General features: G+C 73.9%; 198 protein-coding genes, 1 tRNA gene and 1 pseudogene (1 of these 200 cut by a window edge). 123 read left to right on the forward strand and 77 right to left on the reverse strand.

Annotated elements, in window-relative coordinates:
- From ssd to LEP48_RS02110, 7 genes are all read left to right on the forward strand, one after another.
- On the forward strand, positions 1-68 hold the end of the coding sequence (gene ssd / locus LEP48_RS02080) for a septum site-determining protein Ssd (RefSeq protein ID WP_225563849.1). The gene continues 814 nt to the left of window position 1, outside the view; 68 of the gene's 882 nt are visible here — the last part of the coding sequence; its start codon lies off the left edge, out of view; it ends in the stop codon at positions 66-68.
- On the forward strand, positions 41-1231 hold the full coding sequence (locus LEP48_RS02085; protein WP_225563850.1) for a TadA family conjugal transfer-associated ATPase: 1191 nt from the start codon (positions 41-43) through the stop codon (positions 1229-1231). The genes ssd and LEP48_RS02085 overlap by 28 nt, the downstream gene beginning before the upstream one ends.
- A complete protein-coding gene (locus LEP48_RS02090; protein WP_225563851.1) occupies positions 1216-1908 on the forward strand; it encodes a hypothetical protein in 693 nt (230 codons plus the stop codon). Before LEP48_RS02085 ends, LEP48_RS02090 begins: the two co-directional genes overlap by 16 nt.
- Positions 1905-2492, forward strand: a complete 588-nt coding sequence (locus LEP48_RS02095) for a type II secretion system F family protein (protein WP_225563852.1) — start codon at positions 1905-1907, stop codon at positions 2490-2492. Before LEP48_RS02090 ends, LEP48_RS02095 begins: the two co-directional genes overlap by 4 nt.
- A gap of 76 nt (positions 2493-2568) precedes the next feature.
- Positions 2569-2802: a DUF4244 domain-containing protein gene (locus LEP48_RS02100; RefSeq protein ID WP_225563853.1), complete on the forward strand. Its 234-nt coding sequence runs from the start codon at positions 2569-2571 to the stop codon at positions 2800-2802.
- A complete protein-coding gene (locus LEP48_RS02105) occupies positions 2802-3170 on the forward strand; it encodes a TadE family type IV pilus minor pilin (RefSeq protein ID WP_225563854.1) in 369 nt (122 codons plus the stop codon). The genes LEP48_RS02100 and LEP48_RS02105 overlap by 1 nt, the downstream gene beginning before the upstream one ends.
- Positions 3167-3628, forward strand: a complete 462-nt coding sequence (locus LEP48_RS02110) for an Rv3654c family TadE-like protein (protein WP_225563855.1) — start codon at positions 3167-3169, stop codon at positions 3626-3628. The genes LEP48_RS02105 and LEP48_RS02110 overlap by 4 nt, the downstream gene beginning before the upstream one ends.
- Positions 3629-3745: 117 nt before the next feature.
- Here the strand turns inward: LEP48_RS02110 and LEP48_RS02115 are convergent, their stop codons facing one another.
- Both LEP48_RS02115 and LEP48_RS02120 read right to left on the reverse strand, forming a co-directional pair.
- Complete coding sequence (locus LEP48_RS02115) at positions 3746-4615, reverse strand: HpcH/HpaI aldolase/citrate lyase family protein (RefSeq protein ID WP_422723787.1); 870 nt, start codon at positions 4613-4615, stop codon at positions 3746-3748.
- On the reverse strand, positions 4612-7176 hold the full coding sequence (locus tag LEP48_RS02120; RefSeq protein WP_225563856.1) for a DEAD/DEAH box helicase: 2565 nt from the start codon (positions 7174-7176) through the stop codon (positions 4612-4614). The genes LEP48_RS02115 and LEP48_RS02120 overlap by 4 nt, the downstream gene beginning before the upstream one ends.
- Before the next feature lie 188 nt (positions 7177-7364).
- Here LEP48_RS02120 and LEP48_RS02125 point away from each other — a divergent pair, with 188 nt between their 5' ends.
- Positions 7365-8165, forward strand: coding sequence for a hypothetical protein (locus LEP48_RS02125; protein WP_225563857.1), 801 nt, complete (start codon positions 7365-7367; stop codon positions 8163-8165).
- Between the two features lie 128 nt (positions 8166-8293).
- Here the strand turns inward: LEP48_RS02125 and LEP48_RS02130 are convergent, their stop codons facing one another.
- The 6 genes from LEP48_RS02130 to LEP48_RS02155 form a co-directional block, all read right to left on the reverse strand.
- Positions 8294-9598: a M18 family aminopeptidase gene (locus LEP48_RS02130; protein ID WP_225563858.1), complete on the reverse strand. Its 1305-nt coding sequence runs from the start codon at positions 9596-9598 to the stop codon at positions 8294-8296.
- A 186-nt stretch (positions 9599-9784) separates the two neighbouring features.
- On the reverse strand, positions 9785-11191 hold the full coding sequence (locus LEP48_RS02135; RefSeq protein WP_225563859.1) for a hypothetical protein: 1407 nt from the start codon (positions 11189-11191) through the stop codon (positions 9785-9787).
- Positions 11188-11781, reverse strand: coding sequence for a sigma-70 family RNA polymerase sigma factor (locus LEP48_RS02140; protein ID WP_225563860.1), 594 nt, complete (start codon positions 11779-11781; stop codon positions 11188-11190). Before LEP48_RS02140 ends, LEP48_RS02135 begins: the two co-directional genes overlap by 4 nt.
- A 64-nt stretch (positions 11782-11845) precedes the next feature.
- On the reverse strand, positions 11846-12808 hold the full coding sequence (locus tag LEP48_RS02145; protein ID WP_225563861.1) for an ArsA family ATPase: 963 nt from the start codon (positions 12806-12808) through the stop codon (positions 11846-11848).
- Entirely contained in the window at positions 12799-13074 is a 276-nt protein-coding gene (locus LEP48_RS02150; protein ID WP_225563862.1) for a cory-CC-star protein, read from the reverse strand. Before LEP48_RS02150 ends, LEP48_RS02145 begins: the two co-directional genes overlap by 10 nt.
- A 14-nt stretch (positions 13075-13088) precedes the next feature.
- Positions 13089-14807 carry a carbon starvation CstA family protein gene (locus LEP48_RS02155; protein WP_225563863.1) on the reverse strand — a complete coding sequence of 573 codons (1719 nt, stop codon included), beginning with the start codon at positions 14805-14807 and terminating at the stop codon, positions 13089-13091.
- Positions 14808-15066: 259 nt separating this feature from the next.
- Between LEP48_RS02155 and LEP48_RS02160 the strand changes: the two genes are divergently transcribed.
- The gene (locus LEP48_RS02160) at positions 15067-17355 is read left to right on the forward strand and encodes a sodium-translocating pyrophosphatase (protein WP_225563864.1); all 2289 of its coding nucleotides are present in this window, start codon (positions 15067-15069) and stop codon (positions 17353-17355) included.
- A 9-nt stretch (positions 17356-17364) separates the two neighbouring features.
- On the opposite strand, the gene LEP48_RS02165 is transcribed toward LEP48_RS02160, so the two are convergent.
- On the reverse strand, positions 17365-17931 hold the full coding sequence (locus tag LEP48_RS02165; protein WP_225563865.1) for a DinB family protein: 567 nt from the start codon (positions 17929-17931) through the stop codon (positions 17365-17367).
- Positions 17928-18917: a hypothetical protein gene (locus LEP48_RS02170; RefSeq protein ID WP_225563866.1), complete on the reverse strand. Its 990-nt coding sequence runs from the start codon at positions 18915-18917 to the stop codon at positions 17928-17930. Before LEP48_RS02170 ends, LEP48_RS02165 begins: the two co-directional genes overlap by 4 nt.
- A 113-nt stretch (positions 18918-19030) precedes the next feature.
- On the opposite strand from LEP48_RS02170, the gene LEP48_RS02175 reads away from it, so the two are divergent.
- Complete coding sequence (locus LEP48_RS02175) at positions 19031-19405, forward strand: VOC family protein (RefSeq protein WP_225563867.1); 375 nt, start codon at positions 19031-19033, stop codon at positions 19403-19405.
- Between the two features lie 17 nt (positions 19406-19422).
- Here LEP48_RS02175 and LEP48_RS02180 read toward each other — a convergent pair whose 3' ends face one another.
- From LEP48_RS02180 to LEP48_RS02210, 7 genes are all read right to left on the reverse strand, one after another.
- Entirely contained in the window at positions 19423-20112 is a 690-nt protein-coding gene (locus tag LEP48_RS02180) for a cation efflux transmembrane domain-containing protein (RefSeq protein ID WP_225563868.1), read from the reverse strand.
- Positions 20109-20441 (reverse strand): ArsR/SmtB family transcription factor, encoded by a 333-nt coding sequence (locus tag LEP48_RS02185; protein ID WP_225563869.1) that lies wholly within the window; start codon positions 20439-20441, stop codon positions 20109-20111. The genes LEP48_RS02180 and LEP48_RS02185 overlap by 4 nt, the downstream gene beginning before the upstream one ends.
- An 87-nt stretch (positions 20442-20528) precedes the next feature.
- Positions 20529-20690 (reverse strand): hypothetical protein, encoded by a 162-nt coding sequence (locus LEP48_RS02190; protein ID WP_225563870.1) that lies wholly within the window; start codon positions 20688-20690, stop codon positions 20529-20531.
- Positions 20691-20791: 101 nt separating this feature from the next.
- A complete protein-coding gene (locus LEP48_RS02195) occupies positions 20792-21220 on the reverse strand; it encodes an Hsp20/alpha crystallin family protein (protein ID WP_225563872.1) in 429 nt (142 codons plus the stop codon).
- A 793-nt stretch (positions 21221-22013) separates the two neighbouring features.
- Positions 22014-22496 carry a hypothetical protein gene (locus LEP48_RS02200; protein ID WP_225563873.1) on the reverse strand — a complete coding sequence of 161 codons (483 nt, stop codon included), beginning with the start codon at positions 22494-22496 and terminating at the stop codon, positions 22014-22016.
- Between the two features lie 66 nt (positions 22497-22562).
- Positions 22563-22997 carry a hypothetical protein gene (locus LEP48_RS02205; RefSeq protein WP_225563874.1) on the reverse strand — a complete coding sequence of 145 codons (435 nt, stop codon included), beginning with the start codon at positions 22995-22997 and terminating at the stop codon, positions 22563-22565.
- A gap of 41 nt (positions 22998-23038) precedes the next feature.
- On the reverse strand, positions 23039-23581 hold the full coding sequence (locus LEP48_RS02210) for a DinB family protein (RefSeq protein ID WP_308009950.1): 543 nt from the start codon (positions 23579-23581) through the stop codon (positions 23039-23041).
- An 87-nt stretch (positions 23582-23668) separates the two neighbouring features.
- Between LEP48_RS02210 and LEP48_RS02215 the strand changes: the two genes are divergently transcribed.
- From LEP48_RS02215 to LEP48_RS02230, 4 genes are all read left to right on the forward strand, one after another.
- Positions 23669-24388, forward strand: a complete 720-nt coding sequence (locus LEP48_RS02215; RefSeq protein WP_225563875.1) for a hypothetical protein — start codon at positions 23669-23671, stop codon at positions 24386-24388.
- A gap of 117 nt (positions 24389-24505) precedes the next feature.
- A complete protein-coding gene (locus tag LEP48_RS02220; RefSeq protein WP_225563876.1) occupies positions 24506-25090 on the forward strand; it encodes a hypothetical protein in 585 nt (194 codons plus the stop codon).
- A gap of 17 nt (positions 25091-25107) precedes the next feature.
- A complete protein-coding gene (locus LEP48_RS02225) occupies positions 25108-26712 on the forward strand; it encodes a DUF7059 domain-containing protein (protein WP_225563877.1) in 1605 nt (534 codons plus the stop codon).
- 108 nt (positions 26713-26820) lie between these two features.
- Positions 26821-27345 (forward strand): hypothetical protein, encoded by a 525-nt coding sequence (locus tag LEP48_RS02230; RefSeq protein WP_225563878.1) that lies wholly within the window; start codon positions 26821-26823, stop codon positions 27343-27345.
- A 153-nt stretch (positions 27346-27498) separates the two neighbouring features.
- Here LEP48_RS02230 and LEP48_RS02235 read toward each other — a convergent pair whose 3' ends face one another.
- The 3 genes from LEP48_RS02235 to LEP48_RS02245 all read right to left on the reverse strand — a co-directional run bounded on the left by LEP48_RS02235 (position 27499) and on the right by LEP48_RS02245 (position 29471).
- The gene (locus LEP48_RS02235) at positions 27499-27867 is read right to left on the reverse strand and encodes a GntR family transcriptional regulator (RefSeq protein WP_308009952.1); all 369 of its coding nucleotides are present in this window, start codon (positions 27865-27867) and stop codon (positions 27499-27501) included.
- A complete protein-coding gene (locus tag LEP48_RS02240; RefSeq protein WP_225563880.1) occupies positions 27858-28718 on the reverse strand; it encodes a hypothetical protein in 861 nt (286 codons plus the stop codon). Before LEP48_RS02240 ends, LEP48_RS02235 begins: the two co-directional genes overlap by 10 nt.
- 114 nt (positions 28719-28832) lie before the next feature.
- On the reverse strand, positions 28833-29471 hold the full coding sequence (locus LEP48_RS02245; RefSeq protein ID WP_225563881.1) for a TetR/AcrR family transcriptional regulator: 639 nt from the start codon (positions 29469-29471) through the stop codon (positions 28833-28835).
- A 114-nt stretch (positions 29472-29585) separates the two neighbouring features.
- Between LEP48_RS02245 and LEP48_RS02250 the strand changes: the two genes are divergently transcribed.
- The 8 genes from LEP48_RS02250 (at position 29586) to topA (ending at position 41960) form a co-directional block, all read left to right on the forward strand.
- Positions 29586-32180, forward strand: a complete 2595-nt coding sequence (locus LEP48_RS02250) for a beta-d-glucosidase (protein WP_308009953.1) — start codon at positions 29586-29588, stop codon at positions 32178-32180.
- A gap of 56 nt (positions 32181-32236) precedes the next feature.
- Positions 32237-33919: an ABC transporter substrate-binding protein gene (locus LEP48_RS02255; RefSeq protein ID WP_225563882.1), complete on the forward strand. Its 1683-nt coding sequence runs from the start codon at positions 32237-32239 to the stop codon at positions 33917-33919.
- Positions 33919-35031: an ABC transporter ATP-binding protein gene (locus tag LEP48_RS02260; protein ID WP_225563883.1), complete on the forward strand. Its 1113-nt coding sequence runs from the start codon at positions 33919-33921 to the stop codon at positions 35029-35031. Before LEP48_RS02255 ends, LEP48_RS02260 begins: the two co-directional genes overlap by 1 nt.
- Positions 35028-36008: an ABC transporter permease gene (locus tag LEP48_RS02265; RefSeq protein WP_225563884.1), complete on the forward strand. Its 981-nt coding sequence runs from the start codon at positions 35028-35030 to the stop codon at positions 36006-36008. The genes LEP48_RS02260 and LEP48_RS02265 overlap by 4 nt, the downstream gene beginning before the upstream one ends.
- A gap of 97 nt (positions 36009-36105) precedes the next feature.
- Positions 36106-37035, forward strand: coding sequence for an ABC transporter permease (locus LEP48_RS02270; RefSeq protein ID WP_225564104.1), 930 nt, complete (start codon positions 36106-36108; stop codon positions 37033-37035).
- On the forward strand, positions 37032-38060 hold the full coding sequence (locus LEP48_RS02275; RefSeq protein ID WP_225563885.1) for an ABC transporter ATP-binding protein: 1029 nt from the start codon (positions 37032-37034) through the stop codon (positions 38058-38060). Before LEP48_RS02270 ends, LEP48_RS02275 begins: the two co-directional genes overlap by 4 nt.
- A gap of 53 nt (positions 38061-38113) precedes the next feature.
- Positions 38114-39094: a phosphatase PAP2 family protein gene (locus LEP48_RS02280; protein WP_225563886.1), complete on the forward strand. Its 981-nt coding sequence runs from the start codon at positions 38114-38116 to the stop codon at positions 39092-39094.
- 100 nt (positions 39095-39194) lie between these two features.
- On the forward strand, positions 39195-41960 hold the full coding sequence (topA, locus tag LEP48_RS02285) for a type I DNA topoisomerase (RefSeq protein WP_225563888.1): 2766 nt from the start codon (positions 39195-39197) through the stop codon (positions 41958-41960).
- A gap of 11 nt (positions 41961-41971) precedes the next feature.
- On the opposite strand, the gene LEP48_RS02290 is transcribed toward topA, so the two are convergent.
- On the reverse strand, positions 41972-42175 hold the full coding sequence (locus LEP48_RS02290) for a hypothetical protein (RefSeq protein ID WP_225563889.1): 204 nt from the start codon (positions 42173-42175) through the stop codon (positions 41972-41974).
- 61 nt (positions 42176-42236) lie between these two features.
- On the opposite strand from LEP48_RS02290, the gene LEP48_RS02295 reads away from it, so the two are divergent.
- Complete coding sequence (locus LEP48_RS02295) at positions 42237-42746, forward strand: MarR family winged helix-turn-helix transcriptional regulator (RefSeq protein WP_225563890.1); 510 nt, start codon at positions 42237-42239, stop codon at positions 42744-42746.
- 87 nt (positions 42747-42833) lie between these two features.
- Positions 42834-43895 carry a Gfo/Idh/MocA family protein gene (locus tag LEP48_RS02300; RefSeq protein WP_225563891.1) on the forward strand — a complete coding sequence of 354 codons (1062 nt, stop codon included), beginning with the start codon at positions 42834-42836 and terminating at the stop codon, positions 43893-43895.
- 25 nt (positions 43896-43920) lie between these two features.
- Here LEP48_RS02300 and LEP48_RS02305 read toward each other — a convergent pair whose 3' ends face one another.
- Entirely contained in the window at positions 43921-44343 is a 423-nt protein-coding gene (locus tag LEP48_RS02305; RefSeq protein ID WP_225563892.1) for a pyridoxamine 5'-phosphate oxidase family protein, read from the reverse strand.
- A gap of 99 nt (positions 44344-44442) precedes the next feature.
- Here LEP48_RS02305 and tmk point away from each other — a divergent pair, with 99 nt between their 5' ends.
- The 6 genes from tmk to LEP48_RS02335 all read left to right on the forward strand — a co-directional run bounded on the left by tmk (position 44443) and on the right by LEP48_RS02335 (position 50651).
- Positions 44443-45114 (forward strand): dTMP kinase, encoded by a 672-nt coding sequence (gene tmk, locus LEP48_RS02310; RefSeq protein WP_225563893.1) that lies wholly within the window; start codon positions 44443-44445, stop codon positions 45112-45114.
- The gene (locus LEP48_RS02315) at positions 45111-46262 is read left to right on the forward strand and encodes a DNA polymerase III subunit delta' (RefSeq protein WP_225563894.1); all 1152 of its coding nucleotides are present in this window, start codon (positions 45111-45113) and stop codon (positions 46260-46262) included. The genes tmk and LEP48_RS02315 overlap by 4 nt, the downstream gene beginning before the upstream one ends.
- 101 nt (positions 46263-46363) lie before the next feature.
- The gene (locus tag LEP48_RS02320) at positions 46364-48028 is read left to right on the forward strand and encodes an enoyl-CoA hydratase-related protein (protein ID WP_225563895.1); all 1665 of its coding nucleotides are present in this window, start codon (positions 46364-46366) and stop codon (positions 48026-48028) included.
- Between the two features lie 41 nt (positions 48029-48069).
- Positions 48070-48645 (forward strand): hypothetical protein, encoded by a 576-nt coding sequence (locus LEP48_RS02325; protein ID WP_225563897.1) that lies wholly within the window; start codon positions 48070-48072, stop codon positions 48643-48645.
- Positions 48646-48706: 61 nt separating this feature from the next.
- Complete coding sequence (locus tag LEP48_RS02330) at positions 48707-50308, forward strand: alpha/beta hydrolase (protein ID WP_225563898.1); 1602 nt, start codon at positions 48707-48709, stop codon at positions 50306-50308.
- A gap of 267 nt (positions 50309-50575) precedes the next feature.
- Positions 50576-50651: transfer RNA gene (locus tag LEP48_RS02335), tRNA-Thr, on the forward strand.
- 194 nt (positions 50652-50845) lie between these two features.
- On the opposite strand, the gene LEP48_RS02340 is transcribed toward LEP48_RS02335, so the two are convergent.
- Positions 50846-50989: a hypothetical protein gene (locus LEP48_RS02340; RefSeq protein WP_225563899.1), complete on the reverse strand. Its 144-nt coding sequence runs from the start codon at positions 50987-50989 to the stop codon at positions 50846-50848.
- Positions 50990-51083: 94 nt separating this feature from the next.
- Between LEP48_RS02340 and LEP48_RS02345 the strand changes: the two genes are divergently transcribed.
- A complete protein-coding gene (locus LEP48_RS02345) occupies positions 51084-51341 on the forward strand; it encodes a hypothetical protein (RefSeq protein ID WP_225563900.1) in 258 nt (85 codons plus the stop codon).
- Positions 51338-51718, forward strand: a complete 381-nt coding sequence (locus LEP48_RS02350) for a hypothetical protein (protein WP_225563901.1) — start codon at positions 51338-51340, stop codon at positions 51716-51718. Before LEP48_RS02345 ends, LEP48_RS02350 begins: the two co-directional genes overlap by 4 nt.
- 130 nt (positions 51719-51848) lie before the next feature.
- On the opposite strand, the gene LEP48_RS02355 is transcribed toward LEP48_RS02350, so the two are convergent.
- Positions 51849-52952, reverse strand: a complete 1104-nt coding sequence (locus tag LEP48_RS02355; RefSeq protein ID WP_225563902.1) for an alcohol dehydrogenase catalytic domain-containing protein — start codon at positions 52950-52952, stop codon at positions 51849-51851.
- A 107-nt stretch (positions 52953-53059) separates the two neighbouring features.
- Between LEP48_RS02355 and LEP48_RS02360 the strand changes: the two genes are divergently transcribed.
- The 3 genes from LEP48_RS02360 (at position 53060) to LEP48_RS02370 (ending at position 56702) form a co-directional block, all read left to right on the forward strand.
- Positions 53060-54727: a helix-turn-helix domain-containing protein gene (locus LEP48_RS02360; protein ID WP_225563903.1), complete on the forward strand. Its 1668-nt coding sequence runs from the start codon at positions 53060-53062 to the stop codon at positions 54725-54727.
- 99 nt (positions 54728-54826) lie between these two features.
- The gene (locus tag LEP48_RS02365) at positions 54827-56299 is read left to right on the forward strand and encodes an NAD-dependent succinate-semialdehyde dehydrogenase (RefSeq protein ID WP_225563904.1); all 1473 of its coding nucleotides are present in this window, start codon (positions 54827-54829) and stop codon (positions 56297-56299) included.
- 94 nt (positions 56300-56393) lie between these two features.
- Positions 56394-56702: a DUF3467 domain-containing protein gene (locus LEP48_RS02370; RefSeq protein ID WP_225563905.1), complete on the forward strand. Its 309-nt coding sequence runs from the start codon at positions 56394-56396 to the stop codon at positions 56700-56702.
- Positions 56703-56705: 3 nt separating this feature from the next.
- Here the strand turns inward: LEP48_RS02370 and LEP48_RS02375 are convergent, their stop codons facing one another.
- From LEP48_RS02375 to LEP48_RS02385, 3 genes are read right to left on the reverse strand one after another with little or no spacing between them, the layout of a single operon-like run.
- Positions 56706-58112, reverse strand: coding sequence for an FtsX-like permease family protein (locus tag LEP48_RS02375; protein ID WP_225563907.1), 1407 nt, complete (start codon positions 58110-58112; stop codon positions 56706-56708).
- On the reverse strand, positions 58109-58837 hold the full coding sequence (locus tag LEP48_RS02380) for an ABC transporter ATP-binding protein (RefSeq protein WP_225563908.1): 729 nt from the start codon (positions 58835-58837) through the stop codon (positions 58109-58111). The genes LEP48_RS02375 and LEP48_RS02380 overlap by 4 nt, the downstream gene beginning before the upstream one ends.
- Positions 58834-59256 (reverse strand): uracil-DNA glycosylase family protein, encoded by a 423-nt coding sequence (locus LEP48_RS02385; RefSeq protein WP_225563909.1) that lies wholly within the window; start codon positions 59254-59256, stop codon positions 58834-58836. Before LEP48_RS02385 ends, LEP48_RS02380 begins: the two co-directional genes overlap by 4 nt.
- 189 nt (positions 59257-59445) lie before the next feature.
- Here LEP48_RS02385 and LEP48_RS02390 point away from each other — a divergent pair, with 189 nt between their 5' ends.
- Both LEP48_RS02390 and def read left to right on the forward strand, forming a co-directional pair.
- Positions 59446-60597, forward strand: a complete 1152-nt coding sequence (locus LEP48_RS02390) for a cytochrome P450 (RefSeq protein WP_225563910.1) — start codon at positions 59446-59448, stop codon at positions 60595-60597.
- A 71-nt stretch (positions 60598-60668) separates the two neighbouring features.
- Positions 60669-61355 (forward strand): peptide deformylase, encoded by a 687-nt coding sequence (gene def, locus LEP48_RS02395; protein ID WP_225563912.1) that lies wholly within the window; start codon positions 60669-60671, stop codon positions 61353-61355.
- A 94-nt stretch (positions 61356-61449) separates the two neighbouring features.
- On the opposite strand, the gene LEP48_RS02400 is transcribed toward def, so the two are convergent.
- On the reverse strand, positions 61450-62277 hold the full coding sequence (locus tag LEP48_RS02400; protein ID WP_225563913.1) for a hypothetical protein: 828 nt from the start codon (positions 62275-62277) through the stop codon (positions 61450-61452).
- Positions 62278-62372: 95 nt separating this feature from the next.
- Entirely contained in the window at positions 62373-62981 is a 609-nt protein-coding gene (locus LEP48_RS02405) for an alpha/beta hydrolase family protein (RefSeq protein WP_225563914.1), read from the reverse strand.
- 58 nt (positions 62982-63039) lie between these two features.
- Here LEP48_RS02405 and LEP48_RS02410 point away from each other — a divergent pair, with 58 nt between their 5' ends.
- From LEP48_RS02410 to LEP48_RS02430, 5 genes are all read left to right on the forward strand, one after another.
- The gene (locus tag LEP48_RS02410) at positions 63040-63672 is read left to right on the forward strand and encodes a pentapeptide repeat-containing protein (RefSeq protein WP_225563915.1); all 633 of its coding nucleotides are present in this window, start codon (positions 63040-63042) and stop codon (positions 63670-63672) included.
- A 171-nt stretch (positions 63673-63843) separates the two neighbouring features.
- The gene (locus LEP48_RS02415) at positions 63844-64857 is read left to right on the forward strand and encodes a glycoside hydrolase family 43 protein (protein WP_225563916.1); all 1014 of its coding nucleotides are present in this window, start codon (positions 63844-63846) and stop codon (positions 64855-64857) included.
- 107 nt (positions 64858-64964) lie between these two features.
- Positions 64965-65441: a hypothetical protein gene (locus LEP48_RS02420; protein ID WP_225563917.1), complete on the forward strand. Its 477-nt coding sequence runs from the start codon at positions 64965-64967 to the stop codon at positions 65439-65441.
- A 115-nt stretch (positions 65442-65556) separates the two neighbouring features.
- Entirely contained in the window at positions 65557-66966 is a 1410-nt protein-coding gene (locus LEP48_RS02425; RefSeq protein ID WP_225563918.1) for a cystathionine beta-synthase, read from the forward strand.
- 31 nt (positions 66967-66997) lie between these two features.
- Positions 66998-68242, forward strand: coding sequence for a cystathionine gamma-synthase (locus LEP48_RS02430; RefSeq protein ID WP_225563919.1), 1245 nt, complete (start codon positions 66998-67000; stop codon positions 68240-68242).
- Between the two features lie 59 nt (positions 68243-68301).
- On the opposite strand, the gene LEP48_RS02435 is transcribed toward LEP48_RS02430, so the two are convergent.
- Both LEP48_RS02435 and LEP48_RS02440 read right to left on the reverse strand, forming a co-directional pair.
- Positions 68302-69180, reverse strand: a complete 879-nt coding sequence (locus LEP48_RS02435) for a universal stress protein (RefSeq protein ID WP_225563921.1) — start codon at positions 69178-69180, stop codon at positions 68302-68304.
- A gap of 142 nt (positions 69181-69322) precedes the next feature.
- The gene (locus tag LEP48_RS02440; protein WP_225563922.1) at positions 69323-70063 is read right to left on the reverse strand and encodes a hypothetical protein; all 741 of its coding nucleotides are present in this window, start codon (positions 70061-70063) and stop codon (positions 69323-69325) included.
- A gap of 229 nt (positions 70064-70292) precedes the next feature.
- Between LEP48_RS02440 and LEP48_RS02445 the strand changes: the two genes are divergently transcribed.
- A complete protein-coding gene (locus LEP48_RS02445; RefSeq protein WP_225563923.1) occupies positions 70293-72860 on the forward strand; it encodes an ATP-dependent Clp protease ATP-binding subunit in 2568 nt (855 codons plus the stop codon).
- A gap of 140 nt (positions 72861-73000) precedes the next feature.
- On the opposite strand, the gene LEP48_RS02450 is transcribed toward LEP48_RS02445, so the two are convergent.
- The gene (locus LEP48_RS02450) at positions 73001-74629 is read right to left on the reverse strand and encodes a sialidase family protein (RefSeq protein WP_225563924.1); all 1629 of its coding nucleotides are present in this window, start codon (positions 74627-74629) and stop codon (positions 73001-73003) included.
- Between the two features lie 221 nt (positions 74630-74850).
- On the opposite strand from LEP48_RS02450, the gene LEP48_RS02455 reads away from it, so the two are divergent.
- The 3 genes from LEP48_RS02455 to LEP48_RS02465 are packed head-to-tail and all read left to right on the forward strand — an operon-like array spanning position 74851 to position 79174.
- A complete protein-coding gene (locus LEP48_RS02455; protein ID WP_225563925.1) occupies positions 74851-76170 on the forward strand; it encodes an MFS transporter in 1320 nt (439 codons plus the stop codon).
- Positions 76171-76208: 38 nt separating this feature from the next.
- Positions 76209-78137 carry a glycoside hydrolase family 2 protein gene (locus LEP48_RS02460; protein ID WP_225563926.1) on the forward strand — a complete coding sequence of 643 codons (1929 nt, stop codon included), beginning with the start codon at positions 76209-76211 and terminating at the stop codon, positions 78135-78137.
- Entirely contained in the window at positions 78134-79174 is a 1041-nt protein-coding gene (locus LEP48_RS02465; protein ID WP_225563927.1) for a DUF2804 domain-containing protein, read from the forward strand. Before LEP48_RS02460 ends, LEP48_RS02465 begins: the two co-directional genes overlap by 4 nt.
- 13 nt (positions 79175-79187) lie before the next feature.
- Here the strand turns inward: LEP48_RS02465 and LEP48_RS02470 are convergent, their stop codons facing one another.
- A complete protein-coding gene (locus tag LEP48_RS02470; RefSeq protein ID WP_225563929.1) occupies positions 79188-79937 on the reverse strand; it encodes a FadR/GntR family transcriptional regulator in 750 nt (249 codons plus the stop codon).
- Between the two features lie 106 nt (positions 79938-80043).
- On the opposite strand from LEP48_RS02470, the gene LEP48_RS02475 reads away from it, so the two are divergent.
- The 7 genes from LEP48_RS02475 (at position 80044) to LEP48_RS02505 (ending at position 88355) form a co-directional block, all read left to right on the forward strand.
- Positions 80044-81642 (forward strand): ABC transporter substrate-binding protein, encoded by a 1599-nt coding sequence (locus LEP48_RS02475; RefSeq protein ID WP_225563930.1) that lies wholly within the window; start codon positions 80044-80046, stop codon positions 81640-81642.
- 93 nt (positions 81643-81735) lie between these two features.
- The gene (locus LEP48_RS02480) at positions 81736-82692 is read left to right on the forward strand and encodes an ABC transporter permease (protein WP_225563931.1); all 957 of its coding nucleotides are present in this window, start codon (positions 81736-81738) and stop codon (positions 82690-82692) included.
- Between the two features lie 2 nt (positions 82693-82694).
- Positions 82695-84767 carry a dipeptide/oligopeptide/nickel ABC transporter permease/ATP-binding protein gene (locus LEP48_RS02485; RefSeq protein ID WP_225563932.1) on the forward strand — a complete coding sequence of 691 codons (2073 nt, stop codon included), beginning with the start codon at positions 82695-82697 and terminating at the stop codon, positions 84765-84767.
- Positions 84764-85603, forward strand: a complete 840-nt coding sequence (locus LEP48_RS02490) for an ABC transporter ATP-binding protein (protein ID WP_225563934.1) — start codon at positions 84764-84766, stop codon at positions 85601-85603. The genes LEP48_RS02485 and LEP48_RS02490 overlap by 4 nt, the downstream gene beginning before the upstream one ends.
- A gap of 97 nt (positions 85604-85700) precedes the next feature.
- Positions 85701-86627 (forward strand): dihydrodipicolinate synthase family protein, encoded by a 927-nt coding sequence (locus LEP48_RS02495; RefSeq protein ID WP_225563935.1) that lies wholly within the window; start codon positions 85701-85703, stop codon positions 86625-86627.
- Entirely contained in the window at positions 86620-87642 is a 1023-nt protein-coding gene (locus tag LEP48_RS02500) for an ROK family protein (RefSeq protein WP_225563937.1), read from the forward strand. The genes LEP48_RS02495 and LEP48_RS02500 overlap by 8 nt, the downstream gene beginning before the upstream one ends.
- Entirely contained in the window at positions 87639-88355 is a 717-nt protein-coding gene (locus LEP48_RS02505; protein ID WP_225563939.1) for an N-acetylmannosamine-6-phosphate 2-epimerase, read from the forward strand. The genes LEP48_RS02500 and LEP48_RS02505 overlap by 4 nt, the downstream gene beginning before the upstream one ends.
- A gap of 151 nt (positions 88356-88506) precedes the next feature.
- On the opposite strand, the gene LEP48_RS02510 is transcribed toward LEP48_RS02505, so the two are convergent.
- The 3 genes from LEP48_RS02510 to LEP48_RS02520 form a co-directional block, all read right to left on the reverse strand.
- Positions 88507-89208: an HAD hydrolase-like protein gene (locus LEP48_RS02510; protein WP_225563940.1), complete on the reverse strand. Its 702-nt coding sequence runs from the start codon at positions 89206-89208 to the stop codon at positions 88507-88509.
- A 23-nt stretch (positions 89209-89231) separates the two neighbouring features.
- The gene (locus LEP48_RS02515; RefSeq protein ID WP_225563941.1) at positions 89232-90236 is read right to left on the reverse strand and encodes an NAD-dependent epimerase/dehydratase family protein; all 1005 of its coding nucleotides are present in this window, start codon (positions 90234-90236) and stop codon (positions 89232-89234) included.
- Positions 90237-90346: 110 nt separating this feature from the next.
- Positions 90347-91102, reverse strand: coding sequence for an IclR family transcriptional regulator (locus tag LEP48_RS02520; RefSeq protein ID WP_225563942.1), 756 nt, complete (start codon positions 91100-91102; stop codon positions 90347-90349).
- A 69-nt stretch (positions 91103-91171) separates the two neighbouring features.
- On the opposite strand from LEP48_RS02520, the gene eda reads away from it, so the two are divergent.
- Positions 91172-91813, forward strand: a complete 642-nt coding sequence (gene eda / locus LEP48_RS02525) for a bifunctional 4-hydroxy-2-oxoglutarate aldolase/2-dehydro-3-deoxy-phosphogluconate aldolase (protein ID WP_225563943.1) — start codon at positions 91172-91174, stop codon at positions 91811-91813.
- Between the two features lie 6 nt (positions 91814-91819).
- A complete protein-coding gene (locus tag LEP48_RS02530; protein WP_225563944.1) occupies positions 91820-92926 on the forward strand; it encodes a sugar kinase in 1107 nt (368 codons plus the stop codon).
- 60 nt (positions 92927-92986) lie between these two features.
- Here the strand turns inward: LEP48_RS02530 and LEP48_RS02535 are convergent, their stop codons facing one another.
- On the reverse strand, positions 92987-94036 hold the full coding sequence (locus LEP48_RS02535; RefSeq protein ID WP_225563945.1) for a LacI family DNA-binding transcriptional regulator: 1050 nt from the start codon (positions 94034-94036) through the stop codon (positions 92987-92989).
- Between the two features lie 335 nt (positions 94037-94371).
- Here LEP48_RS02535 and LEP48_RS02540 point away from each other — a divergent pair, with 335 nt between their 5' ends.
- From LEP48_RS02540 to LEP48_RS02565, 6 genes are all read left to right on the forward strand, one after another.
- A complete protein-coding gene (locus tag LEP48_RS02540) occupies positions 94372-95373 on the forward strand; it encodes an ABC transporter permease (protein ID WP_225563947.1) in 1002 nt (333 codons plus the stop codon).
- A complete protein-coding gene (locus tag LEP48_RS02545) occupies positions 95367-96293 on the forward strand; it encodes a carbohydrate ABC transporter permease (RefSeq protein ID WP_225563948.1) in 927 nt (308 codons plus the stop codon). Before LEP48_RS02540 ends, LEP48_RS02545 begins: the two co-directional genes overlap by 7 nt.
- Positions 96294-96375: 82 nt before the next feature.
- The gene (locus tag LEP48_RS02550) at positions 96376-98040 is read left to right on the forward strand and encodes an ABC transporter substrate-binding protein (RefSeq protein WP_225563950.1); all 1665 of its coding nucleotides are present in this window, start codon (positions 96376-96378) and stop codon (positions 98038-98040) included.
- A gap of 125 nt (positions 98041-98165) precedes the next feature.
- Complete coding sequence (locus LEP48_RS02555; RefSeq protein ID WP_422723788.1) at positions 98166-99710, forward strand: GH39 family glycosyl hydrolase; 1545 nt, start codon at positions 98166-98168, stop codon at positions 99708-99710.
- On the forward strand, positions 99707-100477 hold the full coding sequence (locus LEP48_RS02560) for a glycosyltransferase (RefSeq protein WP_225563953.1): 771 nt from the start codon (positions 99707-99709) through the stop codon (positions 100475-100477). The genes LEP48_RS02555 and LEP48_RS02560 overlap by 4 nt, the downstream gene beginning before the upstream one ends.
- A 53-nt stretch (positions 100478-100530) precedes the next feature.
- Positions 100531-102615 (forward strand): beta-galactosidase, encoded by a 2085-nt coding sequence (locus LEP48_RS02565; protein ID WP_225563954.1) that lies wholly within the window; start codon positions 100531-100533, stop codon positions 102613-102615.
- Here LEP48_RS02565 and LEP48_RS02570 read toward each other — a convergent pair.
- Positions 102545-103267 (reverse strand): response regulator, encoded by a 723-nt coding sequence (locus tag LEP48_RS02570; RefSeq protein WP_225564106.1) that lies wholly within the window; start codon positions 103265-103267, stop codon positions 102545-102547. The two genes, LEP48_RS02565 and LEP48_RS02570, sit on opposite strands and share 71 nt — an antisense overlap.
- 4 nt (positions 103268-103271) lie before the next feature.
- Positions 103272-104069 carry a sensor histidine kinase gene (locus tag LEP48_RS02575; RefSeq protein WP_225563956.1) on the reverse strand — a complete coding sequence of 266 codons (798 nt, stop codon included), beginning with the start codon at positions 104067-104069 and terminating at the stop codon, positions 103272-103274.
- A gap of 196 nt (positions 104070-104265) precedes the next feature.
- On the opposite strand from LEP48_RS02575, the gene LEP48_RS02580 reads away from it, so the two are divergent.
- From LEP48_RS02580 to LEP48_RS02590, 3 genes are read left to right on the forward strand one after another with little or no spacing between them, the layout of a single operon-like run.
- Positions 104266-105711, forward strand: coding sequence for an FAD-binding oxidoreductase (locus tag LEP48_RS02580; RefSeq protein ID WP_225563958.1), 1446 nt, complete (start codon positions 104266-104268; stop codon positions 105709-105711).
- The gene (locus LEP48_RS02585) at positions 105708-106667 is read left to right on the forward strand and encodes an ATP-binding cassette domain-containing protein (RefSeq protein ID WP_225563960.1); all 960 of its coding nucleotides are present in this window, start codon (positions 105708-105710) and stop codon (positions 106665-106667) included. Before LEP48_RS02580 ends, LEP48_RS02585 begins: the two co-directional genes overlap by 4 nt.
- On the forward strand, positions 106664-107500 hold the full coding sequence (locus LEP48_RS02590) for an ABC transporter permease (protein WP_225563962.1): 837 nt from the start codon (positions 106664-106666) through the stop codon (positions 107498-107500). The genes LEP48_RS02585 and LEP48_RS02590 overlap by 4 nt, the downstream gene beginning before the upstream one ends.
- A 37-nt stretch (positions 107501-107537) precedes the next feature.
- On the opposite strand, the gene LEP48_RS02595 is transcribed toward LEP48_RS02590, so the two are convergent.
- The 4 genes from LEP48_RS02595 to uxaC form a co-directional block, all read right to left on the reverse strand.
- Positions 107538-109043 (reverse strand): serine hydrolase domain-containing protein, encoded by a 1506-nt coding sequence (locus LEP48_RS02595; protein WP_225563964.1) that lies wholly within the window; start codon positions 109041-109043, stop codon positions 107538-107540.
- Positions 109044-109097: 54 nt separating this feature from the next.
- Positions 109098-111215, reverse strand: a complete 2118-nt coding sequence (locus LEP48_RS02600) for an alpha-glucuronidase (protein WP_225563965.1) — start codon at positions 111213-111215, stop codon at positions 109098-109100.
- An 81-nt stretch (positions 111216-111296) separates the two neighbouring features.
- Positions 111297-112424 (reverse strand): mannonate dehydratase, encoded by a 1128-nt coding sequence (locus tag LEP48_RS02605; protein ID WP_225564107.1) that lies wholly within the window; start codon positions 112422-112424, stop codon positions 111297-111299.
- Positions 112425-112540: 116 nt separating this feature from the next.
- A complete protein-coding gene (gene uxaC / locus LEP48_RS02610) occupies positions 112541-113959 on the reverse strand; it encodes a glucuronate isomerase (RefSeq protein ID WP_225563966.1) in 1419 nt (472 codons plus the stop codon).
- Positions 113960-114222: 263 nt separating this feature from the next.
- On the opposite strand from uxaC, the gene LEP48_RS02615 reads away from it, so the two are divergent.
- The 12 genes from LEP48_RS02615 (at position 114223) to LEP48_RS02670 (ending at position 129139) form a co-directional block, all read left to right on the forward strand.
- Positions 114223-115341: a LacI family DNA-binding transcriptional regulator gene (locus tag LEP48_RS02615; RefSeq protein WP_225563968.1), complete on the forward strand. Its 1119-nt coding sequence runs from the start codon at positions 114223-114225 to the stop codon at positions 115339-115341.
- A 71-nt stretch (positions 115342-115412) separates the two neighbouring features.
- Positions 115413-116654, forward strand: a complete 1242-nt coding sequence (locus tag LEP48_RS02620) for an extracellular solute-binding protein (protein ID WP_225563969.1) — start codon at positions 115413-115415, stop codon at positions 116652-116654.
- A gap of 91 nt (positions 116655-116745) precedes the next feature.
- The gene (locus LEP48_RS02625) at positions 116746-117888 is read left to right on the forward strand and encodes an ABC transporter ATP-binding protein (RefSeq protein WP_225563970.1); all 1143 of its coding nucleotides are present in this window, start codon (positions 116746-116748) and stop codon (positions 117886-117888) included.
- Entirely contained in the window at positions 117885-118838 is a 954-nt protein-coding gene (locus LEP48_RS02630; RefSeq protein WP_225563971.1) for an ABC transporter permease, read from the forward strand. Before LEP48_RS02625 ends, LEP48_RS02630 begins: the two co-directional genes overlap by 4 nt.
- Positions 118838-119776, forward strand: a complete 939-nt coding sequence (locus LEP48_RS02635) for an ABC transporter permease (RefSeq protein ID WP_225563972.1) — start codon at positions 118838-118840, stop codon at positions 119774-119776. The genes LEP48_RS02630 and LEP48_RS02635 overlap by 1 nt, the downstream gene beginning before the upstream one ends.
- Positions 119766-121337 carry a mannitol dehydrogenase family protein gene (locus LEP48_RS18680; RefSeq protein WP_225563973.1) on the forward strand — a complete coding sequence of 524 codons (1572 nt, stop codon included), beginning with the start codon at positions 119766-119768 and terminating at the stop codon, positions 121335-121337. The genes LEP48_RS02635 and LEP48_RS18680 overlap by 11 nt, the downstream gene beginning before the upstream one ends.
- Positions 121338-121653: 316 nt before the next feature.
- The gene (locus LEP48_RS02645) at positions 121654-122970 is read left to right on the forward strand and encodes an ABC transporter substrate-binding protein (RefSeq protein ID WP_225563974.1); all 1317 of its coding nucleotides are present in this window, start codon (positions 121654-121656) and stop codon (positions 122968-122970) included.
- Positions 122971-122972: 2 nt separating this feature from the next.
- A complete protein-coding gene (locus tag LEP48_RS02650; protein WP_225563976.1) occupies positions 122973-123938 on the forward strand; it encodes a carbohydrate ABC transporter permease in 966 nt (321 codons plus the stop codon).
- Complete coding sequence (locus tag LEP48_RS02655) at positions 123935-124852, forward strand: carbohydrate ABC transporter permease (RefSeq protein WP_225563978.1); 918 nt, start codon at positions 123935-123937, stop codon at positions 124850-124852. The genes LEP48_RS02650 and LEP48_RS02655 overlap by 4 nt, the downstream gene beginning before the upstream one ends.
- A 10-nt stretch (positions 124853-124862) precedes the next feature.
- Complete coding sequence (locus tag LEP48_RS02660; protein ID WP_225563980.1) at positions 124863-125558, forward strand: hypothetical protein; 696 nt, start codon at positions 124863-124865, stop codon at positions 125556-125558.
- Between the two features lie 69 nt (positions 125559-125627).
- Positions 125628-127970, forward strand: coding sequence for a rhamnogalacturonan lyase (locus tag LEP48_RS02665; protein ID WP_225563982.1), 2343 nt, complete (start codon positions 125628-125630; stop codon positions 127968-127970).
- 35 nt (positions 127971-128005) lie between these two features.
- Complete coding sequence (locus tag LEP48_RS02670) at positions 128006-129139, forward strand: Gfo/Idh/MocA family protein (RefSeq protein ID WP_225563985.1); 1134 nt, start codon at positions 128006-128008, stop codon at positions 129137-129139.
- 185 nt (positions 129140-129324) lie between these two features.
- Here the strand turns inward: LEP48_RS02670 and LEP48_RS02675 are convergent, their stop codons facing one another.
- From LEP48_RS02675 to LEP48_RS02685, 3 genes are all read right to left on the reverse strand, one after another.
- Complete coding sequence (locus tag LEP48_RS02675) at positions 129325-131043, reverse strand: ABC-F family ATP-binding cassette domain-containing protein (RefSeq protein ID WP_225563987.1); 1719 nt, start codon at positions 131041-131043, stop codon at positions 129325-129327.
- Positions 131044-131257: 214 nt separating this feature from the next.
- Positions 131258-133351, reverse strand: a complete 2094-nt coding sequence (locus tag LEP48_RS02680) for a beta-galactosidase (protein WP_225563989.1) — start codon at positions 133349-133351, stop codon at positions 131258-131260.
- A gap of 128 nt (positions 133352-133479) precedes the next feature.
- A complete protein-coding gene (locus LEP48_RS02685) occupies positions 133480-134499 on the reverse strand; it encodes a LacI family DNA-binding transcriptional regulator (protein WP_225563991.1) in 1020 nt (339 codons plus the stop codon).
- Positions 134500-134590: 91 nt separating this feature from the next.
- On the opposite strand from LEP48_RS02685, the gene LEP48_RS02690 reads away from it, so the two are divergent.
- The 5 genes from LEP48_RS02690 (at position 134591) to LEP48_RS02710 (ending at position 141057) form a co-directional block, all read left to right on the forward strand.
- Positions 134591-134965, forward strand: a complete 375-nt coding sequence (locus LEP48_RS02690; RefSeq protein ID WP_225563993.1) for an L-rhamnose mutarotase — start codon at positions 134591-134593, stop codon at positions 134963-134965.
- 426 nt (positions 134966-135391) lie between these two features.
- Positions 135392-136573 (forward strand): L-rhamnose isomerase, encoded by a 1182-nt coding sequence (gene rhaI / locus LEP48_RS02695; protein WP_225563995.1) that lies wholly within the window; start codon positions 135392-135394, stop codon positions 136571-136573.
- A gap of 2 nt (positions 136574-136575) precedes the next feature.
- Complete coding sequence (locus LEP48_RS02700) at positions 136576-137490, forward strand: alpha/beta hydrolase (RefSeq protein WP_225563997.1); 915 nt, start codon at positions 136576-136578, stop codon at positions 137488-137490.
- Positions 137491-137545: 55 nt separating this feature from the next.
- On the forward strand, positions 137546-139612 hold the full coding sequence (locus LEP48_RS02705; RefSeq protein ID WP_225563999.1) for a bifunctional aldolase/short-chain dehydrogenase: 2067 nt from the start codon (positions 137546-137548) through the stop codon (positions 139610-139612).
- Complete coding sequence (locus LEP48_RS02710) at positions 139609-141057, forward strand: rhamnulokinase (protein ID WP_225564003.1); 1449 nt, start codon at positions 139609-139611, stop codon at positions 141055-141057. The genes LEP48_RS02705 and LEP48_RS02710 overlap by 4 nt, the downstream gene beginning before the upstream one ends.
- On the opposite strand, the gene LEP48_RS02715 is transcribed toward LEP48_RS02710, so the two are convergent.
- From LEP48_RS02715 to LEP48_RS02745, 7 genes are all read right to left on the reverse strand, one after another.
- Positions 141042-141563, reverse strand: coding sequence for an ATP-binding protein (locus tag LEP48_RS02715; RefSeq protein ID WP_225564004.1), 522 nt, complete (start codon positions 141561-141563; stop codon positions 141042-141044). The genes LEP48_RS02710 and LEP48_RS02715 overlap by 16 nt on opposite strands.
- Before the next feature lie 190 nt (positions 141564-141753).
- The gene (locus tag LEP48_RS02720) at positions 141754-145314 is read right to left on the reverse strand and encodes a pectinesterase family protein (RefSeq protein ID WP_225564005.1); all 3561 of its coding nucleotides are present in this window, start codon (positions 145312-145314) and stop codon (positions 141754-141756) included.
- 353 nt (positions 145315-145667) lie between these two features.
- Positions 145668-146435, reverse strand: coding sequence for a glycosyltransferase family A protein (locus LEP48_RS02725; protein ID WP_225564006.1), 768 nt, complete (start codon positions 146433-146435; stop codon positions 145668-145670).
- The gene (locus tag LEP48_RS02730) at positions 146432-147085 is read right to left on the reverse strand and encodes a DUF2238 domain-containing protein (RefSeq protein ID WP_225564007.1); all 654 of its coding nucleotides are present in this window, start codon (positions 147083-147085) and stop codon (positions 146432-146434) included. The genes LEP48_RS02725 and LEP48_RS02730 overlap by 4 nt, the downstream gene beginning before the upstream one ends.
- Positions 147086-147144: 59 nt before the next feature.
- Positions 147145-149166 carry a DUF6807 family protein gene (locus LEP48_RS02735; RefSeq protein ID WP_225564008.1) on the reverse strand — a complete coding sequence of 674 codons (2022 nt, stop codon included), beginning with the start codon at positions 149164-149166 and terminating at the stop codon, positions 147145-147147.
- Entirely contained in the window at positions 149166-150695 is a 1530-nt protein-coding gene (locus tag LEP48_RS02740; protein ID WP_225564009.1) for a glycoside hydrolase family 43 protein, read from the reverse strand. Before LEP48_RS02740 ends, LEP48_RS02735 begins: the two co-directional genes overlap by 1 nt.
- 131 nt (positions 150696-150826) lie before the next feature.
- Entirely contained in the window at positions 150827-151258 is a 432-nt protein-coding gene (locus LEP48_RS02745; RefSeq protein ID WP_225564010.1) for a hypothetical protein, read from the reverse strand.
- Positions 151259-151464: 206 nt separating this feature from the next.
- On the opposite strand from LEP48_RS02745, the gene LEP48_RS02750 reads away from it, so the two are divergent.
- Complete coding sequence (locus LEP48_RS02750) at positions 151465-151710, forward strand: hypothetical protein (protein ID WP_225564013.1); 246 nt, start codon at positions 151465-151467, stop codon at positions 151708-151710.
- Positions 151703-152155, forward strand: a complete 453-nt coding sequence (locus tag LEP48_RS02755) for a TA system VapC family ribonuclease toxin (RefSeq protein WP_225564016.1) — start codon at positions 151703-151705, stop codon at positions 152153-152155. The genes LEP48_RS02750 and LEP48_RS02755 overlap by 8 nt, the downstream gene beginning before the upstream one ends.
- A gap of 58 nt (positions 152156-152213) precedes the next feature.
- On the opposite strand, the gene LEP48_RS02760 is transcribed toward LEP48_RS02755, so the two are convergent.
- Complete coding sequence (locus tag LEP48_RS02760; RefSeq protein WP_225564017.1) at positions 152214-152588, reverse strand: histidine phosphatase family protein; 375 nt, start codon at positions 152586-152588, stop codon at positions 152214-152216.
- A gap of 213 nt (positions 152589-152801) precedes the next feature.
- On the reverse strand, positions 152802-153548 hold the full coding sequence (locus LEP48_RS18685; RefSeq protein ID WP_225564018.1) for a group II truncated hemoglobin: 747 nt from the start codon (positions 153546-153548) through the stop codon (positions 152802-152804).
- Positions 153549-153602: 54 nt separating this feature from the next.
- On the opposite strand from LEP48_RS18685, the gene LEP48_RS02770 reads away from it, so the two are divergent.
- Positions 153603-153947: a winged helix-turn-helix transcriptional regulator gene (locus LEP48_RS02770; protein ID WP_225564019.1), complete on the forward strand. Its 345-nt coding sequence runs from the start codon at positions 153603-153605 to the stop codon at positions 153945-153947.
- Positions 153948-154028: 81 nt separating this feature from the next.
- On the opposite strand, the gene LEP48_RS02775 is transcribed toward LEP48_RS02770, so the two are convergent.
- Complete coding sequence (locus LEP48_RS02775; RefSeq protein ID WP_225564021.1) at positions 154029-154475, reverse strand: winged helix-turn-helix transcriptional regulator; 447 nt, start codon at positions 154473-154475, stop codon at positions 154029-154031.
- A 124-nt stretch (positions 154476-154599) separates the two neighbouring features.
- On the opposite strand from LEP48_RS02775, the gene LEP48_RS02780 reads away from it, so the two are divergent.
- The 3 genes from LEP48_RS02780 to LEP48_RS02790 all read left to right on the forward strand — a co-directional run bounded on the left by LEP48_RS02780 (position 154600) and on the right by LEP48_RS02790 (position 156532).
- Positions 154600-155517, forward strand: a complete 918-nt coding sequence (locus LEP48_RS02780; RefSeq protein ID WP_225564022.1) for an alcohol dehydrogenase catalytic domain-containing protein — start codon at positions 154600-154602, stop codon at positions 155515-155517.
- Positions 155514-155891 carry a DUF4267 domain-containing protein gene (locus LEP48_RS02785; RefSeq protein WP_225564023.1) on the forward strand — a complete coding sequence of 126 codons (378 nt, stop codon included), beginning with the start codon at positions 155514-155516 and terminating at the stop codon, positions 155889-155891. Before LEP48_RS02780 ends, LEP48_RS02785 begins: the two co-directional genes overlap by 4 nt.
- Before the next feature lie 89 nt (positions 155892-155980).
- Entirely contained in the window at positions 155981-156532 is a 552-nt protein-coding gene (locus LEP48_RS02790) for an SDR family oxidoreductase (RefSeq protein WP_225564108.1), read from the forward strand.
- Between the two features lie 221 nt (positions 156533-156753).
- Here the strand turns inward: LEP48_RS02790 and LEP48_RS02795 are convergent, their stop codons facing one another.
- From LEP48_RS02795 to LEP48_RS02805, 3 genes are read right to left on the reverse strand one after another with little or no spacing between them, the layout of a single operon-like run.
- Positions 156754-157650 (reverse strand): sugar phosphate isomerase/epimerase family protein, encoded by an 897-nt coding sequence (locus LEP48_RS02795; RefSeq protein ID WP_225564024.1) that lies wholly within the window; start codon positions 157648-157650, stop codon positions 156754-156756.
- Entirely contained in the window at positions 157647-158981 is a 1335-nt protein-coding gene (locus tag LEP48_RS02800) for a dihydrodipicolinate synthase family protein (protein ID WP_225564025.1), read from the reverse strand. The genes LEP48_RS02795 and LEP48_RS02800 overlap by 4 nt, the downstream gene beginning before the upstream one ends.
- Positions 158981-160117, reverse strand: coding sequence for a Gfo/Idh/MocA family protein (locus tag LEP48_RS02805; protein WP_225564110.1), 1137 nt, complete (start codon positions 160115-160117; stop codon positions 158981-158983). Before LEP48_RS02805 ends, LEP48_RS02800 begins: the two co-directional genes overlap by 1 nt.
- Before the next feature lie 165 nt (positions 160118-160282).
- On the opposite strand from LEP48_RS02805, the gene LEP48_RS02810 reads away from it, so the two are divergent.
- Entirely contained in the window at positions 160283-161326 is a 1044-nt protein-coding gene (locus LEP48_RS02810) for a LacI family DNA-binding transcriptional regulator (RefSeq protein WP_225564027.1), read from the forward strand.
- Between the two features lie 94 nt (positions 161327-161420).
- Here LEP48_RS02810 and LEP48_RS02815 read toward each other — a convergent pair whose 3' ends face one another.
- Positions 161421-162626, reverse strand: coding sequence for a glycosyltransferase (locus tag LEP48_RS02815; RefSeq protein WP_225564028.1), 1206 nt, complete (start codon positions 162624-162626; stop codon positions 161421-161423).
- 115 nt (positions 162627-162741) lie between these two features.
- Positions 162742-163389 carry a uridine kinase family protein gene (locus tag LEP48_RS02820; protein WP_225564029.1) on the reverse strand — a complete coding sequence of 216 codons (648 nt, stop codon included), beginning with the start codon at positions 163387-163389 and terminating at the stop codon, positions 162742-162744.
- Between the two features lie 208 nt (positions 163390-163597).
- Here LEP48_RS02820 and LEP48_RS02825 point away from each other — a divergent pair, with 208 nt between their 5' ends.
- Positions 163598-164755: an endo-1,4-beta-xylanase gene (locus LEP48_RS02825; protein ID WP_225564031.1), complete on the forward strand. Its 1158-nt coding sequence runs from the start codon at positions 163598-163600 to the stop codon at positions 164753-164755.
- Between the two features lie 60 nt (positions 164756-164815).
- Here the strand turns inward: LEP48_RS02825 and LEP48_RS02830 are convergent, their stop codons facing one another.
- From LEP48_RS02830 to LEP48_RS02840, 3 genes are read right to left on the reverse strand one after another with little or no spacing between them, the layout of a single operon-like run.
- Positions 164816-165616, reverse strand: a complete 801-nt coding sequence (locus tag LEP48_RS02830) for a LutC/YkgG family protein (RefSeq protein ID WP_225564032.1) — start codon at positions 165614-165616, stop codon at positions 164816-164818.
- Positions 165613-167220 (reverse strand): LutB/LldF family L-lactate oxidation iron-sulfur protein, encoded by a 1608-nt coding sequence (locus LEP48_RS02835; protein ID WP_225564033.1) that lies wholly within the window; start codon positions 167218-167220, stop codon positions 165613-165615. Before LEP48_RS02835 ends, LEP48_RS02830 begins: the two co-directional genes overlap by 4 nt.
- Positions 167217-168020 carry a (Fe-S)-binding protein gene (locus LEP48_RS02840; protein ID WP_225564034.1) on the reverse strand — a complete coding sequence of 268 codons (804 nt, stop codon included), beginning with the start codon at positions 168018-168020 and terminating at the stop codon, positions 167217-167219. Before LEP48_RS02840 ends, LEP48_RS02835 begins: the two co-directional genes overlap by 4 nt.
- A 162-nt stretch (positions 168021-168182) precedes the next feature.
- On the opposite strand from LEP48_RS02840, the gene LEP48_RS02845 reads away from it, so the two are divergent.
- From LEP48_RS02845 to LEP48_RS02860, 4 genes are all read left to right on the forward strand, one after another.
- Entirely contained in the window at positions 168183-168971 is a 789-nt protein-coding gene (locus LEP48_RS02845; RefSeq protein ID WP_225564035.1) for a FadR/GntR family transcriptional regulator, read from the forward strand.
- Between the two features lie 80 nt (positions 168972-169051).
- On the forward strand, positions 169052-169768 hold the full coding sequence (locus LEP48_RS02850) for a SprT-like domain-containing protein (protein WP_225564036.1): 717 nt from the start codon (positions 169052-169054) through the stop codon (positions 169766-169768).
- A 57-nt stretch (positions 169769-169825) separates the two neighbouring features.
- Positions 169826-170851 carry a 3-oxoacyl-[acyl-carrier-protein] synthase III C-terminal domain-containing protein gene (locus LEP48_RS02855; protein ID WP_225564040.1) on the forward strand — a complete coding sequence of 342 codons (1026 nt, stop codon included), beginning with the start codon at positions 169826-169828 and terminating at the stop codon, positions 170849-170851.
- 171 nt (positions 170852-171022) lie between these two features.
- The gene (locus LEP48_RS02860) at positions 171023-172396 is read left to right on the forward strand and encodes a Gfo/Idh/MocA family protein (protein WP_225564043.1); all 1374 of its coding nucleotides are present in this window, start codon (positions 171023-171025) and stop codon (positions 172394-172396) included.
- A 130-nt stretch (positions 172397-172526) separates the two neighbouring features.
- On the opposite strand, the gene LEP48_RS02865 is transcribed toward LEP48_RS02860, so the two are convergent.
- The 3 genes from LEP48_RS02865 to LEP48_RS02875 all read right to left on the reverse strand — a co-directional run bounded on the left by LEP48_RS02865 (position 172527) and on the right by LEP48_RS02875 (position 177278).
- Positions 172527-173975: a pectate lyase family protein gene (locus tag LEP48_RS02865; RefSeq protein WP_225564044.1), complete on the reverse strand. Its 1449-nt coding sequence runs from the start codon at positions 173973-173975 to the stop codon at positions 172527-172529.
- A 131-nt stretch (positions 173976-174106) separates the two neighbouring features.
- On the reverse strand, positions 174107-175288 hold the full coding sequence (locus tag LEP48_RS02870; RefSeq protein ID WP_225564045.1) for a Gfo/Idh/MocA family protein: 1182 nt from the start codon (positions 175286-175288) through the stop codon (positions 174107-174109).
- A gap of 76 nt (positions 175289-175364) precedes the next feature.
- A complete protein-coding gene (locus LEP48_RS02875) occupies positions 175365-177278 on the reverse strand; it encodes a DUF6807 family protein (RefSeq protein WP_308009956.1) in 1914 nt (637 codons plus the stop codon).
- A gap of 304 nt (positions 177279-177582) precedes the next feature.
- Between LEP48_RS02875 and LEP48_RS02880 the strand changes: the two genes are divergently transcribed.
- From LEP48_RS02880 to LEP48_RS02890, 3 genes are all read left to right on the forward strand, one after another.
- A complete protein-coding gene (locus LEP48_RS02880) occupies positions 177583-178506 on the forward strand; it encodes a carbohydrate ABC transporter permease (protein ID WP_225564047.1) in 924 nt (307 codons plus the stop codon).
- Positions 178499-179440 (forward strand): carbohydrate ABC transporter permease, encoded by a 942-nt coding sequence (locus LEP48_RS02885; protein WP_225564048.1) that lies wholly within the window; start codon positions 178499-178501, stop codon positions 179438-179440. The genes LEP48_RS02880 and LEP48_RS02885 overlap by 8 nt, the downstream gene beginning before the upstream one ends.
- 74 nt (positions 179441-179514) lie before the next feature.
- Positions 179515-180849, forward strand: coding sequence for an ABC transporter substrate-binding protein (locus LEP48_RS02890; protein WP_225564049.1), 1335 nt, complete (start codon positions 179515-179517; stop codon positions 180847-180849).
- A 149-nt stretch (positions 180850-180998) separates the two neighbouring features.
- Here the strand turns inward: LEP48_RS02890 and LEP48_RS02895 are convergent, their stop codons facing one another.
- Positions 180999-181517: a MarR family winged helix-turn-helix transcriptional regulator gene (locus LEP48_RS02895; RefSeq protein ID WP_225564050.1), complete on the reverse strand. Its 519-nt coding sequence runs from the start codon at positions 181515-181517 to the stop codon at positions 180999-181001.
- Between the two features lie 108 nt (positions 181518-181625).
- Between LEP48_RS02895 and LEP48_RS02900 the strand changes: the two genes are divergently transcribed.
- From LEP48_RS02900 to LEP48_RS02915, 4 genes are all read left to right on the forward strand, one after another.
- Positions 181626-183917: an LLM class flavin-dependent oxidoreductase gene (locus LEP48_RS02900; protein ID WP_225564051.1), complete on the forward strand. Its 2292-nt coding sequence runs from the start codon at positions 181626-181628 to the stop codon at positions 183915-183917.
- A 57-nt stretch (positions 183918-183974) separates the two neighbouring features.
- On the forward strand, positions 183975-185036 hold the full coding sequence (gene mgrA, locus LEP48_RS02905; protein WP_225564052.1) for an L-glyceraldehyde 3-phosphate reductase: 1062 nt from the start codon (positions 183975-183977) through the stop codon (positions 185034-185036).
- A 102-nt stretch (positions 185037-185138) separates the two neighbouring features.
- On the forward strand, positions 185139-186014 hold the full coding sequence (locus LEP48_RS02910; RefSeq protein WP_225564053.1) for a PfkB family carbohydrate kinase: 876 nt from the start codon (positions 185139-185141) through the stop codon (positions 186012-186014).
- 107 nt (positions 186015-186121) lie between these two features.
- On the forward strand, positions 186122-186745 hold the full coding sequence (locus LEP48_RS02915; RefSeq protein WP_225564054.1) for a nucleoside/nucleotide kinase family protein: 624 nt from the start codon (positions 186122-186124) through the stop codon (positions 186743-186745).
- Positions 186746-186837: 92 nt separating this feature from the next.
- Here LEP48_RS02915 and LEP48_RS02920 read toward each other — a convergent pair whose 3' ends face one another.
- Positions 186838-187311, reverse strand: a complete 474-nt coding sequence (locus LEP48_RS02920; protein ID WP_225564055.1) for an Lrp/AsnC family transcriptional regulator — start codon at positions 187309-187311, stop codon at positions 186838-186840.
- Positions 187312-187451: 140 nt separating this feature from the next.
- On the opposite strand from LEP48_RS02920, the gene pdhA reads away from it, so the two are divergent.
- The 11 genes and pseudogenes from pdhA (at position 187452) to LEP48_RS02975 (ending at position 200452) form a co-directional block, all read left to right on the forward strand.
- A complete protein-coding gene (gene pdhA / locus LEP48_RS02925; RefSeq protein WP_225564056.1) occupies positions 187452-188702 on the forward strand; it encodes a pyruvate dehydrogenase (acetyl-transferring) E1 component subunit alpha in 1251 nt (416 codons plus the stop codon).
- Positions 188699-189748 carry an alpha-ketoacid dehydrogenase subunit beta gene (locus LEP48_RS02930; protein WP_225564057.1) on the forward strand — a complete coding sequence of 350 codons (1050 nt, stop codon included), beginning with the start codon at positions 188699-188701 and terminating at the stop codon, positions 189746-189748. Before pdhA ends, LEP48_RS02930 begins: the two co-directional genes overlap by 4 nt.
- Positions 189748-191121: a dihydrolipoamide acetyltransferase family protein gene (locus tag LEP48_RS02935; RefSeq protein WP_225564111.1), complete on the forward strand. Its 1374-nt coding sequence runs from the start codon at positions 189748-189750 to the stop codon at positions 191119-191121. Before LEP48_RS02930 ends, LEP48_RS02935 begins: the two co-directional genes overlap by 1 nt.
- A complete protein-coding gene (locus tag LEP48_RS02940; protein WP_225564058.1) occupies positions 191118-192773 on the forward strand; it encodes a carboxyl transferase domain-containing protein in 1656 nt (551 codons plus the stop codon). The genes LEP48_RS02935 and LEP48_RS02940 overlap by 4 nt, the downstream gene beginning before the upstream one ends.
- A gap of 5 nt (positions 192774-192778) precedes the next feature.
- The gene (locus LEP48_RS02945; RefSeq protein WP_225564059.1) at positions 192779-195172 is read left to right on the forward strand and encodes an ATP-binding protein; all 2394 of its coding nucleotides are present in this window, start codon (positions 192779-192781) and stop codon (positions 195170-195172) included.
- Entirely contained in the window at positions 195169-196371 is a 1203-nt protein-coding gene (locus tag LEP48_RS02950; RefSeq protein ID WP_225564060.1) for an acyl-CoA dehydrogenase family protein, read from the forward strand. The genes LEP48_RS02945 and LEP48_RS02950 overlap by 4 nt, the downstream gene beginning before the upstream one ends.
- Positions 196372-196402: 31 nt before the next feature.
- Positions 196403-196948, forward strand: a complete 546-nt coding sequence (locus tag LEP48_RS02955; RefSeq protein ID WP_225564112.1) for a MaoC family dehydratase — start codon at positions 196403-196405, stop codon at positions 196946-196948.
- On the forward strand, positions 196945-197862 hold the full coding sequence (locus LEP48_RS02960) for an HpcH/HpaI aldolase/citrate lyase family protein (protein ID WP_225564061.1): 918 nt from the start codon (positions 196945-196947) through the stop codon (positions 197860-197862). The genes LEP48_RS02955 and LEP48_RS02960 overlap by 4 nt, the downstream gene beginning before the upstream one ends.
- Positions 197859-198548: pseudogene (locus tag LEP48_RS02965) on the forward strand (CoA transferase subunit A); the annotation flags it as partial. The gene LEP48_RS02960 and the pseudogene LEP48_RS02965, both read left to right, overlap by 4 nt.
- A 24-nt stretch (positions 198549-198572) precedes the next feature.
- Positions 198573-199283, forward strand: a complete 711-nt coding sequence (locus LEP48_RS02970) for a CoA transferase subunit B (protein WP_479691262.1) — start codon at positions 198573-198575, stop codon at positions 199281-199283.
- Positions 199280-200452, forward strand: a complete 1173-nt coding sequence (locus LEP48_RS02975) for an acetyl-CoA C-acyltransferase (protein ID WP_225564062.1) — start codon at positions 199280-199282, stop codon at positions 200450-200452. Before LEP48_RS02970 ends, LEP48_RS02975 begins: the two co-directional genes overlap by 4 nt.
- A gap of 102 nt (positions 200453-200554) precedes the next feature.
- Here LEP48_RS02975 and LEP48_RS02980 read toward each other — a convergent pair whose 3' ends face one another.
- Positions 200555-200995 (reverse strand): anthrone oxygenase family protein, encoded by a 441-nt coding sequence (locus LEP48_RS02980; RefSeq protein ID WP_225564063.1) that lies wholly within the window; start codon positions 200993-200995, stop codon positions 200555-200557.
- A 78-nt stretch (positions 200996-201073) separates the two neighbouring features.
- On the opposite strand from LEP48_RS02980, the gene LEP48_RS02985 reads away from it, so the two are divergent.
- Together LEP48_RS02985 and LEP48_RS02990 are read left to right on the forward strand one after the other, a co-directional pair.
- Positions 201074-201688 (forward strand): TetR/AcrR family transcriptional regulator, encoded by a 615-nt coding sequence (locus LEP48_RS02985; RefSeq protein ID WP_225564064.1) that lies wholly within the window; start codon positions 201074-201076, stop codon positions 201686-201688.
- A 315-nt stretch (positions 201689-202003) separates the two neighbouring features.
- Complete coding sequence (locus LEP48_RS02990; RefSeq protein ID WP_225564065.1) at positions 202004-202405, forward strand: VOC family protein; 402 nt, start codon at positions 202004-202006, stop codon at positions 202403-202405.
- A 128-nt stretch (positions 202406-202533) separates the two neighbouring features.
- On the opposite strand, the gene LEP48_RS02995 is transcribed toward LEP48_RS02990, so the two are convergent.
- The 6 genes from LEP48_RS02995 to LEP48_RS03020 form a co-directional block, all read right to left on the reverse strand.
- A complete protein-coding gene (locus LEP48_RS02995) occupies positions 202534-203286 on the reverse strand; it encodes a succinate dehydrogenase/fumarate reductase iron-sulfur subunit (protein ID WP_225564066.1) in 753 nt (250 codons plus the stop codon).
- Positions 203283-205214 (reverse strand): fumarate reductase/succinate dehydrogenase flavoprotein subunit, encoded by a 1932-nt coding sequence (locus tag LEP48_RS03000; RefSeq protein ID WP_225564067.1) that lies wholly within the window; start codon positions 205212-205214, stop codon positions 203283-203285. Before LEP48_RS03000 ends, LEP48_RS02995 begins: the two co-directional genes overlap by 4 nt.
- Positions 205215-205236: 22 nt before the next feature.
- Positions 205237-206061 carry a hypothetical protein gene (locus tag LEP48_RS03005; RefSeq protein WP_225564068.1) on the reverse strand — a complete coding sequence of 275 codons (825 nt, stop codon included), beginning with the start codon at positions 206059-206061 and terminating at the stop codon, positions 205237-205239.
- Positions 206058-206351 (reverse strand): hypothetical protein, encoded by a 294-nt coding sequence (locus LEP48_RS03010; protein ID WP_225564069.1) that lies wholly within the window; start codon positions 206349-206351, stop codon positions 206058-206060. Before LEP48_RS03010 ends, LEP48_RS03005 begins: the two co-directional genes overlap by 4 nt.
- Before the next feature lie 115 nt (positions 206352-206466).
- Positions 206467-207138 carry an AIM24 family protein gene (locus tag LEP48_RS03015; protein ID WP_225564070.1) on the reverse strand — a complete coding sequence of 224 codons (672 nt, stop codon included), beginning with the start codon at positions 207136-207138 and terminating at the stop codon, positions 206467-206469.
- Positions 207139-207205: 67 nt separating this feature from the next.
- On the reverse strand, positions 207206-207691 hold the full coding sequence (locus LEP48_RS03020; protein WP_255640584.1) for a tRNA (cytidine(34)-2'-O)-methyltransferase: 486 nt from the start codon (positions 207689-207691) through the stop codon (positions 207206-207208).
- Between the two features lie 134 nt (positions 207692-207825).
- On the opposite strand from LEP48_RS03020, the gene LEP48_RS03025 reads away from it, so the two are divergent.
- The 4 genes from LEP48_RS03025 to LEP48_RS03040 all read left to right on the forward strand — a co-directional run bounded on the left by LEP48_RS03025 (position 207826) and on the right by LEP48_RS03040 (position 211878).
- On the forward strand, positions 207826-208938 hold the full coding sequence (locus LEP48_RS03025; RefSeq protein WP_225564072.1) for an alcohol dehydrogenase family protein: 1113 nt from the start codon (positions 207826-207828) through the stop codon (positions 208936-208938).
- On the forward strand, positions 208925-209974 hold the full coding sequence (locus tag LEP48_RS03030; protein ID WP_225564073.1) for a proline racemase family protein: 1050 nt from the start codon (positions 208925-208927) through the stop codon (positions 209972-209974). The genes LEP48_RS03025 and LEP48_RS03030 overlap by 14 nt, the downstream gene beginning before the upstream one ends.
- A 195-nt stretch (positions 209975-210169) precedes the next feature.
- A complete protein-coding gene (trpS, locus tag LEP48_RS03035) occupies positions 210170-211336 on the forward strand; it encodes a tryptophan--tRNA ligase (protein ID WP_225564074.1) in 1167 nt (388 codons plus the stop codon).
- Positions 211333-211878 carry a GNAT family N-acetyltransferase gene (locus LEP48_RS03040; RefSeq protein WP_225564075.1) on the forward strand — a complete coding sequence of 182 codons (546 nt, stop codon included), beginning with the start codon at positions 211333-211335 and terminating at the stop codon, positions 211876-211878. Before trpS ends, LEP48_RS03040 begins: the two co-directional genes overlap by 4 nt.
- Before the next feature lie 57 nt (positions 211879-211935).
- Here the strand turns inward: LEP48_RS03040 and LEP48_RS03045 are convergent, their stop codons facing one another.
- Positions 211936-213012, reverse strand: coding sequence for a hypothetical protein (locus LEP48_RS03045; protein ID WP_225564076.1), 1077 nt, complete (start codon positions 213010-213012; stop codon positions 211936-211938).
- Between the two features lie 150 nt (positions 213013-213162).
- Between LEP48_RS03045 and LEP48_RS03050 the strand changes: the two genes are divergently transcribed.
- The 6 genes from LEP48_RS03050 to LEP48_RS03075 all read left to right on the forward strand — a co-directional run.
- Positions 213163-214446 (forward strand): hypothetical protein, encoded by a 1284-nt coding sequence (locus LEP48_RS03050; protein ID WP_225564077.1) that lies wholly within the window; start codon positions 213163-213165, stop codon positions 214444-214446.
- Between the two features lie 112 nt (positions 214447-214558).
- Positions 214559-214777 carry a hypothetical protein gene (locus LEP48_RS03055; protein ID WP_225564078.1) on the forward strand — a complete coding sequence of 73 codons (219 nt, stop codon included), beginning with the start codon at positions 214559-214561 and terminating at the stop codon, positions 214775-214777.
- Positions 214774-215094: a DUF7455 domain-containing protein gene (locus tag LEP48_RS03060; protein ID WP_225564079.1), complete on the forward strand. Its 321-nt coding sequence runs from the start codon at positions 214774-214776 to the stop codon at positions 215092-215094. The genes LEP48_RS03055 and LEP48_RS03060 overlap by 4 nt, the downstream gene beginning before the upstream one ends.
- Positions 215095-215197: 103 nt before the next feature.
- Positions 215198-217597: a chemotaxis protein CheA gene (locus LEP48_RS03065; RefSeq protein ID WP_225564080.1), complete on the forward strand. Its 2400-nt coding sequence runs from the start codon at positions 215198-215200 to the stop codon at positions 217595-217597.
- Positions 217594-218004, forward strand: a complete 411-nt coding sequence (locus LEP48_RS03070; RefSeq protein ID WP_225564081.1) for a chemotaxis protein CheW — start codon at positions 217594-217596, stop codon at positions 218002-218004. The genes LEP48_RS03065 and LEP48_RS03070 overlap by 4 nt, the downstream gene beginning before the upstream one ends.
- A 50-nt stretch (positions 218005-218054) precedes the next feature.
- Positions 218055-219110: HAMP domain-containing protein (locus LEP48_RS03075; RefSeq protein WP_225564082.1), on the forward strand; the 1056-nt coding region annotated here is incomplete at its 3' end.

Here is a 219110-nt window from a genome sequence, read left to right on the forward strand (position 1 = left end):
CCGCCCGCGAGACGTCGCGAGCCCCGGCGAGGGACGCGGCATGGGCTCCCACAGCGGTGGCGTCATGAGCGCCGCGGGCCTGGACCGGCGGTTGCTGGACGAGGTACGCGCGCGGCTCAGCGCGCCGGGCGACCCCCGCACGGTGGACGACGACGCGGTGCGTGCGGCGCTGCGGTCCAGCGGGCGGGTCTTCGGCTCGTCGGCGCTCGCCGACCTCACCCGCGCGGCACGGTCGGAGCTCACGGGCGCCGGGCCGCTGCAGGTGCTCCTGGACGAGCCCGACGTGACCGACGTGCTGGTGAACGGCCCCGCCGACGTCTGGGTGGACCGCGGCGACGGACTGCACCGCGTCGACCTCGACCTCGGCAGCCCCGAGGCGGTCCGGGCGCTCGCCGTGCGCATGGCCGCGGTGGCGGGCCAGCGCCTCGACGACGCCGCGCCGACGGTCGACGCCCGCATGCCCGACGGGACCAGGCTCCATGCCGTCGTCCCGCCGGTGGCGCCCGACGGGGCCGTCGTGGCGCTGCGGGTGCTGCGTCAGGCGGGCCTCACCCTCGACGGGCTCGTCGCGGCGGGCGGGGTGCCGCCACCGTGGGTGCCGCTGCTGACCGCACTGGTGTGCGGGCGGGCGAACCTGCTCGTCTCGGGCGGTACCGGTACGGGCAAGACGACGCTGCTGGCCGCGCTGCTCGGCCTCGTGCCCGTCCGCGAGCGGATCCTCGTGGTCGAGGAGGCCCGCGAGCTGGCACCCCGGCACCCGCACGTCGTGTCGCTGGCCGCCCGCCGGCCGAACGTCGAGGGCGTGGGCGAGGTGACGCTCGCGGACCTCGTGCGCGGCGCGCTGCGGATGCGCCCGGACCGGATCGTCGTCGGCGAGTGCCGCGGGGCGGAGGTGCGCGAGCTGCTGCTCGCCATGAACACCGGGCACGACGGCGGCATGGCCACCGTGCACGCCAACGCCGCCGAGCACGTTCCTGCCCGGCTGGCGGCGCTGGCGGCGCTCGCCGGGATGCCGGGAGAGGCGGTCGCCGCGCAAGGTGCCGCCGCGCTCGACGTGGTGGTGCACCTGCGCCGCACCGGTGGTCGCCGTCACCTCGCCGAGCTGGGTCTGGTGGACCGCGCGCCCGACGGCGCGCTGCGGGTGCGGCGGGCCGCGACCTGGGCGGGGCGTGGCGCGCCGACCGAGGGACCGGCATGGGCCGAGATCGCGGGGCGGTGGCAGGAGTGCTGAGCGCGCTCGCCGGCACCCTCCTGGGTGCGGCCGTGTGGCTCGTCCTGGCGCGCGCCGGCCGCTCCGCGACGTCAGCGGCCGCCCCGTCGCGCCGGTCGCCCACCCGGGCCAGGCCCTGGCGGCGCGGGCACGGTGGGCGTGCGGCGGGCTGGTCCGCCGGGCCCGCCGAGACGGGCGACGACGTGCGCGTCGCCGTGGCCCAGGTGGTGGCCCTGCTGCGTGCCGGCGCACCCCCGGCGGCTGCCTGGTCGCGAGCCCTGGGCGTCCGCGTCGACGGCTCCGGCCTGCCGGACCCGGACGAGCTGGCTCCCGTCGTCGGTGGCGCGGAGCACGCACGCTCGGTCGTGGCGGGCGCACGGCTCGCCCGCGACGTGGGGGCTCCGCTGGGCGGGGTGCTCGACGCCGTCTCGGCGGCGCTGGTGGCGGAGGCGGAGGCCCGGGCCGAGCAAGAGGCCGCGCTCGCCGGACCGCGCGCCACGGCCCGCGTGCTGCTGTGGCTGCCCGGCCTGGGCGCACTCCTCGGCTGGGCGCTGGGCGCGGACCCGCTCGCGACCGCGACGGACGGCGGTGCGGGCACGGCGGCCGTCGCCACGGGACTCCTGCTGCTCGCCGTCGGGCGCTGGTGGACGGCGCGGCTCGTGTCCGGAGCGCGGCGCGCGGGGGAGGAACCGGCGTGAGCGCCGCGACCCCGCTGGCCGTCGTCGCGGTGTGCGTCGCCGTTCTGGCTCTCGCCGCAGTGGCGCCCTGGCGTGCCGTGCCCGCGGGCGCCCGGCGTCGCGTCCGGCACCTCGCCGCCGGCGACGGTGTGCCTGCGCCGTCAGGGGATCCCGCCCCGGTCGAGCTGCCCGTGCTGCTCGAGCTCCTCGCGGCCGCCGCGCGGGCCGGGGCCGCCGTGCCGAGGGCGCTCGACGCCACCGGGGACGCCGTCGGCGGGCAGGACCGTGCGGCCTTGCACGCCGCCGCCCGAGCGCTGCGACTGGGCGCCGCCTGGGACACCGCGTGGCTCGGAGCGCCCTCGCGCCTCGGCCCGCTGCAGCGTGCGCTGCGCGTCGCGTGGGTGGACGGCGCGGCGTCGTCGGCCGCCCTGCGCGCCGCGCGGGACGAGGCGCTGCACGAGCGGCGTGCCGCGGCCGCCGCGGCCGCCGCCCGCCTGGGGGTGCGGCTGGTGCTGCCGCTCGGCGCCTGCTTCCTGCCCGCGTTCGTGCTGGTGGGACTGGTGCCCGTGCTCATCGCGCTCGGCGTGGACCTGCTCTCGGGCTGAGCGCAGGAGCCCGCGACCGCCAGATGAAGACGTCCGGCCGCCCGGTCGGAGGAACCGAGGAACGAAGGAGAGACCCATGCAGCAGACCATGCAGGAGACCACGAGGGAATCGTCGCGGCCCGTGCCCGCGGGGCCAGCGGAGGAGACCGTGCCGGAGGAGCTCGACCCTGAGGCAGGTCTGGCCACCGCGGAGTACGCCGTCGCCACCGTGGCGGCGGTCGGCTTCGCCGGGCTGCTGATCGCCCTGCTCAAGAGCGAGACCGTCCGCGGCCTGCTCGAGAACATCATCACGTCAGCCCTGTCGATCTGATGGCCCGGCACCGAGGCGCAGGACCGGACCCCGCCTCCGAGCGGGGCTCGGCGACGGCAGAGCTTGCCGTCGGGCTGCCGGTGGTGGTGCTCCTGCTCGTCGCGGTGCTCACCCTCACGGCCGCGTCCACGGCGCAGATGCGCGCCCTGGACGCGGCCCGTGCGGGGGCCAGGGCGCTCGCGATCGGTGAGGACGACGCCGCCGTGCACCAGGCCGTCGCACGGGTCGGGGGCGACGACGTCGAGCTCGCCGTCCGGCGGGACGGGTCCTGGGTGACGGTGACGGTGACACGACCCGTCGCCGGCGGCTGGTTGTCCGGGGCTCCCCTGAGGGCGACCGGCGAGGCTGCGGCCTGGGTGGAGCCATGAGGGCAGGGCACGGGCACGGCCGCCGGCATGAGCACGTGGCCGAGCGCGAGCATGAGCCCGAGCGCGAGCCCGAGCGCGAGCCGGAGCCGGAGCCGGAGCACGAGCGGGGCGCGGGCACGGTGCTCGTCCTCGCGGTGGCCGCGGTGGTCGTCGTGCTGGCCCTGGGCGTCGCGGCGCTAGGGTCCGCGCAACGTGCGCGGGGCGCGGCGCAGGCGGCCGCGGACCTCGGCGCTCTCGCCGCGGCGACGGCGGCCCGCCACGGTTCCGACGCCTGCGCGACGGCGGCCGAGGCGGTGCGCCGCAACGGCGCCGAGCTCGTCGCGTGCGAGCCCCGCTCCGAGGGGATCGTCGACGTGCGCACCGCGCGCGCCGCCGTCGGAGGCGACGCCGGGGCCTGGGCGAGCGTCCTCGGCCAGGCCACCGCCCACGCGCGGGCGGGCCCGCGGCCGGAGCGCTGACGTGGCCGGCCCGCCGGACGGCGCGCGGAACCGGGTCGGAGGCCACGTCGTCAGCCCGGGTCGTCAGCCCGGGTCGTCAGCCCGGGTCGTCACGCCCAGGTCGTCACGCCCGGTCGGTCAGGACGGGTTGACGCCGAAGAGCTCCGCGCGCTCGTTGATCTTGTGCGCACGGGCCAGGCGAGGCTTGTCCGAGCCGTCGCGGATGACCGATCCGGACGCCTCGAAGTCCGCGAGGAAGTCCACGGCCCACGCGACGTCCGCGGGCGACGGGCTGAACGACTCGTTGATGACCGCGGGCTGCTCGAGGTCGAGGCACAGCTTGCCCGTGAGGCCGAGCGCCACGGAGTCGGCACCCTGCTCGCGCAGGAGCGCGTGGCTGGTGCCGACGGTCGGGCCGTCGATCGGGCCCGGCAGTCCGCCGATGCGGCTCGCGGTGACGAGGCGCGACCGCGGGTACGCCATCGCCAGCGACTCGTTCGCGGTGCCGGTATCCCGGCGGTAGTCGCCGGACCCGAACGCCAGACGGAACGCGCCCGGCGCGCGGGCGATGCTCACGGCGTCCTCGATGCCGAGCGCCGACTCCACCAGCGGGATGACCCGGCGCTCGCCGCCGAAGCGCTGCACCGTGTCGATCACCTGGTCGGGCGACTCGGTCTTGGCGAGCATGACGCCGCACAGGCCGTCCGCGTCCCACAGGGCGCGGATGTCGTCCGCCCACGCCTGCGACCCGCGCTCGTTGATCCGGACCCACGCGCGTCCCCCGCCCGCGAACCACTCGAGGACCTTCCCGCGCGCCTCCTGCTTGCGGCTGTCGTCGACGGCGTCCTCGCAGTCGAGGATCACCTGGTCGGCGCGCGAGAGCTGGGCAGCGTCGAACAGGTCCTCGCGCAGGGCGGACAGGAGCAGCCAGGAGCGGGCGTTGGCCGCGTCCACACGGCTCTCCTCGCGGGAACGTCGGCGTTCGGCGAGGTCGGTCTCGGTAGTCACCCGTCGATCGTAGTTTCCGCGGGCGCGTGAGCCAGTACGGCATCCAACAAGCGCACGGCCGCGGCCTTGTCGAGTGGGGAGTTGTCGCTGCCGCACTTCGGTGACTGGACGCAGGCCGGGCACCCGTCCGCGCAGGGGCAGGCGGCGATGGCGTCGCGGGTGGCCGCCAGCCAGCGTGCACCGAGCCCGAACCCCCGCTCCGCGAACCCGGCCCCGCCGGGGTAGGCGTCGTACACGAACACGGTGGCCTCGCCGGTGTCCGCGTGCAGGGCCGTCGAGACCCCGCCCAGGTCCCACCGGTCGCACGTGGCGAGCAGCGGCAGCAGACCGATCGACGCGTGCTCCGCGGCATGCAGCGCCCCCGGGGCTTCCTCCTCGCTCACGCCCGCCGCCCGCAGCACGAAGGCGGGCACGGACCACCACACCGCCGTCGTGCCCAGCGTCCGCGACGGCAGGTCGAGCGGCTCGGTGCCCAGCACCTGCATGTCGGGCAGCCGGCGGCGCTGGAAGCTCACGACCTGGCTCGTCACCTCGACCGGGCCCAGTCCCCAGGTGATGGGACCCCACGCGCGCTCGCCGACGGCGCCCGTGCCGCCGTCGGTCTCGACGGTGATCTCCATGACCTCCCGCGACCACGTCGCGTGGTCGACGTCGCGCCGCACGACGAGCGCGACGCCGTCGGCCAGGTCGAGGTGGTCGACGACGAAAGTCGTGCCCTGGTGCGTGTAGACGGCGCCGTCGTGCACCTGGCCGTCGGCGGACGCGGCGTCGACGGTGCCGAGCACGCGCCCCGTGCTCGCCTCGACCACGCGCACGGGTCGCCCGCCCGAGCCGCGCAGGTCCGCGAGGCCCGCCGCGGGCTGCGCGTGCGTCCAGTACCAGCCCGAGGCGCGCCGCCGCAGCGCGCCGCGTGCCACGAGCACGTCGAGCACCTCGCGCACGGCCGCGGGGTCGCCGAACGTCGCCAGGTCCTCGGAGCGCAGCGGCACCTCCTGCGCCGCGACGCACAGCTGCGGCGCGAGGACGTGCGGGTTCGCGGGGTCGAAGACGGTGGCCTCGAGGGGGGCGTCGAGCAGCGCCTCGGGGTGCGTCACGAGATAGGTGTCGAGCGGGTCCTCGCGCGCGACGAACGCCACCAGGCCGTCGGCCCCGGCGCGGCCGGCGCGTCCGGCCTGCTGCCACCACGAGACCCGGGTGCCGGGCCAGCCCGCGACGAGCACCGCGTCGAGTCCTGACACGTCCACGCCCAGCTCGAGGGCGTTCGTCGTGGCGAGGGCCCGCACCTCGCCGGTGCGCAGCGCCTGCTCCAGGGCCCGGCGCTCCTCCGGCAGGTAACCGCCGCGGTAGCTCGCCACCCGCCCGGCCAGCTCGCCGGACACGGGCCGCAGACGGTCGCGGGTGTGCTGCGCCACCGACTCGGCCCCGCGCCGTGACCGTGTGAACGCGAGCGTCCGGGCCCCGTGCGCGGTGAGGTCGGCCAGCAGGTCCGCGACCTCGGACGTCGCCGAGCGCCGGGGGTGGGTCGCCGCCCCCTTCGGCGTCACGACCGCGACGGACTCCTGGTCCGCGTGCGTGGGGTCCAGCGGGTCGGGCAGCGCCCACGGGTCGTCGTCGTGCGCGGGGACGCCGTCGGCGCCGGCCCGCGAGCGCTCGAAGCTCGCGACCTCGGGCGGCTGCCACAGCGCCACGGTGCGCCGTCCCGCGGGGGAGGTGTCCCGGGTCACGGCCACGACCTGCTCGGCGTCCACGCCGAGCAGGCGCGCGGCGCTGGCCGCGGGCTCCGCCGTCGTCGCGCTCGCGACCACGAACACCGGACCCGCCGGGGCGGGCGCCTGCCCGACGGCGGACGGGGCGTGGTGGGCGGCGAGCCGGGCGAGGCGCCGCAGCACCAGGGACACGTGGGCTCCGAAGACGCCGCGGTACGCGTGCCCCTCGTCGACGACCACGTACCGCAGCGAGCGCAGCAGCCGCGACCAGCGGCGGTGCTGGGGAAGCAGGGAGAAGTGCAGGAAGTCGGGGTTGGTCAGCACGATGTCGGCGTGCTCCATGACCCACCGCCGCTCGTCGGTGGGGGTGTCGCCGTCGCAGGTCGCGACGCGGACGTCGCCCCCGGGCCCGTGCACCCGAGACGCCGCGACGAGCCGCGCCAGGCCGGCGAGCTGGTCCGCCGCGAGCGCCTTGGTGGGCGCCAGGTACAGCGTGGTGCCGCGCCGTGGGCCGCCCTCGACGGCGGCCGTCGGCGGCGCCGAGCGGACCGCCGTGAGCGCCGGGAGCCAGAAGGCGAGCGACTTGCCCGACCCCGTCGACGTCGCGAGGGCCACGTGCCGTCCCGACCATGCGGCGTCCGCGGCGACGACCTGGTGCGTCCAGGGGTTCTCGATACCCAGCGAGCGATACCCCGCGACGACGTCGGGGCCGGCCCACGCCGGCCAGTCGGCGGTGGTTCCCGGGCGAGCGGGCAGCGTGCGCACGTGGGTCAGCCGGTCCGCCCGTGCGCCGTGCGCCGTCAGGACGTCGAGCAGCGGGTGCTGGTCGTCGTCGGTGGCGGGGTGGCTACGCACGGGGACCAGTCTCTCGCATCCGGGGGGCGTTCCCGGGGCGGGTGAATCGGGTCACCAGGGTGGGTGAAAGGTGCTACAGAAACGGTCGATCGAGGCAATCTGGGCGCAACGGATGCTTAGGCTTCCGATGATCATCGGCCCGCCGTCCAGGACGGGCCCCTGCACCATCACGAGGATCCCCACACCCCATGCGCTCGGTCACGACCGTCGCGGCGCTCGCCGCTGCCCTGCTCCTCCCCGCCGCTCCCGCCGTCGCCTCTGCCGGCGGCTCGGACGCCCCCGTGCCGTACGTGGTCTCCGCGGACGGCCTGCGCCTGCCCGACGGCGTGACGTTCCACGAGCACGGGCACGTGAACGTCGTCTACACCGTGAACGGCGAGGAGCGTTCGGCGAACGTGCACCTCGAGCTCGCCAACGACCGGGACACGGCCCAGTTCGTCGGGACGTCGTACCTGCCGTGGTCCTTCGCTTTCGACGCGCCGGCCGGTGCCGAGCGCTGCATCGTCTGGGTGCAGGTCGACGGCTTCGACGAGCACTTCGGCGAGGGCGGGCAGGCGCCCCTGTGCACGACGACGCCGTCGACCCCCGAGGAGACCCCGGACCCGCAGGGCCCCCAGGAGCCCGCTCCGCAGGAGACGCCGGGCGAGCCGACGCCGGGCGAGGGACCCGACGAGTCCGACGAGCCCGAGCCCGTGACGCCGGGCGGGAACGAGACGCCGGAGACGCCCGGCGAGCCCACGACGCCTCAGGAGAGCCCCGCCCCCGTGGAGCAGGACACGGAGACGGTCGTGACCGAGGTCGAGCCGCCGGCGGGTGCGCCCGTCGACGGCGAGGTCGTCGAGGTGATCGCCGAGAACGAGGTCGCCACGGTGAGCACCGACGGCGAGCTGGCCCGTACCGGTGCCACCGTCACCGGAGTGGTCGGCGCGGCTCTCGCCCTGCTCGCGGCAGGTGCCGCGATCCTGCTCCTGCGCCGACGCGCTGCCTGATCGCCGTGCCTGACGGCGTGGCCTGACCGCGGTGCCTGACCGCGGTGCCCGACCGCGGTGCCCGACCGTGGTGGAGACCAGGGCACGGAGGTCCCGGCCGGGCGCGGAGCCCGACCGGGACCTGGCGGTCAGCCGACGAGCGCCGCACCCATCGCGCGCGAGAGGTACCAGGGGTCGACGACGGCGGTGAGCTCGCGCGCCGAGTGCATCGACAGGATCGCGGCGCCGACGTCGACGACGCGGATGCCGAGTCGCGTCGCGGTGATCGGACCGATCGTCGAGCCGCAAGGGATGGTGTTGTTGGAGACGAACTCCTGGCTCGGCACGCCGGCGGCGGCGCACGCCGCCTGCCAGCGGGCGGCACCGTGCGCGTCGGTGGCGTAGCGCTGGTTGGCGTTGATCTTGAGGATCGGGCCGCCGCCTGCCACCGGGTGGTTGGCGGGGTCGTGCCGCTCCGGGTAGTTCGGGTGCACGGCGTGGCCGACGTCGGACGACACGCACAGGGACGCCGCGTACGCCCGGTGGCGGTCCTCGGCCGTGGCTCCGAGCGCTCCGGAGAGTCGCTCGAGCACGTCCGCGAGGAAGGGCCCGGCGGCGCCGGAGCGTGAGCCCGACCCGATCTCCTCGTGGTCGAACGCGGCCACGACGCCGATCCCCGTCAGCGCCGCCGGGTCCGCGCCCAGGAGCGCGGTCAGGGCGGCGTGCGTCGAGAGCAGGTTGTCCAGGCGACCGGACGCCCACAGGGCCTCGCCCGCGCCGAACGCGCGCGGCGCCTGCGAGTCCGCGACGACCACGTCGTAGCCGCCGATGTCCGCGGGGTCCACGCCGGCGCCGTCGTCGGCGGTCGCCGCCAGGGCCGCGAGCACGTCGGCGTCGGCGACGTCCCCGAGCCCGAGCACCGGCTGCGTGTGCCGCTGCTTGTCGAGGGTCAACCCGTCGTTGACGGACCGGTCGAGGTGGACGGCGAGCTGCGGGATGCGTGCGAACGGGCCCGTGCGCACCAGGTGCTCGGTGCCGTCCGTCGTCACGACGCGCCCCGCGAGCTCGAGCTCGCGGTCCAGCCACGAGTTGAGCAGCGGACCGCCGTAGACCTCGACGCCGGCCTGCACCCAGCTCGCGCGGCCCGTCGTCGGGCGTGGCTTGAGCTTGAAGCCGGGGGAGTCGGTGTGCGTGCCGAGGATCGTGAACGGCGTCGTCGCACCGGCCGACGGCGGCACGACCACGGCGATCGCCGCCCCGTCGCGCACCACGACGTACCGGCCACCGGGCGCCACGTCCCAGGCGGCTGCCTCGTCCAGCGGGACGAAGCCCGCGGCCTGCGCGCGGCGGGAGATCTCGGCGGCGGCGTGGTACGACGACGGCGAGGCGGTGACGAAGGCGCCGAGGTCCTCGGCGTGGGCGCGGGCGGCCTCGGGAATGGGAGTGCTGGGCATGCCGAGCATCCTTCCACGCCCCCACATCCCCACGCCCCCACGCCCCCACGGCCGCCCGCCCCCCGCCCCCCGCCCCCCGCCCCCCCGCCCCGTTGCCGAACAGGAGGTTGACACCGTTATGGCGAGCAAACCGCTCGCATAACGGTGTCAACCTCCTGTTCGGCAACGGGGCGGGGGGAACCGGCGTCAGTCGCCCGCGACGAAGAACCGCCAGGTGCCGTCCTCGTGGATGCCGAGCCGCCAGCCCAGGTAGCCGTCCGCGCCGCGCATCTGGTCCACGAACGCCTCGTCGACGGCGCCCGCGTCGACCGCCTCCTGCCAGGCGGCGGCGTCGTCGGCCCACATCTCGGTCGCGACGCGTGGCCAGACGTACGTGAACGGGCCGGAGTCGTCGGGCGGGTCGGCGACCCAGCGGCTGCCGGTCAGCAGCCCGGCGAGGATCGCGTACACGTCCTCGTGCTGCTCGGCGGCGGGCAGCCCCCAGAACTCCTCGGCGCTGCGGCCCGCGAAGTTGGTGTGCGTGCCGTCCACGGTGGCGAGCGCCGTGAGCGCGGCGTCGTCGCAGGCCAGCGCGGAGTCGAGCAGCTCGCCGGCGGTCTCGCGGACGGGGGCAGGCAACGCCGACCAGTCCGGGGTCTCGACGTCGAGCCCGTCCGCGGAGCAGGCGCCCGCGTCGTCCCCGTCGCCGCGCCCGTCGTCCCCTCCGGGGCCGGGCACCACCACCTCCGTCGGCTCCGTGAGGACCAGAGCGGCCCGGGTCATGTCCTCGGACCGCACGACGGCGTACGCCCGGACCTCGTACTCGCCCGGGGGGAGGTCGGTCGGGTAGGTGTCGCCGCCGCCGTCGGTGTGCTCGGGCGCGCAGGCCGTGCGGGTCGAGTCGACGGCGTCCCGCTCGCGGGCCACGGTGCTCAGCGGCTCCATGCCGTCCTCGGCCGTGTTGATCCCGACGTCGACCACGCGGCCGTCCTGCACCCACAGGAGCGTCGGGGCGGTGATCAGATCGCCGACGCCGTCGTCCTCGAGGGTGAGTCGGGTCGGTGCGGTCCACCGCCCCACGGACTCCGTGCCGTCCGTGCTCGACTCCGTCCCGAGCGCGGGGTCGTCGAGGAGCTCCAGGGTGTTCGCCGGCAGGGTGTCGGCCGGCATGCCGCAGACCAGGTCCGTGTCGTCGAGCCAGGCCGGCTGGTAGTCGTTCTCGACGAGGCCGACGGCGGCCGGGCCCTGCGCGCGCCCGTCCGCGTCGGCGCCGGTCGGGTCGGTCGGGTCGGTCGCGTCGGTCGCGTCGGTCGTCTCGGAGGGCGTCGGCGTCCCGGCGGGGCCGGGCAGCGGCTGCGGCGCGTGGGGCAGCAGGGTGGCGCCGCCGACGGCGAGCGCCCCCGCGACGGCGAGCGTCGTGACCCCGAGGCCGGCCTGCTTGACGGCGCGACGCCGTCGGATCCGGGTCCGCACCGAGCGGAGCGGGCCGTCGAGCCGGTCCCCGAGGCCGGAGGACATGGCGCCCAGCCCGGCGAGGGCGTCGAGCTCGCGGCGCAGCGTCTCGTCGGTCCGGGCGTCCGCCCAGTCGTCCCGCGCGTGGTCGTGGGTGTTCATCGCGCTGCCCTCCGTCCCGTGGTCGTGGTGGTCCTGCTCGCGGGCTGGACGCGGCCGGGCGTCGGGTCGCCGGACACGTGGAGCACGCCCCGCAGCGTCGTGGTGGCGTCGGCCAGGTACCGCTTGACGGTGCCCTGCGCCAGCCCCAGGGACTCCGCCACCTGCGGCACCGTGAGGTCCTCGAAGTAGCGCAGGACGACGCACGCCCGTTCGCGGGGGGTGAGCCGGCCGAGCGCGGCGGCGACGTCGGCCCGCGCGGTGGCACCGGACGCGGGCCCGCGGGCGTGCTCCTCGGCGGCAACCAGGTACTTGGTCTCGGACCAGCGCCGCCGTCGCCGGTACTCGTCGAGGTACAGGGTGAGGATCGCGCGGCGCACGTAGGCCTCGCTCGTGCCCCCGTCCAGAGGGTGCACCCCGCGCTCCGACGACGCTCGCGTGCCGCGGCGCAGCCGCGAGAACACCTTGACGAGCGCGTCCTGCACCAGGTCCTCGGCGAGTCGTTGGTCACCGCACAGCACGTACGCGTAGCCGACGAGCGCACGCCCTCGTGCCTGCGCGAGCTCGGCGAGCTCGTCCTCCCAGCGGGCCATGGCTTCCTCCTCCGGCCGTCCTACCCACTGTGACGCACGGGGTCCGGGAACCGTTGGGGTGCAGCTACAGGTACCTGACGAGGTGCTGCAGGGCATCCTCGCCCACGAGGTCGTCGCCGAGCAGAGGCACCTCGTCGCGGGGCAGGTGGCCCAGGGTGTCGGTCAGGGTGCGCAGGTGCGCGGCCTCCTGCGTGTGGCGGGCGGCGAGCAGCCCGCCGGCGTCGGCGGGGGACCGCTTGTTCACGACCAGGCCGCCGACGGGGACGCCGAGCCCGTCGAGCTGGGCGCACAGCTCGATCGTCTCGAGCACGGGCAGCCGCTCGGCGGCGAGGACGACGACGAACGCGGTGATGGTGGGGTCGGTGAGCACGTCGCGAAGGCGGGCGAAGCGGGTGCGGCGCTCGGTCAGGACGTGGCGGATCTCGCTGTCGCGGCGTGCCTCGGTCTCGCCCTGCCCGCCGAGCATCCGCGCCGCGGCCCCCAGGCGTTCGGAGCGTTCGCGGCGGCGCAGCAGGCCGTCGGTCCAGGCGCCCATGGTCTCCGGCAGGGTCAGCAGCCGCGCGGTGTGGCCGGAGGGTGCGGTGTCGAAGACGACGAGGTCGTGGTCCCGCAGGCCCGCCTCCACCGCGGTCGCCACCCGCTCCAGCACCGCGGCCTCGTGCGTGCCGGGGGCGTCGCGCGCGAGGTCGAGGTGGCGGTCGACCTCGCGCGACAGGTGCGGTGGGACGAGGCGGTGCAGGGTGCGGCGGACCGCCGCCAGGTGCGCGTCGGTGGTCCGCCCGGGGTCGATCTCCACGCCGTCGAGCACGCCTGTGCCGAACGGCCCGGCCAGCCGGACGACGTCGTCCCCGACGGTGCGCTGCCACAGGTGCCCCAGGTTGTGCGCCGGGTCGGTGGAGACGACCAGCACCCGCCGCCCCGCGCGGGCCTGGGCGAGCGCCGTGGCGGAGGCGATCGACGTCTTGCCGACGCCGCCCTTGCCGCCGAGGAACAGCACGCGGCGCCGGGCGGCGAGGTCTAGCAGCACGAGACGGAGTCCAGGGGCGAGCGCTCCATGCCCATGCGCGTGTGCCACTCGTGCACCCGCTCCGCGACCAGCGGCAGCAGCTCGACCGTGTAGTAGGACGCCGGGTTCGGCACGCCGAGCGCCTCGGCGAGCACGACGACGGTGAACAGGTCGTCCTCGTCGCGCCGGGCGCGGGAGAGCGTGCGCCGGTACGGCGCCTCGTAGAACTCCCGCAGCCCGGCGGACAGGCTGCGCATCCCGTCGGCGACGGTGGTGCGCCTGGTCATGGGATCAGTTTGCGTCAGTCCGACGCCGCCGTGTCACCACGGCCGGCCCCGGCGAGGACGGGGTCGTCCGTCTCCGGGTCGAACTGCCCCTTGCGGGCGGCCTGCATGGCGATCGTGGCCTCGAGGGCGACCCACAGGGACGCGACGAGGATGACGACGTCGAGCCCCAGCAGCAGCCAGTTCTGGTCGGTCCAGAACGTGCCGAGCTGTACGACCAGGGCGTAGACCGACACCACCATGACGAAGACGAGCGGGATGAGGATCAGCACCGGGTTGCGCTTCTTGCGCAGCAGCATGACGGCGATGATCGCGAGCGTGAGCGACGCCAGCAGCTGGTTCGTGGTGCCGAACAGCGGCCAGATGAGCAGGCCGCCCGAGCCGTCGGCGCCCGCGCTGAAGGTGAGGGCGACCCCGACGACCACGACGACCAGCGTCGCCGCGACGTTGGGCACCCGGACCCCGAGGATCTCCCCGGCCTCCTGTACGACGAACCGTTGCAGCCGCACGGCGGTGTCCATGGTGGTGGCGGCGAACAGCACCGCCATGGTCGCCAGGATGGTCGCGGACAGCCCCACCGGGAGGCCGAGGCCGGCGTTGACGATGGCGCCGCCGCCGTTGACGAACGCCGATACCCCGCCCTCGTTGAACGCGCTGTACACGGCCTCCCAGTCGGCGAGCGTCTGGTAGCCGGCGGTGGCGGCGATGATGGCGCCGAGCGCGAGCAGGCCCTCGCCGACCGCACCGAAGTAGCCGACGAACCGGCCGTCGGTCTCCTTGTCGAGCTGCTTGGCCGACGTGCCCGAGCTGACCATGCCGTGGAAGCCGGAGATGGCGCCGCAGGCGACGGTGACGAACAGCAGCGGCCAGATGCTCGGCGTGCCCTCCGGGACGGCCTGGTTGACCGCGGGCGCCACGATGGTGGGGCTCGCGAGCAGCACCGACAGGTACAGGATGCCCAGGCCGATGAAGAGCTGGACGCCGTTGATGTAGTCGCGCGGCTGCAGCAGCACCCACACGGGCAGCAGCGACGCGACGCCGGCGTAGAGGAAGAGCGTGACGATCCAGAAGGTCGCGGGCGTCATGCCCAGGATCGACTCGGGCAGCACCACGGGGAACCGGTCGCCGACGAGGATCAGGGAGTACAGCGCCACGACGCCGATGACGGTCGTGAGCAGCAGGTTCATCTTCCAGCGGTAGATCATCTGCCCGATGACGGCCGCCACGGCGATCGCGCCCCACACGGGGATGACCGACGTCGGCGTCGCGATGAGCAGGTTGGTGATGACGGTCGCGAAGGCGGCGACCACCATGAGCAGCAGCAGGAAGATCACGACGAGGAACAGGTTGCGACCCCGCGCGCCGATGTAGCGGCCGGACAGCATGCCCATCGACTGGCCCCGGTTGCGCACGGACGCCCACAGGGAGCCCATGTCGTGCATGCCGGCGAAGAAGACGGTGCCGATGGTGACCCACAGGAAGGCGGGCAGCCATCCCCAGATGACGGCGACGGCGGGGCCGACGATCGGCGCCGCGCCGGCGACCGAGGTGAAGTGGTGACCCCACAGGACGAACTTGTTGGTCGGGACGTAGTCCACGCCGTCCTGCAGCTCGTGCGCAGGGGTGCGGAACTCGGAGTTGAGGCGGTAGACGCGGCGGGCGAGGTACTTCGAGTACACGAAGTACCCGGCCAGCATCATCGCGATACCGATGATCGCGAGGACCAGGGAGTTCACGGCTGCTCCGTTCTGTCGTCGTTGACGTCCGGGCACACTGACGTGCGGTATGTGACGAAAGTGTAGAGGTGCGCGCAAGTACCTGTGCGGACCACTGCGGCGGGGCGACGGTTCGTGACGCCCGTCACATGTGGGTAGACTCGCGCGCATCCCGCCGTCAACGGCGCCGGCGGGACCTTCCGGACCAGGTCGGGCGGGCCCTATCGGGCACGTGCGGTCTGCCGGTCGGGTCGAGGCAGCAGCACGTCAAGGAGGACGGATGCTCACGTTCGGTTCGAGCAGCATCATCATCGTCGCGGTCATCGGGGTGATCGCGCTGGCCGCGCTGGTGTGCGCCGGGGTCCTGCGCAAGCAGGTCCTGGCCGCACCCGAGGGCAGCCCGGGGATGCAGGACATCGCCAAGGCCGTGCAAGAGGGAGCGGCGGCCTACCTGAGCCGGCAGTTCCGCACCCTCGCGCTGTTCGCCGTCGTGGTCTTCGCCCTGCTCTTCCTGCTTCCCGGCGACGGCGGGATCCGGGTGGGGCGCTCGATCGCGTTCCTCTTCGGAGCCGGTTTCTCCGCGGCGATCGGTTACCTCGGCATGTGGCTCGCCGTGCGCGCGAACGTCCGGGTGGCGTCGGCCGCGACGCGGCCCGGCGGGCGCACCGAGGGTGCGCGCATCGCCTTCCGCACCGGCGGCGTCGTCGGCATGTCGGTCGTGGGGCTCGGGCTGCTCGGTGCGGCGCTGGTGGTGCTCGTCTACCGCTCCGACGCCCCCGCCGTCCTGGAGGGCTTCGGCTTCGGCGCGGCGCTCCTGGCCATGTTCATGCGCGTCGGCGGCGGCATCTTCACCAAGGCCGCCGACGTCGGTGCGGACCTCGTGGGCAAGGTCGAGCAGGGCATTCCCGAGGACGACCCGCGCAACGCCGCGACGATCGCCGACAACGTGGGCGACAACGTGGGCGACTGCGCGGGCATGGCCGCCGACCTGTTCGAGTCGTACGCCGTGACCCTGGTCGCCGCCCTCATCCTGGGCAGGGCCGCCATGGGCGAGCAGGGCCTGGTCTTCCCGCTGATCGTCACCGCGGTCGGCGCGTTCGTCGCGGTGCTCGGCGTGCTCGTCACCAAGGTGCGCGGCAACGAGAACGGTCTGGCCGCGATCAACCGCGGCTTCTACATCTCCGCGGTCGTCGGTGCCCTCCTGGCGGCCGTCGCCGCGTTCGTCTACCTGCCGTCCTCCTTCTCCGAGCTGTCCGGCACCGCAGACCTCGGCGACGTCACCTCCGACCCGCGCGTCGTCGCCTCGCTCGCCGTCGTCATCGGCGTCGTCCTCGCGGGCGTCATCCTGTGGATCACCGGCTACTTCACCGGCACGACGTCGAAGCCGACGCTGCACGTGGCCGCGACGTCGCGCACCGGCGCGGCCACCGTCGTGCTGTCGGGCATCGGGGTCGGCTTCGAGTCCGCCGTCTACACGGCGGGCATCATCGCCGCCGCGATCTGCGGCGTCTTCCTGCTCGCGGGCGGCTCGCTGTGGCTCTCGCTGTTCCTGGTCGCGCTCGCGGGCTGCGGGCTGCTCACCACCGTGGGTGTCATCGTCGCCATGGACACCTTCGGCCCCGTGAGCGACAACGCGCAGGGCATCGCCGAGATGTCGGGCGAGGTGGACGAGGAGGGTGCGCAGATCCTCACCGACCTCGACGCCGTCGGCAACACGACGAAGGCCATCACCAAGGGCATCGCCATCGCGACGGCGGTCCTGGCAGCGACCGCGCTGTTCGGCTCCTACGCCGACGCCGTCGGGACCGCCCTGGCCGAGGTCACGGAGGTCGGCACCGGGCTGGTGCCCGCGATGCTGAGCTTCGAGATCATCTCGCCGGTGACGCTCGTCGGGGTGATCCTCGGCGCCGCCACCGTGTTCCTGTTCTCCGGTCTCGCGATCGACGCCGTGACGCGGGCCGCCGGGGCCATCGTCTTCGAGGTGCGCCGCCAGTTCCGCGAGCACCCCGGCATCATGACGTTCGACGAGCGGCCCGAGTACGGCAAGGTCGTCGACATCTGCACCCGCGACTCCCTGCGCGAGCTCGCGACGCCCGGTCTGCTGGCGGCGTTCGCGCCGATCGCGGTCGGGTTCGGGCTCGGCGTTGGGCCGCTGGCCGGGTTCCTCGGCGGTGCGATCGGTGCCGGCGTCCTCATGGCGGTGTTCCTCGCGAACTCGGGCGGCGCCTGGGACAACGCGAAGAAGATCGTCGAGGACGGCGCGTTCGGCGGCAAGGGCTCCGAGGCGCACGCGGCGACCGTCATCGGCGACACGGTCGGTGACCCGTTCAAGGACACCGCCGGCCCGGCGATCAACCCGCTGCTGAAGGTGATGAACCTCGTGTCCGTGCTCATCGCCCCGGCCGTCGTCATGCTGAGCGTGCCCGCCGACGCGAACCAGGTGCTGCGCATCGGCATCGCCGTCCTGGCGGCCGCCATCGCCTTCGGTGCCGTCATCGCCTCGCGGCTGCACGCAGCCCGCGTGGACCGCGAGCAGGAGGCGGAGGTCGCCAGCATCCACGCGGGATAGAGCATCCCGCTACTGTCCCGTGCGGCCGTCGATGCACTCCCGCAGCAGGTCCGCGTGCCCGGCGTGGCGGGCGTACTCCTCGACCATGTGCTCCAGCACGTCGCGCACGATCATCGGCCGGCCATGGTGGAGGACGACGGTCGCCATGTCGGCGTCGGTCTGCGTCGCCAGCCAGGCGTCCGCGGCCTCGACCTCGCGCCGCCACGCGGTCCAGGCCTCCTCGACGACGGCGGGGTCGGCGACGGCGCCGTCGAAGTCCGCGTCGGGATCTTCCGCCGTCGAGTAGAGCCGCGGGAGATCGGTCCGGCTCTGGAGCACGCGCCGGAACCACGTGTGCTCCACCTTGGCCAGGTGCCGCACCAGTCCCAGGAGCGAGAGCGTGGACGGCGGCACGGACCTGCGGGCGAGCTGCTCGGCGTCGAGGTCGACGCACTTCATCTCGATGGTGGCGCGGTACGACCGCAGGTAGGACCAGTGCGTCTCCAGCTCGCCCACCGGATCGGCCCACTGGGTGCGGGGGTCGTCCTCGGGGTCGACCCACATGTCGGGCGCGGTGCGGTTCTGAGAGTCGGTCATGGCTCCATTTGACCGCTCGGTGCGGCGCTCGACAAGGGGCTTCGCCGCCGCGCGGCCCAGGGCCACAGGAAGCAGACCAGGGCGACGGCCGACGCGACGGCGAACACCCACCAGATCTCTGCCCGCAGCGGCGCCGAGAAGGCCTCGACGGCCAGGGCGACCGCCGCGATGCCGGTCTCGGTCGACGCCAGGGACTCGAGGGCGCGGTCGCCCGCGACCTGCACCACGAGCTGCAGCACGAGCATCACGACGGCGATCGCCGCGCCGGCCACGGCCACGGTGCGCAGGCGGCGACCCGAGCGGGAGACCGCGGCCGCGGCGGCGACGAGGGCGACCAGCAGGAGCGGGAGCCAGGGGGTCAGCGTGTTCACCCAGCGCACGCCGTCCTGGGCGGCGGCGAGGTCCTCGGACTCGAACAGCACGATCGTGCGCCCCCGCGGCTCGATCCGTTCCGCCACGGTGAGGCCGCGGTCCACGAGGGCCTGCTTCGCGCGCTCGACGAGGGGGTCAAGCTGGACCGTCACGGCACCGTTCTCCAGCTCGACGGCGTCGCCGCCGCGCTGCTCGAGCACCCGGACGGCGGTCCCGTGGCTCACCTCGTTCGCGCTGATCCACAGCGTGGTGAACGCGGACGACCGGACGAGGCGGTCGGAGGTGCGCGCGATGAGGGAGTCGACCTGGTCCGCGAGCGCAGGGCCGAGGACGGGGGACAGGCGCGTGATCGCGTCGGGCACCCGGTCACGCTCCGCGACGTCCGCGAGCGTCTCCTCGACGAACGCCTCGACGTCGATCTGGTCCGTGACCTCGGCGGTGAGGGCGCGCGAGACGGCCTCCTGCACCGCGGGCTCCGTGGCAAGCGGTCCGACCATCTCCAGGTAGCGCTCGGTGTCGAGGACGTGGTTCTCGACGTACCGCGCGGGCATCATGACCGCAGCGACCAGCACGGCGAGCACGACCAGGACGGCGGCAGCGACGCTGCGGATCATGTTCTGGGACGCTACCGGCGGCGACGTCCGGTGGCGCGCCGAACGAGGGGCCGGACGGCCGAGGTGACGAAATGGGCTTCGACGGGCCGGCGTGCGGCCCCTAGCGTGGGCGCATGGCAACGGTGAGGAAGTTTCAGGTCACGTTCGACTGTGCGGACCCGGAGCGCGTCGCCCGCTTCTGGTGCGAGGTGCTGGGGTACGTCATGCCCGACGGCGCGACGAACGTCGCGGAGGACCCCACCGGGGAGGGGCCGCGGATGTACTTCCAGCGCGTCCCCGAGGGCAAGGTCGTCAAGAACCGCGTGCACCTCGACGTCCGCGTCGGCACGGGGCTGGTGGGCGACGAGCGGCTCGCCGCGCTGCGTGCCGAGCAGGCGCGCCTCGAGCCTCTCGGCGCGACCCACCTGTGGACGCAGCTCGCCGACGGCGAGGAGGAGTCGTGCATCACCATGCAGGACGTCGAGGGCAACGAGTTCTGCGTCGACTGACGCCGGCGGCGCGGCGCTCACTCTGCCGGGTGTCGGGTCCCACGGTCCTCGTCGTGGTGCAGGAGCGGCCCGACGGGCGTGCAGCAGGCGTCGCCACGCCAGGCCTCGACGCCCTCCTTGACGGCGAACCCGGCGATGGCGAGTGCGGCAAGGGGGTCCGCCCACGTCCAGCCCCACACGGAGTTGAGGACGAGGCCGACCAGGAGGACGGCGGACAGGTACGTGCACAGCAGTGTCTGCCTGGAGTCGGCGACGGCGGAGGCGGAGCCCAGCTCGGACCCTGTGCGGTGCTCGAACCAGGACAGGGTCGGCATGACGGCCAGGCTGGCGGCCGCGAGGATGATGCCGACGGTCGAGTGGTCAGGCTCCGCCGCCCCGAACAGGGTGCGGATCGCGTCGACGGAGACGAACAGCGCCAGACCGAAGAACGAGACGGCGATGAGGCGCATGGCGACGCGCTCACGCCGGTGCGGGTCGGGCGCGGCGAACTGCCAGGCGACGGCGGCCGCCGACAGCACCTCGACGACGGAGTCCAACCCGAACCCGACCAGCGCCGCGGACGAGGCCGTGCGCCCGGCGGTGATCGCGACGACGGCCTCGACCACGTTGTAGCTGATCGTCGCGGTGACGATCCAGCGCACCCGTCGTTCCAGGACGTGTCGACGCTCGGCCGGCAGCGGTGCGGGGTGGCGCGAGACCGAGGTCATCGGCAGGTGCATCCTTCGGACGAGCAGCACGTCGGGTCGACGGTCACGACCAGGCGCAGCAGGTCGTTCAGAGCCGGTGCGAGATGGGAATCGGCCAGCCGGTACCAGGTGCGGCGACCGTCGGGCACCGCCTCGACCAGCCCGCATCCGCGCAGGCACGCGAGCTGGTTGGACATGACCTGTCGTGAGACGCCGAGGGCCTCGGCCAGGTCCGACGGGTAGGCCGGGGCCTCGCGCAGCGTGAGCATGATCCGGGTGCGTGTCTCGTCCGACAGCGCGTGCCCCAGCCGCGCGAGCGCGGCGGTGTGGGTGAGGGTCACGGTCTCCATGACCGTGACAGTACACGGACTCCTGAATCCAGAACACCGTGTATCGATGCTGAACGGCGGCGCGACCTTGGCCGGGCCAGCCGCGTCTCAGCCGGTGGCCCGCTGCGCGCCTCCGTCGTGGCCCACCCGGTCCAGGTACCAGAGGACGACCCGTTCGATCAGCGGCATCGTCGCCGTCGGGGGAGAGGCCGGGCTTCCTGCGCGGGAAGCGTGCATCGTCGGAGAGGGCGTGGAGGTGTTCGTCGGCATCGTCGAGTCCTTCAAGGTCCGGGGAGGGGCTGGTCAGACGTGCGGAGCCGGTGACGCCCGTGGGCGGTGAGACCGCGGGCGTCACCGGCTCGCGTCCGGGATCAGCTCCCTGCCTCGATCGCCGTGGGCGTACCAGCGGAGTGGCTGACCTCGATGCGCCGCGGCCTGGCCTCTTCAGACACCGGGATCGTGAGGGTGAGCACGCCGTCGGCGTACGAGGCGCTGATCTGGTCGAGCGCCAGGCCTCGCCCGAGGGTGAGCTGACGCGCCACCGTGCCCGACTGGCGCTCTCGCAGCAGCCACTGACCCTCGGCGGACCGAGGCGTCCGCTCGGCACGGATCGTCAGCGTGCGGTCCTCGCACGAGACGTCGATGCTGCCGGGGTCGATGCCGGGCAGGTCGACCGCGAGGACGTAGTGGTCCCCCTCGCGAAAGAGGTCCATCGGCATGGTCGGCGCGTTCCGGTTGTTGAGCGCCAACGATCCGAACAGCCGATCCATCTCCTGGAACGGGTCCCAGTAGGTAGCCATCGCGCACCACCTCCTCGATGAGGGCCGCGACGTGCGGCCCTGCCCGCGATCGACGTGCCGGGCCCTCCGGCACGCTGGCTACAGAGATGTTTTAGCACTCGGACCCTGGGAGTGCCAGGCGACTCCGATCGCCGACAGCGAACGCCGGGGGCCGTCCCCACAAAGGGCCGATGAGTTTCCGTCCCGTCGGTCGCTCGCATACGAGATCCCCGGTGCGCGCCTCCTCGTCCTCGATCGGGCCTCGACGACGATCCCCGACGCGGCCGCCGATCAGGTCGCGCTGACGATGCTGGACCTCTGACCAGCCCGCCGTTCCACGTCTGGCGGGCGATGCACTTCGCCCGCCGGTGGAGCGAAGTCCGCTCTGCGGCTCAGCTCGGGCTGACCTCACGCAGGATCCGCAGGTCCAGCTCATGGTCGTCCGGGCACGGCCGGCGCTCCCACGGACACAGTCGCGGATCCTTCGTCGACCAGCCCGGGAGGCGGTCCTCCGCCTCGTCGGCGCACATGGTGCAGAGCACCTCAGCGGCGAGATCGATGTTCCCGGCCTCCATACCGTATATGGCGACATCCCAGGTCGGTGCCCGGCAGCACACGAGGTGCACGATGTCGCCGCGGGAGTTCTGGAGCTGGCGCCGTGTGAGACGCGGTCTCCGCTGCTTCGTCCGACGTCGTCGTCGTGGTGCTCACGGCGCAGAGCCTAGCCGCGGACACGACGACCGTGGCTCACCGGTTCCCCGAAGCCCACCGGTGGAGAATCGCGGTGGGGCTGAAGCGGCTCGACCGGCCCGCCTCAGCCAAGTGCTGCCGACCAGAGCCCGTGACGCGTGTAGAAGGCCTCGACCTCGTCGACGTCGGCGGTGGGCTCGGAGCCCGACGGGCTCACCGCCTCGGCGACCCACCAGTCGGCGCCCGGCAGCCCCGCTGACGCGTAGGCCCGGGCGCCGGGTTCCTGGGGGCGGTAGCCGGCGCGCGGCGCGGCGACGACCTCTCCGTGGGCGGGTTCCCACAGGTGCACCGATCCGTCGCTCTCCTCGCCGAGCACCACGGCGTCGTACCACCGCCACACCACGACCCCTCGCCCGTCGCCGCCGGTCGCCACGGCGACGAGGTGGCCGGGCGACACCCGTTCCGTGCGCGGGGAGGGGAACATCGGCGCGAACGCGACCGAGGTGACGGCGCCGTCGTGCCACACGTCGCAGGTCGTCTCGCGGACACGCAGCACGCGCCCCAGGTGAAGGTGGGGCGTGGCACCGGGCAGCTCGTCGTCGGGCATGTCCGGGAGTGTGGCACTGCTGCCCCGTGCGGTCGACGTCATTGCGGCGTGCGCACCCGCGTGGACCTACAGGGTCGTCCAGCAGTACAGGCCCAGGTCACGCGCGGTGGTCGTCCGCGCGAGGTCGCGCCAGGAGTGCAGGACGGGCAGCAGGTCCTCGGGCGAGGCGGTCCCGCCGAACTCGTCGGTCCGGGACCACGGCACCGCCACCTCGGCCACACGCTCGGGCGTCGCCTCGGCCAGCGCGGCGGTGAACGACGCGGGCATCGAGACCACCCAGGCCCACTCGTGGTCGGGCGGACTGACGAGCCTGGCCCAGTCGGCGTCACGGGTGGTCGCGTCGTACGCGCCGTCCGCGAGGAGCGCCATCAGCGTGCGTGCCTGCACGACCGGGTCGAACGCCATCACGACCGGCGCCAGGGTGTCCCCCGGTCCGTCGTCGACCGCGGCACCGGCGCGGGTGTCGTCCTCGGCGGCGAAGTACGTGTACGACACGCCCATGCGAACTTCCTCCTCGCACGGCGACGGGCCGCGCTGGTCGGCTACTGCCCGGTTCGTCCGTCGATGCACTCGCGCAGCAGATCGGCGTGACCCATGTGCCGCGCGTACTCCTCGGTGACGTGCAGGATGACGTCGCGCACCTCGACGCTGCCGCCGTCGAACGGCACCTCGCGGCCGAGCTCCTCGCCCATCATCCAGTCGTCGGCGACCTCCACGGCATGGTGCCAGGCGGCCCAGGCCTCGTCGACGCACCCGTCGTCAGGCAGCGCGCCGTCGAAGTCGATGTCGGGGAAGCCTGCCATCTCGAACGGCCCCCGCTCGGCGCCGCCCTGCAGCACGCGGCGGAACCAGTGGTGCTCGACGTTCGCGAGGTGCCGCACCAGCCCGAGCAGCGAGAGCGTCGACGGCGGCACGGAGCGGCGTGCGAGCTGCGACGCGTCGAGGTCCTCGCACTTGAGCACGAGCGTCATGCGATACCGGCACAGGTACTCCCAGAGCGTCTCCTTCTCACCAACCGGGTCGTATCCGGTCACGCGGGGATCGTCCTGGGGGTCCGCCCACATGCCGGGCGCAGTTCGGGTCACGCGCAAAATGTGGCGGAACTCCGGCGCTGGGTCAAGCCTCGAGGCCAGGGCACTGGCCCTGTGCGGATGCCGGTACTGTTCACGGACATGACGGGGTCCAGGTCTCGGCGCACGGCACGCCGGCAGAACCGTCGCGGCCTGCGACGACCGCTCACGGGTGCGTGGGCCCGCCCCCCGGTGCTCGCCGCCAGCGGGGCTGTCGCACTCCTGGCGGGTCTGGGCACCGGAGTGCTGACCGGGTCGGTGGCGGGTGCGGACGCGGTCGCCGGTGTCGCGGACGGTCCGCCGGTGACGTGCGCCGAGGCGCAGCAGGCATGGGCCCAGGCGGCGTCGGCGCAGGTCACCATGTCGTCCGAGGACCCGCAGAGCCTGCGTCAGGGATTCGTCGCGGCGCGTGACGCCGTCGTCACGGTGAGCCCGCCGACGGCGATCGTCGACGAGTGGGAGGTGGTGGGCGAGTACCTCGCCACCGTGGCGCAGGCCGTCGAGGCCGCGGGCGGCGACGCCTACGTGCAGGTGGCGGTCAAAGAAGCCCTGAGCGACCTGGACACCACCGCGATGACCCAGGCGTCCGACAAGGTCACCACGTACCTCAAGGCGGGCTGCGGGGCCTCGGAGGAGCCGTCAAGTTCACCCTCCGAGCCGGAGTCGGACGAGTCGGCGGGCTCGGAGTCGTCCGAGAAGTCCGACGAGGCGGAGAAGGACGACGCCGGGTCCGAGTCCGAGTCCGGGTCCGATTCCGAGTCCGGTTCCGGTGCTGAGGACGACGCGTCGAGCGAAGGCTCGGACGGCAGCAGCACGGACTGATCCCGGCGGTCCGCACGCCGTCCGGGGCGCTGCGCCGGCCCCCCGGCGGACGTGAGTCGCCTCACCTGCGGGCCCCTCGGCTTTTGCCGTGTCCGCGGCGTAGTTCACCATGGTGGGATGCGCCGGCCCTCCACGACCCCTCGACGACTCGCTGCACTGGCGGTGAGCGTGCTGGGTGCGAGCCTCGCCCTGAGCGGGTGCGGGGGCGGGGACGAGCCCGCGGAGCCCGTGGTCGAGCCGGCGCCCGCGATCTCCATCCCGGCCGACGCGCACATCGGCGGCGACGGTGAGCCGGGCCCGAAGGACGACGGCGAGAAGCCGTCGCCGTCGCCGAGCGCGGAGCCGTCCGAGGGTGCGGTCGACGCGGAGCGCTGCGCCGAGCTGCAGACCGCCTGGGCGGCGACCAACCGCGCGCTGGTGGACCTGAGCCCCGAGCACCCGCGAGCCCTGGTCGAGAGCTTCCGGAGCGGTCACCGGGCGGTGACGTCGGCCGAGCCGACCGAGGAGGTCGCCCCGGCGTGGACCACGATGGCGAACTACCTGCGTGACGCCGTCGTGGCCTTCGACGACGTGGACGAGGACGACGTGAACGCCGTGAGCACGGCCATGGCCGACGCGATCGGCGCGGACGACACCGCCCGTGCCACGGCGGCCGCCAAGGACGTCACGGCCTACCTGAACACGACCTGCGGCCCCCAGTGACGCCGACCCCGACCGGCGTGACCCCGCCGGGGGCGGGCGAGCTGCCCGGTGCGGACGGCGCGCGCCTCGTCGCGACCCTGCGGGCCGACCTCGACGCCGCGTCCTACACCGTCGACGGCGTGGGAGACCTGCTGGGCGACCTCGCCTCGGCGGCCCTGCACCGTGACCAGGCGGTCCCCGCGCGCCGGGTCCTTGCCGGTGCAGGTGCCGACCCGCGGGCCGCGCTGGCCTCGCTCTTCCTGCTGGGCGACGGCGTCCCGCGCGCCGCGCTGGACCGCGCGCTGCCGCGTCTCGGCGCGGCCGGAGCCGAGCGTCTGGGGCTGGTCACGGCGGCGGGCCGCGGGGACGACGACACGGTGCGGGCGGCCGTGGACCTGCGCCCGTACGCGGCCGCCGACGCCGGTGGCGACGTGTCCTGGTGGCTGTCGAGCGATCTCGGGGAGCTGGTCACGGGCGGCAGGCTGGGTACCGATCACGTGCTGGGTGCCGGCGGGGCGTCGACGACGCTCGCTCAGGTGACGATGCGGTCGCCGGTGGGTCGCGTCCTCGACCTGGGCACGGGCTGCGGGATCCAGGCGCTGCACGCCTCGCGGCACGCGCGCTACGTGGTCGGCACGGACATCTCAGCCCGCGCGCTGGACTTCGCGCGCTTCAACTCCGCGCTGAACCTGGGCGACGCCGGCGCCGTGGAGCTGCGCTCCGGGTCGATGCTCGAGCCCGTCGCCGGCGAGCAGTTCGACCTGGTCGTGTCCAACCCGCCGTTCGTCATCACGCCGCACTCGGGCGCGCCGGGCAGGGCCGTCGCGGACGCTCTCGGCGACTACGAGTACCGCGACGGCGGGCGGGCGGGCGACGACCTCGTCCGTGACCTCGTCACGGGCGTCGGCGCGGTGCTCGCCCCGGGCGGGGTGGCGCAGCTCCTCGGCAACTGGGAGCACCGCCGCGGCGAGCCGTGGACGGAGCGGGTCGGCGCCTGGTTGGACGACGCGCTCGACGGCGCGGGCCTGGACGGCTGGGTGATCCAGCGCGAGCTCCTCGACGTGGCCGAGTACGCCGAGACCTGGATCCGCGACGGCGGGACGACGCCCGAGCGGGACGCGGCCGCGTGGGCCGCCGCATACGGGGCCTGGCTCGACGACTTCGCCGCGCGTGACGTCGAGGCCGTCGGCTTCGGCATCATCACGCTCCGCCGGCCGCTGGACGGTCACCGGCCGTCGCTGCGCCGGCTCGAGGAGCACGCGGGCCCGGTGCGCCAGCCGCTCGGCGCGCACCTCGCGGCGTCGCTCGCGGCCCACGACTGGCTCGAGGCGCGCGACGACGCGGCGCTCGCGGCCGCCCGCCTGGTGGTGGCCGACGACGTCACCGAGGAGCGTTACCTCACGCCGGGCGCGGCGGACCCGAACGTCATCGTCGTGCGTCAGGGCGACGGGCTCGGGCGCGGGGTCCACGCCTCGACGGCGCTGGCGGCGTTCGTCGGCGTGTGTGACGGCGAGCTGACCGTGGGCCAGATCGTGGGCGCGATCGCGGGACTGTTCGACGTCTCGGCCGTCGACCTGGGTGCCGAGCTGCTGCCCGCCGCGCGCAACCTCGTGCGGGACGGCTTCCTCCGGCCGGCTACCTGACCCCCTCGCAGGTGGGGCCGCCGGGCCGGCGGTGACGAGGCTCACATGGGCACTCCTGCCCGTGCTACGGGGGCGACACGCCCCGCCCACGTGGGGGACCATGGAGTCATGCGCACCCACAAGACCGCCACCCGTACCGCTGCCCTGGCGACGAGCGTCGTGCTCGCCCTGGGGCTCGCTGCCTGCGGCGGGTCGGACGACGACCAGGGCGCCGAGGCTGCCACCACCGAGCAGTCGGCCCCTGCAGAAGAGACGCCCGCCGAGGAGGAGGCGCCCGCCGAGGGCACCGACGTCGCCGGTGACGACGTCTGCGGCGCGTCGCAGGTGCTCACCGAGGCCTCGAGCACGATGTCGGCCATCGACCCCAGCGAGCCCGAGGCCGCGGTGGCGCAGCTCGAGGAGCTCACCGGGACGCTCGAGGCGGTCGACAACCCGCCGGCCGAGATCGCGGACGACTGGAACACCCTCGCGACGTCGTTCCGCGCCGTCACCGACGGTCTGGGCGAGGTCGTCGAGAACCCGACCGACCCCGAGTCCATGACCAAGGTGTCCGACGCGATGGCGCTGATGAACGGCACGGAGTTCTCCGAGGCCGCCCAGGCCGTGGGCACGTACACCGGCGTCAACTGCTGACCTTCCCCGCACCGTTCGCTGCTGCCCCGTCCTCGGTCCTCGAGGGCGGGGCAGCGGTGCGTCCGGGCCCGGTCGAGGCGCGGCGCCTCGATCCTGTGATCTCGCGCTGCCTCGACGGCCTCGGCCGGGTTCCGGGGCCGTCTGAGCAAGACCTCAGTCGCCGCGTCGGCGGCGGACCGCACCCTGCACGGAGCCAGCGATCTGGTCGTCGTCGTATCCCAGCGCACGGGCCCGCGCGACGAGCTCGTCGGCGAGCTGAGCGAGAGGGTCACGGGTGCCCGGCCCGCGGGCCGCGACCCGGGTCCCGGCGCCGCGTCGGGAGACGAGCTGGCCGGCCTGCTCGAGCTCGCGGTAGGCGCGTGCCACGGTGCCGACCGCCAGGCCGAGATCGCCGGCGAGCTGGCGTACGGGTGGCAGGCGGTGGTTCTCGGCGAGCCGGCCGGCACCGATCAGGTCGCTGAGCTGGCGACGCAGCTGCTCGTACGGTGGCGTCGGGTCGTCCGGGTCGACGGTCAGTTCCACGCCCGCCCCCATGAGTCGCCGAGAGCTACGCGCACCAGGCACCACGGGCCGAGGAGCAGTGCCGGGACGGCGCTCAGCCCGATCACCCAGCCGGCGGGTGCGGCCCACCACGGCGCGCAGAGGTGGAGGCCGACGAGCGCACTGGCGGCGGTCACGGCGATCCCGACGTGGCTGAAGCACACCGTCACGCCGGTCGCCGCCACGATGGCCGCGAGCGACCGCTTCCGGAGCTGGTCGTCGTTGTGGCCGGTCGTCGCCAGTCCTCGCGGGCGACGTACCACGCGACGGGCTGCCACCGCGGCGACGAGCAGCACCACGGCCAGGATCACCGCGAGCGGGATGCTGTAGAAGGACCCGGGGTACGGGCCCCGTGCGGCGCCGACACCCGGACCGGAGCATTCGAGCTGGCGCATCCCGCCGACGAAGTCGTCGTATCCCGCGGTCGCGGTCGTGAACGCGAGCGTCGCGGCGAGCGCTGCCAGGACGACCGCCACCGCCCAGGTCGTCCGCCTGGGTAGGTAGTCGACGACCCTGCGGTGCCGGAGGGACGCCGATCGGGGACCGGTGGGCCGCCGCGGCCGCACCACCGTCTCGCCGAGCGTGACGCACACGAGCACCACGAGGCCGAAGACGGCAGGCGCTGCCATCATGTCGATGCCGTACCCGCCGAGAATGTCCGTGTCGGCCACGTATGCCGCCAGGACCCCACCACCGAGGACGCCGACCAGCCGGGTCGCCCGGACGAGGTGGCCCTCCCTGGCCGGTTGGACGTCGTCACGACGCCCCAGCGCGGCGAGCACGCCGACCGCCCCCGCTATCGCGAGCACTCCGAGCAGCAGCACCATCGACATCGACGTCCCCCGTTTGCTTGTATCAACATGGCGATACAAGTCCACGGGCCCCACTTGTGTCAAGCCATCGATACAAGTAGGCGGCTCGAGGGCCAGGCGGCGGCGCGTCCGGGCTCAGTCGAGGCGCGGCGCCTCGGACCCGGCGAGCGCCGCCGCGAGGATCGCCTCGATGGCGAACGCCGTCTCCGTGGCGAGGTCGACGGCGTCGGGGTCGAGGAGCCACTGCACCTGCAGACCGTCCATGACGCCGATGACGGTGCTGGCGACGCGGAGCGCACGGTCGTGGCCGATCGACACCTCACGCTCGGCGGCGACCTCGATCAGGGCGTCGGCGATCTCGCGCCGCAGGACGGCGAACCGTTCGGTGACCCACGCCGCGGCGGGGTGGCCGTCGGTCACGGACTCGCCGGTGAGCACGGAGTAGGCCTGCACGATGCCGCGGCGTTCCGCGTTCATGCCGGCGGTGGTGACGAGGTGCCGGAACAGGTCGAGGCCGCCGGGGATGTGTTGGCCCTCGAGATGCTCGACGTCGAGCCGGTCCCGGTACTCCAGCACTGCCCACAGGAGCTTGTCCTTGCTGCCGAAGTGGTGCAGCACGCCCGCGTGCGTGATCCCGACCTGCTCCGCCACGTCGACCAGGGAGCCGGCGTGGTAGCCCTTCGAGCCGAACACGCGCGTCGCCGCGCCGAGGATCTCCTCACGCCGCTCGGAGCGTGGGGGTCGTGCCCGCCGCGGGCGGGAGCCGTCTGCCATGCCGTCACCATACTGTGACCTTGCCTACTTACTTACTTGTTAGTAAGTGTGGTTCGATGACGACGTCGCCGGCGCCGCCGACGGCGACGGCGACGGGACGAAGGAGGACGCCGGGTGTCGACGCAGACGACCGCACACATCGCCGCGGGGCAGCCCGAGCAGCCCGAGCAGCCCGAGCAGCCCGAGCAGCCAGAGCGGCGCGACCCGCTCGACGTGCAGCTCGACGCGCTCGTCGCCGACCTGCGGCTGGACGAGAAGGTCTCGCTCGTCGTCGGCGCCTCGATGTGGGCCACCACACCGGTCGAGCGCATCGGTCTGGACCGCGTGCTCATGACTGACGGCCCGGTCGGCGTGCGCGACCCGGAGGCCCGCGACAGCTCCGCGATGCTGCCCGCACCGTCCGCGCTGTCGGCCACCTGGGACGTCGTCCTCGCCCGCCGCGTCGGCGCGCTGTTCGCCGCCGAGGCCCGCCGCCACGACGTCGACATGGTGCTCGCCCCGCAGGTGAACCTGCAGCGCACCCCGGTGGGCGGCCGGCACTTCGAGTGCTACTCCGAGGACCCGCACCTGACCGCGGAGATCGCCGTCGCGCTCGTCGTCGCCGCGCAGCAGCGGGGCGTGGGGATGTGCGTGAAGCACTACGTGGCCAACGACTCGGAGACGGACCGCACCCGCTACCTCGCGCGCGTCGACGAGCGCACGCTGCGCGAGGCGTACCTCGCGCCGTTCGAGCGGCTCGTGCGGGCCGGTGCCTGGAGCGTCATGGGCGCCTACAGCGGCATCGACGGCGGCGGGGCCACGGCGCCCGCGCTGGAGCACCGCCCCCTGCTCACCGGCGTCCTCAAGGACGAGTGGGGGTTCGACGGACTCGTCGTGAGCGACTGGGTCGCCACCGGGTCCGTGGCCGCGGCCGTCCGCGGCGGCCTCGACCTGCAGATGCCCGGGCCGGACGGGCCCTGGGGCGACGGCCTGCTCGCCGCGGTCCACGCCGACGTGGTCGCCGAGTCCGAGCTCGACGACAAGGTCCGCCGCCTGCTGCGCCTCGCGCACCGCGTCGGGCGGCTGCGCCTGCCGGACGACGGCACCACCGCCGGAACCCGCGTCGACACCCCGCGCACTGCGGAGGACTCCTCGGCGCTGCTGCGCGAGCTCGTCGCCCGCTCGACCGTGGTGCTCAAGGACGACGCCGGCCTGGTCCCGTTCGCCGCCGCCCCGCTGCGCGTCGCGCTGCTCGGCGCGCACGCCGTCGAGCCGTTCTTCCAGGGCGGCGGCTCGTCGTTCGTCGTGCCCGACCGCCTCTCGTACCCGGCCGACGCGCTCCGCGAGACGCTGCTCGCGGGCTCGGTCGTCGACGTCGTCGCGGGTTCCCGCGTGCTGCGCAACCCGCCGGAGCTCGACCTGACGCGCTGCACCGACCCCGTGACCGGTGAGCCGGGGCTGCGCGTCGAGCTGCTCGACGCCGATGGCCGGGTGCGCCGTGCACGGACCCGCACCTCCTGGGACGGCTGGGCGCACGACGTCGGGCCCCACGACGTCACGCTGCGTCTGCGCGCCCGTGTGCGCCTCGACGAGCCGGGCACCCACGAGCTGGGGGTCGGCACCGTGGGCGTGCACCGGGTGACGGTCGACGGGCGCCTCGTCTCCGCGGGCGACGTCGTCGCCCGCGAGGACGTCATCCTCGCCTCCGGCCACAACCACCCGATCGCCGCCACCACCCTCGTGGAGGGCGCTGTGGAGGGCGCTGTCGAGGGCGTGCTGCTCGAGGCGGACCTGCAGGTGGTGCACCCGGTCGGGTACGACCGGTTCGTGCGCGGCCTGCTCGTGCACCGGCTGCCCGGGCCGTCGGCCGACGACGAGCTGGCCGTCGCCGCCGCGGCCGCGAGCGCCGCGGACGTGGCCGTCGTCGTCGTGGGCACCACGCACGAGGTGGAGTCCGAGGGATTCGACCGCACCGGCCTCGCGCTGCCCGGCAACCAGGACGAGCTGGTGCGCCGCGTGCTCGCGGCGAACCCGCGCACCGTCGTGGTCGTCAACGCCGGCGCCCCGGTGGTGCTGCCCTGGTACGACGACGCCCCCGCCGTGCTGTGGGGCTGGCTGCCCGGGCAGGAGGCGGGCACGGCGCTCGCCGACGTGCTCACCGGCGCCACCGAGCCCTCCGGGCGGCTGCCCTGGACCCTGCCCGCCCGCGAGGCGGACGTGCCGGTGCCCCACGCGGTCCCGGCGGACGGTGTCGTGGACTACGCCGAGGGCCTCGACGTCGGGTACCGGGCGTGGGAGCGCCCGGGCGCGCCGGCCCCGGCCGCGCCCTTCGGGCACGGGCTGGGCTGGACCACCTGGGAGTACGAGGGGGCGACGCTGACGGGCGCCCCCGAGGGCGCCAGGCAGGACGTCGAGCTGCGGGTCACCGTGCGTAACACGGGCCCGCGCCCGGGGCGCGAGGTGGTGCAGGTGTACGTCGAGCCGGGCGCGGAGGTGGCCGCGGCGGACCCCGCGCGACCCGTCCGCTGGCTCGGGGGCTTCGCCGTCGCGGACGCCGCGCCGGGCGAGACGGTGACCGCGACCGTGCGCGTCCCGGCGCGTGCGCTGGAGACGTGGGACGTCGCGGCCGGCGCCTGGACCACCCCGCCGGGCGCGTACCGGCTGCGCGCGGGCCGCTCCGTGCGGGACCTGCGGCTCGACGTCGAGCTCGTGCGCCGGACCGAGATCTGAATCCAGAACACCCCAGCCCCGTCGCAGAAGTCGGGGCACGTGCAAGGAGGCACACCGTGAGAATCCGCAAGCTCAGCACGGCTGTCGCGGGCGCGGCGGTCGTCGCACTGCTGGCCACCGCCTGCGGCCCAGGCGGCAGCACCGGCGACGGCGACCCCTCCGCCGCCGCCGGCGTCGGGACCGAGACCCTGACGGTCGGCATGCCGAACGGCGTGCAGACCGAGAACCAGTCGCCGTTCGCCACGGGCTCGTCCGCCCTGTCGCTCGGCTACGCGTTCGTCATCTACGAGCCCCTCATGATGCGCAACCAGGCCCGGCCGTCCGAGGACCCGGAGCCGTGGCTGGCCGAGAGCATCACCTGGAACGAGGACTTCACCCAGGCCGTCATCACGCCCCGCCCGGGCGTCACCTGGTCCGACGGGGAGGAGTTCACCGCGGACGACGTCGCGTTCTCCGTGCAGCTCCGCATCGACAACGAGGGCCTCAACGCGGCCGCGCTGCCGTACGACGAGGTCACCACCGACGGCAGCACCGTGACCGTGTCGTTCACGGCCCCGCAGTTCGTCAACCAGGCCAAGCTGTACGACCTGCTCATGGTGCCCGAGCACCTGTGGTCAGGCGTCGAGGACCCGACGACGTTCACCAACACCGAGCCGGTGGGCACCGGCCCGTACACGCTCGAGTCGTGGACGCCGCAGGCCGCCACCGTCGTCGCCCGCGACGACTACTGGGGCGGCCAGCCGCAGGTCCCCGAGATCCGGTACTCGTCGTACAACGACAACAACGCGCTGACCACGGCCCTGACCACCGGCGAGGCGCAGTGGGGCTGGACGTTCATCGCCGACTACGAGAACGTCTACATCTCCGCGGACCCGGACCACCACCACCAGTACGCCGCGGCCGGCCTCGGCATCGACGCCCTGTACGTCAACAACGAGACCAAGCCGTTCGACGACGTCGCGTTCCGCCGGGCGCTCAACATGGTGATCGACCGCCAGGAGCTCGTCGACATCGCCACCTCGGGCGTGAACCCGCCGCTGACCAACGCCACCGGTCTGCCGCTGCCCGCGGGCCAGGAGTTCCTCTCGGCCGCCTACGCGGACGCGGAACTCGCGGTCGACGTCGCGGGGGCCAAGGCCCTCCTGACGGACGCGGGGTACACGTGGTCCGGCGAGGCCCTCGTGGACCCCGACGGCGAGAAGGTGACGTTCGAGCTCACGAACCCCGCGGGCTGGAACGACTACCTCACCGCGCTCGACCTCATCAAGAACGCGGCGAGCCGGCTCGGCGCCGAGGCCACCGTCCAGCCCGCCAACGCGGACGGCTGGTTCGCCGACATCATCCCGCCCGGGAACTTCCAGGCGTCCCTGCACTGGACCGACGGTGGCGCGACGCCGTGGGACCTGTACGCCGACATCATGGACGGCGCGCAGTACAAGAAGCTGGGCGAGCCGGCCACGTGGAACTTCGGCCGCTTCCAGGACGACACCGCGACGACGGCGCTCGCCGACTACGCCGCCGCGACGGACGACGCCACGCGGCAGGCCGCGATGGACACGATCCAGAAGGTGTTCGTCGAGCAGGTCCCGGCGATCCCGATCTGGTCGCGTCCCGCCACGGCGCAGTACTCGTCGAAGCACTACGTCGGGTGGCCCAGCGAGGACGACCCGTACAACCAGCCGCAGCCCACCGGGGTGCAGGCCGCCCAGATCGTCATGAACCTGGAGCCCGCGTCCTGATGAGCACGTACGCCGGAACCCCCGAGGCGCCTGCGGGCGCCTCGGGGGCTCCCCCCAGCGACGGACCCGAGCCGCCCGTCCTCGAGGCGGTCGGCCTGACGAAGCACTACCCCGTGCACGGCGGCGGCGCCCGCGGCCAGCGCCGCAGCGCCGTCGTGCACGCCGTCGACGGCGTGGACCTGAGCCTGCACCGCGGCAAGGTCGTCGCCCTCGTCGGCGAGTCCGGCTCGGGCAAGTCCACCATCGCGCGGCTGCTCGCCCAGCTCCAGCCGCTGACGGCCGGGCGGCTGCTGCTGCGCGGCGACGACGCCCGCACCCGCGGCCGGCGGGCGTTCCGGCGGTACGTCGGCAAGGTCCAGATGATCTTCCAGGACCCGTTCGGGTCGCTGAACCCGGTGCACCCGGTGCGCTACACGCTCACCCGGGCCGTGCGGATCCACCAGGGCCGCCTGCGGGGCCAGGAGCTGGAGGACGCCCTGGCCGCGCTGCTCGAGCGGGTGCACCTCACCCCGGTCGAGCGGTACGTCGACAAGTACCCGCACGAGCTCTCGGGCGGGCAGCGGCAGCGTGTCGCCATCGCGCGGGCGCTCGCCGCGGACCCCGAGGTGCTGCTCGCGGACGAGCCGATCTCCATGCTCGACGTGTCGATCCGGCTCGGCATCCTCAACCTGCTCGCCGACCTGCGCGACCGCCTCCACCTCGCGATCCTCTACATCACCCACGACATCGCGTCAGCCCGCTACTTCGCCGACACGACGCTCGTCATGTACGCCGGACGGGTGGTGGAGTCGGGCGACAGCGAGTCCGTGACGCAACGGCCCCGGCACCCGTACACGCGGCTGCTCGTGTCGTCCGCGCCCGACCCCGACGCCCTCGCCGAGCGGGCGGCCGCCCCGCCGAAGGGCGAGCCGCCGAGCCTCGTCAGCCCGCCTGCGGGCTGCCGGTTCCACCCGCGCTGCCCGTTCGCCACTGACCTGTGCCGCACCGAGGTGCCGCCCCTGCTCGACGTCGGCCGCGGGCCGGGCGGCGAGCCGCTGCGGGCCGCCTGCTGGGGCTGGTCCGACCGCGACGGCGCGCCCCAGGTCCCCGCCGACGAGGGGAGGGAGGCATGAGCTTCTTCCTGCGCCGCGCGGTGTTCTACGTGTTCACCGCCTGGGCGGCCATCACCCTGAACTTCGTCATCCCGCGCCTGCTGCCCGGCGACCCGGTCACCGCCCTCATCGGCCGGATGCAGGGCCGGATCGACTCGGGCGCCGAGCAGTCCCTGCGCGTCCTGTTCGGGCTGGACCAGGACATGTCGCTCTGGCAGCAGTACGTGGAGTACTGGCGCCTGCTGCTGCACGGCGACCTCGGCCTGAGCTTCACGCACTTCCCGACGCCGGTGTCCGACATCGTCGCGCAGGCGCTGCCCTGGACAGTCGGCCTGGTCGGGATCTCCACGGTCGTCGCGTTCCTGCTGGGCACGGCCGTGGGCACCGGCATCGGCTGGCGCCGCGGCACCTGGGCCGACTCGCTGCTGCCGATCACCACGTTCTTCTCGGCGGTGCCGTACTTCTGGCTCGGCCTCATCGCCATCGCCGTGTTCGCGGTCAACCTCGGCTGGTTCCCGTCCAGCGGCAGCTACGACCGCGGCATGGTGCCGACCCTGAGCTGGGAGTTCGTGGGGTCGGTCGTGTACTACGGCACCCTGCCGGCGCTGACCGTCGTGATCTCGTCGGTGTCCGGCTGGGTGCTCGGGATGCGCAACATGATGGTCACCGTCTCCAGCGAGGACTACGTCACCGTCGCGCACGCCAAGGGGCTGTCGTCCCGGGCCGTCGTCGTCGGCTACGCCGCCCGCAACGCGATCCTGCCGCAGGTCTCCAGCTTCACGCTGGCGCTCGGGTTCGTCGTCGGGGGCACGCTCGTGATGGAGATGGTCTTCAGCTATCAGGGCATCGGCTACACGCTCTTCGAGGCCGTCACGACGCACGACTACCCGCTGATGCAGGGCTGCTTCCTGGTGATCACGCTGTCCGTGCTCGTGGCCAACCTCGTCGCGGACTTCGCGTACGCGGCGCTCGACCCCCGTACCCGGCAGGAGGGCTGACATGGCCACCGGCACCACCTCGATCGAGGTCGCGGCGCCCACAGGGGTCGACGATCCCGGACCGGGGGTCGCGCGCCCCGGACGCCGCCCGCGGCTGATGTTCCTGCGCAACCCGAAGGCGCTCGTCGGCATCGCGATCCTCGCCGTGTTCGCCGTCCTCGCGGTCCTCGGCCCGTGGATCGCCCCCTATGACCCCAACCAGGTCAGCCGCGACCTGCTCCAGGCGCCGTCCGGCGCCCACTGGCTCGGCACCGACCACACGGGCCGCGACATCCTGTCGCAGCTCATCGTCGGCACCCGGGGCGTGCTCGTGGTGGGCCTCGTCGCGGGGGTCGCCGCCACCGCGCTCGGCGTGGTCGTCGGCGTCACCGCCGGGTTCGTCGGCGGGGCCGGCGACGAGACGTTGTCCGCGGTGTCCAACGTGTTCCTCGTCATCCCGCAGCTCCCGCTGATCATCATCATCGCGGCGCAGCTGCCGAGCGCGGGCGGCATCACGGTGGCCCTCGTCATCGGCGTCACCGGCTGGGCGTGGGGCGCGCGCGTGCTGCGCGCGCAGACGCTGTCCCTGCGCCGGCGGGACTTCGTGGAGGCGGCCCGCGCCACAGGAGAGCGCACCTGGCGGATCGTGCTGGCCGAGGTGCTGCCCAACCTCACGGCGATCATCGCCGCCGGCTTCGTCGGCACCGTGATCTTCGCCGTCCTGAGCCAGGTGACGCTCGCGTTCATCGGCATCACGCCGGTGAGCGAGTGGAACTGGGGGACCATCCTGTTCTGGGCGCAGAACAACCTGGCGCTACAGCGCGGCGCCTGGTGGTGGTTCGTGCCCGCCGGGCTCTGCATCGCGCTGCTGGGCATGGCGCTGACCCTGATCAACTTCGGCATCGACGAGCTGGTGAACCCGCGTCTGCGCAGCACCGGCATGCACGCGCGCACCCTGCGCCGCCGCGGCATCCGCCCGCGCGTCGGGTTCACGCCGGTGGTGCGGGCCGGGCGGCCCGCCGTCGAGACCAGCGAGGAGGAGCGATGACGGGTCCCGTGCTGGAGATCCGCGACCTGCGCGTGGACTACGGGTTCGGCGACGACCCCACCCACGTGCTGCGCGGGGTGGACCTGACCCTGCACCGCGGCGAGGTGCTGGGCCTGGCGGGGGAGTCGGGGTGCGGCAAGTCGACCCTCGCCTACGCGGCCACCCGGCTGCTGCCGCCGCCGGGCCTCATCACCGGCGGCGAGGTGTGGCTCACGGACCGCGAGGGGAACCGCAACGACATCCTCGGCCTCACCGACGCCCAGCTGCGGGCCGCCCGCTGGCGCGACGTCGCCATCGTCTTCCAGGGCGCCATGAGCTCGCTCAACCCGGTGTTCCGGATCGGGCGCCAGCTCACCGACGGGATCCGGGCGCACCGGCCGGGTCTGTCGGCGCGGGACCTCGAGGCACGGGCGGCCGAGCTGCTCGAGATGGTCGGCATCTCGGCCGACCGGCTGCGGGCGTACCCGCACCAGCTCTCGGGCGGCATGCGCCAGCGCGTCATGATCGCGATGGCGCTCGCGCTCGAGCCTCAGGTGCTGCTCATGGACGAGCCGACGACGGCGCTCGACGTCGTCATGCAGCGCCAGATCCTCGAGCAGATCATGGAGCTGCGTGACCGGCTCGGGTTCTCCGTGGTGCTCATCACGCATGACGTGTCGCTGCTCGTGGAGGTCGCCGACCGCATCGCGATCATGTACGCGGGGGAGATCGTCGAGGAGGCCACGGCGGCGGACGTCTACCGCCGCCCGCGGCACCCGTACGCGCACGGGCTTCTCGGCTCTTTCCCGCCGCTGCACGGGCCCCGGCGGGAGCTCGCCGGCATCCCCGGCTCGCCGCCGGACCTCCAGCGGCTCGCGGCCGGCTGCCCCTTCGCACCCCGCTGCCCGCACGCGATGGACGTGTGCCAGCAGGTGCGGCCGGTCCTGGGCCCGCCGCGCACGGGCGAGGCGCGTCGCGTCGCGTGCCACCTGCACGGCGCGGACCTGCCGGGCGACGTCGCGTTCCCGGCGGAGCTGGCACGCTGAGGTCCCCACGCTCTGCGTACGGATCCCCCACATGGAGTCGGTAGCGTGACCCCGTGCTCGCCGACACCCGCCCGCTGCCGTCGTCACTCCCGGACCCGGGGGAGACGGGCGTCGGCGCGCCGATCCTGCCGGTCGGCGGCTGGCGGGACGTGGTGACGCCGCAGCCACGGACCGCGCCCCGGGTGGTGGCGGGCGTCGTCGCGGTGCTCGCCGCCGTGTCCGTGTGGCTGACCTGGCGCTTCTTCGTGGACACCGCCGCCGGTCAGTCGTTCGACGAGCTCGCCTTCGCCGGCGCGTCGTTCGGCCAGGGCCGGCTGTGGCGCGTCGCGGAGCCGGTGCTCGACATCGTCTCGGTGGCGTTCGTCGTGGCCGGGGTGGGTGCGGCCGTGCTGTTCGCCGTCATGCGCCGCCGGTGGGTGCTCGCGCTGCAGGTCGCGGTGCTGGTGGGGGGCGCGAACGTCACCACGCAGGTGCTCAAGCACTCCGTGCTGGCGCGCCCCGACCTCATCGAGGGCTGGAACGGCCCGAACACGCTGCCGAGCGGTCACACGACGGTCGCGGCGTCGGTCTCGGTGGCGCTGCTCCTCGCGACGCCGCGCGCCTGGCGTCCGGTCGTGGCCGTGCTCGGCGTGGCCTACGCCGGAATGACGGGCGTCTCGACGCTCGTGGGGCAGTGGCACCGGCCGTCCGACGTCGTGGCGGCGCTGCTCGTGGTCCTGGCCTTCGGGGCCGCGGTCTGCGCCTTCACCCCGGCGTCGTCGCTCGACGTGCCCCGCCGCGAGGGCGCCTCCCTCTCGGCGCCGGCCTCGTACGTGACCGGCGGGCTGCTGCTGCTGGTGTCCGTCGCCGGCGGGGTGTTCTCGACGACGGCGATGCTCGGGCTGGTCCGGGGCGCGGACGTGATCCCGTCCGCCCCCGACCTCACGGCCTACGCCGCCGGCTCGCTCGGGGTGCTGTCCGTGACGGGGGCCGTGTTCGCCGTCCTGCTCGTGCTGCGCCAGCTCACCGCGCGCCCGGCCGCCCCCGCTCGGTAGAGTTCCGCCGGCTGCCGGGCGCGGGTCATGTCGCGTGGCATGTCGTACCGTGACATGACCGGTCCACCGGACGCCTCCCGCACATGGAAAGCAGGAACGGATGCCCCACGCACGAAAGCTCGTGATCGTCGAGTCGCCGACGAAGGCTCGCAAGATCCAGGGCTACCTCGGCGACGAGTACGTGGTCGAGGCGAGCGTCGGGCACATCCGCGACCTGCCGCAGCCCTCCGAGCTGCCCGTCGACATGAAGAAGGGGCCGTACGGCCGGTTCGCGGTCGACGTCGACCACGGCTTCGACCCCTACTACGAGGTCTACGCGGACAAGAAGGCCAAGGTCCGCGAGCTGAAGAAGGCGCTCAAGGAGTCCGACGAGCTCTACCTCGCCACGGACGAGGACCGCGAGGGCGAGGCCATCGCGTGGCACCTCATCCAGGAGCTCAAGCCCAAGGTCCCGGTCAAGCGGATGGTGTTCCACGAGATCACCCGCGAGGCCATCCACCGGGCGCTGGAGAACACCCGTGAGCTCGACGGCGACCTCGTTGACGCGCAGGAGACCCGCCGCATCCTCGACCGCCTCTACGGGTACGAGGTCTCGCCCGTGCTGTGGCGCAAGATCCGCCAGGGGCTCTCGGCCGGGCGGGTGCAGTCCGTCGCGACGCGGCTGGTCGTGGAGCGGGAGCGCGAGCGCATGGCGTTCGTCGCCGCCGACTACTGGGACGTGTCGGGGTCGTTCGCGCCCACGACGGGCGACGACGCGGGCCAGGCGTTCAAGGCGCGCCTGTCCGGTCTCGGCGCGGAGCGCGTGGCCTCGGGCCGTGACTTCGACGACCTCGGCCGCCTGAAGGTGCGCACCGGCGTGGCGCACCTGGACGAGGCCGCGGCGCGCGCCGTCGTCGCCGGGCTCGCGGACGCGGACTTCGCCGTCCGCTCGCTCGAGACCAAGCCGTACTCCCGCAAGCCCGCCGCGCCGTTCACCACCTCCACGATGCAGCAGGAGGCCGGTCGCAAGCTGCGCATGAGCTCGCGGCAGGCGATGCGCACCGCGCAGGCGCTGTACGAGAACGGCTACATCACCTACATGCGTACCGACTCGCCGTCGCTGTCCACGGAGGCCACCGACGCCGCCCGCCGGCAGGCCGCCGAGCTGTACGGCCCCGAGTACGTGCCGGGCGCCCCGCGCCTGTACGCGTCCAAGAACAAGGGGGCGCAGGAGGCGCACGAGGCGATCCGCCCCGCGGGTGACGCGTTCCGCACCCCGGCGCAGGTGGCCCGCGAAATCTCCGGGGACCAGTTCCGCCTGTACGAGCTCATCTGGAAGCGCACGGTCGCCTCGCAGATGGCGGACGCCAAGGGGTCGACGGCGTCGGTGCGGCTCGCCGCGCGCCTGACCGACGCCGCCGGCGACCTGGCCGGGCGCGACGCCGTGTTCTCGGCGTCCGGCACGGTCATCACGTTCCGCGGCTTCCTCGCCGCGTACGAGGAGGGCACCGACGTGACGGAGGACGGCGCGAGCCCGCCGTCGTCGCCGCGGGAGACCCGCCTGCCGCGGATGGCCGAGGGCGACGCCCTGGACGGCACGGACCTGTCGGCCGAGGGGCACGCGACGACGCCGCCGGCCCGCTACACCGAGGCGTCGCTCGTCAAGGCGCTCGAGGAGCTCGGCATCGGGCGGCCCTCGACGTACGCCGCGACCATCTCGACCATCCAGGACCGCGGGTACGTGCGCACCAAGGGGCAGGCGCTGGTGCCCACGTGGCTCGCGTTCGCCGTGGTGAAGCTGCTCGAGGAGCAGTTCCGCTGGCTGGTGGACTACGACTTCACGGCCGAGATGGAGGCCGACCTCGACCAGATCGCGGCGGGCGACCGCGACCGCGTCGCGTGGCTGACGCGGTTCTACTTCGGCGACGGCACCGGCGACGCGACCGGCTGGGGCCTGCGTGACATCGTGCAGAACCTCGGCGAGATCGACCCGGTGGCGATCAACTCGATCGAGATCGGCGAGGGCATCCGCGTGCGCGTGGGGCGCTACGGTCCGTACGTCGAGGACCTCGCGGCGGAGGTGGCTCAGGGGCAGAACCCGCCCCGCGCCTCGATCCCGGAGGACGTCGCGCCTGACGAGCTCACCGTCGCGGCCGCGCGCGAGCTGCTCGCCGCCGGCGCGGACGACGGCCGGGTGCTGGGCCGCGACCCGGAGTCCGGGAACGAGATCATCGCGAAGGCCGGCCGGTACGGCCCGTACGTCACCGAGGTGCTCGACCTGCCGGAGATCGACCCGAGCCTGTCGGCGGCGGCGCAGAAGAAGGCGAAGGCCGCCCAGCCCAAGCCGCGCACGGGGTCGCTGCTCAAGTCGATGGCGCTGGACACGGTGACGCTCGACGACGCCCTGAAGATCCTGTCGCTGCCGCGCGTCGTCGGCACGGACCCCGAGTCGGGGGAGCCGATCACCGCGCAGAACGGCCGCTACGGCCCGTACCTCAAGAAGGGCACGGACTCGCGCACCATCGCGTCGGAGGAGCAGCTCTTCAGCATCACGCTCGACGAGGCGCTGAAGATCTACGCCGAGCCGAAGCGCGGGCGCGGTGCGCGTGCGGCGACCCCGCCGCTGCGCGAGCTCGGCGAAGACCCCACCAGCGGCAAGCCGATCGTGGTCAAGGACGGGCGGTTCGGCGCCTACGTCACCGACGGCGAGACGAACCGGACGCTGCCGCGCGACGTGACGCCCGAGTCCATCACCGCGGAGCGCGCCGTCGAGCTGCTCGCCGAGAAGCGGGCGGCCGGGCCGGCCAAGAAGCGCCGCACGACGTCGACCGCGAAGAAGCCCGCGGCCAAGAAGCCGGCGGCGAAGAAGCCCACGACCAAGAAGTAGGGCCGGGGGGGTCAGTCGCGGTCGACGAGGTACGTGTGCCCGTCCGACCGGGTGACGCGCTGCAGCCGCTGGTGCAGGGCGGCCTCCTTGGCGAGGTCGGCCTCGCTCGGCGGCCGCGGCGCGTCGCGCTTGATCGAGGCCGGGCCGAAGACGTGCAGCAGGCTCTCGGTGGCGCGCATGCCCCAGGTCCGGTCGTCGTCCTTGCGTCGCGCCACGGGAGCTCCTCGGTCGGGCCGTTGCTTGGTGCACCAACCATAACCTGCGTACCCTGGGCGGATGGACCTGCTCGCCGACCCGCTGCGTCTCGAGGCGCAGGTCTGCTTCTCCCTCTCGGCGGCCGCCCGAGCGATGGTGTCGCTGTACCGCCCGGTGCTGGAGCCGCTCGGCCTGACCCACCCCCAGTACCTCGTGATGCTGGGCCTGTGGCAGGACGACAGGGCGGGGCGCGTCACGACCGTCACCGCGCTGGCCGGCGACCTGCTGCTCGACCCCGGCACACTCTCGCCCCTGCTCACGCGGCTCCAGACCCAGGGGCTCCTGGACCGCCGGCGGGCGACGGCGGACGGCCGCGTCGTCGAGCTGCACCTGACCGACGCGGGGCGCCGGCTGCGCGCCAAGGCCGAGAGGGTGCCCGCCGCCGTCGTGGCCGCGAGCGGCCTGACCCTCGAGGAGCTGGAGCGGGCCCGGCTCACCGCCGAACGCGTGATCGCGGCGGCCCACCCCCGCCCGGCCCCCACCCCCGACGCTGCTCCCGCCCCCGACGCTGCTCCCGCCCCATCGCTGTGAGCGGGCGTTTGGCCCCCTCGGGGGGCCGTCACCGGGCCATTTGAGCGCTCACAACGGACGAGGGGGGTGGCGGGTACGGTTGCGCGCATGAGCGACGCCACCCCCACCGCCTTCGCCCCCCGCCTCTCCGCCGCGGACCTCGCCGGCACCGTGCCGAGCCTCACCGACGCCCCGCCCGTGCGCTGGGGCATCCTCGGCGCCGGCTGGATCGCGGAGTCGTTCACCGACGGCATGCACGAGCACACGGCCTCGCGCGTCGTCGCGGTCGGGTCGCGCGACGTCGCCAAGGCGCAGTACTTCGCGGACGCCCACGCGCCGGGGGCGCGGGCGCACGGCTCCTACGCGGACCTGGTCGCCGACGACGAGGTCGACGTCGTCTACGTCGCGACGCCGCACTCGCACCACCTGGAGCACGCGCTCCTCGCGATCCGGGCCGGCAAGCACGTGCTCGTGGAGAAGGCCTTCACGCGCAACGAGGCCGAGGCGCGCGAGGTGCTGGCCGCCGCCGCCGAGGCCGGCGTCTTCGTCATGGAGGCCATGTGGACGCGGTTCCTGCCGCACGTGGCGGCGCTGCGCGGCGTCATCGCCCGCGGCGAGATCGGTGAGGTCGTCAACGTCAGCGCCGACCACGGTCAGCTCTTCGCCTACGACCCCGCGCACCGGCTGTACGCGCCCGAGCTCGCGGGCGGCGCGCTGCTCGACCTCGGGGTGTACCCGCTGTCGTTCGCGTACGACCTGCTCGGCCTGCCCGAGTCGGTCACCGCGGTCGGCTCGCTGACCGAGTCCGGCGTCGACGGGCAGATCAGCATCGTCCTCGGCTACGCCGGCGGGGCCCAGGCCACGCTGTCCACCACGCTCTGGTCGCGCACCGCCACCACCGCGGTCATCTCGGGCACGAAGGGTCGCATCGAGGTGGACGGCGCGTTCTACGGGCCCACGTCGTTCCGCGTCGTGCGCAACGACGGCGAGCGCTGGACGTACGACGGCTTCCGCGGCGAGGGCAAGCAGTACGAGGCCGCCGAGGTCGCCCGGCAGGTCGCCGCGGGCCGCACCGAGAGCCCGCGCCAGACGTGGCAGGACACGCTCGAGGTCATGGGCCTGCTCGACGAGGTGCGCCGCCAGGTGGGCGTCGCCTACCCCGGCGAGTGACCGGCAGGGCGCCGGCGGCTTCGCGTCAGCGAACCAGCCGGCGCCCGCTGACCTCGGTCGGGGTGATCCGCACCCACCGGTTCTTGCCGTCCGCGAGGAAGCTGTGCAGGCCGGTGGCCTCTGCGGCCGCCAGGTCGGCGTCGTGCTCGAGGATCTCGGCGATGCCCTTGAGGACCACGCTGTACGCGACCTCGGCGCCCCACTGGTCGGCCTCGAACGCCACCTTCGAGTTCACCGCGAGCTCGACGAGCTTCGAGCCGGGCCGGGTGCGCAGGTAGATCTGGCGGTCCGCCACCGCGAAGCTGACGGGGAAGATCTCCGCCTCCCCGCCGGCCGCCGTCGCGAGCCGGCCGATCGGCTGGAGGTCCAGGAACTCCCAGCACTCGTCCGTGGTGAGCTCGGTGGTGGCGGGGCCGTGGTGATCTGTCGGTGCTGGCTGGTCGGACACGGTGCCTCCAAGGGTGCGGCGTGTCCTCCCATCGTGCCCCCGACCGGTGCGAAGCGCCTACGCCACGGGTGTGGAGGTGGTCACGGTTAGTGTGTCCGCGTGAGCAACGCATCCGGGTACTTCGTCTCGTTCGAGGGTGGCGACGGCGTCGGCAAGTCGACGCACGTGCGCCTGCTCGGGCGGTGGCTCGGCGAGGTCACGGGGCGCGAGGTCGTGACCACGCGCGAGCCGGGCGGCACCGCCCTCGGGGCGCAGCTGCGGCAGGCCGTGCTGCACGGGGAAGACATGGACCCGCGCGCGGAGGCGCTGCTGTACGCCGCCGACCGCGCCCACCACGTCGCCACGGTGGTCCGCCCGGCGCTGGAGCGCGGCGCGGTCGTCGTCACGGACCGGTACCTCGACTCGTCGGTCGCCTACCAGTCGGGGGGGCGCGAGCTCTCGGAGGACGAGGTGGAGGGCCTGTCCTTGTGGGCGACGGAGGGCCTGCTGCCGGACGTGACGGTGCTGCTCGACCTCGACCCCGAGGTCGCGGCACGGCGCCTGTCGGGGGCGCCCGACCGGCTCGAGCGCGCCGGCTCCGACTTCCACGAGCGCACCCGCGACGTGTTCCTGCGCCGCGCCGCCGCGGACCCGGGGCGCTGGCTGATCGTCGACGCGTCGCCGTCGATCGACGACATCCAGGCGCAGATCCGGGTGGACCTCGCCGCCCGGCTGGACCTGACGCCCGTGGTCGACGAGGCCGTGCGGTCCGCGGGCGAGGTGCAGGCATGAGCGTCTGGGACGACGTCGTCGGCCAGCCGGACGCCGTCGCGACCCTGCGCCGGGCCGCGACCGACCCGGCCGCGATGACGCACGCCTGGCTCGTCACCGGCCCGCCCGGGTCGGGGCGGTCCGTCGCCGCGCGGGCGTTCGCCGCCGCGCTGCAGTGCACCGGCTCCGGCGGCGTGACCGGCGGGTGCGGCCGGTGCCTGGCGTGCACCACGACGCTCGCCGGCACGCACCCCGACCTCACGGTCGTGGCGACGGACAAGGTGGTCATCGCGATCGAGGAGGTGCGGAGCCTCATCATGACGGCCGCGCGCACGCCGTCGACGGGCCGGTACCGCGTGATCGTCGTCGAGGACGCCGACCGCATGGCCGAGCGCACCACGAACGTGCTGCTCAAGGCGATCGAGGAGCCGCCGCCGCACACGGTGTGGGTGCTGTGCGCGCCGAGCGCCCAGGACGTGCTGCCCACGATCCGGTCCCGCTGCCGCGGCGTCGTGCTGCGCGTGCCGCCCGCGCCGGACGTGGCCGACCTGCTGGTGCGGCGCGACGGCATCGACGCGGACGTGGCGCTCGCCGCCGCCCGTGCGGCGCAGTCGCACGTGGGGCTGGCCCGCCGTCTCGCGCGCGACCCGGAGGCGCGCGAGCGCCGCGGCGCGGTGCTGGAGATCGCGCAGCGCATCCGCGGCGTGGGGGACGCCGTGCTCGCCGCGGGCGAGCTGGTGGAGGTGTCGAAGGCCGAGGCGACGTCCGCGACGGCCGAGCGGGACGCCGTCGAGCGGGCCGAGCTCATGCGCGGCCTCGGGGTGCAGGAGGGGGACACGCTGCCGCCCCGCCTGCGCTCGCAGGTCAAGCAGCTCGAGGACGACCAGAAGCGTCGCGCGACCCGCCGCCAGCGCGACGTGCTCGACCGTTCCATGGTCGACCTGCTCTCGCTGTACCGCGACGTCCTCGTGGTCCAGCTCGGCGCCACCGTGGACCTGGTCAACGTCGAGCACGCGGCGGCCGTGCGTACCCTGGCCGCGGACTCGACACCCGAGCAGACCATCCGCCGGATGGACGCGATCGGCGTCGCGCGGGAGCGGCTGGAGGGCAACGTGGCGCCGCTGCTCGCCGTGGAGGCGATGACGGTCGCGCTGCGTCCGCAGGGCTGAAACCGTTCGCCACGCGGGCGATAGTTGCCTGATCACCCCGCTTTGCCCTGAGATGGACCCCGGACGGTGGCCCACCGGGGCGCCAACGGACGAAATGGGGTGTGGACGTGCGGATCCTGCTGCTCGTCTCGGCGTTCAACGGACTGACGCAGCGCGTGTGGAGCCGATTGGGGGAGCTCGGGCACGACGTCGGGGTGGAGCTAGCGCCGACGTTCGGCTCGCCCGAGGAGCTGACGGCGGCCGTGGAGAAGATCGACCCGGACCTGATCCTCGCGCCCTTCCTCAAGCACCGCGTGCCGCGGGAGGTCTGGGACCGCTGGACGACCGTGGTCGTGCACCCGGGCCCGGTGGGGGACCGCGGGCCGTCGTCGTTGGACCACGCGATCCTGGACGGCCGGGACCGGTGGGGCGTGACCGCGCTGTCGACGGTCGAGGAGATGGACGCGGGCCCCGTGTGGGCGACGGCGACGTTCGCGATGCCGGCACCGCCGGTGGCCAAGAGCGCCCTGTACAACGGGCCGGTGGCCGACGCGGCGATGGCGTGCGTCGAGGAGGTGCTCCGCAAGGTCGAGGCCGGCGAGGAGCCCACCGCGGCGGACGACCTCCCGCGCGAGGTGCCGGGCACCGGTGAGCTGCCGCTGCTGCGTCGCACCGCGTTCGAGCTCGACTGGTCGCGCCCGGCCACGGAGCTTGCGCGGGTGGTCGCGGCCGCCGACGGTGCGCCCGGCGCGCCCGCCACCGTCGCGGGCCGGCGCTACTGCCTGTTCGACGCCGCGGTCGAGGCGGAGGACGTGCCGGGCGCGGAGCCGGGCACCGTCGTCGGGCACGACGGCGACGCCGTCGCGCTGGCGACCGGCCGGGGCACGCTCTGGGTGACGTACGCCGCGACGCTCGCGGAGCGCCGCGGCACCAAGCTGCCGGCCGCGTGGGTGCTCGACGGGCACGACGCGCCGTACCGCGAGGCGCCGGCCGAGCTCGCGGAGTCCACCTACACCCGTGACGGGGACGTCGGCTACCTCACCCTCCGGTCGTACAGCGGCGCGATGCACACGGCGCAGTGCCACCGGCTCACGACCGCCGTCGAGAAGGCCCTCACCGAGAACACGCGGGTGCTGGTGGTGCGGGGCACGGAGCACGCGTTCTCCAACGGCATCCACCTCGGCGCGATCGAGGCGGCCGCCGACCCGGCTGCGGAGGCGTGGGCGAACATCCAGGCGATCGACGACCTGTGCGAGGCCATCGCCCGGGCCGACCAGCTCACCGTCGCGGCGTTCACCGCGAGCGCGGGTGCGGGCGGCGTCATGACGGGGCTGTGCGCCGACGTCGTGCTCGCGCGTGACGGGGTGGTGCTCAACCCGTACTACGACATGGGGATCTTCGGTTCCGAGCTGCACACCTGGACGGTCGCCGCCCGGCTGGGGGAGAAGGGGGCCGACCGCCTCCTCGACGCCAAGCTGCCCGTGTCGGCGGCGGGCGCGCTGGAGCTGGGGCTGGTCGACGCCGTGGGACCGCGCGACGCCGCCGCGTTCGACGCGTGGCTCGCCGAGCGGGCGAACCATCTGGCCTCGCCCGCCGGGTACGCCGAGGCCGCCGCGGCGGCGTCCACCAGGGTGCCGGAGCGGCCCCTGTCGTACCACCGCACGATCGAGCTCGCAGAGATGGCGCGCGACCTCTTCGACGACCGGCGCGGCTTCGCCGCCCAGCGGCGCGACTTCCTGCGCAAGGCCGCGCCGGCGGCGACCCCGGCGAACCTGAGGTTCGCGTGACCGGGCGGCGAGCCGGGCGGGTGGTGCGTCATGATCGGGGGGTGAGTCGACTCCGCGCCGCCGCTCCCGCCGTCCTGCTCGCCCTGCTCGCCGCCGGGTGCGCGACCTCCGAGCCCGGTGGGTCGGACGCGACGTCGTCCGCCGAGACGTCCGCCGCGCCGTCGCCGACCGCGGCGACGCCCAGCGCCTCGCCGAGCAGCTCGCCCAGCATCGAGGAGGACCCGCCCGTGCCGACCGACCCGGAACCTGGAGAGCCCTACCGCGGCCTGCCGGACGGCGTGGAGGGGACCATGAGCTCACCCGCCGGGGCGGGCTGGTCGGCCGAGCCCGGCCTGCTGTACGTCGTGACCTTCGGCTCCAGCTCGTGCCCGCGCGTCGCGGCGGGGGAGGCCGTGTGGGACGACGCGGGGGAGGCCGTCGTCGTGACGGTCCAGGACCCGCCCGCGGACGCCATCTGCACGATGGACTACTCGCCGACGACGAGCTTCACCGCCGTGCCCGACGACGTCGAGGAGGGCGCCCCGGTGATGGTGCGGCTCGGCGACGACGGCGAGGTCGAGGTGCAGCCCCGGTCCCAGGACGGTGCGAACGGTCCCGTGGCCTGGCTGGGCTCGTGACCTGGGCGTCGCCGCGCGCGACGGAGGTCGCGCACCCAGGTGGGACCGGTAGGTTGGGCGAGTGATTCTCGACGCGCGCCGCTCGCCCGCCCGCTGCACGCCTGACCGCCGCTCCACCGCCCTCCGCACGCCCGTCGTGGTGCTCGTCGCGGGCGCCCTGCTGGTCCTGGCCGGGTGCACGACGCCCGCCAAGGAGCAGGCCCCCGTGGTGGGGTCCACCACGGGCCCGGCCGCCGAGCAGGCGCCCGAGGGCTTCGAGGCGTACTACGGGCAGACGCTCGAGTGGACGGAGTGCGAGGACGGGCTGCAGTGCGCGACGGCGTCCGCGCCCCTGTCGTGGCAGGACGCCGAGGCGGGGACCATCGAGCTGAACCTCGTGCGGAACACCGCGAACGCCCAGGATCCGAGCGCGCGCATCGGGTCGCTGCTGGTCAACCCCGGTGGCCCGGGGGCGTCCGGGGCGGAGTTCGTGCGCAGCGACGCGGCGAGCGACGGCGCGCTGTTCGGGGAGCGGCTGCAGGACGCGTTCGACATCGTCGGCTTCGACCCGCGCGGGGTGCAGGACTCCACCGCGGTCGAGTGCCTCGACGACAAGGGCAAGGACGAGTTCCTCACGCAGTCCTTCGGCACCACCGACGACGAGCTCGCCGCGAAGGCGGACGCCTACCGCGAGTGGGGCGAGGCGTGCGCCAAGAACACCGGCGACCTCCTGGGCCACGTGGACACGCAGAGCGCTGCGCGGGACATCGACATGCTGCGCGCCGTCCTCGGCGACGACACCCTGAACTACCTCGGCTACTCCTACGGCACCCAGCTCGGCGCCACGTACGCCGGGCTGTTCCCCGAGCGCGCGGGCCGGCTGGTGCTCGACGGCGCGATCGACACGACGCTCTCGGCCGACGACATCTCCAAGGGGCAGGCGGTCGGCTTCGAGAACGCCCTGCGTGCGTTCGTGGAGGACTGCCAGGCCGGGACCGAGTGCCCGCTCGTGGGGACCGTGGACGACGGCATGCGCCAGGTGCGGGCCGTCCTCGACGAGGCGTACGAGCGGCCCTACCCGACGACAGGCTCCGACCGGGAGGTCACCCAGAACCTCGCGTTCTACGGCGTGGCGCGCACCCTGTACAGCCAGGGCGACTGGTCGTTCCTCGCGCAGGCGCTCACCGAGGTGATCGACGACGGCACGGGGGACCTGCTCCTGACGGCCGCGGACAGCTACAACGACCGCAACCTCGACGGCACGTTCTCCACGAACTCGTCCGAGGCGTTCTCCTCCATCGGGTGCCTCGACGACCGCGGCACGAGCAACCTCGACCAGATGCGGGAGGAAGCCGCCGCGATCGAGGAGGCCGCCCCCACGATGGGCACCTTCTTCGCGTACGGGGGCCTCACGTGCGCCGAGTGGCCGTACCCCGAGGTCGAGCAAGAGTTCGACCTGCAGGCCAAGGGCGCGCCGCCCATCGTGGTCATCGGCACCACCAACGACCCCGCCACCCCGTACGTGTGGGCCGAGGGCCTGGCCGACACGCTCGACTCGGGCGTGCTCGTCACCTACGAGGGCGAGGGCCACACGGCGTACTCGCCGTCGCGGTCATGCGTCGCGGACGTCGTGGAGTCCTACCTGGTGGACGGCAAGGTGCCGGACGACGGCGTGACCTGCTGACCGTCCCGTCTTCACCGGCGCAGCAGGACGACGCCGAGCCACGAGATCGGGGCCAGGCCGACGACGGGGGCGCGGGCGATACCTTCATCGGGTTCCCTCCGGCAGCGGGACCGGGCAGCAGGCGCGGCCGTCACGCGCAGAAGTATGCCGACGGGCACAGTGGCTGGCGCGCGTGTGCCGGACCGATTTTGGAACCGGGCCCGCGTGTCAGGTACTGTAGGCGCGCTCGCAGTTCGGGGGACGTGCGCCCCTGGAATGCCCGAGCACGCCGCCTTAGCTCAGTCGGTAGAGCGATTCACTCGTAATGAATAGGTCATCGGTTCGATTCCGATAGGCGGCTCCAGCACGGAAACCCCTGCTGACCTGGACGAACAGTCCGGAGTCGGCGGGGGCTCTCGCGTCTCTAGCCCAAGAATTCTGGCCGAGCACTGCGGCGTGTCGCGGATGACGATGCAGCAGGCGCTGCGCGGCCCGTGACTAGGCGACACCCTCCCGTCTCGCGGTGCGACTGTGTGATCAGCAAGTTGATGTGCGACGTCAGAGTGCCACCTGGTGCGCGACGGCGGGGGTCTCGCCGTCGGGCAGCTCGATCGCCAGGGTCGTCTCGGCGACGTGCACGGTCACGGTCGCCCCGGCGTGGATTCGCCCGAGGGACGCCTTCTGACCAGCAGCGACGATCACACCGGTGGCCGAGACGCGAACGGGGAACCTCAGCGCACCAGACTCCGTCTACCGTCATAGACGCTCGAGTGTCTACGATAGTTGACTTGATCTCATGGTCCGGGGAAGACGCTCCACCCAGCAGGTGCTGAAGGCGGTGCGCACCAACGCGCGGCGTCTCGGGTACGCCGTCGAGAAGCTGCCCAAGGTAGGCAAGGGCTCGCACACGATCTGGGTGGTCGTGGATCCGGAGGGCAAGGAGATCGGCCGTATCGGCCTCACCGGGCACTCGGGGCAGCAGTCCCAGAAAGTGACTCGATCGAACGAAGAGGCGCTCGAAGGGGTCTTCGGGGAAGGATGGCTCGACAAATGAAGCACAAGGTGACCGTGACCCGCGAGGACAAGTCGTGGGTCGCCGAGGTCGATGGCGTGCTCGGAGGTGCGACGGAGACCCTGCGGCTGGCCGACCTCGAGGAGGAGGTGCGGGACCTGCTGGCTGGACTGCTCGACGCGGACGACGACTCGTTCGACCTGAAGTGGGACCTGTCGGCGGTCCTGGGCCCCGAGGGGCAGGCGATGTGGGAGGCCTACCTGCATGAGCGGGCAGAGCTGGACGAACGTCGACGTCAGTTCGAGGCGGACCGTCTCGCGACAGTCCGCAAGATGGCCGACGCCGGCCTGAGCGTGCGGGACTCCGCAACACTGGTCGAACTGTCATACCAGCGGGTTGCGCAGCTCCTGGGTGCCTGAGTGAGCTGGACGATGACGCTGTGGCCTCTGCTGCGGTAGTGCCTTCGTGCCGCGGTAGTGCCCGCCTGGATCGACCGGAGCGCGGCCGGCACGACCTCGCGGGCGGGGTCGGCCCGGGGCGAGGTGGTCGTCAGAAGACGATCACCTGGCGCACGGCGCGCCCGTCGGCGAGCTCGTCCATGGCGTCGTTGATCTGGTCCAGCCCGATGCGGCGGCTGATGAGCCGCTCCACGGGCAGGCGCCCGTCGCGCCACCACTGCGCGAAGCGCGGGATGTCACGGGCGGGCACGGCGGAGCCCAGGTACGAGCCGATGACGGTGCGCGCCTGCGCCGTGAGCGTCAGGGGCGAGATCTCGGCGCGGGCGGCCGGGTCGGGCAGGCCCACGGTCACGGTGCGCCCGCCGGGCGCGGTGGCCGCGAACGCCGTCTCGAACGCACGGGGGTGCCCCGCGCACTCGAGCACGTGCGTGGCGGTGATGCCCTGCTCGGCCACCTGGGCGGGCGTGTACGCCCGGTCGGCGCCGAGCTCGAGCGCCAGGGCGAGCTTGGCGTCGAGGGTGTCGACGGCGATCACCTCGCCCGCTCCCACGGCGACGGCGGTGAGCAGCGCGGCGACGCCCACGCCGCCGAGGCCCACGACCATCACGCTCTCGCCCGGCGCGGGGGCGACGGCGTTGAGCAGCGCGCCGCCGCCGGTGAGGACGGCGCAGCCGAGCACCGCCGCGACCTCGGGCGGGACGTCGTCGTCCACGGGGACCACGGAGGCGCGGTCCACGACGGCGTGCGTCGCGAAGCCGGAGACGCCCAGGTGGTGGTGCACGGGCTCGCCGTCGCGCACCAGGTGCCGGCTGCCGTGCAGCAGCCGGCCCTCGTTGTTCGCGGCGCTGCCCGGCTCGCACGGGAGGCGACCGTCGGTGGCGCAGCCGGCGCACTCGCCGCAGCGCGGCAGGAACGCCATCACCACGCGCTGCCCGACGGCGAGGTCGGTGACGCCGTCGCCCACGGCCTCGACGCGGCCGGCGGCCTCGTGGCCGAGCAGCATCGGCACGGGCCGCACGCGGTGGCCGTCCACGACCGACAGGTCGGAGTGGCACACCCCCGCGGCCTCGATGCGCACCAGGACCTCCGTGGGCCCCGGCCCGCCGAGCTCGAGCTCCGTGACGCTGATCGGCGTCGTGCTCGCGTAGGGGCGCGGACGCCCGATCTCTTCCAGGACTGCCCCGGTGATGCGCACCGTCGCCACCTCTCGTCGTCGGGTCCGTGGGGACCTGGCTCACGCTAGGTACGGGCCCCGGTGGATACCTACGTCCTGGGGACCACCTGTCGGCCTACCCTGTGTGCGTGGAGCACACAGCGGGCGAGTCGGGCCGGCCACGCGAGGAGCTGCTGCGCGTGCTGCTCGACACGGCGACCGACCTCACGGCGCTGCGCGACGTCGAGGCCCTGCTCCAGGCGATCGTGCGGCGCACCCGCGCCATCGTCGGCGCCGACATGGCATACATCAGCCTCAACGACCCGGCGCGGGGCGACACCTACATCCGCCGCTCGGACGGTGTCGCCACGGCCGCCTACCGCACGCTGCGGATGCCGCTCGGCGCAGGGGTGCTGGGCCAGGTCGCGACGGGGCTCGCGCCGTACCAGACCTCGGAGTACCAGGCCGACCGCACCATCGCGCACGACCCGGAGGTGGACGAGATCGTCCGCGCGGAGGGCGTGCACGCCATCATGGGTGCGCCGCTCACCGTGGCGGGCCGCGTCATCGGCGCGCTGATCGTCGCGGACCGCCGACCGCGCCGGTACGGCCCGGAGGAGGTCGGCGTCGTCGAGTCGATCGCCGCGCAGGCCGCCGTGGCGATCGACAACTCGCTGCGGTTCGAGGAGATCGCGCGGCACGCCGAGCGCCTCGACCGCGAGCAGCGCCGCAGCGCCGCCGAGCTCACGCTCGCCACGCGCGTGCTCGAGCTCGACCGCCGCCTCATGGACGCCGTCATGGTGGCGCCCGACGTTCGCCGGGTGCTCACCCTCGGCGCCGGCGTGCTCGACTGCGACCTGTGGCTGCTCGACCCCGCGGGCGTCGTGCTGGCGGCCTCGGCCGACGCGCGGGCCGACGACCCGCCCCAGCGGCCGGGCACGGCGCTCGCGGTCACGGCCGCCACCGAGCACCTGGGCACGCTCGCCGCTGCGCCGGCGCTCGCGGAGCCGGAGCGGGCGCTGCTGGAGCGGGTCACCGTGCACGCGGCGCTCGCCCTGCTGTTCGCCCGCGCGGAGGAGGACGCCGACCTGCGGGGACAGCACGAGCTGCACGACGACCTGCTCGGCGACACCGGCAGCGTGCCCCGCGAGCGCCTGGAGCGGCGCATGCGTCGATGGGGCCTGCACCCGGACGACGAGCTGTGGTGCGTGGCCGTGGCCACGCCGCCGGCGGACCTGCGTGCCCGGCTCCAGGTGCTGCGTGCGGCGGGTGCGCGGGCGGTGCTGACGGCGCACGAGCAGCACGTGTGCGTCGTGACGGCGGACCCGGCGTGGGAGCAGACGCTGCGCCGCACGGCGGACCGGCACGGCTGGCGGCTGCGCGCCGGGTCGGGCGGGCCGGCCACGCTCGCGGGCCTGGGCGACGCCCACCGCCGGGCCGCGCTCGCGCTCGGCTCCCTCGTCACCCTCGACCGGGACGGGGTCCTCGACGGCGGCGAGCTGGGGATGCTCGGCGCGCTGCTGGGGCTGGCCCGCAGCGGGGAGCTGCCGCCGTCGCTCACGGCGGGCATCGACCCGCTCGTCGCCTACGACGCCGAGCGCTCGGCCGACCTGACCCGCACGGCCTTCTACTACCTGGAGTCCGACGGCAACGTGGCGCGCGTGGCGGAGCTGCTGCACCTGCACCGCAACACGGTCCGCCAGCGGCTGGAGCGCATCGGCGCCCTGCTCGGCCCGGGCTGGGACGTCTCGCCCCGGCGGCTCGACACCCACCTGGCCCTGCGGGTCCGCGACGCGCAGGTGGGTCTGGGGGGCTGAGCCCTCCCCATCGGGCAGTGTGCGGGTGCACACTCCCACGGAGCCGCGGTGGGCGCCGTGACATCGGCCTCAGGCTGCCGGCAGTGGCAGGCTGGGATCATGACCGTCGTTGCTCATGACCGCGTTGCCCAGATCCTGTCCTCCGTCCCCACCGGGCTGCTGATCGACGGCGCGTGGCGCGCGGCGTCCGACGGCGGCACGTTCGCCGTCGAGAACCCGGCCACCGGCGAGGTGCTGGCCCACGTGGCGTCGGGCACCGCCGACGACGCGCGGGCCGCGATGGACGCCGCGGCCGCCGCCCAGGACTCCTGGGCCGCCACCCCGGCGCGCGAGCGCGCCGAGATCCTGCGCCGCGGCTTCGCCCTGGTGCAGGAGCGGCGCGAGGACCTCGCCCTGCTGATGACCCTCGAGATGGGCAAGCCGCTCGCGGAGGCGCGCGGCGAGGTGACGTACGGCGGCGAGTTCCTGCGCTGGTTCGCCGAGCAGGCCACCCACGACGAGGGCCGCTACGCGCACACCCCGGAGGGCACGCTGCGGATGCTGGTCCAGCGCCGGCCCGTGGGCCCGTGCCTGCTCATCACGCCGTGGAACTTCCCGCTGGCGATGGCGACGCGCAAGATCGCGCCCGCGGTCGCGGCGGGCTGCACCATGATCCTCAAGCCGGCGCGCCTCACGCCGCTCACGTCGCTGCTGTTCGCGGAGCTCATGGTGTCGGCGGGGCTGCCGGCCGGCGTGCTCAACGTGGTGCCCTCGGGCTCGGCGTCCGCCGTGAGCGACCCGATCCTCGCGGACCCGCGCCTGCGCAAGCTCTCCTTCACCGGCTCGACGCCGGTGGGCCAGGCGCTCCTGCGGTCGGCCACCGAGAACGTGCTGCGCACCTCGATGGAGCTCGGGGGCAACGCGCCGCTCGTCGTCTTCGAGGACGCCGACCTGGACGCCGCCGTCGACGGCGCCATGGCCGCCAAGCTGCGCAACGGCGGCGAGGCCTGCACGGCCGCCAACCGGTTCTACGTGCACGAGGACGTCGCGGACGAGTTCGTGGCGCGCCTCGCCGAGCGGATGCGCGCCGTGGTGCCCGGCAACGGGCTGGACGACGGCGTCACCCTGGGCCCGCTCGTCGAGGCCAAGGCCGTGGACTCGGTCGCGGAGCTCGTGGCTGACGCCGTCGAGCGCGGCGCGAAGGTCGTCGTCGGGGGCGAGCGCCCGGACGGGCCCGGCCACTTCTACCCGGCCACCCTGCTGCGCGACGTCCCCGCGGACGCCCGCTGCATGCGCGAGGAGATCTTCGGACCCGTCGCCCCCGTGGCGACGTTCCGCACCGAGGACGAGGTCGCCGACCTGGCGAACTCCACCGAGTACGGGCTCGCGTCCTACGTGTTCACGCGCGACGTGCGCCGGGGCCTGCGGTTCGCGGAGCGGCTCGAGTTCGGGCTCCTGGGCCTCAACGTCGGCGTCATCTCCAACGCCGCCGCGCCGTTCGGCGGGATGAAGCAGTCCGGCACCGGCCGCGAGGGCGGGTTCGAGGGCATCGCGGAGTACCAGGAGACGCAGTATGTCGGCATGCCGCTGTAGGCCGCGCGGCACGCTGCAGCAGGCAGGGGTGCCGGGCGGTCGGGCGGACCTGCCCCCTGGCGCGGACGCCCCCGCGTGGGACAGGGTGGCTGGCATGGCGAGCAACGAGGTCAAGTTCAAGATCGACGTCCCCACCGACATGGAGGCGGGCGTCCCGGCGGACTTCGCGTCCCTGTGGCACACGTCGACGTCGTTCGTCATCGACTTCGTGGCCGCCACCAAGCCGCCGCAGCCGGTCACGGACCCCAGCACGGGCGCCGTGACCGGACGCGTCGTGCCCGGGCGGGTCGTCTCGCGGGTGCGCATCCCCCCGCAGCAGGTCTTCGAGCTCGCCCGGGCGCTCACCCAGCAGCTCGACGCCTGGGAGCGCGAGACCGGCAAGAAGAGCGACGGGAACGACTGAGCTTCAGAGCACCCGCTCCGGTCGGGCCAGGATGCCCGGCACCAGCCGGGAGCTGAGCGCCGCCGCACCGCGCACCAGTGCGAACCCGGCGGCGAACACCGCCAGCGCCGTCACGACGGCGATCGGCTGCACGAAGATCGCCATGCCCACGAGCGGGAGCAGCAGCACGACCGCGCACACGGCCGACCCGGCGGACACGATCCACAGCGTCGACATGACGGCGCGCCGCGACGCCTCGCTGAGCACCGCGCGCGGCACCCCGAGCCGGTCGAGGGAGACGTGCACCACGGCGCGGTCCAGCGTCGCCGCGGCCTGGTTGATGCCCACGGAGCACGCCACCATGAGGAACGACCCGGCCACCGTCACCAGGACGCCGGTGGAGACGTCGTGCAGCAGCCACGCCTCCTCGGGGTTCGAGGCGCTGTCGGAGTAGGACGCCATCGCCAGCCCGACCGCGCCGAAGACGCCGACGAAGCTCGTCATCGCGACACCGCTCACCTGGCGCCACGCGGCCTTCGGGTCCTCCAGCACCATCCGCGCGGCCAGCAGCCGCGGCACGGTCTGCGCCTTGCGCGCCTGCCGCCGCGCGCGGAGGCGCACCACCCAGGGCCCGATCGCGTCCAGCGCCAGCAGCACCGCCGCGAAGACGCCGGCGAGCACGGCGATGACCGCGATGATCCCGCCCAGCTCGCCGAACAGGTTCAGCCCCTGGATGAGTCCGATGCCCACCGTGAGCACGCCGACGGCGACGAGCGCGCGCACCCAGTGCGCCGTCCCCGGCCGCTGCCGGGTCCGCACCCCGAGCGGGGTGACGACGACGGCGCGCAGCCCGGCCACGGCGCTCGCGGCCGCGAGCAGCGTCACGACGACGACGGCGAGCGGCAGCCACCACCAGGGCACCCAGACCTGCGCGCCGAGCGCCTCGCCGCGGAACCGCAGCAGGCCGAGCAGGGGAGCGGTGAGCGTGTAGAGCACGGTGCCCACGAGCGCCCCGACGAGCGCGGTGGCCGCGGCCTCGATGACGGTGAGCGCGCGGACGGTGCCCGCCGTCGCGCCCAGCAGCCGCAGCGAGGCGAGGCGCTCGTCGCGACGGCGTGCCGCCAGCCGGGCCGCCGACGCGCCGACCGTGCCCAGGGGCACGAGCAGCAGGACGAGCGCGATGACCGCCAGCGCCTGATAGGTGCTCGCGAGCTCGTCGTCCCAGCGGAAGAACGCCTGCGCACCTCCCGAGACGAGCTCGAGCAGTGCCGTGACGACGGCGAACGCGGCCACGGGCAGCAGCGCTGACATCCGGTCGCCGTCGCGCCGCCGGGTGAACAGCGGCGCCAGGCGGAACGCGGTGGCGACGCCGCCGAGAGGACGGCCGCCGGCCGGCGGGGCGACCGGCGGAGCCGTCGCGGGGGCGCTCATCGGGCGGCCTGCCCGGTCCCGCTCGCCGACGCCGAGGCGGCGGCCGTGTCGGACACGATGCGGCCGTCGCGCAGCACGACGGTCCGCTCGCACCGGCGCGCCACGTCCGCCTCGTGCGTGACGACGACGAGGGTGCGCCCGGCGGCGACCGCGGCGAGGAGCAGGTCGAGCACCTCGTCCGACGTCGCCGAGTCGAGGGCGCCCGTGGGCTCGTCGGCGAAGATCAGGCGGGCGCCGGTGATCTGCGCGCGGGCGATCGCGACCCGCTGCGCCTGACCGCCGGAGAGCTCGCCGAGGCGCCGGTGCTCCAGCCCGGCCAGCCCCAGGTGGATCAGCCACTGGGCGGCCTCCGCCTCCGCCTGCGGGCGCGGCACCCCCGCCAGCATGCGCGCCACCGCCACGTTCTCCAGCGCGGTGAGCTCGTTGAGAAGCAGCCCCTGCTGGAACACGAACCCCAGCTCGTCGCGCCGCAGGCGGGCCCGCGCGTCGTCGTCGAGCGCGGCCACGTCCACCGTGCCGGCGGCACCGGTGAACGCCACCGTGCCCGCGGTGGGGCGCAGGATCCCGGCCAGGCAGTGCAGCAGCGTCGTCTTGCCCGACCCGGACGCCCCCATGACGGCCAGGGACGTGCCAGGCGCGATGTCGAGGTCGACGGCGTCCAGGGCGGGCCGAGGGCTGCCGGGGTAGTGCATCGACAGGCCGCGGGCGGACAGCAGAGGGGTCATGGCGTCCACGATGCCCGCCGTGGGGGCTTCCTGCGTCGGTCCACGAGCGGATCTTGCGTGCCGACGGCATCCGACCAGGGGATGACGGGGGGATGACGGGGCTCCGGGAGGACCCTGGGCGGGACGGCGCTCGCCGCCGTCCCGCCGAGCGCGACGACCACCTGCGGGCGCACGGCGGACGTCTCGGCCCGGATCCACGGCAGGCAGGCGCGCACGTGCGCGACGGCGGGCGTCCTGTGCAGCCGGCGCTTGCCGCGCTCGGGCACCTCGACGTGCCGGAAGTGCTTGACGGCGTTCGTGAGATGCACCATGCCGGGGTCCAGCCCGGCGTCGTGGAGGGTGAGGGCGTCGGCGAGCACGCGGCCCGCGGGCGTCCACGTCGGACCGCTCGGCGCCGTCCGGCACCCAGCGTCCGGCACCCAGCGTCCGGCACCCAGCGTCCGGCACCCAGCGTCCGGCACCCAGCGTCCGGCACCCAGCGTCCGGCACCCAGCGTCCGGCACCGGGGCGGTCGGGGGTGCGGGCCACGGTGCCTCCTCGGGGCGGACGGGCGGGGCTCCGGTCATGATGGCGTGCCGGTCGGTTGCTCGCCCGCATACGGTGATTCCATGACGATCGACTCCCACACCGAGGCCACCGAACCCGTCGACCTGCGCGCACAGCTCGACGCGCGGCGGGCGACCTGTCCCGTCGACCACGACGGCCTCGGCACCTGGACGCTGCTGCGGCACGCCGACGTGGTCGCCGCCGCGACGGACCCGGAGACCTTCTCCAGCGCTGCCGGCTCCCACCGGGCGATCCCCAACTCCCTCGACGGCGCCGAGCACGCCGCGTACCGGGCCGTCGTCGACCGCTACCTCACCGACGAGGCCGTCGCGGCGCAGGAGGAGCAGTGCCGCGCCCACGCGGCCGCGATCGTGGACGCGCTGCCGCGGGGGCGCACCATCAGCGCGATCACCGAGATCGGCACCCCGTTCGCGGTCCGCACCCAGGCCACGTGGCTCGGCTGGCCGGCGGAGCTCGAGGACGCCCTGGTCGCGTGGATGGCGGACAACCACGCCGCGACCCGGTCCGGCGACCGGGCCCGCACGGCCGCCGTCGCCGCCCGGTTCGACGACCTGGTGGGCTCGCAGGTGCGGGCCCGACGCGAGGCGGGCGCCGACGCCCCCGACGACGTCACGACCCGGCTGATGCGCGAGACGGTGTACGGGCGCCCCCTGACCGACGCCGAGGTGGTCTCGATCCTGCGCAACTGGACGGCGGGCGACCTGGGGTCGCTCGCGGCGTCCCTCGGCATCGTGATCCACCGGCTGGCGAACAACCCCGACCGGCAGGACGTGACCCGGGAGCGGGTCGCCCGCGGGGAGCACGCGGCCATCGAGGCCGCGATCGAGGAGGTGCTGCGCATCGACGACCCGTTCGTCGCGAACCGGCGCCGCACCACGCGCGCCGTGCAGGTCGGCGGCCGCACCATCCCGGCGGGGGAGCGCGTCGTCCTGAGCTGGACGTCGGCCAACCGGGACCCGGAGGTCTTCGGGGACCCGGACGCGTTCCGGCCGGAGGAGAACGCCGCCGCGAACCTCGTGTTCGGCGCCGGCCCGCACGTCTGCCCCGGGCGTGCGCTGACGCTCATGGAGCTGCGCGTGGCGGTGGGCGAGCTGCTCGCCCGCACCGAGCGGCTGCTGCCGGCGGACGAGCCGTCGGTGCGCGAGGCCCCGCCTGCCGGGGGCTGGGCGCAGGTGCCCGTCGTGCTGGCCTGAGCGGCGCCGGGCGGCGTCGGGCGGCGTCGGGCGGCGGCTCGGTGCGGGACGCCGCCGGTAGGCTCGGCGGCATGGCATGGAGCTTCGGGCGTCGTCGACCCACCACGTACCTGCTGGGCGAGGCGGTCGACCCGTACCCCGCGCAGGCGCCCGAGGCACGCCGCGGCAAGGTCCGCCGGATCACCGAGATCGGTGAGCCCGTGCTGCACACCCCCGCGGCCGCCGTGGAGCAGTTCTCCACCCCGGAGCTCGCCCGCCTGGTCGACGACATGTTCGCCACGATGGAGAACGCGGAGGGCGTGGGCCTCGCCGCCCCGCAGGTCGGCGTCGGGCTGCGGGTGTTCGTGTACGACCTCACGGACGAGCGCGGGGACCGGCACCTCGGGCACGTCGTGAACCCCCTGCTGGAGATCGACGAGGAGATCGGGAGCGAGTCCGACGACGAGGGCTGCCTCTCCGTGCCCGGCGCCTACGTGCCGCTGGAGCGGGCGCTCGGCGCGAGCGTCCGCGGCGTGGACCAGCACGGCGCCCCCGTGCAGCTCTCCGGCGTCGGGTTCCTGGCCCGCTGCTTCATCCACGAGGCGCAGCACCTCGACGGCACGCTCTACTGGGACCACCTGAGCGACGAGGGCAAGGCGGACGCGCTGCGGCAGCGCGACGAGGAGCGCGCGCACATCCTGGCTGGCCGGCGCGAGCTCGCGATCGAGCTGGACAAGGTGCCCGCCCAGTACCCGGACGCGCCTGCCGGCGGTCGCTGACGCGGCGAGCGCACGGGGCCGTGCCGAGCGCTCGGGGCACGTCGAGCGCACCGGCCGGCTCCGTGGCCGTGGCCGCCGCGAGGCGGCCGAGACGTCAGGGGCGGTCGCCGCGCTGCGCCCGCCAGGCGCCGATGCCTCCGGCGGTGATCGCGCCTACCGCCACCAGCATCCCGACGGCGGACCAGCCCGGCCCGGTGCCGTCCGACGGCGACGGCGCGGCGACGGCCTCGCCGTCCTCGGCGTCGTCGGGGGAGAAGGAGTCGCGCAGCTGCTCGCTCTGGAGCGCGGCCTGCGAGCTGGCCGGGTCCGGGACGGTCGGCGACGGGCTGGGGGACAGGCTCGCGGACGGTGACGCCGACGCGCTGGGCGACGCACTCGGGGAGGCGCTGGGCGACGGGCTGGGCGACGGCGTCGTCGAGGGGGTGGCGGACGGCGACGCCGACGGCTTCGACGTGGCCGTGTCCTCGGGCGTGGGGCTCGGCGTCGCGGCCTTGGTCGGGGTCGGCGTCGGCGTGGGGCTCGGGGAGTCCGAAGGCGCGCCGCCCCCCAAGGGGTGCTCGTCGCACGCGCGGCGCCATCGTCCCTCGGACCACGAGCCGACGCCCGGGACCTTGACCCAGGCCACGCAGTAGCCGTCCGGCATCGCGCTCGCGGCACCGGAGAACGGGACCCAGCCCGCGCCGTCGGGCACCGGCTCGGAGAGCGTGGCCTCGCCCCCGTCGCGGAGGCTGCGCAGCCCGTAGCGGACGTCCCCCTCGGACTCGCCCGCCGGGAACGCCACGCCCCCGGCGCTGACCCACACGGGGGCATAGCGGTCGGTGCTCAGCGGGGGTGCCGCGGCGGCAGCCGGCAGCACGAGGAGCGTGGCGAGTGCGGCGACGACCGCCGCGAGCGCGCTGATGAAGTAACGGGCGGCGGGCACGGTGACCTGGCGAGACCTCTCCGCGTCAGGGCCGGCGACGCCGGCAGGCGCGACACATCGTAGGGCAACCGGAACCGCTGCGGGTGCGGCTTGTCTCAGGGCGACGGGTGACTTTGCGGCGAACCCCGCACCCAGGCCGCCACCGCGGCGGCGACGTCGGCGTCGCGGCCCTTGACGTCGTGCGCGCCGGGCAGCGTCACCCGGGTCACCGGGCCGGGGATCGCCGCGGTGTGGGCGGCCAGCTCCTCCGGGGTGCCGAAGGGGTCGCGGTCGCCCGAGACGAACAGCACCGGGAGGTCGAGGCTTCCCAGGTGCTCGACGCGCAGCCGGTCGGGCCGGCCCGGCGGGTGCAGCGGATAGCTGAGCAGCACGAGCCCGGCGGCCGGCAGCCCTTCGGCGACGGCCATCGAGCACATCCGGCCGCCGTACGACCGGCCGCCCAGCAGCAGCCTGTCGGTGGTGGTGCCGAGCTCGGCGGCGAACCGGCGCGCGGCGTCGCGCAGGTGCGCGATCGCCACCGGCGGCCGGTCGGGCACCCTCTTGCCCGCGAGCCGGTAGGGGAAGTCGACGCGCGCGACCGGCACCGGCTCCGGCAGCTCGCCCAGCGCCCGCTCGACGGCGAGCAGGCCGTGGTGGTCGCGGCCCGCTCCCGCGCCGGGGGTGAGCAGCAGGCCGGCGGGGTCCTGCGGGTACGGCGACGTCATGCCCCCAGTGTGCCGGGCCCGCCGCGGGCGTGTCGCACGCCGCCGGTACCGTCCGCACATGAGCCACGTCGAGCCCGGCAGCGCCGCGGGCGGCCCCCCGGACATCACCCCCGGCAGCATCGTCCGGGACGAGGACTGGTACGGCCGCGACCTGTCGGGCCGCACGTTGGAGCGGGTCGAGCTCGTCGACGTGGACCTCACCGAGGCGCACGCCGTGGGGGCGACGTTCGAGGGCTGCACGTTTCGCGGGGTGCGGTTCAACGCCTCGGTGTGGACGGAGTGCGCGTTCACCGCGTGCCGGTTCGGCCGTGCGAACTTCTTCGACGCGCGCCTCGAGCGGTGCAAGCTCGTGGGGTCGACGTTCGACGACTGCACGTTCGACCTGCTCCACGTGGAGCGGGGCGACTGGTCGTTCGTCACCCTGCGCCGCGCCGACCTGTCGGGCGCGACCGTCGAGGGGGCGCGGATGCGCGAGGTGGACCTCGAGCAGGCGCGGCTGGAGGGCGCGACCGTCGTCGGGGTCGACCTCTCGGGCGCGGTGCTGGACGGCGCGGACCTGCGCCGCGCGACGCTTCGCGGCACCGACCTGAGCGCCCTCGACCCGCGGTCCGTGCGGCTGGAGGGCGCGGTGCTGGACGCCGCGCAGGCGGTCACCCTGGTGGAGAACCTGGGAGCGGTCGTCACGGGCTGACGCCGCCCCGCGTCCCGTCCGTGGCGCCGGTGCACGCGTCCCGGTCGGGCCCGGCGATCGAGGAGCGCGCGAGACGGACGCGGCCGTCCATCTTGTTTACATCGTTTACCCTCGGGGTGGGCGTCGACGTGCGACGCCCGCCGGCCCCGTGCAGGAACCCGGAGGAGAACGATGACGACCCAGGACGACACAGACGTGGACGCGATCAACCCGATCGTGCTGCAGCGTGCAGACCCGTGCGTGCTCAGGCACGACGGCGCGTACTACTTCACCGGCTCGCACCCGGCCTACGACCGGATCGTGCTGCGCCGGGCGGAGCGCCTCGAGGACCTGCAGGCCGCGGACGAGGTGACGATCTGGCGTCGGCACGACGACGGGCCGCAGTCCCACCTGATCTGGGCCCCCGAGCTCCACCGCCTGGACGACGCCTGGTACGTCTACTACGCCGCCGCCCCCGACGAGGCCGTCACGGCCCCCGGACCCGGGGCCGACGACACGTTCGACCACCGGGTCTACGTCATCGAGAACACCGCGGACGACCCGTTCACGGGCCAGTGGGTCGAGCGTGGCCAGGTGGACACCGGCTGGGAGTCGTTCGCCCTCGACGCGACGAGCTTCGTGGCAGGGGGCGAGCAGTACCTCGTCTGGGCGCAGCAGCACGCGGACGTCAAGGGGCACTCCAACCTCTACATCGCGCGGATGGCGAACCCGTGGACGCTCGCCACGGCGGCCGTCGAGCTCTCCCGGCCGGAATTCGACTGGGAGACGAAGGGCTTCTGGGTCAACGAGGGGCCGGCGGTGCTGGTACGCGGTGGGCGCGTCTTCCTCACGTACTCCGGCGCGGCCACCGGCATCGACTACGCCATGGGGCTGCTCACCGCCGACGCCGGCGCCGACCTGCTGGACCCGGCGTCGTGGACCAAGAGCGCCGAGCCGGTGTTCGTGAGCGATCCGGCCGCCGGCCAGTACGGCCCGGGCCACAACTCGTTCACCCAGACCCCGGACGGCGACGTCGTCCTCGTCTACCACGCCCGCACCACCACCGAGATCTCCGGCGACCCGCTGTGGGACCCGAACCGGCACGCGCGGGCACAGCTGCTGCCCTTCGACGCCGACGGCGAGCCCGTGTGGGGCACGCCCGTGCCCGATACGCGGCCCACGCCGACGTCGGTCGACGTCCTCTAGCGACCGGTGACGTCGTGATCTCTTCGCGTCCGGGGCCGAGAAGGGAAGAGATCACGACGTCACCGGTTCCGGTGGAGACCGCGCAGGCCCGGTGCGATGGTGGGCGCATGACCGCACCGCTGCCCGTCCGCGCGCTCGCACTGGGCCTGGCCGCGGGCGCGCGCGCCACCCTCGGCCCCGCCGCGCCGATCCTCGGCCCGGTGCCGCGGTGCGCGCCCGGCCGGTCCGCCGCGGCCGCCCACCGTCCCTCCGCCGCCGTGCGGGCCGTCGCGGTCCTGGCCGTCGTCGGCGAGCTCGTGGGCGACACGCTGCCCACCACCCCCAGCCGGCTGGAGCACCACGGCCCCGAGGGGCGCGCCGTCAGCGGCGCCGTGGGCGGCGTGCTCCTCGCCCGGCGCCGGGGGGCCCCGGTGCCCGACACCCTGGTCGCCGCGGCCGCCGGGGCGCTCGCCGGACTGGCCGGCACCGGCCTGGGAGCGGCGTGGCGGTCCGCCGTCGCGAGACGCGGGTGGCCGGACCTGCCCGCGGCACTGGCAGAGGACGCCGTCGCCCTCGCTCTCGCGGCGTGGGCCACGCGCGCCTGAGCACGCGAACCGCCGCGGGCGCCTCTGGACCCGCCCGCGCCTCGAGGCGGCGCGGCATCCCGTGCCGGAGCCCGGGGGAGCACCACGAGACCGGCGTTGAGGGCATGATCAGGGCATGAGATACGCAGAGCACATCTCCGAGCTCGTCGGGAACACCCCCCTCGTCAAGCTGTCCCGTGTCACCGAAGGCCTGAGCGCGACCATCCTCGCCAAGGTCGAGTACGTGAACCCCGGCGGCTCCGTCAAGGACCGCATCGCCCTCAAGCTGATCGAGGCCGCCGAGGAGTCGGGCGAGCTGCGGCCCGGCGGCACCATCGTCGAGCCGACGTCCGGCAACACGGGCGTGGGCCTCGCGCTCGTCGCGCAGCGCAAGGGCTACGAGTGCGTGTTCGTGTGCCCCGACAAGGTGAGCGAGGACAAGCGGGACGTGCTGCGCGCGTACGGAGCACGCGTCGTCGTGACGCCCACCGCCGTCGCCCCGGACGACCCCGACTCCTACTACTCCGTCTCCGACCGGCTCGTCACCGAGATCCCCGGCGCCTGGAAGCCGAACCAGTACGCCAACCAGAACGGCCCGCTGTCGCACTACGAGTCGACGGGCCCCGAGGTGTGGGAGGACACCGACGGACGGGTGACGCACTTCGTCGCCGGCGTCGGCACGGGCGGCACGATCACGGGGACGGGCCGGTATCTCAAGGAGGTCTCGGCGGACCGTGACGCCACCGTCGGCGGTCGCGTGCGCGTCGTGGGCGCCGACCCGGCCGGGTCCGTCTACTCCGGCGGCGACGGCCGCCCGTACCTCGTCGAGGGCGTCGGGGAGGACTTCTGGCCCGGCGCCTACGACCCGACGGTGCCGGACGAGGTCATCCCCGTCACCGACACCGACTCGTTCGCGATGACGCGCCGCCTCGCCCGCGAGGAGGGCCTGCTGGTGGGCGGCTCCTGCGGCATGGCCGTCGAGGCCGCGCTGCGGCTCGCCCGCCGGCTCGAGGAGGAGGACCCCGCCGCGGCGGCGCGCGCGGTGATCGTCGTCCTGCTGCCCGACGGCGGCCGGGGTTACCTGTCGAAGATCTTCTCCGACTCCTGGATGCGGTCATACGGGTTCCTGCCCGACGAGGAGGGCGTCACCGCCGGCGACGTCCTGCGCGCCAAGGACGGGCACCTGCCCGACCTCGTGCACACCCACCCGGCCGAGACCGTCCGCGACGCGATCGAGATCCTGCGCGAGTACGGCGTCTCGCAGATGCCGGTCGTCGGGGCCGAGCCGCCCGTGAAGATCGGGGAGGTGGCCGGCTCCGTCACCGAGCGGGCGCTGCTCGACGCCGTGTTCTCCGGCCGCGCCTCCCTCGCCGACCGCGTGGACGCGCACATGGGTGCCAAGCTCCCGCTGATCGGGTCCGGCGAGGGCGTCGAGGCGGTGCGCGCCGCGCTGCACGACGCCGACGCGCTGCTCGTCGTCGAGGGCGGCGACCCCGTCGGCGTCCTCACCCGCCATGACCTGCTGGGGTTCGTGGCGGCCCGCTGACGTCCCCGCGGGGCGCACGTACGCTGGAGCCGTGAGCACCCCGAGCAGCGAGCACCCCGACTGGACCACCACCGGCTTCTCCACCCGCGCCATCCATGCGGGGCAGGACCCGGACGCGACGACGGGCGCCGTCGTCCCGCCGATCTACCAGGTCTCCACGTACAAGCAGGACGGCGTGGGAGGCCTGCGCGGCGGGTACGAGTACTCGCGCTCGGCCAACCCGACGCGGACCGCGCTCGAGGAGGCGCTCGCCGCCGCGGAGTCGGGCGGGCTCGCCGCCACCGGCGACGGCGGGCCCGCCGCGCGCGGGTACGCGTTCTCCTCCGGGCTCGCCGCGGAGGACACGCTCCTGCGCGCGGTGCTGCGCCCGGGCGACCACGTGATCGTGCCCGACGACGCGTACGGCGGCACGTACCGCCTCGTCGCCCGGGTGTTCGGCCCCTGGGGGATCGAGCACACGCCCGTCGACCTCGCCGACGTCGACGCCGTCCGCGCGGCCGTGCGGCCCGAGACGAAGGTGGTGTGGGTCGAGACCCCGACCAACCCGCTGCTCGGGATCAGCGACATCACCGCGCTCGCCGGCGTCGCGCACGACGCCGGCGCGCTGCTCGTCGTGGACAACACGTTCGCGACGCCGTACCTGCAGCAGCCGCTCGCGCTGGGGGCCGACGTCGTCGTGCACTCCACCACCAAGTACATCGGCGGGCACAGCGACGTCGTCGGCGGCGCCCTCGTCGTCGCGACCGCTGCCCAGCTCCCCGGCGGGCTCGCCTCGCCCGCGGGCGGCACGGACGTCGCGGGCGCGGTGGGCTTCCACCAGAACTCGTCGGGCGCCGTCGCCGGGCCGTTCGACGCGTGGCTCACGCTGCGCGGGCTCAAGACCCTCGCCGTGCGCATGGACCGGCACCAGGCCAACGCCGCCGCCGTCGCGGAGTTCCTCGTCGCGCACCCCGCGGTGACCGAGGTGATCTACCCCGGCCTGACGTCCCACCCGGGCCACGAGCTCGCCGCGCGCCAGATGAGCGGGTTCGGCGGCATGGTGTCCTTCCGGACGGGCAGCGAGGCGACCGCGCTCGACGTGGTCGCGCGGACCCAGGTCTTCACGCTCGCGGAGTCGCTGGGCGGGGTCGAGTCGCTCATCGAGCACCCCGGCCGCATGACGCACGGCTCGGTCGCGGGGACGTCGCTCGAGGTGCCCGAGGACCTCGTCCGCGTCTCGGTCGGCATCGAGGACGCCGAGGACCTCGTCGCGGACCTCGCGCGCGCCCTCGCCTAGTCGAACCGGCCCCGCTGCACTGGCCCAGCCGTGCCGGCCGCCGCCGTCGTGCGGGGGGATCAGCCCCGCACGACGGTGACCGGGCAGGGGGAGTAGTCGAGCACCTGGCGGCTCACCGAGCCCAGCAGCAGGCGGTCGAACCCGCCCAGGCCCCGGGCGCCCACCACGAGCCGGTCGGCCGCCCCGGCGGAGGCCACGAGCACCTTGGCCGCCTGGCCGTGCGCGACCGTGCGCACCAGCCGGTCGACCGGGAACGTCACGCCGGCCTTGCGGACGGCCGCGTCCAGCGCCTCGCGGGCGAACCGCTCGTAGTCGTCGATGGGCGGCGCCCAGCCCCACGACCCCGGGAGCGGCGCGAGCGTGGTGATCTGCCAGGCGAAGACGGCCTCGAGCTCGGCGTCGCGCCGGACGGCGACCTCCGCGGCGTGCCGCAGCGCGGCGATGCTGGGCTCGGAGGTGTCCACGCCGACGACGACGCGCTTCGGTCGCTCGGCGGGGCGCGGCGCGTCGTCGCGGGTGATCGTCCCGTCCTCCGGGTCCGCGGGGTCGCCGTGCCGCACCACCGTCACCGGCATGCGCGCGTGCTCGGCGACGGTCGTGGAGACCGAGCCCAGCACCCGGCGACCGAGCCGCCCCCGCCGCCGACGGCCCAGCACGAGCATGTCGGCGTCGTCCGCCGCCGCCAGGAGGGCGTCCGCCGCAGGGCCCGAGGCGAGGTGGACGGTGGCCTCGGCCGCGCTGCCGGTCCGTGCGCGCGACCGGTCGAGCATGTCGGTCACGAGGTCGTGGTCGCCCTGGGCCTCGTCGCTCGCCGCGCCGTCCCGGGTGACGTACACCGCGGTGAGCGGGACCTGGCGGCTGGCCGCCTCCGGCATCGCCCAGTCGAGCGCCTCGTCGGACTCGACCGAACCGTTGACCCCGACCACGATGCCGCGCATGCCGCCTGCCTCTCGTCATGAGGTCGGCCACGGGCCACCCGCCCCGCCGACCTCGTCCTCGTCCTCGCTGCAGGATATGCCGGGGCCGACCCTCCGGGCTCACCGGCTCGAGGTCACCGGGCCGGCGGCCGTCGGGAGCGGCTCAGCGCCCGCCGGGGAACGGAGGCACCGGCGGGCCGGGCGGCTCCGGGTCGGTGCCCCGGCCGTCGCGCCGGTCCTGCCCCCCGATCAGGTCGGCCACGGGCCGGGTGACGACGTCGACCTGCCCCAGGAGGTCCGCGGGGCCGGTGACGACGAGGGCGCGGTCGGCCGCGACGACGTACACGGCACGGGTGCCGCGGGCGGTCACCTCCACGCTCGGCACGGGCTCGCCGTCGACGTCGAACGTCGCGGTGCGCAGCGGTGCCTCGTCGACCTCGGCGACCAGGGCGCGCATCGCGCTGCGATAGTCCTCGTAGGAGTCGGCGAAGTCCGGCACGGCGGCGTCGGCCGCCCCTGGCCGCCGGGGCGGGGCGTCCGGCTCGACGGGGGCGGCGATGTCCGCGTGCAGCGGCGCCGCCAGCGCACCGGAGCACGCGGCCCGCACCACGTCCTCGACGTCCTCGTCCTGCGCGGCCGCGCGGAGGGTCTCGACCTCGAGCGCCTCGCCGGTGAAGCACCGGTAGGCGCGCACGAAGCGCTCGCACGTCGGGTCGTCCTCGTCGCCCGGCCCGGTCAGGGACTCGTCCTCGAGGTCCAACCCCCAGGTGAGCGGGTCGGTGACCTCACCGACGACGCCGGAGAACCGGGCGATGCGGTCGTCGTCGCCCGCCCACGAGAGCCGGCCGGGGGGAGCGGTCCCGTCCCCCGGAGCTCCGCCGTCCTGCCGATCGATGCCGTCCATGGGGACCCCCTGTGTCGCGAAGCCGTGTGGCGCGGTGCGAGCCGACCTCCTGCTCCCGAGCCTGGACGCCGTGCGCGCGGGTGGCAACGTGCCGCGCCGTCACGCCCCTGGCGAACATGGGCTTACCAGGGGCTCCTGGCGGGTTGCGAACGCATAGAGTCGTAGCGGTCAGGCTGTAGCCGTCAATCCGACGGGGTGCAGGGAAACGCCGCTCGTGAGGGAGCAGCACATGTTCGAGAGATTCACAGACCGAGCCCGTCGGGTGGTCGTCCTCGCTCAAGAAGAAGCGCGGATGCTCAACCACAACTACATCGGCACCGAGCACATCCTGCTCGGCCTCATCCACGAGGGTGAGGGCGTCGCAGCGAAGGCCCTGGAGTCCCTGGGCATCTCGCTCGACGGCGTGCGCACGCAGGTCACGGAGATCATCGGCGAGGGCCAGCAGGCCCCCAGCGGTCACATCCCGTTCACCCCGCGCGCCAAGAAGGTGCTGGAGCTCTCGCTGCGCGAGGCGCTGCAGCTGGGCCACAACTACATCGGCACCGAGCACATCCTGCTCGGCCTCATCCGCGAGGGCGAGGGCGTCGCGGCGCAGGTGCTCACCAAGATGGGTGCCGACCTCAACAAGGTGCGCCAGCAGGTCATCCAGCTGCTGAGCGGCTACCAGGGCAAGGAGCCCGTGGCCGCCGGCGGTCCGGCCGAGGGGCAGCCGTCCGGCTCCGCCGTCCTCGACCAGTTCGGGCGCAACCTCACCCAGGCGGCGCGCGAGGGCAAGCTCGACCCGGTGATCGGGCGCAGCCAGGAGATCGAGCGGGTCATGCAGGTGCTGTCCCGCCGCACCAAGAACAACCCGGTCCTCATCGGGGAGCCCGGCGTCGGCAAGACGGCGGTCGTCGAGGGGCTGGCACAGGACATCGTGCGCGGCGACGTGCCCGAGACCCTCAAGGACAAGCAGCTCTACACGCTCGACCTGGGGGCCCTCGTCGCCGGGTCGCGGTACCGCGGTGACTTCGAGGAGCGCCTGAAGAAGGTGCTCAAGGAGATCCGCACCCGCGGCGACATCATCCTGTTCATCGACGAGATCCACACCCTCGTCGGGGCGGGTGCCGCCGAGGGCGCGATCGACGCCGCCAGCATCCTCAAGCCGATGCTGGCCCGCGGCGAGCTGCAGACCATCGGCGCCACGACGCTCGACGAGTACCGCAAGTACGTCGAGAAGGACCCGGCGCTGGAGCGCCGCTTCCAGCCGATCCAGGTCAACGAGCCGACGCTCGAGCACTCCATCGAGATCCTCAAGGGCCTGCGCGACCGGTACGAGGCGCACCACCGCGTGTCCATCACGGACGCGGCGCTCGTCTCCGCCGCCACGCTCGCCGACCGGTACATCAACGACCGGTACCTGCCGGACAAGGCGATCGACCTCATCGACGAGGCGGGCGCGCGCCTGCGCATCCGCCGCATGACGGCCCCGCCGGAGCTCAAGGCCCTGGACGAGGACATCGCCGAGGCGCGCCGCGACAAGGAGTCGGCGATCGACGAGCAGGACTTCGAGAAGGCCGCCGGGCTGCGTGACAAGGAGAAGCAGCTCACCGCCCAGCGCGCCGAGAAGGAGAAGGCCTGGAAGTCGGGCGACCTCGACTCCGTCGCGGAGGTCGACGACGAGCTCATCGCCGAGGTGCTGGCGATGTCCACGGGCATCCCGGTCCTCAAGCTCACCGAGGAGGAGTCCTCCAAGCTCCTGCACATGGAGGACGAGCTCCACAAGCGCGTCATCGGGCAGAACACGGCCATCAAGGCGCTGTCCCAGGCGATCCGTCGCACCCGTGCGGGCCTCAAGGACCCGAAGCGCCCCGGTGGGTCGTTCATCTTCGCGGGGCCCACGGGCGTCGGGAAGACGGAGCTGGCCAAGGCGCTCGCCGAGTTCCTGTTCGGCGACGAGGACGCGCTCATCCAGCTCGACATGTCCGAGTTCTCGGAGAAGCACACCGTGTCGCGGCTGTTCGGCTCCCCGCCCGGATACGTCGGCTACGACGAGGGTGGCCAGCTCACGGAGAAGGTGCGGCGCAAGCCGTTCTCGGTGGTCCTGTTCGACGAGGTCGAGAAGGCGCACGCCGACATCTTCAACTCGCTGCTGCAGGTGCTCGAGGACGGTCGCCTGACCGACTCGCAGGGCCGCGTGGTGGACTTCAAGAACACCGTGATCATCATGACCACGAACCTCGGCACGCGGGACATCGCCAAGGGCGTCCAGACCGGCTTCAACTCCGGCGGCGACCTGGTGACCTCCTACGAGCGGATGAAGGCGAAGGTCAACGAGGAGCTCAAGCAGCACTTCCGGCCGGAGTTCCTCAACCGCGTCGACGACGTGGTCGTGTTCCCGCAGCTCAGCCAGGACGAGATCGTCCAGATCGTCGACCTGGAGATCGCCAAGCTGGACAAGCGTCTGCGCGACAAGGACATGGGCATCGAGCTCACGCCGGCCGCGAAGAACCTGCTGGCGGAGAAGGGCTACGACCCGGTGCTCGGCGCCCGTCCGCTCAAGCGCGCCATCCAGCGGGAGATCGAGGACACCCTGTCCGAGAAGATCCTGTTCGGCGACATCACGGCCGGCGAGCTCGTGATCGTCGACGGCGAGGGCGAGGGCATCCTCGGGGAGTTCACCTTCCGCGGGGTGCCCAAGAGCGAGCACGAGCGGGGCCCGGTCTCGGTCGGTGCCGCCGCGGCGCTCGACGCCCCCACCGGCGTCTCGGTGCGCGACCTGCCCCCGACCGGGCAGCTGCAGGCCGGCGCCGAGTGACGCTCTGAGCCGCTAGGCAGGCCGAAGGCCCCGGACCCTCCTCACAGGGTCCGGGGCCTTCGTCGTGCCTGGAACCGCGAGCTGTCAGGGCCACGTGCACCCATACGTGCACGAGAGCCTGACAGCTCGCGCATGGTCCGTCAGCCCGCGCTGGGCAGGGCCACGGCGGGCCCGGAGCGCTCCAGCGTGGTCACCCGGTCCCCGGACGTCGAGGTCCACGTCGTGGTGGGCGTGAACGACCCGGCGGCGAGGTCCGCGGCCGTCACCACGTGGTGCGCGAAGGTGCACGTGTACGTGCCGCCGGCCGGGAGGTTGCGCCAGCGGCAGTTGCGGGCGCTGGTGGCCGGGTCGAGGTTCGCCAGGTTGCCGGTCGGCACCACGGTGGTCGTCGCGTCCGACAGGTTGCGCACCGCGAAGGAGAACCGCAGGACGTCGCCGACGGCGTAGGCCTCCTGGGGGGCGGTCAGGGTCGCGTCGCCCACCTGGAGGGTGCCCGGCGCGACCGTGCCGGCGAGGATCCAGTCCAGGTCCACCTTGGCGAACCGGATGCCGCCGTTGCCGCCGCCGGGCTCGAACAGGATGCCGACGTCGCCGTCGGGCAGCGTCGCGAGGGTGGAGTAGGCCATGCCGGCCGAGCGGAAGACGCGGGACGCGGCCCACGTCTCGCCGTCGTCGAAGCTGACCCGCACGGTGCCGTTGACGCGTGCGCTCTGCGACGCGGCGTTGGAGAACAGCAGCACCTTGGCCTCGGCGGAGCCCTGCGGGGCGTTGGGGTAGGCGCGCACGATCGCCCCGTTGTTCGTGGGGTCGGGCAGCTCGCGGTCGAGGGTGACGGCGCCGTAGGTGACGCCGCCGTCGGTGGAGTACGCGACCTTGCGGTACTTCGACCCGGCGGAGTCGCGCGAGTTCAGCATGACGCGCCCGTCGGAGAGCTCGACGGTCTTGTTCTCGTCCATGCCCGTGCCCACGGGGGTGCCGACCTTCCAGGTGGCGCCGTGGTCGTCGGAGTAGACCGACACCGCCTGGACGGTGCCCGCGGCGTTGATGATCGTGTACTGCTGGAGCAGGCGGCCCGCGTGCTCGCCGTACTTGAGCTGGATGCCCTGGCCCGACGCCGCGAAGCGTGAACGCGCGCCGGTCGACCCCGTCACGTCGGCGGTGATGGTCCGCGGCGTCCACGTCCGCCCGTCGTCGGTGGAGACGGAGACGTTCGCCTGGATGACGTTGCGGTCGTCCGGGTCGGTGCCGGCCCTGGAGCCCCAGAAGCCCTGGTCGTAGGACTTCACGTGGAAGTTGAAGATCGTGCCGGTCTCGCGGTCGACGACGTAGCTCGGGTCCGAGTAGCCCTCGACGGGCGCGGCGGTCCGCCCGGCCGCGACGACCTCCTGCGGTCCCCAGGTGGCGCCGGCGTCGGTGGAGCGGCGCTGCAGGATCGAGTTCGGTGCGGGCGAGTCGCCTCCGGTGGGGCGTCCGTCGTAGGAGGCCAGCACCGTGCCGTCGTTCGTCACCGTGAGGGCGGGGATGCGGTAGTTCGGGAACCCGCCGGAGCCGTTCGTGGCGAGCTGCACCTCGCTGGAGGTGCCTGGACCCCCGGCGGGCGGTGCGACGTCGTGGTCGGGTGCGGGGTCCAGGTGGTGCGCCCCGGCCGGCGCGCCGGCGAGGGAGCCCGCGACGACGAGGGAGATCGCGATCGCGGCGGCCCGCGCGGTCCGGGGTACGTGGGTGGAGCGCCGGTGGCGTGCGGCGCCGGCTGTTCCGGTCAGGGGCATGCTCGTCCTTCCTCGGGGTGGGCGAGCGGCACGCCGGGCCGTGGTGCGGCGACGGTGCCACTCGGTCCTTGCAGTACGTTGCATGACATCGGATGTCTGATGTCTAGGCCAACCTAGGGCCTCGGCGGTGCCTCGCGCAACGGGTCCTGCCCGCGGTGCCGTCCCGTCCCGGCCGGGGCCTAGGATCAGCCGTCTCACGACCGACGTCAGCAAGGAAGCCGATGACGACCCCCATGCGTGCCGTGCCCGCGGCGCGCCCCCGCACCGAGGCGCTCGGCGCCCGGGCCTGGCTCACGGTGGTCGTCGTCGGCCTCGTGGGACAGCTCGCCTGGACCGTCGAGAACATGTACCTCAACGTGTTCGTCTACGACACGATCTCCACCGACCCCACCGTGCTCGCCGTCCTGGTCGCGGCCTCGGCGATCGCCGCCACCGTGGCCACGTTCCTCGTCGGCACCTGGTCCGACCGGGTGGCCCGTCGGCGCCCGTTCATCGCGGCCGGGTACGTGCTGTGGGGCGCCACCACGGCAGCGTTCGGCCTCGTCTCGCCGTCGGCCGCGGCGCCTGTGGTGACGACCGTCGGTGCCGCCGTGGTGACGATCGTCGTGCTCGACTGCGCCATGTCGGTCTTCGGCTCGGGCGCGAACGACGCCGCGTTCAACGCCTGGGTCACCGAGACCACAACGCCCGCGAACCGCGGCCGGGTCGACGGCGTGCTGGCGATCATGCCGCTCGTGGCGATGCTCGTCGTGTTCGGTGTGCTCGACCCGCTGACCCGGGCCGGGCGCTGGGAGCTGTTCTTCGGCCTCGTGGGCGGTGCCACCGCCGCCGTCGGGGTGCTCGCCGCGTTCCTGGTGCGCGAGCCCGTCGCCGTGCGCCCGCCCGCGGACGGCTACCTCGCCGCCCTGGTGCACGGCCTGCGTCCGGCCACGGTGCGCCGCCACCCGCGCCTCTACCTGCTCCTGGCGGCCTGGGCCGTCGTCGGCACCAGCACCCAGGTGTTCCTGCCGTACCTGATCATCTACATCCAGCGGTACCTGCGGATCGAGGCCTACGCGCTGGTGCTCGCCACGGTGCTGGTCGCCGCCTCCCTGGTGAGCGTGCTCGGGGGGCGCGTCATCGACCGCGTGGGCAAGCAGCGCATGATCCTGCCCGCCGCCGCCGTGCTCGCCGCCGGGCTGCTGGGGATGTTCGTCGCCCGCGGGACCGTCCCCGTCATCGTCGCGGGCGCCGTCATGATGAGCGGCTTCCTCCTCGCCGTCGCCGCGCTGGCCGCGAGCGTGCGCGACGCGACCCCCGCCGGCCGGGTCGGCATGGTGCAGGGCCTGCGGATGATCGCCATGGTCGCGATCCCCATGGTCGCGGGGCCGTTCCTCGGGGCGTGGGTCATCACCGGGGCGAACGAGACGTACGTCGACCTCGGCGTGGTCAAGCAGGTGCCGACGCCGTGGATCTTCGTGGCGGCCGCCGTCGTGGCGCTGCTCGTCGTCGTGCCCGTGGCGTTCCTGCGCCGGCTCGCTCCGCAGGAGGCGCGGCGATGAGGGCGGGCGCCACGGCGCGGGCGACGATGACGACAGCGATGACGACAGCGATGACGACGCCCTGGACCGACGCCGTCGACCCGGACGCGCCGCTGCCGGAGCACCCGCGGCCCCAGCTGGTGCGCGGCGGCTGGCTCAGCCTCAACGGCCGGTGGCGGTACGCGATGACGCCCCTCGGTGCCGGGACGGGTGCCGACGACCCGCTCGCCGTGGACGACCCCCTCGACGCACCGCACGACTGGGACGGCGACATCGTCGTGCCGTTCTCGCCGGAGACGTCGCTGTCCGGCGTCGGGCGAGCGCTGCGTCCGGACCAGACGCTCTGGTACCGGCGCCGGTTCGCGCTGCCGCGCACGCCGGCCCAGGGGGAGCGGGTGCTGCTGCACCTCGGCGCGGTGGACCAGTCGTGCCGCGTCGCCGTCGACGGCGTCGAGGTGGGCGGCCACAGCGGCGGGTACCTGCCGTTCACGCTCGACGTCACGCACGCGCTCGCGCCGGGCTCGGAGCACGAGGTGACGGTCGCCGTCCGCGACGTCACCGACGGCTCGTGGCTCGCGCGCGGCAAGCAGTCCAGCCGCCGCGGCGGCATCTGGTACACCCCGCAGTCCGGGATCTGGCAGACGGTGTGGCTCGAGATCGTGCCGCGCGTCGCCGTCGACGGGCTCCGGCTGGTCCCGCACCTCGACGCCGGTGCCGGTGCCGGTGCCGGTGCCGGTGCCGGTCCGGGTGCCGGCAGCGACGGCGGCCCCCGCACCGGGCACGTCGAGGTGACGGTGACCTCCGCGCACGCGTCCCCGGGCACGACGGCGGACGTCACCGTGCGCGCGGACGGCGAGGTCGTCGCGACGGCCGCCGTGCCCGTGGGGGCGGCCGCACGCCTGGCGCTCGCGGGCGTGGTGCGCCCGTGGAGTCCCGAGGACCCGTACCTGTACGACGTCGAGGTCGCGCTCGGCGACGACCGGGTCACGAGCTACGTGGCGCTGCGCTCGTTCGGCGTCGGGCGGGACGCGGCGGGCCATCCGCGCCTGCTGCTCAACGGCGCGCCGTACCTGCCCGTGGGCCTGCTCGACCAGGGGTACTGGCCCGACGGCGGGTACACGGCGCCGAGCGACGAGGCGCTCGCGTACGACGTCCTGCTCGCGCGTCGCAGCGGCTTCACCATGCTGCGCAAGCACATCAAGGTCGAGCCGCTGCGCTGGTACCACCACTGCGACCGGCTCGGCATGCTCGTGTGGCAGGACGCCGTCAACGGCGGCACCGCGTACCGCCCGCTGGTGATCACGGCGCCCGTGCTCGGCACCCCGGCGCTCGACGACCGCCGCCACGGCCGGTTCGGGCGGCAGGACGCCGACGGCCGGCAGCGGTTCGAGGTCGAGCTGCGCGAGATGATCGAGCACCTGCGCGACGTGCCGTCGATCGCGCTGTGGGTGCCGTTCAACGAGGGCTGGGGGCAGTTCGACGCGGCCCGGGTCGCCGGCCTCGTGCGCACGTGGGACCCGACGCGCCTTGTCGACCACGCCAGCGGCTGGCACGACCAGGGCGCGGGCGACCTGCGCAGCCTGCACGTGTACTTCCGGCCGGTGCGGGTGCCGCGGCGGTGGCGCCGCGGGGGCGACGAGCGGGTGCTGGCGGTCACCGAGTACGGCGGGTACAGCCTGCTCGAGCCCGGCCACGGCTGGGGGCCGGGGGTCTTCGGCTACCGGCGCTACCGCTCGCGGGCGGCGCTGACGCGGGCGATCGCGCGCCTGCACGACCGTGAGATCGTCCCGGCGATCCGCCGCGGGCTCGCGGCGACGGTGTACACCCAGCTCTCCGACGTCGAGGACGAGGTGAACGGCCTGGTCACGTACGACCGGCGCGTGGTCAAGGTGCCGGAGGCAGCCATGCGACAGATCAACGACCGCCTGCGGGCGGCCGCAGCGCCGGGGTTCGCCGGTGCCGCCGACACCCTGGGAAGGACGCCATGAAGCACCCCCCCTCGACGCCCTCGACGCCCCCGACGCTCCCCGAGCTGACCGAGCGGGTGCCGCTCACCCGCCCGGACGGCCGCCTGAACGCCGGCGCGGTCGGCTGGGCGCGCGGGCCGCTGGTCGACACCGACGGTATCGCCCGCGACGGGCGCCGGTTCTTCGGCCGCAACAAGCGGTGGGAGTACTGGGGCGTCGTGACGCCGACGCACCTGATCGGCGTCACCGTGTCCTCGATCGACTACGCGGCCGTGCACGAGGTGTGGGTGCTGGACCGCGCCACCGAGCGGACGTACGGCGCCGCGGCGACCGTCGTCCCGGCCCGCGGGGTGCAGCTCCCGGGCACGCTGGGTGCGGGCCCGGTGCGCGCCCGGGCCAAGGGGCTCGATGTCGCGATCGACGAGGTGCCCGGCGGCACCCGGCTGCGGGCCCGCACCGCGGACGCGTCGTTCGACGTCGTCGCCGAGCTGCCTGCCGGTCACGAGCGGCTCGCCGTCGTGGTGCCGTGGAGCGACACCCGGTTCCAGTACACCGTGAAGGACGTCGCGCGCCCCGCGCGGGGCACCGTCACGACGGCGGGGCAGACCCACGAGCTGGCCGACGGGGAGTCGTGGGCCGTGCTCGACCACGGGCGCGGCCGCTGGCCGTACGACGTGCGGTGGAACTGGGGTGCCGGCTCGGGCCGTTCGGGAGGGCGCACGATCGGGCTGCAGGTCGGCGGCCGGTGGACCGACGGCACCGGGTCGACGGAGAACGCCGTCGTCGTCGACGGCCGGCTGCACTTCATCCCCACCGCGCTCGTCTGGGACTACGACCTCGCCGACTGGCGACGACCGTGGCGTGTGACGGGCGGCGGGCTCGACGCGACGTTCACGCCGTTCTACGACAAGGTGACGCGGACGAACCTCGGCCTGCTCTCGTCGGCCACCGACCAGTGCTTCGGCCGCTGGTCGGGCACGTTCGCGCCGCCGGGCGGCGAGCAGGTCGCCTTCGAGGGCCTCACCGGCTGGGCGGAGGAGGTCCACAACCGCTGGTGACCCCGCTCACCGCTCACGGCGCTGTGACGCCCAGGGCGCGGTCGATGGGCTCGTAGTGGTCGACGACGGCGGCGAGGAACGCGTCGACGTCCCCGGCCTCCGCGGCGTCGAGCATCAGCCCGTGCGCCCGCGCCGTCTTGTCCAGGTCCGCGGCGACGGAGAGGCCCAGTCGCGGCACGACCGCCGTGTGCACGTCCCAGAAGGCGGCGACGAGCTGTCCGACGAGGGAGTTGTCGAGCCGGGCGAGCAGGGCGGTGTGGAACGCGCGGTCCTGCTTGGGGAAGCTGCGGCCCTCGGCGGCGGCCGCGACCATCTCGTCGACGAGGGCGTGCAGCTCGGGGTTCGAGGTGCCCGCGAGGCTCGCGACGATGCGGCCGGCCATGGCGCAGTCGAGCGCCTGGCGGACCTCGACGACGTCACGCAGCGCGCGCAGGTCGTCGCCGGGGCTCAGGACGCCGCGGAACACGAGCGCCTCGACGAGGGCGTCGAGCGACATGTCGCCGACGAACGTGCCGTGGCCGTGGCGCACCTCGACGATGTGGAGCGTGGACAGCGTGCGGATCGCCTCCCGCACGCTGGAGCGGGAGACGCCGAGGTGGCCGCACAGCTCGGCCTCCGTCGGGAGCGGGTCTCCCGGGCGCAGGCCCTCTCGCAGGATGAAGTCCTTGATCTGGTCGGCGGTGGTGGCCCGCCGCGACGCGCTCACCGGGTGGGACGCGTCCGCCGTGAGAGTGGAAAAACTCCTCCGCGGTGGTGTCGCCATCTTGACCCCTTCCGTTTCGTGGTCCTAGTGTCAGCCTACACAACGTCAGACATCAGACATCTACGTCTGTCCCCCCGGAGCTCCCCCTCCACTGTCAGGAGAACCAATGAGGCTTCATGTCAGTCCGTCTCGCCGCCGCGGCACCGCTGCCGTCGCGGCCGGAGTCGTCGCCGTCATGGCGCTCGCCGCCTGCTCCGGGGGCGCGACCCCCGAGCAGCCCGGCGGGGGCGCCGCAGCAGGCGAGGTCGACCCGGACGCCGTGATCAAGGCGGGCATCTCGTACTCCCTGTCGGGCGGCTTCGACCCGATGACGACCACCGGTGCCGTGACCGTAGCGGCGAACTGGCACGTGTTCGAGGGCCTCACCGAGATCGACCCCGCGACGCGGGAGGTCTACACCGCACTCGGCGCCGAGCTGCCGAAACAGATCGACGACACGCACTACGAGGTGGACCTCCGTGAGGGAGCAGTCTTCCACGACGGCAGCGCCGTGACCTCGGACGACGTCGTCTACAGCTTCGAGCGCGTGCTCGACCCCGAGAACGCGTCCCTGTACGCCGGGTTCATCGACTTCATCGACTCGGTCGAGGCCGTCGACGAGGACACCGTGTCGATCGAGCTCAAGTACGAGTTCAGCCTCGTGCCGGAGCGTCTGAGCGTCGTCAAGGTCGTGCCCCAGACGCTGGTCGAGGCCGACTACGACGCCTTCAACGCGCTGCCCGTCGGCACCGGCCCCTACACGCTCACCGAGGCCACGCCGGGCGAGGTCATCACCTTCGAGCGTTTCGACGACTACACGGGCACGCGCCCCGCACAGGCCGCCGGCCTGCAGTGGGATCTGCTGGCCGACCCCGCCGCCCGGGTCACCGCGCAGAGCTCGGGCACGGTCTCCGCCATCGAGGACGTCCCCTACATCGACGTCCCGACCCTCGAGGGCCAGGCCACCGTCGAGTCCGTGCAGTCCTTCGGCCTGCTGTTCATGATGTTCAACACCGACGAGAAGCCGTTCGACGACGCCCGCGTGCGTCAGGCGTTCTTCTACGCGCTGGACATGGACAAGATCATCGACACCGGCATGCTCGGCAACGCCGAGGCCGCCACGAGCTTCCTCCCGAAGGGCCACCCGAGCTACAACGAGGCCTCGACGGTCTACACGTACGACCCGCAGGAGGCCAAGGACCTGCTGGCCGAGGCAGGCGTCAAGGACCTGACGATCGACCTCACCACGACCGACACGGGCTGGGTCGCCGACGTCGCGCCGCTCATCAAGGAGGACCTCGAGGCGATCGGCGTCAAGACGTCGCTCGACGTCGGGCAGTCCGCGGGCCAGTACGCCAAGGTCGACGAGGGCAACTTCCAGGTGATGGTCGCTCCCGGCGACCCGTCGGTGTTCGGCAACGACGCGGACCTGCTCATGCGCTGGTGGTTCGGCGACAACGTCTGGGCCGACCGCCGCTACCGCTGGAACGACGACCCGAAGTTTGCCGAGCTGCAGGAGCTGCTCGACGGCGCCGTGCAGACCGGCGGCGACGAGCAGCAGGAGCTGTGGAACCAGGCCTTCGACCTGATCTCGGACGAGGTGCCCCTGTACCCCCTGTTCCACCGCAAGCTGCCCACCGCCTGGGCCACCGACGAGCTGTCCGGCTTCACGCCGCTGCCGGTCACGGGCCTGTCGTTCCTCGACGTGGGCGCCTACGGGCAGTGATCCTGCCGACGTCCTGACCCCGACCCGGCGCCGGCCACCCCGGCGCCGGGTCGGGCCCCGCCCGCCCCCGCCCGCGCGCTCCGGAGGAGCACCTTGAGCAACCTGCTGCGGCTGATCGCGCGCCGCCTCCTGCAACTACCCGTCATGATCCTGGGCATCACGCTCCTGGTCTTCTTCGTCATGTCATTCTCACCGATCGACCCGGCGATCCTGGCGCTCGGCGAGGGCTCCTCCCTCGAGGCCCGCGAGAAGTACCGCGAGGAGAACGGGCTGAACGCCCCGCTGCCGCTCCAGTACGTGCAGTTCCTCGGCGGTCTCCTGCAGGGCGACCTCGGCACCTACAGTGCGCGGCACCTGCCAGTGGCCGACGCCGTGGCCGCCGCCCTGCCCGTGACCCTCGCCCTGACCTTCATCGGTCTCGCGATCGCGATCGTCCTCGCGTTCCTGCTCGGCGTCGTCGCCGCCGTCTTCCGCGACCGCTGGCCCGACCAGGCGGTCCGCGTCTTCTCGATCGCCGCGATCGGCACGCCGTCGTTCTGGCTCGCGGTGCTGTTCATCCAGCTCTTCACGCTGCAGCTCGGCGTGCTGCCCGGCAGCGGACCTCTTCCCGCCTTCGCCGACGACCCGGCGGGCTACCTCTCCCGCATGGCGCTGCCGGCGCTCGCGCTCGCCGTGCCCGTCGTCGGGCAGATGACGCGCGTCATCCGCACCTCCATGGTCACCGAGCTCGACAAGGACTACGTGCGCACCGCGATCGGCGCGGGCCTGCCGCGGCACGTCGTCGTCGGGCGCAACGTGCTGCGCAACGCCCTCATCACCCCGATCACCGTGCTCGGGCTGCGGGTCGGCTACCTCATCGGTGGCGCCGTCGTCATCGAGGTGATCTTCGCGCTCCCGGGGATGGGCACGCTCATCCTCGAGGGCGTCACCTCCAACCAGGCGAACCTTGTCCAGGGCGTCACGCTCACCGTGGCCCTGGCGTTCGTTCTCATCAACATCGTGGTCGACATGCTCTACGTGCTCGTCAACCCGCGGATCAGGACGGTGTGACGATGCGACGCCACCTCACCGAACGACTCTCCACCCCGGCCCTGCGGCTGCGCGCGATGCCGCTGCCGTCGAAGATCGCGCTCGCGCTGGTCGCGATCATCACCCTCGCCGCGATCTTCGCACCGCTGGTGACCACCTACGACCCGCTGGCCAGCGGTACCCCTGTGCAGCCGCCGAGCGGCGAGCACTGGTTCGGCACCGACCGGCAGGGTCGCGACATCTACTCGCGGCTCGTCTACGGCGCCCGCTACTCGTTGGTCATCGGCCTCGGCGCCACCCTGGTCGCGCTGCTCGCGGCCGCCGTGCTCGGCGCGGTCGCCGCGACGGCGAACAAGCACGTGTCCGAAGCCCTCATGCGGGTGCTCGACATCATCATGTCGTTCCCCGGCATCGCGCTCGCCGCCGTGTTCGTCGCCGTGTTCGGGCGTTCGCTGCCCGTCCTGGTACTCACCCTGGCGTTCCTGTACACGCCGCAGTTGACCCGCGTGGTCCGCGCCAACATCCTCGACGAGTACGGCGAGGACTACGTCTCCGCCACCCGCGTCATCGGTGCCCGCACGGCACGGATCCTGGTCAAGCACGTGATGCGCAACTGCCTGGCGCCCGTCCTGGTCTTCGCCACGGTCCTGGTGGCCGACGCGATCGTCCTCGAGGCGTCGCTGTCCTTCATCCAGGCCGGTGTGCAGCCGCCGCAGCCCTCGTGGGGCAACGTCATCTCCGACGGCCGCGACCTGGTCATGGGCGGCTACTGGTGGGCGACGATGTTCCCCGGCCTCGTCATCATGATCACCGTCCTCGCGCTCAACGTGCTCTCCGAGGGCATGACGGACGCGATGGTCGCCGCGCCGCGCTCCGCGAAGGGCAGGAACGCCACGGCCGAGCAGAAGGTGCCGGCGCCCGACGCCGCTGTGGCGCACGAGGCGGCCGAGGCCGCGGACGCGGCCACGGACATCCCCGACGTCGAACCGGACCTGGCCCCCGTCGAACCCGAGGTGCCGCTCGACGAACGGCTCGCCACGCTGCGCACCGCCGAGCTGCGCCGCACCGACCGGCACGAGTACACCGGCGACGCCGAGCCCCTGCTCGAGGTGCGCAACCTGTCGATCCGCTTCCCCGAGCGGCACGGCGACGTCGCGGTCGTGGACGACGTGTCCTTCGCCGTCCGGCCGGGCGAGGCCATGGCGCTCGTCGGGGAGTCCGGCTGTGGCAAGTCGATCACCTCGCTCGCGATCATGGGCCTGCTCGGTCCGAGCGCACAGGTCAGCGGCGAGATCCGGTACGGCGGGCGTGACCTGCTCGCCATGTCGGACCGGGAGCGGGCGTCCCTGCGCGGCACCGAGATCGCGATGATCTACCAGGACGCGCTGAGCTCGCTCAACCCGTCCATGCTCGTGCGATCCCAGATGAAGCAGCTCACGCGTCGTGGCGGCACGCGCACCGCGCACGAGCTGCTGGAGCTGGTCGGCCTCGACCCCGAGCGCACGCTCAAGAGCTACCCGCACGAGCTGTCCGGCGGGCAGCGCCAGCGGGTGCTCATCGCGATGGCCCTCACCCGCGACCCCAGGCTCATCATCGCGGACGAGCCGACCACCGCCCTCGACGTCACCGTGCAGGCCCAGGTGGTCGAGCTGCTCGAGGAGCTGCGCGAGAAGCTCGGCTTCGCGATGGTGTTCGTGAGCCACGACCTGGCGCTCGTCGCCGAGATCGCCCACCGCGTCACCGTCATGTACGCGGGCCAGGTGGTGGAGCAGGCCACGACGCGCGAGCTCCTGCTCGACCCGCGCCACGAGTACACGCGCGGGCTGCTCGGCTCGGTGCTGTCCATCGAGTCGCGCTCGACCCGGCTGCACCAGATCCCCGGCACCGTGCCGTCGCCGCGCGACTTCCCGCCCGGGGACCGGTTCGCGGCGCGCTCGACGCGCTCCGACCGGCGGTCCGACGTCCGGCCCGTGCTGCGCGCCGTGCCCGGGCACGCGCACCACCTCGTGGCCGTGGCCCCCGGCGCGGACGCGCTCGAGACCGGCTTCACGGCGCCCGCCGGCGCCGAGCCCAGCACGATCGGAGGGACGCGATGAGCGCCACGAAGACCCCGCCGTCCGACACCCCGGCCAGGACGGTGAAGGACGACGCCCCGGTCGTCGAGCTGCGCGGCGTGCACGTCGTGTTCAAGTCCCGCGCGGGCACCGTGTTCAAGGCCAAGCACGTGCACGCCGTGAACGACGTGACCATCGCCGTCCGCCGTGGCCAGACCGTCGGCATCGTCGGCGAGTCCGGGTCGGGCAAGTCCACGATGGCGAAGGTCCTCGTCGGCCTCCAGGCGCCCAGCCAGGGGGAGGTCCGGTTCCGCGGGAACGTCGTGACGCGGTACACGCCCGCTGTGCGCAAGCAGGTGGGCCGGGTCGTGTCCGTCGTGTTCCAGGACCCGGCGACGGCGCTCAACGCGCGGATGACCGTGCGGGACGCGCTGCGCGACCCGCTCGACGTGCACCAGGTGGGTGACGCCGCCTCGCGGGAAGCCCGCGTGCGCGAGCTCGTCCACCTGGTCGGGCTGCCGCCGTCCGCGCTGGAGGCGCTGCCCGGCCAGCTCTCCGGCGGCCAGCGTCAGCGCGTGGCGATCGCGCGCGCCCTGGCGCTGGAGCCGGACGTCATCGTCGCCGACGAGCCGACCTCCGCCCTCGACGTGTCCGTGCGCGCGCAGATCCTCAACCTGCTCGCCGACCTCAAGGCGACCCTCGACCTGGGGATGGTCTTCATCTCGCACGACATCCAGACCGTGCGCCACGTGTCCGACCAGATCGTCGTCATGCGCGACGGTCGCGTGGTCGAGTCCGGCCCGGCGGCGCGCGTGCTCGACGACCCGCAGGACGACTACACGCGCACCCTGCTCGCCGCGGCGCCCGCGCTGCTGTGACCAGGCGCCACGGCCGGGGCCGCCCCGGGTGCCCCTGCCCGCGCGCCTCCGCACTCCCCGAGAAACTCTCGACGCACACCCAGAACCGGAGCTCCACATGACCACGCGCACCTTCCACGGGATCGTCCCGCCCGTCCTCACCCCGCTCACCGCGGACGGCGAGGTCGACACCGCCTCGCTCGAGCGCCTCGTGCGCCACCTCGTCGAGTCCGGCGTGCACGGCGTGTTCGTGCTCGGGTCGACCGGCGAGGTCGCCTACCTCACCGACGCGCAGCGCGACCTCGCCGTGCGCACGGTCGTCGCTGCCGTCGACGGGCGCGTGCCGGTGATGGGCGGTGCCATCGAGCTCACGACGGCGCGCGTCGCCGCCCAGGCACGGGCGCTCGAGGCCGCAGGGGTCGACGCGGTCGTCGCGACCGCGCCGGTGTACGCGATCAACGACGCCGACGAGATCGAGCGGCACCTGCGCGCCGTGGCGGCCGCCGTCGACGTGCCGCTGTTCGCATACGACATCCCCGTGCGCGTGCATCGCAAGCTCAGCGTCGACCTGCTCGTGCGCCTCGGCGCCGAGGGCGTGCTGGCGGGCGTCAAGGACTCGTCGGGCGACGACGTCGGCTTCCGCCGCCTCGTGGCGGCGAACGCGGCCGCCGGGTCGCCGCTGGCCCTGTTCACGGGCCACGAGGTCGTCGTGGACGGCATGCTCCTGCTCGGCGCCGACGGCGTCGTGCCGGGCCTGGGTAACGTCGACGCCGCCGGGTACGTGCGGCTGTGGGACCTGGCCCGGGCCGGCAGGTGGGAGGACGCCAGGGCCGAGCAGGACCGTCTCGCGGCCCTGTTCGAGATCGTCTTCCAGGCCCAGGGCCGCTCGGGCGACGCCGCGGGCGTCGGGGCGTTCAAGGTCGCCGCGCAGCGCCAGGGCCTCATCGACAGCACGGCGGCGGCGTTCCCCGTCGAGCCGCTCGACGACGAGACGGCCGAGCGCATCGAGGCGATCGTCCGCGCCGCGGGGCTCCTGGGTGACTGAGACGCGCCCTGCGGAGGGGGGCGTCGTCGTCGGCGTCGATCTCGGCGGCACCAAGACGGCGGCCGCCGTCGTGGCCGCCGACGGGTCGCTCGGGCCGGTGCGCACCGCGCCGACCCCGGCCGCGAGCGGCCCCGCGGCGGTGCTGGACGCCGTCGCCGCGCTGGTCACTGAGGTCGTCCTGGCGGCCGACGCCGGCACCGGCGGAGCCGGCCTGCGGCTCCGGGCGCTCGGCGTCGGCGCGGCCGGGGTGATCGACGTCGCCCGCGGCGTCGTGGTCTCCGCGACGGAGACGTTCCCCGGCTGGCCGGGCACCGACATCGCGGGCGGGCTGCGCGAGCGGCTCGCCGCGCTGGCCGCCCCGGGCCCGCTCGACGTCGTCGTCGAGAACGACGTCGACGCGCACGCCGCGGGCGAGGCCTGGCTCGGCGCGGCGGCGGGGGCGCGCAGCGCGCTCCTCGTGGCCGTGGGCACCGGCGTCGGCGGGGCGGTCGTCCTGGACGGCCGCCCCCTGCGCGGCGCGCACCACCTCGCCGGCGAGATCGGGCACGCGCCTGTCCCCGGCGCCGAGGGGCTGCGCTGCGCCTGCGGCCGCCCCGGCCACCTGGAGGCCGTCGCGGCAGGACCCGCGATCCACCGGCACTACCTGCGGCTCGGCGGCGACCCCGCGAGCCCCGACGCGCGTGACGTGGTCGCGCGGGCCGCAGGCGGCGACGACCTCGCCGCCCGCGTCGTCCGGGCCTCCGGCGAGGCGGTGGGACGGGCGATCGCCGCCGTCGCGACCGTGCTCGACCCCGAGGTGGTCGTCGTCGGCGGGGGACTGGCCGGCGCAGGAGAGCTCTGGTGGACCGCGCTCCAGGACACCGTCCGCGCCGAGGTGGTGGACGTGCTCGCCGACCTGCCCGTCGTCCCCGCCGCGCTGGGCGGCGAAGCGGCGATCGTCGGGGCCGCACGGAACGCCTGGGCGGCCGTCGCGCCGTCGGAGGTCACCAGAGCGAACGAGGGAGACGCACGATGACGGAACCACAGACGGCGCGGCGGCGGGCCTGGACCCGCGAGCGCGTCCTGGACGCGATGCGCGGACGGCTCACCGTCTCGTGCCAGGCGTACCCCGGCGAGCCGCTGCGCGACCCGCGCACCACCGCGCAGATGGCCCGCGCCGTCGTCGCGGGCGGCGCCGCTGCCGTGCGGGCACAGGGCCTCGAGGACGTCGCCGCCGTCGTGGCAGCCGTCGACGTGCCCGTGGTCGGCCTCTGGAAGGACGGCGAGGACGGGGTGTTCATCACCCCGACGCTGCGGCACGCGGTCGCCGTCGCCGAGGCCGGGGCGCACGTCGTCGCGATCGACGGCACGAGGCGGCCCCGACCGGACGGGCGCACCCTCGGCGAGACCGTCGCCGGGCTGCGCGAGGCGGCCGACGTGCTCGTCATGGCGGACTGCGGCTCGCTCGACGACGCCGTCGCAGCGCAGGCCGCCGGGGTCGACCTGCTCGGCACGACGCTCGCCGGCTACTCCGGCGAGCGGCCCCGGACGGACGGTCCCGACCTCGAGCTCGTCGACGAGATCCTCGCGGCGTGCGACCTGCCCGTCGTCGTCGAGGGCCGGGTGCACTCGCCCGCCCACGCGGCTGCCGCGCTCGCGCGCGGCGCGTTCAGCGTGTGCGTGGGGACGGCGATCACGCACCCCACGACCATCACCGGCTGGTTCGCCGCCGCCCTCCCGCCGAGATAGAGACCCCCATGTGCCGAGATAGAGACCTCCCCCCGCCGAGATAGAGACCTTCCCCCGCCGAGATAGAGAGGTGCGTGGCGCTTCTCTATCTCGGCACCGGTGGCTCTCTATCTCGGCACATGGGGGTCTCTATCTCGACGGGGGGAGGTCTCTATCTCGCGGGGGTGGGGGTGACCGGCAGACGGGTCAGGACGGCGGCGGTGAGGTCGCGGACGTCGTCGACGACGGCGACGGCCCCCGCGGCCAGCAGCTCGCCGTCGTCGGCGTACCCCCAGGAGACGCCGAGGCAGTCGATGCCGTGCGCGGCGGCGCCGTGCACGTCGTGCAACCGGTCGCCCACCATGACGACGGGCCCGTCGGCGGGGTCCGCGGGGGTGGCCCGGCCCAGCGTGGCGAGCGCCGTCGCGATGACGTCCGCCTTCGTGGAGAGGCCCTCCTCCAGGGGTGCGCCGAAGATGCCGTCGACCAGCTCGCTCAGCCCGAAGCGGTCGCAGATGGGCTTGGCGAAGACCTCCGGCTTGGACGTCGCGACGGCGAGCGCGCAGCCCGCGTCGCGCAGGGCGACGAGCGTCTGCGGGATGCCGTCGTACACGCGGTTGTCGTACATGCCGCCGGCGGCGAAGACCGCGCGGTAAGCCACCACGGCCTCGTCGACCCGCGCGGCGGGCACGCCGTGGGCGGCGAAGGAGTCCGTGATCGGCGGCCCGACGAACGAGCGCAGCGCCGCGTCGTCGGGCACGGGCAGCCCCAGCACGCCGTACGCGTGCCGGATTCCCGCGAGGATGCCGGGCGCGGAGTCGGTGAGCGTGCCGTCGAGGTCGAGCAGGACAAGAGGCGTGGAGGTGCGAGTCACGACGGCAGGTTACGTGGCCGCCGTCAGACGGCGCGTGCTTGTGCCACCAGCACGTCGAAGCCGACGTCGAGCACGTCGTCGACGACCTGCGCCTCGGGGTGCGCGTCGTACCAGGCGACCTGCTCGGCCGCGGCCTGGTCGTAGGTGATCGTGGTGCGGAGCTCCGGCACGAGCGCCTGCACCTTGGCGCAGTCGAACACCATCGAGTGGGCCTTGTCGCCGAGCAGTCCCGGGCCGACGTCGGGCAGCGCGTGCGCGATCGTCTCGGACGCGACGTGCACGAGCTCGGGCTCGTCGACGCCCGCCGCCCGCGCGAGCCAGCGGTACACCTGGTCCCAGGTGGGGGCGTGGGTCCCCATGATGTGGAACGAGTCGCCGACGGCGGCGGGGTGGCCGAGCAGCCCGACAAACCCGACCGCGAAGTCGTCGGTGTGGGTGAGCGTCCACAGCGAGGTGCCGTCGCCGTGCACGACGACGGGCTTGCCGGCGCGCATGCGGGCGACGTCGGTCCAGCCGCCGGTGGTGGGGATCAGGGTGCGGTCGTAGGTGTGGGAGGGGCGCACGACCGTCGCGGGGAAGCCGCGGTCGCGGTAGGCGCGCACGAGCACGTCCTCGCAGGCGATCTTGTCGCGGGAGTACTGCCAGAACGGGTTGCGCAGCGGGGTGGACTCGGTCATGGGCAGGCGGTTCGGCGGGGTCTGGTAGGCGGACGCGGAGGAGATGAAGAGGTACTGTCCCGCCCGGTCGGTGAACCGGGTGACGTCGCGCGCCACGTGGTCCGGGGTGAACGCCCGGAACTGGGCGACGACGTCGAAGTCCCGGCCGGCGAGCGCGGCGTCCACGGCGGCGTCGTCGGTCACGTCGGCCACCAGCGTCTCGACCTCCGGGGGTAGCGGCCGGGTGGTGGACGTGCCCCGGTTGAGGACGGTGACCCGGTGGCCGAGCGCGACCGCCCTTCGGACGCTCGCGGCGCTGATGACGCCGGACCCGCCGATGAACAGGACGTCGAGGGGAGTGCGGATGCTCATGGCGGCATCGTGCCCGAGCGAGCGGGGGTCGGCATCAGCGGGCCGGAATCGACAGGGCCCCGTCGACGTAGCGATCTCTCACCGTCCCGGCGCGGGATGACGAGAGATCGCTACGTCGACGGCGCCGGGACGGTCATGCCGGGCGGGAGCGCCGCGGGCAGGGCGTCGAGCAGGGCCGCGACGCGGGCGGCGCGGGGCTCGCCCGTCATCCGCTCGACGGGCGCGGTGACGCTCACCGCGGCCACGGGCCGGCCGGCGCGCAGCACGGCGACGGCGACGCACGCGATCCCGGGCTCGTTCTCCTCGGTCTCGGTGGCGTACCCGAGGCGGCGGGCGTCGGCGACGGTGGCGGTGAGCCGTGCGACGTCCTCCGCGTCGGTGGCGTACCGGGCGAGGTGGATCTCCCGCGGGTCGTGCGCCGCGAGCAGCGCACGACCGAGCGCCGTGGTCGCGGCCGGCTGGCGGCGCCCGACGGCGGACCAGACCCGTACGGGCCGCTGCGGCTCGACCTTGTCCAGGTAGACGACCTCCCGGCCCGCGAGGGTGCCGAGGTGCACGAGCTCGTCGACGTCGTCGCGCAGGCGCTCGAGCGCGGGCCGCAGCAGCGCGGGCAGGTTGTCCTCGGCGAGGAACGCCGTGCCGAGCGCCAGCACGGCGGGCCCGAGGCGGTAGCCGCCGTCGTCGGCCTGCTCGGCGTAGCCGCGGTGCCGCAGCGCCGCGAGGGTGCGGTGCAGGGTGGACTTGTTGGCCCCGACGTCGGCGGCGAGCCGGGCGAGCGAGAGCCCGCCGGCTCCGGCGCGAGCGAGCGCGTCGAGCGCGAGGAGGGCCTTGTCGACGCTGCCCAGGGGGCTCGCGGATTCCGTCATCGTGCTCCGTCGTCTAGAGTGCGTTGCGTAGTGAACAACTGGCGTTCATCATAGCGAAACGGAGTGGGAATGTCATCCGCAGTCCTCGACAGCCTCGCCGCACACCGGCTCGTCCCCGTCGTCGTGGTCGACGGCGCCGACCAGGGGGCGCGCCTCGCCGACGCGCTCGTCACCGGCGGCCTGCCCGTCGCCGAGATCACCCTGCGCACGGCCGGCGGCCTCGACGCGATCCGCGCCGTCGCGCAGACCCAGTCCGGTGTCGTCGTCGGCGCGGGCACCGTGACCACCGCGGGGCAGGTGGACGACGTCGTCGCCGCGGGCGCGCGCTACATCGTCTCCCCCGGCCTGTCCGAGGCCGTCGTGCGACGGGCGCAGGAGCACGGCGTCCCCGTGCTGCCCGGCGTGGCGACCGCTACCGAGATCATGCGCGCGCTCGACCTGGGCGTCGACGTCGTCAAGCTGTTCCCCGCCTCCGTCGTCGGCGGGCCGGCGGCGATCAGGGCGCTGGCCGCACCGTTCCCCGGCCTCCGGTTCGTGCCCACCGGCGGCGTGAGCGCCCAGAACCTCGGCGAGTACCTGTCCCTGGCGCCCGTCGTCGCCGTCGGCGGCTCGTGGATGGTCGAGAAGTCCCTCGTGACCGCCGGCGACTGGGCCGAGATCACCCGCCGCACCGTCGAGGCCGTCGCCCTCGCCGCCCCGAAGGAGAAGTGACCCGACATGACCAACCCCTCCGTCACCACGCGCCCGGCCGCCGAGTGCCGCTACGACGTCGTCGCCCTCGGCGAGGTCATGCTCCGCCTCGACCCGGGCGACCGCCGCGTGCGCACCGCCCGCTCCTTCGACGTCTGGGAGGGCGGTGGCGAGTACAACGTGGCCCGCGGGCTGCGCCGGGCGTTCGGGCTGCGCGGCGCGATCGTCACCGCGCTCGCCGACAACGAGGTGGGCCGCCTCGTCGAGGACTTCATGCTCACCGGCGGTCTGGACACGTCCTGGGTGAAGTGGCAGGAGTACGACGGCATCGGCCGGTCCGTGCGCAACGGGCTCAACTTCACCGAGCGCGGCTTCGGCGTGCGCGGTGCGGTGGGCGTCAGCGACCGCGGCAACACGGCGATCTCCCAGATGCGGCCCGACGACGTCGACTGGGACGCGCTGTTCGGGTCCGGAGTGCGGTGGCTGCACACCGGCGGCATCTTCGCGGCGCTGTCGGAGTCGGCGGCCGAGGTCGCCGAGGCCGCGATGTCGGCCGCGCGCCGGCACGGCACGGTCGTCTCGTACGACCTCAACTACCGGCCCTCGCTGTGGAAGGGCATCGGTGGCGTCGAGCGCGCCCGAGAGGTCAACCGTCGCCTGGCCCGTCACGTCGACGTGATGATCGGCAACGAGGAGGACTTCACCGCCTCCCTCGGCTTCGAGGTCGAGGGCGTGGACGAGAACCTCACCGACCTCGACACCGGCGCCTTCCGCGCGATGATCGGCACGGCCGCCGAGGCCTACCCGAACTTCCAGGTCATCGCGACGACGCTGCGTGGCGTGAAGTCCGCGTCCGTCAACGACTGGGGCGCCATCGCCTGGTCGCGCGCCGAGGGCTTCGTCGAGGCCACGCACCGCGCGGACCTCGAGATCTTCGACCGCGTGGGCGGCGGCGACTCCTTCGCCTCCGGGCTGGCCTACGGCCTCATGGAGCTCGGGTCGCTGGCCGAGGCCGTCGAGTACGGCGCCGCGCACGGTGCGCTCGCCATGACCACGCCGGGCGACACGACCACCGCGAACCTCGCCGAGGTCGCCAGGCTCGCCGGCGGCGGGAGCGCCCGCGTGCAGCGCTGACCGCCTCCAGACCGGGGCGACGAGCGTGCTGACCTGATCCTCAAGACTGCGTGGTGAGGATCAGGTCAGCACGCTCGTCACCTCCGCGGGCGGTGCGGTGGAGCTGCGGACGACAAGCTCGGTCGACAGGTTCACCCGCCGCGCGAAGGGGTCGTGCCCGCCGGCGAGGTCGAGGAGCATGCCGACGGCGGTCGCGCCCATCTCCATGAGGGGCTGGCGGACGGTGGTGAGCGGTGGGGTGGTCCACTCGGCCACCGGGAGGTCGTCGTAGCCGACGATCGACAGGTCGTCCGGCACGGTGAGCCCGCGCTCGTGCGCTGCCCGGAGCAGCCCGATCGACTGCATGTCCGAGCCGGCGAAGACGGCGGTCGGGCGCTCGGGCAGGTCCAGCAGCTCGCACCCCGCCTCATACCCCGACATCACCTCGAAGTTCCCGGAGCGCACGAGCCCGGGGTCGTAGGTGAGCCCGGCCTGCTCGAGGGCGCTGCGGTAGCCGTCGAGGCGCGCCCGGCTGCAGAGCATGTCGGACGGCCCGGCGATGGCGGCGATCCGCCGGTGCCCCAGGTCGAGCAGGTGACGGGTGGCCGCCAGGCCGCCGTTCCAGTTGTCCGAGCCGATGGTCGGCACGTGCGCCGGGGGCTCGCCGTCGGTGTCGATGACGACGCACGGGATCGCCCGGCTGGAGAGCTGCCGCTGCTGCGCGGTCGTGAGCTGGGAGGCCACGAGCAGCACGCCGATCGGCGGGCGGGCGAGCGTCGCGTCCAGCCAGGTCTGGGGCGGGCGGTGCCCGCCGCCCAGCTCGGAGAGGATCACGCTGGTGCGCGCGGCGGCCGCGGCCGACTCGACCCCGCGGATGATCTCCATCGACCAGGTCGACCCCAGGCGGTGGAAGACCAGGTCCAGGAGCCCCGTGCCCTCCGCCGGGGGCGCCGTGCGGCGTCGGCGGTACTGGTGCCGGTCGAGCGCCTCCTCGACCCGGGAGCGGGTCGCGGCCGCGACGTCCGGCCGGCCGTTGAGCACCTTGGACACGGTCGGCGCGGAGACGCCGATCTCGCGGGCGATCGCGGCGATCGTCGGGACGTCGACGCGGCCCGAGGGCGGTGAGGTCATGGCGTGTGCTTTCGGTCTGGGCCGGTGGTGTGCTCCGGTCCGGCGGGTGGTTCCCGCGTGCGCACGCGTGCGGGACGCAGGTGCGGACAGCGGGGACGAGCATCGAAACTTTCGGTCGTTCTCAGCGTAGGACGACCGTGCGGCAGCGGTGGCGCGCCGCACGGTGGCGGCGGTGTCGTGACCAGACCGTGATGCGGATAGCGCTTGACCGGGGCCTGTCGCAGTCCCTAGGGTCGCACCGATCGACATCGTTTTCAATGACGAAAGTTTCGGGCCGCCTGCGTCGATGCAGCGGCCCGAGCCACGACGACGTGACATGCCGGAAGGACGTATCCATGGCACAGGGGACAGGGACGGTCGAGGCCGTTCCCGTGGGCGGTGGTGCGCCCCCACCGCACCGGAGCGGTGAGTCGCCGCCTCAGGTGCTGCACGGCAGACGGAGCTGGCGCCAGGCGCTGCGCAAGGACTGGAGGCTCTACACCTTCCTCGTCCTGCCGGTGCTGTTCTTCGTCATCTTCAAGTACCTGCCGATGGCGGGGAACATCATCGCGTTCCGCCGGTTCCGCCCCGGCAGCAGCGTCTTCGGCGACGAGTGGGTGGGGTTCTACTACTTCGAGATGTTCATCCAGAACCAGCAGTTCTGGACGGTCTTCTGGAACACCGTCATCCTCGGGCTGCTGACCCTGGCCATCTGCTTCCCCCTGCCGATCGTCCTGGCGCTCATGCTCAACGAGCTGCGCTCGCGCCGGTTCAAGAAGATCGTGCAGACGATCTCCTACCTGCCGCACTTCATGTCGATCGTCATCGTCGCCGGGCTCGTCCTGCAGATCACGTCGGTCCCGGGCACGGTCAACCAGATCGTGACGGCGTTCGGCGGCGACGCCGTCGCCTTCATGCAGCAGCCGGACTGGTTCCGCACCATCTACGTGAGCTCGGAGGTCTGGCAGACCGTCGGATGGGGCACGATCCTCTACCTCGCGGCCCTCACGACGATCGACGACCAGCTCTACGAGGCCTCCCGGATCGACGGGGCCAACCGCTGGCAGCAGACCTGGCACATCACCCTGCCGGGCATCCGCCCCACCATGATGGTCCTGCTCATCCTCAACATCGGCTCCTTCATGGCGGTCGGGTTCGAGAAGGTCCTGCTGCTGCAGAACCCGCTGATCTACTCCACGGGCGACGTCATCTCGACGTACCTGTACCGGGTGGGCATCCAGTCGGCGCAGTTCTCCTACGGCACGGCGATCGGCCTCTTCGAGGCGCTCATCGGCCTCGTCCTCGTCCTGACCGCGAACTTCGCGTCGCGCCGACTGGTGGGAGCTTCCCTGTGGTGATCGAGACCCCGACCCCGGACCTCGCCGCGGTCCGGACCGAGCCGTCGACCATCCGGGAGTCCACCGGCTACCGCACCTTCCGGGTCGCCAACGTCGTGGTGCTCCTCGTGGTCTGCGCCGTCACGCTGTACCCGTTCGTCAACCTCGTGGCGAAGGCGTTCTCGTCCGAGGGCTTCATCGCGGCCGGCGAGGTGAACGTGCTGCCGCGCGGGTTCAACCTCGAGACCTTCAAGGTCGTCCTGGGCGACTCGCTGTTCTGGACCAACTACCGGAACACGGTCGTGTACACCGTGGTGGGCACCGTGATCTCGATGGCGCTCACCACGACGTTCGCCTACGCGCTGAGCCGCCGTGAGCTCAAGGGCCGCACGTTCTTCATCGGCATCGCCGTCTTCACCATGTTCTTCAGCGGCGGCCTCATCCCGAACTACATCCTCGTGGCCGACCTGCTCGGGATGCGGAACTCGATGTGGGCGATCGTCGTCCCCACCGCGATCTCCGTGTTCAACCTGCTGGTCATGAAGTCCTTCTTCGAGAACTTCCCGACCGAGCTCGAGGAGGCCGCCGCGATCGACGGCCTGACCACCTACGGCATCTTCTTCCGCATCGTGCTGCCGCTGTCCAAGGCGGTGCTGGCGACGATGACGCTGTTCTACGCCGTCAGCCAGTGGAACTCCTGGTTCAGCGCCTTCCTGTACCTGGACCAGAAGGAGATGTTCCCCGTCACCGTCTACCTGCGGAACCTCATCGCCGCGGCCACCAACCCCGGCGTGGGGTCGGGCGCGGCCGAGGCGGTGCAGATCGGCGCCAACATCCAGTCCGTGACGATGCTGCTCACGGTGCTGCCGATCATCTGCTTCTACCCCTTCATCCAGAGGTACTTCGTCTCCGGCGTGATGCTCGGCTCCGTCAAGGGCTGAGCGCACGCACGCGTCCCGCCGGGGCGCACCGACCCACCCCATCCGCGTCAGAGCAACGACGCTCGTCCAACCGAGGAGAAACATGAAGCACACCAGGATGCGCGCGGCGGTGGCCGCCGCGTCGCTCACGACACTGGCCCTGGGCCTGGGCGCCTGCAGCAGCGGCGGGGGCGAGGACGGCGGCACCGAAGAGGACAGCGGTGCCGTCACCATCGACGCCGAGCACTCGGTGGGTGCGATGGAGGACTTCGCCGCCGGGACCACCTTCAAGGCGACCGAGCCGGTGGAGTTCTCGCTGATGTACCGCGACCACCCCAACTACCCGGTCCTGGAGGACTGGTCGATCTTCCAGCACCTCGAGGCCGACCACAACGTCACCTTCGAGCGGACCGACGTCCCGCTGGCGGACTGGGACCAGAAGAAGGCGCTGCTCATCGGCTCCGGCGAGGGGTCGGAGCTCATCCCCGTGACCTACCCCGGCCAGGAGACGCAGTTCGTCTCCGGTGGCGCCCTCCTGCCGGTCTCGGACTACCTCGACTACATGCCGAACTTCTCGCAGAAGGTCGAGGAGTGGGGCCTGCAGGCGGAGCTCGACAACCTCCGCCAGGATGACGGCAAGTTCTACCTGCTGCCCGGCATCCGCGAGGTGCCCGACGTGCAGTACACGGTCGTCATCCGTGACGACCTGTGGAAGAAGGCCGGGATCACCGAGGACCCGGCGACGTGGGAGGACTTCGCCGCCGACCTCAAGAAGGTCAAGGACGCGAACCCGGAGCTCGACTACGCGTTCTCCGACCGCTGGACCGACACGCAGCCTCTCGGCGCGCTCATGAACGTCATGGGCCCGAACTTCGACGCGGCCGGCGGCTGGGGCTACAACAACGTCTGGTACGACCAGGCCGCGGGCGAGTTCGTGTTCAACGGCGCGAGCGACGGCTACAAGGGGATGGTCTCGACGCTGGCCGGCATGGTCGCGGACAAGACGATGGACCCCGAGATCACGCAGAACGACGACCAGGCCAAGGCGAAGTTCTTCGCCGGCAAGTCCGCGGCGATCTCGGGCAACACGCAGGAGATCACGGCCTACCGCGACGCGTTCGAGGACGCCGGCAAGGACGCGGACCTGCGCATGCTCGTCATCCCGGGCGGGCCTGCGGGCGACCTCCTGGCTTCGAGCCGCCTCTCGTCCGGCCTGATGATCTCCAGCAAGGCCGCCGAGAACCCGGGCTTCAAGGCGATGCTGCAGTACGTCGACTGGCAGTACTACTCCGACGAGGGCATGGAGTTCGCCCAGTGGGGCGTCGAGGGCGAGACCTTCTCTCGGGGCTCGGACGGAGTGCGCACCATGAACGAGGACATCAGCTGGAACGCCATCAACGTGGGCGCGCCGAAGGCGCTCAACACCGACTTCGGCTACAGCAACGGCGTGTTCCTGCTCGCCAACGGCTCCTCGCAGGACCTGCTGGAGTCCGTGATGTCGGACGAGGTCAAGGAGTGGACCCGCGCCGTCCTCGACCGCAAGGAGACCCTGCCGATCGCGCCGGCCGCGCGCCTGAACGAGATGGAGCTCGAGCAGGCGTCGCTGCTGGACACGCAGCTCAAGGACGCCGTCTTGGCCGCCACCGCCGGCTTCATCACCGGCCAGCGCTCGCTCGACGAGTGGGACGCGTACGTGGCCGAGATGGACGGTCTGGGCTCCTCCCAGCTCATCGAGACCTACAACACGGCGCTCGAGCGCCAGAAGTAGGCGCACCGCACACCGTCGCCGCCGGGGCACCCGTCCCGGCGGCGACGGCCGCACGCCGCGCACCGCGCGCGACGGTCCGCGGCACCCGCGGCCGCACGGCGGCCGAACCGACCCGAACAGCAGGAGTGACCGCCGTCGTGACCAGCATCGTCGTCCCCGCCGACCCCGTCGGCACCCTCTCCGACGCGTGGCGCCAGTGTGTCGGCACGGGGCGCCTCAACCTCGCGCTGCGGCAGGACTACCGCGCCTCGCTCGAGCTGGTGCAGTCGCAGATCGGGTTCCGGTACGTGCGCGGGCACGGCCTGCTCTCGGACGACGTCGGCATCCACCGCCCGTACGACGCGGCGGGCCACCGCGGCACGCAGTACGCGTTCACGTACGCCGACCAGATCGTCGACTCCTGGCTCGAGCTCGGCATCCGGCCGTTCCTCGAGCTGGGGTTCATGCCGTCGGGGCTGGCGTCGGGCGACCAGACGGTGTTCTGGTGGAAGGGCAACGTCACCCCGCCCCGCGACCACGGCGAGTGGGCGGCGCTGGTGCAGGCCGTCGTCCGGCACGCCATCGACCGGTACGGCCTCGACGAGGTGCGGCAGTGGCCGATCGAGGTGTGGAACGAGCCGAACCTGGTGCACTTCTGGCAGGGTGCGTCGCAGGAGGCGTACTTCCGGCTCTACGAGGTCACGGCGGCCGCGGTGAAGGACGTCGACGCGGAGCTCCAGGTGGGCGGCCCGGCGATCTCGCCCGGCGCCGACGACTGGTGGGCGCCGTTCGCGGACTTCGTCACCGCGCGCGACGTGCCCGTCGACTTCGTCTCCTTCCACGCGTACACGACCGGCCCGGCCCAGCCCGTGCCGTTCGGCACCTACCAGACCCTGCGCCCGCCGCAGTCGCTGCTGGACCAGTTCGCGCGGCCCGCGAAGCTGCTCGCCGGCACCCGGCTGGAGGGCCTGCCCGCCCATGTGACCGAGTTCAGCACCAGCTACCGCCCGGACAACCCCGTGCACGACACGGCGTACCAGGCGGCGTCGCTGGCCCCGGTGCTGGCGCAGGGCGGCGACCTGGTCGACTCGTTCTCCTACTGGACGTTCTGCGACGTCTTCGAGGAGGAGAACATCCCGACGTCGGTCTTCCACGGGGGGTTCGGCATGCTGGGCCACCGCCAGCTCCGCAAGCCGGTGTTCCACCTGTACGCGTTCATGGCGCGGATGGGTGACGCCGTCCTGGCCCGGGGTGCGGACCACCTGGTGACGCGCGACGCCTCCGGCCGGGTGACGGTGCTCGCCTGGCAGCCCGTCGGCGGCACGGACGCCCCGGACGAACCGGGCTCCCATGCGCTGCGCCTGAGCATCCCCGTGGGCGACGCCACGACGACGAGCGCGTACGCGCACCGGTCGCGCGTCGACGACGAGCACGGCAACGCGTTCACGGCCTGGCGGCGGCTGGGCAGGCCCGCCTCGCCCAGCCGCCGCCAGCTCGACCTGCTCCACGAGGCGTCCGAGCCGGGCCGGTCCACCACCGCGCTGGAGGTGACGGGCGGCCGCGCCGACCTGACGCTCACGCTGTCCCGGCACGAGGTGACGCTGGTCGAGATCGAGGCGGTGCGTGACGAGACGCCGCCGTGGCTCCACGACGCGCGGATCCTCGGCCGCGCGGCGGACGGCACCCCGTGAGCGGCCCCGGCCCCGGCGGCGGGCGGGCACGGGACCTCGGCGACGGTCCGTTGGGCCGTTTCACGGGGGCCGTCTACGCGTACCTCGTCGTGGGGGTGCTGCTCGCGCTCGGTCACGTCCCGTCGCTGGTGCTGCTCGCGCTGCTCGACCGCTCGTCGGGCAACGCCCTGCTGGTGCCGCTGTGCCTGCTCCCGGCCGTGCCGTTCTGGTGCGCGGCGCTGTTCGCGCTGCACGCCCGGACGACGCCGGGTGCTCGGACGTCGGGTGGTTCGTCGTCGGCCGCGCCGTCGTCGAGCGGGCCGGCGCCGGCCGACCTGGCGCCCGCCCGATCGTTCGGCCGCGGACTGCGCCTCGGAGCGCGCGACGGTCTCGCGCTCGCGGCGCCGGACCTGCTGCTGGTCGGGGTCGTCACGACGTCGGTGGTGCACCGCGAGGCGGCCGGCATCTCCGCGCTGTACGCGGGCCTGCTCGTGGGCATCGGCGTCGTCGTGCTGCTCTGGCTGATGGAGGCCCTGCTGCTGGCGTCCGTGTTCTCGTTCCGCGTGCGCGACGTCGCCCGTCTCGCGCTGTACCACCTGAGCCGCAGGCCGCTGGTGACCCTCGGGCTGCTGGCGCTGCTCGTCGTCGCGGCGGGGGTGGTGTGGGCCGCCGGTGAGCTCGTGCTGGCCTTGTTCGCCGTCGTGGGGGCATGGTTCTGGCTGCGTCTCGGGCGCCCTGTGCTCGACGACGTCCGACGCCGGTTCGTCGCCGAGCCGCCCCTTGCCTGAGCCGCCCGGCCGAGCCCCGTCGTCGTCGTCGACAACCCCGGAGGAACACCCGCATGAGCGCCCTTCTGCCCGCCGGACCGAAGGTCCGCTACGGCGGTGACTACAACCCCGAGCAGTGGCCCCGCGAGGTCTGGGAGGCCGACTACGCGGCCTTCGACCTCGCGTCGATCGACACCGTCACGCTCAACGTCTTCTCCTGGGCGACCCTGCAGCCCGCCGAGGACACCTACGACTTCGCCCTCCTGGACGCCGTCGTCGAGCGGGCCGTGGCTGGCGGGCGCGACGTGGTTCTCGCGACGTCGACCGGCGCCCTGCCGCCGTGGCTCGCCCACCGCCATCCGGAGGTGGAGCGCACGGACTTCTCCGGGCGCCGGCACGTGTACGGCCAGCGGCACAACGCGTGCCCGAGCTCGCCGGTCTACCGCCGGCTCTCGGCGGAGCTCGCCGGTCGGCTCGCCGGGCGGTACGCGGGCACGCCCGGGCTCGTCGCCTGGCACGTCGGCAACGAGTACGGCGGGTTCGACGGCGGCTGCTGGTGCGACCTGTGCGCCGCCGGGTTCCGGGACTGGCTGCGGGAGCGCTACGGCACGTTGGAGCGGCTCAACGACGCGTGGAACGCCACGTTCTGGTCCCACACCTTCTCCGACTGGGAGCAGGTGGTGCCCCCCAACCTGCTCAGCGAGCACTGGCGCGGCCCGGACCACACGGCGTTCCAGGGCATCACGCTCGACTACCGCCGGTTCATGTCGGACGCGATGCTGGCGAACTTCCGCGACGAGAAGGAGCGGATCCGCGAGCACGACGCGACCACGCCGGTGACCACCAACTTCATGGGCATGTTCCGGCCGATCGACTACCACCGCTGGGCCGACGACCTCGACTTCGCCTCCTGGGACAACTACCCGCCCGGGCAGCGCGAGCACGCCCGCATGGCGCTGGCCCACGACGTCATGCGCGGGCTCAAGGGTGGCGCGCCGTTCTGGGTGATGGAGCAGACGCCCACCATCACCGCGTCACGCGACGTCAACCCGGTCAAGCGGCCGGGAGTGCTGCGGCTGTGGTCGTGGCAGGCCGTGGCGCACGGCGCGGACGCCGTCCTGTACTTCCAGATGCGCCAGTCGAAGGGCGCGTGCGAGAAGTACCACGGGGCCGTCCTCGACCATGCCGGGCGCACCGACACCCGTGCCTTCCGTGAGGTCGCCGCGCTCGGGGCGGAGCTCGACGCGCTGGGTGACGCCGTGCTCGGCGCCCGCACGCCCGCCCGCGTCGCGCTGCTGTTCGACTGGGACTCCTGGTGGGCCGCGGAGATGACCGACGGCTTCAACCGGCACGCGCGGTATGTCGACACCGTGCTGGCGTACTACCGCGCCACGTGGCAGGCGGGCGCGCAGGTGGACGTGGTGCCGCAGACGGCGGACCTCGCCGGGTACGACGTCGTGCTCGCGCCGATGCTGCACGTGCTGCGCGGGGACGTGGCCGCCCGCCTCGAGGGCGTCGTGGCGCGCGGGGCGTCGGTGCTCGCGTCGTTCTGGTCCGGCCGCGCGGACGAGGACGCCAACGCGTTCCTCATGGACGCCCCCGGGCCCCTGGGCCCGCTGTTCGGCATCCGCGTGGAGGAGACCGACTCCGCCGAGCCCGGTGTCACCAACCCGGTGACGCTCGGGGATCCGCTCGGCCCTGCGGGAGGCCCGGACGGCGTCGTCTCGCAGGCGGGCCTGGTCTTCGAGGTCGTCGTGCCGCAGGGCGCGGACGTCGTCGGCACGTACGGCGCGGAGTTCTACGCCGGCACCCCGGCGGTCACCCGGCATCGTGCCGGCGGGGGCGAGGGCGACCCGGGGGAGGCCTGGTACGTCGCGACCGGGCTCGACGACGCGGGCACCGCCTGGGTGGTGGGCCGCGTGCTCGAGCGACACGGGCTCGTGGGCCCGTACGCCGACGTGCCCGATGTCGAGCTCGCCGTCCGGGAGAACGCGAACGGGCGGTTCGCGTTCGTGCTGCACCACGGCACCGAGCCGGTGGACGTCGTCGCGCACGCCTCGGGCACGGACCTGCTCACCGGCCGCGCCGTCACCGCGGGCGAGCCGCTGCACCTGGAACCCGCCGACGTCGTCGTCCTGCGCGAGCACCGAGCGTTGTGAGCGGGGAGACGATGCCCGACTCGTAGGCGAACACCACGAGCTGGGCGCGGTCGCGGACACCCAGCTTGGTCATCGCGCGGCTGACGTGCGTCTTCGCCGTCAGCGGGCTCAGCACCATCCGGCCGGCGATCTCGTCGTTGGACAGGCCGTGCGCCACCAGGGCGACGACCTCGCGCTCGCGCGGCGTGAGCAGGTCCCCGCCCGCGCCGGCGAGCGTGTCCGGCGGCCGGGAGACGAACTCGCTGATGAGGCGGCGGGTGATCGCGGGCGAGAGCAGCGCGTCGCCCTGCACTGCGACGCGCACGGCCTGCAGCAGGTCGGCGGGCTCGGTGTCCTTGACCACGAACCCGCTCGCGCCGGCGCGCAGGGCGTCGAACACGTACTCGTCCAGCCCGTAGTTGGTCAGGACGACGACGCGCACCTCGGCCAGGTCGTCGTCCGCGCAGATCTGCCGCGTCGCGCCGATACCGTCCAGGTCCGGCATCTGCACGTCCATGAGCACGACGTCCGGCCGCAGCCCGCGGGCGAGCGCGACGCCCTCGCGGCCGGTCGCGCCCTCGGCCACGACCTCGACGTCGTCCTCGGCATCGAGCAGCGCGCGGATCCCGGAGCGGATCAGTGCCTGGTCGTCCACCAGCAACACCCGGATCACGGGATCAGGCACCGCCGGACGACGGCCCGGCCAGTGGCAGCTCGGCGCGCACGGAGAACCCGCCGCCGGGCCGGGCCCCTGCGTGCAGCCGCCCGCCGAGGGCGGTGACGCGCTCCCGCATCCCGGTCAGCCCGTGCCCTGACGCCGGCCCGCCGTCGGTGCCGTCCAGGGTTGCACCCCCACCGTCGTCGTCGACCTGCACGGTGAGCGAGTCCGGCGCGTACCGCACCCGCACCGTGGCGCGGGCGGCGCCGCCCGCGTGCCGGCCGACGTTGGTCAGGGCCTCCTGCACCACGCGGTAGGCGGCCTCGTCCACGTCCGTGGGCAGGGTCCGGCGGACGCCGGTGGTCGTGACGGACGTCGGCACCCCCGCGACCTCGGCCCGCTCGACCAGTGCCGCGAGCCGCGCGAGGCCGTTGCCGTTCGCCTCCCCGTCGCGGCGCAGCACGTCGAGGGTGGAGCGCAGCTCGCGGACGGCGTCGGTGCTCGCCTCCTGGATGGCGAGCAGCGCCGGCGGCGGCTCCTGGCCCTGCTTGCGCGCGAGGTGCGCGGCGACCCCGGCCTGCACCTTGATCACGGAGATGCTGTGGGTCAGCGAGTCGTGCAGCTCGCGGGCGATGTGCAGCCGCTCCTCGACGGCGCGCCGGCGCGCCACCTCGTCACGGGTGCGCTCGGCGTCCTCGGCACGCTGCTCCACCTCCCGCACATAGGCCCGCCACTGGACGTAGGCCACGGCGGTGATGCCGAGGGAGACGAGCCATCCCGCGGCGAAGAACCGCCGCCATCCCCGTTCGGTCCGCATCGAGCCAGCGTAGGGCGCCGCCTGCCGGTGGCGCATCCGCCGTCGGGAGTACCCCGGGCCTGCTCCCGGCGGGGTACCGGGCGCCCGTCGGCCCGCCTCGGCCGGTAGCCGCAGGTGTCGTCGCCGGGACGACGACGCCGGGCCCCGCGCCGCGAAGGATCGAGGCATCACGACCACGCGAACCGAGGAGCACACCGTGAGCATCACGAGGAGCGAGCGACAGCGCGTCGCCGGCCCGGTCGCCGGCGCCGGGATCGACGTCACCGGCCTGGGCGAGACGTTCGTGCCCGGCGACGAGGGCTTCGCCGAGGCGAGCGGCACCCTCTTCCCCGCGGGCACGCCGGACGTCGTGGTCCGGCCCCGCGACGAGGGCGAGGTCGCCGGCGCGGTGCGCGCCGCGGCCCGCGCGGGGGCGGCGCTGTCGGTCCGGTCCGGCGGGCACGGCCTGCTGGGGCACGGCGCCGACGGCGGCATGATGCTCGACCTGCGGCACCTGGACTCGGTCGAGGTCGTTGACAGGACGCCGTCGCGGCACCGGGTGGTCCGCGTCGGGGCGGGCGCCACCTGGGGACGGGTGGCTGCGGCGCTCGCGCCGCACGGCCTCGGGATCACGGCGGGGGACACGGCGAGCGTCGGGGTCGGCGGTCTCACGCTCGGTGGCGGCGTCGGCTGGATGGTGCGCCGCCACGGGCTCACGGTCGACTCCCTGGTGGGGGCCCGTGTGGTGACCGCCGACGGCCGGACGGTCGTGGCGAACGCCGACCGGCACGCCGGGCTGTTCTGGGCGCTGCGCGGCGGGGGCGGGAACTTCGGCGTCGTCGTGAGCCTCGACCTCGTGGCCCAGCGAGTCACGGACGTGCGCTTCGGGTCGCTCTCGTACGCGCCCGACGACGTGGCCGGGCTGGTCCGGGGCTGGCGCGACGTCATGCGGGACGCCGACGACGAGCTCAGCAGCACGCTGGTGCTCGCGCCGGCGATGGCGGGCCGCCCCGCCGCGGTGACCGTCCTCGTCTGCGCCGCGCACGACGACCCCGCCGCGGCGGACCGTTCGATCGCGCCGCTGCTCGGGCTGGGCACGCTGACCGGGAGCACCGTCGCGACGGTCCCGTACGCCGACGTGCTCGCGGACGGCGGCCACCCGCCGGGCGTGCGCGTCGTCGCACGCAACGTGCTGGTGCCGGGGCTGACGGACGCCGTCGTCGACGACCTGGTCGCGGCGTCCGCCGACGCGACCGCCCCGGCCGCCGTGTCCGTGCGCGCCCTCGGGGGCGCGTTCTCGCGCGTGCCGGCTGACGCGACGGCGTTCGCGCACCGCGACGCCGAGGTGCTGGTCGTGGGCGGCGCCCTGGTCGCGGCCGACGCGAGCGACGCCGAGGCCGACGCCGCGCTCGCGGGGTGGCGGCGCGTCGCGGCGCACGGCACCGGCGTCTACGCGAACTTCCAGGGGTCGGCGACCGGCGCCGACCTGCGCGCCGCCTACCCGCCGGCGACGCTCGACCGGCTGCGGGCGGTCAAGCGCGCCTACGACCCGCACAACCTGTTCGACCGCAACCTCAACGTCGCACCCGGTGAGCGGGACGCGGCCTCGACGGCCGGTGCCGCCTCGGCGGCGCCGGGCCTCCCGGACGGGGCTCACCGATGACCGCGGCGTTCGAGGCCGAGGGCCTGGTCAAGCGGTTCGGGTCGACGACGGCGCTCGACGGCGTCGACCTGCACGCCGCGCGGGGTTCCGTGCTCGGCGTCCTCGGACCCAACGGCGCCGGCAAGACGACGGCGATCCGCATCCTGACGACGCTGCTGCGGCCGGACGCCGGGCGGGTCGTCGTGGACGGGCTGGACGTCACCCGGCGGGCGGTCGACGTGCGGCGGCGCATCGGCCTCGCCGGCCAGTCCGCCACCGTCGACGAGGACCTCACCGGCACCGAGAACCTCGTGCTCTTCGGCCGGCTGCTCGACCTGCCCACCCCCGAGGCGCGGCGCCGCGCCGGCGACCTGCTGGAGCGGTTCGGCCTCACCGAGGCCGCGGGGCGCCGTGCGTCGACGTACTCCGGCGGGATGCGCCGCCGGCTGGACCTCGCGGCGAGCCTGGTCGGCACGCCGCGCGTCCTCTTCCTCGACGAGCCCACCACCGGCCTCGACCCCGGCAAGAGGTCGGAGCTGTGGCAGACGATCCGCTCGCTGGCCGACGACGGCACCACCGTGCTGCTCACCACGCAGTACCTCGAGGAGGCGGACGCGCTCGCCGACGCGATCACCGTGATCGACCACGGCCGCGTCATCGCCCACGACACCCCCGCCGGGCTGAAGCAGCAGGCCGGCGGGCAGACCGTCGTCGTGCGGCCCAGCGACCCGGGTCAGGCGGTCGCCGCGGCCGAGGTCGTCGGGCGGGTCACCGGCCGGCCGGCCGAGCGGCCGCACGGCGGGACCGTCACCGCGCCGGTGGCGGGCCAGCGCGAGTTCGCCGACGTCGTGCGCGGGCTCGAGCACGCGGAGGTGGCCGTCGCCGAGGTGGCGCTGCGGCTGCCCAGCCTCGACGAGGTGTTCTTCACGCTCACCGGCAGGCCTGCCGGCGACGCCGTCACGAGGGAGGCATCATGACCGACACGCTGCGCTCGACCCCGACCGAGACCCGTGGGCACCGCCGTGAGCCCCCCGGTCCGTCGTCACGCCGCTGGCCGTTGGCGCGGCACAGCCTGGCGCTGGCGCACCGCGCACTGCGCAAGACCCTGCGCAACCCCGGCGAGCTGTCGGACGCGGTGATCCTGCCCGTCGTGTTCCTCGTCCTGTTCGTCTACCTCTTCGGGGGTGCCGTCGCGGGCTCGACGCAGGAGTACCTGCAGTACCTGTTCCCCGGCATCCTCGTGCTCACGACGGTGCTCACCGGGCAGATCGCGACGGGCCTGAGCATCGTGCAGGACATGCACAAGGGAGTCTTCGACCGGCTGCGCAGCCTGCCCGTGCCCCGGGCCGCGATCCTGCTCGGTTCCGTGCTCGCGGACGCCGTGCGCTACCTCATCGCCCTGGTCGTGCTGTTCGGCGTCGGGTACGCCATGGGATTCCGTGTCGAGACCGACCTGGCCTCCGCGCTGGCGGCCTGCGCCCTCGCGGTCGGCCTCGGCTTCTCGCTGAGCTGGCTGACCGTGCTCATCGCCGTCGTCCTGCGCAACGAGGTCATGGTGACGACGGTGGGGTTCCTGCTGCCGTTCCCGCTGGTCTTCGGCACAGGGATGACCGCGCCGGTCGAGACCATGCCCTCCTGGCTGCAGTCGTGGGCCGAGGTGAACCCGGTCGGCCGGGCGATCGAGGCCAGCCAGGGGCTGTTGACCGGCGGGCCCGTGGCCGGGCCCGCGACGGCGACGCTCCTGTGGAGCGGCGTCTTCCTGGCGGTGTTCGGCACCGCCGCGGTGACCGCCTTCCGCCGCCTGGTCTGAGCCAGCCCCGGCGCCGACGGGCGGAGACGTGCGGGCCTTAGCCCACCGGGAAGGTGCGCGGGACGGCGAGGGTCGTCAGGCTCGGCCGCCACAGGGGCGTCGTCAGCCAGGCGAGGTCCAGCCGCTCGCCGGGCAGCCCGCGCGCGACCAGGCGGTGCGGCGACGTGGGCACGACGGCGTGGATCTCCGCCCGCCCGTCGTCGCCGGTCCGCGCCCGCACGGACAGCACCAGGGTCGGGTCGTCGACCGCGTAGCCGTCCGCTGCCCCGTGCGGCCACGGCACGACGTGCGTGCGCCAGGCGTCGTGCGTCGCGTCCAGGACGTGCCCGCCGACGTCGACCCGCCAGGTGCCGGGGGTGCCCGCCGCGTCGCCCGCCGCGTCGCCCGCCGCGTCGCCAGCCTCCAGCAGCGTCCACGGCACGGGGCTGATCACCTGTGGCGGCGTCGTCTCCGGGTCGGGACCCGTGCGCGCGCCGTCGGGGGTCCAGGTGTCGAGGGCGGCCAGCCGGCGACCCAGGCGCGCGACGGCGTGGTCACCGGCGGCCACGGGGCCGTCGGAGAGCCGTTCGGCGAAGCGCCAGAACGCGTCGAGCACGCGGTCCGTGGTGCGGGTCGCGCCGAGGTACCCGACGGCCAGGCCCTGGTCGGGCACCGCGAGCCCGAACTGCCCGTACGCGCCGTCCGCCCGGAACCCGCGCCTGCTGCGCCACACCTGGTAGCCGTAGCCCTGCGCCCAGTCGTGGTCGGTGCCACCGTCGGCGGACCGGTCGGCGTTGTCGGACCACCCCCGCTGCATCGCGTCGACCCACGCGGCCGGGATCACCTGCGCGCCGTCGTACCGGCCGCCGTCGACCATCGCCGTCGCCAGGCGCGCGACGTCGTCGACCGTGAGGTGCAGCCCGGAGAAGCCCTGCTCGATGGCGAGCCCGCCGTCCACGTGCGGCACCCACCACGGGCTCTCGATCCCCAGCGGGTCGAGCACCCGCGGCCGCAGGTACGCGGTGAGCGGCTGCCCGGTGAGGGCCGTGACCACCGACGACAGCACCATCGACGCCGGCGAGCTGTAGACGAAGTGGGTGCCGGGCGCGTGCTCGGGCACGGCCGCCAGCAGCGAGGCCGAGTCGAACCCGGCCGCCGCGACCTGCTCCGTGGTGTGCCCGCTGTTCATGGTGAGCAGGTGCCGCACCGTGATCCCCGTGGGGTCGGGCAGGCCCAGGATCTGGCCGGCGAGGTCGTCGACCGTCAGGCGTCCCTCGGCCACCAGGTGGCCGATCGCGATCGACGTGAACGTCTTCGACACCGAGTAGACGAGCCCCGGCACGTCCGCCCGGTACGGGGCCCAGGTGCCACGCAGCACCGGGACGCCGTGCCGCGCGACCACCAGGGCGTGGGGGTCCAGGCCGGGCTGCTCCAGCGCGTCGAGCAGGTCCTCCACGGCGGCCGGGTCGACGCCGAGCTCGGCGATGCGCGCGCCGACGTGCGCACCCGCCCCGGGGCGCGAGGCCGTGCCGAGGCCGGGCGACGACGGTGTCGTGGAGGTCATGCGGGCCGTGCTCCTTCGGGTTGGTGCCTGGTGCCTGGTGCGTGGTGCCGGGAGTCAGTAGATCGTGCGGCCGTGGGCGTCGGCCACCCCGGACTTGCGCCACACGTACGTGTTGAGCTGGTCGCGCCACTCGGTCGCCGAGCGCAGCTGCTCGGCGAGGCGCTCGCGCACCCGCGTGTCGACGTCGCCGGGCACGAGACCGGCCAGGGACTCCCAGGCTGCGACCGTCTCGCGCACGCGCTCCACCCCCGCGAAGTGGGTGTCGTAGACGTGCTGGGCGACCGTGACCCCGGAGTGGAGCACGTGCGTCCAGGGCACGTGGTGGAAGAACAGCAGCAGCTCGTCGGGGCAGGTCTCGAGGGACTCGTAGACGTCGCGCCACGGCGCCGGGTACTGGCCCGTGAACCCGGTCCCGGTGGCCCGGGTGCGGTCGACGCCGATGCCGTCGCGGTCGGCGAAGTGGTACGTCCCCCAGGGGGTGTACTCGTAGCCGTCGACGTCGGGCCCGTAGTGGTGGCCCGGCCGCACCATGAAGCCCACGCCGAGGGGCGCGGTGTACGACTCGTAGGTGTGCCACGAGTCGTCCAGCACGGCGTGCAGCACCTCGCGCACGCGCACGTCCACCGTGCCGTCGTCGCCGGGGAACGTGAGCGAGACCCACTCGTCGAGGACGTCCGCGGCGTCGAGCGCCGGGTCCCAGGCGAGGCGCCCGAACGCGTACAGGTTCGCCTGCGCCAGGGGGTGCCCGGTCCAGAACCGGTCGTCGCCGACGTTCGAGACGGCGGCGATCCCGCCGCCCGGGCCGGGCCCGCGGCCGGCGACGACGTCCGCGACCCGCGCGCCGTCGTCGCCCCACGGCCGGAAGGCGAGGTTCTCGCTCCACCACGGCCCGAGGTAGCAGGCGTGCCGCTGCTGGCCGGTGTACTCCTGGGTGACCTGGAGCTCCAGGGCGAGGCGCGTGCGCGGCATGGCGGCCAGGACGGGAGAGACCGCCTCGCGCGTCTGGAAGTCCAGCGGGCCGTGCTTGACCTGCACCACCACGTTGTCGGCGAACCTGCCGTCCAGCGGGGCGAAGTGGTCGTACGCCGCGCGGGCGCGGTCGGTGGACCGGTCGCGCCAGTCCTGCGTGTGGTCGTAGACGAACGCCCGCCAGTGCACGACGCCCCCGTGCGGCGCCACGGCGGCGGCGAGCAGGTTCGCGCCGTCGGCGTGGTCACACCCGTAGGCGAACGGGCCGGGCTGGCCCTCGGAGTCCGCCTTGACCACGAACCCGCCGAAGTCGCCGATCGTCGCCCACACGCGGTCCGCGGCGGCGCGCCACCAGGCGCGCACGTCGTCGTCCAGCGGGTCCGACGTCGGCAGTCCGCCGAGCGTCATCGGCGCGGCGAAGCTCACCGCGAGATGGGTGCGGACGCCGTAGGGGCGCAGCGCGGCGGCGATGCGGGCGACCTCGGCCAGGTCGTCGGTGAGCAGGCGCGCCTCGCGGGCGTGCACGTTGACGTTGTTGATGCACACGCGGTCGATGCCGACCGCCGCCAGCAGGCGGGCGTACGCCGTGACCCGGGACAGGTCGTCGCGCACGCGGCCGTCGTCGTAGAAGATCGAGCCGCCGGCGTAGCCGCGCTCCACCTGGCCCATGACGGCGTGCACGTCGACGTTGTCCCAGTGGTCCAGCACGCGCAGCGCCTGGGCGGGGGCGTGGGTCTCGTCCGTGTCGGGCCCGGTGAACGCGTCCTCACCCTGGCGCACGACGTGGAAGAACCCGTGCAGCAGCGCCGTCGGTCCCGTGGCCGAGACCGTGACGCGGCCGTCGTCGCGCACCACGCGGAACCCCGAACGGGCCGGGGCTGGGGATGGGGGCGGGGTAGGGGCGGAGCCGGGGTGAGGGGGACCGGGGTGAGCGGGGCCGGGCAGCAGGGTGAGCAGCAGGTCGGGGGCCTCGTCCTGCCCGACGACGGCGCCGCCGTGCGCGGCGGTCGCCGCGGCCACCTCGTGGTGCAGCGTCGCGAGCACCTCGCGCGACCTGTCAGGCCCAGGTGCAGGTATCCGTGCGCCTGGTCCTGACACGTCCGGAGCGAGGACCGCGACGCGACGGCGTCCCACCGCGGTGAACGCGGCGTCGGGTAGCCAGGCGGCGTGCGGCGGGTGGTCGACAACGTTTTCGACGGTCACGGACGGCCCCTTCGGCGTGCGTGCGGTGGATCGTGGACGTGCGTGCGTGCGTGCGTGCGTGCGGGTGGGCGGCCCGAGGGCTCAGGCCCCGGGCGGCCCGGCGTACCGGAACGCGTCCCACGCGCCCAGCAGGTACTGGGCACCCAGCGCCCGGTCGTACAGACCGTATCCGGGCCGTGGCCGGTTCGTGGTGTTCTCGTCCCACAGGTGGCGGCCGTGGTCGGGCCGCACGTAGCCGGTGTACCCCGCCTCGGCGTACGCGCGCATGATGCCGGTCGTGTCGACGTCGCCCTCGCACGCCCGGTGCCCGACCTCGGTGAAGTCGCCGTTGCCGAAGTGCTTGATGTTGCGCACGTGGGTGAAGTGGATGCGGTCCATGAACGTGCGCACCGCGTCGACGGCGTCGTGCCCGGGGTTCGCGGAGAAGCTGCCGAGGCACAGGGTGAGCCCGTGGTACGGGCTCGGGTGCAGGTCGAGCACCCGCGCGAGGTCGGCCTTCGTCGACACGACGCGCGGCCAGCCGAAGATGTCGAACGGCGGGTCGTCGGGGTGCACCCCCAGCTTGACGTCGTGCTCCTCGCAGACGGGGATCACGGCCTCGAGGAAGTAGCGGTAGGCGGCGTACATGTCCTCGTGGGTGACGCCCTCGTAGGCGGCGCGCAGCTCGGCGAAGCTCGCGAGCCGCTCGGGCTCCCAGCCCGGCAGCGTGAGGCCGCCGGCCCCGGCCTCCATCTCGGCGATGAGGCTCTCCGGCGTCATCCGTTCCACCACGGCCTGCTCGTAGAACAGCGCGGTGGAGCCGTCGGGCAGCGGGTGCCACAGGTCGGTGCGCAGCCAGTCGAAGACGGGCATGAAGTTGTAGCAGACGACCTTGACCCCGGCGCGCCCCAGCCGGCGGATGGTGGTGCGGTAGTTCTCGATCGCCTCGTCGCGGCTGCGGCCCAGCACCGTGCGGCCGAGCTTGATCGACTCGTGCACGTTGACCGACTCCACCACCTCGGCGTCGAGCCGGCGGGTGACGCCGCGGGCGCGCGCGTCGTCGGACAGCCCGGTGATCCGCGCGACCTGCTCGTCGATCTCCGCCTGATCCCAGGCCTCGCCCGCCGCCTTGTGGTGCAGCGACCACACCACGGTGTCGACACCGGGGATCTGGCGGATCTGGTCGAGCGAGACCGTGTCGTTGCCCTCGCCGTACCAGCGGAAGCCCATCTTCACGTCGTGTTCCTCGTGCTCTGCTCGTCGTGCCGCGTTGTGAGCGGGCGTCTGGCCCACCGGATGCCGCGTGAGGGGGCCGAACGACCGCTCACGGCGGTGGGAGGGTCGGGTCAGGGGCGGGCGTAGGCCGCCTGGGGGAGGCGGTAGGCGAGGTCGACCGCCGTGTCGGTGGCCTCGTCGAGGTCCAGGCGGTGCTCGAGGACGAGGCGGGCGAGATAGCCCGCGTCCACGCGCCGGGACAGGTCGTGCCGCGCCGGGATGGAGCAGAAGGCGCGGGTGTCGTCGACGAAGCCGCTCATGTTGGAGAAGCCCGCGGTCTCCGTCGCGGCCTCGCGGAACCGCCGCATGGCGTCGGGGGCGTCGAGGAACCACCACGGCGCGCCGAGGCGCAGCGCCGGGTAGACACCGGCCAGCGGCGCGAGCTCTCGCGAGTAGACGTCCTCGTCGACGGTGAACGCGATCATGCGGAACCCCGGGTGGTGCCCGAACGCGTCCAGCACCGGCCGCAGCGACCGGGTGAACTCGGTGACCACGGGGATGTCGTAGCCCTTGTCGGGGCCGAAGGCGGCGAACGGGTCGCTCGCGTGGTTGCGCAGCACGCCGGGGTGGAGCTGCATGACCAGGCCGTCCTCGGCCGACATCGCCGCCATCTGGAACAGCATGTGCCCGCTGAACGCCTGCGCCTCCGCGGCCGTCACGGTGCCCGCCAGCGCGGCGTCGAAGACGCGCCGCGCCTCGACGTCGTCGAGCGGGGTGGTGTCGGCGGCCAGGTGGCCGTGGTCGGTGGCCCGGGCGCCCGCCGCGACGAACCGGTCGCGCTGCGTGCGCAGCGCCTCGAGGTAGCGGTCGTAGGAGGTGACGTCGACGCCGGCCGCCGCGCCGAGCCGTGCGACGTCGTCGGACCAGGTGGGCAGGTCCACGTGCAGCAGGGGGTCGGGACGGAACGTGGGCAGGATGCGGTCGCCGAGGCCGGCGGCGGCCAGCTCGGCGTGGGCGTCGAGCGCGGCCCACGCCGGGTCGGTCGTGGCGATGACCTCGATGTCGAACGTGTCCAGCAGCGCGCGCGGGCGGAAGGCGGGGTCGGCGATGCGGGCGGCGACCTCGTCGTACAGGGCGTCGGCGGTCTGGGCCGACGGCCGCTGCGTGACGCCGAGGTTCTCCACCAGCGCGTGCTCGAGCCAGTAGCGCGTGGGCGTGCCGCGGAAGTGCTTCCAGCCTGCGCAGAACCGGCGCCAGATCTCGCGCGGGTCGGTCTCGACGGCCTCGTCCGGCGTGGAGCCGACGCCGAGGCGCGGCAGGGTCTCCCCCTGGGAGACGAGCATGCGGGTGAGGTAGTGGTCGGGCACGACGAAGAGCTGGGCCGGGTCGCCGAACGACGGGTCGTCGCGGAACCACTCGACGGGGACGTGACCGTGCATCGAGACGATGGGCAGGTCGCGCACCGCGGTGTAGATCTCGCGGGCGACGTCGCGGGCCGCCGGGTCGGCGGGCAGCGCGCGGTCGGGGTGCAGGGTCCAGGGTTCGGTCACGTCGTCTCCTCGTCGGCACGGGCGACGACGACGTCGCCCCGCGGGCAGGGACGGTGCCCGCACGCTTGGAATCGATTGCAGCCATCCTGCCGTGAAGCGCTGTCCCGGCGCAAGGGTTTCCTTCAGCTGTCACGGGTGGGCGGCGCACTCCGGGGCCCCACCACGGGAAACGCACGGAGAACTCGTCCGGCCCGGGCCCTTGACGGCGCACCGGAATCGTTTGCACACTGTCGTCATCAACGACGATCGGACCGGGAGGTGGCATGGCGAACGCTCGTGACGTGGCGCAGCTCGCCGGGGTGTCGGTCTCGACCGTCTCCCGGGCGCTGGCCCGGGCCGGCAACGTCTCCGCCGCGACCCAGCAGCGCGTCGCCGAGGCGGCCGCCCGCCTCGGCTACCAGCCGGACCCCACGGCCCGCGGGCTGCGCATGGGCCGCACCAACGCCATCGGGCTCGTGGTGCCGGACCTCGAGAACCCCTACTTCGCGTCGGTGACCAAGGGCGTGCAGGCCCGGGCCCGGGCGGCCGGCTACGCCCTGTTCGTCACCGACTCCGAGGAGGACCCTGCCACCGAGCCCACGCTCGTCGCGGAGTTCGCCCGCCGCGTCGACGGCATCATCCTCGCCTCGCCGCGGACCGACGACGAGACCCTGCGCGGCATGGTCCACGGCGCCCCGACCGTGCTCGTCAGCCGCGACGCGGACGGCGTGCCCTCGGTCGCCGTCGACGACGCGGACGGCATGACGCAGGTGCTGGGGCACCTGCACGCGCTGGGGCACCGGCGCGTGGGCGTGGCCGCAGGCCCGGGCAACTCCTGGTCCGGCCTGCGCCGGGTCGCCGGGCTGCGCCGTGCCGCGGAGCAGCTCGACGGCGTCACCCTCGTCGAGCTCGGCTCGTTCCCCCCGTACTTCTCCGGCGGCTTCGCGGCCGCCGACCACGCCGTGGCCGCGGAGGTCACCGCCGTGGTCGCGTTCAACGACCTCATGGCCCTCGGCATCCTGGACCGGCTGCGCGGCCGCGGGGTGCGCGTCCCGGACGACATGTCGGTCGTGGGGTTCGACGACGTCGCGGTCGCGACGCTCGTGTCACCGGCCCTGACCACGGTCCACGTGCCCCGCGCCGGGCTCGGACGGCGTGCCGTCGACCTGCTCGTGGCCGCGATCGAGGCCCGCGGGTCCGAGTCGCCCGAGCTGGCATCGCCCGAACAGTCGTCACCCGAGCCGGGGGGAGCCGGTCAGGCGCCGTCGAGGGCCGCCGCGGCGGCCCGTCACCGGCTCGGCGTCGAGATCGTCATCCGTGGTTCGACGGGCGTGCCCGGCGAACCGTTCCGCCGTTCCCCGCTCCCGGGGACGGCCACCAGCAACGCCTCCAGCACCACCTGACGAGCACCTCCGCGTCGTCGTCGACGCGCTGGTTCCCGGGCACCGTCGCCCGGGGGAAGGAAGGAACGCTCATGCGCACCACCCGCACCAGGAACCGTCGCCCCCGGCTCGCCGCCGTCGTCGTGGGCGCCACCGCGCTCGGCCTCGTGGCCGCGGCCTGCGCGCCGCCGGCGACGGAGTCGGACGAGCCCGCCGCCGAGGCGGGCGACGTCCCGGACACGCCGTCGGAGCCCGTCGAGCTGCACATCCTCGACGTCGCCGGAAACCAGAAGCTCACCGAGCCGATGGTCGACGCGTTCGTCGAGGCGCACCCGGACGTCATCTCGTCCGTCACGTGGGAGACCGGCGGTGCGCCCGACGTCACCGGCATCGTCAAGCCGCAGGTGGACTCGGGGAACCTCTCGGTCGACCTCGTCCTCACCGGCAACGACGGCCTGTCCGCAGGGATCGGCCAGGACCTGTGGGTGCCGGTCGTCGACGACCACGGCGACCGGCTGACCAACCAGGAGAACTACCTGGAGCCGGCCGCGAAGATGCAGGAGCTCGCCGAGGGCTTCGGCGTCGTCGTCACGTACTACCCGTCCGGCCCGCTGCTGCAGTACGACCCGGGCGTGGTCAAGGACGTGCCGTCCGACCCGCAGGAGCTGCTCGACTGGGCCGAGGCGAACCCGGGCAAGTTCGGGTACGCGCGGCCGGCCAACTCCGGCCCGGGGCGCACGTTCCTCATGGGCCTGCCGTACATCCTGGGCGACTCCGACCCGCAGGACCCGGAGAACGGCTGGGACAAGACATGGGCGTACCTCAAGGAGCTGGGCCAGTACGTCGACAACTACCCGACGGGCACCGGCCAGGTGATCACCAACATGGGCGACGGCACCTGGAGCATGATCCCGACGACGACCGGCTGGGAGATCGAGCCGCGCAGCGACGGCCGGCTGCCCGACACGGTCGAGGCGGCGGCGTTCGACGACTTCACCTGGGTGACGGACGCGCACTACGCGGCCATCCCGAAGGGGCAGTCGGCGGACAAGATCTCGGCCATCGTGCTGCTGCTGCAGGACATCCTGACGCCGGAGCAGAACGCCAAGGCGTACGACCACGGCTACTTCTACCCCGGCCCGGCCGTCGAGGGCGCCACGCTCGACCTCGCGCCCGCGGAGTCGCAGCAGGTCATCGAGGAGTTCGGCCGCGACTGGTTCGACGACCTCATCGAGTCCGAGGAGAAGGCGACCCCGCTCGCTCCTGCCGAGATGGTCAAGGCGTTCGACATCTGGGACCGCGAGATCGGCGCGGGCAAGTACACCGAGGAGTGACCGGAGCCCGGCCCGCGCCGCCCACGAGGTCGTGGAGCAGGGCGCGGGCCGGCGGGCAGCACGACCACCCAGACGAGGAGAAGAGGTCACGATGGCGATCACTGCCGGCACGTTCGAGTCGCTCGAGCTGCGCGGGGTCGGACGCACCTTCGGCGGTCACGAGGCGCTGGTCGGGCTGGACCTGACGGTCCGGGCGGGCGAGTTCATCGCCCTGCTCGGGCCGTCGGGCTGCGGCAAGTCCACCGCCCTGAACTGCCTGGCGGGCCTGCTGCCGCTGACGCACGGGCAGATCCTGCTCGACGGTACGCGGGTGGACACCGTCCCGAGCGAGAAGCGCGGCTTCGGCATGGTGTTCCAGAGCTACGCGCTGTTCCCGCACCTCTCGGTCGAGAAGAACGTGGCGTTCGGACTGCAGATGCGGGGCCTGGGCAAGCAGGAGATCCGGCGGCGCGTCGACGAGGCGATCGACCTGGTCAAGCTGGGCGAGCACGCGCGCAAGCTGCCTGGTCAGCTCTCGGGCGGCCAGCAGCAGCGTGTCGCCATCGCGCGCGCCGTCGTGCTGGAGCCGTCGCTCGTGCTCATGGACGAGCCGCTGTCGAACCTGGACGCCAAGCTCCGGCTCGACATGCGCACGGAGATCCGCCGGCTGCACCAGTCCCTGGGCCTGACGACGATCTACGTGACGCACGACCAGGAGGAGGCGCTGTCCCTGGCGGACCGCCTGGTCGTGCTGCGCGAGGGCCGGGTGCAGCAGGTGGGCACCCCCGACGAGCTGTACGACCACCCGCGCAACTGGCACGTGGCGGACTTCATGGGCTACCGCAACATCCTGCCCGGCGTGGTCGTCGCGCCGCAGGGTGCCGGCGACCGCGTGCAGGTCTCGGTGGGATCGCTCGCGCTGTCCGGCCGCCAGGTGGACCCGGCGGGCTCGACGGCCCGGGACGTGCGCGTCGCGGTGCGGCCGGACGACCTCGTGGTCCTCGCCCCCGGCGAGGAGCCGCGCGACGGCAACGTGCTGCGCGGCACCGTGCTCGTGGTCGAGTACCACGGGCGCGAGTTCGCGGTCGTCGTGCAGGCGCCGGACGGCACCCTGCTGCACGTGCGGACCCCGGTGGCCCCGCAGGTCGGCGCGGAGCTCGCGCTCACCGCACCGGCGGAGCGGATCCTGGTGTTCCCCGCCGACCTGACGGAGCGGTCGGCCGAGCCCGACCGGGCGGAGGCGGTGGCGGCATGAGCACCGCGCCCACCGCCTCCGGGCACAGGACGCCGGACCGAAGGGCGCCACGCAGCACGGCCAGCCTGCGCCACCGGCTCGCGGAGCGCGGCGTCGACTCGTCGCTGTGGCTCATGGTGCCGGCCCTGGTGTTCGCGCTGGCGCTGTTCGTCTACCCGTTCTCCTACGGGATCGGTCTCACGTTCCAGCCGAGCCTGGCCGCGCAGGAGCGCTGGGGCGGCGGCGTGCTGGCGAACTACGTGGCGTTCTTCCGCGACCCGTTCGTCTTCGACTCGGTGTGGATCACGATGCGGCTGGCGCTGCCCGCCGCGCTGTTCAACGTGATCGCGTCCATCCCGGTGGCCCTGGTGCTGCGGCGCAGGTTCCGGGGCAAGCGGCTCATGACGTCCGTCCTGGTGCTCCCGATCACGCTCGGCACCGTGCTCACGGCGCAGGGCCTGCTGATCTTCGCCGGGCGGCAGGGCTGGCTCAACCGCTTCCTCATGGCGGCCGGGCTGGTCGACGAGCCGCTGCAGCTCGTGAACAACTACGTCGGCGTGATGCTCTCGCTGATCATCACGGGCTTCCCGTTCGCGTTCCTGCTGGTGTCGTCGTACCTGTCGGGCATCGACCCGTCGCTGGAGTCGGCGGCCCGGACGCTGGGCGCCGGCTGGTGGCAGCGGTTCCGGCGCATCACGATGCCGCTGCTGGCCCCGGGCCTCGCGACGACGTTCATCCTCACGTTCGTGCTCGCGTTCTCCGTGTTCCCCTCCGCGCGCCTCGTCGGTGACGCGATGGGCTCGACCCGCGTGATGTCGCTGATGGCGTTCCGGGCGTTCGGCGAGCAGAACGACTACCCGATGGCGTCCACGATCGCGCTGATGATGGGCGTGGTCGAGCTCGCCGTCGTCGCGCTCGTGCTCGCCTGGCGCGCTCTGCTCTACAAGGGATCGACGGGAGGCAAGGGCTGATGGCACTCGACGACGACGTCGACCGCGGCACGGTGGCGACCACCGAGGGCTCCGGCTCGGGCGGTCGCGCCCCGCGACCCCGCCCGGCCCGGGCACCGGGCGAGAGGTCGCTCGCGGCGTCCCCGTCCACCTGGTTCGTCTGGGCCGGTATGGCGGCCTTCCTCGTGCTGCTCCTGGGCATCCTCGTGGCGGTGGTGGTCGACTCGTTCGGCCGCGGATGGTTCCGCACCTGGCTGCCGCCGGAGTGGACCACCGACTGGTACTCCGGGGCCTGGGACCGGTTCGACCTGACGCACGTGGTCGGCGTGACCGTCGGCGTGGCGGTGACCGTCGTGGTGCTGTCCGTGCTGATCGGGGTTCCGGCCGCGTACCTGCTGGCCCGGCGCAGCTTCCCTGGCAAGCGGCTCGTGAACGTGCTGTTCCTGCTGCCGATCCTCATGCCGCCGATCACGTTCGGCATCCCGCTCGCGACGGTGATGTACGCGTTCGGGCTCGGCCGGTCCGTGATCGCGGTGATCCTGGTGAACCTCGTGCCGTCGGTGCCGTTCGTGATCCTGACGATGACGCCGTTCATCGAGCAGATCAACCCCGCCATCGAGTCGGCGGCGCGCATGTGCGGCGCCGGGATCCGCCAGGTGTTCACCCGGGTGCTGGCCCCGCTGCTGGTGCCGGGCATCCTGGCCGCGGCGATCCTCGTGCTCGTGCGGACCGTCGGGATGTTCGAGCTGACGTTCCTGGTCTCCGGGCCGCAGTCCGACACGCTCGTCGTCGCGATCTACCGTGCGATGACGTCGGCCGGCGGCGGCGAGGCCAGGCAGCTGATCTCCGCCATGGCGGTGATCTACACGACGACCATGCTCGCGATGCTGGTCGTCGCCCTCCGATTCGTGAACCCGACCCAGCTGGTCGCCCAGGTAAAGGACGCTCGTGACGACTGACAGGCTCCACCGCTCCGCCGTTCCCTCCGGCCTCGTCGCCCCCGTGGCGCCGGACCAGGTGGGCATCGTCCACCTCGGGATCGGCGCGTTCCACCGTGCCCACCAGGCGGTCTTCACCGAGCTGGCCGCTCGCGAGACGGGTGACCTGCGGTGGGGGATCCTCGGCGTCACGCAGCGGTCCGCGTCCGTGCGGGACCAGCTGCGCCCGCAGGGCGGCGTCTACTCGGTGCTCACGGCGGGCACGGACGGCACGACTCTCGACCTGGTCGGGTCCGTCGTCGACGTCGCGTGGCCGGCCGAGGAGACGCCGCGCGTGCTGGCCGCCCTCGCGGCGCCGACGACGCACGTCGTGACCCTCACCGTGACGGAGAAGGGGTACGCCCGGGACGCGGACGGTCGGCTCGACGTCGCGCGGGTGTCCGGGGACCTCGCCGCGCTCCGTGCCGAGCACGTGGTCGACGTCGACGTCGACGGCGATCCCGGCCCCGGGGCCGACACCCACCACCTGCTCGGCGGCGAGCCGGCGCATGCTCGGCCGGGGGAGAGCGCCGTCGGCCTGCTCGTCCGCGGGCTCGCGGCCAGGCAGCGGGCCTCCGCCGCCGCGGGCCAGGCACGGCCGGTCACCGTCCTGACGTGCGACAACATGGTCGACAACGGCCGGGTGCTGCAGCGCCTGGTGTCCGAGGCCGTCGACGCCGCGCTGCCGGGCGAGGCCGGCGACGACCTGCGGGCCTGGCTGGCGGCGGAGGTCACCTTCCCCTGCTCGATGGTCGACCGCATCGTCCCGGCCACCACGCCCGACCAGCGGGACCAGGTGGCCCGGGAGCTCGGTGCGCGCGACGAGGGGCTCGTCGTCGGCGAGCCGTTCCGGCAGTGGGTGATCGAGGACGATTTCGCCGGGCCCCGGCCGGCGTGGGAGCTTGCGGGCGCCACCTTCACGACCGACGTCGCCCCGTGGGAGCGGGCGAAGCTGCGGCTGCTCAACGGCACGCACTCGCTGCTCGCGTACGCCGGGCGGCTCGCGGGGCACACGACGCTCGCCGAGGCCGTCACCGACCCGGTGCTGGCCCGCCGGGCGCGCGCGTTCATGCTCGACGACGCCCTGCCGACGCTCGAGGCGCCGCAGGGCGCGGACCTGGGGGCCTACGCCACCTCGCTGCTGGAGCGGTTCGCCAACCCCGCCACCGGGCACACCACCGTGCAGGTGTCGATGGACGGGACCCAGAAGATCCCGATCCGCTGGGGCGGCACGATCGCGGACCGGCTGGCCGCGGGCGTGGTGCCGCGTCAGGCCGCGTTCGCGCTCGCCGCGTGGAGCGAGGTGGTGCGCCGGGAGGCGGCCGCCGGGCGCGAGGTCGACGACCCGCGGGCCGCGGAGCTGAGGCACGTGGTCCTGGACGCGGGCGGCGGTGACGCCGCGGCCGCCGGCGCCGCCGACGTGGCCCGGGCGCTCGTCGGGCTGCCCGGGCTGCTGCCGCCGGACGTCGCGGGCGACGCCGGGCTGGTGGCCGCCGTCGTCGCGGAGGTCGAGGCGCTCGCGGCGGTGCCGACCGCGGTCTGACGCCGCGGGCGCGGTCGTGCGGCCGGGGGGGGGCTCGGGCCTCCCGGCCGTCGTCGTGCCACGACCGGTGCCGGCCTGCCGGCGGCCGGTCGTGTCGCTCCGCCCGACCGGTCGCCCGCGGCGAGTGTGAGCGCTCACATCGTCGCGTCGTGGGCGCCGTCGGAAAGTCCGCTGTCCGGGCATGGCCGTTGCCAGATCGTGACCCGGGGGTCTGGACAACGCTTGCCGTCCGAGTATTGTATCGTTTCAAGTCGGCGGCCCACGGGCGGTGCTGAAGAGGGCACCGACGCGCCGACCACTGAGCAAGGAGGCTCACATGAGGATCACGCGCAAGGCCGCCGGCGCGGCAGCGGCCACCGTCACCCTGGCCATGGCCCTGACGGCCTGCGGGAACGGTGGCGAGCCCGCGGAGCCGGGGTCGGCCGAAGAGCTGAGCACCGAGGACGACATCACCATCTCCCTCGCCTGGTGGGGCGACGACGACCGTGCCGCGAAGTACGAGGAGGCGGTGGACCTCTTCGAGAAGGCCCACCCCAACGTCACGGTGCAGACGCAGTTCCAGGCCTGGGACGACTACTGGACGGCGCGGGCCACCGAGGCCGCGGGCAAGGCACTGCCCGACGTCGTCCAGATGGACCTGTCCTACCTGCGCCAGTACGGCGGCACGGGCCAGCTCCTCGACCTCAGCGGGCAGGTGGACGTCAACCTCGACGTCGCCGGGCTCGACGAGGCGCTGCTGTCCTCCGGGCAGATCGACGGCGCCCAGTACGGCATCCCCACCAGCACCAACACGCTGGCCCTCTTCTACAACGCCGACGTCCTGGCCGACCTCGGCATCGACCCGCCCGCCGAGGGCTACACCTGGGACGACTACAACGCCTGGGTCGAGGAGGTCTCGGCCAAGGGCGCCGGCGGCGAACCGGCCATCTACGGTTCCGCCGACTACACGGGCACCTTCTGGTTCTTCCTGCAGTGGCTGATCCAGCAGGGGGTCGATCCGTTCAGCGCCGACGGCCAGCTCAACTTCGACCAGGCGCAGATGGCCGAGTGGCTGAACAGCGGCCAGAACCTGCGCGACGGCGAGGCGTTCTTCCCGATCGCCCGCACCAAGCAGATCGAGCCGCTGGGCGGGTTCACCGTCAGCGAGGCGGCGTCCGAGGCGAGCTGGGACAACTTCCTCGCCGGCTACGTGGCCGAGACGGAGCAGGACATCCAGATGCTCCCCATGCCGTCCGGCGACAACGGGCCGCAGCAGTTCTACAAGCCGTCGATGCTGCTCTCGGCGTCGGCCAGCACCGAGCAGCCGGCGGCCGCCGCGGCGCTCGTCGACTTCCTCATCAACGACCCGCAGGTCGGCACGATCTTCGGCACGTCGAAGGGCGTGCCCGCCGTCGCCGCGCAGCGGGACGCGATGAACGTCGAGCCCGGCTCCATCGACGAGCAGGTCGTGGGCTTCGAGGAGCAGGTCGCGGACATCGTCACCGAGCCGGCCCCCGTGCCGGTCGAGGGCTTCGGCGAGATCGAGGCCGAGTTCAAGCGGCTGAGCGAGGAGCTCCAGTACGGCAACGTGAGCGTGGACGACTTCGTCTCGCAGTGGTTCACCTTCGCCGACGACGCCGTGGGGTCGGAGTGACGATGACGCTCGACGGCTCGGCAGCCGAGGCCGGCACCGCGCGGGGGACGGACGCTCCGTCCCCCGCGCGGGGGCGCAAGGCTTCCCGCCGCGGCGACGTCCGTGCGGGCTACGCGTTCCTGTCGCCGTGGCTGCTGGGGTTCGTGGCGCTGACGGCGTTCCCCATGGTGGCGTCGTTGTACCTGGCGTTCACGGACTACGACCTGTTCCGCCCGCCGTCGTGGGTGGGGCTGGAGAACTTCGTGGACCTGTTCCACGACCCGCGCTTCTGGGCGTCGGCGAAGGTGACGGCGATCTACGTGGTCGTGGGTACGCCGATCAAGCTCGCCGCGGCCCTGGCCGTCGCGATGCTGCTGAACATGAAGCACCGGGGGCAGGGTGCGTACCGGTCGATCTTCTACGCCCCCTCGCTCATCGGCGCGTCGGTGTCCATCGCGATCGTGTGGAAGGCGATGTTCATCGACGACGGCATCGTGGACCGGATCGCGCAGTTCTTCGGCGCGGAGCCGGGCGGGTGGGTCGGTGACCCGTCCAAGACGATGCCGATGTTCGTGCTGCTCGCGGTCTGGACCTTCGGCGCCCCGATGGTGATCTTCCTGGCCGGGCTCAAGCAGGTCCCCACCGAGCTGTACGAGGCCGCGGCGGTCGACGGTGCGGGACCGGTCCGGAAGTTCTTCCGGATCACGATTCCCATGCTGTCGCCGGTGCTGTTCTTCAACCTGCTGCTCGAGACCATCGGCGCGTTCCAGGTGTTCGCGTCGGCGTTCATCATCTCGGGCGGTACGGGCGGACCAGCGGACTCGACGCTGTTCTACACGCTGTACCTCTACATCAAGGGCTTCACCCAGTTCGACATGGGCTATGCCTCGGCCATGGCCTGGGTCCTGGTCGTCGTCGTCGGGGTCATCACCGCGATCTTGTTCAAGACGTCGAACGCGTGGGTCCACTACTCCGGAGACAACCGATGACCACACCGGCCACCACCACACAAGCCCCACCCGGACAGGTGCCAGGACGGGCCGGCGCGCTGCGGGCGGCGGCCCGGCGGCGCAAGGGCGCGCGCTCGGCCGGGTCCCACCTGCTGCTGATCGCCCTGACGGTCGTGGTCCTCTACCCCGCGGTCTGGATGCTCTCCAGCGCGCTCAAGCCGTCGTCCGAGATCATCGGGAACGTCTCCCTGTGGTCGGACCGGTTCTCCCTGGACAACTTCGCCACCGCGCTGTCCGGCATCGGCGGCGTGAGCTTCTGGACGTTCTTCGCCAACTCGATGATCCTCGCCGTGCTGTCCGTCGTGGGGGTCACCCTGTCGGCGTCGGTCAGCGCCTACGCCTTCGCACGGATCAGCTTCCCGGGCCGCAACGTCTACTTCGCGATCATGATCGGCACCCTGCTGCTGCCGTTCCACGTGGTGATCATCCCGCAGTACATCATGTTCAACGAGCTCGGCCTGGTGAACACCTTCATCCCCCTGCTCGCGGGCAAGTTCCTCGCCGCCGAGGCCTTCTTCGTCTTCCTCATGGTCCAGTTCATGCGCAACCTGCCGCGCGAGCTCGACGAGGCCGCCCGGATCGACGGGTGCGGGCACGCCCGCATCTTCGGCTCCATCATGCTGCCGCTGATGCGGCCCGCGATCATCACCAGCTCGATCTTCGCGTTCATCTGGTCGTGGAACGACTTCCTCGGCCCCCTGCTCTACCTCAAGAAGCCCGACATGTACCCGCTGCCGATCGCGCTGCGCCTCTACGTGGACCAGACCAGCGTGTCGGACTACGGCGCCCAGATGGCCATGGCCGTCCTGGCCCTGCTGCCGGTGATGATCTTCTTCATCCTCTTCCAGCGCTACATCGTCGACGGCGTCGCCACCCAGGGCCTCAAGGGCTGAGGCGGCGACGGTGATCAGGGCGACGGCGAGGACGACGGCGAGGGCGACAGCGAGAGCGGCCGGCGGAGGGCAGGCGCGGACGGCGTCCGGGCACGGCGGCGAGAGCCGCACGACGGCGGCCCTGGGGCTGTTCGCCGAGGTGGCGCTGGCCGGTGTGCTGGTCGCGGTGGGCAGCGTGCTGCTGGTGACGGCCGTGCCCTCGCTCGCCGCGGGCGTCGCGCACGTGCGCCGGCAGGTGAGCGGGCACGACGTCGGCCTGGGCCGGTTCGCCCGCGACTGGTGGGCGGCCGTGCGGTCGCTGTGGACGCTTGGCCTGGCGGCCGTGGGCGTCGCGCTGCTGCTGGTGCTCGACTGGCAGCTCGCGTCGTCGGGCGTCCTCCCGGGCGCTGACGTCGTCGCCGTCGTGGTGGCGCTCGCCGCGGCGGTCGTGGTCGTCGTGCTCGCCCGCGCCGCGGGCGTGTGGGCCGAGGGCGCCGCTCCGGCGACCGGCTCGCGAGGTGACGTCACCGTCCGCCGGGCACTGGCCGCGGGCGCCCGGCGCGCGCAGGACGACCTGGGCGGGTCGGCGCTGCTCGTGGCCGCCGTCGGGCTGTGCGCGGTGTTCGTCTGGATGCTGCCCCCGCTCGCCCTGCTCGCGGGCGGGCTGCTGGCCATGGCGGTCGTCGGCGTCGAGGCGCGGGGGGTGACCGACCGACCGGCCGCATGAGGGCCGAGCACGACCAGGCAACGTCTCGTGAGTGACCAACAGTGCAACGACGCATGGGAGGAACGAACGATGAGAACGAGCAGAGCGACGAGGTATGCCGTCGCCGCGGCGACGGCGGGGGCGCTCGCCCTGACGGGGACGGCGGCGACGGCGTCCCCTGGGCACGGGCACGGGCACGGCCACGGGCCCGACGACGGCGTCCAGCTGGAGCGGCTCGACCGCGGGTTGGTCGCCGCCAGCACGAGCGAGGGAGTCTTCCTGTCCTGGCGCCTGCTGGGCCAGGAGGTCACGGGCGCCACCGCCACCGGGATGGCAGGCCCGGGCTTCGCCGTCTTCCGCGACGGGCGGCGCATCGCGACGGTCAAGGACTCGACCAGCTACGTCGACGCGGACGGCGACGCCACCGCGCGGTACGCCGTCGCGCCGCTGCGAGGCGGCAAGCACGGCGAGCCCGGCAAGCACGGGAACGAGGGGCGTCGCAGCGCGACGGTCACGGCCTGGGACTCCGGGCACCTCGACATCCCGCTGAACAAGCCGGCCGGCGGCGTCACCCCGGCCGGCGAGGAGTACACCTACTCCGCGAACGACGCCTCGGTCGCCGACCTGGACGGCGACGGCACCTACGAGATCGTGCTCAAGTGGGACCCGTCGAACTCCAAGGACGTCTCCCAGAAGGGGTACACCGGCAACCAGTACCTCGACGCGTACGAGCTGGACGGCACCCAGCTGTGGCGTATCGACCTGGGCGTGAACATCCGCGCCGGCGCGCACTACACGCAGTTCCCGGTCTACGACTTCGACGGCGACGGCCGGGCCGAGGTCATGGTCAAGACGGCGCCGGGCTCCAAGGTCACGACGTACCGGCACGGGAAGCCGACGAGCACGCGGTACGTCAGCATCCCGAAGGACGACCGCCGGGCGGGGGTCACCCACGCGGACGACTACCGGTACAGCGCCGACGACTACGCCGAGCACCTGGTCCGCATGTTCCAGGGCTGGAGCGAGCAGCCCGAGGTGGTCTCCGGGCAGTGGCCCGCGACGCTCGAGGAGGCGTTCGGCGTCGAGCAGACGCACGACTACCCGCTGAGCGAGCAGGACGCGCGCGAGCTCGTCGACTACTTCATCGACGTGTACGCGCCGGGCCGCTCGGCCCGCAACGACCTGCGCACCTTCGAGGGCTTCGTCATCTCGGGGCCGGAGTACCTGTCCGTCTTCGACGGCCGCTCCGGCCGGCCCCTGGACACCGTGGACTACGAGCCGGGCCGGTTCGACGACGGACTGCGCTGGGGCGACTACGCGATGTCGCGGATCGAGCCGGGCAACCGCGTCGACCGGTTCCTCTCGGGCGTCGCCTACCTGGACGGCGAGCACCCGTCCGCGGTGTTCGCCCGCGGCTACTACACGCGCACCACGCTCGTGGCCTACGACTGGGACGGGCGGCACCTGTCGAAGCGCTGGGACGTGGACTCGGGCTGGACGCCGATGTCCAACCCGTTTGACGACGGACCCCACGGCGTCCCCGGCACGGACCCGGAGTTCGGCCTCATCACGACGCAGGGCTTTCACTCGATGTCGGCCGCCGACGTCGACGGCGACGGCAGGCAGGAGATCGTGTACGGGGCGGCGACGATCGACGACGACGGCTCGCTGCTGTACTCGTCGTTCGACACGCTGCCGGAGGGCAGCGCGAACCCCGGCGCGTCGGCCGGGCTCGGCCACGGCGACGCGATGCACGTCTCGGACCTCGACCCGGCCCGTCCGGGGCTGGAGATCTGGACCTGCCACGAGGGCGGCGCCTGGGCGCCGTACGGCTCCGCGATGCGTGACGCCGCCACGGGCGACGTGCTCTTCGGCGCCTACTCCGGCCGCGACACCGGTCGCTGCCTGGCCGGTGACGTGCGCACCGACGTCCCGGGCCTCGAGGTGTGGGCGTCCATGCCGGACGGCACCGACGCGTCGGGCCTGCTCAGCGCGTCGGGCGAGCAGCTCGGCGCTGCCACCCCCGGCACGAACCAGTCCGTGCGCTGGGCCGCCGACGGGTCCACCCAGATCATCACGGGCGCCGGTGACGTGACGCCGCAGATCGTGGACGGCGACGGCACGGTGCGCGAGACCCTCGAGGGCACGCGCACCAACAACGGCACCAAGGGCAACCCGTCGTTGGTGGCGGACGTGCTCGGCGACTGGCGTGAGGAGGTGCTCGTGCGGACGGCGGACTCGTCGGCCCTGCGGCTGTACCTGTCCACCGAGGTCGCGGACACGGCGATGTACACCCTCATGCACGACCCGCAGTACCGCGCCGAGGTGGCACGGAAGCAGACCACCTACAACCAGCCGTCGTACCCGGGGTTCTACCTCGCGTCCGACACCGACTGGTCGCAGGTGCCGCTGCCGCGGACCAGCACCCGCTGACCCGGCGCACCGGACGGAACGACGAAGGGAGACCCATGAAGGTGACCATCCTGGGGGCCGGCGCGATCGCCGGGGCCCACGCCGAGGCGATCCGGGCGCTGGAGGCCCACGGCGGCCCGGCGGGCGTGGAGCTGACGCACGTCGTCGACGTCGACGCCGCGCGCGCCCAGGAGGTCGCCGCCAGGTTCGGGGTGCCCCACCACGGCACGGACCTGCAGGAGGTCCTCGACGGCGGCGAGGCGGACGTCGTGCACGTCTGCACGCCGCCGTCGGTCCACCTGGGGGCCGCGGTGGCGGCCCTGGGTGCGGGGGCGCACGTGGTGGTGGAGAAGCCGGCGGTGCTGTCGCTGGCCGAGGTCGACGCGCTGGCCGCCGCGCAGCGGCGAGCGGTCGACGCCGGTCTGCCGGGGCGGTTCACCCAGATCGTCCAGCACCGGTTCGGTGCGGGCATCGGCCGCCTGCGCGGGCTGCTCGACGACGGCACGCTGGGACGGCCGCTCGTCGCGCAGTGCGAGACGTCGTGGTTCCGCCCGCCGGCGTACTTCGACGTGCCGTGGCGCGGGCGCTTCGACACCGAGGGCGGCGGGACGACGATGGGCCACGGCATCCACCAGTTCGACCTGCTGGTGGCGGTGCTCGGGCCGTGGGAAGAGGTGCGGGCCATGGCCGGGCGGCTCGCGCGCCGCACGGACACCGAGGACGTCTCGACGGCGCTGGTGAGGTTCGCGAACGGCACGCTGGCGACGATCACGAACTCGGCGGTCTCCCCTCGCCAGACGTCGCGGCTGCGGTTCGACACCGAGGCCGCCACCGTGGAGCTGGAGCACCTGTACGGGTACTCCGACGCCGACTGGACGGTGACGCCCGTCGCCGGGCGCGAGGACGTGGCGGAGCTCTGGGCGGCGGACGTCGCCCGCACCCGGGGCGCGGGCGAGAGCGGGCACCTGGCCCAGCTCGTGCCCACCTACCGGGCGTTCGCCGAGGGCCGGACGCCGCCGGTGACCCTCGCGGACACGCGGTCCACCCTCGAGCTCGCGGCGGCGATCTACCGGTCGGCGTTCACGGGGCTGCCCGTGCTCGCCGGGGACATCGTCGCGGGCGACCCGTTCCACGCCTCCATGGCCGGGTCGGGCACGCCCTGGCCCGCGGTCAAGGACGTCCCCGTCTGACCCTCCGCCGCTGCCCACCCCGTCCGCTGTGGGCGGGGGGGGGGGGGGGGGGGGGGGGGGGCCCGCCCCCCCCCCCCCCCCGGGGGGGCCCGCCCCCCCCGCCGGGGGGGGGGGGGGGCCGCCCCGGTTGCCCCCCCCCCCCCGGCCCCCCCCCCCCGCTCACAGCGACGACGGGTGGGGAGTGGTCACGACGACGACGGGCGCTCGTCCGCGACGATCGCCCCGTCGTCGAGACGGATCCGCCGGCCGCGGAAGCGCTCGAGCATCGTGCGGTCGTGCGAGACGAGCACGAGGGTGCCGGCGAACGCGGTGAACGCGCGCTCCAGCTCCTCGACCAGCGCGGGCGCCAGGTGGTTGGTCGGCTCGTCGACGAGGAGCACGTCTGTGGTGGTCGTGACCACCCGGGCCAGCTCGAGACGCGAACGCTGCCCCTGGGACAGCTCGCCGATCGGGCGGGGCAGGTCCTCGGGGCGGAACAGCCCCGTCGCCAGCAAGGCTTCCGCGTGCTCGTCCAGGTCGCCGGGGCGCCCGGCGGCGAACCCGTGCAGGACGGTGCGCGCGTCGTGCCGCGTGAACGTGCCCGCCTGGCGCAGGAACCCCACCCGGCCCTCCGTGCGTGCCGCACCCGCGTCAGTCGGGACCTCGCCCGCGACGACGCCCAGCAGCGTGCTCTTGCCCGCGCCGTTCGCCCCCGTCACCAGCACGTGCTCGCCCCGGGCCACCACCAGCCGCGGGACGACGAGCCGCCCGTGCACCACCACACCGTCGAGGTCGATCGATGGCCCGCCGGGCGGACTGGTGGTGCCGTCCGCCGGGCCGGTGGTGCGCCCGGAGCGGTGGGTGCCGGCGGCGCCCGCGCCGGCGCCCGTGGTGGCGACGTCGGTGCGGAACTCGGCCCGCTCGGCGGGTCGCTCCGCCGGGTCCTGGGTCAGCCGCCGCACCCGCTCCTTGGCGTTGCGGATGCGGCCCGTCGCGCCGTGGGTGCGCCCGCGCATGCGGAACCCGCCGGCGCCGAACACCGACAGCGGCAGACGGCGGGGGATATGGTCCATCCGTCCGACGTTCGTGTCGACCAGGCGCTGCTGGCGTGCGAGGTCGGCGCGCCAGCGCTCCCACGCGAGCCGCGCCTGCTCGCGCTCGGTCTCCTTCGCCGTGACGTAGCCCGCCCAGCCGGTGCCGTACCGGCGGGCCCGGCCCGCCTCGACCTCGACGAGAGTGGTCGTCAGGGCGGCCAGGAACGCCCGGTCGTGGGTCGCCGTGACGACGGTGCCGTCGTGCGACCGCAGCCGCTCGGCGAGCCAGTCGAGGGCGTCGTCGTCGAGATCGTTGGTCGGCTCGTCCAGGAGCAGCAGCTCCGGGTCGGCCGCGAGCGTCGCTGCCAGCGCGAGCCGGGAGCGCTCCCCGCCGGAGAGCGAGCCGAGCGCGCGCGACCGGTCCAGGCCCGGCATCCCGAGCCGGTGCAGCGCCACCTCGACCCGGCGGTCGGCGTCGTGCCCGCCGCGGGCCTCGAAGCGTGCGGTGAGCGCGCCGTACTGCTCGATGGCGCGGTCGAGCGGTGCGCCGTCGAGCGCGCCGAGCGATCGCCCGAGGTTCGCGACCTGCCGCTCGAGCGAGCGCAGGTGCGCCAGCGCCCGGTCGACCGCCTCGGCCACCGTGCTCGTCGCCGGCAGGTCGAGGGTCTGGGGCAGGTAGCCGATGCCGTCCGGCGCGCGCACCGTGCGGGTGCCGTTCTGCGGCGCCAGCACGCCGGCTACGACGGCCAGCAGGGTGCTCTTGCCGGATCCGTTGTCGCCGACGAGCCCGACGCGCTCGCCCGGCGAGACGGTCAGGGACAGGCGGTCGAGCACCACGCGGTCGGCGTAGCGCAGGGTGATGTCGGTGAGGGCGAGCTGTGACGGGTCCATGGGCGGGACTCCTTCCGTCGTCGGTGTCGACGACCGTGACCGGCGGTGGGCGCGCAGACGCCGACGCGGAGCGAGGCTCGACGCGTCGGCGCTGGTGCGGTCACAGAGTTCCCATCGCCCTGCACGCTACGGACCGGGCGGCCGGGGCGCGAGGTGTTTTCCCGCGCCGTCGGCCGCCCGTCTGCGGTGCGCGCCGGCGGTGCCCGGCCCGGCGTCAGCCGGCCCGCACCACCCGCACCGCACCCGCGGGCACGGTGAGGAGGCCGTCCACGGCGGCGTCGGTCAGCAGCTCCCGGCCCGTCACGGGTGCGTCGGCGGTGCCGAGCGTCGCGTCGGTGTCGGTGTGGTTGATCGCGAACAACCACGACGTGCCGGTGCGCTGCCCTGGCGCGGCGTCGTCCGACCAGCGGCGCACCACCTCGACGCCTGCGGGGGCCGCGACGTCCGGGGCCACGCCGGCCTCGTCGACGAGCGTGCCGACCAGGGCGTCGAGCCCGCCCTCGTCGAGCCGGGCGCCCACGTACCAGGCCCGGCCGGAGCCCGTCTCGCGGCGGGTCACGGCGGGCCGCCCCCGCAGCACGCCGTCGTCGTAGGTGGCGACGGCCTCGGTCCCGTCGGCGAGGCGGGTCTTCTCCGTCCAGAGGTCGACCTGCGACGTGCCGCCCACGACCTTGCCGCTCACCGTGACCGTCTCGCCGGCCTGGAGCGTCACGAACTCCTCCGTCCGCACGCCGAGCAGGTCGCGGAACGCCCCGGGGTAGCCGCCGAGGCGGACGTGGTCGTGCTCGTCGACGACGCCGGAGAAGTAGGTGATCGCCACGGTCGCCCCGCGACGTGCCGCCGCCGCGACGTTCGCCGCGTCGGCGTCCGTGACCAGGTACGTGGTGGGCAGGACGACGAGGTCGTAGCCGCCGAGGTCGGCGTGCGGGGGCACGAGGTCGACGGTGACGCCGCGGCGCCACAGCGCGCGGTACCAGGCCTGCACCTGGTCGATGTAGCGCAGCTCCTGCGTCGGGTGCGAGTCCAGCTCGGCGCCCCACCACGAGGGCCAGTCCACGACGAGCGCCGTCCGGGCCCGCACCCGCGACCCGCGCACCTCGCCGAGCGACCGCAGCGTCCGCCCGAGGTGCACGACGTCGCGCCACACGTCCGTGTCCCGGCCGGCGTGGGGGACCATCGCCGAGTGGTACTTCTCGGCGCCGGCCCTCGAGGCGCGCCACTGGAAGAACATCACGGAGTCCGCGCCGCGGGCCACGTGGGCGAGCGAGTCGCGCAGCATCTCGCCGGGCGCCTTCGCATGGTTGCGCGGCTGCCAGTTCACCGCCGACGTCGAGTGCTCCATGAGGATCCACGGCGCGCCGCCCGCGACGCCGCGCGACAGGTCGGCCGAGAACGCGAGCTCGACGTAGCGCTCGGCGTCGGCCGCGACCGTGTAGTGGTCGTTGGCGACGACGTCCAGCTCCGGTGCCCAGGAGAAGTAGTCCATGCCCTTGGTGGCGCTGGTCGCCATGAGGTTGGTCGTGGTGGGCACGTGCGGGGTGATCGCACGCAGGGTGTCGCGCAGGTCGCGGTAGTAGTCCAGCAGGGCATCGGAGGAGAAGCGGTCGAAGTCGAGCTGCTGGGTCGGGTTGGCGAACGTCGGCGCGACGAGCGGCGGCAGCACGTCGTGGAACGAGCCGTACCGCTGCGACCAGAACGCCGTGCCCCACGCCTCGTTGAGCGCGTCGACGGTGGTGTAACGCTCGCGCAGCCAGTCGCGGAACGCGGCGGCCGCGGCGTCGGAGTAGTCGCGCGGCACGTGGCAGCCGATCTCGTTGTCCACGTGCCACAGCGCCAGCGCGGGGTGGTCGCGGTAGCGCTCCGCGACACGGGTGGCCATGCGCAGCGCGTAGTCGCGGTGCACCGGGTGCGTGACGGCGTACGACTGGCGGCCGCCCTGGTGCAGCACGGTGCCGTCGGCGAGCCGCGGCAGGATCTCCGGGTGCTTGCGGGTGAGCCACGGCGGCGGGGAGGCGGTGGCGGTGGCGAGGGCCACCTGGATGCCGGTGGTGTGCAGCCGGTCCAGCGTCTCGTCGAGCCAGCCCCAGTCGAGCTCGCCCTCGCGTGGCTCGAGGGTGGCCCAGGAGAAGATCGCCACGCTGACCAGGTTGACCCCGGCCTCGCGCATGAGCTCGAGGTCCTCGAGGCGGACCTCGTCCGGCCACTGCTCGGGGTTGTAGTCGCCGCCGAAGCCGAGGCCTGTGAGGCCGGCGTTCCAGGCGCGGACCTGGGAGGGGTCGAAGGACTCCGGTGTGGTGCGTCGTCGCATGGTCGGGAGTCTGCCATGAATCGGTTCAACGCCGCGAGATCGAGGTACCCGTCGCGAGATCGACCTTCTGAAGGTCGATCTCGCGACGGGTACCTCGATCTCGGGGGAGGCTCGGGGGAGCGGGCGGGTCAGCCGACGCCGGTCGTCGACTCCCGCACCACGAGCTCGGGCTGGAACGTCACGTGCGCGACGGTGTCGTCGGCGTCGAGCAGCAGGTCCGCCGCCCGGTAGCCGAGCTGGTGCGTGGGCTGCCGCACCGACGTCAGCGGCGTCGCCAGCTCGCCCGCGAACGCGACGTCGTCGTATCCGACCACGGCCATGCCCGACGGCACCGGCACGCCGGCGATGCGCAGGGACCGCAGCGCGCCGAGCGCGGTGAGGTCGTTGACGCAGACCATCGCGGTGGGGCGATCCTCGAGCGCGAGCACCCGCTGGGTGCCGGCCTGGCCGCCGTCGGCGTTGAGGCTGCGGATGGTCACCTCGACGAGCGCCTCGTCAGGGTCCATGTCCGCCGCCGCGAGGGCCGACCGGATGCCGTCGGAGCGGTCGGCGCACTGCCGGATCGAGTGCGGCCCGTTGAGGAACGCGAGGCGCTCGTGGCCGAGCCCGACGAGGTGCTGCGTCGCTGCCGCGGCGCCCGCGCGGTCGTCGACGGCGACGGAGGACAGGGTGTCCGAGGGGGAGGGGCGGTCGAGCAGGACGACGCGCAGACCGCGCGCCCGCAGCGACTCCAGGTGGTCGAGCTCGTCCGTGGCCGGTACGACCATGACGCCCTGCACGCCGTGCTCCTCGAAGAGCCGCAGGTACCGGGCCTCGCGCTCCGGCTCCTCGTCGGAGCTGGCGAGCATCAGGGTGTACCCCGCCTCGTCGAGACGGTCCTCGATGCCGCGGGCGACGTCGGTGAAGAACGGGTTCGCGACGTCGAGCACGATCGCGCCGGCGGTGGTGATCGTGCCCGCCCGCAGCTGGCGGGCGGAACCGTTCGGCACGAACTCGAGCTCGTCGATGGCGGCGACGACGCGCTCGCGGGTGGCGGGCGAGACGCGGTCGGGGCGGTTGAGGACGTTCGAGACCGTGCCGACGGAGACCCGAGCCAGGCGGGCGACGTCGCTGATGGAGGCGCGGCGTCGCGGTGCGGTCGTGGTCATGGTGGGTGCTCCTCGTGGTCCGGGCGCCACGTCGCGCCGTCGCCCCAGGGTACGGGCAGCCGGGCGGCGACGGGCCTGCTAGGTTCGCGTGATGAACCGATTCACAGGGGACGGTGCGACGACGCACGTCTGCTTCGTGTCGCGGGTGCGGCCCGACCGGCTCGACGAGTATCGCGCTGCCCACGCCGCCGTCTGGCCCGAGATGCTCGAGGCCCTCGCCGAGACCGGCTGGCACGACTACCGGCTGTTCCTCGGCGCCGACGGGTTGCTCGTCGGCGTCCTGCGCACCGACGACTATGCGCGCGCGCAGCGGGACATGGCCGCGCGCGAGGTCAACGACCGGTGGCAGGCGCAGATGAAGGACTTCTTCCTGCCCGCCGACGGTCGGCCCGACGAGGGGTTCGTCCAGCTCGAGGAGGTCTTCCACCTGGAGTCGCAGCTCGAGGACGCCCGCCGTCAGCGCTGAACCGCCGCGACCTGTCAGGACGAGGGCCACGAAGACGTGCACGTGACCCTGACAGGTCGCAGCGCCCGGGAGCTGTCAGGACGAGGACCACGAAGACGTGCACGTGACCCTGACAGGTCGCAGCGCCCGGGAGCTGTCAGGACGAGGGCGATGAAGACGTGCACGTGGCCCTGACAGGTCGCAGCGCCCGGGAGCTGTCAGGACGAGGGCGATGAATACGTGCACGTGGCCCTGACAGGTCGCAGCGCCCGGGAGCTGTCAGGACGAGGATCACGAAGACGTGCACGTGACCCTGACGCGACGCAGGCGGTTGACGACGGCCGGCGCCGACCTTACGCTATGAAACGATTCAAGCCACGTGGTCGACACGTCGACGACGATGGGCCGCACATCGTCGCGCGACGGAGCGTGACCGAGGAGGAAGAGATGACGGTGAGGACGCCCGTGCTCGACGCGCGGCTGCGCAAGGCGCTCGGTGAGCAGACGATCGAGCTGCCCTCGTGGGCGTTCGGCAACTCCGGCACCCGGTTCAAGGTGTTCAGCACACCGGGGACGCCGCGGGACCCGTACGAGAAGATCGCGGACGCCGCCCAGGTGCATCGCCACACCGGGATCGCGCCGCGGGTCTCGCTGCACATCCCGTGGGACCTGGTCGACGACTTCACCGACCTGGCCCGGCACGCCCAGGAGCACGGCGTGACCATCGGGATGATCAACTCGAACCTGTTCCAGGACGACGACTACAAGCTCGGCTCGCTCACCCACGCCGACCCGGCGGTGCGCCGCAAGGCGGTCGCCCACCACGTGCAGTGCGTCGACGTCATGCGGGCCACGGGCTCGACGGAGCTGAAGGTCTGGCTGCCGGACGGCACCAACTACCCCGGCCAGGACTCGATCCGCGCCCGGCAGGACCGGCTCGCGGAGTCGCTCGCGGAGATCTACGCGGCGCTGGACGACGACCACCGGATGGTGCTCGAGTACAAGTTCTTCGAGCCGGCGTTCTACCACACGGACGTGCCCGACTGGGGCACGTCGCTGCTGCACTGCCTGGCGCTGGGCCCCAAGGCGAAGGTCGTCCTCGACACGGGCCACCACGCGCCGGGGACCAACATCGAGTTCATCGTCGCGCAGCTGCTGCGGCAGGGCCGGCTCGGCGCGTTCGACTTCAACTCGCGCTTCTACGCCGACGACGACCTCATGGTGGGCGCGGCCGACCCGTTCCAGCTCTTCCGGATCATGCACGAGATCGTCCAGGCCGACGCGCTGCGTCCCGACTCCGGTGTGAACTACATGCTCGACCAGTGCCACAACATCGAGGAGAAGATCCCCGGCCAGATCCGGTCGGTGATGAACGTGCAGGAGGCCACGGCCAAGGCGTTGCTCGTCGACGGCGAGGCGCTCACCGCCGCGCAGCACGCGGGCGAGGTGCTCGGCGCGCACGGCATCCTCATGGACGCCTACAACACCGACGTTCGCGGGCTCCTCGCCGAGCTGCGGGCCGAACAGGGGCTCGCCGCCGACCCGATGAGGGCCTTCGCCGACTCCGGGTACGCGGCGAGGACCGCGGCCGAGCGCGTGGGTGGCCGGCAGGCCGGCTGGGGCGCCTGACGATGACGACGACGGGAACGACGTCGCGCACCACCACGGTGGCCGACCGGCTGCTCGACGGCCCGCACGGCGCGCTGCCGGTGCGCGTCTACACGCCGGCGACGACGCCGGTCGCCGGCCTCGTGTGGGCGCACGGCGGCGGGTTCGCCCGCGGCGACCTCGACATGCACGAGGCCGACGGCGTCGCGCGAGGGCTGGCGGCGGCCGGCGTCCTCGTCGTCAGCGTCGACTACCGGCTCGTGCCCCCGATCGACGAGGACGCCGCACGGGACGGCGCGGGCCCCGGCCCGATGGGCGTGCGGGGCGTCCGCTTCCCGGTGCCCTCCGAGGAGGTCGGGTTCGCCTTCGACTGGGCGCGAGGTGGTGCGGCCGGCCTCGACGTGGCGCCGGACCGGTGGTCGATCGGCGGGGCGAGCGCGGGCGGCAACCTCGCGGCGGGGGCGTCCCTTCGGCTGCGCGACGCCGGCACCCCGGTGCGCAGCGTCGTGCTGGCGTACCCGGTGGCCCACTACGCCCTCCCGCCGCACTCGGACGAGCTCGCCGCCAAGGTGGCGGCGGTCGGCGGCAGCTTCCCGCCCGCGCTGGTCGCGGCGATGAACGACAACTACCTCGGCCATCCCGACGGCCCGACGTCGCCGTACGCGTTCCCCGGCGGCCGCGGCGTGGACGACCTGCGCGGCCTGCCGCCGACGTTCGTCCTGACCTCGGACACCGACGGCCTGCGCTCCTCCGGCGAGGCGTACGCGGCCGAGCTGGCCGCGGCGGGCGTGGACGTGCTGCTCGTCCGCGAGGACGGCACGCGGCACGGTCACCTCAACCAGCCCGACGACCCCGCGTGCGCGCGCAGCATCGCGCGCCTCGCCGCGTGGCTCACCACGGACGCGCTCGCGGGCACCTCGCACGAGCCGCCGTCCTGACGCGGCCGCGCCGCGCGACCCCGTCCCGACCAGACCTTCATCCTCCGGAGCACCGATGACGAACCCCACCATCCATCCGACGGTCGCGTCGCTCGTCGAGCGGTCGAACCGCCTCGGCGCCGACCCCCGCAACACCAACTACGCCGGTGGCAACACCTCCGCCAAGGGGATCGAGAAGGACCCGGTCACCGGGCAGGACGTCGAGCTGCTGTGGGTCAAGGGGTCCGGCGGCGACCTCGGCACCCTGACCGACAAAGGTCTCGCCGTCCTGCGCCTGGACCGGCTGCGCGCCCTCACCGAGGTGTATCCGGGCGTCGAGCGCGAGGACGAGATGGTGGCGGCGTTCGACTACTGCCTGCACGGCAAGGGCGGCGCGGCACCCAGCATCGACACGGCCATGCACGGCCTGGTCGACGCCGCGCACGTCGACCATCTGCACCCGGACGCGGGCATCGCGATCGCGACCGCCGCGGACGGCCCCGCGCTGACCGAGGCGATCTTCGGCGCCAAGGTCGTGTGGGTGCCGTGGCGACGCCCGGGCTTCCAGCTCGGCCTGGACATCGCCGAGGTCAGGGCGGCGCACCCCGAGGCGATCGGCACCGTCCTCGGCGGCCACGGCATCACCGCGTGGGGCGACACGGCGCAGGAGGCCGAGGGGAACTCGCTGTGGATCATCGAGACCGCCGCGGCGTACATCGAGGCGCACGGGCGACCCGAGCCCTTCGGGCCTGCGCTCGAGGGCCACGGCGCCCTTCCCGACGACGAGCGCCGAGCCAAGGCCGCCGCGCTCGCCCCGCACCTGCGCGCCGTCGCGTCGCACGACAGGCCGCAGGTGGGCCACTTCACGGACGACGACGACGTCCTCGACTTCCTGGGGAGCGCCGAGCACCCGCGCCTGGCGGAGCTGGGCACGAGCTGCCCCGACCACTTCCTGCGCACCAAGGTGAAGCCGCTGGTCGTGGACCTGCCGGCCACCGCGACGGTCGAGGAGATCGTCGGGCGGCTCCCCGAGCTGCACGAGGCGTACCGCGCCGACTACACGGCGTACTACGAGCGCGGCGCCGCGGAGGCTCGCGCGCGCGGCGAGGAGCCGCCCGCGATGCGCGGCGCGGACCCCGCGATCGTGCTGGTGCCCGGCGTGGGCATGTTCTCCTACGGCGCGGACAAGCAGACCGCGCGGGTGGCGGGGGAGTTCTACGTCAACGCGATCCACGTGATGCGCGGTGCGGAGGCGCTGTCCACCTACGCCCCGATCGACGAGTCGGAGAAGTTCCGCATCGAGTACTGGGCGCTCGAGGAGGCGAAGCTCCGGCGCAAGCCGGCGCCCAAGCCGCTCGCGACCCGCATCGCGTTCGTCACCGGCGCGGCGTCCGGCATCGGCAAGGCCATCGCGACCCGCCTCGCGGCGGAGGGCGCGTGCGTCGTCGTCGCCGACCTGGACCTGGCCAAGGCGCAGGCCGCCGCGGCCGAGCTGGGTTCGACCGACGTGGCCGTCGGGCTGGCGGCGAACGTCGCCGACGAGGCCGCGGTGCAGGCCGCGCTGCGCGAGGCCGTCCTCGCCTTCGGCGGCGTCGACATCGTGGTGAACAACGCCGGCCTGTCGCTGAGCAGGTCGCTGTTCGACACCACCGAGGCGGACTGGGACCTGCAGCACGACGTCATGGCCAAGGGATCGTTCCTCGTGGCCAAGAACGCCGCGCGCATCCTCGTGGACCAGCAGCTCGGCGGCGACATCGTCTACATCTCGTCGAAGAACTCCGTCTTCGCCGGCCCCAACAACATCGCGTACTCGGCCACCAAGGCCGACCAGGCGCACCAGGTGCGGCTGCTTGCCGCCGAGCTCGGCGAGCACGGCATCAAGGTCAACGGCATCAACCCCGACGGCGTGGTGCGCGGCTCCGGCATCTTCGCCTCCGGCTGGGGCGCCAACCGTGCCAAGACGTACGGCATCGAGGAGCAGGACCTGGGCGCGTTCTACGCCCAGCGCACGCTGCTCAAGCGCGAGGTGCTGCCCGAGCACGTCGCCAACGCGGTGTACGCGCTGTGCACGGCCGACTTCTCGCACACCACCGGCCTGCACGTCCCCGTCGACGCCGGCGTGGCGCAGGCGTTCCTGCGATGACCGGCGCGTCGGCCGGCCGCCGGGCGGCGGGCACCTTCGCCGCCGTCGACCTGGGCGCCACCAGCGGGCGCGTGATCCTCGGCCGGTTCGGCGGTCGCGACGGGTTGCGGCTGCAGCACGTCGCCCGCTTCCCGAACGATCCGGTCCGCACCCCCGACGGCCTGCACTGGAACCTGTTGGAGCTGTACCGGCAGGTGGTCGAAGGGCTCGCCGCGGCGGAGCGCGAGGCGCCGGGGGAGATCCTCGGCGTCGGGATCGACTCGTGGGCGGTGGACTACGGGCTGCTGCGCGGCGGCCGGCTGCTGGGCCTGCCGTACCACTACCGGGACCGGCGCACGGCCGACGGCGTGGCGCGGGTGCACGCCCGCGTGGACGCCGCCACGCTGTACACCCGCAACGGGCTGCAGCACCTGCCGTTCACCACGGTGTTCCAGCTCGCCTCGGAGGGCCCCCTGCTCGGCCTCGCCGACCGGCTGCTGCTGGTGCCCGACCTGCTGGCGCACTGGCTCACCGGCGCGGAGGTCGCCGAGCGCACCAACGCCTCCACCACCGGGCTGCTCGACGCGCGCACGGGCCAGTGGGACACGGCCCTCGCGGCGGAGCTCGGGATCCCGGCCGCGATCCTCCCCGGCCTGGTGGACCCCGGCGCGTCGCTCGGCGTGCTCGCGCCCGACGTCGCCCGGCTGGTGGGCCGGGCGCTGGCCGTCACCGCCGTCGGCTCCCACGACACGGCGTCTGCCGTCGTCGCGGTCCCGACGACCGACCGGGACGTCGCCTACGTGTCGTGCGGCACCTGGGGGCTGGTGGGGCTCGAGCTCGACGCGCCCGTGCTCACCGAGGAGGCGCGCCTCGCGGGCTTCACCAACGAGCGCGGCGTGGACGGCCGTACCCGGTTCCTGCACAACGTCATGGGCCTGTGGCTGCTGAGCGAGTCGATCCGCACGTGGGAGCCAGGGGCGACCACGGCGCAGCGGTCCAGCACCCTGGCGCAGCTCCTCGCCGAGGCCGCGCACATCTCCGCGCCGGTCACGCTCTTCGACGTCGACGACCCGCGCTTCCTGCCGCCGGGTGACGTCCCCGGACGCATCGCCGACTGGTGCCGGGAGCACGACCAGCCCGTGCCGGCCACGCGCGGGGAGTACGTGCGCAGCATCGTGGAGAGCCTGGCGCAGGCGTTCGCGGACGCCGTCCGGGCGGCGGCGAGCCTCGCCGGACGCACCGTGTCGACCATCCACGTGGTGGGGGGCGGCGCGCAGAACACGCTGCTGTGCCAGGCGACGGCGGACCGCTCGGGGCTGCCCGTCGTGGCCGGGCCGGTCGAGGCCACCGCTGTCGGGAACCTGCTGGTGCAGGCGCGCGCCGACGGCCTCGTGGACGGCGGGCTGGAGGACCTGCGGGCGCTCGTCGCCGCAGCGTTCACGCCCGAGCGCTACATGCCGCGGTAGCCGCGGCTCCTCGGCGCCCCGCTGGAGACCAGGCGGGCCGGCCCCGCGGCCGGTGCCGGCACGGGGGCCGCGAACTGGGCCCACACGTGCTTCTCGCCGTGGTCGGTGCGGTACCAGCCGACCTGGTCCGCGACCCTCCGGGCGATGCGCAGGCCGTGGCCGCCCTGCCCCGGCTCGCGGTCGTGGGGCACGACGGGCGGCGCCTCGGGGCTGCGGTCGACGACGTCCAGCACCGCGACCCGCCCGTCGCAGAGCAGCCGCGCGACGACCGGCGGCCGCGCGTGCTCGAGCGCGTTCGCGACGAGCTCGCTCGCGACGAGCACCATGCGCTGCCGTCCGGTGAGGCCGCCGACGTCGTCGGACGGGCCGACCTGGGCCGCGGGGCAGTGGCACGGCAGCCGGGAGTCCAGGCCAGCGCGCACGTCGGCGAGCTCGTCGACGCTGCGCACCGTCCACGACCCGACGAGGTCGAGCCGCCCGACGGGGGCGCCCTCGACCGGGGTCACGGGCGCACGTCCGGAACCATGCAGCCTCCTGTGGCCACGGGGATAGGGGTGCTTTCCGAGGGCCGCGACAGCGACCGGATCCGTCGTCGACCCTACTGCGCCCGCGCGTGTGTCGCGCGCGCTACGGCCTCCTCGCCGTGAGCACGCCGTCGGGGCGGAGGGGCCCGACGGCGTGCTCACGGCGCGTCGCTCAACGACGCCAGGGCGCCCAGCCGTCGTCGCCTGTGAGGAAGGTCTCACGGGTGTACCGGGCGGCCTCGTCGTCGGTCAGCTGCGGGCGGCCGTCGACCTCCGCACCGGTCGGTGCCGCGCCGGGGCCGGTGTTGGCGTGCTCGCGCATGAAGTCGTCCCGCCACGACCAGCCGCTCATGTCGGACCAGGCGGGGGTGCGCACGTGCGCACCCAGCCACGAGTCGCGGACGACGACGGACGGGTCGACGAGCGGGTTGCTGCTGGGGTGCCACGGACGCCCGAGGGACACGGTGCCCGCCGCGGCGTCCGACGTGAACCGGCTGCCCGTGAACAGGAAGCCCTTGCCTCCCGGCACGGTGGCCGGCGCGGCGACGTACCCGTTGTTCGTGGCCGACCCGCGGTCGAGGGAGCGGATCTCCGAGTCCTCGACGACGAGGGTGCCGCCGCCGTAGACGAAGTCGACGTCGCCCTCGATGTACGAGCCCGTCACGTACACGCGCGACGCGGCGGCGCCCGATCCCGGGTCGGCGAGGAACGTGTCCTGGTTGCCGAGCAGCCGCACGTCGTCGAGCACGATCCGGTCGCCCACGGTGCGCAGGGCGAGCGCCTGGCTGTTGCCGTGTGCGGCCTCGTCGTAGGCGTTCTCGACGGTGAGGTCGCGCAGGGTCACGTCGTCGGCCAGCACGGCGAGCGTGGGGGAGCCCGTGTGCCCGAACGTGCCGCCGTAGAACTTGGCCTGGCCCGCGGCGAGGTCATAGGTGAGCACCACGTCCCGCGGGTCGCCGGTGGCGCCGCGGATCGTCAGCCCGTGGGCGCCCGGCCACACCCGCACCACCTCGCGATAGGTGCCCGGCCCGACGACGATCTCGACGTCGTGAACCGCGCGCGACGCGGCACCCACCGCGGCCCCGACCGACGCGAAGTCGCCGCTGCCGTCGAGCGCCACCGTGACCCGCCGGCCCACCTTCTCCGGCGAGCCGAGGGGCCCGGCGCCCCGGGACACGACCTCGACGACGTCGTCCACGTCGTCGGCCGTGTACGCGTACCGCGCGGCCGGGTCGAACGTCGGCCCGGTGTCGTCCTTGCGGCCGCGGATCGTGGTGAACCGGTTGTCACGCGAGTCGACCTCGGAGGCGGCGTCCTTGGCGACGATGGCGTCCTCGCCGTTCGAGTACACGCTGGACTCCACGACCAGCTGCGACGCTCCGCGCGCCATCGTGCCGTACTGCGCCTGCCCGTCGAACCAGTTGTTGTACAGGTGGCCGGCGGCGACGTTGTCGATGCTCGCGTTGCGCTGGTACGTGTTCGCGAACCGGTTGTGGTGCATCGTGATCTCGGTGACCACGTTGTCCGTCCAGCCCACGCCCACCGTCTTGTTGTGGTCGTGCAGGTGGTTCCACGACAGCGTGACCGCCGTCGAGTCCTTGCGGACGTCGATCAGGCCGTCGCCCAGGCGTGTGAGCTCGTTGTGGTCGATCCACACGTGGTGCGACGTGTCGACGCGGATGCCGTCGTTGTCGTTGTCGGCGCTCTTGCCGTCCCAGTCGCCGGGCACGTACGAGTCGCGGAACGTCAGGTTGCGCACGACGACGTTCTGCACCCGGTCGAGAAACAGTCCGCCGCCCACGAGCTCGGCGTGCCGCCCGGCGCCCACGATCGTCTTGTCGCTCGCCACGGCGATCATCGACCCGAACGGCTCGACGTCGATGCTGCCCCTGACGAGGATCGTCACGGGCCCGTCGACGGCGGCCCAGCGGGCGAGGCCGGCGGCGTCGCGGACGGTGACGGTGCGTCCCCCGGCCCCGCCGGTGGTCCCGTGCGGCAGCTCGTCGGTCCGGGTGGCGGCGAAGCCGGTGGCGACGGGCGACCAGACCGGCCCGTCCGCCGTCGTGGTCCGGGGCGCGCGGAGACGCGCGAGGAGCGCGGCGCCCGCCTCGGCCGGGTCGACGTCGGGGGCGGACAGGTCCCGGTCGCCGAGGACGCGCACGCCCTCGAGCACGGTCCGGGCGCCCGTGGACCGCACGGCGAGCGCCTCGGCGGGGCCGTTCGCGGCCTCGTCGTAGGTGTTCTCGAGCGTGAGGTCGCGCAGCGTGACGTCGTCTGCCCTCACGTCGAGGGCGGGCCAGTCGCTGGCGCGCTTGTCGTACGTGATGACGACGTCCTCCGGGTCGCCGGTCGACCCCCGCAGCGTGAGACCGGCGGCGCCGGGCCACACGGAGACCACCTCGCGGTAGGTGCCGGGCTCGACGACGACCTCCATGGGACGGTCGGCGCGCGCGGCCGCGCCCACGGCGGCGTGCACCGACAGGTAGTCCCCGGTGCCGTCCTGCGCCACGGTGACCACGCGGCCCACCCGCTCCCCGGACGTGCGCGTGCCGGCGTGCCGGGCGAGGAGGTCGACGACGTCGTCCGTGTCGTCGGCCGTGTAGGCGTAGTGGTCCGAGGCCTCGAAGGTCGGCCCGGTCTCGGCGGGCTCCTCGCCCCAGGTGCGCCGGAACACGTTGTCGCGCTGGTGCAGGCGGGCGTCGTCCCCGCTGAGGATGAGCGGGTTGCGCGCGTCCTCGAACACGCTCGACTCCACGAGCAGGCTCGAGCCCCCGCGTGACGACGTGCCGTAAGAGCTCACGCCCGACAGCCAGTTGTTGTAGAGGTGCCCGAGCGCGACGTTGTCGATGCTGCCGTTGCGCTGGTGCACGTTGGAGAACCGGTTGTGGTGCAGCGTCAGGGTGGTCACCACGTTGTCGGTCCAGCCGACGCCGAGCGTCTTGTTGTGGTCGTGGAAGTAGTTCCAGGACGCCGTCACGGCGGTGGAGTCCTTGCGGACGTCGAGCTGGCCGTCGCCGAGGCGTGCGAACTCGTTGTGGTCGATCCACACGTGGTGGGAGGTGTCGATGCGGATGCCGTCGTTGTCGTTGTCCGCGCTCTTGCCGTCCCAGTCGGCCGGGACGTACGAGTCGCGGAAGACCAGGTTCCGGATGATGACGTTCTCGACCTCGAGCAGCCGCAGCCCGCCGCCGACGATCTCGCCGCCGGACGCCGCGCCGACGATCGTCTTGTCGCTGGCCACGTCGATCATCGCCCCGAACGGCTCCACGTCGAGGGAGCCCTGCACGAGGATGGTCAGCGGCTCGTCGGCGGACGCGTAGGCGGCCAGGTCCGCGGCGTCGCGCGCGGTCACGGTGCGCCCGCCTGCGCCGCCGGTGGTGCCGTCGGGCAGCTCCGCCGTCGGCACGGAGGCGAACCCGGTGGCGGTGGGGGACCAGACGGGCCCGTCCACGCTGGTCGCCGGCGAGGCGCCGATGCGGTGCAGCAGCGCCTGCCCCGCCACGGCGGCGTCGGGGCCGTGGTGGTCCGTGCCGGTCGTCGCGTGCGCCGCCGGGGCGAGCAGCGTCAGGCCGAGCACCGGCGCGGCCAGCGCCGCGGTGACGCGGCGCCCACGCCTGCCCGGCCGGGCGTGCACGGTGCGCGGAAGGCCGGCCGGCGGGCCTCCGGTCTGCCGGTCGGTGGGCGGTGGGTCGGTGTGGTCGGGGGAGTGTCGATGGTCCGCGGGGAAGGGCATCGTCGCGCCTCTCGTGAGACTCGGGCCGGTGGCCCTCGGGTCGGGACGAGCGGGTGGTGCCGTGGTGCCGGCGGTGCCCGGACCTGCCCGGGCACCGCCTGTGGTGCAGCTCGTGGTGCGGTCGTGGTGCAGCTCGTGGTGCGGCCGACGTCGGTGTCGGACTTCCCGTGCCCGTCGCGCTCTGCGACCGGAAACGCCTCGGAAACCGGTTTCTCACAACGTAGTCCAGGTCGGCGCCCGCGTCAATAGTTCAGCGGTCGCCACCAATGCGTCCGGCCCGGAGGTCCCGCCCGGGACCCTGCCGGACGCTGCCGGACGCTGCCGGACGCTGCCGGACGTTGCCGCCGGAGTGCCTACCGAGCCGCCCCGACGAGACGCTCGCGCCACCGTTCCCACGGCGGCGCGACAACCCAGTTCAGGCGCAGCGTGCGCACCGCCCGGGCGAACCGGCGACGGCGCGCGCGCCGCAACGACCGGGCGGAGACGCCCACCCGCAGCCGCCTGTCCCGCACGATCCGGCGTCCGGGCCCGAACGCGAAGGCCAGGTCCATGTCGTCGTGCACCTCGGGGTCCACGCGCTCGACCTGGTCGCGCACCTCCCACCAGGTGCTGCGGCGGAACGCCATGCACGAGCCCCACAGCGCCGTGTGCCCGAGCGCCATCCGGGTGCTGGCGTAGTACGTGCCGAGGTACAGCGCGCACGCCCACCGCCCGCCCCTCAGGTCGGTGAAGGTGCCTGCGCCCGTCACCGCGTCCAGGCCCGGGTCCGCAGCCATGCGCTCCGCTATCGCGCGCACCCAGCCGGGCTCGGGCTCGGAGTCCGCGTCGAGCCGCGCCACGACCTCGCCCTGCGCGGCGTCGTACCCGGCGGCCGCGGCCGCGGGGATGCCGACGCGCGGCTCGTGCACCACGGTCGCGCCGGCGCGCCGCGCGACCGCGGCGGTGGCGTCGGTGGACGCGTTGTCCACCACCACCACCTCGAACGGCGGCAGGGTCTGCGCCGCGAGCAGCGCCAGGCACCGGTGGAGGGCGGCGGCGTCGTCCCGCGCGGGGACGACGACGGACACGGTGGGCAGGGCACCGCCCGGCCGGCCCGCGGCCGTCGCCGCCCGCCCCGTCACGCGCGCTCCCGGGCGGTCGTCCCCGCGGTCGTCCCACCGGTGCCCCCGGCGGCGCTCCCGAGGGTGGCCCGGGACGAGCTCCGAGCCACGAGCGCCGCCGCCACGACGCTTCCCACGAAGCCCGCGGCGAGGTCCCCGACGGTGTCGGGGACGGTCACGTAGATGCTGTCGTCGACCAGGGCGTGCCCCAGCACCTCGAGGACCTCCCACACGACGGCGAGCGTCGCGCCGAGGGCGACGACGGTCGTCGCGACCGAGGCGGGTGGCCGCACCGGGGAGAGGGGCCCGCGCGTCAGCACCCGGTACGCCAGCGCCGCGAGCAGGCCGGTCGCGACGGCGTGCACCGCCAGGTCGAGACCCTCGAACCGCTCGTACCACCCGAGCCGGGCGCACCACGCGGCGGCGAGCATCGCCACCCCGCACGCGACGTCGAGCACGGCGGACGCACCGGTCGCCCGCGGCACCATCGAGCCGCCCAGCACGAGGAGGAACAGGGGGACGGCGACCCAGTCGGCCGCCGCCACCGCCAGGAGCACGCTGACGAGCGCCCCGAGCCGCACGGCGTCGCCCAGCACGATCCCCCACGTCGGCCTCCCCGGCGCCGGGCGCCAGGCCGCCGGGAGGCGGGCGGTCCGAGGTGCCGAGGTCACAGGGCCAGCCTAGGCAGGAGGCGTGGCCCGCACCCGCCGGGCGGGAGGGCGCCCGTGAGTCACGACGGTCCCTCGCCGGCCCCCGAGCGGACCCCGACGGCACCCACCCGGGCGACGGCGAGATCCGCGACGTCCTGCGCGCCGTCCGCGTCGAGGCGCCGGTCCACGACCGCCGCCACGAGCCGGACGTCCAGGGACGCCCCGGCCTCGAGGCGCCGCACGGTGTCCCAGGCCAGCGCGGGCCCGAGCCCCACGTAGTCGGCGACGCGCGCGAACCAGGGGGACGGCTCCGGCGAGCCCTCCCCGGGCTGCTGGGCCAGCACGAGCGTGGTCCACGCGCCGCCGGTGCGCCGGGTGACGGCCACCCACGGGTGCCGCGACCCGTGCACGTCCGGTCCCGCGGGACCGACCGCGAGGGCCTCGTCGCCCGACGGGAGCCGCCAGAACCACCCGCCGTACCCGGCACCCGGCCGGCCGTTCGTGGCCGGGCTGCCGATCTCCACGTCGGTGGCGCCGCCGCGCAGCGTGCCGTGCCAGCCGAGCGCCCACGCGTCGACCTCGGGCATCACGACGGCGGTCAGGCGCCGCTCCTCGGTGAGCTGCACGCCGCCGTGCTCGTCGAGCCAGCTCAGCCGCTGCACGACGGTGGCGCCGTCGTCGGTCACCTCCGTGCCGGAGACCTCCTGGCGGCCGTGGTTGGCGAGCAGGGTGGGCCCCTGGTCGCGCACGTAGGTGCGTCCGCCCCAGTGGCTCGTGCCGTCGACGTCGGCCACGGCCATCGACACGCCGTAGTGGTGGCGGTGGTCCACCGGGCTCTTGACGGTCATCGCCACGCCCTGCAGCGAGTGCACCGGGTGCAGGAACGGTCGCGGGCTGTGCACGCCCGGCATCGACGCCCCCCGGGAGTACCGGCCCAGGGCGCGGTCGTCTCCGACGCCGAGCACCCAGTCGTCGTCCGCCTCCTGCCAGCGCGCCCGGACCACGCCCTCACGGGCGTGGGCGCGCCCCGCGAGGTCGGCCGACGTCACCCCGAGGCGCCGCGCGGGCGGCACGGGGCCGGTGCTGCCGCGCACCACCAGGCCTGGGGTCACGTGCAGCGCGACCTCGTCGCCGATGCCGGGCCGCCCGCGCTCGGTACCCGGCGCGCGCTCGCTGCCCAGCACGCGCGCGTGCAGCAGGTCCCAGGCACGTCGCCCCAGGTCGGCCTGCGGCACCGCGGCGGTGGTGAGCGACGGCGTCGCGTAGCGGGCGAGCTCGATGTCGTCGAAGCCGGCGATCGAGAGGTCGCCGGGCACGGCCACGCCGGTCTCGTTGAGCCGGGCGAGCAGGCCGAACGCGACGAGGTCGTTGAACGCGACCACGGCCGTCGCGCCGGTCGACAGCACGCGGTCCGCGGCCCGGTAGCCGGCGTCCACGGTCGGGCCGCAGGGGACGGTCGTGACGCGCAGCCCGGGATGGCGCTCGCGGGCGTCGTCGAGCGCGCGGAGGCGCAGCGCGTTCGAGGCGCTCGAGCGCGGCCCCGCCGCGTACGCGAGCTCGCGGTGCCCCAGCGCGACGAGGTGGTCCACCGTGCTGCGTACCCCGGCCGCGTAGTCGACGCGCACGCTCGGCACCGTGAGCCCGGGCACGTGCCGGTTGATCACCACGACGGGCTCCAGGAGCGGCAGCAGCTCGCGCAGCGCGTCCTCCGAGGTTCGGGGCGCGGCGAGCACCAGCGCGTCGCACCGTTGTCGTGCCTCGAGCGCAACCTCGGCCTCGTCGCCGGTGTTCTCCGCGGTCTCCGCCACGAGGACGCGGTAGTCGTGCGGGGCGGCGGCCGCCATCGTGCCGCGCAGGATCTGCTGGAACATCGGGTTCGCGAGGTCCGGCACCACGAGTGCGACGGAGTTGGTGCGACCGAGCGACAGGTTCCGCGCCAGCCGGCTCGGCTGGTACCTCAGCTCGCGGGCGGCGGCGCGCACGCGCTCGGCGATGTCCGTGGCCACGGACGAGCGGCCGTTCATCACGCGCGAGACGGTGGCCCGCGACACCCCTGCGGCCGAGGCGACCTCGTCGATCGTGGGTCCTCCGGAGCGGGTCATCACGCCTCCTTGCCGGCCACGGTGACGCGGACGGGTCCGAACGTGCCGCCGTCTCCTGGCGCGAGGACCGCGCCGAGCGGTGCGCTCGCGAAGAGGCCCACCTCCGCGCCGATCCAGTGGCCCACGTGGGCCTGCCAGGGCGGCGCCACGTCGTGCCACGACGCGTCGTCCCCGACCTGCGTCCCGGCGGCCCGCCAGCCCCACGTGACCGCGCCGTCGCCGTCGACGACGGCGCGCAGGTCGATGCCGGATGCGCCGTGGGGCACCGGCTCCTGGGCGACGACCTCCTCGTCGCCGTCGGTGCCGCCGCGTCGTAGGGTGACCTCCAGGCCCACGGGGGTGCGCACCAGACCTGCCCAGGCGTACTCGCGGCCGAGGACGACGACGCCGGCGCGGGTGCCGGGCGCGTCGCCCGCCAGGTCGACGCGCGTCTGCCAGGTGCTCGGCTGCCCGGGGAGCTGCTGGCAGAGCACGGCGCCCTGGTCGCGCAGGCTCCCCCGGGGCGAGGCCTGGGCGGGCAGGTGCAGCGTGCCGCCGCCGTCGACCACGGCCCAGCCGTCGGCAGGGTTGGCCTGCCAGTGCCAGCGGCTCGCGAGGCCTGGGGCGGAGAAGTCGTCGCTGCGCACCGGCTCGCCGGGCTCGGCACCGGCGACGGGGACGGGGTGGGTGAGCACCGGGCGCCCGGCGTCCCCCAGGACGGGCCAGCCGTCGGGGTCCCAGCCCATCGGCTGCAGGTGCACCACGCGCCCGAACACGCCGCGGTCCTGGAAGTGCAGGAACCAGTCGTCGCCCTCGGGGGTGTCGACCCAGGCGCCCTGGTGGGGGCCGTTGACCGGGGTGTCCCCCTGCGCCAGCACGACGCGGTGCTCGTACGGTCCCCACACCGAGCGGCTGCGGAACGCCGTCTGCCAGCCGGTGGCGACGCCGCCGGCGGGCGCGAAGATCCAGTACCAGCCGTCGCGCTGGTAGAGCTTGGGGCCCTCCAGGGTGCGGAAGCCGGGAAGCTCGTCGCCGTCGACGACGGTGCGGGCCGGGCCGACGATGTGGCGCAGCGCCGGGTCCACCTCGACCACGGTGAGCCGGTTCTTCACCCCGGCGCGGCTCTTCGCCCAGCCGTGCACGAGGTAGGCGCGGCCGTCCGGGTCCCACAGCGGGCACGGGTCGATGAGGCCGCGGCCGGGGATCAGGCACCACGGCTCGGACCAGGGCCCGCGCGGGTCGGGGGCGGTCAGGACGAAGATCCCGTGGTCCGGGTCCGGGTAGACGATCCAGAAGAGTCCGTCGTGGTGGCGCAGGCTGGGCGCCCACACGCCCGACCCGTGCCGGGGGAGCGCGTAGTGCCCGGCCTGCGGCAGTGCGGGCAGCGCGTTGGCCACGTGCTCCCACGACACGAGGTCCCGTGAGTGCAGCATGGGCAGGCCTGGGGCGCGGTTGAAGCTGGACGCGATCATCCAGTAGTCGTCGCCGACGCGGACCGCGTCCGGGTCCGGCCAGTCCGCGTCGAGGACAGGGTTGCTGTAGTGGGTCATGGTCGCCTTCCGTCACGTCGCTGGGACAGTCGGCGGGAAACGTGGGAAACCGGTTCCTGCCGTGCTGCCCTCAGCCTAGCAACCGGTTTCCGCCCCCCGAGACCCCGTGTGGTGACGGAAGGCGACGCGGGTCAGCCCGCGGCGGTGCGCACCAGCTCGGCGAGCTTCTTCTCGAACTCGGGGGTCCAGGCCAGGACGGCGAAGGACGTCGCCCAGAAGTCGCCGTCGTCGAGGTGGGCGGCAGGATCGAAGCCGACCGTCGCGTAGCGGGTGCCGAACTTCGCCGCCGGCTGCATGAAGACCACGATCTTGCCCGCGGCGTTCGCGAAGCCCGGCATGCCGTAGTACGTCTTGGGAACCAGCCCGGGGGCGACGTCGGAGACCACTCGGTACATCCCCTCGGCGATGTCCCGGTCGCTCCCCTCGAGCGGCTCGATCGCCTCGCGCACCGCCTTCTCGCCCGCCGCGCGGTTCCGGCCGGCCTTCTCCTGCTCGCGCAGCTCCTTGGCGCGCTGCTTGACGGCGTTGCGCTCGTCGACGCTGAGTCCTTCGGACGTGGCCATGTCGGTCTCCTGGTTCCACAGGCGGGGTGGTTCCCCGCGGCTGCTGCCCACGCTAGGTGCGGCCAGGGCGGCGCCGCTTCTTCGATCCTGATCACCTCGATGCCGATCCTTCCGGCGGTGGACGCTCGCGGCGGTGCCTGCGACGACGGCCCTGGGGCCCGGGCTGGGTGCGTCACCCAGTATCGCCGCGGTGATACACTTTGGCGATGCCGACCGCCCATGAGCGCATCCAGGTCACCCGGGACCAGCGTGTCGAGAACATCCTGGCACTCGGGGCGCGCAGGTTCCCCGACCAGCGTCCGGGTCGCGTCCTGGTAGGCCTCGCCAACGAGCGTGCCGACCAGCTCGCGCGGGAGGCCGGCTACCCGCTGGACACCATCCCCGTGTTCCGCTCCCCGGGGCGCACGGTGACCCGCGAGATGGTCGCCGACGCACTGGACGACGATGAGTGAGCCGGTCCAGATCGCTGACGCCAACGTCCTGGTCGCGCTCACCCTGGAGGATCACGCCGACCATGCGGCGGCGCGGCGCTGGATCGCGCACGCGGCGAGGTTCGCCACCACCCCGATGACCGAGACCGCGCTGGTGCGTCTGCTGCTCAACCCTGCGATCACCGTCGACAGCGACGGGAAGCCTCTCACCATCGCCGTCGCACTCGATGCCCTGCGGGCCATCAAGTCACTGCCGAACGCCGAGTTCGTCGCCGACGCGACCTCTGTCTCCGACGCTCGCGCGGTGACCGGGCACATCACAGCGCACCGGCAGGTCACCGACACCCACCTGCTCAACCTCGCAATCTCCCAGGGTGGCGTCCTGGCGACGTTCGACGCGAAGATCCACCACTCGCTCAGGCCACGTGACCGCAAGCACGTCCACGTGATCCGAGCGGGCGGGTGATGAGGGTCAGGACACCGCGTCAGAACCGGGCTCTGAAGGTTCGAAACTTCGGATGGACTCATGACACCGATGAATCCAGATGGCGGGTGTCGCCGATGGTGACGACGGCACGGTTGTGGAAGAACCCGTCCTCCCGCAGCGTCGTGACGCTGCCTGACGACACCGGGAAAGCGACGTGGCCGGCGGCCTGGATCGGCATTCCGATCCAGGCGGCGACGACAAGGGTTGCCGCGTAGCCGTGCGTCACGATGACGAGCTCGTCGACGTCGAGCCGGAGCAGGTCGTCCATCGCTTCGTCGACGCGTCGGGCCACGTCCAGGCGGGTCTCCGAGCCAGCCGGGCCGTCGTGATGACGGAGGCGGTCGCCGGCTGCTAGCGGCGGTACGAACCGCGCGTCGAGCCACGACTGCGGCTGCGGCGATCGCTTCAGCATGCCGTTCTCCGCGCGGCGTCAGGAAGGAGTCGAACTGTCCGCCGACCACGTGCTCGACGTGGTGGGTCGCCTCCGGGTGCGTGACCACGCTGACGGTGCGTTCGCGCGCGGGGACACGGCCGGGGACGGGTGCGGGCGGACAGGTCTCGACCGGTGCCGTCATACCGCAACTTTCACACGGGCCGGTGGTCGACGGTGGGGCTGACACGGGGATCAGGCCGGTGGCCACGGGCGTACCTCGCCCCAGCCCCACCGCGGCATCGGCTCCGCGACGTCGGTCTCGGCGCCGGCGCTCGAGAACGACACCGCCAGCCGGGTGCCCCACTCGACGTAGGCCGCGAACGCCGACCGGAACTCCGGGTCGTCGGGCAGCCCGACCTCGTCCGCGGCGTCGAGCAGGAGACCGCTCCAGCGGCGTCGCTGCCGCTCGGTGATCCGACGGCCGACGTGGTGCCGGACCATCCCCCGATGGCCGCCCCGGCGCGTCGAGTACGCCGCGGGCCCGCCGAACACCTCCCCGATCCATGCCGCCACGTGCTTCGGGTGGTCGGGGCTCATCTCCGCGAACACGGGCCCGAGGACGTCGTCGTCGGCGACCTTGGCGTAGAAGACCTCGAACAGGCGCTCCAGCGCGGGGCCGCCCCCGGCCCAGTCGTACAGGCTCGGCATCACGGGGACCGGCTCGTAGTGGCGCATCTCCGTCATGCTGTCGACGAAGCCCCTGACCTCGCCGAAGAACTGACGGAACTGCGGGCTCCTCCGGAACTTCTCGAGATGGTCGTCGGCCGACGTCCAGACGATCCGCAGGACGTAGCTCGACGGCTCCTCCACGCAGCGGCTCAGGTCGAACGTCCGACAGTAGGGCGACTGCCGCAACGGCGTGGCCGCGCGGGCGAAGGCGCGCTCGAACTCCTCGGCGCGGTCCGGGTCGATGGCGTATCGAACGTATTCCACAGTCACGACCTCGAGTCTCCGAGGCTTCGACGGCGTGCACAAGGACGTACCGTGAGGTTCGTGGAGATCCGATACGGGTGCCCGGTCGAGGTGACGCTCGGCGTGATCGGCGGCGCATGGTCCGTCGTGATCCTGGCCCACCTCAAGGAGGGACCGCGCCGCTACGGCGAGCTTCGCCGGCTCGTGACCGGCATCTCGGAGAAGATGCTCACGCAGCAGCTGCGGCACCTCGTCACGGTGGACCTGGTCGTCCGGCGGCCGCTCGGCGGCAACCCTCCGGCGGTCGAGTACACGCTGACGGACGACGGGCGGCGACTCGGACCGGCCCTGCAGGCCCTGCACGACTGGGGTGCGGACCGTGCCGAGCGCGACGGGCTCGTCGTCACCTCGATGTCACCTCGATGACCACGTGAGCGTGGCCTGACAAGGATCCGGCCCGGACCACCGCACCGGGATCACCCCGGCTCCGCCGAGGCCCGCCGGCGGTCAGGCTCGGTCGGCCTGCTGTCGCTGGTCGTGGTCGTCGCGATGGGCGAGGACCTCGTCCATGTGTCCCTCCGCCCAGGCCTTGACGTCCCGCATGACGCCCTGCAGGGAATGGCCGAGATCCGTCATCTCGTAGGTGACGGTCACGGGCACCGTGGCGGTCACGGTCCTGGTCACCAGGCCGTCGCGCTCGAGCGACCGCAGGGTCTGGGTGAGCATCTTCTGGCTCACGCCGGAGATCTGCCGGGAGAGCTCGGAGTAGCGCATCGGCCGGCGTCCGGGCGCGGGCCCCGACCCGGGCCCGTCTCCGCCGAGCGCGGCGAGCACCAGGGCGACCCACTTGTCGGAGATCCGCGCGAGGAGCTGCCGGCTGGGGCAGACGTCGAGGAAGGCGTCGTACTCCCGCTTCGCGACGGCTCGGTGCTGGGCCGCGGTCATGGTCGGCATGGGCTCTCCTGTCGTCCGGTGACTAACGCACCTCAAGGTGCCTACTTCCCGATCGGAAGCGGCCTGTCCATGGTGGTGGGTGTCCACCGTCCGGGCAAGAGAGCACTCACAAGGAGCAGGATTCATGAACCACCAGACGTCGCGCCGCGCCGTGGTCCGCACGCCGAGCGGACCGGGGTCGATCGAGATCATCGACGCGCCCGTCCCCGAGCCCGGCCCGGGCCAGGTGCGGGTCAAGGTCGCCGCTGCCGCGATCAACCCCGTCGACCTCGACGTCGTGAGCGGCCGGCTCCACGGGCTCGGTCTGGTGTCCCAGGCCGAGCACACCGGGCTCGGAGCGGACTTCTCGGGCGTCGTCGAGGCGGCGGGCGACGGCGTCGGCCTGGCCCTCGGCACACGTGTGGCCGGCTTCGTCGGCGGTGTCGACCGCGACCACGGTTCGCACGCCGAGCACCTGGTGGTCGCCGCGGACGACGTCGCCGGGCTGCCCGACGGGATGTGCCCCAACGTCGCGGCGAGCATGCCGCTGACCCTCACGACCGCGGCCCAGCTGCTCGGCGTGCTCGGCGACGTGCCGCCGCAGGCGCGGCGACTGCTGGTGACGGGTGCAGCCGGTGGCGTGGGGGCGGCCGTCGCGGTGCTCGCCAAGGAACGGGGCTGGCAGGTGACCGGTCTGGCGCGGGCCGGCGACCAGGCGTTCGTGCACGGGCTGGGCGTCGGTTTCACCACGGCACCCGCGGGCGGGTGGGACGTCGTCGCGGACGCCGCGGCCATGCAGGAGGAGGCGTTGTCGCTCGTGCGCGACGGCGGGACCTTCGTCGGCGTGCTGCCCGGGCTGGAGCCCGACGAGGAGCGCGGGGTCACGGTCGGCGTGGTCGTCAGTCGTCCGGACGGGCCGCTGCTCGCGAGGCTGCTCGACCGCGTGGTCGACGGGACCGTCCCGGCCAGGATCCACGCGGCCCTCCCGCTCACGGAGGTCGTCAGCGCGTACCGGCTGCTGGCCAAGGGCGGCGTCCGCGGCCGGGTCGTGGTGCTTCCGTGATCGCCACCGTCGCCACCGTGGTGGCCGGGTCGATCGCCGCAGCCGTCGTGCTCATGGGCGTGAGCTACGTCTGGGCGCCGGGCGGCGCCGCCGGGTTCGGCATCCCCGACGTTCCGGTCGAGGATCGCGCGTTCCGGTCCTGGTCGAGGGTCAAGGGCAACCGCGACATCGGGACCGGGCTCCTGCTGCTCGTGGTCCTGGTCGGCGGCCCACCGCAGCTGCTGGGCGCGGCGATGATCGTGGCCGCGGTCATGCCTGCCTGCGACGCCGTGACCGTCGCCCGCGCCGGCGGGCCCCCGGCGGCGGCCTACGGCGTGCACGCCGCGACGGCGGCCGTCATGGTCGCCGTGGGTCTCGTGCTGCTCGGCGCCTGAACCACGCCGTCGCCCGGCTGCCCGGCTGCCCGGTCGCCCGGCTGCCCGGTCGCCCGGCTGCCCGGTCGCCCGGTCGCTCGGTCGCCCAGCTGCTCGGTCGCTCGGTCGCCCAGCTGCGGGGGCGGGGTGGCGTCCACGTCCGGGCGCTCACCCGCAGCCCGGCCCGGGCGGACCTCCCCGACGACGTCGAGGTGGTCGCCGGCGACCTGTCGGAACCGACGAGCCTCGACGACGCGCTGCTCGGCGTCGATGCCGTCTTCCTCGTCTTCCCCACGGTGCAGGCCGACGGGCGGGCGTCAGAGCTGGTCGCGCGGATGGCGAAGGACGTGCGGAGGATCGTCTACCTGTCCGCCGAGGGGGTTCCCGACGACGGCGACGCACCGGTCGAGGGCATCATCGGCTCGCACGCCGCGATCGAGCACCGCCCCGTCCGCTACGAGGAGCTCTCCCGGGACGAGATGCGCGCCCGGATCGTCGGCGAGTGGGGACGGTCGCCCGAGACGGCGGACAGCACCCTGGACGCCTGGGCGGCGATGGTCGGCAACCGGAACGGCATCACCTCCACCGCGGAGGACCTCACCGGCCGGCCGGCCAGGTCGTTCGGCACCTGGGCCGCCGATCACGTCGCCGACTTCCGCTGACCTCCGAGGCGGTCCGAGGCGGTCCGAGGTTCGAGTCGTCACCGCCACCGTTGCTGCCGGGCAGCCGGGACGTGCTGGACGCCGGCGATCCGGGTCCTCGCTCCGGACGACGTCGCCCCGCCGCCCGGGAGGCGGCGGGGCGAGGTGCGGCGGACCGGCGTCGGCGACCGGCCCGCACCGGGTGTCATGCCCGGCGTCCTGGTGGTGGTGCGGCTGCGACGTCAGGCGTGCGGCGTGAGCGACGGCAGCACGTGCGTCGCGTACCGCTCGCCGACGGTCCGGGCGGTGTCCTGCGGGTCCGCGGACCAGATCTCCTCGTTGAAGATCTCCGTCTCGACGTCGCCGCTGTAGCCGGCCTCGGCGACCCAGCGCGAGATGGTCGGGAAGTCGATGTACCCGTCGCCCACGTGCCCGCGGGAGTTGAGCGGGTCGGCGGCGAGCGGCAGGTTCCAGTCGCACACCTGGTAGCCCGCGATGCGGCCCTCGGCCCCCGCTCGCGCGATCGAGTCGCGCAGCTGCGGGTCCCACCACACGTGGTACGTGTCGACGACGACGCCCACGGTCCCGGGCGCGAACGGCGCCGCCAGGTCGAGCGCCTGCCCGAGGGTGGAGATCACCGCGCGGTCGGCGGCGAACATGGGGTGCAGGGCCTCGAGGACGATCCGCACGCCGTGGTCGGCCGCGAACGGTGCGAGGTCGGCGAGACGGTCGGCCACGCGGGCCCGGGAGGCGACGAGGTCGCGGTCGCCCGGCCGGGCGTCGGGCCGCGGCCCCTGCCCCGGCTCGCTGAGGGCGGGCAGCCCGCCGACGACGAACACGAGCTCGCCCGTCCCGACGCCCGCGGCCTCCTCGATCGCGCGCCGGTTGTCGTCGAGCGCTGCGGCGACGCCCGCGTCGTCGGCGGCGGTGAGGAACCCGCCCCGGCAGAGCGACGAGACCCGCAGGCCGGCGTCGGCCACGATGCGCGCGGCCTTGTCCGCGCCGTGCTCGGCCACCTGGTGGCGCCACAGGCCGACCGCGCCGAGCCCGGCGGACGCGGCGGCGTCGACCGCCTCGGCGAGGGTGGCGTGCTTGACCGTGGCGGTGTTGAGCGAGCAGCGGCTCAGGTCGGCGCTCATGCGGTGGCTCCGTTCGTCGTGAGCAGGGCGTCGAGGCGGCGGGCGGCCAGCGCCGGGTCCAGCAGCATGCCGCAGCCGTCCGCGAGGCGGGCCAGCTCGACCAGGTGCGCCAGCGACCGGCCCGCCTGCAGCCCGCCGACGAGCTGGAAGCCCGGCTGGAACCCGTTCAGCCAGGACAGGAACGCGACGCCCGTCTTGTAGTAGTAGGTGGGCGCGGCGAAGATGTGCCGGCCCAGCTTCTCGGTGGACGCGAGGACCGCGTGGCCACGCCCGGCGCCGTCCGGGTCCCCGGCCGCACCGGCGTCGAACGCCTGCAGCGCCGTGGAGGCGGCCGGGTAGACCGCGGCGAAGATGCCGAGCAGCGCGTCCGAGTGGCCCTGGTCGTCGCCCGCGATGAGCTCCGGGTAGTTGAAGTCGTCCCCGGTGTACAGCCGCACGGGCGAGCCGTCGAGCGCGGCGAGCGACCGGCGCAGGCCGATCTCGTGCTGCGCGTCGAGCAGCGAGACCTTGACGCCGTCGACCCTGTCCTGGTGGGCACGGATGAGGTCGAGGAACGTCGCGGTGGCGCTCTCGACCGACGCCGAGCCCCAGTACCCCGCGAGGGCCGGGTCGAACATGGTGCCCAGCCAGTGCAGGACGACGGGCCGGTCCGCCTCGGCGAGGACGGCGTCGTACACGCGGGCGTAGTCCTCCGGGGACCGGGCGACCCTCGCGAGCGCGCGCGATGCCATGACGATGACCTGCGCCCCGGCGTCCTGCACCACGTGCACCTGCTCGCGGTAGGCGTCGGTGACGGCGGCCAGCGCCGCGGGGTCGCCGGGCTCCCACGCGGCGACGACGGCGGGGTCGAGCTGGTCGGTGCCCGCGCCGCAGGCGATGCGCGCGCCCACGGACGCCGCCTCCGCGGACGAGCGGCGCACGAGCTCCTGCGTGGCGGCCCAGTCCAGGCCCATGCCGCGCTGGGCGGTGTCCATGGCGTCGGCGACGCCGAGGCCGAACCGCCAGATCTCGTGCCGGTACGCGAGCGTGGCGTCCCAGTCGACGACGGCGGGCGCGCCCGGCACGTTCTCCGCACCGACCTGCGGCACCACGTGCGCGGCGGCGAACGCCACACGGGACGTGATCGGCGTCGACGGGGCCACCCACGGGCCCGGCGCGTTGAGCTCGCGCACCTCGACGCCGGTGGCCCGGCCCGCGTCGTCGAACCGGGGCAGGCGCACGGTGACGCCGCTGGGCTCGAGCTGCGGCGCTTGCCGGGTCGCGAGCCGGACGGCCCCGGTGGTGGTCCCGGCCGGTCCGGGAGCGGAGCGCGCGATGTCGTGCGGGGTCATCACAGGGAGATCTCCGGGACGTCGAGGCGGCGGCCCTCGGCCGACGACTGCAGGCCCAGCTCGGCGAGCTGCACGCCGCGGGCGGCGGAGAGCAGGTCGAACCGGTGCGGGCGTCCTGCGACGACGTCGCGCAGGAACTCCTCCCACTGGAGCTTGAAGCCGTTGTCGAGGTCGGCGTTGGCGGGCACGTCGAGCCACTGGTCGCGGAACGGCTCGGTGACCGGCAGGTCCGGGTTCCACACGGGCTTGGGGGTGTGCGCGCGCTGCTGGGCGACGCACCTGCGCAGCCCGGCGACGGCGGAGCCGTGGGTGCCGTCGATCTGGAACTCCACGAGCTCGTCGCGGTGGACACGCACCGCCCACGACGAGTTGATCTGCGCGACCACGGGGTCGCCGCCGGGCGTCTCGATCTGGAAGATGCCGTACGCGGCGTCGTCGGCGGTGGCGGCGTACTGGTTGCCCTGCTCGTCCCAGCGGGTGGGGATGTGCGTGGTCGTCTGGGCGTTCACGGTCTTGACCGCGCCGAGGATGCCCTCGAGGACGTAGTTCCAGTGGCAGAACATGTCCGTGGTCATGCCGCCGCCGTCCTCCTTGCGGTAGTTCCACGAGGGGCGCTGGGCCGCCTGGTGCTCGCCCTCGAACACCCAGTAGCCGAACTCGCCGCGCAGCGACAGGATGCGCCCGAAGAAGCCCTCGTCGACGAGACGGCGGAGCTTGACCAGGCCCGGCAGGTACAGCTTGTCGTGCACGACGCCGGCGGTGACGCCGGTCTCCTCGCGCAGCCGCGCCAGGTCGACCGCCTCGCCGAGAGTCTCGGCCGTGGGCTTCTCGGTGTAGACGTGCTTGCCGGCACGCATCGCCTTGCTGAGCGTCGCGGCGCGCAGGTTCGTCATCGCGGCGTCGAACACGATGTCGGTGCCGGGGTCGGCGATGATCCCGTCGAGGTCCGTCGTGTACTCGGCGACGTCGTGCCGCTTGGCGAGGTCGCGCAGCTTCTCCTCGTTGCGGCCCACGAGGACGGGCTCGACCTGCACCCGGGTCCCGTCGGGGAGCTCGACGCCGCCGGCCTCACGGATCGGCAGGATCGAGCGCACGAGGTGCTGGCGGTAGCCCATGCGTCCGGTCACGCCGTTCATGGCGATGCGCAGGGTGCGCGAGGTGCTGCTGCTCACTGAGACTCCTTCGTCGGCGGTGGTGTCGTCGGCGCCACCAGGCGGCTGCGCATGGAATGCGCTTTCCTACCACGGTAGGCTGTGCGCGGCAGGCGCGTCAAGGCGCCGCCCGGATCAGGAGGTGTGCACGTGGCCCGACCGCGGCTGCAGGACGTCGCCGACCAAGCAGGAGTCTCCCTGGCCACGGCGTCGCGGGTGCTCAACGGATCGTCCCGGCAGCCCGGCCCCGGCCTGGTCGAGAAGGTACGCGCCGCTGCGGCAGACCTCGGTTACGTCGTCAACGCGCAGGCGCAAGCCCTGGCACGCTCGCGCACGGGCCTGCTCGGGCTCGTCGTGCAGGACATCTCCGACCCCTACTTCTCCACCATCGCGGCCGGGGCGCAGGACGCCGCGCGGGCCAGCGGGCACCTGGTGCTGCTCGCCTCCACCGGTCGCGACCCCGTCGCCGAGCGGGAGGCGGTGGCCGCCTTCGCCGCCCACCGCGTCGACGCCGTCGTCGTCGCCGGCACGCGTTGGGCGCCGGAGGACGACGACGCGCTCGCCGCCGAGCTCGACCGGTTCGTCGTGGCGGGCGGACGCTCCGTCGTCGTCGGCCAGCCTGTCGGCGAGGGATACGTGGTGCGGCCGCCGAACGCCGCGGGGGCGACGGCGCTCGCCGAGGCGCTCCTGGCGCAGGGGCACCGGCGCTTCGCCGTGCTCGGCGGGCCGGCCACCGTCGTGACGTCGCGCGAGCGGGCCGAGGCGTTCGTGGGGGCCGTGCGGGCGGGCGGCGGCGTCGTGACCGACGTCCTGGAGACGGAGTTCTCCCGCGACGGCGGGTACGCCGCCGGCGGGGCCGTGGCCGACCTCGTCGCCGGGGCGAGCGACGGCACCGACCCGCTGTGCGTGTTCGCCGTCACCGACGTCATGGCCATCGGCGCGATCGCCCGTCTGCGCGAGCTCGGCGTCGAGGTGCCGCGCGACGTGTCCCTGGCCGGGTTCGACGACGTCCCCACGCTGCGCGACCACGTGCCCGGGCTGACGACGGTGCGCATCCCCCTGGAGGAGATGGGCCGCCTGGCGGTCCGCGCCGCCGTCGTCGAGACGGTGACGGCGCCCGGGGCGTCGCCCCACGGCGGCGTCACGGAGGTGGAGTTCGACGTCGTCCTGCGGGCGAGCACCGCCCGCAGCTGAGCGTCGTGCGGCCGGGGCCGTTCCGAGCCGGCCCGGGTGCGGGGTCAGCGAGGCCCGGCGTCAGCCCGTCGCGAGCGTCAGCCCGTCGCGAGGGTCAGCCCGTCGCGAGCGTCAGGCCGGCGCCGCGGGAGGCGCGCTCGACGAGGCTCGCGTACGCCGAGAGCATGCGCACGTGGCTGAACCGTGGCCGGGCCGCGGTCAGGGCGTGGCGCAGCTCGACACGCCGCGCCGCCGCCTCGGCCCAGGTGGCGGCGATCTCCGCGGCGTCGGAGCGCGTGACGAAGCCGATGCCGTCGACGATGCGGGCGCTGTCGCCCACCGCCGTCGTCACCGGGACCGCCCCGCACATCGCGCCCTCGATGAGGCACAGCGGCGCCGCCTCGCCGAACGTCGACGTCAGGGCGACGACGTCGGAGGCGGCCAGGACCCGCTCCATGTCCCGGCGCACGCCCAGCAGGTGGAGGCGTCCGCGCAGGTCCGGGCGGTCGGCGAACATCCGCTCGAGGTTCGCCCGCAGGTCGGCGTTCGCCCCGTCCATGCCCGCCCCGCACATCACGACGTGCCCGGCGGCGACGCGCCCCAGATACTGCCGGGCTGCCGCGACGAACAGCCGGGGGTTCTTCATCGCGTCGTACCGCGCGGCATACGTGACGACGGTGGCGTCGGCCGGCAGCCCGAGCTCCCCCCGCACGGCGAGCCGCCGGCCGTGCGAGAGCGGGCGGAACCGGGTGAGGTCCACCCCGTTGGGGATGACCTGCAGCAGGTGCGCCGGGACCCCCGCGGCGGCGTACGCGTCCCGCGTCGAGGTGGCGCAGCACGCCACGGCGGCGAGCCGGCCCGACGTGGCGGCCGTGAGCAGCTGATCCAGCGCCGGTCCCTGGTGCTCGGGGTCCGAGCGGTGCAGGCACGCCACCACGGGGCGGTCGGGGAAGCCGGGCTGGTTGACGAGCCGAAGCGGCTGCTCCTTGAGGGAGAGCACCACCTGCGCGGCGGCGGCCTGCCGGTACGCGGTGGCCAGCTCGGCGGCGGTGAACCGTTCGAGGTCGTGGGCCCCGGCCGTGGACCGGCCGAGCGACGTGATCCGCACGCCGGCGGCGCGCAGCGCCAGGTAGCGGGGGTCGTCGGTCATGGGTTGCAGGGTCGCCTCGCGCCGCACCTCGTGGTGGATGCTCAGCACCGCGTGCTGCTGGCGGCCCTGCGCGTGCAGGCCCGCCAGCACCGTCGAGTGCAGCACCCGCGCGCCACCGCTGAAGAAGCCCTCGTACAGGGACAGGACGCGCAACGGACCGCGCTCGATCATGGGACCACCTCCTGCACCGAGGATCAGGGCAGAGGATGTGGGGCGGATGACCGCCGTGTGACGTTCTCATGACGCGGTGCCGGGCGACGGGTGCGCGGGGATCCGTCGCGCGTGCCTATGTCGCGAGGAGCGCGCGGATGTCCCGCTCGGCCTGGCCCGGCGACGCCGTCCGGCAGCCCAGGTCCACCCACCGGCGCACGAGCGCCGGCTCGCCGCGCAGCAGTCCCCAGCCGCGGCGCAGCAGGGTCGGCAGCGGCTTGCGGGACTCCGCGACGTCGCGCAGCAGCCGGAACCAGAACGTCACCAGGCGCGGCCGGGTCAGGCAGATCGCGTCCGCGAGGATCCCGTCGGCACGGCACTGCTCCACGAGCTCGGCGGCGAAGATCCCCTCGGCGAGGACGACCGGGACGTCGCGCGCCTCCAGCACCGCCGCGCCGGTACGACGCGAGGTGGGGATGTCGTAGACGGGGACCTCGGCGCGGCCCGTGCGGACCACCTCGCGCAGCGCCTCCAACGCGCCGTCGACGTCCCAGCTACGTGGGTCGTCCCAGTCCACGATGCCGTAGCGCACCGGCATCCCGGGGTGGTCGAGGTCGCGGTAGAAGTCGTCGAGGTTGACGACCGGGAGCCCCAGCCTGCGGGTGAGCGCCGTCTTCCCGGAGCCGGACGGACCCGTGAGGAGCACGATCCGACGGGTGGCGCGACGCGCGCCCGCCGGCACGTCGAAGAGGGCGTCGGACGTCGGGGGCTCGAGGTCGGTCACGGGAGCCCATTGTGCGGCTTCAGCCGCCCCGTTGACGACCGGCCCGGCCGCCCGGCAGCCGGGCGGCCGATGCCGCGCCGGCGTCGGCCGGTGGCCCGATGGTGTCGGCAGGTCTTGTGAAATCGTTATCGACATCGTTATCTTCTGCGTGTCGGAACATCCGGCGGTTCACCCGAACCGTGGGAAGCCCGATCGGAGAGGAACAACGATGTCCCATTCCCCCAGGACGAAGCGTGCCGCCACCGTCGCAGCGTCCGCCGTCACCGCCCTCGCGCTCGCCGTCCCGGCGGCCCAGGCCACGCCCCCGGAGCCCACCCTGCGAGATGCGGCGCCGCACGATCTCGAGATCGGCAGCGCCGTGTGGGGCAAGAACGAGCTGCTCCACCACGACCGCAAGAACCCCCGCCAGTTCCAAGCCATCCTCGGTGACGAGTTCGGCTCGCTCACCCCCGAGAACGACATGAAGTGGGCTGAGCTCCACCCCGAGCCCGACGTCTACGACTTCTCCGGCGCGGACGCCGTCGTGGCCTTCGCCAAGGCGAACGGCCAGGAGGTCCGCGGGCACACGCTGCTCTGGCACAGCCAGAACCCGGAGTGGGTGACCGAGGCCAGTGCCTCCTGGACCTGCGAGGAGGCACGCGACGTCCTCGAGGACCACGTTCGCACCGTCGTCGGCCGGTACGCCGGCGAGATCTACGAGTGGGACGTGATCAACGAGGTCATGCAGGACGACTGGGACGCCGGCGGCGTGCGCCTGCGCACGGAGGCGAACCCCTTCCTCAAGGCCTGCTCGGTCGACCCGGTCGGCCTCATCGGCGACGTCTTCCGGTGGGCGCACGAGTCGGATCCCGAGGCGCTGCTCTTCATGAACGACTACAACGCGGAGGGCATCAACACCAAGACCGACGCCTACTACGAGCTGGCCCAGGAGCTGCTCGCCGACGGCGCGCCGCTGCAGGGCTTCGGCGCGCAGGCGCACCTGAGCCTCCAGTACGGCTTCGACGACTCGATGCAGGCGAACTTCGAGCGGTTCGCGGACCTCGGGCTGAAGGTGGCCGTCACCGAGGCCGACGTCCGGATGCCGCTCGGCGACGACGGGGAGCCGACCGCCGAGCAGATCGCGACCCAGGCGGAGCGGTACGACGGGCTGCTGCAGGCGTGCCTCGGCGTCCCCGCCTGCACGAGCTTCACGGTCTGGGGCTTCGACGACGCGCGGTCGTGGGTCCCGGGGGTCTTCCCCGAGGGCTACGCCACGATCATGACCGAGGACTTCGAGAAGAAGCCGGCGTACTTCGCCCTGCTCGACGGCCTCACCGACGCCACCCCGGGTAGGTCGCCGCGCACGCCGCCCGGCCTGAACAGGTAGCCCCGCTCGCCGAGCGCCGGTGACGCGGAGCCCACGGGCCCGCGCCACCGGCGCATGGCGTTACCGGGCGGGCGCGGCGACCAGCAGCACGTGCAGCGTGCGGGGACCGTGCACCCCCTCGACGCGGTCGAGCTCGATGTCCGACGTCGCGCTGGGGCCGGAGATCCAGGTCTGGGGGCGGTCCGGGTGCTCACCGAGCAGCCGGACCGCCTCCGGCACGGTCTGCACCGTCTGGTCCGCGCGCACTACGCACAGGTGCACGTCCGGGACGAGCGAGACGGCGCGGCGGCCCTGGTCGGGCTCGCCGTCGAGCACGATCGTGCCCGTCTCGGAGATCGCGATCCGCGCCGCGGTGACGACGGCGTCCGTGGCGTCCAGCTCGGCGGCGGTCAGCGGCCGCTCGCGGGAGTCGCGCACCACGTCGGTGCCGTCGGGCAGCGCGGCGAGCCATCCGTCGTCGATCCCGGCGGGCACCACCACGCGCACCCCCCGCGAGTTGTCAGGTTCAGGTGCACCGGAACCGGCACGTGGGCCTGACAGCTCAGGCGCCCGCGAGTTGTCAGGTTCAGGTGCACCGGGACCGGCACGTGAGCCTGACAACTCGGTGACGAGCGTGGCGATCGCGGCCGGGAGGTCGGCCGCCGTCGTGCGGTGCACGTGCGCCCGGTAGTCCACCAGCCGGTCGACGAGCTGGTCCAGCACTTCGGGCGATCCCGGCGGGTGCTCGCCTGAGGTGCGGTACTCCCGCGGTACCTCGTCGAGGTGCGGGGCCGTGCCGACCACGCCGGACGCCGTCGTCCCCGCGCCGGGTCGGCCGAGCGCGGCGCGCACCCGGTTCAGGACGTCGTCGCGCGCGCTCATCGCTCGGCCTCCGGGACGTCGGCGGGCTCGGCGAGCCCGGTGGGCGGCTCGTCCGGTGCGACCGGCGGACGACCGGCCCACCACTGCCGGAACGTCCGCCCGGCCGGGACGGGCAGGTCGCGCGACCGGGTCCAGGCGCTCACGGGTGGCGGCGCGTGCGAGACGGCGTGGTCGCCGCCCCCCAGGCCGCTGGCCAGCGTGGCCGCGCGCCCGGCGAGGGCGAAGCGGCCGCCGTCGGACATCACCCAGGACGCCGCCTTCATCGCGGCCGCCCACGGGTCGACGCCGCGGCGGGAGCGGTCGGCGTCCACCTCGCGCGCCCGAAGGTCCACGAGGATCGACGGGATGTCGATCTTCACCGGGCACACCTCGTAGCAGGCGCCGCACAGCGTGGACGCGTAGGGAAGCGACGCGTTCGGGTCCTGGTGCCCGGACACGCCCCCCGACGACGCCGTGAGCTGCGGGGTGAGGATGGCGCCGATCGGCCCCGGGTAGACGGAGCCGTAGGCGTGCCCGCCCACCCGCTCGTACACCGGACACACGTTGAGGCAGGCGGAGCAGCGGATGCAGTGCAGGGCGCTGCGGCCCACCTCGTCGGCGAGGACGTCGGTGCGCCCGTTGTCCAGCAGCACGAGGTGGAAGCTGCTCGGCCCGTCGCCCGGGGTCACCCCTGTCCACAGGGAGGTGTACGGGTTCATCCGCTCGCCCGTGGACGAGCGGGGCAGCAGCTGGAGGAACACCTCGAGGTCGTCGAAGGTGGGCACGAGCTTTTCGATGCCCATCACCGTCACGAGCGTGGAGGGCAGGGTCAGGCACATGCGCCCGTTGCCCTCGGACTCGACGACGGCGAGCGTGCCCGAGTCCGCGACGGCGAAGTTCGCGCCGCTCACGGCCACCTTGGCGGACAGGAACTTGCGGCGCAGGTGCGCGCGCGCCGCCATGGCGAGCTCGCGCGGGACGTCGGACAGGTCGGGCGGCGCGTCGCCCATGCGGGCGAGGAAGATGTCGCGGATCTCGGACCGGTTGCGGTGGATCGCCGGCACGAGGATGTGCGAGGGCATGTCGTCCGCGAGCTGCACGATGAGCTCGGCGAGGTCCGTCTCGACGGCGGCGATGCCCTCGGCGGCCAGGGCCTCGTTGAGCCCGATCTCCTGCGTCGCCATCGACTTCACCTTGACGACCTCGTCGGCGCCCTCGGCCTTTGCGATGTCGGCGACGATCCGGTTCGCCTCCGCGGCGTCGCGCGCCCAGTGCACGACGCCGCCGCGGGCGACGACGTTCTCCTCGAGCTGGGTCAGCAGCTCGGGCAGGCGCGCCATGACCTGCTGCTTCACCGCCGACCCGGCGTCCCGCAGGGCCTCCCAGTCCGGCACCTCGTCGACGACGACGGCCCGCTTGGTGCGGATGACCTGCGTCGCGTGGCCGAGGTTGCGCCGCAGCTGGTCGTTCGCCAGCGTCTGCTTGGCGGCTGCGGGGAAGGCCTCGCCCCAGCGCAGGGGCTCCTGCGGGTGCGGGACGGCGCCGAACGGCTCCTCCGGCAGCGGGTCCGGGGCGCCGTCGTCGACCCGGCGACGGAGGCCGGGGAGTCCCAGGAAGGTGCTCATCGGGCGGCTCCGGTGACCGGGCGGGTGAACGTCGAGTCCGGCAGGGGAGTGGGTTCCTCGCGGGTGGAGGCGAGCACCTCGGCCAGGTGCAGCGCACGGACTGCGGTGCCCTGTCGGGACAGGCCGCCCCCGATGTGCATGAGGCACGACATGTCGCCGGCCGTGACGACCTCGGCCTCGGTGGCGCGGACGTTCGCCGTCTTGTCGGCGAGCATCGCGGCCGAGGTGTCGGCGTTCTTCAGGGCGAACGTGCCGCCGAACCCGCAGCACGAGTCCGCGCCGGGCAGCTCGACGAGGTCGATGTCGGCCACCGCGCGCAGCAGCCGGAGGGGCTTGTCGCCCACGTGCAGCATGCGCAGCGAGTGGCACGTGGGGTGGTACGTGACCCGGTGCGGGAACCAGGCGCCCACGTCGGTGACGTCGAGGACGTCGACGAGCAGCTCGGACAGCTCGTAGGTCCGGGCCGCGACGGCGTCGGCGATCGCCGCGAGGTCGTGGAGACCGGCCCGGCGGCAGACCATCGCCTGCTGGTGGCGCACCGAACCGGTGCACGACCCGGACGGGACGACGACGGCGTCCCACTCGCCGTCGGCCACGGGCGCGAAAGTCTCCACGTGGTTGCGGATCACGGGCACGGCCTCGTCGAAGTACCCCGTGTTCACGTGCATCTGCCCGCAGCAGGCCTGGCCCGCGGGGAAGACCACCTCGTGCCCGAGCCGCTCGAGCAGCCGGACGGTCGCGCGCGGCGCGCCGGGGAACAGGGTGTCGGCGAGGCACGTGGCGGCGAGGGCGATGCGCATGCGACTCCTTCGTGGCTGTTTTCGCGGATCGGTCCAGCATGACGGGGCCCGGCCGCCGCCGCCATGGCACGTCGTGGTGCCCGGGCTGCTGTGGTCAGGCCACCCGCGGCACTGTACCGGATGTGGTCTGACCATATGGGCCCGAGCGGCTACCCTGGGACGGTGCGCACCCATGAACGCGTCCTCGCCCACCTCGAGGAGGGCATCGCCGTGGGCCGGTGGGGGCTCGGCGAACGGCTCCCCGGCGAGCGGGCCATCGCGGAGGACCTCGGCGTCTCGCGGCCGTCGGTGCGCGAGGCGATGCGGATCCTCGAGGCCATGGGCATCGTGCGCCCCGGTGTCGGCTCCGGGCCCGGGGCAGGTGCCGTGGTCGTCGACCGACCCGCCGCCGGGCTCGGGGCGGCCGTGCGGCTGCACGTCGCGTCCGGCACGCTGCCGGTGTCCGACGTCGTCGCCACGCGTGCCGCGCTCGAGACGTGGGCCATGCGGGTGGCGGCCGAGCGGGTCGGTGCCGTCGCGCCGCAGCCCGGGGGCGAGCCGAGGGCCGGCGTCCCCGCCGGCCGCCTCGCCGAGGCCCGCCGGCTCCTGGACGCGATGTCGGAGCCGGGGCTGCCGGTGGCCGACTTCGTCGGCCTCGACCAGGACTTCCACCTGGAGCTGGTCCGGATCGCCGGCAACCAGCTCACCGAGGCGATCCTCGGCGGCCTCCGGTCCGCCATCAGCTCGTACGTGTCCGACGGCGTGCGGCGGCTGTCGTCGTGGCCGACGACGGCGGACCGCCTGTGCGTCGAGCACGCGGCGATCCTCGACGCGGTCGCTCGGGGCGACGCCGACGCCGCCGGGCAGGCGGTGCACCAGCACATCTGGGGGTTCTCCACCGAGACCGGCCTCGCCGGGGACGGCGGACCCGGTCCTGCCGTCGGTGCGCCGGCGGGTGCGGGCGGGGACTGAGGCAGGCCCCGGGCGGTGGGCGCCTGTCGGTGGGCGCCGCTACGTTCGACGCCACGGATCCTCGACCGCTCGGAGGGGGCATGGACCAGGACGCCGCCGCGCGCCTCGCGCGCGGCCTGATCGCCGAGCACGGGCTGGAGGGCTGGACCTTCCGGTTCGACCGCGCGCGCCGTCGCGCCGGCCTGTGCCGGCACGACCGCCGGGAGATCAGCCTCTCCGGCCCGCTGACGGCGCTGTACGACGAGGCCGACGTCCGCGAGGTCGTGCTGCACGAGGTCGCGCACGCGCTCGTCGGCGCACGCCACGGCCACGACGCCCGGTGGCGCGCCACCGCCCGGCGGATCGGCGCGAGCGGTCGCCGCCTGGTCAGCGAGGACAGCCCCCAGATCGACGGTCCGTGGGTGGGCACCTGCCCGTCGGGCCACCGGGTGACCCGGCACCGTCGCCCGCAGCCGTGGCAGGCGTGCGGCCGGTGCTCGCGGACGTTCGACCGGCGGTACCTGCTGGCGTGGTCGTACCGCGGTGCGCCGGTGCCGGCGCTCTCCGGCGGCGCGCGCTCCGGTGGCCCGCGCCCCGCCGGCGGGTCGGAGGGGTCGGCCGTCAGCGCCGTGGCGGGGTCGGGGATCGGGGTCGACGCCGCGTCGGTGCGTCCCGGCGACCGGCTGCGCGTCACGGCGCCCGGTCGCTACGACGGCGTCGAGGGAGAGCTGGTCAAGCGCGGGCGCACGCGGTTCCACCTGCGCGTGCCCGGGGCGGTGCTCACCGTGCCGTTCGGGCTCGTCGAACGGGCGCGGTGACGTCGGCCGCACGTCCTCGTGCTTGGACATCCGGCCGTCGAGGGGAATGATCGACCCATGTTCCAGCTCCCCGCCGGCGCCGCCGGCTCCCGCATCGTGGGCCTCGGGCACCACCAGCCGGCGAAGGCCCTCACGAACGACGACATCGCGAAGCTCGTCGAGACGAACGACGAGTGGATCCGATCACGCACCGGCATCGTCACCCGGCACGTCGCGGCGGACGACGTCACGGTCGCGGAGATGGCGACGTCGGCCGCGCAGCACGCGCTCGCGGACGCGGGGGTCGCGGGCACGGACGTCGACCTCGTGGTCGTCGCGACGGCGACGGCGGTGGACCGGTCGCCGAACACGGCCGGGCGCGTCGCGTACGCGCTGCGCACCGGCGTCCAGCCCGGGGCGAGCACGCCCGAGGGCGAGGAGGAGCCCGACCTGCGCAACGTCGTCGGGCCGGCCGTCATCGACGTCAACACGGCCTGCTCGGGCTTCGCCTACGCCGTCGGGCTGGCCGACCAGGCGATCCGCGCCGGCTCGGCTCGCACCGCCGTCGTCATCGGGTCGGAGAAGCTCACGTCCGTGACGGACTGGAGCGACCGCAGCACCTGCATCCTCACCGCCGACGGTGCCGGCGCCGCGGTGCTCCAGGCCACCGACTCGCCCGCGGTCGGCCCGGTGGTGTGGGGCTCGGAGCCCGAGCTCACGCCGGCCGTGCGGATCGAGGCGCCCGCGGGCACGTTCGTCCAGGACGGGCGTGCCGTGTTCAAGTGGGCCATCACCCGTGCGGCGGACCGGGCCCGCAGCATCGTCGACGCGTCCGGCCTCACGCTGGACGACATCGGCGTGCTGGTGGCGCACCAGGCGAACCTGCGGATCATCGAGCCGCTGGCCAAGAGCCTCGGCCTGGAGGACCGCGTCGTCGTCACGGACATCACCGAGTCCGGCAACACCTCGGCCGCCTCCATCCCGCTGGGCCTGTCCAAGTGGTGGCACGCCGGCAAGATCCCCGCCGAGACCCCGGCTCTGCTCTTCGGGTTCGGCGGCGGTTTCGCCTGGGCCGGCCAGGTGGTCCTCACGCCCTCGAGGTAGTCCTGCGCACTACCGGTCGGGTGGGCTCGATGCCCTGACGACGGGTTCTCTCGCGCCCGAGAGGCCGGACGCGTTCCGGAACGCTCCCGCCCCGCGGGTACCCGTCTCGGCGGGGGGTGGTCGGGTAGGCTGCGCTGGAAACCGCTTCCCCACCAGTTCTGGAGATCGACGATGCCCTCCGTCAACCCGTCCCCGTCCGCCGAGACCGGGTCCGCCCGCCTGCGCTACGCCGTCGTCGGCACCGGCCACCGTGCCGGAATGTACGTCTCCGCGCTGATCGGGGACCACGCCGACGACGGCGAGATCGTGGCCTGGGTCGAGCCGAACCCCGTGCGGGCCGCGGTGCACGAGGCCAAGGTCGCGGCCGCCGTCGGCGGCGAGCGCCCGCTCTACCACCCGGACGACCTCGAGAAGGCTCTCGACGAGCAGCGCGTCGACCGGGTCGTCGTCACCTCCGTCGACAACACGCACGCCGACCTCGTGTCCCGAGCGCTACGTGCGGGCGCGGACGTCGTCGTCGAGAAGCCCATCGCCGCCACGGCAGCGGAGTCGCGCCAGATCGCCGACGCCGTCACCGAGACCGGCCGCGACCTCACCATGACGTTCAACTACCGGTACTCGCCGCGGAACTCGGCGCTGCGCGAGGTGATCGCCTCCGGGGAGATCGGCGAGGTGCTCAGCGTGCACTTCGACTGGGCCCTGGACACCGTGCACGGCGCCGACTACTTCCGCCGCTGGCACCGGGAGAAGGTCAACAACGGCGGCCTGCTGGTGCACAAGTCGAGCCACCACTTCGACCTGGTCAACTGGTGGATCGACGCCGTCCCCGAGCGGGTGTTCGCCACCGGTGGGCGCCGTTTCTACGGCGACGACGCGGCGCACGCGCGCGGCTACGAGCCGACCGCGGGCGAGCGGGCGCTGAACGAGCAGGGTGTCGACCCCTGGACGCTCGACGTCGACGCCGACCCCTACCTGGCCGAGCTCTACGGCCCCGAGGCGCAGGCCCACGACGGGTACCGCCGCGACCGCAGCGTCTTCGACGCCGGCATCACCACCGAGGACACCCTCGGCCTGGTGGTCGAGTACCGCGGCGGACCGGTGCTCACCTACTCCCTGACGGCGAGTGCCCCGTGGGAGGGGTACCGCGTAGTGGTCAACGGCTCGCGCGGCCGGGCCGAGCTGGAGGTCGTCGAGCGCGGCTCCGTGGTGTTCGGCGGTGGCAAGGCGGTGCTCGACCCGAGCTTCACCGAGACGTTCGGCGAGGACACGGTGCGGCCCCACGGCGAGCGGCTCGTCGTGCAGAAGCACTGGGAGCGGGCCGAGGAGCGCCCGATCGTCGAGGTCGGCCCCGGCGGGCACGGCGGCGGCGACGCGCTGCTGCTCAGTGACGTGTTCCGCGGCCGGACGGATGCCGACCCCCTGGGCCGTGCCGCTGGCTTCGTCGACGGGCTGCGCGCGTCGGGCGTCGGGTATGCCGGCAACCGGTCGCTGGAGACGGGTGACCCGGTGCGCCTCGCCGACCTGGGTCTCGGCGTCGACCTCTGACGCCGAGATAGAGAACCCCCTCCGCCGAGATAGAGAGGGCTCCCCGCCGAGATAGAGAGCCCACCGGAGTCCTCTCTATCTGGGCGGGGAGCCTTCTCTATCTGGGCGGGGAGCCCTCTCTATCTCGCGGTCAGCGCAGGGCGCGGGGGAGGGCGGAGCGGATCTCGCCCGCGCCGGCCTTCGCCTCGACGACGGCGTCCACGGCCCGCGTGGGCAGCAGCCGGTAGCGGTAGTGGTCGGACGGCGCCCAGCGGGCGTCGTCGGCCAGCGGTGCCTGCGCGGTCGCGTTGAACGCCGCCACGACGTCGGTGCGCCGCCAGTTCACGAGCGTGCCGGTCTCGTGCAGCATCGTGCCGCCGTACGCGCCGACGACCTGCCCGGCGTCCACCCCGCGGGCGAGGCGGATCGCGTTGTTCTCGGCGACGATGCTCGACTCCTTGCCCGCGCCCCAGAGGTAGAAGAAGCCCTCGCCCGTGGACTGCTCGTACGAGTTGTTGTAGACGTGCACGTCGCCGAACCGCACGCGCGGAGCCCGCTGGCCGATGTCCTGCCAGTGGTTGTGGTGGATCGTCACCCGGTGCTGGCCACGGTCCTGGGTGCGCGAGTCGGAGGATCCGATGATCATCGTCTTGTCGTGCGACTCGAAGCGGTTGTACGACACGGTCACCAGGTCGCTGCCGTGGGTGACGTCGAGCAGGCCGTCGTGGACCTCGAACGGGCGGCCGAACACGGTGGGCAGGGACGACGCCGGGTGGTCGCCGTCGTCGAACGTCACGTGGTCGACCCACACGCTCGTGGACGTCCACACGGACAGGTTGTCGTAGGCGGAGTTCCAGTTCCCCGCGTCGCCGTCGGTGGGGTCCCACTGGGGGAAGCAGTCGTACCCGTCGGACAGGGTCAGGTTGCGCACGATGACGTTGTGCGAGTCACGGATGCGCAGGTTCGCCCCGACGATGCCGGCGTCGTCGCCCACCCCGACGATGGTCACGTTGGACCCGACGTGCACCTGGGTCTGGGCGGCCTGGACGCCGGCGGCGGCCCCGCGGGCGTCCTCGAGCGGGCCTTCCGGCTCGTCGGTGCTGCCCCAGACGGCGGGGTCGTAGGCCGCGACGTAGTCCGCCATGGTGAACGGCTCGCCGCCGGGCGCCACCTGCACCTGGTCGGCGAAGTCCTGGCACTCGAGCCGCTCGCCGTCCGGGCCGGCGAAGGCGTCGATCGTGCCGCGGACATAGACGATCCGCGGGGTCTCGTCGCCCCGCCCGTCGTTCTCGTCGGACCCGGGTTCCCCGCCGAGGGCGTCGCGCAGCCCGGCCCAGGTGTCGACGACGTAGACCTCGTCGCCGGAGGCCGCGGCGCCGCCCGTCACGGGCGCGGCGTCGCGGGTCCGCCCCTCGGGTGCCGTGGTGGTGGCCACGGAGGCCCACCCGTTCGCGCCGGGGCTGATGACCTGCCGGCCGAGGTCGGCGGGGGTGGGGTGCGGGTGGTGCGGGCGGCCGTGGGCGCCGGCCGCGCCGGCCCCCGTCCCCAGCAGCAGGGCGGCGACGGCCAGCCCCGCGGTGGTGCGTGCAGCGGTGCGCATGATGCGAAACTCCTTTGTATCGATCCGTAGTTCTCGATCCGGTGCTCCTCGATCGGGCGTGCCCGATCGGTGGTGCGGTACTGCGTCCCGACGGGCGCGACGCTGCGCCGGGCGGGAGGGCCAGGGGAGGGTCACACCGTCCAGGGCGCCCCCAGCTCGGTGAAGGTGCGCTGGGTGCGGGCGACGTCCTCGCACCAGCGCGCGACGTCGGTGACCACGGGGTGCCGGTCGCCGGCGTCGCCGGCCCAGGTGACGTGCTCGTCGCCGACGGGCCGGGGGTCAGGGCCGGTGCGCACGGCTTCCAGCACCCGCATGAACGCGCCGGTGTCGCGCACGTCGCACAGGAGCGGCCGCTCGGCGGGCGCGGTGCGGGCGGCGAGCAGGTCCTCCAGCAGCGGGGTGCGGCCGTAGGTCTTGTCGATGCTCACGCGGTCGGTGCGCAGCAGGAGCCGGTCGTGCTCGTACTCGAGCACGAGCTCGCCGGCGGTGCCGAGCATGAGCACGCGGGCGGGGGTGCGCTCCGCCGCGCACAGCGTGAGGCCGAAGCCGTACCGCCGTCCGTCGGCGCCTGCCACGCGGACGGACGACGTGTCGTCCGACTCGATCGGGTTCGCGCGGTACAGGTCGGTGTCGACCCAGGCGACGTCCTCGGCGCGCGTCGCCCCGCCGAGGCGCAGCGCGGTCGCCACGGCGTGGGCGAGCGGGTTGGTGACGACGCCGTCGACGACGTCGCGCCCGTCCAGGCGCCGCCGCCCGGCCCAGGGTGCGCGGGCCCAGTAGGACGCCGTGCGGACCCAGGCGCCGACCGCGCCGATCCCGGTGACCTCGCCGATCTCGCCGCGGGCGACGAGGTCGGCCGCGGCGGGCAGCGCCTGGGACCCGAAAGTCTGGAAGCCGACCTGGCAGCGCCGGCCGGTGCGCTCCGCGACGGCGACCAGCTCGGTGTGCTCGGCGAGGGACGCGGTGGTCGGCTTCTCCAGCAGCACGTCCATGCCGGCCTCCATGGCGGCGCGCGCCAGGGGCAGGTGCGTGGGGATGGGGGTGCTGAGCACGACGACGTCGACGGGGGCGCCCGGCGCCGAGATCAGGTCGCCGAGGGTGGGGAACCAGGGTGTCCCGGCCGCGTGGGCCTCGTGCTCGGGCCCGGGCTCGTGCGGGTCGACGACGGCGGCCAGCACCGCGCGGCTCGTGCGCTGGAGCTCGAGCACGCGTCGCACGTGCGAGGCGCCGTGGCTGTGCACGCCGACGACGGCGATCCGGGGGAGCGCTTTCCTGTCGCTGTCGTCGATCCAGGTCGAGGTGGTCGTGGTCATCGCCGTCCTGTCGAGGTCTCGGGTGGTTCCGTGGTCGAGGAGCGTCGGTGCGTGCTCCGGGTGGGCTCCGGACTGCTCAGCGCAGCCCGGTCGCCAGCTCCGCGGCCTCGTCCTGGTCGAGGGCGCGGTCGAGGAGCGCGGCCACGACGCCCGTCTCGACGGTGCCGCCCGCGGGCACGAGCAGCGGGGTGTCCCACACCAGGGCCGGGCAGGCGCCGGGGTACTCCGCGGCCCGAAGGAACCAGTGCCGCGCCGGCGAGGTCTGGGTGAGGAGCGTCGTCGTCTCGCGGTCGCCGTCCCGGTCGCGGTGGAGCTGCACGAACGCGACCCACGGCGACGTGCTGCCGTGCGCGTGCTCCTCGCCGGGGCCGCCCGCGGACAGCACGGTGGTGCGCTCCGCCTTCGGCAGGCGCCAGAACACGCCGCCGTAGGCTGCGCCCGGGCGGCCGTTGGTCGCCGGGGACCGGATCTCGAGCGGGCCGCCGGTGGCGTGCAGCGTGGTGCGCCACTCCAGCACCCAGCCGTCGTCGAGCAGCCGCGCGCCGATGCGCCGGCGCTCGTCGAGCTGCGGCTCACCGTGCTCGTCGCGCCATTCGAGGCTGTCGACGAGCAGGTGCGGGGCCAGCGGGTCGACCGAGACCCCGGTGCTCACCTGGCGCCCGTGGTTGGGCAGCAGGGTGGGTCCCACGTCGGCGACGTAGGTGCGCCCGCCCCAGTGGCTGGTCCCGTTCACGTCGGGCACGGCGACCCCGACGCCGTAGTGGTGGCGGTGGTCCACGGGGCCGGCGTCGGTGAGCGGCACCCCGGCCAGCGAGTGCACAGGGTGCAGGTAGGGACGCGGCGAGTGGATCGTCGGGAGGCGGGACCCGTTCTCGTACCGGGCGAGTGCGACGCGGTCCCGTGAGCGGTGCAGCACCATGGCGTCGCCCTCCGCGGCCCAGGTCGGCACCTGCTCCACCGCCTCCTCCGTCGCGCCGTCCGGTGTCGGCCCGGCCTCGGTGACCTGGGCACGGGCGATCTGCTGCGGCACCGTGCCGGTGCTCGTGCGAACCTCGAGGCGCGCGCTGAACCGGGTGGTCGTGGCCGGGTGGGACTCGTCGTCGATCACGGCGTGCAGCTCGCGCCACGCGTGCTTGCCGAGCTCGTCCTGGGGCACGGCGGCCGTCGTGAGGCCGGGCGTGGCGTACCGGGCGAGGTCGATGTCGTCGTAGCCCGCCACCGAGATGTCCTTGGGGACGGCCACGCCGAGCTCGTTGAGCGCGGCGAGGAGGCCGAACGCGACCAGGTCGTTGAACGCGACGACGCCGGTGACGCGGCTGGCGAGGACGGCGTCGGCGGCCGCGTGCCCGGCGGCCAGGTCGGCACCGGTGTCGAGCTCCACGATCTCGAGCTCGGGGCGGCGCTCTCGCACGAGGGCGATCCCTTGCCGGCGGGCGGCGTCGGTCGCGGCGAGCCGCGGCCCGCCCAGGTAGGCCAGGCGGCGGTGCCCGAGCCCGGCGAGGTGCTCCACGAGCTGCACCGTCGCATCGGCGTAGTCGACCACGAGGCTCGGGATGGACGGGTGCGCGATCTCCCGGTTGATGACGACGGCGGGCTCGACGTCGAGCAACAGCGCGTCCAGCTCCGCGGTGGGCATGCGGGGCGAGACGAGGAGCAGCGCGTCGCAGCGCTGACGCGCGTCGCGGGCGATCGAGGCCTCCTGCGACGGGTCCTCGGCGGAGTCCGCGACGAGGACGCGGTAGCCGTCGGTCGCGGCCGCCGTACTCACCCCGCGCAGGATCTGCTGGAAGACGGGGTTCGCGAGGTCGGGGACCACGAGAGCCACCGTCGTGGTGCGGCCGATCGACAGGCTCCGCGCGATGTTGCTGGGCCGGTAGTTGAGCTCGATCGCGGCTTCCTGGACGCGCGCGGTGATCGCCGGGTCGACGGTGCTGCGTCCGTTCATGACGCGGGACACGGTGGCGCGCGAGACGCCTGCGGCGGAAGCCACGTCCGCGATGGTCACGGCAGGACGCCGTACGTTGAGCCCGGCCATCACAGCCCTCCTTCGTGGGCGCGCCCGTCGTCCGCGGTGCGCCGTTCGGCGGCGCGTCGGTGCGCCGCACTTTCTGACCGTACACCATTGGAAACCGGTTGCTCATCTGGTAGCGTCCCCAACGAGCAACCGGTTTCAGGCCGGGGTGCCGGCCTTGCCGGCCACCGCGCTCGCACTGGCAGCTGGTTGGTAATGGTCGAGGACGATCAGGGAGGCAGGCGATGACGCCTACCGCGACGACGCACCGGGAGGTGCGCTCATGGCCGTGATCCAGGAGGTCGCGCGCGCCCGCTCCATCGGGCGTGAGCGGCGCAAGGGAGACGGCAAGGCAGCAGCGGTGTTCCTCGCGCCCTGGTTCGCAGGGCTCGTGCTGATCACGGCGTTCCCGCTCCTCGCGTCGCTCTATCTGTCGTTCACCGACTACAGCCTGCTCGCGGCGCCGAACTGGGTCGGGGTCGAGAACTACACGGCGATGTTCTCCGACCCGCGCTTCTACCAGGCGCTCAAGGTCACGTTCCTGTACGTGTTCATCTCGGTGCCCCTGCAGCTCGCCGCAGCCCTCGCGCTGGCGATGGTGCTCGACAAGGGCCTGCGGGGCCTCGCGTTCTACCGGTCCGTGTACTACCTGCCGTCGCTGCTCGGCGGCAGCGTCGCGATCGCCATCCTCTGGCGGCAGGTGTTCGGCGCCGACGGCCTCGTGAACCAGGTGCTCGCGTTCTTCGGCGTCGAGGGCTACGGCTGGGTGTCCCACCCGGACTACGCGCTCGGCACCCTCATGGTCCTGAACGTGTGGACCTTCGGCGCCCCGATGGTCATCTTCCTGGCGGGGCTGCGCCAGATCCCGGCCATGTACTACGAGGCCGCGTCCATCGACGGCGCCGGGCGCTGGCGCCAGTTCCGCAACATCACGCTGCCGCTGCTGACGCCGATCGTGTTCTTCAACCTGGTCCTGCAGCTCATCGGGGCGTTCCAGACCTTCACCCAGGCGTTCATCGTCTCGGGCGGCACCGGCGGCCCCGTCGACTCGACGCTCTTCTACACGCTCTACCTGTACGAGAAGGGCTTCGGCTCGTACCAGATGGGCTACGCGTCGGCGATGGCCTGGTTCCTGCTCCTCATCATCGCGGGCATGACCGCGGTGAACTTCCTCGCCTCCAAGTTCTGGGTCTTCTACGATGACTGACGCTCCCGTGCGGCCCGCGCCGCGTCCCGACGCCCACCGCGGTCCGGCCACGCTCTCCGAGGTGGCGGCGTCCTACCCCGACAGCCCGCGACGCCGCCGGCGTCTGGGCCCGAGCCTGCGCCGGGTCGCCCGGCACGTGGCGCTCATCGCGTTCGGCCTGATCATGCTGTACCCGCTGCTGTGGATGCTGGCGAGCTCGTTCAAGCCGACGGACCTGATCTTCCGTGAGCCGGGCCTGATCCCCACCGAGCTGGACCTCGGCAACTACACCGACGGCTGGAACGCGCTGCTGCACCCGTTCGGCCACTACCTGATGAACTCGGCGCTGGTCGTGCTCGGGTGCGTGCTCGGCAACCTGGTCTCGTGCTCGATGGCGGCCTACGCGTTCGCGCGGCTCAAGTTCCGTGGCCGTGGCATCTGGTTCGCCGTCATGCTCATGTCGATCATGCTGCCGATCCACGTGATCATCGTGCCGCAGTACATCCTGTTCTCGTCCCTCGAGTGGATCAACACGTTCCTGCCGCTGATCGTGCCGAAGCTCCTGGCCACCGACGCGTTCTTCGTGTTCCTCATGGTCCAGTTCTTCCGCGGCATCCCCAAGGAGCTGGACGAGGCCGCCCGCCTCGACGGCTGCGGCCACGGCCGGATCTTCCTGCAGATCATGCTGCCGCTGTCCCTGCCGGCGCTCGCGACCACCGCGATCTTCACGTTCATCTGGACCTGGAACGACTTCTTCAGCCAGCTGATCTTCCTGACCCGACCCGACATGTACACGGTGCCGCTCGCGCTGCGCACGTTCGTCGACGCGACGAGCAACAGCTCGTGGGGACCCCTGTTCGCGATGTCCATCGTGTCCCTGATCCCGGTCTTCCTCGTCTTCCTGTTCGGCCAGAAGTACCTCGTCAAGGGGATCGCCACGACGGGGATCAAGTAGAGCTCCACCCGCGCCCCGCCCGGGGCCGGCGCCGTTGAACGACGACGTTTCACACGCGCACACGAAGGAGAACCATGCGAGTCACATCCAACCGGCGTACTGCCCGGCGCTCGAGGCGCAGCGTCGCGCTGGTCGCGCTCACGGCGAGCGGTGCGCTCGCCCTGTCCGCCTGCTCGGGGGACTCGGGGGCGATGCCCGAGGGCGACGGCGGCGACGGCGACGACGTCAACATCCGCTTCGCCTGGTGGGGTTCGGACGACCGGCACAAGAGCACGCAAGAGCTCATCGACCTGTTCGAGGAGAAGAACCCCGGCATCACCGTGACGCCGGACTACACCGACTGGGGCGGGTACTGGGACAAGCTCGCCACCACGGTGGCCGGCGGCGACACCCCGGACGTCATGACGCAGGAGGAGCGCTTCATCTCCGACTACGCCACCCGTGGCGTGATCGCCGACATGTCGCAGCTCGACATCGACACGGCCGAGATCTCCGACGAGATCCTGGCCACGGGCACGATCGACGACAAGCTCTACGGGATCGCGACGGGCGTCAACGCGTATTCGCTCGTCGCCGACCCGCAGGTCTTCGCCGACGCCGGTGTCGAGGTGCCGGACGACACGGCCTGGACGTGGGAGGACTACGTCAAGGTCGCTGGCGAGGTCTCCAAGGGCGCCGGTGACGGCGTCTGGGGCACGCAGGACTACGGCTTCAACGAGGCCGGCCTGTCCGTGATGGCGCGCCAGAAGGGCGAGACGCTCTACAACGCGGACGGCACCCTGGGTGTCTCGGAGGAGACGGTCGCGGCGTTCTTCCAGCTCTCGCTCGACCTCATGGCGAACGACGGCCAGCCGGACGCCTCGCGGACGGTGGAGATCCAGAACGCGGGCCCGGAGGGCTCGCTGCTCGGCACCAACAAGGGCGCCATGGGCGTGTGGTGGACCAACCAGCTCGGTGCGCTGAGCGAGTCGTCGGGCCGGGAGCTGGAGCTCCTCCGCATGCCGGGCGAGTCCCAGTTCGACCGCACGGGCATGTACTTCAAGCCCGCCATGTACTACTCGGTCTCGGCCACCACGGAGCACCCGGAGGAGTCGGCGAAGTTCGTGGACTTCCTGCTGAACGACCCGGAGGCCGCGGCGATCATGCTCACCGACCGGGGGCTGCCGTCGAACCTCACGGTGCGTGAGTCCATCCTGGGTGACCTGGCCGACGCCGACCAGCGGATGGCGGAGTTCATGGCCGACCTCGAGGACGAGATCGTGGACTCGCCGCCGGTGCCGCCGAACGGTTCGGGCGACGTCCAGGACATCATCACGCGCATCAACACCGAGGTGCTCTTCGGGGACTCGACCCCGCAGGAGGCCGCGAAGGCGTTCATCTCCGAGGTGGAGGCGGCCACCGCCGGCTGACCGCGGTTCCCGCGCGGACGGGACCTGTCGCACCATCGGGCCGATGGTGCGACAGGTCCCGTTCTCGATGACGGTGCCCGCCCCCACCACCGCGGCGTCGCGGTGGTGGGGGCGGCGCACGTGGTGCCGGCCGTGGCGCGTGCCGGTGGTCAGGGGGCCGGGTCGACGGCGCGGGGGTCGACGGCTCGGGCGACGACGGCGCAGCGGTCGTCGCCCGGGGCGGCGCTCGTCGCGGCGCGCTCCAGCAGGTGGCGCAGCACGTCGCGGTCGGCGGGGGCGAGTCCGGCGAGCAGCGCGTCCTCCGCCGTGCGCACCCGGCCGTCGAGGTCGGTGAGGACGGCGCGGCCGTGGTCGGTCGCCACGATGCGGCGCGCGCGACGATCGGCAGGGTCGGCCCGGCGTTCGACGAGCCCGCAGCCGACGAGCTCGTCGAGCAGGTAGGTCATGACCGTGCGGTCGATGCCGAGCCGCGCGGCGAGGGCCGCCTGGGTGGGCGGCGCGTCGCGGGCCACGGCGGCCAGCACCTCGTAGCCGCGCCCGCCGTGCGGCACGTCGGCGCAGGCGGCGGCCACGCGCGCGCTCCACTCGCGCAGCAGCGCGGCGAGCGACCAGCCCAGGGGGGACGGGTCGACCTCGGCGGAGGCGGTGGGCGCGCTGCTGGTGGTCACCCGGCCATCCTAGGGGAATGTGCTGTGCGTAAGAAGAGTTGCGGCTGATATCGTCTGTGCGACAGACGATCTCCTTCCGGAGCCGCCCACCCCCGTGAAAGGCCACGCATGACGGACTACGGCCACGACCTGCACTTCGGCACGTTCATCACGCCCACCAACGCCGACCCGCAGGTGCCGGTGCGCCTCGCCCAGGTCACCGAGGACGCCGGCCTGGACCTCGTGACGTTCCAGGACCACCCGTACCAGCCGTCGTTCCTGGACACCTGGACGCTGCTGTCGTGGGTCGCCGCCCGGACCGAGCGGGTCACCGTGGCGGGCAACGTGCTCAACCTGCCGCTGCGCCCCCCGGCCGTGCTGGCGCGTGCCGTCGCGTCGCTCGACCTGCTCTCGGGCGGTCGGGCCGCGCTCGGCCTCGGAGCGGGCGGGTTCTGGGACCCGATCGTCGCGATGGGCGGCACCCGTCGTACGCCCGGCGAGTCGGTCGAGGCGCTCGACGAGGCGCTCGACGTCATCCGCGGCATCTGGGACTCCGGCGAGCGCCGGGCGCTGCGCGTCGAAGGGCGGTACCACCAGGTCGTGGGCGCCAAGCGCGGACCCGAGCCCGCGCACGACGTGCCCGTCTGGCTCGGCGCGTACAAGCCGCGGATGCTGCGCCTCGTCGCGGCCAAGGCGGACGGCTGGCTCCCGTCGCTCGGCTACATGAAGGACGGCGACCTCGCGCGCGGCAACGCCGTCATCGACGAGGCGGCCGAGGAGGCAGGGCGGCACCCCGCCGAGATCCGGCGCCTGCTCAACGTCAACGGGGCGCTCGCACCGTCCTGGCGAGGGTTCCTCCAGGGGCCGGTCGAGCAGTGGGTCGAGGAGCTCTCCGGCCTGGCCCTGCAGGACGGGATCGGCACCCTCGTCCTCGCCACCGACGACCCGCAGCTCATCCAGACCTTCGGCGAGGAGATCGCGCCCGCCGTGCGCGAGCTCGTGACCCGCGAGCGGGCGGCCGCGGGCACGGCCCCGGCCGCGACGCGACGCGGTGAGCGCGCGATCGCGCTGCGCCGTCCCGGCATCGACTACGCCGGCATCCCCGCGTCGCTGGCGCCGACCGCCGTCGAGCCCGGGGACCGCGCCTACGACGCCGTCCGGCACAACTACCTGCGCTCCGGTGCGCCCGGCCTGGTGCTGCGCCCGCGCGACGCCGCGCAGGTGGCCGACGCCGTGCGGTTCGCCCGCTCGCAGGACGTCCCGCTCGGCGTGCGCTCCGGCGGGCACGGCATCAGCGGCCGGTCCACCAACGACGGCGGCATCGTCGTCGACCTCGGGGCGCTCGACCAGATCGAGGTGGTCGACGAGGCCACCCGTCGCGTGCGGCTCGGGGCGGGCGCGACGTGGGGCCGCGTGGCGGAGGCGCTCGCGCCGCGGGGCTGGGCCATCAGCTCGGGCGACTACGGCGGCGTCGGCGTGGGCGGGCTCGCCACCGCCGGGGGCGTGGGGTTCTTGGGGCGCGCCTACGGGCTCACCATCGACCATGTCGTGGCGGCGGAGGTCGTCACCGCGGACGGACGCGTGGTCCGTGCGTCGTCCGACGAGAACCCGGACCTGTTCTGGGGGCTGCGCGGGGCGGGCGGCAACCTGGGCGTCGTCACGTGGCTCGAGATCGAGGCGATGGAGCTGGGGAACGTCGTGTTCTCGCAGATGACCCTGGACGCCACGGACGTGGCCGGGCTGCTCGAGCGCTGGGGGCACGTCGTGGAGTCCGCGCCGCGCGAGCTCACGAGCTTCCTCATCCTGTCGCCCGGGCGGCGGGGACGGCTCGCCGACGGCAGCGACGACCAGGGACCGGTCGCCCAGCTCATGACGGTCTTCGCCGGCGACGACACCGACGCCGCCGTCGAGCAGCTCGAGCTGCTCGCCGCCGCGGGGCCGCTGCTCGGCCACCAGGCGTACCTGCTGCCCTACTCGGGCGTCGTGCAGGCGGGGGACAAGCAGCACCGGGGCGGCGGCGACCCCGCGGTCCGCTCGGGGCTGGTGGAGCACCTCGGCACCGCGACCGCCCGGGCGTTCGAGAAGCTCGCGCTGTCCCGGGAGGCGTACTTCCTGCAGATCCGCGCTACCGGCGGGGCGGGCAACGACGTCGAGGAGGGCGCGACGGCGTACGCGCACCGGCACCAGAACTTCCTGCTGTCGGCGATGGCGTCCGACCAGTCCCGGCTCGACGCCGCCTGGGAGGCGACGATGGCGCCGCACGTCGACGGGCTGTACCTGTCGTTCGACACCGACACCCGCCCCGAGCGGCTCGTCGACGCGTTCCCGGAGCCCACGCTCACCCGGCTGCGGCAGGTCAAGCGCGCCTGGGACCCGGACAACGTCTTCCGGGCGAACTTCCCGGTGCCGCCCGCCGCCTGACCGTCCCGTCCCGATGCCTGCCGCCCGTCGCACCACGGCGTGGGGCAGGATGGCGTCATGCCTCTCGCACCTCGGTACCTGGCCGACGACGCCCGCTACGAGTCGATGACCTACCGCCGCGCCGGCCGTTCCGGCCTGGACCTGCCCGCCCTGTCGCTGGGCCTGTGGCACAACTTCGGTGACGTGAACCCGCTCGACACGCAGCGCGCCATCCTGCGCCGGGCGTTCGACCTGGGGGTCACGCACTTCGACCTGGCCAACAACTACGGCCCGCCGTACGGCTCCGCGGAAGAGAACTTCGGCCGCCACCTGGCGAAGGACCTGGCCCCGTACCGCGACGAGCTCGTGATCTCCACCAAGGCCGGCTACGACATGTGGCCCGGCCCGTACGGCGACCACGGGTCGCGCAAGTACCTGCTGGGCTCGCTCGACCAGTCGTTGACCCGCATGGGGCTCGACCACGTCGACGTCTTCTACCACCACCGCCCGGACCCCTCCACGCCGCTCGAAGAGACGATGGGCGCGCTCGCGTCCGCCGTCCAGCAGGGCAAGGCCCTGTACGTCGGGGTGTCGAACTACGCGCCGTCGCGCACCCGCGAGGCCGCCCGCATCCTCGACGACCTCGGCGTCCCCCTGCTGATCCACCAGCCCAGCTACTCGATGTTCAACCGGCACGTCGAGATCGCCGACCGCGAGGACCCGTACGACGGCCACCAGTCCGAGTCGCTGCTCGACGCCGTGGAGGACCTGGGCGTCGGCACGATCGTCTTCTCCCCGCTGGCGCAGGGGCTGCTCACCGGTCGGTACCTCGGCGGGTCGGCGCCGGAGGGCTCGCGCGCCGCGCGCAGCGACTCGCCGTTCCTGTCGTCGTCGAACCTCTCCGGGCCGTACCTGGAGCGGGCGCGGGCCCTGAACGACATCGCCGCCGCGCGCGGCCAGAGCCTCGCCCAGCTCGCCCTCGCCTGGGTGCTGCGCGACCCGCGCGTCACCTCCGCGCTGATCGGGGCCTCCAGCGTGGCGCAGCTCGAGGACAACGTCGCCGCTCTCGCGGCCGGCCCGCTCACCGACGAGGAGATCGCCGCCATCGAGCCGCACGCCGTGGACGGCACCGGCCGCTGACCGGCATGAACCCGACAGAGACGCTGTGAGCGGGCATGTGGCCCTCGAACCGGGTCGCAGGTGGGCCGAACGCCCGCTCACAGCAGGCAGGAGGGAGAGCTGATGGCCGTCTGCTGGAGCGTCGGGCTGACCACGCTCGACGTCGTGCACCGGGCGACCGGCCGGCCGGGCCCGGACGAGAAGGTCACGGCCACGCGCCAGGACGTCGCGGCGGGCGGTCCGGCGGCGAACGCCGCCGTGGTCGCGGCCGCGCTCGGGGCCGAGGCCGTGCTGGTCAGCGCGCTGGGCGGCGGGCCCGTCGCCACCGCCGCACGCGCGGACCTGGCGGCGCACGGCGTGCGCGTCCTCGACGTCGTCCCCGCGGGCGAGGACTTCCCGCTGGCGGTGTCCGCGGTGCTCGTCGACGACGCGACGGCGGAGCGTTCGGTGGTCTCCGCCGACGCGGCGCTCGCGGTCGCGCCCGCCCCCGCGGCCGGCGCGCTCGACGCCCTGCCCGCCCCCGACGTCGTGCTGTTCGACGGGCACCGGCCCGAGGTCGCCCGCGCGGTCCTCGCCCACCTCGCGGCGTCGGGCCGGCGCCCCCTCGTGGTGCTCGACGCCGGCCGGTGGCGGCCGCTGTTCGCCGAGCTCCTGCCCGTGGCCGACGTGGCGGCGCTGTCCGGGGTGTTCACCGTGCCCGGCCACGACGACCCGGCGGCAGGGGCGCTCGCCCTCGGCGCGCGCGGGGTGGTCGTGACGCACGGCCCGGACCCGGTGGAGTGGTTCGTCGACGACCGCTCCGGGACCGTGGCGGTGCCCCAGGTGGCGGCCGTGGACACGCTCGGTGCGGGCGACGCCTTTCACGGCGCGCTCGCGGCGTCGCTCGCGACGGGCGCCTCGCTGCCCGACGCCTGCACGGACGCGGCCGCCGTCGCCAGCCTGCGGGTCGCGCACGTGGGCCCGCGCTCGTGGCTGGCTCACCTCGGCGAAGGTTCCTGAGTTGTCAGGACGACGTGCATGTTCCGAGGGGCCTGGGCCTGACAACTCCGGGAGGTCGTGAGTTGTCAGGACGACGTGCACGTTCGGAGGGGCCTGGGCCTGACAGCGTGGAGGAGCTGGTCGCGCGGGCGCGGGCGCTCGCCGGTGGAGGTGAGCGGCGCGTCCTCGGGATCGTCGGGGCGCCCGGCGCGGGCAAGTCCACGCTCGCGACGACGCTCGCCGACGCGCTCGGGCCAGACCTCGCCGTCGTCGTCGGCATGGACGGGTTCCACCTGTCGGACGCGGTCCTGGCGCGGCACGGCCGCCGGGAGCGCAAGGGGGCGATCGACACGTTCGACGACGCCGGCTACGCGGCGCTCGTCGCCCGGCTCGCGGACGCCCGCCCCGGCGACCCGCCGGTCTACGCGCCGGAGTTCCGGCGCGAGATCGAGGAGCCTGTCGCCGCCGGGGTCGAGGTCCGCGCCGACGTGCCGCTCGTGATCACCGAGGGGAACTACCTGCTCGCCGCGACGGGCGCCTGGCCCGCGGCGCGGGCCCGCATGGCGGAGGTCTGGTTCCTGGACGTGCCGGACGGCGTCCGCCTCGCCCGGCTGGAGGAGCGGCACCACGCGTTCGGCAAGAGCCGCGCCGACGCCCGCCGCTGGGCGCGTGGCCCGGACCAGGCGAACGCCGCGCTGATCGAGGCGACGCGCGGTGCGGCCGACGTCGTCGTGCGCTGGGCGGGTCGATGACGCGACGATGACGTCACGATGACGCGACGTCGTCGAGCGGTTCACGACGGGAAGCCTGAGCGCGACGATCTACGCCCCGGGATGAGCGGGGGTCACAGCGCCTGGCGGGCCTGCTCGACGAGGGGGCGGATGCGGTAGGGGATGAGCTCGCCCATGGACAGCGACGTCTCGGTGCGTTCGACGCCGTCGATGGCGAGGATGGCGGCGTCGATGCGGAACAGGTGGTCGGTGTCGCGGCACACCACCTGCACCCGCAGGTCCGCCGTCCCGCTGCGACCGAAGGCCTGCACCACCTCCGGGACGCCCTTGAGCGCCTCGACGATCCGGCCGAGCTCCTTCTGGCGCACCTCCACCTCGAGGAACGCCGTCAGGGGGTGGCCGAGGAACTGCGGGTTCACGCGACGGTCGAAGTCGAGGAACGCGCCCGACTCCTCCAGCCGGGCCAACCGGGCGTGCACGGTGTTGCGCGACAGGCGCAGGCGCTCGGCGAGAGCGGCGATCGTCGCCCGGGGGTCGTCTGCCAGGGCCGTCAGAAGACGAAGGTCCACGGCGTCGTAGCTGCGCACATCGACCAGCCTAACGGGGCTGGGCTGCGCACTGTGCTCACCGATCCCCGCGGTGGTGGTGACGGTCTGTGAACGGCGTTACGTTCGCGGCATCCGGGCTCGACGACGAGCTCCGGCGAACCACGCGAGGTGAGGCGACGATGCCCGACACCATGGGCGACGCGCCGCGGGAAGACCTGCCACAAGCAGGCGCCACGACGGTGCGCGAGACGAGCACGAACGAGACGACGCAGGAACAGACCGACACCGCGGTGCGGCTGGTGGACGCCAAGGGCGTGCGCCACCCGGACCCCGAGCTCGACCGCTGGCTGACCGACGTCGACGCCGGCACCGACGAGGCCGACGCGACCCTGTTGCGCCTGTACTCCGACATGGTCACGGCCCGGCGCCTGGACACAGAGGCGACGGCGTTGCAGCGCCAGGGCGAGCTCGCGCTGTGGCCCCCGCTGCTCGGGCAGGAGGCGGCCCAGGTCGGCTCCGCCCGCGCGATGCGCGGCGACGACTTCGTGTTCTCGAGCTACCGGGAGCACGCCGTCGCGCTGGTGCGGGGCGTCACCCCCGCCCAGCTCACGCCGGTGTGGCGCGGCGTCACGGCGTCCGGCTGGGACCCGTACACGGTGGGCATGGCGACGCCGCAGGTCATCATCGGCGCGCAGACCCTGCACGCCGTCGGGTACGGGCTGGGGGTGCTCGCCGACGCCGAGCGCGACCCGGGCTCCGTCGGCGACGACGGCACGGCCGCCGTCGTCACCTACTTCGGCGACGGCGCCATCAGCCAGGGCGACGTGAGCGAGGCGCTCGTGTTCGCCGCGACCTGGTCGGTGCCCGTCATCTTCTTCTGCCAGAACAACCAGTGGGCCATCTCGGAGCCCGTGCGTCTCCAGTCGCCGGTGGCGCTGGCCGACCGGGCCGCCGGGTTCGGCATGCCGGGCGTCCAGGTGGACGGCAACGACGTGCTCGCCGTCCTCGCGGTGACGCGGGCGGCCCTGCACCGGGCCCGCACCGGCGGCGGCCCGACGCTGATCGAGGCCGTCACCTACCGGATGGGCCCGCACACCACGGCCGACGACCCCACCCGCTACCGGGACGCCGAGGAGGTGGCCTCCTGGGCGGACCGTGACCCGATCGAGCGGTTCGGCGCCTGGCTGCGCACGCGCGGCACGCTCGACGACGAGGCGGAGCGCAGGGTGCGCGAGGAGGCGGACGCGGTGGCGGCCGAGCTGCGCGCGGGCTGCATCGCCACCGAGGACCCGCCGGCGCTGCAGGTCTTCGAGAACGTCTACGCCACCCCGCACGCGGCGCTCGACGCCGAGCGCGACACCTATGCCGCCTACCTCGCGACGCTGGTCGCGGACGCCGCCGACGCCGGCACGCACGGAGGTGCTCGATGACCCAGACGCTCACCCTCGCCAAGGCGCTCAACGCCGGGCTGCGTCGCGCCATGGCCGACGACCCGACCGTGATGCTGCTCGGCGAGGACATCGGCCGGCTCGGTGGCGTGTACCGCGTCACCGACGGGCTGCAGGAGCAGTTCGGGCCCCGGCGCGTCGTCGACACCCCGCTCGCGGAGTCCGGCATCCTCGGCACCGCGGTCGGTCTGGCCTACCGCGGCTACCGGCCGGTGGTGGAGATCCAGTTCGACGGGTTCGTCTACGTCGCGTTCGACCAGATCGTCAGCCAGCTCGCCAAGATGCACAAGCGCACCGAGGGTGCCGTGACGCTGCCGGTGACGATCCGCATCCCCGTGGCGGGCGGCATCGGCGCCGCCGAGCACCACTCGGAGTCGCCGGAGGCGTACTTCGCCCACACGGCGGGCCTGCGTGTCGTGTCGGTCGCCAACCCGCAGGACGCCGCCACCGTGCTGCGTCAGGCGATCGCCTGCGACGACCCGGTCGTGTTCTTCGAGCCCAAGCGGCGCTACCACCTCAAGGGCGAGGTCGACCCGGACGTGGACCTGACGCTCGCCGAGCCGATGGACGCGGCGCGCGTCGTCGCGCCCGGTGACGACGTCACGCTCGTGACATTCGGGTCGCTCGTCGGGACGGCGCTCGACGCCGCGGTCGCGGCCTCGGACGAGGGCATCTCCGTCGAGGTCATCGACCTGCGCTCGCTGTCGCCGATCGACCACGCGCGGGTCGAGGCGTCGGTCCGCCGCACGGGCCGGCTCGTCGTCGTGCACGAGGGGCCGCGGCACGTGGGCCTCGGCGCGGAGATCGCCGCGACCATCACCGAGCGCTGCTTCGAGTTCCTCGAGGCCGCGCCCGTGCGGGTGACCGGGCACGACGTGCCCTACCCGCCCGCCCGGCTGGAGTCGCACCAGGTGCCCGACCTGGACCGGATCCTCGACGGCGTCGACCGCGTGCTGGGCCGGGTCGCGGTGCCGGCGGGTTCGACGACGGGTTCGACGACGGGTTCGACGACGGGAGTGGGGGCGTGATGGCCACGCGAGAGTTCCGGCTGCCCGACCTGGGCGAGGGCCTGACGGAGTCGGAGGTCGTGGAGTGGCGCGTCGCGGTGGGCGACGTCGTCACCCTCAACCAGGTGATCGCGGAGGTGGAGACGGCGAAGGCGCTCGTCGAGCTGCCGTCCCCGTGCGCGGGGGTGGTGCAGGCGCTGCACGCCGAGGAGGGGCAGGTCGTCGAGGTCGGCGAGCCGCTCATCACGTTCGACCTGCCCGAGCTGTCAGGCCCAGGAGCGTCGGGACCTGCACGTGGCCCTGACAAGTCCGCAGCTCCCGAGCTGTCAGGCTCAGGACCATCGGAACCTGCACGTGGACCTGACAAGTCCCCGGCGGCCGAGGGCGAGGACGACGCGCCGCAGCCGAACCTCGTCGGCTACGGGGCGCGCCCGGAACGCTCCGGACGCCCGCGCCGTCGTGCGCGTCACTACGCCGAGCCGGCCGCGACGCCGGCCGCGCAGGCCACGCCCCCGGCCGAGGGGGAGCGCCCGCGCTCGACGCCGGTCGTGCGCACGCTCGCCCGGGCACGGGGGATCGACATCGCGTCGGTCACCGGCACCGGCCCGCACGGGCGGGTCACCCGGGACGACGTCGAGGCCGCCGTCGCGACGCCGGGCTCCGGCGGCGGCACCGCACGGACCGAGACCCGCACCCCGGTGCGCGGCGTCCGCAAGCACACGGCGGCGGCGATGGTCGCGAGCGCCGCGATCCCGCAGGCGACGGTGTTCCTCACCGTCGACGCGACGGCCACGATGGAGCTCCTCGCCCGCCTGCGCGACCACCGCGTCGCGCGCGGGGAGCGGATCACGGTGCTGGCGCTGGTCGGCCGCGCGGTGTGCGCGCTGCTCCCGGCACACCCGGAGCTCGTGGGCCGCTGGCGGGACCTGCCCGACGGCGGTGCGGAGATCGTGTGGGCCCCGCACGTGAACCTGGGCATCGCGGTCGCCACCGAGCGTGGGCTCGTCGTGCCGCACGTGCCGGCGGCGGACACCCTGGACCTGCCGGACCTCGCGCACGCCCTCACGGAGCTCACGGAGACGGCCCGTGCCGGGCGCACCGCACCGGAACGGCTCACCGGGGGCACGCTGACCATCACCAACGTCGGCGTGTTCGGCGTCGACGCGGGCACGCCGATCCTCAACCCGGGGGAGTCGGCGATCCTCGGCCTCGGCCAGGTCGTGCGCCGGCCGTGGGAGCACGACGGCGAGGTGGCCCTGCGGCGGGTCGTCACGCTGAGCCTGACGTTCGACCACCGCGTGGTGGACGGCGAGCAGGGGGCGCGGTTCCTCGCGGACCTGGGCGCGCTGCTGGCCGACCCGGCGCTGGCCCTCGCGACGGGAGGCGGGGCATGACGCTGCTGACCACCGCCGTCGACGACCGCTCGGACGCGGCGGCCGCGCACGACGCCGCCCAGCGCCGGCTGGCCGACCAGCTGCGCGAGCGCACCGCCGTCGCGGCCCTCGGCGGCACCGAGCGGGCGCGGGCGCAGCACACGGCGCGCGGCAAGCTGCTGCCCCGCGACCGCGTGGCGCGCCTGCTCGACGAGGGCAGCCCGTTCCTCGAGGTCGCGCCGCTCGCCGCCTACGGCGTGGACCGTTCGGAGAGCGCGGGCCAGCCCGACGGCGCGTGGCCGGGGGCGGGCGTCGTCGCGGGCGTCGGGCTGGTCAGCGGGCGGCAGGTGATGGTCGTCGCCAACGACGCGACCGTCAAGGGCGGCACCTACCACCCCCTGACGGTGAAGAAGCACCTGCGGGCGCAGGAGATCGCGCTGGAGAACCGGCTCCCCTGCGTGTACCTGGTGGACTCCGGGGGCGCGTTCCTGCCCAAGCAGGACGAGGTGTTCCCGGACCGCGACCACTTCGGGCGCATCTTCTACCACCAGGCGCGGCTGTCGGCCGAGCGGATCCCGCAGATCTCGGCGGTGCTCGGCTCCTGCACGGCGGGCGGGGCGTACGTGCCGGCGATGAGCGACGAGACCGTCATCGTGCGGGACCAGGGCACGATCTTCCTCGGCGGCCCGCCGCTGGTGAAGGCGGCCATCGGCGAGGAGGTCACCGCCGAGGAGCTGGGGGGCGGCGCGCTGCACGCGCGCCGGTCCGGCGTCGTCGACCACCTGGCCGACGACGACGAGCACGCGCTCGACATCGTGCGCGACATCGTCGCGACACTGCCGGAGGACCCGGAGCCCGCGTGGGACGTCCTGGCAGCTCGGGAGCCCGCCGTCGACCCGGGCGGGTTGTACGCCGCTGTACCGGTCGACGTGCAGCAGCTGTACGACCCGCGCGAGGTGATCGCCCGCCTCGTGGACGGCAGCGAGCTCCACGAGTTCAAGGCCGAGTACGGCACGACGCTCGTGACCGGGTTCGCCCACCTGCACGGCCACCCGGTGGGCATCCTGGCGAACGCCGGCGTGCTGTTCCGCGAGTCCGCGCTCAAGGGCGCGCACTTCGTCGAGCTGTGCGACCAGCGGGGGATCCCGCTGCTGTTCCTGCAGAACATCTCGGGCTTCATGGTCGGCACCGACGCCGAGGCCGGCGGCATCGCCAAGGACGGCGCCAAGATGGTCACGGCCGTCGCGACGACCCGGGTGCCCAAGCTGACCGTCATCGTGGGTGGCTCGTTCGGGGCCGGGAACTACGCCATGTGCGGGCGGGCGTACTCGCCGAGGTTCCTGTGGTCGTGGCCCGGCTCGCGGATCTCCGTGATGGGCGGCGCGCAGGCGTCGTCCGTGCTCGCGACCGTCAAGCGCGACCAGCTCGCCCGCCGCGGCGAGGAGTGGGACCCGGCCGAGGAGGAGGCGTTCCGCACCACGATCCGCGACGACTACGAGACCGCCGGCGACCCGTACCACGCGACGGCGCGGCTGTGGGACGACGGCATCATCGACCCGCTCGACACGCGCCGCGTGCTCGGCCTTGCCCTGTCGGTGTGCGCCCGCACGCCGCTACGCGCGGGCGGCCACGCCGCCCCGACCGAGCCCGGCTTCGGGCTCTTCCGGATGTGAGGGCGATGTCCCGGTCCCCCCGACCGTTCACCACCGTGCTGGTGGCCAACCGCGGCGAGATCGCCTGCCGGGTGATCGGCACGCTGCGCCGCCTCGGCATCCGGTCGGTCGCCGTGCACAGCGACGCCGACGCCGGCGCGCGCCACGTGCGCGAGGCGGACGTCGCCGTCCGCCTCCCGTCCCGCCCCGCTGTGAGCGGGCGTTCGGCCCTCTCGAACGGGGAGAAGGGGGCCGAACGCCCGCTCACAGCGAGGACGGGATACCTCGACGTGCGGGCGGTCGTCGACGCCGCCGTCGCGACCGGCGCGCAGGCGATCCACCCCGGCTACGGCTTCCTCGCCGAGAACCCTGCGCTCGCGCAGGCGTGCGAACGTGCCGGGATCGTCTTCGTCGGGCCCGGCGTGCGCGCGATGACGACGATGGCCGACAAGGTCACCGCCAAGCGCCTGGTCGCCGGGCACGGCGTCCCCGTGCTGCCCGGCACGCTCGACGGCGGGCTCAGCGATGCCGAGCTCCTCGCCGCGGCAGCCGACGTCGGCTTCCCCCTGCTGGTCAAGCCCGTCGCGGGCGGCGGCGGAAAGGGGATGGTCGTGGCGGGGTCGGCCGACCGGCTCGCCGAGGCGCTCGCGTCCGCGCGGCGGGTCGCGGCGTCGTCGTTCGGCGACGACGGGCTGCTGCTGGAGCGCCTCGTCGACCGGCCCCGGCACGTCGAGGTGCAGGTGCTCGCCGACACGCACGGCACGGTCGTGCACCTCGGCGAGCGTGAGTGCTCGCTGCAGCGCCGCCACCAGAAGGTGGTCGAGGAGGCGCCGTCTCCGGCCGTGGACGCCGAGACACGCGCCCGGATGGGCGAGGCGGCGTGCGCCGTGGCGCGCTCGGTCGGGTACGTGGGGGCAGGCACGGTCGAGCTCCTCGTGCCGGCGGACGACCCGACGTCGTTCTCGTTCATCGAGATGAACACGCGCCTGCAGGTGGAGCACCCCGTCACCGAGCTGGTCACCGGCGTCGACCTCGTCGAGGCGCAGCTGCGCGTGGCGGCGGGCGAGCCCCTGTGGTTCGCGCAGGACGACGTGCGCCTCACCGGGCACGCCGTCGAGGCCCGCGTGTACGCGGAGACACCGGCGCGCGGGTTCCTGCCGGCGACCGGGCAGGTGCTGGTGTACGACGACGCGGGCGCGGCCGCCGGACCGGGCGCGTCGCCCCGGCGGCTCGACAGCGGGATCGCGGCGGGGAGCGTCGTGACGGGCGACTACGACCCGATGCTCGCCAAGGCCGTGGCGCACGGCACCGACCGCGCCGAGGCGCTGGCGCGGCTGGACGGGCTGCTGGGGGACGTCGTCGTCCTGGGCGTCGAGACCAACGTCGGGTTCCTGCGGGACCTGCTGGCCGACGACGCCGTGCGCGCCGGCCGCCTCGACACCGGCCTCATCGACCGCTTCCTCACCACCCGCCCGGAGCCGTCAGGCCCAGGTGCGCCAGGACCCGCACGTGGTCCTGACAGCTCGGTGCCGGTGGTGGCCGCGGCGCTGCTCGCGCTGGCGGCGGCGGACGGCGGCCCGGCCGGCGCGCCCCGGGGCGCCGTGGCGGCCTCGGAGGTGCCGGGGCCGTGGGCGCAGGACGGGTGGCGGCTCAACGCGCCGCCCGCGCCACGCCGGGTGGTGCTCGCCGACGGCACGGGCGCCCCTCACGTGCTGAGCGTCGTCGGCACGCCGGAGGCGGCCGTCGTCACGCCCGAGGGCGCGGAGCCGGTGAGCGCCTCGCTGCGCCCGGACGCCGCGGGCACCGCGCACCGCTGGTCCGTCACCGTCGACGCCGTGACCCGCACCGTCGTCGGCGCTGTGAGCGGGCGTCTGGCCCTCCCCGCCGGCGAGAAGGGGGCCAGACGCCCGCTCACAGGACCGGGGGAGGTGTGGGTGCACGTGGACGGCCGCTCGTCGTCGTTCACGGTGCTGGACCGCTCCGCGGCCGCCGCCCGGCAGCGCGAGGAGCGGGCCGCGGCCACCCCGACCGCGCGCGGTGCCGCGACCACGCAGGTGCGCGCCGACATGCCGGGCACCGTCGCGGCGGTCCCCGTCAGCGACGGCGACCACGTCCTCGCGGGCGCCACGCTCGTCGTCGTCGAGGCGATGAAGATGGAGCACGCGCTCGTGGCGCCGCACGACGGCGTAGTGGGCACCCGGGTGCGGCCCGGCGAGCAGGTCCGGCTCGACCAGGTCGCCGCCGTCGTCGAGCGCGCGGCCGATCCGGACGACGCGGCCACCGACATCACCACCGACACACCCCCCGAGAACGTGCCGGCGCACCCGCCGGCCGACAGCGCAGGACCGGCCGCCGAGGCACACCCCGCCCCGGTGACCGCGCAGACCGAGGCCGACCCGGCGACGACAGGAGCGACATGATCAGCGAGACCCACTCGACGATGCTCAGCGACGAGCAGCGCAAGCTCAGCGCGGTGGTGCGCGAGTTCGCGGACCAGGTGGTGGCGCCCGCCGCCTACCGCTACGACACCGAGCGGCGGCTGCCGGTCGAGATCATCGCGCAGATGGGGGAGCTGGGGCTCTTCGGGCTGCCGTTCCCCACGGAGGTCGGCGGGCAGGGCAAGGATTACGTGTCGCTGTGCCTGGCCGTGGAGGCGCTGGCCCGCGTGGACCAGTCCATCGCGGTCACGCTGGAGGCGGGCGTGGGGCTCGGCATCATGCCGATCTTCCGGCACGGCACCGCCGAGCAGAAGGAGCGCTGGCTGCCCGACCTCGTGAGCGGGCGTGCGCTGGCCGCCTTCGGGCTCACGGAGGCGGAGGCCGGGTCGGACGCCGGGGCGACGCGCACGACGGCGCGCCTGGAGCCGGGTGCCGGCGCCGACGGTGCGGGCGAGTGGGTGATCGACGGGTCCAAGCAGTTCATCACCAACTCCGGGACGCCGATCACCAGCGTCATCACCGTCACCGCGGTGACGGGCGAGCGGACGGACGCGGACGGGGGCGTGCGCAAGGAGCTGTCGTCGTTCCTCGTGCCGTCGGGCACGCCGGGGCTCACGGTGGAGCCGAGTTACGACAAGGTGGGCTGGCACACCTCGGACACGCACCCGCTGACGCTGGACGGCGTGCGGGTGCCGGCGGGGAACCTGCTGGGGGAGCAGGGCCGCGGGTACGCGAACTTCCTGCGGGCGCTGGACGAGGGCCGCATCGCGTTCGCCGCGCTCGCCGCCGGTGCCGCGCAGGGCTGCCTGGAGGAGGCGCTGCGGTACTCCAAGGAGCGCCACGTCTTCGGGCGCGCGATCGGCAGCAACCAGCACATCGCGTTCACGCTGGCGCGCATGCAGGCCCGCGTGCACTCGGCGCGCCTGTGCTGGCTGGACGCTGCGTTGAAGCAGACCCGCGGCAAGCCGTTCAAGGCGGAGGCGTCGGTCGCCAAGCTCGTCGCCGGCGAGGCGGCGATGGCGAACGCGCGCGACGCGTCGCAGATCTTCGGCGGGTACGGGTTCCTCAACGCCAACCCGGTGGCGCGGCACTACCGCGACTCCAAGATCCTCGAGGTGGGCGAGGGCACCACCGAGGTGCAGCTCATGATCATCGCCCGCGACCTCGGCCTGGAGTCGTGACCCCCGACATGGTGCCGAAGAAGGAGGCGTGATGCGGGACGAGGTGCAGCGAGGGCTGTACTACGACGAGCTGGAGGAGGGCGTGCGCTACGTGCACCGCCCAGGGCGCACCATGACGGAGGCGGACGACGTGCTGTTCACCTCCGTCACGATGAACCCGCAGGGGCTGCACCTGGACGCGGCATGGGCGGCGACCCAGCCGTTCGGCCGACCGTTGATGAACTCGATGCTCACGCTGGCCACGCTGGTGGGACTGTCGGTGGCGCACCTGACGCGCGGCACCATCGTGGCGAACCTGGGGTTCAGCGAGGTGACGTTCCCGCACCCGATGTTCCACGGCGACACCCTGTACGGCGAGACGACGGTGCCGCAGCGGCGGCTGTCCCGCTCTCGCCCGGGCCAGGGCATCGCGACGCTCGAGCACGTGGGACGCAACCAGGACAACGAGGTGGTGGCCCGCGCCGTCCGCTCGGTGCTGATGTGGACGCGCGCCGGCCACGAGGCGCACGAGGCGCACGAGTCGCACGAGGCGGCCGAGCACGAGGCGACCGAGCACGGCGCCGGGAGCGCGTCGTGAGCCCCGCCCCGTTCACCCTCGGCCCCGCGCTGCTGTTCTGCCCCGCCGACCGTCCCGACCGGTACGCCAAGGCGCTCGCCCGCGCGGACGCCGTCATCCTCGACCTCGAGGACGCCGTCGCCGCCGACCACAAGGAGGCGGCGCGGGAAGGGCTCCTCGCGCACGCGATCGACCCCGCGCGGACGATCGTGCGGGTGAACCCCGTCGGCTCGCCCGAGCACGACGCCGACCTCGCCGCCCTGGCCGGCACCGAGTACCGCACCGTCATGCTGCCCAAGGCGGACGGCCGGTTCGTGGGCCCGCTCCTGGCGCCCGACGGCGGCCCGTACGCCGTGGTCGCCCTGTGCGAGACGGCGGCAGGCGTGCTGGCCGCGCCGGCGCTCGCCGCCCGGCCCGACGTCGTCGCCCTCGCGTGGGGCGCGGAGGACCTGGTGGCATCGCTCGGCGGCACGTCCAGCCGGGCGCCGGACGGCGGGTACCGGGACGTGGCCAGGCATGCCCGGTCCGCGGTGCTGCTCGCCGCCGGCGCGGCGGGCAAGCCGGCGATCGACGCCGTGCACCTCGACCTCGACGACCTGGACGGAGTGCGCGCCGAGGCCGTGGACGCCGTCGCCTCGGGCTTCGCGGCCACCATGTGCGTGCATCCCGCGCACGTGGGCGCCGTCCGTGCCGCGTACGCGCCGTCGGACGCCGCCGTCGCCGAGGCGTCGGAGCTCCTCGCCGCGGCCGAGCGCGAGTCCGACGGCGGGGTGTTCGCCCTCGCCGGGCACATGGTGGACGGCCCGCTGCTGCGGCACGCCGAGGCGGTGCTGCGCCGCGCCGGTGCGGTGCGCACGACGCCGGGCGCTCCCGCGGCCGCGTCCGGTGAGCAGATCGCAGCCCAGCCCGCGAACGACGAAGGGGATCGACCATGACGGCACTGCACGACGACGCGCGCGAGGCGCTGGAGGGCCTGCTGCACGACGGCATGACCATCGCCGTGGGCGGTTTCGGCCTGAGCGGCAACCCGAACGACCTCATCGAGGCGGTGCGCGACTCCGGGGTCCGCGACCTGACCGTCGTGTCGAACAACATGGGCGTGGACGGCAAGGGCCTGGGGATCCTGCTGGAGAACGACCAGGTGCGGCGGGTGCTCGCGTCGTACGTGGGCGAGAACAAGCTGTTCGCGCAGCGCTACCTCGACGGCGACCTCGAGGTGGAGTTCGTGCCGCAGGGCACGCTCGCCGAGCGGCTGCGCGCCGGGGGCGCGGGGATCCCGGCCTTCTACACGCCCACGGGGGTGGGCACCCCGGTGGCCGACGGCAAGGAGGTCACGGAGATCGACGGCCGGCGCTACGTGCTGGAGCGGGGCATCGTGGCCGACCTGTCGCTGGTGCACGCGCGGCGCGCGGACCGGTTCGGCAACCTCGCGTACCGGTTCACCGCGCGCAACTTCAACCCGGTGGTGGCCGTGGCGGGGCGCGTGTGCGTCGCGGAGGCCGAGGAGATCACCGACGGGCCGCTCCACCCCGACAGCGTCGTCACGCCGGGCATCTACGCGCGGCGGGTGGTGCAGGCCCGCGACCGGGTCAAGGACATCGAGCAGCGCACGGTACGTCCCGCGGTGCGGGTGTCCGGCCCCGCGGTGCCCGCGGAGGGCTCGGCGCCCCGCGCCGACGCCGCGGGCCCGCCCGTCGCGGAGCCGGCCGCCGTCGGCTGGACCCGTGACGAGATGGCCGCCGTGGCCGCCGCCGAGCTGCACGACGGCGACTACGTCAACCTCGGCATCGGCATCCCCACCCTGGTGGCCAACCACCTGCCGCCGGGGGTGTCGATCACGCTGCAGAGCGAGAACGGCCTGCTCGGCATCGGGCCGTTCCCCATCGAGGGCACGGAGGACGCCGACCTCATCAACGCGGGCAAGCAGACCGTCACCGCGCTGCCGGGGGCGAGCTTCTTCGACGCCGCGGACTCGTTCGCGATGATCCGGGGCGGCAAGGTCGACATCGCGATCCTCGGCGCGCTGCAGGTCTCGGCGGCGGGGGACCTCGCGAGCTGGACGGTGCCCGGCAAGCTCGTCAAGGGCATGGGCGGCGCGATGGACCTGGTCGTCGGGGCGCGGCGCATCGTCGTCCTCATGGACCACGTCGCCCGCGACGGGACGCCGAAGCTGCGCCACGCGTGCACGCTGCCGCTGACCGGTCAGGGCGTGGTGGACCGGATCGTCACGGACCGAGCCGTGCTCGACGTCACCGACCGGGGGCTGGTGCTGCGGCGGGTGGCGCCCGGCGTGAGCGTCGACGACGTCCGCGCCGCGACCGAAGCAGAGCTGATCGTCGAGCTGGAGGAATCATGACCGTCATCGCAGGCTACCGGCGCACCCCGTTCGTGCGGTCCAACGGCGTCTTCGCGCGGGTGCCGGCCACCGACCTGGGTGCCCACGCACTCGCGGCGGCGCTCGCCGAGGCGGGGATCGTGCCCGGGGACGTCGACGTCGTCGTCGGTGGGCAGGTGCTGCAGGGCGGCGCCGGGCAGAACCCGGCTCGGCAGGCCGCCGTCGGCGCCGGGGTGCCGATGACGGTCCCCGCGATCACGCTCAACGCCGTCTGCCTGTCCGGGGCGGAGGCCGTCGCGCAGGCGCACCGCCTGATTCAGACGGGGGAGGCACGCGTGGTGGCCGCCGTCGGCATGGAGTCCATGACGCTCGCCCCGCACGCGTGGGTCGGGTCGCGCGCCGGCAAGAGGTTCGGCCCCGTCGAGCTGATCGACACCATGGCGCACGACGGTCTCACGGACGCGTTCGAGCACGACTCCATGGGGCTGAGCACCGAGCGCCACGGCGAGGAGCTGGCCGGCGCGCCGTGGGCGACCCGGGACGCGCAGGACGCCTTCGCGGTGTCGTCGCACGAGCGGGCGGCCAAGGGGGCCGACTTCCTCGCCGGGGAGATCGCCCCCTTCGACGTCCCCGGGCGCGGCGGCGGGCTGGTCGAGAAGGACGACGGGGTGCGGGCGGACGCGTCCTCGGCCTCGCTCGCCCGGCTGCGGCCCGCGTTCCGCGAGGACGGCGCGATCACGGCAGGCAACGCGTCGCAGATCTCCGACGGCGCGGCGGCGCTCGTGCTCGTGTCCGACGACGTGGCCGCCGAGCGTGGGATCAGCGGGGTCCGCGTCCGGTCGCACGGGTTCGTCGCCGGTCCTGACGTCGGCCTGCACGCGCAGCCGGCGAACGCCATCACCGCGGCGTGCGAGCGGGCCGGGCTCTCGGCGAGCGACCTCGCCGCGGTCGAGATCAACGAGGCGTTCGCCGCCGTCGTGCTCGCGTCGGTGGACCGCCTCGGCCTGGACCCGGCGCTCGTCAACGCCTACGGCGGTGCCATCGCGCTCGGTCACCCGATCGGTGCGTCCGGGGCGCGGGTCGTCGGGCACCTGGCGCGGCGGCTGCGGGAGCTCGGGCCGGGCTCGGTGGGTGCTGCCGCCCTGTGCGGCGGCGGCGGCCAGGGGTCAGCCGTCGTCCTGGAGGCTTGACGCCGGGCGCGTGTCGATCAGCACGGCAGTTCGGGATCCGTGCGGCAGTTCGAACTGCCGCACTGATCCCGAACTGCCGACTGGATCGTGAGCCGGCGGCCGTCATCGTGCGGCCGCGACCGTCACGAGCGCGAACGCGGCGACGATGACGACGACCCGCACCACGTGCAGGCCGTCCCACCGGCGCTTCTGGTCGCGCCAGTCGGCGGGGACGGTCTCCGGTGTCCAGGTCTTCGACCGGTTGTTGATCGGGACGAGCAGCGCGACGGACATGACCACGCTGACGAGCAGCAGCCCCGCCGCGGTCCACGCGACCGCGGCGGCGGCGGGCTGCACCATCGCCGTGCCGGCGACCAGGAGCGTCGAGGTGATGTACCAGAACGGCATGAGGCGCCCGAGCATCCTGGCGCCCTCGCTGCGGGCGGTCACGCCGACGTCCTCGGGGAGCCGGTCGAAGATCGGGTTGATGACGAACGCGACCGACAGCTCCACCCCCACCATCAGCCCGACGACGACCACGGTGACGATCGGCAACCATTCCATGTCCAGCTCCGCTCCCTCGATGATCTAGCAATGCTAGAAAATCTAGCAGCGATCATCTAGCAATGCTAGGGTCCAGCCATGGCTCCTTCCTCCCCGCGCCGGGCCCGTCAGCTCTCCGAGCGCCGTGACCGGATCCTCGCCGCCGCCCGTGACCTCGCCGAGGAGCAGGGCTGGGAGGCCGTGACGACCCGCCGCCTCGCGGACGCGATCGAGTACAGCCAGCCCGTGCTCTACGGCCACTTCCCGCAGGGCCGGACCGAGATCGTCACGGCCGTCGCGCTCACCGGCTTCGAGGAGCTCGCCGTCGCGCTCGGGTCGCTCGGGGACGCCGGGAGCGACGCCGAGCGGATGCGCGCGCTCGTGCGGGCGTACCTCGACTTCGCCGGCCGTCATCCGGCCACGTACGACGCGATGTTCCTGCTGCCCGTCCTGGTCCCGTTCGCCTCCGACGACACCCCGGCGGTGGTGCGGCAGGGCTTCGACGCGATCACCAGCACGCTGAGCCGCCTCGAGTCGCCGCCGGACGACGTCGGGACGGCGGCGGAGGTGCTGTGGGGCGCCGTCCACGGCCTGGCCGCCCTGCACCGGGCCGGTCGCCTCGCCGCCGGGAACGAGGACCTGCGGATCGAGGCGCTGGTGCGCCTCGTCGCCGGCGGGGCCGGGTCCCGCGACCCCGGTGCGTCCGCCGGGTAGCGCGCGGGCACGTGCGGCGCCGTCGCCACACGAAGGTCGCTGGAGGTGCGCAAGGCACGACCGGAACACGTCGTCGACCCCGGGTCGATCGGCTGGATCGAGACGACGTCGGGTCGCAGGATCCGGGTCAAGGACGCCGAGGCGGTCGACGTGGAGCTGATCCCCGGTGCGGCCCCCACGGCCGGCCCTGTGGGTCCAGCCCGCCGGCAGCCACGGGCGGTGCTACGTCCCGGTCGAGCACGTCGTGAGGCTCGACGTCCGCCCTCGCCCTCAGGTATCTTGATGTCAAGATACTTTCGACGGTGAGGGGAAGCGATGCGGCTGCATCACGTGCAGGTGGCGTGCCCGGCAGGCGGCGAGGACGCCGCGCGGGAGTTCTACGGCGCAGGGCTCGGTCTCACCGAGGTGCCCAAGCCGCCGGACCTGGCGGGCCGCGGTGGCTGCTGGTTCCGCGGGCTCGACGACGCGGGCGCGGTCGTCGCGGAGATCCACGTGGGGGTAGAGGAGCCGTTCGTGGCGGCACGCAAGGCCCACCCGGCGCTGCTGGCCGACGACGCGGCGGCCCTCGACGCGACGGCCGCACGGCTCGAGGCGGCAGGCTTCGCCGTGGACCGCACCGAGCGCGAGACGTTCCCCGGCTACCTCCGGTTCCACACGCGCGACGGCGCGGGCAACCGCGTCGAGGTGCTGGCCCCGGCCCCCCGCGCGGCCGGCTGACGAGCCCGGCTGACGCCGCTGCCCGCTGCCGCTGCCGCTGCCCGCTACCGCTGCCCGCTGCCGCTGCCCGCTGCCGCTGCTCGCCGGCCGCCGTCGCCCGTCGCCGGCGAGGTCCGGCCGACGGCCCGTCAGCCGCGGCGGCGCCGGATCGTCCGACCGAGCCAGACGACGGGGTCGTAGCGGCGGTCGGCGACACGCTCCTTCATCGGGATGAGCGCGTTGTCGGTGATCTTGATGCCCTCGGGGCAGACGTCGGTGCAGCACTTGGTGATGTTGCACAGCCCCAGGCCGTGCTCGTCCTGCGCCGCGGGCACGCGGTCGGCGACGTCGAGCGGGTGCAGCTCGAGCTCGGCGATGCGCATGAGGAAGCGGGGCCCGGCGAACGCGGGCTTGTTCTCCTCGTGGTCGCGCACGACGTGGCACACGTCCTGGCACAGGAAGCACTCGATGCACTTGCGGAACTCCTGGGACCGCTGGACGTCGGCCTGCGCCATCCGGTACTCGCCGGGGGCGAGGTCGGCCGGCGGCGTGAAGGCGGGGACCTCCCGCGCCTTCGCGTAGTTGAACGACACGTCGGTGACGAGGTCGCGGATCACGGGGAACGTGCGCATCGGTGTCACGGTCACCACGTCCTGCGGCGCGAACTGAGACATCCGCGTCATGCACATCAGGCGGGGGCGGCCGTCGATCTCGGCCGAGCACGACCCGCACTTGCCCGCCTTGCAGTTCCACCGCACGGCGAGGTCCGGTGCCTGGGTGGCCTGGATCCGGTGGATGACGTCGAGCACCACCTCGCCGTCGTTGACCTCGACGTCGAAGTCCGTCAGGGCGCCGCCCTCGGCGTCCCCGCGCCAGAGCCGGAACCGGCCGGTGTGGGTCATGCGGGCTCACCTCCCGGGTGCGTGACCAGCTCGGGGGCCGTGTAGTACTTCTCGAGCTCGGGCAGGTCGAAGAGCTCCAGCAGGTCGGGCCGCATCGGGTCCCGCTCGGCCTCCTCGACGACGACCCGCGGCACGACAGGGTCCGGGTCGTCGGGGGCGCGCCGCGTCACGAGCACCCGGTGCCGCCACTGCGGGTCGAGCGCCGGGTAGTCCTCCCGGGTGTGGCCACCGCGGCTCTCGGTGCGGCGCAGGGCGCTGGACGCCACGGCCTCGCCGACCATGAGCATGTTGCGCAGGTCGAGGGCCAGGTGCCACCCCGGGTTGTACTGCCGGTGACCCTCGACGGCGACGTCGCGCACCCGGGTCCGGAGCTCGTCGAGCCGGTCGAGCGCCGCGGTCATCTCGGCCTCGGTGCGGATGATGCCGACGAGGTCGTTCATCGCCTGCTGCAGCTCGGCGTGCAGGGCGTACGGGTTCTCGCCCGGGAGGTCGCCCGACGGCGGGTCGAACGGCGCGAGCGCCATGGCCGCGGCGGCGTCGACGCCGGCCTCGTCGACGGGGGGCCGGGATGCCAGACCGGCGACGTACCCGGCGGCCCCGAGCCCGGCGCGCCGGCCGAACACGAGCAGGTCCGACAGCGAGTTGCCGCCGAGCCGGTTCGAGCCGTGCATGCCGCCGGCGCACTCGCCGGCGGCGTACAGGCCGGGCAGGGTCGAGGCCCCGGTGTCCGGGTCGACGGCGATCCCGCCCATCACGTAGTGGCACGTGGGGCCGACCTCCATGGCCTCGGCCGTGATGTCGACGTCGGCCAGCTCCTTGAACTGGTGGTACATCGAGGGCAGGCGGCGCTGGATCTCCGCCGCGGGCATGCGGCTCGCGATGTCGAGGTAGACGCCGCCGTGCTCCGAGCCCCGGCCTTCCTTCACCTCGGTGTTGATCGCGCGGGCCACCTCGTCGCGCGGCAGCAGGTCGGGCGTGCGGCGGTTGTTCTCCTGGTCCTCGTACCACCGGTCCGCCTCGTCCTCGCTCTGCGCGTACTGCCCGGTGAAGACGTCGGGGACGTACCCGAACATGAAGCGCTCGCCGTCGGAGTTCTTGAGCACGCCCCCGTCGCCGCGCACGCCCTCGGTGACGAGGATGCCCTTGACGCTGGGCGGCCAGACCATGCCGGTGGGGTGGAACTGGACGAACTCCATGTCGACGAGGCTCGCCCCGGCCCGCATCGCCAGCGCCTGGCCGTCGCCCGTGTACTCCCACGAGTTCGACGTCACCTGGAACGACTTGCCGATGCCGCCCGTGGCCAGCACGACGGCGGGCGCCGAGAACACGACGAACCGGCCCGACTCCCGCCAGTACCCGAACGCCCCGGCCACCGCGCCCGTCGACGCGTCGGTCAGGAGCTCCGTGACGGTGCACTCGGCGAACACGCGCAGCCGCGCCTCGTAGTCGCCGGTCTCGGCGTGGTCGGCCTGCTGCAGCGCCACGATCCGTTGCTGCAGCGTGCGGATCAGCTCGAGCCCGGTGCGGTCGCCGACGTGCGCGAGCCGCGGGTAGGTGTGGCCGCCGAAGTTGCGCTGGCTTATCCGGCCGTCGGCCGTGCGGTCGAACAGGGCGCCCCACGACTCGAGCTCCCAGACGCGGTCGGGCGCCTCCTTCGCGTGCAGCTCCGCCATCCGCCAGCTGTTGAGGAACTTGCCGCCGCGCATCGTGTCGCGGAAGTGCACCTGCCAGGAGTCGCGGCTGTTGGCGTTGCCCATGGCGGCGGCGCACCCGCCCTCCGCCATCACGGTGTGCGCCTTGCCGAACAGCGACTTGCAGACGATCGCCGTCCGCAGCCCGCGCTCGCGGGCCTCGATCGCGGCGCGCAGCCCGGCGCCGCCGGCACCGATCACGAGGACGTCGTAGTCGTGGCGTTCGGTCTCGGTCAACGTCGGTCTCCCGTCGGGGCTGTCAGCCGATGAGGCGCAGGTCGGTGATCGTGCCCCGCGCGACGAGCATCACGTACAGGTCGGTGAGCACGAGGGTGCCGAGCGTGACCCACGCGAAGAGCATGTGCCGGGTGTTGAGCGCGGAGATCCTGGTCCAGAGCCAGTACCGCACGGGGTGCTTCGAGAAGTGCGTGAGCCGCCCGCCCATGACGTGCCGGCACGAGTGGCACGAGACCGTGTACAACCACAGCAGCGCGACGTTCACCAGCAGCACGAGGTTGCCGACGCCGACGACGAAGCCGTCGGTGGGATGGCGGAACGCGACGATCGCGTCATAGGTGTTGACCAGCGACACCAGGAGGGCGACGTAGAAGAAGTACCGGTGGGCGTTCTGCAGGATCAGCGGGAACCGGGTCTCGCCCGTGTACGTCGCGTGCGGCTCCGGCACGGCGCACGCCGCGGGCGCGATCCAGATCGAGCGGTAGTACGCCTTGCGGTAGTAGTAGCAGGTGAGGCGGAAGCCCAGCAGGAACGGCAGGCTGAGCGCCGCGTACGGGATGAGCGGGTGGTCGGGCAGGAACATCCCGAAGTGCGCCGCACCTGGCTCCGACGCGCACCCGAGCGACACGCACGGCGAGTAGAACGGCGTCAGGTAGCGCTCGTCCGCGAAGAAGTACTGCTGCTGGAAGGCGCGCACCCCGCCGTAGACGACGAACGCCAGCAGTCCCGCGGCCGTCGCCGCCGGCGGCAGCCACCACCGGTCGGAGCGCAGCCGGCGCGCCGGGACCTGGGCCCGTCCCGGGGTGTCGACGCCGCGCGCCGCGACGCCGCGGGCGGCCGTGGTCACGGCCGGGAGCCGTGGTACCCGCCGACGCCCTCGTCGTCGGCGTCGTCCTTCCACATCGACTCGTCCAGCGGTGTGTCCGGGACGACGATGTGCTCCGGCAGGTCGAGACCGCCCTGGTGACTCGCGGGCGGCACCGATGCCAGGTCGCCGGCGTCGATCTCCAGCCGCTCGAGGTCGTTGGTCAGCCGCCGCACCTCGGGCGCGTCACCGAGGGCGCGGCGCACCTCGGCCAGGCTCTGGCGCAGCCGCTCGATGGAGTGCTGCAGGGTCGCAAGCTCGGTGGTCGTCACACGGCACCTCCTCGGCGTCGCCAGCACGGCGGTGTGCTGCGCGTCACACCCGACTCTGCCGTGAAGACACCGGGTCGGCAAGGGCGCCGCGCGAGGCGGTGCGGTGCGACCTGGGCTACTGCTGGTTCGGGAGCGGGTGCCCCTCCGACGCCTGCACGACGACGATGCCGTTGCCGGTGAGCCCGAGCTGGTACGCCTCGCCGGAGCCGCGCCCGATGACGGCGCCGAGCTTCGCCGTCTTGCGCACGGTGCTGTTCAGCGACGTCGACCAGAGCACGACGCTCTGCATGTCCACGAAGGTGGGCTCGTCCACCCGGAGCACCACGGGGGTGCCGTAGGCGGTCACGGCCAGCGCGCCGGTGCCGGTGAAGGTCGTGTTGAACAGTCCGCCGGTGAGCATCGACGCGCCCTGGACGCGGTTGATGTCCCACGCGAGCGTGCTCTCGAAGGCCAGGATGTTGCTGCCGGAGACGGTGACGCTCTCGTTCTCCAGGTACAGCACGAACACCTCGTCGGCGTCCTGGGCCAGGAAGACGTCGCCGCCGCCGGAGACCTTCATCAGCGACATGCCCTCGCCGGTGAACGCCTTCTTGAACAGCTTGGCCATGCCGCCGGCGCCCTCGTAGGCGAAGTCGACGTCGCCCTGGTAGGCGACCATCGACCCCTGCTTGGCGTAGAAGAACCCGCCGCTGCCGGCGAGGTCGACCTTGAGCATGCGGGGGTTGACGAGCTGGAAGCTGCCGGGCTCGCCCTGGGGTTCGGTGTGGTTCATGAGGCTGCTGCGCATGGGCCCATCCTGCAGGTCGGACGGGCGCAGCACCAGGACCGGCAGGGCGGGCTGCCGGAGGAGGGCCTCAGGCGCCGGCGAACCCGGCCTGCCGCCACGCCTCGTAGACGACGATCGACGCGGCGTTGGTGAGGTTCAGCGACCGGCGCCCCGCGAGCATGGGAATGCGCACGCGGTCGGTGACGCGCGGGTGCACGAGCGCGGCGTCGGGCAGCCCGGTGGGCTCGGGGCCGAACAGCAGCACGTCCCCCGGCCGGTAGGAGACGTCGGTGTACGTCGTCGTCGCCTGCGCGGTGAAGGCGAAGACGCGGGCGCCGGAGAGCGCGTCGAGGGCGGCGTCGAACGTGGGGTGCGTCTGCATGACGGCGAGGTCGTGGTAGTCGAGACCGGCGCGCCGCAGCTTCGCCTCGGACAGGTCGAAGCCCAGCGGTTCCACCAGGTGCAGCCGTGCACCGGTCACCGCGGCGAGCCGGATCGCCGAGCCCGTGTTCCCCGGGATGCGGGGCTCGTAGTAGACGACGTGGGCGAACGGGTCGGACGGCGGGGCGGGCAGGAGCTGGTCGGGCACGGTCCCGATTCTCCCACCCAGGGGTCAAAGGCCCCGCGCGACGTAGCGGATTCTTTCGTTCCCGGATCAGGAACGGAAGAATCCGCTACGTCGGCCGGGTAGGGCACTAGGCTCGCTTGATGGCGGCGGTCCCGGCAGTGATGAGGGCGGTGCAGCTGGTGGGCCACGGCGGCCTGGACCGGCTGGTCTACCGCGCCGACGTGCCCACGCCCGTCCCGGCGTCGGGCGAGGTGCTCATCGACGTGCACGCGTGCGGCATGAACAACACGGACGTCTGGGTGCGCGAGGGCGCGTACGGCACCGAGACGGACCCGGCGTCGGTCTCGACCTGGCGACGCGGGCGCTCCACCCTGACGTTCCCGCGGGTCCAGGGCGCGGACACGGTCGGCGTGATCGCCGCGGTCGGCGACGGCGTGCCCGCCTCCCGGATCGGTGAGCGGGTGATCGTCGACTTCTCGATCTACCACCGGCCCGAGGGCGACGACTCCCTGGCCGACATCGACTACATCGGGCACGGGCGCGACGGCGGCTACGCCGAGTACACGACGGTGCCGGCCGAGAACGCCTACGAGGTCACGGCCGACATCGACGACGCCGAGCTCGCCACCTTCTGCTGCGCCTACCTCACCGCGGAGCAGATGCTGGACCGTGCCCGGCTGGCCCGCGGCGAGCGGGTCCTCGTGACGGGCGCGTCGGGCGGGGTGGGGTCCGCGGTCGTCCAGCTCGCCCGGGTCCGCGGCGCCGTCCCGTACGCCGTGACGAGCGCGGGCAAGGAGGCGGCACTGCGTGAGATCGGTGCGCAGGGCGTGGTGCTGCGCGACGCGCCGGACCTGGTCGCCGAGGTGGCGCGCGTCGTCGACGGCCCCGTGGACGTGGTCGCCGACCTGGTGGCCGGGCCGATGTTCAACGACCTGCTGCGCATCCTGCGCCCCGAGGGTCGGTACACGACGGCGGGCGCCATCGGCGGACCGGTGGTGAGCCTGGACCTGCGCACCGTCTACCTCAAGCAGCTCGAGCTGCACGGGTCGTCCCAGGGCACGCGGACGGCGTTCCGGCGCCTGGTGCGCTACATCGCCGACGGCGACGTCCGGCCGCTGCTCGACCGCACGTTCCGGCTCTCGCAGATCCACGACGCGCAGCGCGCGTTCCTCGCCAAGTCCTACGTCGGCAAGCTGGTGGTCGTGCCCGACCGGCACTGGGAGCGGGTAGGGGCGCCCCATGCGGTCGCGTGAGCGCACGCTCGAGCTGATCGACACCCAGTCCGGCGGCGACGTCAGCCGCATCGTCGTCGCGGGCGTCGAGCCGCTGCCCGGCGGGACCGTGCTGGCCAAGGCCCGCTACCTGGAGCGGGAGGGCGACGGGCTGCGGCGGCTGCTGCTCTCCGAGCCGTACGGCGACCCGGCGATGTCCGTGGACCTCGTCGTCGAGCCGTCCCACCCCCAGGCGCAGGCCGGCTACATCATCATGGAGGCGATGGGGTACCCGCTGTACTCGGGCTCGAACACGATCTGCACGGTCACGGCGCTGCTCGCCAGCGGGGCCATCCCGATGCGCCCCGACGACGGGCTCCAGAACGTGGTGCTCGAGTCGCCGGCCGGGCCCGCGCGCATCAGCGTGCGCGTCGGCGACGGGCGGGTGACGTCGGTGACGACCCAGGGCGAGCCCGCGTTCGTCGCGGACGTCGGGCTGCACGTCGACGTGCCGCACTACGGCGACGTGCGGTTCGCGCTCGTCTGGAGCGGCGCCTACTACGCACTGATCGACGCCGCCCGGCACGGCTTCGGCGTCACCGCGCAGGAGCAGATCGCGCTGACCGCGTTCGGGGACGCGTTCGTGCGGGCCGCGCGGCCGGGCCTGCGCCAGGTGCACCCGGAGCTGGGGCACGTCGGCCCGCTGCCGTTCGCCCACTTCATGGGGCCGCTGCGGGAGCTCGGCCCCGGGCGCTGGGAGTCGGCCTCGGCCACGTACGTGCATCCCGGCGTGCTGTGCCGCAGCCCGACCGGGACGGGGACGTCCGCACGGCTCGCACTGCTGGCGCACCGCGGCCAGATCCGCGAGGGCCAGTCGCTCGAGACGATCTCCCCGCGGGGCAACCGGTTCGTCGGCACGGTCGGGGCGACCGCGCAGGTGGGCGACTACCCGGCCCTGCAGTCCACGATCACCGGCTCGGCCCGTCTCATGGCGCGCTCGCAGGTGACCGTCGACCTCGACGACCCGCTGGTGGACGCCTCCGACCTGGAGCACGTGCTCTCGGCGCAGGCGCGCTGACGCCGGACGCGGGGCCCGCGGGGACGGCAGGAGTACCCTGGGCGTCATGCTCAAGCGCAACGACTGGTGGTGGCTGCACCCGCAGCCGTGACCTGACGCGCCCCCCGCATCCCCGTCCCGAGCTGCCCGCCGCAGCCGGGACGTTCGTGCGTCCGGGGTACCTCGGCGGGCGGCACCGCTTCCCAGGAGCCGACCATGACCGCACCGAGCACCAGCGTCCTTGCCCCCACTCCGTCGTCCACCGGGCCGTCCAGCGCGCCGTCGTCCACCGCGCCGTCGTCGGCCGAGACCACGACGGCGAGCGCCGCCGCCGCGCAGGCCCGTTCGGCCCAGATCGAGGCCGCGATCGCCCACGACCCGAGCGGGTTCCGCGTGCTGACGGGCGACCGCCCGACCGGCGCGCTGCACCTGGGCCACCTGATGGCCACCCTCGACAGCCGGGTGCGCCTGCAGGACGCCGGTGTCGAGGTCGTCCTCGTCGTCGCCGACTACCAGGTCATCACCGACCGGGACGACGCCGGGAACCTGCCCGCGGTCGTGCGGGACGTGGTGCTCGACTACCTCGCCGCCGGGATCGACCCGGAGCGCAGCACCGTGTTCACGCACTCGGCGGTGCCCGCGCTGAACCAGCTGCTGCTGCCGTTCCTGTCGCTGGTGACGGTGGCCGAGCTGGAGCGCAACCCCACCGTCAAGGCGGAGGCGGTCGCCGCGGAGCGGCGCCAGGGCCGCGGGATGTCGGGGCTGCTGTTCACCTACCCGGTGCACCAGGCGGCCGACATCCTGTTCTGCCACGGCAACCTGGTGCCGGTGGGGCCGGACCAGCTGCCCCACCTGGAGACCACCCGCACGGTGGCGCGGCGCTTCAACCAGCGCTACGCGGCGGCCGCGCCGTACTTCCCCGAGCCGGAGGCCCTGCTCACGCCGTCGCTCACGGTGCTGGGCGACGACGGCGCCAAGATGAGCAAGTCGCGCGGCAACGCGCTGGAGCTGCGGGCCACCGAGGACGAGACGGTGCGGTACTTCCGGCGCGCCCGCACGGACTCCGAGCGGCACATCACGTTCGACCCGGACCGCCGCCCGGAGGTGGCGAACCTGCTCCGGATCGGCGCGCACTTCGCGGGCACGACGCCGGACGCGCTGGCCGAGTCCGTCGGCGCCGCGGGGGCGGGGCGGCTCAAGGCGGTCGTGACGGACGCCGTCGTCGAGGGGCTCCGGCCGTTGCGTGCGCGGCGGCGGGCGCTCGCGGCCGACGGGCACGCCGTCGTCGCCGACGTGCTGGCGCGGGGCACCATGCGGGCGAACGAGGTCGCCGACCGCACCCTTGCCGACGTCCACGAGCTCATGGGCACCATGTACCCATGAGCACGCTGGCGTTCCGGCGCACCCGTCGCGGCGACCTGTCGCAGATCCAGGCGTGGCTGCGGCAGCCGCACGTGGCGCGGTACTGGGCGCACGACACGTCGGACGCCGCGGTGGAGCGCGACTTCGCCGGCAGCTTCGGTGGCACGGAGCCGTCGGAGGACTTCGTGGTGTCGGACGGCGGCGTCGACGTCGGGTTCGTCCAGCGCTGCTGCATCCACGACTACGCCGCCGAGGAGCGTGAGCTCATCGAGCTGGTGGAAGTGCCCGCCGACGCCCTGACGATCGACTACTTCGTCGGTGAGGCGGACCGCGTCGGCCAGGGGGTCGGCAGCCGGATGGTCCGGGAGTTCGTCGCCCTGTGCTGGCGGGACCACCCCGGCGCGACGGCGATCGTCGTCCCCGTCGTCGTCGGCAACGTCGCGTCGTGGTCGGCGCTGCGGTCGGCCGGGTTCCGGCGGGTGGCGACGGGACACCTGCCTCCGGACAACCCGGTCGACGACGGCCTGCACCACGTCTACCGTCTGGACCGCCCCGCGGGCTGAGCCCGGTGCGCCCGTGACGGGGGGTGAGCCGAGTGGCCGGTGGGCCGGTGAGCCTTGTCAGGCGCTGTCGCGCAGCGCGGCCGTGATCGTCGCGACCCGCTCGCGGACCTCGGCGGTCTCGATCACGGCCCGCACCTCGAGGCGCTCGATCCCGATCGCTGACGTCTCGGCGACCGATCCGAGGACGGCGCGCAGCACCTCGGCGGCCGACCTGGCCTGCTCGGGAGTGGTCGCCCGGTCCGCGCGCGCCGTGGCCAGCCCGAGCGCCAGGCCGATGTCGTCGGCCGAGTCCACGCGGGGCGACAGGAACGTGGAGGCGAGCCGCGCCAGCAGCCCCAGCCGGCGTCCCGCCTCGCGCGGGGGCAGGCGATCGCCGTCGAGACGGGCGACCTCCCCGTCCAGCTCGCGGGCCACGAGGGCGCTCGACGCGTCGCGCAGGTCGTCGACGTACGTCCGGGCGCTGCCGGGGGCGAGGAGCGGCCGGGCGGCCCGGTCGCGTGCCCACTCGGGGTTGCGGCCGGCGGCGTGCAGGAAACGGTCGAGGTCGATCCCGTCGAGATCCGCGTCCGTACCGCCGTCGAGCCAGTCGCGGACGCGGGCGACGTCCCCGGGCTCGTCGACGTCGAGCCCCACCGTGGACAGCACGTCGAGCCAGGTGCCGGTCGCGGGGTCGAACAGGGGGACGAGGCGGTCGTCCTGCGGCCCCGCAGGGCGCACCACGTGCTCGCGCCCCGGGTCGTGGAGCAGCACCCACGGTCGGTCGTCGACGACCACCGGGCTCGACTCGGTCATCTCGAGCACCACGCGCGTCGCCCACTCGTCGTAGGTCTCGCCCTCCGGCGCGCCCGTGAGCGGGTCGCGCCGGACGGCGGGGGCGCTCAGCCGCGCGGGCAGCCAGAGCAGCGGGTGCCACATCGCCTCCGGCCGCAGCTCGGGCCACCGTCGGCGGCCGTCCGGGACGGTCCACGGCATGGGCAGCGGGGTGGCCGACAGCGGGGAGAGCAGCAGGGCGTGCTCGTCGAGGCCTGAGAACGCCCGCCACAGGGGGAGGCGGCCGGCCACCTCGATCACCGACGCGGGCAGGAGCAGGTGCTCTGCCGGCCCGGCGTCGAGCGCTCTGCGCCTGTGCTCCACGGTGGTCCTCTCCTCGGGGGGTCTCGGAACGCCTATGCCGGACGGCGTCGCCCGAGCCGACGTGGCCGGCATCGTCGACGTGACCGACGTCACAGCGTCCGGGGCGCCGGACGGGCCGATTTTCGCGAGCGCCCCGCACACACGCATGCCATGCAGACCTTGACCGTCGTCCCCGACGCCCCCGCCGCCAGCCCGAGCACCCGCCCCCAGGTGCAGGTGCACGACCGCGCCAGCGACGAGCTGGACCTTCTGACCACCGACCTGGCCCGCCGCGTGCGCGCCGGCTCCGTCGGTGAGAAGGAGGCCCGCATGGCGATCTTCGAGGCGGTCTTCCGCACGGGCATCATCGGTGCGGAGACGCGGCGCTACTGCCACCGCCAGAGCGTGGCGCGGCACCTGCACGACGACATGGTCGAGGCGGCCGTCGACTTCTACACCCGCAAGATCCTCGACCTGCCGAGCGTCGAGGGGGCCACCGGGGACTCGCGCGGCCGCAACGGCACCAAGTTCTTCGACCTGGAGGTGTTCGCCGAGGGCGCGAGCGCGGCCGGGTCGATCCGGCAGGCGCTCGGCGACTACACGCTCATGCACCGCACCCTGCTGCGCAGCGTCCGGTCGGCCCGGCGCGTGGGCCAGGTCGTCTCGACCGACCTGCTCGAGGGCACCATCGACGCCGAGGGCCGGCTCGCCGGCCTGATGCACGAGCTGCCGATCGAGCCGGACCCCGCCGCGGAGATCCTCGAGGCCGACCGGACCGCCCGCCTGGACCACGTCTACGAGGTGCACGCGAGCGCCGCGGCCCGCCAGCGCGGCGTGCTCCGGGCGCGCATCGACGCCGCTGCGATCCGCGCCGCGTTCGACCTGCCCGAGCTGGAGCGCCCGGTCGACCCCGAGGTGCGGGCCCGCCTGCTCGCCTGGGTGGACGACGACGAGGCGCTCGCCCTGCGGTCCGTCGTCGCCCTGGTCCTGCCGGGCCGCGTGACCGACCTGCGCGCCGAGCGGCTCGGCGAGCTGTGGGCGGCGTTCGACGCCGACCAGCTGACCGAGCTCGCCGAGCACGAGTACGGCCAGCGGATGGCGCACCTGCTCGTGCGCGACGCCCTGGCGGACCGGGCGCGCCCGGGCCGGCCCACCGTGTCCCGGACGCGCGTGGCGGTGAAGCGCGCGGTCGCCGGCTGCGGCGTCGACGCGACCTGGGGCGCCGAGCTCACGGCCGTCTTCCTCGAGCACGAGCACGAGGCCCGCTCCGCCTGGGACCCCGACCGCGGCGTCGACGGCCCGGCCCGCGACGCCGGCCGTTACCTGCGCGCGCTCGAGGCGGCCGCAGGGCTGCCGGGCGCCCCGCTCGGTCGGACGCCGGCCGAGGTCCGCGACGCCCTCGCGCGTCTCGTCGTCGACGCCCACCAGCCGGCCCGCCGCGCCGACGCCGCCTGATCTGACGCCCCGTGACCGACGCCCCGTGATCCGAGGGGAGACGCGGGCAGAAGTTCCATAGGGCCACCAGACGCCGGAACTTGCGCCGGCGAGGACCCGAGAGGAGACCCCGATGGCTGCCCACCCCGCACCCGCGCGGAAGACCATCGCCGAACGTACCGCGCCGCTGACGAAGGAGATCGCGCGCCGCCGCACCGGCACCCCCCTGACCCCCGGCGACGTGCACGAACAGATCGCGTCGCTGGTCGACGAGCTGGTCCGGCAGGGGATGACGCCGGCCCAGGCCGGCGGGCTCGTGAACCGCGCAGCGGCCAAGGCCCTCGGCGCGTGAGCTCCTTGCGGCGGCCGTGGGAGTCGTTGCCGTCCGCCGTCATCGTGGACCCGTTCGCCGCGTCGGCCCCCGGGTCCGGCGACGCCGACGGCTCGGCCGACGACGCGCCCGGCCGGTGCGACGCCTGCGGTGCGATCGCGCGGGTCCGCGTCACCGTCGCCGCCCGCGGAGACCTCCTGTTCTGCTGGACCGACTTCCTCGTGCACGAGCAGGCGCTCGCCGCCGGCGGGTTCGTCGCGACCTCCGCCCGGACCGGGCACGGGTCACACGGACCGGCCCCCCACGGTGGCGGCCCGGCTGCCGACAGTTGCTGGTGACGACCTCCGGCTCGGAGGCCGACGGGGCACCGGAGAGGTGCCCGGCCGACACACCGCCCGCCAGGGCGCACGGATCGCGCCAGTGATGGCGGGGAGGGGCGAGATGGACGAGATGGACGAGATCGTCCACGAGTTCTTGGTCGAGTCCTATGAGAACCTCGATCAGCTCGACCAGGACCTCGTGGCCCTCGAGAGCGACCCGTCGTCGCGCTCCCTGCTGAGCAGCATCTTCCGCACGGTGCACACGATCAAGGGCACCAGCGGCTTCCTCGGCTTCGGCAACCTGGAGCGGGTGTCGCACATCGGCGAGTCGCTCCTGTCCGAGCTGCGCGACGGCAAGCGGTCCATGGACCAGCCCACCGCCGACGTGCTGCTGGCGCTGGTGGACACGCTGCGCGAGATCCTCGCGAAGATCGAGGCGGGCGGCGGCGACGACGTCGACGTCGCGCCGATGGTCGAGCGCATCGCCGCCGTCCAGGCGGGCACCGCCGAGGCTGCCGCTCCTGCTCCGGAGCCCGCTCCTGCGCCGGAGCCCGTCGCCGAGGCCGCGGCCGAGCCGGAGCCCGTCGCCGAGCCCGAGGCCGAGCCCGCGGCCGAGCCGGAGCCCGTGACCACGGTCGAGACCGTGGCGGAGCCGACGCAGTCCGCGCCGGAGCCCGCCGTGGAGCCGACGCCGGAACCCGCGCCGACCGCGCAGCCCGCGCCGTCGACCCCTGGGCCGGGGGGAGCTGCGCCGGCCGTGCCGTCCGCTCCCGAGCCGGTGGCCGAGGCCGCGGTCGAGACGCACGCGCGCAACGCCGCGGACGGCTCGATCCGCGTGGACGTCGACCTGCTCGACACCCTCATGCGCCAGGTGGGCGAGCTCGTCCTCGTGCGCAACCAGATCGACCGGATCGCGGGGACGCGGGAGGACCAGGAGACCAAGCGTTCCGCGCAGCGGCTGAGCCTCATCGCCTCGGAGCTGCAGGAGGGCGTCATGCGCACGCGCATGCAGCCCATCGAGCACGTGTGGTCGAAGATGCCGCGCGTCGTGCGCGACCTGTCCCGCAGCCTGGGCCGCGACGTGCGGATCGAGATGACCGGTGGCGACACCGAGCTCGACCGCTCGCTGCTCGAGGCCGTCAAGGACCCGCTGACGCACCTGGTGCGCAACGCCGTCGACCACGGCATCGAGGACCCGGAGCGGCGTCGGGCCGCCGGGAAGTCCAGCCAGGGCGTCGTCACGCTGCGGGCCTACCACTCGAACGGCCAGGTCGTGGTCGAAATCTCCGACGACGGCGCGGGCATCGACCCCGCCCGCGTCGGCCGCACCGCCGTCGACAAGGGCCTGCGTACCGCGGCCGAGGTCGCGGCGATGTCGGAGCCCGAGCTGCTCGACCTGCTGTTCATGGCCGGGTTCTCCACCGCCGCCAAGGTCACGAACGTGTCCGGGCGCGGCGTCGGCATGGACGTGGTGCGCACCAACATCGAGTCCATCGGCGGTTCCGTGGACGTCGAGTCCCGGGTCGGCGCAGGCACGACGTGGCGGATGCGCATCCCGCTGACGCTGGCCATCATGCCCGCCCTCACCGTCACGTGCGGTGGGACGGTCTACGCGATCCCGCAGGTCAGCCTGCTGGAGCTGGTGGCCCTCGGTGACCAGCAGGGCCGGATCGAGCACGTGGGCTCTGCCCCCGTCTTCCGGCTGCGCGGGGTCCTCCTGCCGCTGATCTCCCTGGCGGAGGTGCTGGGCCTCGAGCCCGGCGACGACCGCGTGATCGCCGTCGTCGAGGCGGACGACCAGCGGTTCGGCGTCATCGTGGACCGCGTCCTGAACATGGAGGAGATCGTCGTCAAGGCGATCGCCAGCCGGCTCAAGCAGATCGGCATGTACGCCGGTGCGACCGTGCTGGGCGACGGCAAGGTGGCGCTCATCCTCGACCTGCAGGCCATCGCGCGCCGGGTGCTCACCGCCGACGCCGCGGGCCTCGCTCGCGCGCACGTGCGGGACGTGGCCCAGGGCGCCGGGACCACCGAGCAGATGCTCGTGGTCGGAGCGGGCGACCGCCGCGTCGCGATCCCGCTGGCCGCGGTCACCCGCCTCGAGCGGATCCGGGCGGACCGGATCGAGCAGGTCGGGGCCCGCGAGGTGCTGCAGTACCGCGGGGCCTTGCTGCCCCTGGTGCGGCTGGACCAGCTCCTGGGGGCCGTGGGTGGCATGGCGTCCGACGAGCTCGACGTCGTGGTCTACACCCGCGGCGGCCGCAGCATCGCGATGGCTGTCACCGAGATCGTCGACATCGTCGAGGACGACGCGCAGCGGCGCAGCGACATCGACGACCAGGGCCTGCTCGGCTCCACGGTGCTCAAGGACCGTGTCACCGAGCTGCTCGACGTCCGCAGCGCCGTCCAGGCGGCCGACCCCGGCTTCTTCGACGACCTCGACGCCGGCGGCCTCGGCGAGCTCTCCGATCCCGACGACGCGACGGCCGACCACGGCGCGTCGCTGGCAGGTGCCCGATGACCACTCAGCTCGTGACGTTCACGCTCGCCGACCGGCTGTGCGGGATCCCCGTGGACCAGGTCCAGGAGGTCCTGCCGGGCCGGGCGCGCACCAACGTGCCGCTCGCGCCCGACGACGTGGCCGGCCTCGTCAACCTGCGGGGTCAGGTCGTGCTCTCGGTCGACCTGCGCCGACGCCTCGGCATGCCGCCGCTGGAGGACGACCAGATGATGGTCGTCGTCTTCGTCGGCGACGAGACGGTGAGCCTCCTCGTGGACCGCATCGGCGACGTCCTCACGGTCGACGACGAGCAGTTCGAGGCCCCGCCCCAGACGCTCTCCGACCAGCTGCGGGCCGTGATCCGCGGCACCTACAAGCTCTCCGACCGGCTGCTGCTTGCGCTCGACGTCGACGCCGCCGCCTCGTGAGCCGGCCGGCTCGCCCACCCCTTCCTTCCTCGTCCCTGTCAGGAGCCCCCATGTCCACGATTCCCACGCCGGGCGCCCGTCGGCGCCGCTTCGCCGACTTCTCCGTCCGAACGAAGATCCTCACCGCGCTCGGCGTCCTCGCCGTCGTGCTCGTCCTCATCGTCGGCTTCGCGGTGCAGAGCCTCCGCGCGACGTCCGCCGACACGGCATCGGTGGCGGACGTGGCCAACTCGCTGCTGCGCAGCAACGCGATGGTGGACCACGACACCCAGGAGGCGTGGCGGCTGACGTACCAGTACGACATCGTCGAAGGTGAGGCCCGTGCGGCGACGGTCGAGCAGATGGCCGAGACCGACGCCAGGGTCGCCGAGCAGATCGCCGCGATCGATGCGACGCTCGATGCGGCAGGGGTTCAGGAGCCGAACTGGGTCGAGTTCAAGAGCTCATGGGCTCAGTGGCTCGAGTTCCGTGACTCGACGCTCATGCCCGCCGTCGACGCCAGCGACGTGACGGCGGAGATCCAGTCCGCGAACGACGAGATCATCGCGTCCTACCGTGTTGCGCTCACCGCCTCGGGCGACGGTGTGTACGCCTACCTCGACACCGTCGCGGACGACGCGGCCGCGGAGGCGTCGCAGACGCTCATGCTCATGATCGTGTTCGCGGCCGGCGGTCTCCTGCTCTCGGTGGTGGTCGGCGTCCGTGTGGCGAACAGCATCCGGCGCTCCGCCCGTCAGGTGCAGCACTCGCTCGGAGCGCTCGCTGCCGGCGACCTCACCGTGCACCCGGACGTCGACAGCGATGACGAGCTGGGCCAGATGGCTCGTGCGCTGGGGAGCGCGCAGGACAACCTGAGGGGGATCATCGCCGAGGTGGCGGGGACGTCCGAGGCTGTTGCTGCGGCGACGGCGCAGCTGTCCGCGACGGGGGCCCAGTTCTCCGCCGGCTCCGAGGAGACCGCGGCGCAGTCGGGTGTCGTGGCCTCCGCTGCGGAGCAGGTGTCGCAGAACGTGCAGACGGTGGCTGCGGGTGCGGAGCAGATGGGTGCGTCGATCCGGGAGATCGCGCAGAACTCGAACGAGGCGGCGAAGGTCGCGAACCGGGCG

The organism is Isoptericola luteus (assembly GCF_020297055.1).
GTDB lineage: Bacteria > Actinomycetota > Actinomycetes > Actinomycetales > Cellulomonadaceae > Isoptericola > Isoptericola luteus.

Excerpts from the sequence above, each read along its gene's own strand:
- LEP48_RS02085 (WP_225563850.1), top strand. The coding sequence starts at position 41 with ATGGGCTCCCACAGCGGTGGCGTCATGAGCGCCGCGGGCCTGGACCGG.
- LEP48_RS02100 (WP_225563853.1), top strand. The coding sequence starts at position 2,569 with ATGCAGCAGACCATGCAGGAGACCACGAGGGAATCGTCGCGGCCCGTG.
- LEP48_RS02105 (WP_225563854.1), top strand. The coding sequence starts at position 2,802 with ATGGCCCGGCACCGAGGCGCAGGACCGGACCCCGCCTCCGAGCGGGGC.
- LEP48_RS02110 (WP_225563855.1), top strand. The coding sequence starts at position 3,167 with ATGAGGGCAGGGCACGGGCACGGCCGCCGGCATGAGCACGTGGCCGAG.
- LEP48_RS02125 (WP_225563857.1), top strand. The coding sequence starts at position 7,365 with ATGCGCTCGGTCACGACCGTCGCGGCGCTCGCCGCTGCCCTGCTCCTC.
- LEP48_RS02130 (WP_225563858.1), bottom strand. The coding sequence starts at position 9,598 with ATGCCCAGCACTCCCATTCCCGAGGCCGCCCGCGCCCACGCCGAGGAC.
- LEP48_RS02135 (WP_225563859.1), bottom strand. The coding sequence starts at position 11,191 with ATGAACACCCACGACCACGCGCGGGACGACTGGGCGGACGCCCGGACC.
- LEP48_RS02140 (WP_225563860.1), bottom strand. The coding sequence starts at position 11,781 with ATGGCCCGCTGGGAGGACGAGCTCGCCGAGCTCGCGCAGGCACGAGGG.
- LEP48_RS02150 (WP_225563862.1), bottom strand. The coding sequence starts at position 13,074 with ATGACCAGGCGCACCACCGTCGCCGACGGGATGCGCAGCCTGTCCGCC.
- LEP48_RS02160 (WP_225563864.1), top strand. The coding sequence starts at position 15,067 with ATGCTCACGTTCGGTTCGAGCAGCATCATCATCGTCGCGGTCATCGGG.
- LEP48_RS02165 (WP_225563865.1), bottom strand. The coding sequence starts at position 17,931 with ATGACCGACTCTCAGAACCGCACCGCGCCCGACATGTGGGTCGACCCC.
- LEP48_RS02170 (WP_225563866.1), bottom strand. The coding sequence starts at position 18,917 with ATGATCCGCAGCGTCGCTGCCGCCGTCCTGGTCGTGCTCGCCGTGCTG.
- LEP48_RS02175 (WP_225563867.1), top strand. The coding sequence starts at position 19,031 with ATGGCAACGGTGAGGAAGTTTCAGGTCACGTTCGACTGTGCGGACCCG.
- LEP48_RS02180 (WP_225563868.1), bottom strand. The coding sequence starts at position 20,112 with ATGACCTCGGTCTCGCGCCACCCCGCACCGCTGCCGGCCGAGCGTCGA.
- LEP48_RS02185 (WP_225563869.1), bottom strand. The coding sequence starts at position 20,441 with ATGGAGACCGTGACCCTCACCCACACCGCCGCGCTCGCGCGGCTGGGG.
- LEP48_RS02190 (WP_225563870.1), bottom strand. The coding sequence starts at position 20,690 with ATGCCGACGAACACCTCCACGCCCTCTCCGACGATGCACGCTTCCCGC.
- LEP48_RS02195 (WP_225563872.1), bottom strand. The coding sequence starts at position 21,220 with ATGGCTACCTACTGGGACCCGTTCCAGGAGATGGATCGGCTGTTCGGA.
- LEP48_RS02200 (WP_225563873.1), bottom strand. The coding sequence starts at position 22,496 with ATGCCCGACGACGAGCTGCCCGGTGCCACGCCCCACCTTCACCTGGGG.
- LEP48_RS02205 (WP_225563874.1), bottom strand. The coding sequence starts at position 22,997 with ATGGGCGTGTCGTACACGTACTTCGCCGCCGAGGACGACACCCGCGCC.
- LEP48_RS02215 (WP_225563875.1), top strand. The coding sequence starts at position 23,669 with ATGACGGGGTCCAGGTCTCGGCGCACGGCACGCCGGCAGAACCGTCGC.
- LEP48_RS02220 (WP_225563876.1), top strand. The coding sequence starts at position 24,506 with ATGCGCCGGCCCTCCACGACCCCTCGACGACTCGCTGCACTGGCGGTG.
- LEP48_RS02230 (WP_225563878.1), top strand. The coding sequence starts at position 26,821 with ATGCGCACCCACAAGACCGCCACCCGTACCGCTGCCCTGGCGACGAGC.
- LEP48_RS02240 (WP_225563880.1), bottom strand. The coding sequence starts at position 28,718 with ATGTCGATGGTGCTGCTGCTCGGAGTGCTCGCGATAGCGGGGGCGGTC.
- LEP48_RS02245 (WP_225563881.1), bottom strand. The coding sequence starts at position 29,471 with ATGGCAGACGGCTCCCGCCCGCGGCGGGCACGACCCCCACGCTCCGAG.
- LEP48_RS02260 (WP_225563883.1), top strand. The coding sequence starts at position 33,919 with ATGAGCACGTACGCCGGAACCCCCGAGGCGCCTGCGGGCGCCTCGGGG.
- LEP48_RS02265 (WP_225563884.1), top strand. The coding sequence starts at position 35,028 with ATGAGCTTCTTCCTGCGCCGCGCGGTGTTCTACGTGTTCACCGCCTGG.
- LEP48_RS02270 (WP_225564104.1), top strand. The coding sequence starts at position 36,106 with ATGTTCCTGCGCAACCCGAAGGCGCTCGTCGGCATCGCGATCCTCGCC.
- LEP48_RS02275 (WP_225563885.1), top strand. The coding sequence starts at position 37,032 with ATGACGGGTCCCGTGCTGGAGATCCGCGACCTGCGCGTGGACTACGGG.
- topA (WP_225563888.1), top strand. The coding sequence starts at position 39,195 with ATGCCCCACGCACGAAAGCTCGTGATCGTCGAGTCGCCGACGAAGGCT.
- LEP48_RS02295 (WP_225563890.1), top strand. The coding sequence starts at position 42,237 with ATGGACCTGCTCGCCGACCCGCTGCGTCTCGAGGCGCAGGTCTGCTTC.
- LEP48_RS02300 (WP_225563891.1), top strand. The coding sequence starts at position 42,834 with ATGAGCGACGCCACCCCCACCGCCTTCGCCCCCCGCCTCTCCGCCGCG.
- LEP48_RS02315 (WP_225563894.1), top strand. The coding sequence starts at position 45,111 with ATGAGCGTCTGGGACGACGTCGTCGGCCAGCCGGACGCCGTCGCGACC.
- LEP48_RS02345 (WP_225563900.1), top strand. The coding sequence starts at position 51,084 with ATGGTCCGGGGAAGACGCTCCACCCAGCAGGTGCTGAAGGCGGTGCGC.
- LEP48_RS02350 (WP_225563901.1), top strand. The coding sequence starts at position 51,338 with ATGAAGCACAAGGTGACCGTGACCCGCGAGGACAAGTCGTGGGTCGCC.
- LEP48_RS02365 (WP_225563904.1), top strand. The coding sequence starts at position 54,827 with ATGACCGTCGTTGCTCATGACCGCGTTGCCCAGATCCTGTCCTCCGTC.
- LEP48_RS02370 (WP_225563905.1), top strand. The coding sequence starts at position 56,394 with ATGGCGAGCAACGAGGTCAAGTTCAAGATCGACGTCCCCACCGACATG.
- LEP48_RS02375 (WP_225563907.1), bottom strand. The coding sequence starts at position 58,112 with ATGAGCGCCCCCGCGACGGCTCCGCCGGTCGCCCCGCCGGCCGGCGGC.
- LEP48_RS02380 (WP_225563908.1), bottom strand. The coding sequence starts at position 58,837 with ATGACCCCTCTGCTGTCCGCCCGCGGCCTGTCGATGCACTACCCCGGC.
- LEP48_RS02390 (WP_225563910.1), top strand. The coding sequence starts at position 59,446 with ATGACGATCGACTCCCACACCGAGGCCACCGAACCCGTCGACCTGCGC.
- def (WP_225563912.1), top strand. The coding sequence starts at position 60,669 with ATGGCATGGAGCTTCGGGCGTCGTCGACCCACCACGTACCTGCTGGGC.
- LEP48_RS02405 (WP_225563914.1), bottom strand. The coding sequence starts at position 62,981 with ATGACGTCGCCGTACCCGCAGGACCCCGCCGGCCTGCTGCTCACCCCC.
- LEP48_RS02410 (WP_225563915.1), top strand. The coding sequence starts at position 63,040 with ATGAGCCACGTCGAGCCCGGCAGCGCCGCGGGCGGCCCCCCGGACATC.
- LEP48_RS02415 (WP_225563916.1), top strand. The coding sequence starts at position 63,844 with ATGACGACCCAGGACGACACAGACGTGGACGCGATCAACCCGATCGTG.
- LEP48_RS02420 (WP_225563917.1), top strand. The coding sequence starts at position 64,965 with ATGACCGCACCGCTGCCCGTCCGCGCGCTCGCACTGGGCCTGGCCGCG.
- LEP48_RS02425 (WP_225563918.1), top strand. The coding sequence starts at position 65,557 with ATGAGATACGCAGAGCACATCTCCGAGCTCGTCGGGAACACCCCCCTC.
- LEP48_RS02435 (WP_225563921.1), bottom strand. The coding sequence starts at position 69,180 with ATGCGCGGCATCGTGGTCGGGGTCAACGGTTCGGTCGAGTCCGACGAG.
- LEP48_RS02440 (WP_225563922.1), bottom strand. The coding sequence starts at position 70,063 with ATGGACGGCATCGATCGGCAGGACGGCGGAGCTCCGGGGGACGGGACC.
- LEP48_RS02445 (WP_225563923.1), top strand. The coding sequence starts at position 70,293 with ATGTTCGAGAGATTCACAGACCGAGCCCGTCGGGTGGTCGTCCTCGCT.
- LEP48_RS02450 (WP_225563924.1), bottom strand. The coding sequence starts at position 74,629 with ATGCCCCTGACCGGAACAGCCGGCGCCGCACGCCACCGGCGCTCCACC.
- LEP48_RS02455 (WP_225563925.1), top strand. The coding sequence starts at position 74,851 with ATGACGACCCCCATGCGTGCCGTGCCCGCGGCGCGCCCCCGCACCGAG.
- LEP48_RS02460 (WP_225563926.1), top strand. The coding sequence starts at position 76,209 with ATGACGACAGCGATGACGACGCCCTGGACCGACGCCGTCGACCCGGAC.
- LEP48_RS02465 (WP_225563927.1), top strand. The coding sequence starts at position 78,134 with ATGAAGCACCCCCCCTCGACGCCCTCGACGCCCCCGACGCTCCCCGAG.
- LEP48_RS02470 (WP_225563929.1), bottom strand. The coding sequence starts at position 79,937 with ATGGCGACACCACCGCGGAGGAGTTTTTCCACTCTCACGGCGGACGCG.
- LEP48_RS02475 (WP_225563930.1), top strand. The coding sequence starts at position 80,044 with ATGAGGCTTCATGTCAGTCCGTCTCGCCGCCGCGGCACCGCTGCCGTC.
- LEP48_RS02485 (WP_225563932.1), top strand. The coding sequence starts at position 82,695 with ATGCGACGCCACCTCACCGAACGACTCTCCACCCCGGCCCTGCGGCTG.
- LEP48_RS02490 (WP_225563934.1), top strand. The coding sequence starts at position 84,764 with ATGAGCGCCACGAAGACCCCGCCGTCCGACACCCCGGCCAGGACGGTG.
- LEP48_RS02495 (WP_225563935.1), top strand. The coding sequence starts at position 85,701 with ATGACCACGCGCACCTTCCACGGGATCGTCCCGCCCGTCCTCACCCCG.
- LEP48_RS02505 (WP_225563939.1), top strand. The coding sequence starts at position 87,639 with ATGACGGAACCACAGACGGCGCGGCGGCGGGCCTGGACCCGCGAGCGC.
- LEP48_RS02515 (WP_225563941.1), bottom strand. The coding sequence starts at position 90,236 with ATGAGCATCCGCACTCCCCTCGACGTCCTGTTCATCGGCGGGTCCGGC.
- LEP48_RS02520 (WP_225563942.1), bottom strand. The coding sequence starts at position 91,102 with ATGACGGAATCCGCGAGCCCCCTGGGCAGCGTCGACAAGGCCCTCCTC.
- eda (WP_225563943.1), top strand. The coding sequence starts at position 91,172 with ATGTCATCCGCAGTCCTCGACAGCCTCGCCGCACACCGGCTCGTCCCC.
- LEP48_RS02530 (WP_225563944.1), top strand. The coding sequence starts at position 91,820 with ATGACCAACCCCTCCGTCACCACGCGCCCGGCCGCCGAGTGCCGCTAC.
- LEP48_RS02535 (WP_225563945.1), bottom strand. The coding sequence starts at position 94,036 with ATGACCTCACCGCCCTCGGGCCGCGTCGACGTCCCGACGATCGCCGCG.
- LEP48_RS02540 (WP_225563947.1), top strand. The coding sequence starts at position 94,372 with ATGGCACAGGGGACAGGGACGGTCGAGGCCGTTCCCGTGGGCGGTGGT.
- LEP48_RS02550 (WP_225563950.1), top strand. The coding sequence starts at position 96,376 with ATGAAGCACACCAGGATGCGCGCGGCGGTGGCCGCCGCGTCGCTCACG.
- LEP48_RS02565 (WP_225563954.1), top strand. The coding sequence starts at position 100,531 with ATGAGCGCCCTTCTGCCCGCCGGACCGAAGGTCCGCTACGGCGGTGAC.
- LEP48_RS02575 (WP_225563956.1), bottom strand. The coding sequence starts at position 104,069 with ATGCGGACCGAACGGGGATGGCGGCGGTTCTTCGCCGCGGGATGGCTC.
- LEP48_RS02585 (WP_225563960.1), top strand. The coding sequence starts at position 105,708 with ATGACCGCGGCGTTCGAGGCCGAGGGCCTGGTCAAGCGGTTCGGGTCG.
- LEP48_RS02590 (WP_225563962.1), top strand. The coding sequence starts at position 106,664 with ATGACCGACACGCTGCGCTCGACCCCGACCGAGACCCGTGGGCACCGC.
- LEP48_RS02595 (WP_225563964.1), bottom strand. The coding sequence starts at position 109,043 with ATGACCTCCACGACACCGTCGTCGCCCGGCCTCGGCACGGCCTCGCGC.
- LEP48_RS02605 (WP_225564107.1), bottom strand. The coding sequence starts at position 112,424 with ATGGGCTTCCGCTGGTACGGCGAGGGCAACGACACGGTCTCGCTCGAC.
- LEP48_RS02615 (WP_225563968.1), top strand. The coding sequence starts at position 114,223 with ATGGCGAACGCTCGTGACGTGGCGCAGCTCGCCGGGGTGTCGGTCTCG.
- LEP48_RS02620 (WP_225563969.1), top strand. The coding sequence starts at position 115,413 with ATGCGCACCACCCGCACCAGGAACCGTCGCCCCCGGCTCGCCGCCGTC.
- LEP48_RS02625 (WP_225563970.1), top strand. The coding sequence starts at position 116,746 with ATGGCGATCACTGCCGGCACGTTCGAGTCGCTCGAGCTGCGCGGGGTC.
- LEP48_RS02630 (WP_225563971.1), top strand. The coding sequence starts at position 117,885 with ATGAGCACCGCGCCCACCGCCTCCGGGCACAGGACGCCGGACCGAAGG.
- LEP48_RS02635 (WP_225563972.1), top strand. The coding sequence starts at position 118,838 with ATGGCACTCGACGACGACGTCGACCGCGGCACGGTGGCGACCACCGAG.
- LEP48_RS02645 (WP_225563974.1), top strand. The coding sequence starts at position 121,654 with ATGAGGATCACGCGCAAGGCCGCCGGCGCGGCAGCGGCCACCGTCACC.
- LEP48_RS02650 (WP_225563976.1), top strand. The coding sequence starts at position 122,973 with ATGACGCTCGACGGCTCGGCAGCCGAGGCCGGCACCGCGCGGGGGACG.
- LEP48_RS02655 (WP_225563978.1), top strand. The coding sequence starts at position 123,935 with ATGACCACACCGGCCACCACCACACAAGCCCCACCCGGACAGGTGCCA.
- LEP48_RS02665 (WP_225563982.1), top strand. The coding sequence starts at position 125,628 with ATGAGAACGAGCAGAGCGACGAGGTATGCCGTCGCCGCGGCGACGGCG.
- LEP48_RS02670 (WP_225563985.1), top strand. The coding sequence starts at position 128,006 with ATGAAGGTGACCATCCTGGGGGCCGGCGCGATCGCCGGGGCCCACGCC.
- LEP48_RS02675 (WP_225563987.1), bottom strand. The coding sequence starts at position 131,043 with ATGGACCCGTCACAGCTCGCCCTCACCGACATCACCCTGCGCTACGCC.
- LEP48_RS02680 (WP_225563989.1), bottom strand. The coding sequence starts at position 133,351 with ATGCGACGACGCACCACACCGGAGTCCTTCGACCCCTCCCAGGTCCGC.
- LEP48_RS02685 (WP_225563991.1), bottom strand. The coding sequence starts at position 134,499 with ATGACCACGACCGCACCGCGACGCCGCGCCTCCATCAGCGACGTCGCC.
- LEP48_RS02690 (WP_225563993.1), top strand. The coding sequence starts at position 134,591 with ATGAACCGATTCACAGGGGACGGTGCGACGACGCACGTCTGCTTCGTG.
- rhaI (WP_225563995.1), top strand. The coding sequence starts at position 135,392 with ATGACGGTGAGGACGCCCGTGCTCGACGCGCGGCTGCGCAAGGCGCTC.
- LEP48_RS02700 (WP_225563997.1), top strand. The coding sequence starts at position 136,576 with ATGACGACGACGGGAACGACGTCGCGCACCACCACGGTGGCCGACCGG.
- LEP48_RS02705 (WP_225563999.1), top strand. The coding sequence starts at position 137,546 with ATGACGAACCCCACCATCCATCCGACGGTCGCGTCGCTCGTCGAGCGG.
- LEP48_RS02710 (WP_225564003.1), top strand. The coding sequence starts at position 139,609 with ATGACCGGCGCGTCGGCCGGCCGCCGGGCGGCGGGCACCTTCGCCGCC.
- LEP48_RS02720 (WP_225564005.1), bottom strand. The coding sequence starts at position 145,314 with ATGCCCTTCCCCGCGGACCATCGACACTCCCCCGACCACACCGACCCA.
- LEP48_RS02735 (WP_225564008.1), bottom strand. The coding sequence starts at position 149,166 with ATGACCCGCTCCGGAGGACCCACGATCGACGAGGTCGCCTCGGCCGCA.
- LEP48_RS02740 (WP_225564009.1), bottom strand. The coding sequence starts at position 150,695 with ATGACCCACTACAGCAACCCTGTCCTCGACGCGGACTGGCCGGACCCG.
- LEP48_RS02745 (WP_225564010.1), bottom strand. The coding sequence starts at position 151,258 with ATGGCCACGTCCGAAGGACTCAGCGTCGACGAGCGCAACGCCGTCAAG.
- LEP48_RS02750 (WP_225564013.1), top strand. The coding sequence starts at position 151,465 with ATGCCGACCGCCCATGAGCGCATCCAGGTCACCCGGGACCAGCGTGTC.
- LEP48_RS02755 (WP_225564016.1), top strand. The coding sequence starts at position 151,703 with ATGAGTGAGCCGGTCCAGATCGCTGACGCCAACGTCCTGGTCGCGCTC.
- LEP48_RS02760 (WP_225564017.1), bottom strand. The coding sequence starts at position 152,588 with ATGCTGAAGCGATCGCCGCAGCCGCAGTCGTGGCTCGACGCGCGGTTC.
- LEP48_RS02775 (WP_225564021.1), bottom strand. The coding sequence starts at position 154,475 with ATGCCGACCATGACCGCGGCCCAGCACCGAGCCGTCGCGAAGCGGGAG.
- LEP48_RS02780 (WP_225564022.1), top strand. The coding sequence starts at position 154,600 with ATGAACCACCAGACGTCGCGCCGCGCCGTGGTCCGCACGCCGAGCGGA.
- LEP48_RS02795 (WP_225564024.1), bottom strand. The coding sequence starts at position 157,650 with ATGAGCGCCGACCTGAGCCGCTGCTCGCTCAACACCGCCACGGTCAAG.
- LEP48_RS02800 (WP_225564025.1), bottom strand. The coding sequence starts at position 158,981 with ATGACCCCGCACGACATCGCGCGCTCCGCTCCCGGACCGGCCGGGACC.
- LEP48_RS02805 (WP_225564110.1), bottom strand. The coding sequence starts at position 160,117 with ATGAACGGCGTGACCGGACGCATGGGCTACCGCCAGCACCTCGTGCGC.
- LEP48_RS02815 (WP_225564028.1), bottom strand. The coding sequence starts at position 162,626 with ATGATCGAGCGCGGTCCGTTGCGCGTCCTGTCCCTGTACGAGGGCTTC.
- LEP48_RS02825 (WP_225564031.1), top strand. The coding sequence starts at position 163,598 with ATGTCCCATTCCCCCAGGACGAAGCGTGCCGCCACCGTCGCAGCGTCC.
- LEP48_RS02830 (WP_225564032.1), bottom strand. The coding sequence starts at position 165,616 with ATGAGCGCGCGCGACGACGTCCTGAACCGGGTGCGCGCCGCGCTCGGC.
- LEP48_RS02835 (WP_225564033.1), bottom strand. The coding sequence starts at position 167,220 with ATGAGCACCTTCCTGGGACTCCCCGGCCTCCGTCGCCGGGTCGACGAC.
- LEP48_RS02840 (WP_225564034.1), bottom strand. The coding sequence starts at position 168,020 with ATGCGCATCGCCCTCGCCGCCACGTGCCTCGCCGACACCCTGTTCCCC.
- LEP48_RS02850 (WP_225564036.1), top strand. The coding sequence starts at position 169,052 with ATGGACCAGGACGCCGCCGCGCGCCTCGCGCGCGGCCTGATCGCCGAG.
- LEP48_RS02855 (WP_225564040.1), top strand. The coding sequence starts at position 169,826 with ATGTTCCAGCTCCCCGCCGGCGCCGCCGGCTCCCGCATCGTGGGCCTC.
- LEP48_RS02860 (WP_225564043.1), top strand. The coding sequence starts at position 171,023 with ATGCCCTCCGTCAACCCGTCCCCGTCCGCCGAGACCGGGTCCGCCCGC.
- LEP48_RS02865 (WP_225564044.1), bottom strand. The coding sequence starts at position 173,975 with ATGCGCACCGCTGCACGCACCACCGCGGGGCTGGCCGTCGCCGCCCTG.
- LEP48_RS02870 (WP_225564045.1), bottom strand. The coding sequence starts at position 175,288 with ATGACCACGACCACCTCGACCTGGATCGACGACAGCGACAGGAAAGCG.
- LEP48_RS02880 (WP_225564047.1), top strand. The coding sequence starts at position 177,583 with ATGGCCGTGATCCAGGAGGTCGCGCGCGCCCGCTCCATCGGGCGTGAG.
- LEP48_RS02885 (WP_225564048.1), top strand. The coding sequence starts at position 178,499 with ATGACTGACGCTCCCGTGCGGCCCGCGCCGCGTCCCGACGCCCACCGC.
- LEP48_RS02890 (WP_225564049.1), top strand. The coding sequence starts at position 179,515 with ATGCGAGTCACATCCAACCGGCGTACTGCCCGGCGCTCGAGGCGCAGC.
- LEP48_RS02900 (WP_225564051.1), top strand. The coding sequence starts at position 181,626 with ATGACGGACTACGGCCACGACCTGCACTTCGGCACGTTCATCACGCCC.
- mgrA (WP_225564052.1), top strand. The coding sequence starts at position 183,975 with ATGCCTCTCGCACCTCGGTACCTGGCCGACGACGCCCGCTACGAGTCG.
- LEP48_RS02910 (WP_225564053.1), top strand. The coding sequence starts at position 185,139 with ATGGCCGTCTGCTGGAGCGTCGGGCTGACCACGCTCGACGTCGTGCAC.
- pdhA (WP_225564056.1), top strand. The coding sequence starts at position 187,452 with ATGCCCGACACCATGGGCGACGCGCCGCGGGAAGACCTGCCACAAGCA.
- LEP48_RS02930 (WP_225564057.1), top strand. The coding sequence starts at position 188,699 with ATGACCCAGACGCTCACCCTCGCCAAGGCGCTCAACGCCGGGCTGCGT.
- LEP48_RS02935 (WP_225564111.1), top strand. The coding sequence starts at position 189,748 with ATGGCCACGCGAGAGTTCCGGCTGCCCGACCTGGGCGAGGGCCTGACG.
- LEP48_RS02940 (WP_225564058.1), top strand. The coding sequence starts at position 191,118 with ATGACGCTGCTGACCACCGCCGTCGACGACCGCTCGGACGCGGCGGCC.
- LEP48_RS02945 (WP_225564059.1), top strand. The coding sequence starts at position 192,779 with ATGTCCCGGTCCCCCCGACCGTTCACCACCGTGCTGGTGGCCAACCGC.
- LEP48_RS02950 (WP_225564060.1), top strand. The coding sequence starts at position 195,169 with ATGATCAGCGAGACCCACTCGACGATGCTCAGCGACGAGCAGCGCAAG.
- LEP48_RS02955 (WP_225564112.1), top strand. The coding sequence starts at position 196,403 with ATGCGGGACGAGGTGCAGCGAGGGCTGTACTACGACGAGCTGGAGGAG.
- LEP48_RS02975 (WP_225564062.1), top strand. The coding sequence starts at position 199,280 with ATGACCGTCATCGCAGGCTACCGGCGCACCCCGTTCGTGCGGTCCAAC.
- LEP48_RS02980 (WP_225564063.1), bottom strand. The coding sequence starts at position 200,995 with ATGGAATGGTTGCCGATCGTCACCGTGGTCGTCGTCGGGCTGATGGTG.
- LEP48_RS02985 (WP_225564064.1), top strand. The coding sequence starts at position 201,074 with ATGGCTCCTTCCTCCCCGCGCCGGGCCCGTCAGCTCTCCGAGCGCCGT.
- LEP48_RS02990 (WP_225564065.1), top strand. The coding sequence starts at position 202,004 with ATGCGGCTGCATCACGTGCAGGTGGCGTGCCCGGCAGGCGGCGAGGAC.
- LEP48_RS02995 (WP_225564066.1), bottom strand. The coding sequence starts at position 203,286 with ATGACCCACACCGGCCGGTTCCGGCTCTGGCGCGGGGACGCCGAGGGC.
- LEP48_RS03015 (WP_225564070.1), bottom strand. The coding sequence starts at position 207,138 with ATGCGCAGCAGCCTCATGAACCACACCGAACCCCAGGGCGAGCCCGGC.
- LEP48_RS03025 (WP_225564072.1), top strand. The coding sequence starts at position 207,826 with ATGGCGGCGGTCCCGGCAGTGATGAGGGCGGTGCAGCTGGTGGGCCAC.
- LEP48_RS03030 (WP_225564073.1), top strand. The coding sequence starts at position 208,925 with ATGCGGTCGCGTGAGCGCACGCTCGAGCTGATCGACACCCAGTCCGGC.
- trpS (WP_225564074.1), top strand. The coding sequence starts at position 210,170 with ATGACCGCACCGAGCACCAGCGTCCTTGCCCCCACTCCGTCGTCCACC.
- LEP48_RS03040 (WP_225564075.1), top strand. The coding sequence starts at position 211,333 with ATGAGCACGCTGGCGTTCCGGCGCACCCGTCGCGGCGACCTGTCGCAG.
- LEP48_RS03050 (WP_225564077.1), top strand. The coding sequence starts at position 213,163 with ATGCAGACCTTGACCGTCGTCCCCGACGCCCCCGCCGCCAGCCCGAGC.
- LEP48_RS03055 (WP_225564078.1), top strand. The coding sequence starts at position 214,559 with ATGGCTGCCCACCCCGCACCCGCGCGGAAGACCATCGCCGAACGTACC.
- LEP48_RS03065 (WP_225564080.1), top strand. The coding sequence starts at position 215,198 with ATGGACGAGATGGACGAGATCGTCCACGAGTTCTTGGTCGAGTCCTAT.
- LEP48_RS03070 (WP_225564081.1), top strand. The coding sequence starts at position 217,594 with ATGACCACTCAGCTCGTGACGTTCACGCTCGCCGACCGGCTGTGCGGG.